Genomic DNA, 229,870 nt, shown 5'->3' with positions numbered 1-229,870 from the left:
TCCTCGCCCGCACCCGGGAGGTGCTGGAGCGCACACCCGTCGTCGGCAAGCCCCTCTACGAGACGCTGCACGGCGCCAAGAAGGGACTGAAGGACTTCATCGCGCCGCAGGGCATGTTCGAGGACCTGGGTCTGAAGTACGTCGGTCCGATCGACGGCCACAACATCGAGGCGTTGGAGTCCGCGCTGGCCCGTGCCAAGCGGTTCGGCGGCCCGGTCATCGTGCACTGCCTCACCGAGAAGGGCCGCGGCTACAAGCCCGCCGAGCAGGACGAGGCCGACCGCTTCCACGGCATCGGGCCCATCCACCCCGACACCGGTCTGCCCATCAAGGCGGCGGCGGCCAGCTGGACCTCCGTCTTCGGCGACGAGATGGTCAGGCTCGGCCGCGAGCGCGACGACATCGTCGCCATCACCGCGGCGATGCTCCATCCCGTGGGCCTGAAGAAGTTCGCGGACGCCTTCCCGAACCGGATCTACGACGTCGGTATCGCCGAGCAGCACGGCGCGGTCTCCGCCGCAGGCCTCGCCACCGGTGGACTGCACCCGGTCTTCGCCGTGTACGCGACCTTCCTCAACCGCGCCTTCGACCAGGTCCTCATGGACGTCGCCCTGCACAAGTGCGGTGTGACGTTCGTGCTGGACCGTGCCGGTGTCACCGGCGACGACGGCGCCTCGCACAACGGCATGTGGGACATGTCGATGCTCCAGGTCGTCCCGGGCCTGAGGATCGCCGCGCCGCGCGACGCCGAGCAGCTGCGCGCCCAGCTGCGTGAGGCGGTCGACGTCGACGACGCGCCCACCGTGCTGCGCTACTCCAAGGGCGTCGTCGGACCGGCCGTACCGGCGGTCGGCACGGTCGGCGGCATGGACGTCCTGCGCAAGGCGGACGTGCCCGTGCCGGACGTGCTGCTGGTCTCCGTCGGTGCGCTCGCGCCCATGTGCCTGGAGATCGCGGACCTCCTCGACAAGCAGGGCATCTCCACCACGGTCGTCGACCCGCGCTGGGTCAAGCCCGTCGACGAGGCGCTGGTCCCGCTCGCCGAGCGGCACCGCGTGGTCGTCACCGTCGAGGACAACTCGCGCGTCGGCGGTGTCGGTTCGGCGATCGCGCAGGCCCTGCGCGACGGCGGAGTCGATGTGCCGCTGCGCGACTTCGGCATCCCGCCGCGCTTCCTCGACCACGCCTCCCGCAAGGAGGTCCTGGCGGAGATCGGCCTGACCGCGCCGGACATCGCCCGTCAGGTCACCGGGGTCGTCGCCAAACTCGACGGTGGGCGCTTCGACCGCCCGGGTGCCGCGCAGGCCGCGGACCCGGTCGAGACGGCGCGCGACTGACGCGACCGCATGGTCCGCCCGGGCCGGCTTCGGATCCTTTACGGTGGCGAAGCCGGCCCGTCAGCGTGAACTCCCGCACGCCGGGGCATACGCACTTACGCCCCCTCTCGATCATGTCGAGGACGCCGAGCGCGGGAGGTAAGCCGTGAGTCGCACCCTCTTCCGGACGAAGAACGTCGAGCAGTCGATCCGGGACACGGAGCAACCCGATCACGCGCTCAAGAAGACCCTCTCCGCCCTGGATCTGACCGTGTTCGGCGTCGGTGTCGTCATCGGCACCGGCATCTTCGTGCTGACCGGAAAGGTCGCCAAGGAGAACGCGGGGCCGGCCGTCTCCCTGGCCTTCGTGGTCGCCGGTGTGGTCTGCGCGCTCGCCGCGCTCTGCTACGCGGAGTTCGCCTCGACGGTCCCCGTCGCGGGTTCCGCGTACACGTTCTCGTACGCGACACTCGGCGAACTGCCGGCCTGGATCATCGGCTGGGACCTGGTCCTGGAGTTCACGCTGGGCACGGCGGTGGTCGCCGTCGGCTGGTCCGGGTACATCCGCTCCCTGCTGGACAACGCGGGCTGGCACCTGCCCGACCATCTCGGCGGCCGGGACGGGGCGCACGGCTTCGGCTTCGACATCCTGGCCGCCGCGCTGATCCTGGTGCTCACCGCCATCCTCGTGGTCGGTGTGAAGCTTTCGGCCCGGGTGACCCAGTTGGTGGTCGCCATCAAGGTCGTCGTGGTGCTGATCGTGATCGTGGCGGGTGCCTTCTTCGTCACCGGCTCCAACTACAAGCCGTTCGTCCCGAAGGCGGAGCCGGTGGAGGCGGCCGGCTCCCTGCACGCGCCACTGATCCAGCTGATGTTCGGCTGGGCGCCCTCCAACTTCGGTGTGATGGGCATCTTCACCGCGGCGTCCGTGGTCTTCTTCGCCTTCATCGGCTTCGACATCGTGGCGACCACGGCCGAGGAGACGAGGAACCCGCAGCGCGACATGCCGCGCGGCATCCTCGGCTCCCTCCTGATCTGCACGGTGCTGTACGTGGGGGTGTCCATCGTCGTCACGGGAATGCAGCACTACAGCAGGCTGTCCGTGGACGCCCCGCTCGCCGACGCCTTCAAGGCCATCGGGCATCCCTGGTTCGCGGGTGTGATCAGCTTCGGCGCCGCCGTCGGCCTGACCACCGTCTGCATGATCCTGCTGCTCGGCCAGACCCGGGTCTTCTTCGCGATGAGCAGGGACGGGCTGCTGCCCCGCTTCTTCTCGCACGTCCATCCCAGGTTCAAGACCCCGCACCGGCCGACCGTCCTGCTCGGTGTGGTCATCGCCGTCGTCGCGGGCTTCACCAGCCTCAGCGAACTCGCCGAACTGGTGAACATCGGCACGCTCTTCGCCTTCATCGTGGTGGCCGTCGGCGTGGTCGTCCTGCGCAGGACCCGTCCCGACCTGCCCCGGGCCTTCCGTACCCCGTTCGTCCCCGTGGTGCCGATCCTGTCGGTGTGCGCCTCGCTGTGGCTGATGCTGAACCTGCCCGCGGAGACCTGGCTGCGGTTCGCCGTCTGGCTGGTCGTCGGCTTCCTCATCTACTTCCTCTACGGCCGCTCGCACAGTGTTCTCGCCGACCGGCGGGAGAAGCAGCCGGCGGGACGGTGAGGGCGCCGTGTGACGACGGGCCCGCAGGACGGGTGGACGGGTGCGGGCCGGGACGGCGGACCGCGGGGTTCCGTCAGGGTGGGTCCTGGCCGCGATCCCGTTCCTGGTGCAGGAGTTCGTCGAGGTCGCCGAGGCGGTCCAGGCCCCGGAGCGCCTGTGTCATCCGCCCGTTGCCCGCCAGCCGGGACCGGTGCCGGTGCAGGAAGGCCCAGTACCCGGCCGTGTAAGGACAGGCCCGCTCACCCACACGCTCCGTCGGCCGGTAGGCGCAGCCGCAGCACAGGTCGCTCATGCGGTTCACATAGGCGCCCGCGGAGGTGTACGGCTTGGTGGTCATCCGCCCGCCGTCGGCGTACTGGGACATCCCGACGACGTTGGGCAGCATCACCCAGTCGTAGCCGTCGACGAAGCTGCGGTGGAACCAGTCCGTCACCGCCCGCGGGTCGAAACCGCGCTGGAGGGCGTGGCTTCCGAGCAGCATCAGCCGGGGGATGTGGTGCGTCCAGCCGGTGTCGCGCACCTGGGCCAGCGTCGTGGCCAGACATCGTGCGGTCACCGCGTCGGCATCCAGTTCGAGGAACCAGTCGGGCAGTGGCGCGTGGTGGTGCAGGGCGTTGCTGCGGCGGTAGTCGTCGCCGAAGTACCAGTAGAGCTGCCAGACGTACTCGCGCCACCCGGCGATCTGCCGGACGAACCCCTCCACACTGTTGATGGGTGCCCGCCCGGACCTCCAGGCGTCCTCGGCGCCCTCGACGCACTCGGCGGGGTGCAGCAGGCCGAGGTTGAGCGACGACGACAGCAGACTGTGGCTCATCACGGGGTCGGCGTCCAGCATCGCGTCCTCGTGGGGCCCGAATCCGGCGAGCCGGTGCTCGAGGAACCGCCGCAGTGCGGCCAGTGCCTCACGCCGGGAGGCCGGGAACCGCCGGGGGCCGTCCCGCCCGACGAAGGCCACCAGGCCGTCGCGTTCCCAGCGGTCCAGGTCGTGCCGCACCTCCTCGTCGACGGTGTTCTCCCGAGGCCGGTACGGCGCCGGTGCACCGAGGGTCCGCGCGCCCCTGGGCGGGGGCTCGCGGTTGTCGTGGTCGTGGTTCCAGCGTCCGCCCGCGGGAGCGTCACCGTCCATCAACAGGTGACGGCCGCGCCTCACCCAGCGGTAGAAGTCCTCCTGACGCAGGCTCCGGCCCTCGTGACCGTCGGCCCAGGCGCGGAAGTCCGCGTGCGGCAGGAGGAAACCACGAGCGGGCAGGACGGTGACGGCGTCGAGGGACCGGACCAGACGCAGGGCCGCGTGAGAGGTGGGGTGGTGCACCGTCACAGGACCTTCGCCGACGGCCGCGAGCAGCCCCTCCCGATAGGTGTCGCAGCGGATGTATCGCACCCGGTCGCCGAGTTCGGCGGCCCGGTGCCGCATCGCGGACAGGATCAGATGGGCTTTCGCGCGGTGGAATCGCCGCCGGCGGAAGACGGAACGGGCCTCGATCATCACCACCGGCGCGTCACGGGCGGGCCCTTCGGCGCCGGCGGTGAGGAAGTGGGGTCCGAGCTGGTCGCCGAAGAGCCAGTGGGCAGTGGCCATACGAGCGTGTCGCCTCCGTCCTCTCGGCGGTGGTCGTCAGGGCGGGGGAGCCGGTGCGACACCCCGGGGCGAACGGGCGGTGTTCGTGCGGCAGTGGCCGAAGCCATGTCGGCTCCACGGAGCAGCACGTTGCGCCAGTACGGCAACTGACGTCACTTTGGCCAATAAAGTACCCGTTTCTTCCCCTTGCCGGGCCATGGATGCGTCCGGAGGCCGATGGCCGGACCGGTGGCCGCCGGAAGTGCGCGCGGTGCGGGGGACGCCGGTGCTAGCCGCGGTCCGCCGGCGGCTCCCTGTCGCGCACCGTGCGCGGGCCGGTGACCCGGGCGCCCAGTTCCGTCACGCGGCGGCGCAACTCACGGTCCGCGGTGACGACCAGGACGGCGCGGTCCCCGGCCTCGGTGACCAGTTCGACGATGCGGTCGTCCCCGCTGTGGGGCGCCGACTCCACCCGTACCCCGGGCACGGAGTCCACCCCGCGGGCCGCACCCTCGACCACGAGCACCAGCTCCACGGGTCCCGAAAGGTCTGGGAGCCCCTCGTCGGCGTAGCGCACGATCCCGTCGCGCAGCCGCTCCGCGGCACCGCGCCGGTCCCGCCACCAGCCGTCGGGAACGGAGCCGACGACGTTGGCGGCGTCGACGACCACGAGCGGGAGGTTCTCCTCGTCCATGGGGCCAGGGTCGCACGCCCACCGTGCCGGACGTGCCGGCCGGTGCATGCGAGAGGGCCTCCGCCCGACGGGCGGAGGCCCTCTTCACATCCCTACGACGGTGGTCGCCCGCCCGTCCGTCACGCCGGGACCGAGGCGACGCCCGCGCTCAGGAAACGCTTGCCGTTCACCCGCTCGGAGACGCCCTCACGGTCCAGGTACGGGGTGAGGCCGCCCAGGTGGAAGGGCCAGCCGGCGCCGGTGATCAGGCACAGGTCGATGTCCTGGGCCTCGGCGACGACGTTCTCGTCGAGCATCAGGCCGATCTCCTGGGCCACGGCGTCCAGAACGCGGGCACGGACCTGCTCCTCCGTCAGGACCGTGTCGCCCTGCTCGAGGAGCGCGGCGACCTCCGGGTCCAGCTCCGGCTTGCCGCTGTCGTAGACGTAGAAGCCGCGCTTGCCCGCCTCGACGACCGCCTTGAGGTTCGGGGAGACCTTGAAGCGGTCGGGGAAGGCCCGGTTGAGGGTCTCCGAGACATGCAGGCCGATGGCCGGACCGACGAGCTCGAGAAGGACCAGCGGGGACATCGGCAGGCCGAGGGGCTCCACGGCCTTCTCCGCCACCTCGACCGGGGTGCCCTCGTCGATGACGTTCTGGATCTCGCCCATGAAGCGGGTGAGGATGCGGTTGACGACGAACGCCGGGGCGTCCTTGACCAGAACCGCCGTCTTCCTGAGCTTCTTGGCCACCGCGAAGGCGGTCGCCAGCGAGGCGTCGTCCGTCTGCTCGCCGCGCACGATCTCGAGGAGCGGCAGGATCGCGACCGGGTTGAAGAAGTGGAAGCCGACGACCCGCTCGGGGTGCTGCAGCTTCGAGGCCATCTCCGACACCGACAGGGAGGAGGTGTTGGTGGCGAGGATCGCGTGGGCCGGGGCGACCGCCTCGACCTCGGCGAACACCTTCTGCTTGACCGACATCTCCTCGAACACGGCCTCGATGACGAAGTCCGCGTCCGCGAAGCCCTCGGCCTTGTCCAGGACACCGGACACAAGGGCCTTGAGACGGTTGGCCTTGTCCTGGTGGATCCGGCCCTTGCCGAGCAGCTTGTCGATCTCGGCGTGGACGTAGCCCACGCCCTTGTCGACGCGCTCCTGGTCGATGTCCGTGAGGACGACCGGGACCTCCAGGCGGCGCAGGAACAGCAGGGCCAGCTGAGAGGCCATCAGGCCGGCGCCGACGACGCCGACCTTGGTGACCGGGCGGGCCAGGTTCTTGTCCGGGGCGCCGGCCGGGCGCTTGCCGCGCTTCTGGACGAGGTTGAAGGCGTAGATGCCCGCGCGCAGTTCGCCGCCCATGATCAGGTCGGCGAGGGCCCGGTCCTCGGCGTCGTAGCCCTGCTGCAGGTCGCCGTTCTTCGCCGCGGCGATGATGTCCAGCGCGCGGTACGCGGCCGGGGCCGCTCCGTGCACCTTGCCGTCGGCGATGAAGCGGCCCTTGGCGACGGCCTGGTCCCAGGCCTCGCCGCGGTCGATCGCCGGGCGCTCGATCCGGATCTCGCCCTTGAGGACGGCCGCCGTCCAGATCAGCGACTGCTCCAGGAAGTCCGCGCCCTCGAAGAGGGCGTCGGCGATGCCGAGCTCGTGGACCTGCGCGCCCTTGAGCTGCTTGTTCTGGTTGAGCGAGTTCTCGATGATCACCGAGACCGCCTTGTCCGCGCCGATCAGGTTCGGCAGCAGGGTGCAGCCGCCCCAGCCGGGGACCAGGCCCAGGAACACCTCGGGGAGGGAGAACGCCGGGAGGGCCGCGGACACCGTGCGGTAGGTGCAGTGCAGGCCGACCTCGACGCCGCCGCCCATCGCCGCGCCGTTGTAGTAGGCGAAGGTCGGGACGGCGAGGTTCGACAGGCGCTTGAACACTTCGTGTCCGCCCTTGCCGATGGCCAGCGCGTCCTCGTGGCGCTTCAGCAGCTCGACGCCCTTGAGGTCGGCGCCGACCGCGAAGATGAACGGCTTGCCCGTGATGCCGGCACCGACGATCTCGCCGTCCGCGGCCTCCTTCTCGACCTGGTCGATCGCGGTGTCGAGATTCGCGAGCGACTGCGGCCCGAAGGTGGTCGGCTTGGTGTGGTCCAAGCCGTTGTCCAGGGTGATCAGGGCGAAACGGCCCGCGCCCCGTGGCAGGTCGAAGTGTCGTACGTGCGCCCGGGTGACGACCTCGTCCGGGAACAGCTCGGCCGCGCCCTTCAACAGTTCGGCGGTGGTGCTCACTTGTCCCCCTCGAAGTGCGGGTTCTCCCAGATGACGGTCGCGCCCATGCCGAAGCCGACGCACATGGTGGTCAGGCCGTAGCGGACCTGCGGCTGCTCCTCGAACTGCCGGGCCAGCTGCGTCATCAGACGGACGCCGGAGGAGGCGAGCGGGTGGCCGAAGGCGATGGCACCGCCGTACTGGTTGACGCGCTCGTCGTCGTCCGCGACGCCGTAGTGGTCGAGGAAGGCCAGGACCTGGACGGCGAAGGCCTCGTTGATCTCGAACAGGCCGATGTCGGAGATGGACAGGCCCGCCTTGGCGAGCGCCTTCTCCGTCGCCGGGATCGGGCCGTAGCCCATGACCTCGGGCTCCACACCGGCGAAGGCGTAGGAGACCAGGCGCATCCTGACCGGCAGGTCGTTCTCGCGGGCGAAGTCCTCGGACGCGATGATCGAGGCGGTGGCGCCGTCGTTCAGACCGGCCGCGTTGCCCGCGGTGACCCGGCCGTGCACGCGGAACGGAGTCTTGAGGCTCGCCAGGTTCTCCAGGGTGGTGCCCGGGCGCATCGGCTCGTCCGCCGTGACCAGACCCCAGCCGGTCTCCCCGCTCTCGGGGTTGGTGCGACGCACGGAGATCGGCACCAGGTCCTGCTGGATCTTGCCGTTGGCGTACGCCTTGGCGGCCCGCTCCTGCGAGCGCACCGCGTACTCGTCGGCGCGCAGCTTGGTGATGTGCGGGTAGCGGTCGTGCAGGTTCTCCGCAGTCATGCCCATGAAGAGGGCGGACTCGTCGACCAGCTTCTCGCTCACGAAGCGCGGGTTCGGGTCCACGCCCTCGCCCATCGGGTGGCGGCCCATGTGCTCGACACCGCCGGCGATGACGGCGTCGTAGGCGCCGAAGGCGATCGATCCGGCCGTCGTCGTCACGGCCGTCAGCGCGCCCGCGCACATGCGGTCGATGGAGTAGCCGGGGACGGACTGGGGGAGACCGGCCAGGATGCCGGCCGTGCGGCCGAGCGTCAGGCCCTGGTCACCGATCTGCGTGGTCGCGGCGATGGCGACCTCGTCGATCTTCTTCGGGTCGAGACCCGGGTTGCGGCGCAGCAGCTCCCGGATCGCCTTCACGACGAGATCGTCGGCGCGGGTCTCGTGGTAGATGCCCTTCGGGCCCGCCTTGCCGAACGGGGTACGGACGCCGTCGACGAAGACGACGTCCCTGACGGTACGAGGCACGATGGCTCTCCTCCAGGGTGCGGGATGGCACTGCCGCGACGCGCTGAGCGCGCGCTCAGTCCCATGCTACTTGTGGGTAACCAAGCTGCCCAGTCCCGCAGGTCCAAGCGGCGAAGGTCACACCGTCGTGTGAGTCCTTCCACGGCTCCACACACGGCGGTGCACCGATCTTGGCGCGATCTCGACGCAGTCGTCGCGGCCCCGGGGACGGGCAGGCGCCCCGGGCGGGCGCTGCGGGCCGTCGTCGCGGATCCGGGCGGACGCGCGCACCGCGCGAGCGGGCCACGAACCGGCCGTGGCACGGAGAAGGGCCGCCCAAAGGCGGCCCCGTCTCTCCGTTCCGGTGCTCAGGGCTTCGCGGACAGCGCCGCCACCAGCACCGGGGTCACCTGCTCCACCTGCCACGGCCGCGCGCCGTGTCCGGCCAGCGCGGCGGCGACCGACTCGGCGTCGGCCGACGGAGGCGGTTCCCAGCACACCCGCCGCACGGTGTCGGGGGAGACCAGGTTCTCCTGAGGCATGTTCAGCTGCTCGGCGAGGGCCGAGACCGCCGCACGCGCGGCGGTCAGCCGGGCCGCGGCCACCGGGTCCTTGTCGGCCCACGCGCGCGGCGGCGGCGGGCCGGTCACCGGCTGGCCCGGCTGCGGCAGCTCGGCCTCCGGCAGCCCCTTGGCGCGATCGACGGCGGCCTGCCACTGCTCCAGCTGACGCCGTGCCATGCGGTGCCCGAATCCGGGGAGGGCGGCCAGGGCGTGCGCGTTCGGCGGCAGGGCCAGCGCGGCCTCGACGATCGCCGCGTCCGAGAGCACCTTGCCGGGGGAGACGTCCCGGCGCTGGGCGATCCGGTCCCGGGTCTGCCACAGCTCGCGCACGACCGCCATCTGCCGGCGACGGCGCACCTTGTGCATGCCGGACGTACGCCGCCAGGGGTCCTTGCGGGGCTCCGCGGGCGGCGCGGAGGCGATCGCGTCGAACTCCTGCCGGGCCCACTCCAGCTTGCCCTGCCGGTCCAGCTCCTTCTCCAGGGCGTCCCGCAGATCGACGAGCAGTTCGACGTCGAGGGCGGCGTAGCGCAGCCAGGGGTCGGGCAGCGGCCGCGTCGACCAGTCGACCGCCGAATGCCCCTTCTCGAGCACGAAGGCGAGCACGGACTCCACCATGGCGCCGAGCCCGACCCGGGGGAACCCGGCGAGACGTCCGGCCAGCTCGGTGTCGAACAGGAGCGTGGGCACCATGCCTATCTCACGCAGGCACGGCAGGTCCTGGGTGGCGGCGTGCAGCACCCACTCGACGCCGGACAGCGCCTCGCCCAGCGCCGACAGGTCGGGGCAGGCGACGGGGTCGATCAGCGCCGTGCCCGCGCCCTCGCGGCGCAGCTGGACCAGATAGGCGCGCTGGCCGTAGCGGTAGCCGGAGGCGCGTTCCGCGTCGACGGCGACCGGGCCGGAGCCCGCGGCGAAGGCGGCCACGGCCTTGGCCAGCGAGGCCTCGTCGGCGATCACGGGCGGGATGCCGTCCCGTGGCTCGAGCAAGGGGATCGGCGCCGCTTCGACATCGTCCGGAGGGGCGCCTCCGGTGGTTCGCAGTGGGCTGTCTGCTGCGGTCTCCTGGGCGTCGGTCACCTGTCAAGGGTATCCGTGGATTGAGTACGCCCGTCGACGGAACGTTCCGTCGACGGGCGATGGGGGGTCGTAAACCAGTCATGTGTCACACGTGCAGGTGAAGGACACCGGCCTTCCCGATTGACGTGGGGCGGCGGACGCCGCCGGTGCGGCGTTCGTTCCGGGCCCGGGTGTGCGGCGGTTCGACGGGACGGGGGTGGGTGGACGGTCAGTGGATGATGCCGGTGCGCAGTGCGACCGCCACCATTCCGGCGCGGTCGCCGGTGCCGAGCTTGCGGGCGATCCGGGCGAGATGGCTCTTGACGGTCAGGGCGGAGAGCCCCATCGAGACGCCGATCGCCTTGTTGGACTGCCCCTCGGCGACCAGGCGCAGCACCTCCACCTCGCGACCGGAGAGTTCGCGGTAGCCGCCCGGGTGGCTCGGGGCACCCGGGGGGCGGCGGTGCAGGCGCGCCGCGGCGGCGCCGATGGGGGCGGCGCCGGGCCGGGTGGGTAGCCCGACGTTGGTGCGCGTCCCGGTGACGACATAGCCCTTCACTCCGCCCGCCAGGGCGTTGCGGACCGCGCCGATGTCGTCGGCGGCGGACAGGGCGAGGCCGTTCGGCCAGCCCGCGGCTCGGGTCTCCGACAGGAGAGTGAGGCCGGAGCCGTCGGGGAGGTGCACGTCGGCGACGCAGATGTCGCGCGGATTGCCGATACGGGGGCGCGCCTCCGCGATGGACGACGCCTCGATGACGTCGCGCACCCCGAGCGCCCAGAGGTGGCGGGTGACGGTGGAACGTACGCGCGGGTCGGCCACGACGACCATGGCGGTCGGCTTGTTCGGGCGGTAGGCGACCAGGCTTGCGGGCTGCTCGAGGAGAACGGACACCAGGCCTCCTGGGGGGGTGCGGGACGGGGCCGGCTCTGGGGATGAAGCCGGGACGAACCGTGCTTTCAAGGTCACAGTCGTCTTCGGCACCAAACTCCTGCTCCTTTAGAGAATGATCACGATTTGGTGAGTAACAATCGGTGCAATTCGGACGCGCGCGCGATCAACCGAAGATCGAATCGGTTCGCTCCGTTGTCAATACGCGGCCGAAAGTGGCCGTATCGACAAAGAGATGACAAGGACCACCCGTCGAGGTGTGTCGTGCCGGGCTCCTGCCACGACGAGGGCCGTGCCCCCCGTTCGGGTGGGGCACGGCCCTCGTCGTGGCACGGCCGGTGAGCGCGGGCGGTCAGCGCGAATCGGGTCCCCGGCGCTGCGGCAGGGTCACCACCGAGGAGTCTCCCGGGCCCGCCGGGGGCAGGCCCGCGATCTGGGCGAGCAGATCGCACCAGGAGGCCAGATGGGCGGCCGTGTCCGGGACGCCGCCCAGACCCTCACGGGGGGTCCAGGAGGCGCGGATCTCGATCTGGGAGGCGGCGGGACGAGCGGCCAGCCCGCCGAAGTAGTGCGAAGCGGCGCGTGTGACGGTGCCGCTCGGCTCCCCGTAGGCCAGTCCGCGGGCCTGCAGCGCGTCCGTCAGCCAGGACCAGCACACCTCGGGCAGCAGCGGGTCGGCCGCCATCTCGGGCTCGAGCTCGGCGCGCACCAGCGTCACCAGGCGGAAGGAACCCTGCCAGGCCTCGTGCCCCGCCGGGTCGTGCAGTAGGACGAGGCGTCCGTCGGCCAGGTCCTCGCCCTCCTGGACTACCGCTGCCTCCAGGGCGTAGGTGTGCGGCGCGAGCCGCTGCGGAGGTCGCGTCGGTTCGATCTCGATCTCCGGCCGCAGCCGAGCGGTCTTCAGCGCGTCGACCGCGGCGCGGAAGGGCAGCGGAGCCGCCTCCATCGCATTGCCGTCCCCCTCGTCCGCGTCGTCCATTCCGCCAGCGCCGTCCGTCAGTGGTTCCTGAGCCGCAGCCATGCGGGGAAGAGTAAGGGGAGGACAGCGCCTTCGCAGGGAGAGACACCCGTCCCGACGGTGGTTGGCCGGGAACGGCGAGATGTCGTTTCGGTCGGGGCGCGATCCCCCGTCCGGGTGCCGCCCGCGCCGCCCGCCCCATCGCTCTCGCCCCCGGGCCGGATGCCCGGTGGGGCGTGCGAGACTTCTTGACGTGAGTGCCAACGACCGCCCCGTGACGGGCCAGCCGACAGCCGCATACGATTCCGCCTTCCTCAAGGCGTGCAGGCGCGAGCCCGTTCCCCACACACCGGTGTGGTTCATGCGGCAGGCCGGGCGCTCCCTGCCCGAGTACCGCAAGGTGCGCGAGGGCATCCCCATGCTCGAGTCATGCACGCTGCCGGAGCTGGTCACCGAGATCACCTTGCAGCCGGTCCGCCGCCACGGCGTGGACGCGGCCGTCTACTACAGCGACATCGTCGTCCCCCTCAAGGCCATCGGTGTCGAGCTCGACATCAAGCCAGGTGTCGGTCCGGTCGTCGAGCACCCGATCCGCTCCCGGGCCGATCTCGCACAGCTGCGGGACCTCACCCCCGAGGACGTCTCCTACGTCACGGAGGCCGTCGGGCTGCTCACCGCCGAGCTGGGCCCGACCCCGCTGATCGGTTTCGCGGGCGCCCCCTTCACCCTCGCGAGCTACCTCATCGAGGGCGGCCCGTCCCGTACGTACGAGAACACCAAGGCGCTCATCTACGGCGACCCGCAGCTGTGGGCAGACCTGCTGGACCGGCTCGCGGACATCACGGCCGCGTTTCTCAAGGTCCAGATCGAGGCGGGCGCCTCCGCCGTCCAGCTCTTCGACTCCTGGGCGGGCGCCCTCGCCCCCGCCGACTACCGCCGCTCGGTGCAGCCCGCCTCGGCCAAGGTCTTCCGGGCCGTCGAGGGCTACGGCGTCCCGCGCATCCACTTCGGTGTCGGTACCGGCGAGCTGCTCGGTCTGATGGGCGAGGCGGGAGCGGACGTCGTCGGCGTCGACTGGCGTGTCCCGCTCGACGAGGCGGCCCGCCGCGTCGGCCCGGGGAAGGCCCTCCAGGGCAACCTCGACCCGGCGATCCTCTTCGCGCCGAAGGAGGCGGTCGAGGCCAAGACCCGCGAGGTGCTCGAGGCCGCCGCGGGACTCGAGGGGCATGTCTTCAACCTCGGCCACGGCGTCATGCCGTCCACCGACCCCGACAGCCTGACCCGGCTCGTGGAGTACGTCCACACGCAGACGGCCCGCTGACCGTTCTCCCGCCTGCGGCCGCCCGGGTCCATGCGGCCCCGCGCGGCCGGTGACGCGGCCTCGCCCGCCGTTCGGCCCGGTGGGCCGCGGTGCCCACGCGGTCGTCCGGGCCCGGACGACCGCGTGGCCGACGGTGCGTTCCGGCGATCCGAGTCGCCGTCAGCTCGGTGCGGACCGGGGCCCGTTTCCCGGCCGGCGCCGGGTGGGCCCCGCCGGCCTCACCAACCCGGCCGTGCCCGCCTGCCGAACAGCAGGCCCTGTGGTTCGGGCGGTCGCGGGGTGCCCGCGCGCAGGGGCCAGGCGATCACCATGCCGACCAGGAAGCCGACCACGTGTGCCATGTACGCCACGCTGCCCGCGCTGGAGACGCCCTGGCCGGAGGAGTAGGCCGCCTGGAGGACGAACCAGAAGCCCAGCACGATCCAGGCCGGCAGCCGCAGCGGCAAGAAGATCAGGAACGGTACGAGGACCCAGACACGGACCCTCGGATACAGGACCAGATAGGCGCCGAGTACTCCGGCGATCGCCCCGGAGGCGCCGATCAGCGGGTCGCCCGAGTCGGAGTTCGCCAGGGCGAAACCGTAGGCGGCCGCGTAGCCGCACACGAGGTAGAACAGCGTGAAGCGGACATGGCCCAGCCGGTCCTCGATGTTGTTGCCGAAGATCAGCAGGAACAGCATGTTGCCCAGCAGGTGCAGCCAGCTGCCGTGCAGGAACATCGCCGTGAAGACGGACGCCGGCGGTGACTTCTGGTACTCAGGTGTGGCCACCACACAGCCCGGGCCGTGCGGGCCCACACCGACCGCGCCGGTGGGCACGAGCCGAGGCAGCTGATCGTGGATCAGCTCCCGCGGCACCGCGGCGTAGTGATCCAGGAACGCCTGGAGATGGCAGAGCTGCGCCAGATCGCTCTGTCCCGCCACCGAGCCCGCTATCCCGGGGGTGAACAGGAAGACGACGACGTTGGCCGCGATCAGTGCGTACGTCACATAGGGCGTACGGCGCACAGGGTTTACGTCATGGACGGGGATGACCACAAGGAAGTACTGCCCGGGATGGGCCGGGCGAATCAGTGAACGCGGCCGTCCGCCTGTGCGTATGTCTCCTCAACCGGCCGCGGTACGGGGAAGGCGTGTCGCGGGGACGACGTGAGGGACACAGGTGATGAACGACCGAGTTACTCCTCCGATCCACGCTCTGCCCGACGGCGAGGCCGAACTGGCCCTGGTCATCCATCTGCCGTGGGAGGACATCGCCCGGCTCGGCCAGGAGGCGGGCCGGCTCGCCGCCCAGATGCAGCGCCCCGTGACCCTCGACGAGGCCGTCAGCCAGCGGCTGCGTTCCACCAGGGTGGCCGCGCACGCGAAGCCGGGGGGAGTGCAGCCACCGTCGGCCGCCGTCCCCTCCAGTGCCGCCGTTTCGTCGCTGCCTCCCCGTCCGCCCGCCGAGCAGGCCCGGCAGGCCATCGAGAGGATCAACGGTCAGCACGAGACGGCGTAGTCCCCCGCCGCGTGAGCCGTGGGGACCGCCATGCGGGCGGTCCCTGCGGCTCTTCGCGGCCGGGCCGTGATCCGGGCCCGGGGTGTCAGCCGGCGTCCTCGCGCACTGCCGCCGTCGCCTTCCTGGCCGCCACCAGGACCGGGTCCCACACCGGTGAGAAGGGAGGCGCGTATCCCAGGTCAAGGGCCGTCATCTCCTCGACCGTCATACGGGCGGTCAGCGCGACCGCCGCGATGTCGACCCGCTTGGCCGCCCCCTCCCGGCCGACGATCTGGACGCCGAGCAGTCGGCCCGTGCGGCGTTCGGCGAGCATCTTCACCTTCATCGACGCGGCGTTCGGGTAGTAGCCCGCGCGGCTGGTCGACTCGATGGTGACGGTCACGTACTGCAGTCCGGCCCGCCGCGCGTCCTTCTCGCGCAGACCGGTGCGGGCGATCTCCAGATCGCAGACCTTGCTCACGGCCGTGCCGACGACGCCCGGGAAGGTGGCGTAGCCGCCGCCCACGTTGGTGCCGATGACCTGGCCGTGCTTGTTGGCGTGCGTCCCGAGGGCGATGTGCCGCTCCCGTCCGGAGACCAGGTCCATGACCTCGACGCAGTCGCCGCCGGCCCAGATGTTCTCGTGCCCGCGCACCCGCATCGAGAGGTCGGTGAGCAGTCCGCCGTGCTCGCCGAGCGGCAGCCCGGCGGCCCTCGCGAGCCCGGTCTCGGGGCGTACGCCGATGCCCAGGACGACCACGTCCGCCGGGTACTCGGCGGATTCCGTGCCGACGGCGCGGACCCGTCCGTCGTCGCCGGAGAGGATCTTGGTGACCGCGGCGTCGTCGACCATCCTGATGCCGAGGCCCTCCATGGCCTCGTGCACGAGGCGGCCCATGTCCGGGTCGAGCGTGGCCATGGGTTCCTTGCCGCGGTTGACGACGGTGACCTCGTAGCCGCGGTTGACCAGCGCCTCGGCCATCTCCACACCGATGTAGCCGGCGCCGACGACCACCGCGCTGCGCCCCCGCGTGGCGGCCAGCGAATCCAGGAGCGCCTGCCCGTCGTCCAGGGTCTGCACGCCGTGCACCCCCGGCGCGTCGATGCCCGGCAGATCGGGGCGGATCGGCCGGGCCCCGGTCGCGATCACGAGCTTGTCGTACGACGTCCAGGCCTCGGCCCCGGAGTCGACGGCCCGTGTGCGGACGCGCCGGCCCGCCACATCGATCTCCGTGACCTCCGTCCGCATCCGCAGGTCGATGCCCCGCGCCGCGTGCTCCTCGGGCGTGCGGGCGATCAGCTCGTCCCGTGTTGCGACGTCACCGCCCACCCAGTAGGGGATGCCGCACGCCGAGAACGAGGAGAAGTGACCGCGCTCGAACGCCACGATCTCCAGCTCGTCGGGCGTCCGGAGGCGGCGCGCCTGCGACGCGGCGGACATGCCCGCCGCGTCGCCGCCGATCACGACCAGGCGCTCGGGGGAACGGTTCGTAGGGCTCATGGTCATACGAACACGCTACGTGCGCGGGGAATTTCAGTCCTGTTCGCCCGTGCCGGCCTGCCCCGGGGCGGGCTCGGCCGCCGTACGGGCCGTGGGGAACGCGCCCACCGGCGGTGCGGCGGGCGTGGGCGCCGGACGGCGGGGCAGCCGGGGGCGTACCAGGCGCAGCCACATCAGCGCGAGCAACGCGGCGCACACCGCGAAGGGGAGGGCCGCCCCGATCGCCAGGGCGATCCAGCGCAGCAGCGTGACGAACACGTGCCACCCGCCCGCAAGGGCGTCCACGAACCCGGGCCGGTCGTCCTTCGCCGCCTTCGTCACCGGAGTCTCGGACAGCGAGAGCGTGATGGTGGCCAGGCTGGTGCGGTCCTTGAGGGAGGCCTGCCGGGCCAGCAGCGCCTCGAGGTCGGCCTCGCGCGAGCTCAGTTCCCCTTCCAGGGCGACCACGTCGCTGAGCCTGGTCGCCCGGTCCATCAGTTCCCGTACCCGCGCCACGCTGGCGCGTTGCGACCGGATGCGGCTCTCCACGTCGACGACCTGGTCGGTGACGTCCTCGGCCCTGGCGGTGCGGTCGAGCAGCTTGCCCGCGCCCTGGAGCGAGGTGAGGACCTCGTCGTACTTCTCGGTGGGCACCCGGAGGACGAGCCGGGTGCGCTCGTGGCCCCGGGCGTCGCGGCTGGTGTTCTCGTTGCCGACGAACCCGCCCGCGTTCTCGACGGTCGTCCGCGCCCGGTCGAGCGCGTCGGGCACGTCCTTCACCTGCACGGTGAGGGAGGCGGTGCGGATGATGTCGCCCGTGGAGAGCCGGGGCGTGCTGCCGGGGCTCTTCGCGTCGCCGCCCGCGCTGTTGCCGGCGCCCTTCGCACCGGCGCCCGCGGCGCTGTCGGTGACGCCCTCCTGCCGGGCGGGCCCTGCAACGGACTTGGCGTCGCCGTCACTGCTGCTGGTGCCCGAATCGCCGCCGGCGCTGCAGCCCGCGAGCGCGAGTGCGGCGGCGAGCAACGTCGCGGCCAGTACCTGGACCGGCCTTACGGAGCGTGGAGTGCGCATGTGGTCGTACCCCCGAGGGTTGTGGTGACGGATGCCTCTTCGACGCGGGGCCCGTACCGAACGTTGGCCTGATCCGGTCCCGATGCGGTCACGGTCGGGACTCGGCCGGGACACCCGCCCCGGGCCGTTCGGCAGCGACACACACCGCTCCCCGGCCTCCCGGAGCCGTTTGAGAGGCTGGTGGCATGAGCGCAACGCACACCCGCCCGGACGCGGGACACGTCGTCGTCGTCGGAGGCGGGATCGCGGGGCTGGCCGCCGCCCATCGGCTGCTGGACCGGGGGATGCGGGTGACGGTCCTGGAGGCGGCGGACCGGGTCGGCGGCAAACTGCTGCCGGGCGAGATCGCGGGTGTGCGGGTCGACCTCGGTGCCGAGTCCATGCTGGCGCGGCGTCCCGAGGCGGTGTCCCTGGCCCGTGAGGCGGGCCTCGCGGAGCGGCTTCAGGCACCGGCCACCTCGACCGCCTCGATCTGGACGCGCGGCGCCCTGCGGCCGATGCCGAAGGGTCATGTCATGGGCGTCCCCGGTGCCGCCTCCGCGCTGTCCGGACTGCTGTCGGACGAAGGACTGCGCCGCATCGAACAGGACGCCGAACTGCCGCGCACGGAGGTCGGCGACGACGTGGCGGTGGGGGAGTACGTGGCGGCCCGGCTCGGCCGCGAGGTCGTCGACCGCCTGGTGGAACCGCTGCTCGGCGGGGTGTACGCGGGTGACGCGTACCGCATCTCGATGCGCTCGGCCGTCCCGCAGCTCTTCCATGCCGCCAGGGACCATGCCTCGCTGACCGAGGCGGTACGGGACATCCAGGCGAAGGGGGCCGCGGCCGCCCGGACCGGCCCGGTGTTCATGGGCATCGAGGGGGGTGTCGGCCGGCTTCCGCACGCCGTGGCGGAGTCGGTGCGGGCCCGGGGCGGCGAAATCCGCCTGGGGACCGGAGCGGACGGGCTGAACCGCACTCCCGCAGGATGGGAGGTCCTCGTCGACGGCCGCACCGTCGAGGCGGACGCGGTGGTCGTGGCGGCCCCCGCCCGTCAGGCCGCCCGGCTGCTGCGCGGCGTCAGTGGCGGGGCCGCCGCCGAACTGGACGCCGTCGAGTACGCCTCCATGGCGCTCGTCACGCTCGCCTACCGCCGTGCCGACATCGCCCTTCCCGAGGGCAGCGGCTTCCTGGTGCCGCCGGTCGACGGGCGGACGATCAAGGCGTCGACGTTCGCCTCCCGGAAGTGGGGCTGGATCGGGGACGAGGACCCGGACGTCGTCGTGCTGAGGACGTCCGTCGGCCGCTACGCCGAGACGGAGATCCTCCAGCGCGAGGACGCCGATCTGGTGGCCCTCTCGCGGCACGACCTGCGCGAGGCGACCGGGGTGGCCGCCGCGCCGCTTCAGACGCGGGTGACCCGCTGGACCGACGGCCTGCCGCAGTACCCCGTGGGCCATCACGCGCGCGTGGCCCGCATCCGCGAGCACGTGGCGAGGCTGCCGGGACTGGCGGTGTGCGGCGCGGCCTACGACGGGGTCGGCATCCCGGCGTGCATCGCGAGCGCGTACGCCGCCGTCGACCAGCTCGGCGGCGATCTGCGCGGTGTCGAGGAGCTCACCGCCAACCCGGTGCAGAGCCTGCACGGCGGAGCGGGAGAATAGGAACATGAGTGACGACGCACCCACCACCGAGGCCGGCCGGATCCCGAACAAGGGCAAACTGGCCAAGGACCTGAACGAGGTCATCCGCTACACGCTGTGGTCCGTCTTCAAGCTGAAGGACGTGCTTCCCGAGGACCGCGCCGGGTACGCCGACGAGGTCCAGGAGCTGTTCGACCAGCTGGCGGCGAAGGACGTGACCGTCCGAGGCACGTACGACCTGTCGGGCCTGCGCGCCGACGCCGACCTCATGATCTGGTGGCACGCGGAGACCAGCGACCAGCTGCAGGAGGCGTACAACCTCTTCCGCCGCACGCGGTTGGGCCGCGCACTGGAGCCGGTCTGGTCGAACATGGCGCTGCACCGTCCCGCTGAGTTCAACCGCTCGCACATCCCGGCGTTCCTCGCGGACGAGACCCCGCGCAACTACGTCAGCGTCTACCCGTTCGTGCGTTCCTACGACTGGTACCTGCTGCCGGACGAGGACCGTCGCCGTATGCTCGCGGACCACGGCAAGATGGCCCGCGGCTACCCGGACGTGCGGGCCAACACGGTCGCCTCGTTCTCCCTCGGGGACTACGAGTGGGTCCTCGCCTTCGAGGCCGACGAGCTGTACCGCATCGTCGACCTCATGCGTCATCTGCGCGGCTCGGAGGCCCGGATGCACGTGCGCGAGGAGGTCCCGTTCTTCACCGGCCGCCGCAAGTCGGTCGCCGAACTGGTCGAGGGCCTCGCCTGATCGGTCGGACCCGGGTGTCCGGCGCCCCGTCACGGCGGGGGGCTGGACGCCGCCGGCGGCAGTGAGTACGTCGGTGTCACCGGAATCGGAGTGCCGGGGTCGTCCTTGGGTCCCGGGGGAGCGGGGGACGGGGTGAGCGGGGCCGGGCTCGCGGTGGCCGCGTCCTCGGCGAGCGCGTCGAAGTCGACGTGACCCGTGGCCTCGAGGACCTTGATGTGGTCGAGGACGGTGGTGTTCGCGTCGTCGGCGAGGGCACGCACCAGCGAGTTGCGGGTGGTGGCCCGCACCTGCGCGACGACGGCGAAGACCTTGCCGTGGGCCCGGCGCAGGAGGTTGGCGAAGTCGCGGTCGTACTCCTGGCCCTGGGCCGCGTCCAGGGTGGCGAGCCACTGGCGCTGCTGCGCGTTCGGCTGGTTGGGCAGGGCGAGGCCGAGGCGCCCGGCGACGTCGCGGACGCGGGCGTCCAGAAAGGTGTGGCCGGTGACCAGGTGCTCGCCCGCGGTGCGCACCGCCTGGGTGGTGCCCTTCTGTTCGGCCTGCTGTCCGGCGGGCAGTTCCCACAGCCCGGCCAGCCGGACCCTGGTGACGAAGTCCCGGTCCAGCGCGGACAGCGGGCCGTAGGCGGTGGGCACGGTCTGGGCGTTGAGGGTGTCCAGCCCGGTGCCGGAGCGGTCCGCGTAGGACCAGACCGGGAAGACCAGTGCGGCGAGTGTTCCCGCGAGCAAGGTGATGAGAAGCCCGGTGCCGCCGAAGATTCCGCGGCTTCGGACGGGTCTGGATCGCATGGTGCCTCCTGCTTGCGGCACCGCACGCTAGTGCGCTTCGGGTGCGGGTTGGCATATTACTGCGCCGTATCCGCCAACTGCCGTACGCGGGCATTCACTTGGAAAGCGGGCAACCTGGCCGGAATGCGGCATGTGCGCAGGTGTCCTTCTCCGGTGAAACGGGGGCGAACCAACCCCTTCGTCCCCCCTGTGCGCCCTCTGTGTCAACCGCGTCACATCCGCTCGCGACGGCCGCACAGGCCCCGACCGAGGTGCTACGGAGCGCGCTCTCGCTCAGCGCCGCAGCAGCACCCGGCGTGTGGCTCGGGCCAGTTGTGCGGTGGGGCGCCGGGACGGAGGTGTGGGCCCCGAGCGTTCCAGCCACCAGGCATGCAGCCGGCGCCCGGCCCCGATGTCCGCCGGCCGTGCGGTGCGCAGCAGATGCTCGGCGAAGTCGAGGGCGTCGCGCCGGTATCCCCCCGTCATCGGACGGTGGTGGGCGTAGGCCAGGAAGGCGGGCCGGAAGTCCTCACCGAGGATCTTGGGCAGTTCGGGCGCGACCTTCGCCACGACGCCGGCCCGCTTGCCGGCGAGGGCACGCGCCTGCACCCCGAGCCGCACCCGGTCGAACCCTTCGGGCACGGGCGTGCCGGCGACGAGCGCGGAGAGCAGCGCGGCCTCGGCGAGCGCGAGCCGCCCCCGCTCTGCGGTGGTGTCACCGTCGCCGGAACCCCCCGCTGCCGGTGAGGCGGTCGCACCCTCGGCCGGAGCGGCCGCGGCCGTGGTGATGGAGCCGCCCGCCGTGCCCGTCGAGCGCAGTTCTGCCGGGTGTGTCCCCGAGGTCGCGGATGAGTGTTCCGCCTTCCCCACGGTCTGCCGGATCTCGGTCAGTTCCCGCTCGAGCTCGGCCGGTTCGGGGAAGTTCTCGTCGCGCTCGAGCAGGACGCCGGGCGGGGTGGCGCGGGACGCGAGGTCGGCCAGGATGTCGAGGACCGGCTGCGGCACCGGGTGGGCATGGCTGTCGTGCCAGACGCCGTCGCGTTCGTAGCCGCCCGCCACATGGACGTACGCGATGGCCTCGACGGGCAGTTCGTCCAGCGCCCTGGCCGGGTCCTCGCCCCGGTTGACGCGGTTGGTGTGGAGGTTCGCGACATCGATCAGCAGCCCTACCCCGGTGCGGTCGACCAGCTCGTAGAGGAACTGGCCCTCGGTCATCTCCTCGTCGGGCCACGAGATCAGCGCCGCGATGTTCTCCACGGCGAGGGGCACGGGCAGGGCGTCCTGGGCGATGCGGATGTTCTCGCAGAGGACGTCCAGCGCGTCGCGCGTGCGCGGGACCGGGAGCAGATGGCCCGCCTCCAGCATCGGGGAGGCGGTCAGCGGCCCGCCCGCCCTGACGAACGCGATGTGCTCCGTGACCAGCGGCGCCTCCAGCGCCGTGGCCCTCTCGGCGAGGTCGGCCAGCCGGGCCCCGTCGGGGCGTTCCGCGCCACCGAGGCCGAGGGAGACGCCGTGCGGGACGACGGTGACGCCCCGCCGTCGCAGGCGCAGCAACGACTCGGGCAGATGTCCCGGGCACACGTTCTCGGCCACGGTCTCGACCCAGTCGATGCCCGGCATGCGCTCCACGGCGTCGGCGATCTCCGGCCGCCATCCGATGCCCGTTCCCAGTCGTCGCACGGTCCGCTCCTCCACCCTGGTCCACCGGCCGCCGCCCTGCGGTCACGGCCCCACGGCCGTGCCCCCGCGCCCCCGTCGACGCACCACCGCCGCCGGTGTGACGGAGTGATGTCCCCGGCCCGTGGAGCCGAACCCCTGCCGGAGGACGTTCAGAGCAACATTTGAGGTTCGCCCCCGCCCCGGATCGGCTCCCGCGGGACCGATGCGTGGAACCGGTCCGGGGCCCGGCGGTGGGTGCCGGTCCGGCCGATGGCCCTTCACAGGGGGGAGGGCGCTGTCCCGCCGCGCGGTTCGACCCGAACGGCCGAGCCGCCGGGCCCCGCCGCCAGGAAGACCTTGGTGGAGGCCGTACGTCGCCCTGCCCCGTCCACGGGCACGAGGCCGGCGCCGTGCCGGTCGCGGCCGGCAGTGAGGAGCAGAGGATGAGGAGCCGACCCCGCCGCCGGTACCGCCTGCGCGGTGCCGCGGCCCTGGTGACGGCCGTGCTGGAGGCGTCCCTCACCGTGCCGCCGGCGACCGCGGTGCCGCCGTCCGAGGACGCCTGCCACACCACCGCGGACGCCATGCCACGCGGCGACTGCGGCCCCTTCCACCAGGTGTTCGCCGAGGACTTCGACGGTGACGTGGTGCCGCTCGGCTCCTTCAGCGACTGCGACCACGACGCCGACACCCCCAACGCGCACTGCGGCGGCCTCACCGGTTCCTACCGCGCCGACTGGTGGGCCTACCCCCGTGGCTGGTACGACACCGCCCATCCGCGCAACCACTCCAACGGCAACAACCGCGTGCTCGGGGGTGAGTACCGGGCCGACGACACCGTGTGGGTCGGCCCCGCCGCGGACGGCGACGGCCGTATGCACATCCGCATGTACCGTCCGGCGTCCGGGGGCGACCTCCATGTCGCGGCCGTCGTACCGCGCAGGGTGATGCGGCAGACGTACGGGAAGTACAGCGCCCGGGTGCGGGTCGTGAAGGCCGCGCCGGGATACAAGAGCGCCTGGCTCCTCTACGGAGGCGGCTGCGAGATGGACATGTACGAGCAGTCGTGGGTCGACACCGTCCACTTCTTCCACCACCCGTGCGACGGACGCGCACAGGGCGTGGCCGACTCCGGCCGGCCCTTCACCGAGTGGCACACGGTCGGCCTGGAGTGGACACCCGGGCTCGCCCGCTACTACCTGGACGGCAGGCTCTTGCTCAGCGACAGCAGGGGTGTCGCGGCGCGGCCGCTGAGCTGGATCCTGCAGAACGAGAGCGCCCTGTACGGGGCGTACGCGGCGCCGGGTTCATGGGCGCAGATGGACATCACGTGGGTGAGCGCCTACACGTACACCGGGGGCAGACCGGGCTGACGGCCGGCCCCGGTCTCCGGACCACCCCTTCGGGCGTCGGGAAACCGGTGGCGATCCTCGCCGTCGGCCGACCGAGCTCCGGCCGACGGTCGGCGCCCGGTCGAGGTCCCGGGCCCGTCGACCGACCGGGTTTCCGTACCGATCAGCCGTGGCGCAGTGCCGGATGGTCCGCCACCACCGTGCAGCTGCCCGGGGCGATCTCCGTGAAGCCGGCATCCTTCACCAACGGCAGTCCGGACGAGGTGAGTTCGGCCCAGTGGGATGGGTCCGCGGTACGGACGGCCAGCGGGAAGCCCGCGTCGCGCCACGCTGCGCGCTCCTCGTCGGGCAGCGCCCACCAGGCGAGCTGGGCTCCGTGCCCCGCCTGGGCCATCGCCTTGCCCGCCGACATCTCCAGGCCGGGGTTGAGCCACAGCACGGGAGCCGTGGCGTCGGCCTCGACCGGCGGCTCCGCGTCGTCGAGGTCCGTGCCGGAGACCTGGAGCCGGGCGAGATCCTTGGGCCAGCCGTCCAGCGGGACGGGCGGGAAGACACGGACCTCGGCCGACTTGCCCGTGACCGTGATGCCCGGCAGCGCCTCGGCCCGGCGCCACTCCGCGCCGCGCGCCCGCCGTACCACCTTGCGGATCCGCGCGTCCTGCCAGTCCCGGATCACCCGGGCCCATGCGCCCTCGCCCTGCGACCGTTCGTCGCTGAGGATCACGAGCACGGCCCGCGCCGCGGTCTCCAGCGCGTCCGTACGCGCCGGGGGAACGGCACGCTCGACGCGTACGACGAGCGGCAGCACGAACTGCGGGACCTCGTCGCGCGGGGTGCGCTCGGAGCGGAAGGGGCTGTCCTGGCCGGCGCGGCCGGTCCGGTCGTCGTGCGGGGATTCCGGCGACGCCGAGGGGGTCTGGTCACTGCTCACGACGTCAAGTCTGCCAGGCGGATGATCCGGTCATTCCGGAGGAGAGCGGCGGCCACCGAAGTGCCCCGCGCGGTCATCCGGAGCAGGCCGTGCGCTGCGCCTCCTGCCACTCGCAGACCGGACAGAGCGTGATCCCCTTGTACGACTCCGGGTACTCCGTGGGCTCCCGGCACAGCACGCAGTCGGCGAACGGCGGCCCGCCCGCTCCGGGCACCGGTGCGGGTGCCTCCGTGTCGCAGTAGTCGCTCATACGGCAAGCCTAGGGCCCGAGCCGAGGCCCGGGCCCCATCGTGGCGCGGGCCCCTATCTCCGCACGCCGGACATCCGGATCAGCTCGGAGACCTTGACGAACCGGTAGCCGCGTCCACGCAGCTCGGGCACCACGGCCCTGACCACCTGTTCGCTCTGCGCCGCCGATCCGCCCGTGCCGTGCAGGGCGACGACGGAACCCGGCCGTACCCCGTCCACCACCTGCCGCACGGCCGAGGCGGCGTCCGTCGCGGGTGCGTCCCCGGCCGTCACGTCCCATTGGACCGCCGTGACACCGAGCGAACCGATGGCGCGCAGCGCCAGGGTGTCGTGACAGCCGCCGGGGAAGCGGAAGTACGGCATCGGACGGGGCACGCCCGCGGTGCGGATCGCCGTGAAGGTGCGCTCCACGTCCGAGCGCATCGTCTTCGCCGGCAGGACGGGCAGCCCCTCGCAGTCGCCGGCGGAGGAGGACTCGCCGTAGGAGCGGCCTGCCACCTCGAAGAGCGGGTCCCGGCCGATCGCCCGCGCCTCCTGGTGGTTCTCGTCGGCCCATCGGCCGGTCATGAACACGGTCGCCGGCACCTTCAGGTCCCGCAGCGCCCCGACCAGCCGCGGAAGGCCGATGCGGCCACCCGCCGCCGCGGTCCGTGGTCCCGCATCCGCGTCCTGGTCCGCGTCGAAGGTGAGGGCGAGGACCCTCTCCCGCGTGGTGGCCTTCGTGAAGACCGGCGTCAGCCCCTCGGGCGCCGGGGCGAGCGTGACCGGCCGTGCCGCCGACGAGGGTGGTGCCGGGAGCGGAGCCGAGTGCGGCGCGGGGCGCAGAGATGTGCCGGGGCCTCCGCAGGCGGCCAGCGCCGCACCGATGACGCACAGAGCGGCGATACGCCGGACGAGAAGGATCACCGTACGAACGTAGAGGCACACATCATCGGAAAAGCCGACCTTGCGTGTGTGCCGGGCCGCGACGGAAACGAATCCACCCGCCCGGCTGTGGCGATCCGTCGGCCACGGACCGGGCGCGCCGTTCCTCACGGGTCGGTTCCACGTCGACGGCGGGTGTCCGCGGCGGCGCATCCGACACGCTTGTCGAATCGCCGGACGAAGGCCGGTTTTCGCGGACGATGTGCGGCATTGGCGTGGCATCACCGGTGTCGTCGAACCGCGCTCGGCCTTCCCGCCGCCCGGCCGGTGGTGTGGTCGGGCGGACGTGGTCGTTCGGGGTTTCGGGGCCGGCCGGTCCTGGTCGTGGGGGCGCCGGTGTGGCCGACGGGCGGTCGGTGTTCCGCCGTGACGTCGGCTTCGGCGATCGACGGGCGGCTTTTGTCGACGGACGGCCGATGATCGCGGTGGTTCCGCGGTGTTGCCGACGGATGGTCGGCCTTCCTCGTGGGCGGTTGGCGTTGCGGGGGCGGCCGCCCGGTCCGGTTCGACCAGGGGTCGGCCTTTCCGTTGGGGCGTCGGCTTCGGCGAAGAGTGGGCGTCTTTGCCGACAAGCGGTCGATCTTCGCAGCGGGCCTGCGCCCATGTCGACGGCTGGTCGGCCAGCCCGGCGGATGGTTGCCGTTGTCGGGGGCGGCCACGGGCCACGACGAAGGGTGGCGCTCCGGGGTGCCACCCCCGCGTCGTGGCCCGCCCGTGTCACGCGTCCCAGAGGCCGACGGATCGGCGGGCGACGAGCCCGCCGACACGGTGCAGTACTCCCTCGGCGGGCTGCGCCTCCAGGCGCCGGCCGTCCCGCAGGCGCAGCGAGACATGATCGACCGCGGCCTCCCGGGCTCCGATGACCGCTTAGTAGGGCACCAGGCGTGCCGCCCGGACGCGCGCGCCGAGGGTGCCCTCCTCGGAGGTGGCCGACCGGGCCCGCAGCCCTCGCTCCAGACACCGCTCCACCAGCCGTGCGGCATCCTCGGACTCGGTGTCGGAGACGGGCAGGACGACGATCTGGACCGGGGCGAGCCAGGCGGGGAAGGCGCCGGCGTGCACCTCGAGAAGATGGGCGACGGCACGTTCCAGGCTGCCGATGACGCTGCGGTGGACCATCACCGGGCGGTGACGGGCGCCGTCGGGGCCGGTGTAGCGCAGATCGAAGCGCTCCGGCTGATGGAGGTCGATCTGCACGGTGGAGAGGGTGGTCTCCCGACCCGCCGGATCGGCGATCTGGACGTCGATCTTGGGGCCGTAGAACGCGGCCTCGCCCTCCACCGCCTCGTAGGCGATACCGGCACGGTCCAGGACCTCGCGCAGCATCGCCGATGCCCGGCGCCACAGGTCCGGATCCGCGACGTATTTGCCACCGGGGCCCGGCAGCGACAGCCGGTGCCGGGCCGGGCGGATGCCGAGCGCCGCATGGGCCTCGCCGATCATGCGCAGCGCCGCTTCCGCTTCCTCGAGCACCTGGTCCAGGGTGCAGAAGACATGCGCGTCGTTCAGCTGGATGGCCCGGACCCGGGTCAGTCCGCCGAGCACCCCGGACAGCTCGGAGCGGTACATGCCGCCCAACTCCGCGATCCGCAGGGGAAGCTCCCGATAGCTGTGCGGGCGGGAGCGGTAGATGAGGGCGTGGTGGGGACACAGGCTCGGGCGCAGCACGACCTGTTCGCCGCCCAGATCCATGGGCGGGAACATGTCGTCGCTGTAGTGCGCCCAGTGCCCGGAGATCTCGTACAGCTCCCGCTTGCCGAGGACCGGCGAGTACACGTGCCGATACCCCGCACGGCGTTCCAGGTCGCGCACGTACTCCTCGAGGGTGTGCCGTACGACGGCGCCGTCGGGCAGCCAGTACGGCAGGCCGGCGCCAGCCAGCGGGTCGGTGTCGAACAGATCGAGTTCACGGCCGAGGCGGCGGTGGTCGTGCATCGTGGTCTCCTCTCGTCGGGGGCGAGGGGGCCACACACGGCGAAGCCCCGGGGCACTCGCCCCGGGGCTTCGACCTTCGGTCGTCTGTCAGCGCGCCGGGACACTCTCCGGCGTCGTCGTGGACACATGGGCGCGCTGCATGTCGCAGAACCTCGCAGGCGGCGTGCAGGGGCGCCTCTCAATTCCCCGGCCGCCGTGCGCTTCTGCGCAGGTGGCCGGTCCAGATCTACGGCTGGGCCGACGGGGAGCCGTCGGCTGTGGGGCCGGACCGCAGTGCGGTCGGCTCGGGCTCCGGGGCCGCCTCGGGTGCCGGCACCTGTTCGACGGGTCGATCGGCCGCCGACGCGACCGCGTCCGCCGGCGAGGGCGCGGCTTTCTCCAAGGGCTTCGGTGCCGTCGAGGGCGTGGAAGTCGCCTTCTCCTCGGCAGTCGGCGCCGGCGAGGACCGGCCTTCGTCGGGGCCCTGCGCTCCGTCCGGGGGCGCCGCCCGTTCGAGGAAGCGCAGCAGTTCGACCGGGAACGGCAGCACAAGGGTGGAGTTCTTCTCGGCCGCGACCGCGACCACGGTCTGCAGCAGCCGCAGCTGGAGCGCGGCGGGCTGTTCGGACATCACCCCGGCGGCCTCGGCCAGCTTCTTGGAGGCCTGCAGCTCCGCGTCCGCGTTGATGATGCGTGCGCGGCGCTCACGGTCGGCCTCCGCCTGCCGGGCCATCGAACGCTTCATCGTGTCGGGCAGGGACACGTCCTTGATCTCGACCCGGTCGATCTGCACACCCCAGCCGATGGCCGGACTGTCGATCATCAGCTCGAGCCCCTGGTTGAGCTTCTCCCGGTTGGAGAGCAGGTCGTCCAGATCGCTCTTGCCGATGATCGAGCGCAGCGAGGTCTGTGCCATCTGCGAGACCGCGAACCGGTAGTCCTCCACCTGGATGAGCGCGTTCGCCGCGTCGACCACCTTGAAGTAGACGACGGCGTCCACCCGTACGGTCACGTTGTCCCGCGTGATGCCTTCCTGGGCGGGGATGGGCAGCGTGACGATCTGCATGTTCACCTTGTGCATCCGGTCGACTCCCGGAACGATCACGGTGAAGCCCGGCGCCCTGGGGGACCCGAGAAGCCGTCCGAACCGGAAGACCACGCCACGCTCGTACTGCTTGATGACCCGCGCCGCGGCGGCGAGGCCCACGAGCCCGACGGCGCCCGCCGCCACCAAGGCACCCACCAGCTCCTGGATCATGACGACCTCCTCGTCGAGAGGCCAGGTATGTCTGTACTTGCCACCATAATTCCGTCGAAGCCCACGAGGCGAGGGCCACCGGAGCGATGCCGGCAGGCCCTCGCCCCGCAGGGGCGGAACGGTTGTGCGCCGTCAGCGGCCGGACGTCATCCGCACCGGCTCCGTCCCGGCCGCGCTGTGCCGTTCCGCCCAGTTCTCCAGGGCCGTACGGCAGGCGTGGTCGAGGTGGTGCAGTCCCGACAGGTCCAGCTCGACGGGACGGTCCTGGGGAAGCGCCTCCAGGCTGTCGAGGATCTTCGGCAGCCGCAGGAAGGTCGCGTTGCCCGACAGATGCGCCTGGACCGGGCCCGCGCCCTTGTCGACGACCTCCAGCCTGATGTGCGAGGCCTCCCAGGCGGTCTTCGCAACGGCGAGGGCAAGGCCGATGAGCACCCCTTCGAACATACTGACCGCGACGATCGACAGCGCGGTGACCACGAGGATGAACGCCTCGCCCCGGTGCTCCCGCCACAGGGTGACGAGCTGCCGCACGGGGACGAGCCTGGCGCCGGAGTACACGAGGATCCCGGCCAGCGCGGGGATCGGTATGTGCGCCAGCACGGACGGCAGCAGTGCCGCGAACAGCAGCAGCCACACGCCGTGCAGCACCCGGGAGGCCTTGGTTCTGGCACCGGCCTGGACGTTGGCCGCGCTGCGCACGATCACCGCGGTCATGGGCAGCGCGCCGAGCAGCCCGCAGACCGTGTTGCCGGCGCCCTGGGCCATCAGCTCCCTGTTGTACTCGGTGCGTGGACCGTTGTGCAGCCGGTCCACGGCGGCGGCGCTGAACAGCGACTCGGCCGAGGCGATCAGGGTGAACGCGACGATCGTGCCGAGCAGGCCGACACTCGCCTGTTCACCGAGGGCGTCAAGGGACGGTGGGTGGACGGAGTCCAGCAGTCCCCTGACCTCGACCGTGGCCACCCGCAGTCCGAGGACGGCGGTGGCGAGGGTGGCGAGCGCCACCGCAGCGAGGGGCCCGGGCACCGCCCGCACCACGCGGGGCAGGTACGGCCACAGCAGGAGGACGGCGATGGTGCCGGCACCGAGGGCGAGTGCGGGGAGCGCCTCGGTGTTCGCGACGGCGCCGGCCAGCGCCCCGGGCAGTCCGGCCAGCTTCTCCGGGCCGGATGCGGGGGCCTGCTGCCCGGCCACCGAGTACAGCTGCCCGGCGACCAGCACCAGACCGATGCCGGCCAGCATGCCTTCCACCACGGAGACGGAGATCGCCCGGAACCAGCGCCCCAGCCGCAGGGCGCCCATGAGGAGCTGGAGCACACCGGTGGCGAGCACGATCGCGCCCAGCACCGGGAGCCCGAACTCCCGCACCGCCTCGAAGACCAGCACGGTCAGCCCCGCCGCCGGCCCGGAGACCTGGAGGCTGCTCCCGCGCATCAGCCCGGTGACGATGCCGCCCACGATGCCGGTGACCAGGCCGAGTTCGGCGGGTACGCCGGAGGCGACGGCCACCCCCACGCACAGCGGTAGCGCGACGAGGAAGACGACGAGGGAGGCGGCGAAGTCCCCTTTGAGATGCGGTAATCCGCGCAGTGCGGTCATCGGCCCGCTCACAGCGCTTCGAACGTGTCGGTGGAGGCGCTGTGTGTGCGTACCGCACCGGTGTGCACCTCGTAGTACCAGCCGTGCAGACGCAGCCGGCCCGTGGCCAGGCGTTGTTCGACACACGGGTAGGACCGCAGGCGCAGCAACTGCGCGAGCACATGGTTCTGGACGGCCTCGGCGACCGTCGGGTCGTCGGCGTCGGACGCCTGTGGTTCGGGTGCGGCGTGCGCCAGCCAGTCACGCACGGCCGGCACCGCGGTGAGGTCGTCGCCGCGCACCAGCGCGCCGACGGCTCCGCAGTGGGAGTGGCCGCAGACGACGACGTCACCGACGCCGAGCACCTCGACGGCGTACTCGATGGTGGCCGCTTCGCCGGTGGGGCGGTCGGAGACGTACGGGGGCACGATGTTGCCGGCGGTGCGCAGTTCGAAGAGCTCACCGGGCCGGGCTCCGGTGATCAGCGCGGGGACCACCCGGGAGTCCGAGCAGGTGATGAACAGGACCTCGGGCGACTGGCCGTCGGCCAGCGGGGCGAAGTCCTCCGGGCGCTGTCCGTGCGCACGGGCGTGATCGATGAGGGGCTGCATTGTCAGTTCCTCCTGGCGCGCCTCGGATGGCGCGTCGGCGTACGAGAACGTGGCAGATGCGGGTACGGCGACATGACCCCACGTCGACGCGCTCGGCCAACGTGGCGTGGTGAGGGGAGGGTCGGGTCAGTCCGTACCCGGGGAGCAGCTCAGCGGCGGAACACCTGAAGTGCCGCGGGAGAATGAGCGGTTGACGGTCTTGATATGCCCGGTGCGGTGCGGTGCGCGGTCGGCGGCCGCCCGTCGGTGATGTCGCCCGCCTGCCGCGTGGGCGCGGGGGGCTCCGGAACCGCGTCCGCGGATGCGCGGTGGCGGTCGCGGGTGCGCAGCGGACCTGTGGGGCCCGGGGAGTGTCCGAGACCACCGCGGGTGACGGCCTCGTCAGCGCGCTTGCTCATGACCGCTTCCGGGGTTGCGGCGGCGGTCGCACGGGGCTTGTGCGCCGAGGCGGGGGACGCGGAGGGCGCGAGGAGATACAGGGCCAGCAGGACGGCGGAGAGAATCGCGGGAGTGAACCGGACCGCCGTGCCTCGTCCCATGACCTCCCCTCCCCGCCATGAGCGTCCGTCGTAGGTGCCTCGGCGAACACGTTAACCCGGCTTGCGCGTTTGCAGGGTCAACTTCGCGCTTCAGGTAAAGGAGAGCCCAAAAATCGAGGTGAGGATGGCCGGAACGCGCCGGTGGTGCACATCCGTTTGGTTCTGTTACGCCTCGACGAAACCTTTCGCGTCCCGGGCGAGCGCCGTGAGGCGGGAGATCGCGCGGAAGTACTTCTTGCGGTAGCCGCCGTTCAGCATCTCGTCGCTGAACAGCTTGTCGAACGGCACTCCGGAGGCCAGTACCGGCACCTCGCGGTCGTAGAGCCGGTCCGCGAGCACCACGAGCCGCAGTGCGGTGGACTGGTCCGGCACCGGCCCGACGTCGGTCAGGCAGACCGCCCTGAGGCCGTCGGTCAGTGCGCCGTACCGGCTCGGGTGCACATGCGCGAGGTGCTCCAGCAGGTGCGGGAAGTCGTCGAGCGAGGCGCCCGGGGTGGCGTACGCCGCCTTGGCCACCTGCTCGTCGCTGTACGGCGCCGGGGCCTCGGGCAGACCGCGGTGGCGGTAGTCCTCGCCGTCGATGCGCAGCGTGCGGAAGCGCGCGGACAGGCCCTGGATCTCGCGCAGGAAGTCCGCGGCGGCGAAGCGGCCCTCGCCGAGCTTGCCCGGCAGGGTGTTGGAGGTGGCCGCCAGGGCGACGCCCGCGTCGACGAGCTTGCCGAGCAGGGTGGAGACGAGGACGGTGTCGCCCGGGTCGTCGAGCTCGAACTCGTCGATGCACAGCAGGCGATGGCCGGAGAGCGTGCGGACCGTCTGCTGGAAGCCCAGCGCGCCGACCAGGTTCGTGAGCTCCACGAAGGTGCCGAAGGCCTTCAGCGAGGGAGCGGCCGGGGTCGCGTGCCACAAGGAGGCGAGCAGGTGGGTCTTGCCGACGCCGTACCCGCCGTCGAGGTAGACGCCGCGGGGACCGGCGGGCGCCTTCGCCCTGGCCTTCCCGAAGCCGAAGAACGAGCGCCCGGCGGACACCGCGTGCGCGCCGGCGAGCCCCCCGGCGAAGTCCTCGAGGACGTGGACGGCCTCGCTCTGGCTGGGCTGGTTCGGGTCCGGAATGTACGTCGCGAAGCGGACCGAGTCGAAGCGCGGCGGCGGCACCATTTCGGCGACGAGCCGGTCGGCGGGGACGTGCGGCTCGCGGGAGGACAGGGAGAGCGGAGCCGTTTCGGCTATCGGCTCGATCCCGGAGGCGGCGGTGGAGGACGACACGGTTCACCAGCTTAAGCGCCGTGCCACACTGCTCGGCATGCGACGCCTGTTCCCTGTGACCGACGAGACAGTGGCCCGACCGGGTGGTGCGACTGCGGGCGCCGGCCCTGCCGTCCCGCCCGGCGACCGCGAGTGGACGCCGGAGGAACTGGCCGCGGCGTACGCCTACCCCGAGACCGGTACGGGCGGCCGGGAGCCGTGGCTGCGGGCCAACATGGTCTCCACCCTCGACGGGGCCGCCCAGCACGACGGCCGCTCCCAGCCCATCTCGAACGCCGCCGACATGCGGATCTTCGGCACACTGCGGGGGCTCGCGGACGTGGTGGTCGTGGGCGCGCAGACGGTACGGCAGGAGGGATACCGCCCGGCGCGCGAACGGGAAGCCTTCGCGGCGCTGCGGAAGGCCGCCGGGCAGGGACCGGCGCCCGCGATCGCCGTGGTGAGCGCGAGCCTCGAGCTGGACTTCTCCGAGCCGCTGTTCAGCTCGCCCCTGGTGCCCACGCTGGTGCTGACCGGTGCCGCGGCGGCGCCCGACCGGGTGGCCGCCGCCGAGCGGGCCGGCGCCCGGGTGGTGATCGCCGGGGACGGCATGGGGGTGGACCCGGTCCGTGCCGTACGCGCCCTCGCGGACCTCGGCATGAGCCGGCTGCTCACCGAGGGCGGCCCGCGCCTGCTGGGGCAGCTGGTGGCGTCCGGGGTCCTCGACGAGCTCTGTCTGACCGTCTCCCCGATGCTCACGGCGGGCGACGCGCAGCGGATCGCCGGGGGTCCCTCGGTCGCGGTGCCCCGGCGGTTCACGCTGGTGTCGCTGCTGGAGGAGGAAGGCTTCCTGTTCGGCCGCTACTGCCGCGACCAGCCGAGATGACGTCATGATCTCTGCGGAATCGGACCCCTATGTACCGGTTTTTCGGGGATCTTCCGGCATGTTATGGAATCTCCCGTTCCGTTTATTTCCCGATGGGCACACTCAATCTCGTGGTGCCCGTCCGATCACGGGGCAGGATGGTTTCCGCAAGACCTCGAAGGGCCCGCGCAGCAGAGGCCCGCCGGGGTTCTCAAGGATTCGAAGAGAAGAAGGGGCGCCCGTCGTGTTCACGAGCGTACTGATGATCGAGAAGGCCCTCACATCCGCCGACGTGGAATTCGTCACCACCCTGCACGGTGACGAGTCGGTCACCTTCCACGTGCTGCTGCAGCCCCGCGGCGACCAGGCGGACCGCCTGCTGCGGGCCATCGACGACATCGCCCTGGGTGAGCTGGACGAGGCGGCGCACGAGCGGGACACGCCCGAGGGCAGGAGTGCCGCGGCCCTGGGGCGGCAGGCGCTGGACGTCTCCCTTGCCGCTCTGCACGCGGCGGGCAGCGAGGCCGAGGGCAGGCTCATCGAGGACCATCCGCTGGACGCGCTCAAGGCGCTCGTCGCGGAGATCGGCGCGGACGAGGTGATCGTGCTGACCGACCCCCACTACGTGGAGGAGTTCTTCCACCGCGACTGGGCGTCGAGAGCCCGGCACAAGGTGGGCGTGCCGGTGCTGAAGCTGTTCTCGCACAGCAAGGCGCAGTGACCGGTCGGTGTACGTCGACCCGGACGGCACGCAATAGGCTGGGACGCTGAACGCACGCCGTACCAGCACTCAGGAGACACGCATGGCACCCGGCATCCCCACCGCCATGGACCGACCGCACTTCATCGGCATCGGCGGCGCCGGAATGTCGGGCATCGCGAAGATCCTCGCCCAGCGTGGCGCCGTGGTGGCGGGCAGTGACGCCAAGGACTCGCCCACCGCCGAGGCCCTGCGCGCGCTGGGCGTGACGGTGCACATCGGTCACGCGGCCGAGCATCTCGCCGACGACGCCGGCTGCGTCGTCGTCTCCTCCGCCATCCGGGCCGACAACCCGGAGCTGGCGCGGGCGGCGGAGCTGGGCATCCCCGTGGTGCACCGCTCGGACGCCCTGGCACGCCTGATGGACGGCCTGCGCCCGATCGCGGTCGCCGGCACCCACGGCAAGACGACGACGACGTCGATGCTGGCGGTGTCCCTGACCGAGCTTGGCCTTTCGCCGTCCTACGCGATCGGCGGCGACCTGGACGCCCCCGGCTCCAACGCGCTGCACGGCGAGGGCGACATCTTCGTCGCCGAGGCCGACGAGAGCGACCGCAGCTTCCACAAGTACGCGCCCGAGGTCGCGATCGTCCTCAACGTCGAACTCGACCACCACGCGAACTACGCGTCCATGGAGGAGATCTACGAGTCCTTCCAGACCTTCGCGGGCCGGATCGTGCCCGGCGGGACGCTGGTGGTGGCGGCCGACCACGAGGGCGCACGCGAGCTGACGCGACGGCTGGCGGGATCGGTGCGGACGGTGACGTACGGGGAGTCGCAGGACGCCGACGTCCGCATCCTCTCCGTGGTCCCGCAGGGACTGAAGAGCGAGGTGACGGTGGACCTCGGCGGCTCCCGGCTGACCTTCACGGTCTCCGTCCCCGGCCGCCACTACGCGCACAACGCCGTGGCGGCGCTGGCCGCGGGCGTGGCGCTGGGTGTCCCGGCGGCCGAGCTGGCGTCGGCCCTCGGGGCCTACACGGGCGTGAAGCGCCGTCTCCAGCTCAAGGGCGAGGAGTCGGGCGTCCAGGTGATCGACTCGTACGCGCACCACCCGACGGAGATGACGGCGGACCTGGAGGCGATGCGGGCGGCGGCCGGCGAGGCCCGCATCCTGGTGCTCTTCCAGCCCCACCTGTTCTCCCGCACCCAGGAGCTGGGCAAGGAGATGGGCGAGGCGCTCGCGCTGGCGGACGCCTCGGTGGTCCTGGACATCTACCCGGCCCGTGAGGACCCGATCCCCGGCGTGACGAGTGAGTTGATCATCGATGCGGCGCGGACGGCCGGCGCGGACGTGCGGGCCGTCCACGACAAGGCGGAGGCCCCCGCGGTCGTGGCGGGAATGGCGAAGCAGGGCGATCTCGTTCTCACCATGGGAGCGGGCGACGTCACCGACCTCGGCCCGCGGATCCTGGAACGTCTCGCACAGAAGTGACACGGAAGTAAGGGGTTGGCCTACATGTCGTACGACGTCGACAAGCCGGACGAGCAGTGGCGGGCGGAGCTGACCCCGGCGGAGTACGCGGTACTGCGCCAGGCCGGCACGGAACCCGCCTTCGTGGGTGAGTACACCGACACCAAGACCAAGGGCGTCTACTCCTGTCGGGCCTGCGGCGCGGAACTGTTCACCTCGGACACGAAGTTCGAGTCCCACTGCGGATGGCCGTCCTTCTACGACCCGAAGGACACCGAAGCGGTGGAGCTGCTGGTGGACCGCTCGCACGGAATGGTCCGCACCGAGGTGCGCTGCGCCCGCTGCGGATCGCATCTGGGGCACGTCTTCGAGGGCGAGGGCTATCCCACGCCGACCGATCAGCGGTACTGCATCAACAGCATCTCGATGCGGTTGACGCCCGACGAGGGCTGAGCACGTCCGAAGGCTCCCTCGGCTCCCCGGAGCCGTGGGGGCCTTCGCATGGACAGGGCACGCGGCGCCGGGTGGCCGCGGTGGACGGCCGGCCCACCGGCCACGTCACAATGCGGCGGCAACAACCGCTACAAGGGGTAGCCGACTTGACCACCGGCGGTCACCCGCGATTTGCTCCGGCCCAGCCTTCCTCCTGCTCGGCTGCACAGCGAGGTGCCGCACCCCCATGAAGACTCCTCCCACACCCCACCCCCTCCGCGGATCCGCACGGGCGACGGCCGTCGCCTGCGCCGCCGTCGTCTGCCTGCTCATGGCCGGCTGCACCGGCTCCGGTGACTCCCCGTCCGGCTCGGACGCGAAGGTGCCCGGTGCCGCGGGGCTCAGAGTCACCCTGGTCACCCACGGAGCCGAGGGGGACGCGTTCTGGGAGCTGGTGAAGAAGGGTGCGGAGGCGGCGGCGGCGAAGGACGGCGCCGACCTGACGTACGCGAACGACCCCGATGCGGCGGGTCAGGCGGAACTGGTGCGGGAGGCGATCCGGGACCGCGCCGACGGCATCGCGCTGACGCTCGCCAAACCGGACGCCATGAAGGGCCCGATCGGCGAGGCCAGGGCGGCCGGCATACCGGTCGTCGGTCTCAACTCCGGTATCGACGCCTGGCGTTCCGACGGCGTCCTCGAGTACTTCGGCCAGGACGAGAGCCTCGCGGGCCGGGCCGTGGGCGACAAGCTGGACGGTCTCGGCGCCCACCACGCCCTGTGTGTCATCCATGAGCGGGGCAACGTGGCCCTGGAGGCGCGCTGCGCCGGCGTGAAGAAGGCGTTCGGCGGCGACACCGACATGCTCTATGTGGACGGCACCGACACGAACGCCCTGACCGAGTCGGTCGCGGCCAGGCTGCGGCAGGACCCGGGCATCGACGAAGTGGTCACGCTGGGCGCGCAGTTCGCCCTTGCCGCCGTCCGGTCCGTGCGGCAGGCGGACAGCAGGGCCCGTGTCGCCACCTTCGATCTCAACAAGGACCTGGTCAAGGCCGTGCAGGACGGCGACGTGCAGTTCGCGGTCGACCAACAGCCCTATCTGCAGGGCTATCTCGCCGTCGACGCGCTCTGGCTCTACAAGTCCAACGGCAACGTCAGCGGAGGCGGCGTCGCGCCGGTGCTCACCGGTCCGGCGTTCGTGACCAAGGCGAACGTCGCATCGGTGGCGAGACTCGCGGCCGACGGCACGCGCTGAGCGGACGCCGTGCCGGGGGTCGATCTCGCGTCGATTCCGCGGCTCTCGGTGCGTTGGGTCAGATGTGCGGATAGCATCCTGCGCACCCCCTGTGCCGCATCGGACACGCAGTCACCCCGCGTTCGTCCCCACCCCCCCGTTCCCCGGTTCGCTCTAGGACGACGATGTCTCGACGGACTCCGACAGCTCTCCGGCGCCGTCTCGCCTCCATACGCCTCTCCCTGATCCTGCTGGCTCTGGTGCCCAGCGTCACCCTCGCCGTCATCTGGACCGTGACGACGACCCAGATGCTGTCCGAGGGGCTGAGGTTGCGCTCGCAGACGGAGCTGAGCAGGTCGACCGGTGCCATGGGCACCGAGGCGGCACTCGCACTGCAGCAGGAACGCAGCCTGTCGGCGGCGTGGCTGGCCGCGCCGCACGGCTCCCGGGCCGCCCTCGACGCACAGCGGGCGAAGACGGACACGGCGGTGGCACAACTGGTGGACCAGGCCGACGCGATCAAGAGGGCGCCCGCCCGCATCAGGGACCGCATGTACTCGGTCGTCGCGTCGGTGGGCAGCCTGGAGTACTACCGGGACCAGGTGGACCACCCGACCGACATCACCGCCGGGCAGGCCGTGGACCAGTACACCGCCATCATCGACGACCAGGTGCACGCCTTCCAGGAGCTCTCCCAGGTCGACGACGGCGATCTCACCTCGCAGGCGGAACCGCTCGTCGCGCTGGAGCACGCCGCCGAGCTGGTCTCCCAGGAGGACGCACAGCTCACCCTGGCCTGGCCGTCCGGGCACCTGGACGACACGACCTGGAACCGGTTCGCACAGCTGGTCCACGCCCGCCGCTGGCTGGTCGAGGACCAGATCGTCCCCTCGCTCGAGGGCAGTACGAAGACCGAGACCGAAAGGATCCTGCAGTCGGCGCAGTGGCATGCCCTGCAGACCGTCGAGGACCAGGTGCTCGCGGCACGCGTGAGGACCGGCGGCTCGCACGGGATGGCGTTGCCGGACGCGCGGAAACGATGGAGCACGGCGATGACCAGGCTCTCCGACCAGTACGCGACGCTGATCCGGCAGCAGACGGCGCTCCTGCTCGACCGCAGTGCCGAGAGGTCCGACGGGCTGCTGATCAAGGCCGGGTTCCTCAGCGCGGCCGGCCTGGCCGCACTGCTGCTGTGCGTCGGCATGTCCTGGCGGATCACCCGGTCCCTGTCCCGGCGGCTGAGGGGCCTGAGGGCCGCCACGCTCGGCCTGGCGCAGGACCGGCTGCCCGACGTGGTCGCCCGGCTGGACCGGGGGGAGAAGGTCGACGTGGAGTCGGCGACCCCGCCGCTGGACTACGGCGACGACGAACTCGGCCAGGTCGCCCAGGCGTTCAACACCGCCCAGCGCACGGCCGTGCACACGGCGGTCGAACTCGCCGACACCCGGCGCGGTTTCCAGAAGGTCATCCTCGGTATCGCCCGGCAGAGCCAGAACCTGGTCAACCTCCAGCTCAGCAAGCTCGATGCGCTGGAACGCCGCCACCAGGACCCGGACGTCCTCCAAGGGCTGTACGAACTCGACTCCACCGCCAGCCAGTTGCGCCGCTACGAGGAGAACCTCGTCATCATCAGCGGTGAGCGGCCCCGGCGCCACTGGAGCGAACCGGTCTCGCTGGTCGACATCCTGCGCAGCGCCGTCGGCGAGGTCGCCGAATACCAGCGGGTCGAGGTGCACACCGAGGAGGACGTGTACCTCTCCCCGCCCGCGGTGGCCGACGTGATCCACCTGCTGGCCGAGCTGATCGACAACGCGACCGTGTACTCGCCCGCGCCCAGCCCCGTCGGGGTGCGGGCGGCGGTGGTGGCCAAGGGGCTCGCGATCGAGATCGAGGATCGCGGCCTCGGCATGCCGGAGGACGACTACGCCCAGCTCAACGAGCAACTCGCGGCGCCCCCGCAGTTCGACGTGGTGGCGCTCGCCGACGATCTGCGGCTCGGCATGTTCGTGGTCGCCCGGCTCGCCACCCGGCACGGCATCGGGGTGACGCTGCGTCCCTCGCCGTACGGGGGGACCACGGCGATCGTCCTCGTCCCGCACGACATCGTGGTGCGGCAGAGCCCGTCCTCCCGGAAGACGCCGTCCGAGGTGCCGGGGCGGAGGCCCGGGCACCTCGGCGCCGAACCCTCCGCCGCGCCCTCCACCGAGGGTGCGGCCGCAGGAGAGGCCGCGCCCCTGCCGCGCCGGGTGCCGCAGACGAGTCTGGCCGCCGAACTGCGGGAGGAGGCCGCGCCCGCCGAGGAGGACGCCCGCCGGGACGAGTTCACCGCCGACCGCGCCGCCTCCTCCCTCGCCGGCTTCCAGCGCGGCACGCGCCTGGCGCGCGACGACGCCCCGTGGGACCTGGACGACCCGGAGGAGCCGGACCGGGAGGAGGCCGCCGCCCGGTCCGGTCCCGGCGAAGGCGTCCGTGCCGCAGGACCACCCGTCCCCTCGACCCCGCCCGCCGACCGCTCGTGAAGGACACCGACATGACACGCCCCATCCCCGCCACGCACACACAGCTCGACCAGTTGCTGACCGGACTCGTGGACCGGGTCGCCGACGTCAACCACGCCGTGGTGCTCTCCGAGGACGGACTGGTCGTCAGCAAGTCCACGGGTTTCCCGCGCGACGACGCCGAACGGCTGGCGGCGACCGCGTCCGGTCTGATGAGCCTCAGCAAGGGGGTCAGCCTGGACTTCGGCGGCGGCCCGGTGCGACAGGCGCTCATCGAGCTGGCCCGCAGCTATCTCATCCTCACCTCGGCCGGGGCAGGCACCCATCTCGTCGTCCTCACCGGACCGGGCGCCGACGTCGGTGTGGTGGCGTACCAGATGAACATGCTGGTGAAAAAGATCGGCGAGCACTTGAGTGCGGCACCACGCGGAGACGGCGCCGGCTCCGGCAGCGGCGAGAGGTGAACGGAGGCGACGCGGCGGGCCGGCTCGTCCGGCCGTTCACGCTGACCGGCGGACGGACCCGGCCCACCCGCGCCGACTTCACCCTCATCTCGACCGTGACGGCGGTGGACCCGCCGCCCGAGTGGGGCAGCCGGCCGCAGCCCGAGCACACGCGGATCCTGAAGCGGTGCGCCGAGCCGATCGCGGTGGCGGAGCTCGCCGCCCTTCTCGACCTCCCGGTGAGCGTGGTCGTGATCATGCTCTGCGATCTGCTGGAGGCGGGGCGGATCACCGTCCGTCCGCCGCACCCCCTCTCCCGCACCCCGGACCTGGAGATGCTGCAGAAAGTGAGGGACGGCCTTGGCCGACTCTGACACCGCCGTCCGGCCGCCGTCAGCGCCCGACACGGTGAAGATCCTGATCGCCGGGGGGTTCGGCGTCGGCAAGACCACCATGGTCGGCTCGGTCAGCGAGATCACCCCGCTGTCCACCGAGGAAGCGCTCACCGTCGCCGGACTGGACGTCGACGACCTCGCAGGCGTCGAGGAGAAACGGGCCACCACCGTGGCCCTCGACTTCGGCCGGATCACGATCGGCCAGGAGCTCGTGCTGTACCTCTTCGGCACACCCGGTCAGCAGCGGTTCTGGTTCATGTGGAACGACCTGGCCATCGGTGCGCTGGGCGCCGTGGTCCTCATCGACGTCCGCCGCCCGGAGTCGAGTTTCGCCGCCATCGACTTCTTCGAGCGCCGGGGCATCCCGTTCGTCGTCGGCGTCAACGGCTTCCACGGGCGCCATCCCTACCCGCCCGAGACGATCCGGGACGCGCTGGCCCTGCCGGAACACGCCCAGGTGCTGCTGTGCGACGCGCGGGAGCGGGGGTCGTGCAGGGACGTTCTGCTCGCCCTGATCGACCAGTTGATCGCCTCGGCCGACCGGTCCGGCCCCGGGACCTTCGGTGACGGCCGAGGCCCCCGCTCCTGACCTGTGCGGCGCATTGCGCGGTGGAGGCGAGGGTCGTGATCCAGCCGTGGTCATGAGGTTCGCGCACACTCCGGAGTCCGGGACGCGGTGGGCCTCCAGACTGTCCGCACGTCCGCCGACGGTGACGGCGGGGCGACACGGCGAACGCTCCCGGCGTGGTCGGGACGGCCGGTTCGGGCGCGTCCCGGGGGCCCGGACCAGCGTGTCGCACGGTCCCGCACCACAGGCCCCACCGACTTCGGGCACGTCACCCGCCACGGCGCCGCAACACTCGGCGTCTACACTCTCCCGGCAACGGCCCTCGCGACATCGGCCGGGACATCGTCGCTTCTGCCACACCCGAAGGGTATTCGGCGCTTTGATACGGATAGATTCAGTCACCAAGCGGTACCCGGACGGCACGGTGGCGGTCGACCGGTTGTCGTTGGAGATACCGGACCGCTCGATCACCGTCCTCGTCGGCCCCTCGGGCTGCGGCAAGACGACGACCCTGCGCATGATCAACCGGATGATCGAGCCGAGCGAGGGCACGATCACCCTCGACGGAGTCGACATCAGCCGCCAGCCGGTGAACTCGCTGCGCAGGTCGATGGGTTACGTCATCCAGAACGCCGGCCTCTTCCAGCACCGCACCGTCGTCGACAACATCGCGACCGTGCCCCGGCTGCTCGGCTGGAGCAAGGACAAGGCCCGGGAGCGAGCCCGCGAGCTGATGGAACGGGTCGGCCTGGACCCCTCCTTCGCCAAGCGCTACCCGTACCAGCTCTCCGGCGGCCAGCAGCAGCGCGTCGGTGTGGCCCGGGCGCTAGCCGCGGACCCGCCGGTGCTGCTCATGGACGAGCCGTTCTCCGCCGTCGACCCGATCGTGCGCAAGGGGCTGCAGGAAGAGCTGCTGCGTATCCAGGAGGAGTTGGGCAAGACCATCGTCTTCGTCACCCATGACATCGACGAGGCGATCCGGCTCGGGACGATGGTCGCCGTGATGCGGACCGGAGGCAGGCTCGCCCAGTTCGCGCCGCCGGCCGAGCTGCTGTCGTCCCCGGCCGACTCGTTCGTGGAGGACTTCCTCGGCACGGACCGCGGCATCCGGCGGCTGTCCTTCTTCACCTCCGAGGCCCTGGAGCTGAAGAAGACCCCGATCGTCGCCGTCGACTCCTCCGCCGAGCAGATCGCCTCCCGTGGGGGGCCGGACGTTCCGTACCTGCTGGTCACCGACCTCGAGGGCAGGCCGCTCGGCTGGAGCGAACCCGGGGATCTGGCCGCGGGGAGGATCGAGGCCGGCCGACTGCTGTCCTACGGGCGGCCGTTCGTGCACGGCAAGGACTCGCTGCGTGCCGCGCTCGACTGCGCGGTGCTCTCGCCCACCGGCTGGGCCGTGGCGGTGGACGGCGACGGCCGGGTCGTCGGGGTCGTGTCGCAGCAGACGATCGGTGAGGCGATCCGCAACGCCCATGCGGCGCAGGAGCGGGACGAGAAGGTCGCGGGATGAGCGGGTTCTTCGACATCCCGAGCGACCTCCAGCACAGTTGGCTCGGCCTCGTCGGTCTGCATCTGCGGGAGGCCCTGCTGCCGGTCCTGGCCGGCCTGCTCGTCTCCCTGCCGGTCGCCCAGCTGTGTGTGAGGTTCCGCTGGCTGTACCCGCCGGTCCTGGGTGTGACGACCGTGCTGTACGCCATTCCGTCGCTGGCCTTCTTCGTGGTCCTCATCGACTACACCGGCCAGACCGAACTCACCGTGATGATCCCGCTGGCCGTGTACAGCTTGGTGGTGCTCGTCCCGGCGATCGTGGACGGCGTCCGATCGGTCCCGCAGGAGACGCTGGCCGCGGCCACGGCCATGGGCTTCGGGCCTGTGCGCCGCTACCTCCAGGTGCAGCTGCCGATCGCCGTCCCCGCGATCATCGCCGGGCTGCGTGTGGCCACCGTGTCCAGCATCAGCCTGGTCAGCGTCGGCATGCTGATCGGCAACCAGGGCGCACTGGGCAACCTCCTCAACGACGCGAACATCTACCATCGGCCCGAGCTCGCCTGGAACTCCGTGATCACCACGGCGGTCCTGGCGATCCTGGCCGACGCCGCGCTGGTCCTCGTACGTCTGCTGCTGACCCCCTGGATGCCGAGCGGCACACGCAGCAGGCGGCGCAAGCCGGCGGCGGCCGGTCCCGACGCGACCGTGCCCGCCCTGGAGGACGCCCGGTGAACGTGCTCAACTTCGTCCACGCCTTCTTCAGCGACGGCGCCCACTGGCACGGATACGACGGCATACCCACCCGCGTGTGGGAGCACATCCAGTTCACCCTGGAGGCGCTCGCCATCGCGGCCGCGATCGGCCTGCCGGTCGGCCTGGTCACCGGCCACTACGGACGCGGCGGCAACGTCCTGGCCCTGATCGCCACCGCCGGGCGGGCGCTGCCCAGTTTCGGTCTGCTGGTGCTGCTGTTCATCCTGCTCGGGTTCGGCGTGGTGCCGGTGATGATCCCGCTGGTCGTGCTCGCCATCCCACCGATCCTCGTCACCACCTACGAGGCCGTCCGCTCCGTCGACCCCTCCCCGGTGGACGCCGCGCGGGGCATGGGCATGCAGGAGTCACGGATCCTCTTCCGGGTGGAGTTCCCGGTCGCGCTGCCGCTGATCCTCAGCGGGCTGCGCTCGGCCGCCATCCAGATCGTCTCCACCGCCACCATCGCCGCCTACGTCAGTCTCGGCGGCCTCGGCAGGTACATCATCGACGGTCTCTACCAGAGGAACTACGAGAAGGTGGTGGGCGGCGCCACCCTGGTCGCCGTGATGGCGCTGGTGACGCTCGCGCTGTTCTGGGCGGTCGCGCGGTTCACGGTCTCTCCCGGGGTGCGCCGAAGCGCCTGACGCACGACGCGGGGCCCGGGGAGGTGCCAGGCCCCGCGTCGTGCGTTGCGGGGCTCATCCCTCGCTGCGCGCCAGCGCCTGCTCCAGCACCACGAGCAGCGCGTCCCGCACCGACCCGCGCTCCCGGGCGTCGAAGACGACGACCGGGACGTGTTCGGAGACGTCCAGCGCCCAGCGGACCTCGTTCACGTCGTACTCCACCTTGCCGTCGAAGGCGTTGAGGGCGACCGCGAACGGGATGTCCTTGTGCTCGAAGTAGTCCACGGCCGCATAGCAGTCGTCGAGCCGCCGTGTGTCGACGATGACGAGCCCGCCGACCGCGCCCTCCACGATGTCGTCCCACATGAAGCCGAAACGGTCCTGCCCGGGTGTTCCGAACAGGTACAGCTTCAGGGTCGGGTCGATGGTGATGCAGCCGAAGTCCATCGCGACCGTGGTCGTGGTCTTGCGCGGGGTGTGGGTGAGGTCGTCCACCCCGGCCGCGACCTCGGTGATCGCCGCCTCGGTGGTGAGCGGCTCGATCTCGGAGATGGAGCCGACGGCGGTGGTCTTGCCCACGCCGAAGCCGCCGGCGATCACCATCTTGACCGGCAGCGGCGGTCGTACGGCGGTCTGCGCCGCACCCGGGGTCCCGCCGGCCGGGGCGGAGCCGTGGGCGCGGGGCCGAGCGGCCGGTTCAGTCGGTGTCACGGAGTACCCCCCGGGAGTCGGGGACGGCGCGGAGGCCATCGATAACCCTTCGCAGGACGGACGCGTCGCGCGTGACGTCGATGTGTGGCACGTACACCGTCAGCTGCCCGGCGGCGCGCAGGTCCTCGGCGAGGACCCGGACCACGTTCAGATGCAGCCGCAGCCGGGCCGCGATCTCCGCGATGGACTGCGGCTGCCTGCATGCGGCGACGATGTCGTGCTGCTCGAACGAGAGCCGGTCGAGCGCCTCGAGCCCCTGGGCGGTTGCCACCACCTGGGTCTCGACGGGCATCGGCCGTCCGGACGCAGTGGGCGCCACCCGGCCGGCGGTGACGAGGAACGGCCGAACGGCGGCGACGGGACCGAACGGGTCCACCGGGAAACCGTCGTCGTCGGCACCGCGCGCAGTGCGGCCGTCCGCCATGGGTGCTACTTCCTTCCTCGACCGGGCGGTGCCTGGTCACCCCGCCGAGGCGGCGCCGACGCTGTTCTTCAGCTCCAGCACGAGCTGAGGGCTGAGGGCGGCGCCGGCCCGGTTGGCGAACAGGGTCATCTCATAGGCGACGTTGCCCAGTTTGGCCTCCTTGTCGGTGACCACGCCGAGCACGGCGCCGCTGCCGATGGCGGAGACGAGGACGTGACCGCCCTCCAGATCGATGATGACCTTGTTGAGGCCGCCCAGCCCGTAGTTGCCCGACGCGCCGGCGGCAAGGCTGGTGATGCCGGAGACGATCGCCGCCAGCCGCTCCGAGTCGGCGTGCTCGCGCAGTTCGGAGACGGCGATGAGCAGTCCGTCGGAGGAGACGGCGATGGCGTCGACGACACCCGCTGTCTCGGTGGCGAAACGGTTGAGCAGCCAGGTGAAGTCGGCTGCGGCGGCCTGCAGTTCGGCCGGTGTGGTGCCGGTGGCCGGGGTGTCACCTGTCGACGTACTCACTGCTCCGCTCCTTTCGGGAGGTGGTTCTGGTCGAGCGTGTCATGGGGGGAGGTTCGTGCGGTGCTGTCGCGGTGGGCGCGTTCCACCGCGGCCTCGAACTCCTCGAGCGCGGAGCGGACCTCTTCCGCGTCGGCGGGCCGGGGTGCCGGGGATTCCGTCTGCGGGGCCTCGGCGGTGCGCAGGGTCGCACCCCGTACCCGGCGGCGCAGTGGCCTGACCCCGCCGGGAACGTCCGCACCGGGCGGCGTTCCGCCGGCGCGGGCGCCGGCAGCCGTCTCCCGCGAGCGAGGACGGGGGACGAACGGGACCTCCTCGGCCCGGTCGTGGAGGTCCCCGGAGGCCCTCTCCTCGACCGGATCCGCCTCACGGCGCGGAACGCGCCGGGGCAGTGAGCCGGACCCGGCCTCGGAGGCATCACGCCCGGGCGAGGGCGACTGGCCCGCGGCGGCGGGCACGGCCTCGGACGCGGTCTCGGCGACGGCGACCGCCGAAGGCACCGGCCCGGAGGGGGCGGCGGACTCCTGTCCGGTCGTGCCCGGGGCGTCCACGGCGGCCGGGACCTGCTCCGGGACGAGCACCGGGCTCATCGTCAGCAGCAGCGACGAGGGCAGCTCGACCGTCGCCGTGACACCGCCGCCGGGCGTGCGGGCGAGCACGACCGTGATCTCCCAGCGCCGGGCCAGCGTGCCGACCACGAACAGACCGAGCACCTTGGTCGGTACGACGTCCAGCCGCTCGCGGCGGATCAGCCGGGCGTTCTCCTCCGCCAGCCGCTCGGCGCTCATGCCGAGACCGTGGTCGGCGACCTCGATCACGGCCCCCTCGCCGCCCATGCGCACCGTCACCTCGACGGGGCTGCCCGCGGGGGAGAACGAGACGGCGTTCTCGAGGAGTTCGGCGACCATCAGGGTCAGGTCGCCGATGATGTCGGGCGCGACCATGATCTCGGTCTCGGCGAGCAGCCGGACCCGCTGGAAGCCCTCGATCTGGCCGAGCGCTGCGCGGACCACGTTGGTGAGCGCGGTGGGACCGGACTCCAGGACGGTCTCGCGGATGCCCGCGAGCAGCATCAGGCTGTCCGCGTTGCGCCGCAGGCGTACGGCGATGTGGTCGATGGAGTAGAGGCGTTCGAGGAGCGCCGGGTCGGTCTCGCCCCGCTCCACCGCGTCGATCAGGACCAGTTGGCGTGTGGTCAGGTTGCTCACCCGGCGCCCGACGTTGCCGAACATCTCGGCGACGTTGCGGCGGCTGAGCACCTGGCGCTCCAGCAGCGCGGCCGCGGTGGTCTGCACATGGTTGAAGGCCTCGGCCAGTTCACCGATCTCGTCGCGCGCGGTGACGGATATCTCGCGCAGCCGCGGCGCGCCGTCGTCCTCGGCGTCGTCGTCGGCCACCCGGGAGAGCTCGCGCCCGGCGGCCTTGGCCACCTGCTGGGCGGCGCCGGTGAGGGCCAGCACCGGGCGGACCACCGAGCGGCGCACCAGCACGGAGAGCGCGATCCAGCAGACGAAGCTGATCAGCGCGAGGTTCAGCAGCAGCGCGGCTCGCCACTGGGCCGTCTCGGAGGCGGCGTCGGCCCGGTCTGCGATCTGGTCGATGAGCGACGTGGTGATCCGGAGCCGGTTCTCGGCCTGTTCCGGGTAGGCGGGGTAGCCGTTCAGGGCGTCCGTGAACGTCCGGCCAATGTCGGCCGGGGTGTTCATCTGCAGCCCGCTGGGATCGACCTGGAGCGCGGCGTACGCCTGGGCGATCTCCCACTGTGCGGTGTTGTGCTCGATCCCGGCGAGCTCGTCGGCCTGCTCGGGGGAGGCGAACCGGCCGAAGCGGTCTGCCTGGTAGGTGAACAGCTCGTGCGAGCCGACCGCGCCCGTGAACTCGATGAGCGCGTTGGCGTCACCGGTCGTCGCGGAGAAGACCCCGGTCTCGAACGCGCCGTGCGCGGCGTCGGCGCGCAGCAGCGAGTCGAGCAGATTGCCGGTGAAGGTGGCGGCCAGATCCGCGTTGCGCTCGAGCCCCAGACCGTCGATCAGGCCCTTGGAGGCGTTGGTGTAGGCGGGGTCGATGTTGTCGGCGGGCAGGTACCCCTGCTCGATGGTGTCGCGCAGACCGGCGAGGCCCTCGACCTCCATCAGCGCCTGCTCCTCCGTGTCCGGCAGCCGGTCGCCGAAGGCGGAGCGCACCTTGGCGATCTGGTCGTCGACCGCGTCCTGCGCCGATCGGTAGGCGGACAGCGAGGGCCTGGTGTCCACGGACGCCTCGTACCGTACGGAGAGCAGGATGGCCTGCTGGTGTTCGGCCTGTACCCGGCCGACGAGGCGTGCCACCTGGGTGCTGTCGCGGACGAGCCGCGCCGCGGACTCCGCCCTGTCCGACTGCTGAACGAGGTCGGTGATGAGGTACGCGAGAAGTACGGCGACCACCGCGAGCGGTACCCCGACGAGGACGTTGAGCTTGCGACGGAAGGGCCACCGCTCGGCGAAGCCGCGAATGCCACCCCGTGGCGGTGACGGCGCCGGCCGGACCGACGCGTCCACCTCGTTCGTGGACACCAAGCCTCCTTCGAAGGCGTCTTCGGGCGCGCGAGGATCTCGCGGAACCACAATCGAACGACCGGGGTCACAGGCGGAACCGGTCGAAGCCGGAGCAGAACGGTGCAAGGCGGTCCGGAACGCCGTTGTCGGCCCGCACTGCTGCCTGTTGTCAACTTCCCGGAGACTACCGTCTCTTCGAGCCCCGAATCCGATCGTCCCAAGTCAAGAATCCATTACATCGAGCACGCCGTTCCGCCTCCGAGGATCCGCCCTCTCTTCACAACCGGGCGTTCGCAACGAATTGCGCATCGAGGCCAATCGGTGACCAGAATTCTCTTGACTGGGCTTGAAGTGGCTGGATTGGATCAGTGGAGTGTGGTGGCGAACCCCCGCACAGCTCCGCCACGCCCTCCCCCATCCCCGAGTCCGGAACGGGAATCGTGACTTCTACCGCGAACACCAGCACGTCCAGCAGGAGACTCCCCGGCGCGGCCGCCGTCGCGCTCGCCGCCACGGCGGCACTGCTCGCGGGGTGTTCCTCGTCCTCCGACAGCAAGTCCGACAACCCGCTCTCCGGAGACAAGGCCGGCAACGGCACCGTGGTGGTCGGCTCCAACAACTTCGCCGAGAGCATCCTGATCGCCGACATCTACGGCGAGGCCCTCAAGGCCAAGGGCGTCAAGGTCACGTACAAGCCCAACATCGGCAGCCGCGAGACCACCTACGGCCTGCTGAAGAACGGCTCCATCACGGTCCTTCCGGAGTACAACGGCGCACTGCTGGCCTACCTCGACAAGGACGCCGCCCCGAAGACTGCCGCCGCCACGACGGCCGCCATCGAGGCCAAGCTCGACCCGAAGCTGACGCTCCTCGACCCGGCGCCCGCGCAGGACAAGGACTCGGTCACCGTCAACGCGGCCACGGCGAAGAAGTACAGCCTCACCGACAAGTCCACCATCGCGGACCTCCAGCCCATCGCCAAGGACCTGGTGATCGGTGGTTCCCCGGAGTTCCAGACCCGCCAGCAGGGCCTGGAGGGACTCGAGAAGGTCTACAAACTGCAGTTCAAGTCCTTCAAGGCGCTCGACGCGGGCGGCCCGCTCACCCAGGCGGCGCTGAAGAAGAACACGGTGCAGGCCGCGGACATCTTCACCACGGACCCGACCATCTCCAAGGAGAAGTTCGTCGTCCTCCAGGACCCGGAGAACCTCTTCGGATTCGAGAACGTGCAGCCGCTCGTCTACAAGTCGGGGCTCTCCCAGAAGGGCGTCGACGCGCTCAACGCCGTCTCCGCCAAGCTGGACACCGCGGCCCTGCTGGACCTGGACACCCAGGTGCAACTCGAGAACAAGGACCCGCTCGACGTCGCCAAGGCCTGGCTGACGTCGGTCGGCCTCGGCTGACGTCCGAGCCGTAGACCCGCGAACGGCCGCACCCTTTCGAGGGGCGCGGCCGTTCGTGATGTGCCGGGCGTCGTCCGGCTGTGCCGGGTGGTTGCGCCCGGCCGGGGAGGACCCGGGCCCGGCGCACGGCACCCCTCACGGCCGGACTCCTGGAGTCACGGCTTGCGGGCGATGGCCCCGTACATGGCGATGTCCTCGTCCCGGATCCCCTGCTCCCCGGTGCCGTCCGGACGCCACTTGTGCACCTGGACCACTCCGGGCTCGACCAGGTCAAGCCCGTCGAAGAACTCGTGCGCCTCGTCGATCGTCCGCAACCGCATCGGCATGTTGCGCGCCGCGTACTCGCGCGCCACACGCCCCACCTCCTCGGGTGCGAACTCGGCCGTTCCGATGGACATGGCCAGATAGCTTCCGGAGGGCAGGGGCTCGAGCAGGCGGCGCACGATGCCGACCGCGTCGTCCGCGTCCAGCATGAAGTGGACGATGGCGATGACCGTGAGGGCGACGGGCCGGTCGAGATCGAGGGTCTCCCGGAACTCCGCGGCGCCGAGGATGGCCTCCGGATCACGGAAGTCCGCCTCGATGTACGACGTCTTCCCCTCGGGCGTGCTGGCCAGCAGACCCTGGGAGAGGGTGAGCACGATCGGGTCGTTGTCGACGTAGACCACCCGGGACTCGGGGGCGACCGACTGGGCGATCTCGTGGAGGTTGGGGGAGGTGGGGATGCCGGTGCCGATGTCCAGGAACTGGCGTATCCCCGCCTCCTCGGCGAGCCAGCGCGCCGCGCGGTTCATCCAGTCGCGGTTGGCGCGCATGTGGATCGGGAGGGCGGGCCACTCCCGGGACATGGCGTCGCCCGCCTCCTTGTCGGCCGGGTAGTAGTCCTTTCCGCCCAGGATGTAGTCGTAGATGCGAGCGGAGTGCGCGCTCTCGGTGTCGATACGGTCGGCCGGCCATCCGTTGTCGGGCAAAGCCGTCTCCTCTTCCAGAGGTCTCGTCGGTGGGGGTGGGTGGGGAAACGAGCGGTCGATCGGGGAAAGCACAGGGATATCGCAAGGACAAAAAACGATGCGTCACAGAAGGAAGTCGGCCTCGCCCGCCTTCACGCTCGCGAGGAATCCCGCGATCTCCCTCGCCGTCAGGACCAGTGCAGGTCCGTCGGGGTCCGTGGACTGCCGCAGCGCCACGCTGCCGTCGGGCAGTTTCTTCGCCTCCACACAGGCGCCGCCCGCGTCGTCGCTCCAGGGCTTGGACCAGCCACGCAGGCCCAGGGAGTGGGACGGCACGCAGCTGTGTACGGGGTGGGGCACTCTCACAACTCCTTGCGAATCGCGCCGAGGACGGCCTCGGTCTTCCTTGCGGGCGCGGACTGTGCGCCCAACCGGTCCAGTGCCTCGCGGTAGACCACGACGTCCTCCGTCTTGTCGAGGTAGACGGCACCGACGAGGCCGCTCAGATACACGATGTCCGGCAGCTCAGGTGCCCTGAACCGGAAGAGATGGAACGCACCGGCGCGCATCGCGGGGTGCGGGCCGTTGCTGAACGGCATGACCTGCAAGGTGACATGGGGGAGGCTGTTCATCGCGATCAGATGGTCGATCTGGGCGCGCATCACCCGCGAACCCCCCACCGGCCAGCGCAGCACCGTCTCGTCCATGACGATCCACACGTGTGGCGGCGAGGGCCGCGACAGCAGTTCCTGTCTCCGCATGCGCAGCGCCACCCGCCGTTCGGTGGCCTCGCCCGGGGAGTGCGGATTGCCGGCACTCAGCAACGCGCGTGCGTAGTCCTCGGTCTGCAGCAGCCCGGGCACGAACTCGGCCTCGTACGCGCGGATCTGCAGCGCCGCCTGCTCCAGACTCAGGTACGCCGCGAACCAGTCCGGCAGGACGTCACGGTAGGTGTGCCACCAGCCGCGCTTGTTGGCCTCGCGGACCGACTTCAGGAAGGTGTCGATCTCCTGCTGCTCCGTGACGCCGTAGGTCTGCAGCAGCTTCTCGGCGTCCGCGAGCCGCAGTCGGGCCACCTTGGCCGCCTCCATGCGGCGAATCGTGGAATGGCTGACGCCGATCGCCTCGCCGGCCTGTTCGTACGTCAGCCCGGCGCGCGAACGCAGCTCCTCCAGCTGGCGGCCGAGAATCATGCGCAGCACGGAGGGGGCGCCGCCCCAGTCGGTCTCAGCGGTCACGCCTACCCCCTCACCCGGGATGCACGGTCGCAGTCTGTCACGATCATCCGCTGACCGGAGCAGCATGCACCTCTCGAATTGCAATTTTCAACTTGCCGGTTGCGAGGCGTTGTTGGCAGATGCGACAGTGGTCCTACCGTCGGTAGCCAATGAACGAAGGTGTTGAGCAGCTCAGTTGGGGGAGACGGGGCTGCGACTCGGTGGACCCGGAGCGAGGTGCACGGAGCCGGCATCACGGTGTCCGGCGGTGGGCACCGGCCAGGGTGCCCCGGCAGACGAAAGGCGAACGGCGATGGTTCCGCCCTCCCTCCCCCGGCCTCTGGGCCGCCTCCCCGGCGATGCCCCACCCCATAGATCCGATGTCTTCGGCTTTCCCGCCGTTCCCGCCGCGGTGGGCCTGGTCCGTAGGCACGTGCGTGAACTGCTCGTGGGCTGGGGCGTGGGCGAGGCGACCGTTGACAACGCTGTCATCGTCGTCTCCGAACTCGTCACCAACGCGGTCATGCACACCGCGAGCGAACGGATCGTCTGCCGGGTGCACACGGACGGCGGGCGGCTGCACATCGAGGTCCAGGACGAGAACCACGACGAGACCCGGCCGGCCCGGTGCCGCCCCGGCCCGGACGACCAGAGCGGCCGTGGGCTGATGCTGGTCGACGGGCTGAGCAGCGACTGGGGCGTCCGGGACGCGCCGAACGGTTCCGGTCGCGTCGTCTGGGCCGCACTGACCCCGGAATCCGACCGAGCCACCGCGACCGGCTCGCCCAGCACCGCGTACCTCAGGCCCGCCCCCCACCCGGCCGAAGGATCCCCACAGCATGGAACGACTGCGCGCCTCTGAACCGCTCCCGCACCCGTCCGCCTCCGTCCTGTCCCGGCCCGCCGTCCGTCTGGCCCTCCCGCACGAGCTGACCGCCGCCCTCGGGTACGACGCCGTGGGCATCCCGCGGGAACACGGCGAACGGATCATGGCGTCGTTGCCCCGCATCGGCTGTGTCTTCGCCGACGACCTCCGCTGGTGGTGGATCGTCCCGGCGGGCTCCGACATCGGAGTCACCTGGCCGGCGACGACGAGCTATGCGATCGGCGCGTATCTGGGCCCGGCGGTCCCGGAGACGGGCCCGGGCCTTGCCGACCCCTCCTGGAGCGGTCCTCGCCCCGACCGCCCGGCACTGATCCACCGCCCGGACGGTGACTCTCCGTACACGCCGCCGATTCCGCTGTACTTCCTCGCCTGCCGCCTGGCGGGCAGCGCCCCGCGCTGGTCACCGGGGGTCGGCGCCTGAGTCGGTCCGGGGCCGGGGCGCCCTCGCCGGTCCTTCTCCGGATGACGCCCGGCGTCCCGTGGCGCATCCTTGCTAGGGCGCGATCGGGGTACCCGGAGGCCCTGAGCGGACGAGGGAGGAGGTGCCCGGCATCTCCCCCCGGGAACCGGGCGGTGTGGTCATGGTCAAGAACGAGGCACGCGGCGAGGGGGGAGTGTCCAGTGACTCGGTTTTCGGGGCACCGTGCTGGGTGAGCCTGAGTACCCGCGATCTCGAGACCGCGGAGAACTTCTACCGGGCGGTGTTCGGCTGGCAGTGGCGGCCCAACAGCCTGGGGGACCGGTTCCGGGTGGCGCTGGCCGACGGGGTGCCGGTCGCCGGGATCGCCGCCGTCGCCTCGATGTGGCAGATGGCCGTCGCCTGGACCCCGTACTTCTCGGTGTCCAGCGCCGACGTGGCCGCGGCCAGATGCCGGGAGCGGGGTGGCACCACGGCCGTCGGCCCTCTTGCGCTCCCGCCCGGCCGGGCGGCCCTGCTCGCGGACCGGGACGGGGCGACCTTCGGCGTCTGGGAGGGCCCGCTCGTGACCGGCTTCGAGGAGTGGCGCAGGGCGGCCCCGACCTTCATAAGGCTGCACACACGCAACGCCTTCGACTCCGCGATCTTCTACGGCGAGGTCCTCGAGTGGGCCTCCGCGCGCAAGGGCTGCTGCGAGGTGCATTACGACGGTGACGAGGTCGTCCTGAGCAGCGACGGGGTGGTGGTGGCGCGCATCCACTCCGGGGCGCTCGAGTCGGCGCCCGACCCCACCATCCGCCCGCACTGGCAGGTCCACTTCGTGGTCCCCGACGTCGACGCGTGCGTCCGGGCCGCCCGGGCCGAGGGCGGTTCCGTCCTGCAGCGGGAGCCGGGCGCCGAGGAGGCGCTGCTGGCCGACCCGGACGGCGCGCGCTTCACGGTGTCCGCCAAACGGGAACCCTGAGCCGACCACCGGCGCCGCCGGGTGCCCTGTGCGTGCCGGGCGGATGTGGCGCGGGTTCGCTGTGTGCTGCGCGGATGCGCCATGGCTATGGCTCTGTTGCGCCCCACGTCGGTCGGGGCGTGGGTCTCCTGTGTCTCGCGCACGGACGGGCTCGGCTCCGGTGCGTCACGTCGGGACGCGTCACGGCCCCGTCGTCGCGGGCGCGGGGCGCGGTTGTGGGCCTCGGCGGGCGGGTCCGGCAGGAGCCCCCCTGCCGTGCGGCCGGGAGGGGGTGTGGGGGGTGCGGCGGCCGGAGCCGCCCGCCGAGGGGCGCGGGGGCGTCAGGACGTGGCCGAGTCCATGGCGGGGGAGCGCGGGCGACGGTGGCGCAGTACACCGCGGCGCGGCTCCTGGCCGGGCAGCCAGCCGAAGGTCAGACAGCTCCCGGCGGCCCCCAGCAGCAGGCCGACCAGGAAACCGCCCAGGTTGGACGTGAGCCAGGTCCCCAGGGAGAGCAGGATGCCGAGGACCGAGTAGAACAGCCGCTGGGCCGGGCCGAGGAGGATCAGCAGCCCGCACACCAGCATCACGGTGGGCAGCAGATATCCCGCGAGGCCCTGCATGCCGATGTGCATGACCACCTTGAGCGACGCCTTCTCCGTCAGGAGGATCTCCGTCCCGCCCAGCGCCAGAAGCAGCCCGCCCCAGAAGGGGCGGTCCGACCGCCATCGTCGGAACGCGGTCCTCGCGCGGCCGGCCATCAGCAACCCGTGTCGCTGAAGCCGAGCTTGAGCCCGGGCAGCTTGAAGACGCCTGCTGTGGTTGCGTAGTTGGTCTGCCGCAGTCGGGCGATGTGCACGGTGTCCGCCTGCTGGCTGAAGACGCCCTTGTTGCCCTGCACCCCGGCCTTGGTCAGGGTGCCGGCGTCGTTGCCGATCTCGATGCCGTTGAATTCGGCGTCACCGGACAGGTCCGTGGAGTCGGTGGTCAGATCGCCGGCGATGACCTTGTCCTTGCCGCCACCAGCGGTGATCTTCAGGTTGGTGCCGCCGAGGTCGACGCTCTGGCACAGCTTGACGAGTGTCGCGTCCTTGATCGCGGAAGTGACGACCAGCACCTGCCCGCCGGTGTCACCGGCGTTCGGGCTGTCGTCCGCCATGTTGTCGAGGTTGCCGAACTGCTCGAATCCGGTGCCGCTCAGGTCGTCGGCGGTGACCGTGAAGGGCATGCCGGAGATGGCGAACTGCACACCCAGCGCACCTTGGGCGGTCATGATCGCGAGAGCGGCGGCGACGGCGGTGGCCGGCACCGCCATCACGGCGGCGCGGCGCAGGCGGACCCGCCCGCGTCGGGTGGGTGGCCCGTCGGCGGTGGAACCGCTCTTCGGGGGTTCGGGGGTGGGACCGGGGGACACCGTGGCGTCCGAGGACGGGGCCATGTCTGCTCCTGGGCACAGGCGAATGTGATGAGGGCTTCGTCGGCACGTTGTCCTGGCGCGGACAGCGGCTGCCACGACCGCCCCTCACGCCTCCCGGCAAGGGCAGGGGCTTGCTCCACGCGGCAGTTACCGCCGAGGAAGTTACCGGTGGTTACATTCAAGGGTCAAGAGAGTTGTGGGAAAAGGGTGTCGGTTGTGCGATGCCTGTGCTCCAGGGTTCCCTCCGGCCCCGCCCGACGGTGACCGCCGACCTGTGCCGTCCCGCTCATCGAGCATCAACTTGCCCTCGACGCCTTGACGTTGACGAGCCATCAGGTCTACAACGTCCACTGTTTCCCCAACGGATCCGTGGCGCCGGATCCGTCACACCGCGCACGTCACTCTCCCGGTCCCCGCCCTTTCGGGGTTTCGGTGACATCTCTGCAGACGCGGTGCGATGCACGGATCCTTCACATCCGACCGCGATCCGGAATTCCCCGCGGCACCGGCGAGTCCGCCGTGTCCGCGGACCCCGGGTGGCCCGGATGCCGCTGCCGTGGTCACACGCCCGGAAGACGTCATGGCAGGCGTCGGCACCCCGGCACACCCTCACCACCCCCCACTTCGGAGAAGAGGCACCCCCATGCGTACGCCCCGATCCCTGCTCGCCGTGACCGTCGTCGCCGCTCTCGCCGTGGCCGCGGCGTCCCCCGCCTCGGCGGACGGCACCGTGCTCACCACCGGTGGAGCGGGCGGAACCGCCGTCGCCGTCGGTGACATCCTCGACGCGTCGCTCGCCAGCGGCACCGCTGCCACGCTCTACTCCAGCGCCACGGGCACCAGCGGAGTCTCCTGCGCCTCGTCGACGTTCACCGCCGCCGTCACCGACAACCCGGCGGCGCCCGGCACCGCCACCGAGTCGCTCACCGGCCACACGTTCGACAGCAGCAGCTGCACCAGCAACGTCACCGGCGTCCTGGGCGTCACCGGCATCACCGTCGACAACCTGCCCTACACCACCACGGTTACCTCCGACGGCGCGGTCGACGTCGCTCCGGCGGCCGGCTCCACCATCCGGACCACCGTCAAGCTGCGCACCCTGCTCGGCACCATCACCTGCGTCTACCAGGCCCCGGGCCTGACCGGCACGGCGAGCAACACCGACAACAGCATCACCTTCACCGGTCAGCGGTTCAGCAAGACCTCGGGCTCGTCGCTGTGCTTCGCCAACGGCTACTTCACGGCGAAGTACGCCCCGGTCACCGACAGCGCCGGGGCGGACGGCCCTGCGGTCTTCGTCAACTGACGCCGGCCGCGCCCGACGGCCGTCTCCGAACCGCCGGAGCCGGGGGCGGCCGTCTCAGCCGCGCCTGCGCCGCAGGGCCAGGGCGGTGCCGCCGGCGACCACCAGGAACGCCCCGGCGCCGCCCGCCAGCAGCGGCAGCGACGTGCCGCCGCCGGAAGCCGGTGCGGCGGCCGCCGCGGGGGTGCCGGGCACCGAGGTCACCGGCTCGGCAGGCGCCGGTGAGGTGCTCGGTGCGAGCCGGCTCGGCGACGGGGCCGGGGTGGCCGAGTGCGACGTCTTCTTCCTTCCGGCCGTGCCCGAAGCGGTGGAGGCGCTCGGGGAGCCGGCCCGGGCGCCGGTACCGCCGGAGGACCTGGACGCCGGGAACACCACGTCCGAGCAGGAGTAGTAGGTGTCCGTCGTGCTCGAGTTCTGCCAGATCGTGAACAGCACATGGCGGCCCGAGCGGTCCGCGGGCAGCTTCGCCCCGATCCGGTACGCGCCGCCGGTCAGCGGTGGGTCGGTCACCTGGGCGAAAGGCCGCTGCGGGAGGTCGGACCAGGTCAGCGGCTTGGCCGGGTCGTAACCCGGCTTCGTCAGGAACAACTTGAAGGTGCCCGTGTGCGGGATCGTCGAGCTGTAGGCCATCGTCAGCGAGCTCCCGGGCGTCAGCCGGGTCGACGGCCAGTCCGGGCGCGCCAGGTCGAGTCCCTTGTAGGCGGGCAGTCCGCCACTGCACAGCCTGCCGTCGGGGATGAGCTGCCGGTCCCTGCCGTTCACGCCTGCTACCCGCAGGTTGTCCCAGGCGGTGAACGGGGCGCCGTTCGCCGCGATCGCCGCCCGGCAGGCGGCGGTCGCGCGGGCGGCGCCCTCGGGCGAGCAGGCGAAAACCCGGCTGACCGGATCGGTGGGGGCTCCATGGGCGAGTGCGGGCGTCGCCGGCAGCAGCGTGGCCGCCGCGGCGACGGCGGCCACGGCGACGGTGCGGTGTGCGGTCATCCGGTGTCTCCAGGCACATCAGGTGCGGCAGGTGAGTATCGAGGAGTACGGGGACGGGGCGACCGGTGTTCAGCGAGGCGCCCGGCACGACGCCCGGCGCCCGGCGGCGGCGCTCGCCGGCCGGCCGTTAGCGTAGGCCCATGGCAACGGAGAAGGCTCCCAAGGCGGTTGAGGTGATATGTCCGGGCTGCGGCTCGGCCGGGGCACGAGCTGTCCCGGAGGTCTGCGACGACCAGTCCTGTATGCGTGCGGGCCTGGCCGACCGGCTGGCCCGTACTCCGGGCGTCTCCTCGCGGTTCGACGGGTGTCTGCACTTCGTCGAGGGCATGGTGATGGTCGCCCTCGGCGTCGCCCTCGCGTACAGCGGGATCGACAACGACAAGCCGCTGTACACGATCGGTGGTTCGCTGCTGGCCGTGCTCCTGTTCGTCGGCACCGTCGTCGTGGTGCGGGGGGAGGGCCGGGACCGGGCTCTCGTGGCGGCCGGGGAGCCCCGTGCCGACGCCTTGTGGCGATCGGCGTACAACTGCCCCGCGTGCGAGTCGGTGTTCTGCCCGGGCGGCGGTCCGTGGCATGGTCTGCTGACGCCGGAGCAGTTCAAGAAGTTCGTGTGGACCGAGGCCGGCTACGGCAAGCAGCTCGAGGAGCGGTTCAAGGACGTGGACCTGCCTCCCGGGATCCTGACCGGCCCTGGAGGAGAGCGAGACCATGCCTGACGCCCCCGTGATCCTCGCCGACGAGCCCGGCTCCTTCCCGCACGGCGTGCTCTCCGCACGGCATCCCGCGCTCATCCGTGCGGTGCAGGACGCCTTCCCGTACGGTCCGGGCCGGCGGCGCGCGCTCGACGAACTCCTGACCGGTGCCACCGAGGGCCTCATCGAACCGCTCGGCACCGAGGACGACGAGCAGTGGGCCCGCTGGGGTTCGGGGGAGTATCTCGGACGGTCCTGGTTCGAGGTTCCCTTCCTCTGGTCCGAGAGCTACTTCTACCGCCGGCTTCTCCAGGCCGTCGGCTACTTCGGGCCAGGGGGCTGGCAGGGCATCGACCCGTTCCGCCCCTTCAAGCTCGCCGAGCTCGACGCCCCGGAGACGGACGAGGAGCTGGCGGCGCTGGACCGGCTCGGGGAGGAGCCCCTCGACGAGCAGGCGCAGGCGCTGCTCCACGGCTCTCTCTGGGGCAACCGCGCCGATCTCGGCTTCCGTCTCTCCGCGCCCGGTGCGCCGACAGCCGTCACCCGGCTCGTCGCGGACGACAGCGAGGTGCTCTGGTCCCTCCTGCCCGTCGACACGCTCTGCCTGGTCGCGGACAACGCCGGTCGTGAGCTGATCCCGGATCTGCTGCTCCTCGACCACCTGCTCCGCCACGGACGGGTGCGGCGGGCGCTGCTGCACGTGAAGGTCCACCCCTACTACATCTCCGACGCCACGACGGCGGACGTCGTCGACGCGGTGCGCCGGCTGGCCGGTGCCAAGGGCGCGGCGGCCGGTGCCGGGGAGCGCCTGTGGACGGCGATGGCCGAGGGCCGGCTGGAGGTGCGGACCCACCCCTTCTCCTGCGCCCCGCTGCCGTACGCGGACATGCCGGAGGACCTGCGCGCGGAGTTCGACGCGGCCGACCTGACGATCTTCAAGGGCGATCTCAACTACCGCCGTCTGGTGGGCGACCGGTTGTATCCGCCGACGACACCGTTCGAGGACGTGACGGCCTGGTTCCCCGGGCCGGTCGCCGCGCTGCGTACCCTGAAGTCCGATGTCATCGTGGGGCTGGAGCCGGACACGGAGGCGGCCCTGGTCGCCGCCGAGGAGCAGCGATGGCGCACCAGTGGCGCGCACGCGCTGATCCAGGTGAGACCCTGAGGATCAAATAAGCCTCAGAGGCAGGGACTTGATGCCGTTGATGAAGTTCGAGACCAGACGCGTGGGCGGTGCGGCGGCACGGGGAGCGGTGGGCAGGACCCGTAGCGCCTCCTCATAGAGGACGTTCAGCTGCAGCCGGGCGAAGTGCGCGCCGAGGCAGACATGAGGTCCGTCGCCGAAGGAGACGTGAGGATTGGGCGTACGGGAGAGCTCCAGGCTGTCCGGCGCGGCGAAGACGCGTTCGTCCCGGTTGGCCGACGCGTGGAAGACGACCACTTTGTCACCCGCCCGGATGTGCCGGCCGGCGAGCTCGGTGTCCCGGGCGGCGGTCCGCCGGAAGCTGAGGACGGGCGGATGCCAGCGCAGCAACTCGTCGACCGCCAAGGGCAGCCGGTGCGTCCCGGCGCGTAGTCCCCGGTACGCCGGCGGATGCTCGGCCAGTGCGAGGAGACCGCCGGGCGCCGCGCCGCGCACGGTGTCGTTGCCCGCGACGGTCAGCAGGAAGAAGAACATCTCCAGTTCGGGTCCCGTGAGTTCGGGGTCGGTGGCGAGCGTGGTCATGATGTCGTCGGCAGGACGGTCCCGTTTGTACGCGGCGAGCTGCTGCGCGTAGCCGAACATGTCGCGCAGCGCCGCGGGGGACCGCGGGTTGACGGGCCGGCCCTCCGCGTCCAGCACGGGCTCCCCCGCCTCGTCCGGGTCCTGGTAGCCGATCACTCGCTGCGTCCAGTGCAGGAGCAGGCCGCGGTCCGACTCGGGCACACCGAGCAGGTCGGCGAGGTTGAGCACGGCGTAGTCGTCGGTGACGGCGGCGACCACGTCACAGACGCCGTCGCCCTCGCGCGCGAGGGCGAGCGCGCCGGCGAGCAGGGAGCGGGCCCGGGTGCGGGCCACCGCCGCGAAGCGGTCGACGCGGCGGGGGGTGAACGCCCGGCTCACCTGCCGTCTCAGCCGGCCGTGGTCCGGCGGGTCCTGATTGAGCATCATGCGCCGGATGAACGGCAGGTCGCCGGGGTCGGGGTCGCGGATCTGGGTGGCGCCGAGGCTGGAGGAGAACGTCGCGGCGTCCTTGAGGACGTGCGTGACGTCCGCGTGCCGGGTCACCGCCCAGAACCCCGGCCCGGCCGGCCAGCCGAGCACTTCTGGCTCCTCCTGCCAGGCGACCGGGTGGTGGTCACGAAGGGTGCGGTACTCCGCGTGAGGGACGCCGAGGGCGTACCTGCGGGGATCGAACACGTCGGGTACGGGTGGGGCGCTCTCGCGGACGCTCACCCGCCGGAGCCTTCCGCGGCGGCCGGCTCCCGTTCGGCGGCCGCCGGGTTCCCGTCCGCGCGCAGGAAGTCCTCCACGGCCCGGATCAGGTCCAGCGGTGCCTCGTCCATCGCGTAGTGCCCGGCCGAGGGCAGTTCGAGGAGCGAGCCGTGCGGATACCAGCGCATCCAGGTCTCCCGCAGGAGCCCGGCCGTCAGCGCGGGGTCGAGGGCGCCCGCGACGGCCAGCGCCGGCACCGGAGAGCCCGTGACCTCGGTGTGGAAGTCCTCTCCGGCCCAGGAGTCGAGCCAGGTCCGGAACGCCTTGGCGTCGCTGTGCGCCAGGGAGCGCGCCACCATCCGGTCCAGCCAGGCCGCGGGCGCCCGCCCGCCGGTGGTGACGTCGATGATGATGCGCCGGTTCTGGGGCTTGTGCGCGGCATCCGCGAACAGCTCCCACTGGTCGGCGGGCATCCGCATCCCACCGGCGGGCACCGGCGAGATCCCGACGATCCGGCGCAGCCGCTCGGGGGCCCGCGCCAGGAGCCGCTGGGCCACCGCGCCGCCCATCGAATGCCCGATCACCGAGAACCTGTCCCAGCCCAGCCGGTCCGCGAGGCCGACGAGGTCGGCGGCGGCCTCCGCGGTGCCGAAGGCGCCGGGTGCGTCCTTCGCGGCTCCGTATCCGCGCAGATCCACCAGGGCGTAGGTGAACGTGGCCCGGTCGAGATCGGGCAGCACCGCCGCGTACGCGGCGCGGTCGGTGAACCAGCCGTGCACCGCGAACACCTTGTGGGGGCCGTCGCCGTGCACTTCATGAGGCAGCACGAAGGAGGTCATGCGACCACGGTGGCCCGGGGCAGGTGGGTCGGCAAGGGGGCGTGCGGGGCGCCGGGGTTCCGCCGCGGACCGTCCTCGCAGGGCGGGAGGCCGGTCGAACGTGCCTGTTCCACCCCTGCACCCCCGATTCACGCGTTGGTGTGAGCCTGTTCCGCCCGGTGGATGCCGTCGAGGGGCCACGGGTAGGGCCACCGCCATGACGCAGCCGTTCGAGCTCCCCCGCTTCTACATGCCGTACCCCGCACGGCTGAACCCGCATGTCGACGAGGCGCGGGCCCACTCCACCCAATGGGCCCGCGCGATGGGCATGCTGGAGGGATCCGGCATCTGGGAACAGTCCGACCTCGACGCACACGACTACGGGCTCCTGTGCGCGTACACGCACCCCGACTGCGACGGGCCGGCCCTCTCACTGGTCACCGACTGGTACGTGTGGGTGTTCTTCTTCGACGACCACTTCCTGGAGGCCTTCAAACGCACCCAGGACCGTGAGGGCGGCAGGGCCCATCTGGACCGGCTGCCCCTGTTCATGCCTCCGGACCTGGCAACACCCGTGCCGGAGCCCGAGAATCCGGTGGAGGCCGGGCTCGCCGACCTGTGGGCGCGCACGGTGCCCGCCATGTCCCTGGACTGGCGCAGGCGCTTCGCGGTCGCCACGGAGCATCTGCTCAACGAGTCGCTGTGGGAACTGTCCAACATCAACGAAGGCCGGATCGCCAACCCCGTCGAGTACATCGAGATGCGCCGCAAGGTGGGCGGCGCCCCCTGGTCCGCGGGCCTCGTGGAGTTCGCGACCGCCGAGGTGCCCGCATCCGTGGCCGCGTCACGGCCGTTGCGGGTGCTCATGGAGACGTTCTCCGACGGGGTGCACCTGCGCAACGACCTCTTCTCGTACCAGCGTGAGGTCGAGGAGGAGGGTGAACTGAGCAACGGGGTCCTCGTCCTGGAGACCTTCTTCGGCTGCACCACGCAGCAGGCCGCGGACACCGTCAACGACATCCTCACCTCACGGCTTCACCAGTTCGAGCACACCGCGCTCACCGAAGTGCCCGTGCTCGCCGTGGAGAAGGGCCTCGCACCCGACGAGGTGGCCGCCGTCGCGGCCTACACACGGGGCCTTCAGGACTGGCAGTCCGGGGGCCACGAATGGCACTTGAGGTCAAGCCGCTACATGAACAAGGGGGCCCGCTCCACGAGGCGGTCCCTCGGGCTCTCCGGCATCGGCACGTCCGCCGCCGACGTCAGCGGTCTGCTCGCCGAGGCCGGTGCCGCGGGGGGACCCGACGCACCGCTCGCAAAGCGACTGCGGGCCCATACCCATGTCCCCTTCCAGCAGGTGGGACCGTCGCTGATCCCCGACTTCCACATGCCCTACGACGTGGAGCTCAGCCCGCATCTGGACGGTGCCCGCGGCCGCCTGACTCCGTGGATGCACCGGATGGGCATGCTCCAGGAGGGGGTCTGGGACGAGGACAAGCTGGCGGCGTACGACCTGCCGCTGTGCGCGGCGGGCCTGGACCCGGACGCGACCCCCGAGGCGCTGGACCTCAGCTCCCGGTGGCTCGCCTGGGGCACCTACGGTGACGACTACTACCCGCTGGTCTTCGGCCACGGCCGCGATCTCGCGGCGGCCCGGCTGTGCACCGAGCGGCTGTCCTCGTGCATGCCCGTCGACGGCGAGGAACCTCCCCTCCCGGCCAACGGGATGGAGCGCGGTCTGATCGACCTGTGGACCCGCACCACCGCGCAGATGACCCCGGCACAGCGGAGCACCCTGCGGGCCGCCGTCGACACCATGACCGAGAGCTGGCTCTGGGAGCTGTCCAACCAGCTCCAGAACCGCATCCCGGACCCGGTCGACTATCTGGAGATGCGCCGCGCCACCTTCGGCGCCGACCTCACCAAGAACCTCTGCCGCCTGGGCCACGACCCCGACGTCCCGCCGGAGGTGTACCGCAGCGGCACGGTCCGGTCCCTGGAGAACGCGGCCATCGACTACGCGATGCTGATCAACGACGTCTTCTCGTACCAGAAGGAGATCCAGTACGAGGGCGAGATCCACAACGCCCTGTTGGTCGTGCAGAACTTCTTCGGCTGCGACTACCCGACGGCGCTGCGCATCGTCAACGACCTGATGACCCAGCGCATGCAGCAGTTCCAGCATGTGGCCGACCACGAACTGCCCGTCCTGTGCGACGACTTCGAGCTGGCCGAACAGGCACGCGCGACCCTTCGGGGCTATGTGCTGGAGCTGCAGAACTACATGTCCGGCATCCTGAACTGGCACCGGGGCTGCCACCGCTACGGTGCGGACGACCTCGCTCGCCGTGTGCACGGCTTCGTGCCGGACCTGGCGTCCTCGGTCGGCTTCCGGGGGGTGCCGGTGACACGCTGACCGCAGCCCGGGCGTCCCGGCGGCGTGCTCCACCGCGGCTCGCGCCCGCGCCCGCACGACCGGGTGCGGGCGCGAGCCCTCGCCCGCGGGGCTCCGACCGGGAGAGGGCGGCCGGGGCGTTCCGCGAGGCGCAGGCCGTACTCGTCGTGGCCGCCGGACCACGGCCCGTGCGCGCGCAGTGTGCCGAGGTGCCGGCGGCCGCCGGCGTACCCGGTGCGGTCGCCGTGCCGCTGCCGCCCGCGCGTGGTCCACCGTACGGAACCGGTGTACGCCGGGATCCCACGTGGAGCGGCGGAGCGGCTGCCGGGGCAGGGGTGGAGCGCCGCGGCGTGATCGGCGGACAGGACCCGGCCACGGCACCCACCGGACGCCATGGCCGCAATCGGCTCGCATCCGTCGCGGCGGAGGGGCAGGATGCTGCCCGTATCCCCTGGGAGGCCCCCGGGAGGATCCGGACCTGCGGAGGTATGGATGACCGGCACGCCCGCGCCGCCCGACACGGCCGGCCCCGCGCCCTTCACCGCGGAGGACTACGCGGCGCGGATGCGGCGCGCCGCCGAGGCCGCCGACGCGGCGGGACTCGCAGGGCTGCTGATCGCGCCCGGACCCGATCTGGTGTGGCTCACCGGATACCGTCCGGTGGAGACCGAACGCCTCACCCTGCTGGTGCTGCGAGCCGGGCAGGACCCCGTCCTCGTCGTCCCCACCCTGGAGGCGCCCGACGCGGCGGAGGCGGCCGGCGCGCCCGCACTGACACTGCGCGACTGGACCGACGGCAAGGACCCCTACGGCGCGGCCGCCGCTCTGCTCGGGGACCGGGGGCGGTACGGCATCAGCGACAACGCCTGGGCCCTGCATCTGCTCGGCCTGCGGGAGCGGCTCCCGGACGTCGGCCATGTCGCCCTCACCCGCGCCCTTCCGATGCTGCGGGCCGTCAAGGACGCGGCGGAGCTGGACCGGCTCGCGGCCGCGGGCACGGCGGCGGACGCGGCGTACGAGGAGATCCTGAAGGTCGCCTTCGGCGGCCGCAGGGAGCGGGAGGTCGCCGAGGACCTCGCCGGTCTGCTGCGGCGGTTCGGGCACGCGCAGGTGGACTTCACCATCGTGGCCTCGGGACCCAACGGCGCCAATCCGCATCACGAGGCCGGCGAGCGCGTCATCCAGCGAGGCGACATGGTCGTCCTGGACTTCGGCGGTCTCAAGCACGGCTACGGCTCCGACACCTCCCGCACCGTCCACGTCGGTGAACCGACCGACGAGGAGCGCAAGGTGCACGACCTCGTGCGCGCGGCACAGGAGGCCGGGTTCCGGGCGGTCGGGCCGGGCGCGGCGTGTCAGGACGTGGACCGTGCGGCCCGCGCCGTCATCGACGACGCCGGGTACGGCGCGTACTTCATCCACCGCACCGGGCACGGCATCGGTGTCACCACCCATGAGCCGCCCTACATGATCGAGGGCGAGGAACAGCCTCTCGTCCCCGGGATGTGCTTCTCCGTGGAGCCCGGCGTCTATCTGCCCGGTCGCTTCGGTGTCCGTATCGAGGACATCGTGGCGGTCACCGAGGACGGCGGGCGGCGCCTGAACGAGACGTCCCGCGAGATGGCGATAGTCGACTGAGACGGCGCGGGCCGGCCGCGGCAGGACCGCGTGGCGGCGCCGCCCGGCCGACCCGGCACCCAGGAGCCCCCAGCACGCATCCGAGACGACAACGGCGCGATCATGACCCAGGCACCGACACCGACGGCGGAGACCGTACGCCGGCTGGCCCGTTCCCTGCTCCCCGAGGGCGAGCAGCCGGCTGTGACCCCCGTCGAGGAGGGCGGGACCACATGGTGGGTCGGTACGCGCCATGTGCTGCGGTTGGCCCCCGACCGCGAGGCCTCCCTGCGCCAGCTTCGCGAACTGCGGCTGCGCTCCCTCGTACGCGCGCACGTGGCGCTCGCGGTGCCGACGAGCGTGGCCCGCGGAGAGTGGGCCGACGGACTCTCCTACACCCTCGACACGCGCCTTCCCGGGGCCACCGGCGAGGAGCCGGGCGTCTCGGCGGTGGGCGAGGCGGACCTTGCGGCGCTGCTCACCGCACTGCGTGAGGTACCGGTCCGTCAGGCCGAGACGCTCGGTGTCCCGCGTGTCGCGCCACGGTCGCTGGAGACGCTGCGCGCGGCCGCCGTGAGTGCCGCGGGACGGCTCGCGGAGGCTGACGAGTTCGACCCCGCCCGGCTGGCCCAGCTCGCCGCGCCCGCCGCCCGCCAACTGGGCGTGCAGTCCGGCGCGGCGGTGCTGGTGCACCACAACCTGGGGCGGGCGCACCTCGTGGTGAGTGGCGACGGGCGGGTGCGGGGCGTCCTCGGCTGGACCGACGCGATCGTCGGCGACCCGGCCGAGGACATCGCCTCCCTCTCCGCCGCAGTGGGAGCCCCCGCCGCGGTCCGCGCCGCAACCCTCGCCGGCTACGGTGCCCGTCCCTGTCTGCGCGGCCTGTGGCTCGCCCGCTGCGACACACTCGTACGCCTCGCCGACGCGCTCGACGGCCGCGACGAGACCCCGTTGCCGGTCCTGCGCGGCCGGGTCCTGCGCGCGTGGGAATCGATCATGCTGGAGCGGGTGACGGAACTGCCCGGTGAGGAGGCACCGTAGCGGCGGGCCCCGGCGCGACGACGCCCGGGCCCGGCGGCACCCGTATCACTCCTGCGTCAGAACCACGCACGACTCGCCCGGCAGGCTCAGCACCCCGTCCTCGTCGGGCGGCGGCACGGGCTCCCACGCGGCCAGTACGCGGGTGGACGTGATGCCGAGCGGGACACGGGCCGGCTCCTTGCCGAAGTTGACCGCCACCCGGACGTCGCCGCGGCGGTAGGCGAGCCAGCGGGCGTCGTCGTCGTGGGCGACCTTGACGTCCTCGAGATCGGGGTCGGCGAGATCGGGCTGGTCGCGGCGCAGGGCGATCAGCCCGCGGTACCAGGCCAGCACCCGTGCGTGGGGCTCGCGTTGCCGCTCGGACCAGTCGAGGCAGGAGCGGTCGCGGGTCGCCGGGTCCTGCGGGTCGGGCACGTCCTCCTCCGCCCAGCCGTGCGCGGCGAACTCCCGGCGCCTGCCCCGGCGTACGGCGTCGGCGAGTTCGGGATCGGTGTGATCGGTGAAGAACTGCCAGGGTGTGCCCGCGGCCCACTCCTCGCCCATGAACAGCATCGGAGTGAACGGGGCGGTGAGCACGAGCGTCGCCGCGCACGCCAGGAGACCGGGGGAGAGGGATGCCGACAGCCGGTCGCCCAGCGCTCGGTTGCCCACTTGGTCGTGCGTCTGGGCATAACCGAGCAGGCGGTGCGCGGAGACCCGGGTGCGGTCCAGCGGGCGGCCGTGCCGCCGGCCGCGGAACGTCGAGTAGGTCCCGTCGTGGAAGAAGCCGCCCGCCAGTGTCTTGGCCAGGGCCGTCAGGGGGGCGCGTGCGAAGTCCTCGTAGTAGCCCTGCGATTCGCCGGTCAGCGCGGTGTGCAGCGCGTGGTGGAAGTCGTCGTTCCACTGGGCGTGCAGCCCGAGGCCGTGCTCGGCGCGCGGGGTGATGACCCGCGGGTCGCCGAGGTCCGACTCGGCGATCAGGAAGAGCGGCCTGCCCACGTCGGCGGCCAGCGCGTCCACCGCCGACGACAGTTCCTCCAGGAAGTGCATCGCGCGCGTGTCGCGCAGCGCGTGCACGGCGTCGAGCCGCAGTCCGTCGATCCGGTAGTCCCGCAGCCACGAAAGCGCGCTGCCGATGAGAAACGCGCGCACCTCGTCCGAGCCCGGCGCGTCCAGGTTCACGGCGGCGCCCCAGGGGGTGTGGTGCGTCTCGGTGAAGTACGGTCCGAACGCGGGCAGGTGGTTGCCGGAGGGGCCGAGGTGGTTGTGGACCACGTCCAGCACGACGCCGAGCCCGAGCGCGTGGGCCCGGTCGACGAACCGTTTCAGCGCCTCCGGACCTCCGTAGGGCTCGTGCACCGCCCAGAGCGAGACGCCCTCGTATCCCCAGCCGTGTCGCCCGGGAAACGGGCACAGCGGCATCAACTCGACGTGCGTGACACCCAGTTCGGCGAGATGCCCGAGCCGCTCGGCCGCCGCGTCCAGTGTGCCCTCACGGGTGTACGTGCCCACGTGCAGCTCGTACAGCACCGCGTCCGTCAGCCCGCGGCCGGCCCACTGCGTCCGCCATGCGTGACGGTCGTGGTCGACCACGGCGCTCGGTCCGTCGGGCCCGTCCGGCTGGCGTCCGGAGCGTGGGTCGGGCAGCACGGGTCCGTCGTCCACGGCGAATCCGTACCGGGTGCCGTCGTCGGCCTCCGCCTCGCCGGTCCACCACCCGGCCCGCAGCGGATCGCGCACCAGTGCGCTCGTGACGCCCCCGCAGTGCAGCGTCACCCGACCGGCCTGTGGTGCCCACACCTCGAACTGCACGGACGGTTCCCCCTCGTCTGCTCATCGTGACGTAGCCCGTCCATGGTGCGCCAATCGAGATCAATTCGCCTGCGGATCCACCCTTTCGGCACAGGGGACACCTCTGGTGTTGACGCGGTCGTATTTGCTTTTTCTGGACACCCCGGCCCGACTGCCCGACAATCACGTGCGTGACGTCGTCCTTCGAGTTCCACACGTACCCCGCGCGGCTCTCGGACGCCGACCGCGACCGGGCGCTGAAGGTGCTCCGCGACGGCGTTGCGCTGGGACGTCTGTCCCACGACACGTTCATCCGCCGTATGGAGCTGGCTCTGGTGGCCCGTCAGCCGCACGAGCTGGCCGCGCTCATCGCCGACCTGCCGGCCGAGAAGCGCTGGTCGCGGCTGGTGTTCGGGACCGTCGAGGCGATCTCCGGGTTCGGTGTGCGACTCCGGCGCGCCTGGCAGGCGGAACGGCTGCCCAAGCTGCTGCTGCCGAGCCCGGGAGCCCCCTATCCGCTGCGGATCGGTCGGGACCCGGCGAACGGTCTGCGGCTCAGCCACGAGACGGTCTCCCGGGTGCACGCCGAACTCAGGCACCAGGGAGGGCTGTGGGTCCTGCGCGACCTCGGCTCCACCAACGGCACCACGGTCAACGGCCGCCGGGTGATCGGTGCCGCGGTGGTGCGCGACGGCGACCAGGTCGGCTTCGGGACGATGGCCTTCCGGCTGTCGACGGAGTAGCCGGCCCGTGCCGGGACCGCGGTCCCGGGTGCGGCCCGTCGCCACGCCCGGCGGGGGACGCGCCGTTTCCCCTCACCGCGCCGGAGCGGGCCCCCGTGTGCGGCCCGCAGCGCCGGAGCGCGGTCCGCAGGGCGACCGCCGTGCCTGCCTCCGGGCCGTCCGCCGCTGCCGCCGATGGTGTTGACGTACCTCCCGAGCCGTGACTGACTGTGCGTACACCATGTACAACAGGTGAACCGACGGCACCACATAGTGGAGGTGTGCCCTGCCGCCCCTCCTCCGCTATCCGACCGTGGACGAGCTGGGCGCCCGTGCGGCCGCGCTCGTCGCCCGCCGTCCGCGCGACGCCCGGTTGCGCCGCGTGGGCACGTCCCGGGGCGGCACACCCCTGTGGCTGCTCTCCGTGGGGCACGGCAGCCGCCACGCCCTCGTCGTGGCCGGCCCGCACGCCAACGAACCCGTCGGCGGCGCCACCGTCCTGCGCCTGGCAGAACGGGCGCTGGCCGATCCCCGGCTCGGCGCGGGGTCCGACACGACCTGGAACCTGCTGCTGTCACTCGACCCCGACGGCGCCCGGCGCAACGAGGGCTGGCTGTCCGGCCCCTACACCCTGGGCCGGTACTTCCGGCACTTCTTCCGCCCCGGGTTCCTCGAGCAGCCCGAGTGGCTGCCCGACGGCGCGGAGCGCGCCGCCCTGCCCGAGACCCGCGCCCTGCTCGACCTCCAGGACGAGCTGCGGCCGTTCTTCCAGTGCTCCCTGCACGGGGTCGACGTCGGCGGCGGCTTCGTCGAACTGACCCACGATCTGCCCGGCATGGCGCAGCGGCTCGCCCAGACCGCGGCCCGGCTCGGCATCCCCCGCGAACTCGGCCCGTACGACACCCTGTACTGGCCGGTCCTCGGGCCCGCCGTCTACCGCATCCCGCCGCCCCGCCGCGGCGACCTCGCCGCCGCGATCACGGAGGCGGCCGTGGAGTCGACCTGGTTCCATCCGCACCGCTACGGCACCGTCACGGCGGTCGTGGAGGCGCCCATGTGGGGGGTGGCGGCCGTGGAGGACGGCTCACCGCCCGCCGACGCGCCCGCCGTGCTGCGGACCGTCAGCCGGACCCTGAGGGACGACACACGTCTCATGGAAGGCTTCCTGGCGCGCGTCCGCCCCCATCTGACGCATGTTCCGGACGCCGACCGGCTGCTGGCACCGGTGGACGACTATTTACTGGTCGGCCCCGGCCTCGCCGACTCCTGGGATCCCGACACCCACCCCGCAGGGGGGCGCCGGCTGCCGCCGCTCGACTCCGCCCGACTCACCGCCCTCGGCATCTCCGGCCGCCGGGTCGCGCTGCGCACCGCCGGGCTGCTGCACCAGCTCGCCAGGGCCGCGGGGCGCGAGGCGGCCGACGTGCTGCCGGAGCTGGACGCGCTGATCGACATGTGGTGCGCCGACTACAGCGAGGGGTACGGCGCGCGCTGGATTCCGGTCGCCCGCCAGGCCGAGTATCAGGCGCGCGTGGTGCTGGCCGCGTTCGAACTGGCTGCCGGGTACACGCCCGTGCGTTCCCATTCGGGTGAGTCGGGCTGGGGTTCGGGGGCCGCGGTGCCGATGCACACGGAATGAAGAAGACGACCCTGGCCCTGAGCGGCACCCTGATCGCCGCTGCCGCCCTGCTCACCGCGACCCCGGCCCCGGCTCTTCCCCTGCCGTCCCCTGCCGCCAACTGGCTCTACCTGACCGTCACCGACGGAGACGTGGGGTCCCGGGACATCCGTGGCACGCTCCTGACGTGCGATCCGCCCAAGGGCCATGCGAGGGCCGCCATGGCGTGCTCGCAACTCGCCGCGGTGCAGGGCGACGTCGACCGCATCCCGCCCGGTGACGTCTTCTGCCCGATGATCTACGCCCCTGTGAAGGTGTCCGCGCGCGGGGAGTGGAACGGCCGTCAGATCGACTACAGCCACACCTTCGCCAACAGCTGTGACCTCGAGGCGCGCACCGGGCAGGTGTTCGCGCTCGTGGACCGGGACTCGTCGGTTCCGGGTCTGCCGCGCTGAACCCCCGCCCCGTGCACTGGTGCCGCCCGCCCCGCGCCCGGGGCGGGCGGCCGCGCTCGCAGGAGGCCTTGCCATCGGGGATCCGGGCGGCCGAAGGTGTGTGCCGCTTTCTCCCTCACTGCCCGCCTACGTGCTCGAGCAGCGCCACCGGCAGCCGGCCGAAGAGGTCCGCCACCCGTACCTGTCCCTCGAACCTCCGGTCCTGGTCGAGCACATCGACCCATCGGCCCGGTGGCAGCGTGAGGGTGGTGTCGCGCCAGCCGCCCGCCTCCGCGAGCCGCAGCGACAGCCGGGTGACCGCCGTGAGGACCGCTCCGGAGCGCACGAAGGCCACGCAGTGCCCGGCGCCGGGTCCGCCGGCCACGAGCGGCGTGTAGGCCGCCGACGCGCCGAAGACCTCCGGACGCCGCCGGCGCAGCCCCAGTGCGGCCCTCGTGAGTTCCCCCTTGTCCGAGGACCCCTCCTGCGGCGTGAACGGTGCCCGGTTGTCCGGGTCGACCAGGGCCCGGTATTCGCCCTCCGTGCCCTGGTAGACGTCCGGCACGCCCGGCATCGTCAGATGGACCAGGGCGGCCCCGAGGACATTGGCCCGGATGTGCGGGGCCGTCGCGTCCCGGAAGTGCTGGACGAGCCGTCCCGTGGCGCCGCGCGCCCCACCCGCGACGAAGGCCTCCACCGCAGCCTCGTACTCGGGGTCCTGTTCGGTCCAGGTGGTGAGCAGGCCGGCCTCCCGCACGTGTTTGAGCAGCGCTCCCGTGAGGCGGTCCTCGGCCGCCTGCCCCAGACCGAAGTACGTCTGCCAGGCGGCCCAGACCAGGTGCGGGTCGGGCGCGCCGCCGCTCGCGCCGGTCACCTCGGCCAGCACGTCCGCCCAGCGCCCCGGGCACTGGGTGAGCACCGAGATCGCGGCCCGCACGTCCGCGCTGCGCTTGGTGTCGTGGGTCGACAGCACCGTGCCGGTGACGGGCCAGTCGCGCTGCACACGCGCACAGTAGGCGTGGAAGTCCTCCGGCGGGACCGCCGGGTCACCGGGTTCGCCGCCCACCTCGTTCGCCGACAGCAGCGGGACGTACCGGTAGAACGCCTTGTCCTCGGCGGACTTGGCCCGCAGCGCCGACGAGGTCTGCGCGAACCGGGTCCGGAACTCGGTGTGCGGCGGCCCGTCGCCCCAGCGCCCCAGCAGCAGATCCCGTACGACGTCCACGGCATGTGCCTCCTCCGGCACCGTGAAGGCGGCGCGGGCCTCTGCCGCGGCCTCCTCGGTGACCACCGCGGCGGCGCCGACGGAGGCGTAGGGGCGGTACACGTGCAGGCGCACGAGGAGTTCGCGCAGTGCGGTGCCCAGTGCCCAGGGGGCGTGGTCGCGCAGCGCGGGGTCGGGCGACTCGGCGCACAGACGGCCCGCCACGCGCGTGAGACGGTCCACCTCGGTGGCCAGTTCGTGCGCGACCACCTCGTACGCGGCCCGCCGCAGGGTCGGTGCCCAGCGGCCGCCCCGGTCGTCCGGCGGTCCCGCCGCGCGCCGGTAGTGGCCGAGCAGTTCGTCGGCGCCCGAGGGGTCCGTGAACAGCCCGTCCACGTGCCGCAGCGCGTCGTATCCCGTGGTGCCCGCGACCGGCCAGGCGGCGGGCAGGTGCTCGTCGGCCGCGAGGATCTTCTCGACCACGGTCCAGCGGCCGCCGGTGGCCTTGTGCAGGCGGTTCAGATAGGCGTCAGGGTCGGCAAGACCGTCCGGATGGTCCACGCGCAGGCCGTCGATCACCCCTTCGCCCAGCAGCCGCAGCAGCGTGCCGTGGGTCGCGGCGAAGACCTCCGGATCCTCCACCCGCACCCCGATGAGCTCGGAAATGCTGAAGAACCGCCGGTAGTTCAGCTCGGTACGGGCGAGCCGCCACCACACGGGGCGGTACCACTGGGCGTCGAGCAGCTGGGGCAGCGGCAGCGATCCGGTGCCCTCGCGCAGCGGGAAGACATGGTCGTGGTAGCGCAGGACGTCGCCGTCCACCTTGAGATGCCCGAGTTCCTCGCCGAGCCGGTGTGCCAGTACGGGCAGCAGCAGCTGCCCGCCCTGTGCGCTCCAGTCGATGTCGAACCAGCGCGCGTACGGCGACTCGGGACCCTCCCGCAGTACCTCCCACAGGGCGCGGTTGTGCTGCGGTGCGGCGGCCATGTGGTTGGGGACGATGTCCACGACCAGGCCGAGTCCGTGCTCCCGCGCGGTGCCCGCCAGGGAGCGCAGCCCCGCCTCGCCGCCCAGTTCGCCCCGTACCCGCGCGTGATCGACGACGTCGTAACCGTGCGCCGAGCCGGGGACGGCCTCGAGCACGGGTGACAGATGCAGGTGCGAGACGCCGAGTGCGGCCAGGTACGGCACGGCCGCCTCCGCCGCGCCGAACGGGAACTCCGGCTGGAGCTGGAGCCGGTAGGTGGCCGTGGGCACCGCGGGGGCGGAACGCTCAGGTGTCATGGGAACCTACGTACCCGCCCTGCCGCCTTTCCTGTCACAGACGCGCCGTCCGGCTGCGTTCCGCCGGTCCGGGGCCCGTTTGTGAAGTGCCGGGCCCGGTCGGGAGCGGCGCCCTTCCCGCCGACCGGATGGCTCGCCGCGCCGGGGCCTGCTCCGAACGCGGTGGTCCTGGCCGTTCGTTGAGAAGCTCGGCCGACGTGCTCGCCTCGCGGCGGGCGATCGGGTCCGTCGTACCGCGCCGTCGGGCAGCCCGAGGCGGTCGATCCCGCATTCGACAGCGTGGCGCTCGTGACGGCCGTCCTGCCGGACCTCGGCGGCCGGCGGCCTCGTCCACCCGCGTGGACGAGGCCGCCGATGCCCTAGGCGGGCCGTTGGAGCACCGTCAGGCTCCGGTCCGTCAGCGTCAGCCGTCCGCCGGCCTCGAGCTTCGCACCGGTGCCCGTCGTCACCCCTTGCGGGACCGAGGTGTCGACGACCACCTGCCACTGGCGCCCGTGGTCGACCGGGACCACGAATTCCAGCGGTTTCGGTGAGGCGTTGAACATCAGCAGGAACGAGTCGTCGGCGATCCGCTCCCCGCGCGGGCCGGGCTCGGAGATGGCGTTGCCGTTGAGGAACACCGTCAGCGCGCCCGCCTGCGACGACGTCCAGTCCCGCTGTGTCATCTCCTCGCCCTGAGGGGTGAACCAGGCGATGTCGGACAGCTCGTCGTGCGTGCCCTGCACCGGACGTCCGTGGAAGAAGCGGCGCCTGCGGAAGACCGGGTGGTCGCGGCGCAGCCACACCATCGCACGCGTGAACTCCAGCAGCTCGCTGTCCTCCTCGGGCCACTGCACCCAGGACAGCTCGTTGTCCTGGCAGTAGGCGTTGTTGTTGCCACGCTGGCTCCGGGCGAACTCGTCGCCGTGGCTGAGCATCGGCACACCCTGGGAGAGCATGAGCGTGGCGACGAAGTTCCGCATCTGCCGTGCCCTCAGGTCCAGCACCGCCCGGTCGTCGGTGTCCCCCTCCGCCCCGCTGTTCCAGGACCGGTTGTAGCTCTCCCCGTCCCGGTTGTCCTCGCCGTTGTCCTCGTTGTGCTTGTCGTTGTACGAGACGAGGTCGTGCAGCGTGAAGCCGTCGTGGCAGGTCACGAAGTTGATGGAGGCGAGCGGGCGGCGGCCGTCGTCCTGGTAGAGGTCCGAGGAGCCGGTCAGCCGGGACGCGAACTCGGCGAGCGTGCGCGGCTCGCCCCGCCACAGGTCCCGGACGGTGTCGCGGTACTTTCCGTTCCACTCGGTCCACAGCGGCGGGAAGTTGCCCACCTGGTAGCCGCCCTCGCCGACGTCCCACGGCTCGGCGATCAGCTTCACCTGGGAGACCACCGGGTCCTGCTGCACCAGGTCGAAGAACGACGACAGCCGGTCCACCTCGTGGAACTGGCGCGCCAGTGTCGCCGCCAGGTCGAAGCGGAAACCGTCCACATGCATGTCGGTGACCCAGTAGCGCAGCGAGTCCATGATCAGCTGAAGTACATGGGGCGAACGCATCAGCAGTGAGTTCCCGGTCCCCGTGGTGTCCATGTAGTACCGCGGGTCGTCGGTCAGCCGGTAGTACGAGGAGTTGTCCAGGCCCCTGAACGAGAGCGTCGGGCCGAGGTGGTTGCCCTCCGCCGTGTGGTTGTAGACGACGTCCAGGATGACCTCGATGCCCGCCTCGTGCAGCGCCCGGACGGCCGACTTGAACTCCAGCACCTGCTGGCCCCGGTCGCCCCAGGAGGCGTAGGTGTTGTGCGGGGCGAAGAAGCCGATCGTGTTGTAGCCCCAGTAGTTGTTCAGGCCCATGTCGACCAGGCGGTGGTCGTTGACGAACTGGTGTACGGGCATCAGTTCCAGTGCGGTGACGCCCAGTTCCGTCAGATGCTCGAGGATCGCCGGATGGGCGAGCGCCGCATAGGTGCCGCGCAGCTCGTCGGGCAGCGCGGGGTGGGACATCGTCAGGCCCTTCACATGGGCCTCGTAGATCACCGTGCGGTGGTACTCGGTGCGCGGCGGACGGTCGTCGCCCCAGTCGAAGTAGGGGTTGATCACGACGGACGTCATGGTGTGCGGCGCGGAGTCCAGGTCGTTGCGCTTGTCCGGCGACCCGAAGGGGTAGCCGTAGACCTCCTCGCCCCACTTCACCGCGCCGCTGATGGCGCGTGCGTACGGGTCGAGCAGCAGCTTCGCCGAGTTGCAGCGCAGCCCGCGGTCGGGTGCGTACGGGCCGTGCACCCGGAACCCGTACCGCTGCCCGGGCATCACACCCGGCAGATACGCGTGCCGTACGAACGCGTCGGTCTCCCGCAGTTCCACCGCCGTCTCCGAGCCGTCGTCGTGCAGCAGACACAGCTCGATCCGGTCGGCGGCCTCCGAATAGACCGCGAAGTTGGTTCCGGCGCCGTCATACGTGGCGCCGAGTGGATACGCCTCTCCAGGCCAGACCTGCATGGATACGACTCTCCCAGTTGTCCTGGCCCCAGCGGGGCGCCATGTCGCCGAGTCTCCACGAAAGTGGTGGAACCTCCTATGACTTCCGTCCCTCTTAACGGCCGACCAGTGCATACCCGGTATGCGCACCCACTTGCGCATCCGAGGCGTGCCGAACCGGTAAGGCTTGATCCGCTCCCGGGGAATCAGGGGGAGTAGGGGGAAATGTGCGCAGGACAGTGCGCAGGCATCTGGGCAAGGTGGTGGCGGGTGCGGCCGTCGCGGTGGCAGGGACCGCCGTGATGGTGGGCATCACGCTGCCGGGCTCGGTGTCGGCGGAGGAATCGGGCGGCAAGGACGGCGGACGGTCCGCCCGGGCGGTCGACGGGCCGGGCGGCACGCCGGCGCCCGGCGTCGTCCGGCAGGCACCCGCGGAAGGGAGCAGGGGCACCGGGAGCGACCCGCTGACCGACGACGAGGTCGAACGGGCCGAGCGTATCGCGCTCGGCCGGCCGCAGGCCCTCGCCGGTGAGAACGTGGCGGGTGGGAAGGGACCGCAGCGGCTCGGCGTCGGCCTCGCCGAACCGGACGCCGACCATACGGACGACCAGGACCCGCCCCGGCGCGCCGACGTGGTGTTCTACGACTACGGGGACGACGCCCTCGTCACGAGGACGATCGATCTGGACACCGGCAAGGTCGAGAGGACCGGGACCCAGCACGGCGTGCAGCCGCCCCTCGGCCGTGAGGAGAACGCCGAGGCGGCCGAACTGCTGATCGCGGACCCGCTCGGCGCGGGCCTGAGGGCCGATTTCAAGGACGCCACGGGCAAGGACCTCACCTCACCCGGCCAGCTGATGCTCACGGGCATCGTCTACCGGGCGACGCCGGGCGCCCAGCCCGGCGTCCTGGGCAAGTGCGGCGAGCACCGCTGTGTGCGGCTCCTCCCGAAGATCCCGAACGGCGCGTGGATCGACGGCCGTTCCTACGTGGTCGACCTGAGCGCCCGCAAGGTCGGCAGGCTCGGCTGAGCCGTACGCCGTCGCCCGCCCGGGAGGACATCTCCCCTCTTCTGCGGCGCGGTGTCCCGACCTTTCGCTCGTCCTTTCCCATCTGTGCAAGAGGAGTCACTTCGTCATGCGCGCGAACAGAATCAGTCGTGCCCGCAGGCAGGCCCTGACCGGCCTCGCGGCGGCCGGACTCGCCCTCGGCGGCACCGCGGCCGCACCGGCCTACGCGGAGCACAGGGCCGCGGCCCCGGCCGCCGCCGAGTGCAGCGCCGCGTACCGGATCGAGCAGAAGCTCTCCACCGGCACCACCTGGCGGATGTGCTGGCGCTACGACGGCAACGCCGGCCTCGTCCTTGAACACGTGTCCTACCGGCCCCCGGGTGAGAGCCGCCCGATCAAGGTTCTCAACAGTGCGCGGCTGGCCCAGATCGACGTCCCCTACGACGACGGCTCGGTCGAGTACAGCGATCTGACGGGCGCCGGCTTCGCGCAGGGCCTGTCCGCCATGGCGCCGGGCGAGTGCCCCGGCGGCACGATCAGGACCGTCAAGGTGCCGAACGCCTGGAATCCGCAGCACCCGAACGTCGACGGCCTGTGCACCACGACCCGTTCGCGCGGCCACGCCTACCGCATGCAGAGCGACACGGGAAACAAGGTCTACCAGGCCCAGGGCAAGGATCTGCTGGTCTACACCGTCAACAAGGTCGGCTGGTACGAGTACATCACCGAGTGGCGCTTCCAGGACGACGGCACGGTGAACATGAACGTCGGCGCCACGGGCAGCCTCTCGCCCTTCGACTACGACGCGGGCGACGGCCGCGGCTGGCCGATCGGCAAGGGCGCCAGGGCGTACGCCACGAGCCACAGTCACAACGTCTTCTGGCGGCTCGACTTCGGTCTCGACGGCTCGTCGAAGGACAAGGTGGAGCAGTACGACTCCGTGGTCAGTCCGCCGGCGAGGGGTGCCCAGGCGCCGAGCAACAGGACCACCCGCACGAAGGTCACCAAGGAACTGGCGGGCGACGCGAAGAACATGCGCTGGTGGCGGGTCGTCAGCGCCACGGGCAGGAACAAGGACGGCCACGCGCGCTCGTACGAGATCGTTCCGGGACCCAGCACCAAGTATCCGGGCCACGGCTTCACCAAGCACGACATCTACTTCACCGAGTACAAGGCGTGCGAACGGTTCGCCAGCGACAATCTCGGCAACTGCGGTACCGGAGCCGGTAAATCCGTCGACCGCTGGGTCAACGGGCGGACGCTCACTCACCCCGTGGTGTGGGTGAACATCGGCTTCCACCACATAGCGCGCGACGAGGACCAGCAGCCCATGCCGGTCCACTGGCAGGGCCTCTCCATTGCTCCGCGCGACGTCACAGCTATGAACCCGCTCACGCCGGCCGCCCTGGCGGACCAGAACGGGCGTGTGGAAAACGGTAGTTGAGAAACGACCCTGTGCATCCGGCTGCACCGCGCAGCGCTCCCGGAGTACTCTTCCTTGATCGTTGGCTGGGGCCTGGCCCCTGGGGAGGCTCGGGGGAGCGGAAGGCGGTGCGCGGGTGGGCTCGGGAGGGCTGGAGCTTCCCCCTGGTGACGACGGTCACGAGGGGAACTCCACGGATGTCCCGCCCGGGGCGGTGTCCCTGGCACGGCCGATGGAAATGGGATCCATCGGGCCGGAACTGGACTGGAACGCCGACGCATGGCGCGAGGTACGCACCCGCGCCCAGCGTGCGGGGCGGGCCTACATCTGGCTGAACCTCGTCGAACAGCGGCTGCGCGCGGTCGTGGCCGCTGTTCTCCGCCCCATCTACGAACCCGTCCACGGGGACGACTGGGTGGTCGCCGCGGCCGGGCCGGCCGGCCAGGAGTGGGTGCAGCGGGCCGTCGCGGTGCGCGAGGTCAGCCGCCGCAAGGGCTATCTGCTGGACCCCGCCGACGACAACGTGCTCAGCTTCCTGACGCTTCCCCAACTGCGTGAGCTGATGGTGCAGCACTGGCCGTGCTTCGAGCCGTACATAGACGAGCGCCGGGACGTCGAACTCGCGCTGGACGAGCTGGAAGTGACCCGGAACGTGGTCTCCCGCAACCGGGCACTGTCGGAGGCGGTGCTCGCCCAGGCCGAGCGTGCCTCCGCGCGGCTGCTCGAGATCCTCGGCGCGGGCGGCGACGTGCCCTCCGCGCGGCGCCTGCCCGTCGACGCGGTCGAGGACCTGGTGGGCGACCGGTACGCGGACCTGGTCGCCGTCCACCCCGACCGGGTGCGGCTGATGCGCCAATTCCCCGCCGAGGACATCTTCGGCGGCGCCCGCCGCCTGGACGCCATCGGCATCGGCCTCAATCTGCTGGTGCAGAACTTCTCCGGCCGCCGGCTGGTACGGCTCGCCGAGTCGGGCTGCCGTGTGCGGCTGCTCTTCCTCAACCCCGCGTCAAGCGCCGTCAAGCGGCGTGAGCGGGAGCTGGGCATCAGAAAGGGTGAGCTCAGCCGCGCCGTCGAGATGAACATCCTGCACATGCGCCGGGTGCGCTCGAAGCTGCACGACCCGGACGCCTTCGAGATCCAGGTCTTCGACGAGACCCCCCGCTTCACGGCGTACCTGGTGGACGGGGACGGCGCGGACGGGATCGCGGTCGTGCAGTCCTATCTGCGGCGCACCCGCGGCATGGAGGCTCCCGTGCTCGTGCTGCGCAACGGCAACCGGGTCGTCAGGTCGGACCAGGCGGAGGAGGGCGGCCTGTTCCCGACCTACCGCGAGGAGTTCGAGCTGGCTTGGGCGGATTCGCGCCCCGTGTCGTGAACGGTCCCGTGCGGAAGGCGGTCCTGGGATTGTCAGTGGCGCGTGGGAGGGTGGAGACCACTGGGGGAAAGCACCACCGAGAAGGGGGGCCGCCATGGCCTGGCACCGAGAGCTGCTGATCGGCTTCGACCTGGAGACCACCGGCACCGACCCGTACGAGGCGCGCATCGTCACGGGCGCGGTGATCGAGGTCCGGGACGGGCAGCCGCTGGGACGCCGGGACTGGCTGGCGGACCCGGGCGTGGAGATCCCGGCGGACGCGGTGGCGGTGCATGGGATCAGCACGGAGCGTGCGGCCGCCGAGGGCCGACCGGCGGACCAGGTCGCCGACGCCATCGCGGACGTCCTGGTGACCTATTGGAAGACGGGCGTCCCGGTCGTCGCCTACAACGCGGCCTTCGACCTGACCCTGCTCTCCGCCGAGTTGCGGCGGCACGGGCTGCCCTCCCTGCGCGACCGTCTGGGCGGCGCGGAACCGGGACCCGTGATCGACCCGTACACCATCGACCGGTGGGCCGACCGCTATCGCCGCGGCAAGCGCAACCTCGAAGCGGTCTGCACGGAGTACGGCGTCGCGCTGGACGCGGCGCACAATGCCGCGGCGGACGCCCTGGCCGCCGCCCGGCTCGCGGGGGCGATAGCCGGCCGCCACCCCAAGGTCGCGGCATTCGGACCGGCGGAGCTGCACCGCCGGCAGATCGAGTGGTACGCGGCCTGGGCGGCGGACTTCCAGGACTTCCTGCGCGGCAAGGGCGACACGGAGGCTGTGGTGGACGGCACCTGGCCGCTGCGGGAGGCCGCAGGTCAGCGGGCCTGACCGGGGCCGGCCTCAGAAGGCGTGCCAGCGGACCGTCTCGTCCCCGTTCCGCAGTGAGGCCACCCTCCGCCGGAACTCGGCGAGCGCCGCGGGGTTGCTCGGCGCATGCTGGGCGACCCAGGCGCAACTGGCGGTTTCACGTGCCCCGCGGAGCACGGAGCATCCCGCCCACGTGCGCACATCCCAGCCGTACGTCTTCGTGAAGGAGTCATAGGCCTCGGCAGGCAGCCCATAGCGGTCCCGGGAGAGAGCCATGACCACCAGGTCGTGCTCGCGCAGGTCGGCCGAGAAGGTCTCCAGATCGACCAGGACCGGACCGTCCGGCCCGATGTGCACATTGCGGGGCAGCGCGTCGCCGTGGATCGGGCCGGGCACCAGATGCGGCGTCAGCGCGGCGGCGGCCGCCGCGAAGCCGTCCCGGCGCTCGCGCAGATACGCCGCGTCCGCCGGGTCGACGGCGTCGCCCGCCAGCCGCAGCCAGCGCTCCACACCGCCCAGCAGTTCACGCTGCGGCAGCGGGAAGGAGGGGGCGGGGAGCGCGTGCACGATCCGCAGCAGTTCGGCCAGATCGCGTGCCTCCGCCGGACGTACGGGATCGGGCAGCCGGTGCCACACGGTCACCGGGTGGCCGTCCACCAGCAGCGCCTCGGGTTCGGCGGCACGCACCGCGGGGACCCCCTCCGCGGCGAGCCAGAGGGCGATGTCCAGTTCCCGCCGTGCGCGGTCGAGGAGTTCGGCGTCGCGGCCCACCTTCACCACGAGATCACCCGCGGCGAACACCGCGTTCTCACCCAGGGCGAGGAGCCGCGCGTCCGTCGCCCGGTCCGGCAGTACGGCCGCAGCGGCCAGTACCCCGCGCGCCCTTGCCTCGTCCATCGCCGCCTCCGTGTCCCGTCGTCGTACCGATCACCGATGGCGCCTGCTGCCCGCCACCGTCGGCCAGTGTCGCATTCGCACTGGTCGGACCCTGTGCCCGGGCGGGCGGTGGCACCGGCGGACGCGCCGGCCGGGAAGGGGCGGTGCCCGGTCGCGGCACGGCGGCGTGGCCGGGGTGTCCCACCCCGGCCACCCGCACCGGCATCCGCGGACCGTCAGACCCCGACCTTCTCGCCCTCCACGGCCGGCGGCGGGGGAGGGGACACCGCCGGGGACGACTCGTCGTGGCTGAGGTCCGGCAGCCGGTGCAGCCACCTCGGCAGATACCAGTTGCGCTCGCCGAGCAGGGCCATCACCGAGGGGAGGAGCACGCCCCGGATGATCGTCGCGTCGATGAGCACCGCGGCGGCCAGGCCGACGCCCATCTGCTTCATGGACTGCATGGACAGCGTGCCGAAGATCGCGAAGACGGCGACCATGATGACCGCCGCACTGGTCACGACCCCCGCCGTGGTCACCACACCGTGCGTGATCGCCTCCTTGGTCGTCCGGCCCCGCAGGCGCGCCTCACGGATCCGGGAGACCACGAACACGTGGTAGTCCATCGACAGTCCGAACAGGATGACGAACAGGAACAGCGGCAGCCAGGTGATGATGGCGCCCACACCCTCGGCACCCACCAGCGACGCCCCCCAGCCGTGCTGGAAGACGGCGACCAGGATTCCGTAGGCCGCGCCCACGGACAGCAGGTTGAGCGCGATCGACGTGATCGCGATCGTCAGGGAGCGGAACGACACGAGCATCAGCAGGAAGGCGAAGACCACGACGAACGCGAAGACCGGAACCACCGAGCCGACGAGCTGGTCGTTGAAGTCCGCAGAGCCGGCGACCTGACCGGTGATCGGCGCCTGCACTCCCTCGATCTTGCTGAGCGTGTCCGGACGTACCCGGTCACGCAACAGGTCCAGGCTCCTGCCCGCCTTGTCCAGATCGGATCCGCCGACCAGCGGGACGGAGATCAGGGCCACGTTCTGGGCACCGTGCAGCCTGATGTCGATCGGACCCCGGGAGGCCCCCGAACTGATGGCCTCCGCACGGAAGTCGGCCAGCGCGGACCGCACCTGGGCGGAGTTGATGTCGTCGGCCTTGACGACGACCTCGGCAGGCTCGGAACCGCCGGGGAAGGCCTCGTTGACCCGGTTGTAGGTGGCGACGATGGGCAGCCGGTCGCCGAACTCCTGGTCGAGCGTCAGGTTCTGGGTCTTCATGCCGAGGGCGGGCGCCGTGATCGCCAGCAGTGCTCCGGCCGCGACGACCAGGGAGATGGCGGGCCGGGCGAGCACGACCTCGAGCACGGCCGCCCACAGCCGGCTCCCCTCCTCCTCGGACCGGCCGCGCCGGGCGCTGCGCGCTCGGCGCTTCTCGGGGTGCAGGAACGGGATACGGCCCGTCTCGACCCGCCGGCCGAGAAGGGACAGCAGCGCGGGCAGCACCGTCACCGAACCGACCATGGCGACAGCCACGACCATCAGCGAGGCGAGCCCCATCGCCTCGAACGTGGCGATGCCGGTGAACAGCATGCCCGCCATGGCGACGCACACCGTGACACCGGAGACGATGATGGCGCGTCCGCTGGTCGCGGCGGCGATCTGGAGGGCGGTGGCAGGATCACGGCCGGCCGCCCGCTCCTCGCGCTCACGCCGCAGGTAGAACAGGCAGTAGTCGACGCCGACGGCCAGACCCACCAGCAGCATCACGGAGTTGGCGGTGTCGTTCATCGGCTGCAGATGGCTGACGATGCCCATCAGGCCCATCGTCGCGACGATCGCGGTGATCGCCAGCGCCACCGGCAGCAGCGCCGCGACGACGGCGCCGAAGGCGATCAGCAGGATGCCGAGTGCCACCGGCACGGCGGAGTACTCGGCCTGCGCGAAGTCGTCGCCGAAGGCGTCGGAGAACGTCTTCTGCATGCTGGCGCCGCCGATCTCCTCGACGCGCAGCTCCGTGTGGTCCTTCTGGACCCTTGCCACGGCCTCGAGCACCGGCTCGACCCGGTCGCCCGCGGTGTCGGCGGCACCTCGCATGTCGAACCGCACGAGCGCGCTGCGGCCGTCCTTCGAGATGGACTTCGTGTCGTACGGCGACATCACGTCCGTCACCCGGCCGGTCTTCTCGACGGCCCGTACGACCGCGGTGACGGTGGCGCGGAACCGGGGGTCCGTGGCTGTGATACCGCCGCCCTTGGCCTGGATCAGGACGGACTCGCCCGCCGGCTCCTCGATGCCGGCGTCCTCGATGATCGTGGCGGCGGTGTGCGTCTCGCCCGTGAGCTCGTCGCTGTCCTTGACGTCCACTCGGCCGGCCGCCGAGCCGATGGTCATGGCCAGGACGACGAACAGCAGCCAGATGCCGACGGCGGCCCATCGGTGCCGGGCGCTCCAGCCGCCGGCCCGGGCGGCGATGCCCCGTACCCGCGTAACTCCGGTTCCCATGACGGGCCTGTCCCCCCTCGGTGCGGGTGACGGCCCGCTGCCGTCACCGTTCGTTTCGAAGGTAGGCGCGGCATAAGAACGGCTCGTCGTGCTCCCCGACGAACCGGGATCGGTCCGGCTCATCCGCTCGGACACCCCCGGCTCACCACCAGGGAGGACCGCGACCCCTTACACGCAGTCAGGGTTCTCGGGGGTCGGGATCGGGGGCGCGGGCACCTCCGCGCGATCGCGTGCGCCCGGCCTATGGTGGTGCGATGACGACGATGTACGCGGCGCTGCTGCGCGGGATCAACGTGGGCGGCAGCAAGAAGCTGCCGATGGCCGAGCTGCGCACCGTCATGGAAGGGCTCGGTCACGACGGGGTCCGTGCCCATCTCCAGAGCGGCCAAGCGGTCTTCGCCGCCGGCCACGGTGACGAGGAATCCCTCGCGGCCGAACTCACGGACGCGATCGGGAAGCGCTTCGGATTTTCCGTGGACGTCATCGTGCGCGACCACGCCTATCTGAAGGCGGTCATGGAGGCCTGCCCGTTCCCGGCCGCGGAGTTGGAGGCCAAGCAGTTGCACATCACGTACTTCTCGGAGCCGGTGGAGGCGGCGCGCTTCGCGGAGATCGACCCGGCCGCCTACGACCCCGAGGAGTTCCGGCTCGGTGACAGGGCTCTGTACCTGTACGCGCCGGACGGACTCGGCCGCTCCAGGCTCGCGGGACACCTGGCCAGGCCCCGGCTGAACAAGGGGCTGATCGCCACCACACGGAACTGGAACACGGTCGTCAAACTGGTCGACCTCACCGCTGCCCCAGGGTGATCCGGTTCCCGGACGGGAGGCGGTGATAACGGTGGTCCCCGGGGCCCTGGCGCCGCCGCGGCCCGCACGGGCCCCCGAGGGCGGGGCCGTCCCCGCCTGTGCGAGGCTCGTCGGCATGCGCTACATCATCATCGGAGCCGGGGCTGTCGGCGGAACGATCGGGGCGCGGCTCGCGGAATCCGGGCACGAGGTGGTCCTGGTCGCCCGGGGCGCACACCGTGCCGCGATCGAGGCGGACGGGCTGCGCTTCCGCACCCCGGACGGCGAACAGGTCCACCGGCTCCCCGCCGTCGAAGGCCCGGGCGCGCTGGGGGAGTTGCGTACGGACGACGTACTGGTGCTGGCCGTCAAGACGCAGGACAGCGAGGCCGCGCTGGACACCTGGGGCGCGGCACCCGTGGCGGGCGGCGGCACGGCGGCCGAACGGCTGCCGGTGGTCTGCGCGCAGAACGGCGTCGAGAGCCAGCGGATCGCCCTGCGCCGCTTCCGCCGTGTGTACGGCGTCTGCGTCTGGCTGCCGTCGACCTTCGTGGAACCGGGGGTGGTCTCGGCGGCCGGTGCCCCGCTCACCGGCATCCTGCACCTGGGGCGCCACCCCCACGGCATCGACGACACCGCCCGCCGGATCGCGGCCGATCTGGAGAGCGCCCGCTTCGAGGCCCCGTTGGCAGCGGACGTGGCGCGCTGGCAGTACGCCAAGCTGCTGGGCAACCTCGCCAACGCCGTCGAGGCGGTGAGCGGTCCGATCGACGGACAGGAGGCGCGGCGGCTGTACGAACGGGTCCGCGCGGAGGGCGAGTCGGTGCTCGCGGCTGCCGGGATCCCGTACGCGAGCGTGCGGGAACAACAGCAGGCGCGCGGTGACAAGGTGCGTCAGGAACCGCTGGAGGGGGCCGCGCGGGGCGGCGGCTCCTCCTGGCAGTCCCTCACCCGTGGCACGGGCACGATCGAGGCCGACCACCTCAACGGCGAGATAGTCCTGCTGGGCCGGCTGCACGGCGTGCCGACCCCGCTGAACGAACTGCTGCAACGGCTCGCCACCACATTCGCGCGTGAACGGCGGCCGGCCGGGTCGCTGCCGCCGGCGGAGCTGGTACGACGCGCGGACGAGGCGGTGGCGGCGGCCGGGGGTGTCGCGTTTGTTCAAGAGGATCATGCGGCGCGTTCCTAGCGTGGAGGCATGAGCGATCCGTACAAGAACGTGCACCCCTACATGGTCGAATGCGCGGCCGAGGCCGCCCGTGTGGCCCGTGGGGTCCGGGCGGCGCAGCTGCCCGAGCCCACCCACTGCCCCGCCTGGGACGTCCGTGCCCTGGTGAACCACTGGGTCCTCTACACCTCCCACGGTCTGGAGCACCGCGCCCTGCGCAGCCCGCTCTCCGAGGAGCTGACCGCACGCGACTTCACCGCGGATCCGGGCTGGGCGCAGGCGTACGCCGACCGGCTCGACCGTGCCGTCGCCGCCTGGGACGACCCCGCCGTGTGGGAGGGCGAGATCGACCTCGGCATGGCGAAGATGGAGGCGGCCGGGCTGGCGGCGATGATCGTCAAGGAGATGGCGGTCCACGGCTGGGACGTCGCGACGGCCACCGGTCAGGAGTACCGGGTCTCGGAGGGCGCGGGCCGGCTGGTGCTGGACGTGGTCGAGACGCACGGCGACCTCTACCGCCGGTACGACGGCTTCGCGGCCCCGGTTGCCGTCGCCGACGACGCTCCCGTGTTCGAGCGTGCGCTGGCGGCGAGCGGACGGGATCCGAGGCAGCGGCCCCTGGGCAAAGTGGACCACTGAGAAATCGCCGAATTGGACCGAGATCCTGTACCACTTGGGGCCTAGTGTCGACGGCATGACGAACGACTCGCCTCCTCGTGTCGACTTCTGGTTCGACTCCGCCTGCCCCTTCGCCTGGATCACCTCCCGCTGGCTGCTGGAGGTCGAGCGCGAGCGGCCGCTCGACCTCCGCTTCCATGCGATGAGCCTCCACCTGCACAACCTCGGTAATGAGCTCCCGGCCTGGTACCGGGAGCTGGTCGACAAGTCGATCGGTCCGGTGCGCGTCGCCGTGGCAGCGTCCGAACGGTACGGCGAGAAGGTGCTCCGGGACCTTTACACGGCCTTCGGCACCCGGATCCACGAGGGCGGGGCGGAGGACTTCGACGCGGTGGTCACCGAGTCCCTCGCCGAACTCGGGCTCGCGGCCGAGCTCGCCGCGGCCGCGCACGACCCGGCATACGACGAGGCCGTGCGCCGAAGCCACGAGGCCGGAGCCGAGCCCGACTCGGGGGGTTATGTGGGGACGCCCACCCTGCATGTCGACGGTGCGGTGTGGTTCGGACCGGTCCTGCGCGCCGTTCCGCGAGGCGCGCGAGCGGCCGAACTCTTCGACAGCTTCCGGGTGCTGGCGGCGCACCCCGACTTCTTCGAGCTCAAGCGCACCAGGACCGGGGGACTGCGCTTCGGCTGAGCCGCCGGGCGCACGGCCGGCGGCGACCTGCGGCGGCACGGGCGCCCGGCAGACCCGGGCTCAGGCTCCGAGGGCCGTCACCATCGGCAGCCGTGCCTCGTCGTACCGCTCCAGCACCACCCTGGCCACCTCGCGTGCGGGGCCGAGCACCGCGGCCAGGACGTCCGCCTCGGCGGCGCCGCGGGCGATGCGGTCCGGCAGGAACCCGGGGGCCAGGACGTACGGGGCCACGGCCACCCGCGCACAGCCCGCCGCCCGCAGTTCGTGCACCGCGTCCTCGGTGCGCGGAAGGGATGCGGAGGCGAACGCAGGCCGCACGGCGCACCAACCGGTGTGCCGCCACTCCCGCGCGATTTCTGCGATCACTGCGATCGCCTCCGGGTCGGTGGATCCCGCCGAGGCCAGCACGACTCCGGTGCGGGACCTGTCGGCGGGCCGCAGTCCCGCCTCCCGCAGACGCCGTTCGAGGGCGCGCAGCAGCAGGGGGGAGGGCCCGAGCACGTCCGCCTGCCTGATCCGCAGCCGGGACGGCGCCTGGCTCAGGACCGCCGGGATGTCGGCCTTCGCGTGGAAGGCCCGGGTCAGCAGGAGGGGCAGCGCCACGACGTCTTGGACGCCCTCGGCCGCGAGGGACTCCAGCACCCCCTGAACGGACGGGACGTTGAAGTCCAGGAAGCCGGTCTCCACGCGCAAGCCGGGCCGCAGCGACCGTACCCGCCGCACGAGGGCGTGCACGGTCGCGGCGTGCCGCGGATCGCGGCTGCCGTGGGCGATGACGAGGAGAACCGGCTTGTGCATGGGAGATCAGCCCTTGACGAACAGGCCGCGGCTGCGCAGCACCCACCGCTCCAGCGGACTGAAGATCAGCAGGTCGATGGCGATACCGACGAACAGGATCAGAAGGACGGCCTCGAACACCATGGCCATGGAGCTGGCGTTGCGACCGTTCTCCAGCAGCGCGCCGAGGCCGATGCCCAGGTCGGGGGAGGAGGCGATGATCTCCGCGGCCATCAGCGAGCGCCAGGAGAAGGCCCAGCCCTGCTTCAGGCCGGCGAGATAGCCGGGGAGTGCGGCCGGCATGACGATGTGCCAGGTGCCCTTCAGGCCCGTCGCCCCCATGGTGCGGCCCGCCCGCAGGAACAGCGGCGGCACCTGATCGATGCCGGACACCAGGCCGTTGGCGATCGACGGGACGGCGCCGAGCAGGATCACCGCGTACATCATCGAGTTGTTCAGACCGAGCCAGATCACGGCCGGCGGCACCCAGGCCACCGACGGCAGCGACTGGAGTCCGGACAGGATCGGTCCGATCGCAGCGCGGACGACCTTGACGCGGGCCACCACAAGCCCCAGCGGGGTGCCGATCGCGAGGGCCAGCAGGAAGCCCAGCAGACCGCGCGAGACGCTGGTCCAGATGTAGCCGAGCAGCTTGCCCTGGAGCCAGGCGTCCTCGACCTCGCCCCACACATCACCGGGAGAGGGCAGCTTGGTCGGGTCGTCGACGACCTTGAAGGTGATCAGCGCCTGCCAGATCACCACGACGACGACGGCGGCCAGGACGGGCGGCAGGATCTTGCCGACGAAGGTCTGCCGGAACGTGGCGCGGCCCGTGGCCGAGGACTCCAGGGCGTCCAGCCCGGCCTCCAGACCGCTCAGTCCCGGAGCGTCCCCGGCGGTGGCCTTCGCCGTCGTGTCGGTGGTCTCAGTGCTGGCCATGACGGCGGATCTCCCCACGCAGTACTTCGGTGATCTCGAGGGACAACTCCGCCACCGGAGCGTCCTCGATACGGCGCGGCTGCGGTATCTCCACCCGCCACTCGCGCGCCACCCGGCCGGGCCGGGAGGAGAGCAGTACGACACGCTGCGCCAGCCGTACCGCCTCGCGCACGTTGTGCGTGACGAACAGCACGGACAGTCCGGTCTCCGCCCAGATGCGCGTCAGCTCGTCGTGCAGCACGTCGCGGGTGATGGCGTCGAGCGCCGCGAACGGCTCGTCCATCAGCAGCAGCTGGCTGTCCTGCGCCAGGGCACGGGCCATGGCGACCCGCTGACGCATGCCGCCGGACAGCTCGTGCACCCGCTTGCCGTACGAACCCTGGAGGCGGACGAGTTCGAGCAGCTCCTCGGTCCTGCCGCGCCGCTCGCTCTTGGGAACCCCCCTGAGCCTCAGCGCGAGTTCGATGTTCTTGCCCGCGGTGAGCCACGGGAACAGGGCGTGCTCCTGGAACATCAGGGCGGGGCGCCCGTCGGTCGTGATGCTGCCGGCGGTGGGCTTGTCCAGCCCCGCCACCAGGTTGAGCAGTGTGGACTTGCCGCAGCCCGAGGCGCCGAGGAGGGTGACGAACTCCCCCGGTGCCACGTCCAGGGTGATGTCGTCGAGGACGAGCTGCTGCCCGGCCGGCCCGGCGAAGGACTTGGAGACATGCTCGATACGGGCTGCGTGCTCCGTCGACGCGGCGCCTTCGGCGGCCTTGGCGAGGGCGGTTGCCATGGTCGTCACCTCCTGGGGACTCATCGGGATCTGTGGCTCACTCGACGCCGAGACCGGCGTCGTCGACCGTGCTCTCGCCCTCGGACTCGAGCACCTTGTTCAGCAGCGTCAGGTCGTAGATGCCCTTCAGCTTCGGCTCCTTCAGCAGACCCGCCCGGACCGCGTGCTGCGCCTCGGTGTCCAGGGTGGAGGCCAGGGGATCGTCGGTGATCCGGATGGACTTCCAGGCCGGGTCCAGGACGTCGGCGGGCAGGCCCTTGCCGGAGTCGGCCTCGAGCTGCTCGTTCGCCGCGGCCTTCGCCTCGTCCGGATGGGCGTTGATCCACTTGTCGGTCTCCACGGAGGCCCTCAGTACCGCCTCGACGGCGTTCGGATGGTCCTTCAGGAACTTCTGGGACACGACGATGTTCGTGATCACGAACTTCTTGTCCGGCCAGAGATCCGATTCGTCGAGCAGCACCTTGCCGCCCTCGGCGACCAGTTTGGAGGCGGTCGGCTCCGGCACCCAGGCGCCGTCGATCGAGCCGGACCTGAAGGCGTCCGGGGTGACCTTGTTGTCCATCCGGAGCACCGAGACGTCGCCCTTGCCGCTCTCGGCGTCGACCTTCCAGCCCCGGTCCGCGATCCAGTCGAGGAAGGCGACGTCCTGGGTGTTGCCCAGCTGAGGGGTGGCGATCTTCTTGCCCTTGACGCCCTTCAGGGACTTGATCCTCTTGGGGTCGACCACCAGCTTCACCCCGCCCGACGCCGAACCGCCGATGATGCGCAGACTCCTGCCGCCGGACTGGGTGTAGCCGTTGACCGCGGGGGAGGGACCGATCCAGCCGATGTCGATCGAGCCCGAGTTGAGGGCCTCGATCTCGGAGGGACCGGCGTTGAAGGTCTGGTACTCGGCTCGCGTCGCACCGAGCGACTTCTGGAAGAAACCCTTCCGGGCGCCGACGAGCGCCGTCGCGTGGGTCAGGTTGCCGAAGTACCCGATCTTCACGGAGCCGAGGCCGTCGACCTTCCCGGCACCGGCGGCGACCTGCTGCCCGGAGGAGTCGCTCACGGCCTCGGACCCGTAACCGCAGGCGGTCAGCGCGAGGAGCGGGACAACCGCGAGAGCGGTCGGAGCGCCGCGCGGGAGGCGGAGAGCGGCACCCCCGTTCCGGCGGAGCCGGGCGAGGAGGCGGATGGCAGGCACGGGAGGTTGTCCTCTCGTCGGCCCGGCGGTCACGGTTCGTCAGGCCGTGGCCGGGCGTTCGGCAGGGGGTCTTCGTCGCTTCCGGGGCGGCAGCGCCTTCCCGGTGCGCGTCAGGACGCACATCGCGCCACTCCGCCCTGCCCGCTGCCGAGGGCGCCGCTGCCGACGCGGCCGCCCTCCTTCGCGAACGTCGAGTAGAAGCAGGTGCTGGACATGGTCAGAAGTCCCACCCGTCGTCGGCGCCGTCCTGAACCGGCTCGGGCGCGGCGAACGACTCGCCGACCATGCCCGCGGTGAGCGTGGTGCCGTCGGCCGGGTCGATCAGGATGAACGAGCCGGTGCGGCGGGAGTCCGCGTACACGTCGGCCGGCAGCGGTTCCGCGGTGCGGATCTTCACACGGCCGATGTCGTTGGCGACGAGCTGTCCCGGATGCGGGTGCAGGGACAGGTCGTCGAGTGTCAGCCGGGACGGGATGTCCTTGACGATCGCCTTGACCGTGCGGGTGCCGTGCTTGATCAGCACCCGGTGCCCGACGGTCAGCGCCTCGTCGGCGACGTGGCAGACCGTGGCCTCGATGTCCTGTGTGGTCGCGGGCACGTCCTCGCTCGGCACGATCAGGTCGCCACGTGAGATGTCGATGTCGTCCTCCAGCAGGAGGGTCACCGACTGCGTGGTCCAGGCGACGTCGACCGGCCGGCCCAGCAGATCGATACCGGAGATCCTCGAGGTGCGGCCCGCGGGCAGCACGGTGACGGTCTCTCCGACGCGGAACGAACCGGCGGCGATCTGCCCGGCATAACCCCGGTAGTCGGGGTGCTCGGCGGTCTGCGGCCGGATCACGTACTGCACCGGGAGCCGGGCGTGGCAGTGGCTCAGATCGTGGCTGACGGGGACCGTCTCCAGGTGCTCCAGGACGGTCGGGCCGCCGTACCAGTCCATGTTCGAGGACGGCTCCACCACGTTGTCCCCGGCCAGCGCGGAGATCGGGATCGCGGTGACCTCGGGGACGCCCAGCTCGGATGCGTAGGCCGTGAACTCCTCGGCGATCGCGGCGAACACGGACTCCCGGTAGTCGACCAGGTCCATCTTGTTGACCGCGAGCGCCACATGGGGGACCCGGAGGAGCGCGGCGATGGCGGCGTGCCGCCGGGTCTGCTCGACGACCCCGTTGCGGGCGTCGACGAGGATCACCGTCAGCTCGGCGGTGGAGGCCCCCGTCACCATGTTGCGGGTGTACTGCACATGGCCGGGGGTGTCGGCCAGGATGAACCGGCGCCGGGGCGTGGCGAAGTAACGGTACGCCACGTCGATCGTGATCCCCTGCTCGCGCTCGGCCCGCAGGCCGTCGGTCAGCAGCGCGAGGTCCGGGGTGTCCTGGCCGCGGCTGCGCGAGGCGTGCTCCACGGCCTCCAGCTGGTCGGCGAGGACCGACTTGGAGTCGTGCAGCAGCCGGCCCACGAGCGTGGACTTGCCGTCGTCGACGGATCCGGCGGTGGCGAACCGCAGCAGGGTGGTGGCCGAGAGCTCCTCGGTCGTCGTGCTCATGGTTAGAAGTACCCCTCGCGCTTGCGGTCTTCCATCGCGGCCTCGGAGAGCTTGTCGTCGGCGCGGGTGGCGCCGCGCTCGGTCAGCCGGGACGCGGCGATCTCGGTGATGACGGCGTCCAGCGTGGTGGCATCGGAGTCGACGGCACCCGTGCAGGACATGTCACCCACGGTCCGGTACCGGACAAGGCGCTTCTCGACGGTCTCGCCGTCCTTGGGGCCGCCCCACTCGCCCGCCGTCAGCCACATGCCGGCCCGCCGGAACACCTCGCGCTCGTGGGCGAAGTAGATCTGCGGCAGTTCGATGCCCTCGCGGGCGATGTACTGCCAGACGTCGAGCTCGGTCCAGTTGGACAGCGGGAACACACGGACGTGCTCGCCCGGCGCGTGCCGCCCGTTGTACAGGTTCCACAGCTCCGGCCGCTGGCGGCGCGGGTCCCACTGGGAGAACTCGTCGCGCAGCGAGAACACCCGCTCCTTGGCGCGGGCCTTCTCCTCGTCGCGCCGTCCGCCGCCGAAGACCGCGTCGAACCGTTCCTTCTGGATCTTCTCGGTCAGCGGCAGCGTCTGGAGCGGGTTGCGGGTGCCGTCCGGGCGCTCCTTGAGGAGACCGCGATCGATGTAGTCCTGGACGGAGGCGACGTGCAGCCGCAGACCGTGCCGGGCCACCGTGCGGTCGCGGTACTCCAGGACCTCGGGGAAGTTGTGCCCGGTGTCCACGTGCAGCAGCGTGAAGGGGACCGCCGCGGGGGCGAACGCCTTCACCGCCAGGTGCAGCATGACGATGGAGTCCTTGCCACCGGAGAACAGGATCACCGGCCGCTCGAACTCCCCCGCCACCTCGCGGAAGATGTGCACCGCCTCCGACTCCAGCGCATCCAGGTGGCTCAGGGCGTACGGGCTGTCCGTGCCCTCCTCCGCCTTGGCGACCGTGGTCATGCCAGTCCCCTCTCGCTGAGCAGCGTGTACAACGCCGCCGCCGACTCCTGCACGGTCTGGTTCTGGGACTCGATCCGCAGATCGGGCGTCTCCGGCTCCTCGTACGGGTCGTCGACGCCCGTCAGCCCCCGGAGTTCGCCGGCGGCCTGCTTCGCGTACAGACCCTTCACATCGCGTACGGCGCACACCTCGACCGGAGTCGCCACGTGCACCTCGATGTACGGCGCCCCGCTCTCCTGGTGCCGCTTGCGCACGGCCTCACGGCTGTCCGCGTAGGGCGCGATCACCGGAACCAGCGTCTTGACGCCGTTGCGGGCGAGCAGATCGGCGAGGAAGCCGATGCGCTGCACGTTCGTGTGCCGGTCCGCACGGCTGAAGCCCAGGCCCGCCGAGATGAACTCGCGGATCTCGTCGCCGTCGAGGACCTCGACCCGGTGGCCCTCGGCGCGCAGCCGGCCGGCCAGCTCGTGGGCGATGGTGGTCTTGCCGGCGCTCGGCAGACCCGTGAGCCAGACGGTGGCCCCGGTCGTCACGTATGTCTCCTGAATGTCCGTCATGGTCAGCCGTGCAGCCCGCACTCGGTCTTGGAGCGGCCCGCCCAGCGCCCGGCCCGCGCGTCCTCGCCCGCGAGGACCCGGCGGGTGCAGGGAGCGCAGCCCACCGAGGCGTAGCCGTCCATCAGCAGCGGGTTGGTCAGGACCCCGTGCTCGGCGACATAGGCGTCCACGTCGTCCTGGGTCCAGCGGGCGATCGGCGAGATCTTGACCTTCTGCCGCTTCGCGTCCCAACCGACGACCGGCGTGTTCGCCCGGGTCGGGGACTCGTCGCGGCGCAGCCCGGTCGCCCAGGCGTCGTAGCCCGCCAGCCCCTCCTCCAGCGGCTGCACCTTGCGCAGCCTGCAGCACAGGTCGGGGTCGCGGTCGTGCAGTTTCGGGCCGTACTCGGCGTCCTGCTCGGCGACCGTCCGGCGCGGGGTGAGGGTGATGACGTTGACGTCCATCACCGCCTCGACCGCGTCACGGGTGCCGATGGTCTCCGGGAAGTGGTAGCCGGTGTCGAGGAACACGACGTCGACACCGGGCCTGACGCGCGAGGCGAGGTGGGCGACCACCGCGTCCTCCATCGAGGAGGTCACGCAGAAGCGGGGGCCGAAGGTGTCGGCCGCCCACCGGAGGATCTCCAGCGCCGAGGCGTCCTCCAGATCGCGGCCCGCCTTCTCGGCGAGCGCCTCGAGTTCTTCGGTGCTCCGCTCTGCCCGCGTTGTCGTCATGTCCCGTCCCCTCCCCGATCGGTCTGCACGAGCCCCCGGGCCAGGAGCCCCAGAAACTTCAGCTGGAAGGCGCGATTGCACGCCCCGCACTCCCACGCACCGTGGCCCTGCTCGCTGGGCCGCAGATCCTCGTCCCCGCAGTAGGGGCAGTAGAAGGGAGCCGCTCGTTCGCTCACGACAGAGCCTCCTCCGATGCACGGGCCGCCCAGGTCGCGAACCGCTCGCCCTCCTCGCGCTCCGCCTGGAACCGCTTCAGGACGCGCTCGACATAGTCCGCAAGCTCCTCCGAGGTGACCTTCAGGCCGCGCACCTTGCGGCCGAACCCGGCCTCCAGGCCGAGCGCGCCGCCCAAGTGCACCTGGAAGCCCTCGACCTGCTCGCCCTTGTCGTTCAGGACCAGTTGGCCCTTGAGGCCGATGTCCGCCACCTGGATGCGGGCGCAGGCGTTCGGGCAGCCGTTGATGTTGATGGTGATCGGCTCGTCGAAGTCCGGGATGCGGCGCTCCAGTTCGTCGATCAGCGCGGAGCCGCGCGCCTTGGTCTCGACGATGGCGAGCTTGCAGTACTCGATGCCGGTGCACGCCATGGTGCCGCGCCGGAAGGGAGAGGGATGCACGGTGAGGTCGAGCGCCTCCAGACCCTCGACGAGCGAGTCGATCCGGTTCTCCTCGACGTCCAGCACGATCATCTTCTGCTCGACCGTGGTGCGGAGCCTGCCGGAACCGTGCGCCTCGGCGAGTTCCGCGATCTTCGTCAGGGTGGCGCCGTCGACGCGGCCGACCCGCGGGGCGAAGCCGACGTAGAAGCGGCCGTCCTTCTGCCGGTGCACTCCGACGTGGTCGCGCCAGCGCTCGAGGGGCTGGGCGGGCGCCGGTCCGTCGATCAGCTTCCGCCGGAGGTACTCCTCCTCCAGCACCTCGCGGAACTTCTCCGCGCCCCAGTCGGCCACGAGGAACTTCAGCCGGGCGCGGGTGCGCAGCCGCCGGTAGCCGTAGTCACGGAAGATCGAGATGACGCCCTCGTAGACGTCCGGGACCTCGTCCAGCGGGACCCAGGCACCGAGGCGCTGCCCGATCTTCGGGTTGGTGGACAGACCGCCGCCGACCCACAGGTCGAAGCCCGGGCCGTGCTCGGGGTGGACGACGCCGACGAAGGCGACGTCGTTGATCTCGTGCGCCACGTCGAGCAGCGGCGATCCCGAGATCGCGGTCTTGAACTTGCGCGGCAGGTTCGAGAACGCCGGGTTGCCGATGACCCTGCGGTGGATCTCGTCGACTGCCGGGGTGCCGTCGATGATCTCGTCCTCGGCGATGCCGGCGACGGGCGAACCGAGGATGACGCGGGGGGTGTCGCCGCAGGCCTCGGTCGTCGACAGCCCGACGGCTTCCAGGCGGTTCCAGATCTCGGGCACGTCCTCGATCCGGATCCAGTGGTACTGGACGTTCTGCCGGTCGGTGATGTCGGCGGTGCCGCGCGCGAACTCCTGCGAGATCTCGCCGACGGTGCGCAGCTGGCGCGTGGTCAGGCGGCCGCCGTCGATGCGCACGCGCAGCATGAAGTAGGTGTCGTCCAGCTCCTCCGGCTCGAGGATCGCGGTCTTGCCGCCGTCGATCCCCGGCTTGCGCTGGGTGTACAGGCCCCACCAGCGCATTCGGCCGCGCAGGTCGTTGGGGTCGATGGAGTCGAAGCCCCGCTTGGAGTAGATCGTCTCAATACGTGTCCGTACGTTGAGACCGTCGTCGTCCTTCTTGAACTGCTCGTTGCCGTTGAGCGGGGTGAAGTGACCCACGGCCCACTGGCCCTCGCCACGGTGACGACTCACCTTGCGACGGGGCGTGGCGGGATTCTGCGGGGTGGCAGCCATGGTGGGTACGTCCTTCGGGACAGACGGAGGAGCGGCTCTGACCTGCGCATGCGGATACGCGACAAGCGCGCGCGTCGTTGCGCGAGGAGGGAGAAAAAAAGAAGATCCGGTACTGGCTGGAGGCTGTCAGCTCGCCGGACAGATGGCGCTGGACATGCGGCCGAGATCGACGTGCCGTCGACTCACCAAGGCGATTCCAGTTCCAGACATGACGGAAGCGTGTCACGGCGCTCTGGACGCAGTCCAGCTTTGTCTGTCATGCGGACACCCTTGTCTCGAAATGCGAGACTAGAGGTGTGTTCGGTCACATCGTCGCGATGTGGGGTGTCGACGCAGGTCAGGCGGGGTACGCCCGAGGCCAGGGTCCCGGCGTGGATGTCTCCGGCTCTTCCTCGACCTTGGTGTCGAAGAGCGTGAAGCCCCGGCGGAGGTAGTTGTCCATCGCGTGCTCGCCGTCCTTGCTGCAGGTGTGCAGCCACACCCGCTTCGTCGGCGACAGCCCCGGCCACCGGTCCGCCAGGTCCCAGGCGCGGGAGGCGCCCTGGGACAGCAGGTGCCCGCCGATCCGCCGGCCACGGAAGGCCGGGAGGAGGCCGAAGTAGACGATCTCCACGACACCCTCGTCCTGCGCCTCCAGCTCCACGTACCCGGCGGGCGTCCCCCGGTCGAGGGCGACCCAGGTCTCCACACCCCGACGGGTCAGATGGTCCCGCCACCGCGCGTACGTCCAGCCGAGCCGGTCGATCCAGCGGATGTCCCCACCGACCGAGGCGTACAGAAAGCGGCTGAACTCCGGCGACGGCACCTCCGCGCGGACGATGCGGACATCGCCCTCGGGAGCCGTCGCAGGCCGCACGTCCGCCGAGGACGTCTGCTCCAGGGACCAGGTGGTCACGGTGAGGGTGCTCATGCGGCCAGGGAATCATGGCGGCGAGCGGTACGACAAAAGGGTTCCGGTCCGCGGTCGGCGTCCTACTTCAGCGCGTCGTCCACGGAGGCCAGCGGCACGGCGTACAGCACCCGGCCCCCGGCCGGCCCGGGCACCGGTCCGTCCCCGCCGCTCGTGGCGCCTGCCGTCAGCGTCCACACCTCGCCGGTCTGCGGCCAGTACGACAGGGACGCGGTATGGCGGCCCCAGCAGGCGCGGCTCTCGTCGGCCGAGCACGTGGCGGCCCCGGCGCCGGAGAGGTCCTGCCGCCAGATCGTGCCGTGCCGGCCGCCGACGGAGGGCGCGCGGTCGACGTACCAGTCGGCCCGCGCCGCACCGCCGTGCCGGTGCGAGAGCACGCCCTGCACACCGGACGCGTCCGTGCGGTACGCCTCGCTCGCCCGGACGTCGTGAAGCCCGTCCGCGGCGAGCAGGCCGGTGTGCCCGGGCGCGGTGCTGAACGGGTAGCGCCACACGCGTGCGGGGGAGTCGGTGCTCCCGCGGCGGAACCGCTCGGCCGCCACCAGGCTGTCCGGGGCCGATGTGCGATCGAGCGAGAGGGCGGAGAAGCACGGGACCCCGCGGTCGTCGGCCCTCGAGCAGGGGCCGCCGGTCAGACGGTAGGAGCCGATGCTGGGCAGCACGTACCGGTAGCCGTGCGCGGCGTAGCCGCCGTGGACCCGGCCGATCGCGGGGCCGTCGACATCGGCCTTCAGGATGCGGTGCAGGTCGAAGACCAGCAGGGAGCCGCGGTCGGTGACATAGAGCTTGTCCTGGTACCAGACCATGCCGGACAGTCCGGTGCGGACGGCGGAGAAGTCCCTGCCGTCGGAGCGCGGGGTGACGAGCAGCACCCACCGGTAGGCGAGTCGGGCCGGGTCGTTCGCGTCGATGAAGGCGATCCGGGCCAGGCCCCGGTCCCCGGCGCGCTCGATCGAGCCACCGCCGTCGTGCGTCCAGCCCGACAGGATGACGCGGTCGGTGCCCCAGCGGCCGTCGTCCTGGGCGTCCCCCGAGGTGGTGACGGACCGGGGCACCCAGTCGCCGGCCGTGGCGTCGTCGTCGGCCCAGCAGTACGCGCGTGTGGCGGCCGGTTTCACGGGCAGTGCGGAGGCCTCGGCGGCATCGCACGCGTTCCGCTCGCGCATGGTGCGGTCGGCGGAGGCGAGGACGTCGTGCACTCCGACGCCGCCCCCCGTCGCACGGCTCAGCCTGTCGAGCGTGCTGCGGCCCGTGAGTTCCTCGTGCAGGCTCAGCTTCGCCGTCTCCGTCGCGGCGGTGACGGGGGTCAGGCCGCCCGGGCTGTCCCCGCCCGCGGCCTGGGAGGTGCTGATCAGCGTGGCCGCGGCGGTCAGCGCCAGAGCGGCTCCGGCCAGGGTGGCCCGCAGGGCGCGACCTCGGCGTTTGCGGCGATGCCTGCCACGCTGTGTCATACAAACCTCCCGGCGTAGGCCAACTGCGCCTCGTGGTCCGGACATTGACATGAGGAGCGGGTGGGGTGGCCTGTGCAGGGGATGCTACGGCAGAGGGCCGCGCGCGCGGTCCAAGACCCGGGAAATGCAGGGTAATCCCCACCGACGGGGCTAAACGCCGGGGCGCGGCACGAGCGGGAGTGCGAGCCGGGAGCCTCCCGGCGGATCGGGGGGCGGCTCGCCGCCGGGGCCGCCGGGGGCGCCGCCTCCCCGCGCACGTACCACCGCGGGCGCCACCGAGTGCGGCAGCAGGTCCAAGGGGTCGGCCGGGGGCAGCAACTCCACCTCCGCCGCATCGCAGAAACGATACGGCCGGTGTTCCAGGAACGCTCCGAGGTATCTCCTCACCCGGGACATCTCCGCGCGGACCGTGACCGTGCGGGCCGGGTCCCCGAACATGTCGGCGGCCAGCTCAGCAGCCGTGCGGCCGGTGCGGTGCAGGGCCAGCAGGTAGAGCAACTCCGCGTGCCGGGCGCTGAGTTCGTGGGTCCAGGAGCTCGCGTCGCCCGACACCGTCACCGACCAGCGGCGCGGATGCGAGACGTCCACGACGACCCGTGTGGTGCGCGCCGGTGCGGGCACGTCCGCGATCCGGATCAGCCAGCCGCCCGGCAACGGCTCCACCGTGCAGGGCCCGAGCGCGGGCAGCAGCGTACGACCGGGCGGGAGCGATGCGGGAAGGGCGACGCGTCCGGTGTACGGCATCCCGGTCACCGCGGCCGTCCAGCCGTCCGTGTCGACGGCGAGCGCCTGGCCGCCGAGCTTGGCCAGCACCGGCGCGGCCACCGCGCGCAGCCGCTCCAGGGAGTTCAGGTGCAGCTCCCGCAGCCGTGCCTCCGCAAGCTTGGCCACCGCGTCCACCCAGGCGAGCGTCGCCGGGTGCATCGTCTCCAGCGGGCCGCTGATGTCCACGACCCCGATCAGCCGGCCGTCGCGCGGGTCCGTGATCGGTGCGCCGGTGCAGGTCCATGGGGCCAGGGCCCGCACGAAGTGCTCGGAGGCGAAGACCTGGACGGGACGCCGGGTCACCGCCGCGGTGCCCACGCCGTTGGTGCCGACGGCTCCCTCCCCCCAGTCCGCGCCGGGCTCGAAGCCCGTACCGTCCGCCTTGCGCAACACCGGCGAGGAGCCCTCCCGCCACAGGACCCGCCCGTCGCCGTCCGCGACGACCATGATGTGCTGCGCGACGTCCGCGACCGACAACAGGCCCTCGCGCAGCACCGGCAGCACGTGCCGCAGGGGCGAGTCCTGACGGCGCCGCTCGATCTCGTCGCGTCCCAGCGGATCGGCCCGGACGTCGTGGTCCGGGTCGACGCCGCTGCGCAGCATCCGCCCCCACGACGCCTCGATCACCGGGCGCGGCGGGACCGGTGCGCGCTGTCCCGAGAGCGTCGCGTTGCGTACGTCGTTGAGCACGCGGGCCGCCTGCGCGGCATCCCGAGCGGCGAGCCGTGCGACGTCGTTCCCGTCCGAGTGCGCCACTGGCACCTCCCCCAAGGCGTGGCCGTTCGATCTGGTTCGGTGCCGTCAGCCCTTTCCGGACACGCAAACTCCGGACCGGTGTTGACGGTTGTTCTCATTTTGCCGTCTGCCCGTCACGGAGGGGCGCACTCCGGCAACAGTGAGCAGCAAGTTGCAACCTCTTGCAACCCTGGCGGACGGCCCACGGGTCATTGAAACTTGTGCAACGCCGCTCCGGCGGCGTCCGTGCTCCTTGAGGGGGGCCAGAACAAGCGGGGGTGGTGCCGTGTCGGCGCAGCACCACCCCCGCGATGCGCGACCGGGGGGACGCGCGAGACGTCACGGGCTGGGGGGAGCCCGTGACGTACGGACCCGGAGCAGCCGCGACGGCCTTGCGGGACATGACCGGATGACGTCAGTCGACGGGCCTCGCCCGCTGCACCACGGTGGCCAGATCCAGTCCGTGCGGCAGAGTGCCGAAGGCCGAGCCCCAGTCGCCGCCGAGCCGTGAGGCGCAGAAGGCGTCGGCCACCTCCGGCGGCGCGTAGCGAACGAGGAGCGATCCCTGGAGCACCAGCGCGATCCGCTCGACCACGCGGCGTGCCCGCACCTCGACGTTCTCCAGGTCGGCCAGTTCGCTGAGCAGGTTCTTGGTCGCGGCGTCCAGTCGGTGGTCCGCGCCGCGGGCCCGGCCCACCTCCCGGAGGAAGGCGTCGAGCGCCTGAGGCTCGCGCTGGAGCGCGCGCAGCACGTCGAGCGCCTGGACGTTGCCCGCGCCCTCCCAGACGGAGTTCAGCGGAGACTCGCGCAGCAGCCGGGGCATGCCCGACTCCTCGACGTACCCGTTGCCGCCGAGGCACTCCGACGCCTCCACCACCAACGGCGTGCACCGCTTGGTCACCCGGTACTTCGCCGCCGGCACCGCGAGCCTGAGGAAGGCGCGCTCCTGCTCGCTCCCCTCGTCGTACGCCGCCGCGAGCCGCAGTGCGAGCGTCGTCGCTGCCTCCGACTCCAGGGCCAGGTCGGCGAGCACATTGCGCATCAGGGGCTTGTCGACGAGCTTGCCGCCGAAGGCCTCCCGGTAGGTGCAGTGGTGGATCGCCTGGGCCACCGCCTGCCGCATCAGCGCGGCGGAGCCGAGCACGCAGTCGAGGCGGGTGGCCGCCACCATCTCGATGATGGTGCGCACCCCGCGGCCCTCGTCACCGACCCGGCGCGCCCAGGTGCCGTCGAACTCGACCTCGCTGGAGGCGTTGGACCGGTTGCCGAGCTTGTCCTTGAGCCGCTGGATCCGGAAGACGTTGCGGCTGCCGTCGTCCAGCACACGCGGCAGCAGGAAGCAGGTGAGCCCGCCCGGCGCCTGCGCCAGCACCAGGAACGCGTCCGACATGGGCGCCGAGCAGAACCATTTGTGACCGGTCAGCTCGTAGGCCCCGTCCTCGTCGAGCGGCCGTGCCGTGGTCGTGTTGGCGCGTACGTCGCTGCCGCCCTGCTTCTCCGTCATCCCCATGCCGAAGATGACGCCCGCCTTCTCCGCGGCGGGGCGCAGAGCCCGGTCGTAGACCGTGGAGGTCAGTCGCGGCTCCCACTCGGCGGCCAGCGCCGGGTCCGTGCGCAGGGCGGGGACGGCGGCGTGCGTCATCGACAGCGGACAGCCGTTGCCCGCCTCGGCCTGTGTCCAGAGCACGAACGCCGCGGCCCTGCGCACATGACCGCCCGGCCGTGACCACGCCGCGGTCAGGCCCGCGGCGACGCCCTTGCCGAGCAGCCGGTGCCAGGAGGGATGGAACTCGACCTCGTCGATCCGGTTCCCGTAGCGGTCGTGGGTCCGCAGCCGTGGTGGGTTCTCGTTGGCCTGCGCGCCCCACTCCTGCACCTGGGCGGAGCCGGCGCTCCGGCCGAGCCCCGAGAGCTCGTCGCGGGCCTCGTCGAGGAGTGCGGGGTCGAGATGCCGCTCGACGGCCGCCGCAAGGGCACGGTCGGCGGTGAAGACGTCGTATCCGACCAGCGGCGGAGCCTGGTTGGTCACGGTGTGCGTGGTCGCTGCCATGAGCCGAACCTACCCTTCGGTACGCTCCCGGTCACCCGTCGCGCCGGGGAGTGCGTCACATGCTGCGGGGCCCGCCCCACCAGGAGATGAGTGGGGGCACCGGCGACGGATACCGTTGAGGCGTGCAGTCAGCAGCAAGAGAGAACCCCGAGCGACCTCCAGGACGTCTCCACCGGGCGCGTGTCCTCTACCGGAACGTCTCCAAGCGCAGGACGGCCTGGCTGTTGCTGAAGGACACGGTCAACTCCTGCATGGAGTACCGGATCCTCGGGCTCGCGGCCGAGGCGGCGTTCTTCACGCTGCTGTCCGTGCCGCCGCTGCTGCTGAGCCTCATCGGACTGCTGGGCTACGTCGACGCCTGGACCGGCGCCGACACCATCCGGAGCCTGGAGAACAACCTGCTGGAGGCCTCGCGCACGGTCCTGTCCGACAAGGGCGTCACGCAGATCGCCCAGCCGATCCTGCACGACGTGATGAAGGGCGGCCGTCCCGACGTCATCTCCATCGGCTTCCTGTTCGCCCTGTGGTCGGGATCCCGTGCCGTGAACGTCTTCATCGACACGATCACGGTGATGTACGGGCTCGACGGCACCCGGGGCATCGTCAAGACCCGGCTGCTCGCCTTCGTGCTCTTCATCGTCGCCCTGCTGATCGGCTCGGTCGCCCTGCCCCTGATGGTGGCGGGGCCCGACGCGGTGGTGAACGTGGTTCCCTGGTCGACGACGGTGGTGCAGGTCCTGTACTGGCCGGTGGTCATCGTCCTGTCGGTCGTGTTCCTGACGACGCTGTACCACGTGTCCGTGCCGGTCCGGTCCCCCTGGGTGGAGGACGTCCCCGGAGCCCTGGTGGCCCTGGCGATGTGGGTGCTCGGATCCTTTCTGCTGCGCATCTACCTGACCAACACCATCGAGGGACCGACGATCTACGGTTCGCTGGCCGCACCCGTGGCCGTGCTGCTGTGGATCGGCGTGTCCGCCTTCGCGGTGCTGGTGGGTGCGGCCGTCAACGCGGCGATCGACCGGGTGTGGCCCGCCGCGGCCACGGCGGCCGCCCGCGCGGCGAACGAACGGCTGCGTCAGGAGCAGGCCGCGGAATACGTGGCCCGGGCGACTGCCCGTGCCGAGGATCCGGAGGACCCCGATGACCCCGACATGCCGTCGGAGTTCCCGGAGCGCTGGTCGCGCTTCCTGCCCCCGGAGGACGTCACGTCCCGCCTGCGGACGCAGTCCCGTGGCCCGCACCCGTCGCCGCACGGTGGCCCGCACCCGTCGCCGCACAAGGGCAAGGACCAGGGCGAGTGAGAGACGGCCACGTCGTCCCCGCCCCGGGGACCGCGTCCCGGTGACCGCCCGCCGGGACCTGTGCGCCCTCACCGCCGTCACGAGGGCGGCCGGAGCACGCACCTGACGGTCGGCGCGCCGCGCGTGGACGCCCGATCCGCCGGTCCGACGGGGCGGGGATCCTCAGCCCGGGCCGAGCCGCGACGCCTCACCATGACCGTCGTCGGGCTCCGCGCCCGGTGGGCGAAGCGCCTCCTCGGCCACCTTGCGCCGCGGCGGTTTGTCCCCCGCGACCAGCCCGGCGGCACGCGCCAGCTCGGCCCTCAGCTGGTCGAACGCCACCGCCCCCGACAGTTCTCGCAACCTGCGACTCCTGCTCATACAACCTCAACGCGCCGACGCGCCCGGCCGTCACCTGAATGCGGCCGAATGGAGTACGTCCTTGCGGCACCGCCGGCCCGTCGGCCCCCTCGCAACTGCGCGAGGGGCGCGGCCCCCACGTCATGGCGCCGGGGCCGCCGGCTGGCCCGCGCCGCGCCGGGGACGTTCCCTGGAAGAGTGACATCGTTGCGCATCGACGTGCACGCCCATCTGTGGACCACGGAGTACCTCGACCGCCTGGAACGGCTGGGGAGGAGCGACACGGGCTTCCGGCGCGGAATCGGTGCCGAGGCGACCGAGGCCGACCTGGACCACCGTTTCGCGTTGATGGACCGGGCGGGAGTCGACCTTCAGGTGCTCTCCGTGACGCCGCTGTCCCCGCATCTGGCGGCGGAGTCCGATGCCGTGGCGTCGGCCGGGGCGGCGAACAACACCTACGCGGAGCTGGTGGCCCGTTTCCCGGGACGCTTCCGGGCCTTCGCCGCGCTGCCCCTGCCGCACGTCGACGCGGCGCTGCGCGAGCTCGCCCGTGCCTTCGACGAACTCGGTGCCGTCGGTGTGGGAGTCACCACGACCGTACTGGGCCGCACGCTCGCCGATCCGCTCTTCCACCCCGTCTACGAGGAGCTGGACCGGCGCGGCGCCGTCCTGTACATCCACCCGGCCGGCGAGGGCGCCGCCAGCCCGCTGATCACCGGGTACGGGATGACATGGATGGTCGGGGCCCCGGTCGAGGACACGGTGGCCGTCATGCATCTGATCCTCGCGGGCATTCCCTCACGCTTTCCGCGAATGCGGGTCCTGGCCCCGCACCTGGGCGGTGCGCTGCCCCTGCTGCTGCGCCGCCTCGACGATCATGTGGCCTTCGAGTCCCCCGGGACCGCCGAGCCGCCCTCGGTGGCCGCCCGCCGACTCTGGTACGACACGGTCAGCTACGCGCACGCGCCGGCACTGGTCGCCGCGGTGGCGTCCTTCGGGGCGGACCGCCTCGTACTCGGCACGGACTTCCCGTACGAGGACGGGGAGGTCTTCCTGAGGGCCGTCGACCACATCGCCGGCTCGGGGCTCACCGAGGAGGCGGCCGGGGCCATCCTCGACACCAACGCGGCGGACCTGCTCGGCCTGTCGGGGTCCTGACCGGCCCTCCTGCCGGGTCCGGTGCGCACCGGCCGGTCACCGCCGGAGGGCTACGCTCGGCCGGTGACCTTCCGCGTTCTGGTGTACACCCGCACCACCGACTACCGGCACGACTCCATCCCCGACGCCGTCACGGCCGTACGCGGCCTCGGAGAGGTCCACGGGTTCGAGGTCGACGCCACCGAGGACCCCGGCGTCCTCGAGTCGCCCCTGGACGCCTACGCGGTGGTCGTCTTCCTTTCCACCAGCGGCGAGGTGCTGACCCCCCGGGGCCGCACCCGGCTCGAGGCCCGGCTGCGCGCCGGCGGTGGTTTCGTCGGCGTGCACGCGGCGGCCTGCACCGAGTACGACTGGCCCTACTACGGCGGGATGCTGGGCGCACGGTTCGCACGGCACCCCGCGTACCAGCCTGGGAAGGCCGTCGTCGAGGACCGTGGCCATCCGGCGACCCGGCACCTGCCCGCCGTCTGGGAGTTCACGGACGAGTGGTACGACTTCCGGGCGAGTCCCCGTGGTTCGGTGCGTGTGCTCGCCTCCGCGGACGAGTCCTCCTACGCGGGCGGCGGTATGGGCGACGACCATCCGCTGGTGTGGTGTCACGAACACGGTGGCGGACGCGTGTTCTACACGGCGCTCGGGCACTCGTCCGAGGCGTACACGGACCCGGACTTCCGGGCCCATCTCCTCGGAGGCATCCGCTGGGCGGCCCGGGTGGAGTAGGCGGTCCCACCGCGCGTGCCGCCGGCCCGGTCCGCGACACCTCCCGGCGACCGTGCGAGCCCGTCACGGACGCCGCAGCTCCCGGGCGTGGGGCCGGGACACGCGGGCGCCCGGCCGTTGGGCGGTCCGCCGGCCGGGGAAAGTGATGTGATGCGGTGAGCCGGGCAGTCCCGGCATGGGAGGAGAGAGCCGTATGGAGCGTGCGGACGAAGTGGCCGCGAATCCGCAGAGCCCGTCGGATCCCGTGGTCCGCACCCCCTACGGAGCGGTGCGGGGCCGGTACGAGCAAGGGATCGCCGTCTTCCGTGGAATCCCCTTCGCCGCACCGCCCTTCGGCCCCAACCGCTTCCGCCCGCCCGTCCCGCCCGAGCCCTGGGACGGCGTCCGGGACGCGGGTGTGTTCGGGCCGACGCCACCGAAGCCGCCGTACTCGGAGGCCTTCGCGCGCTACCTGTCCGACCCGGTGGTCGCCGGGGACGACTGTCTCAACCTCAATGTGTGGACCCCGGAGCCCGGCCCCGGCGCCCGGCTCCCGGTGATGGTCTGGATCCACGGCGGCGCACTGACCCGCGGCTCCTCCGCCGTCCCCGTCTACGACGGCAGCACCTTCGCCCGCGACGGAGTCGTCCTGGTCTCCTTCAACTACCGTCTGGGCGTGGAGGGTTACGGCCTCTTCCCGGACGCGCCGCCCAATCCCGGGCTGCGCGACCAGCTGGCCGCGCTGGAGTGGGTGCACGAGACGGTCTCCGCGTTCGGCGGTGACCCGGACCGGGTGACCGTCTTCGGCGAGTCCGCGGGCGCCATCAGCATCGGCGCCCTGCTGGCGAGTCCGCGCGCCCGGGGGCTGTTCCGGCGGGCGGTGCTGCAGAGCGGGCCGCCGGAGTCCACGGACCGTGACAGAGTGCGGCGCCTGGTACGGCGCATGGCCACACGACTGAAGGTGCCGGCCACGGCGGCCGCCTTCGCCGAGGTGGACCGCACCCTGCTGGCCGACGTCCAGGCGGAGGTCGGCCGCCGGGCCAGCCCGATCCTCGGGGGGCCCGCCTTCGGGATCGTCGTCGACGGTGACCTGGTGCCCCGTGACCCGCTGGAGGCGCTGCTCGACGGTGCCGCCGGGGACATTCCGCTGCTCATGGGCTGGACCAGCGAGGAGCACCGGCTGTGGCTCGCGCCGACCGGGCTGGTCGAGCGCATCGACCGGCTGGGTGCGGTCGCCGTGGCCGGTGCGATGGCCCGCTGCCACTGCGGCCCCGACGTCCCCCGCGGCTACCGCAACGCCCGGCCGGACGAACCCGTCTCCGACCTGGTGGGCCAGATGGTGACGGACTATCTGCTCCGCCGCCCGCTGCACCGTCTGGCCGAGTCCCGGGCGGGCGACGGCCACGCCGCCGCCCACGTCTACGAGTTCGCCTGGCGGTCGAATCTCCCGGGGCTCGGCGCCTGTCACGCCCTCGAACTGGGCTTCGTCTTCGACAGCGCGGGAGTGCCCGAGGCGGAGAAACTGGCCGGCCCCGACGCCCCCCGTGAACTCGCCCATGAGATGCACAGGGCGTGGGTGCGCTTCGCGACGGACGGCGAGCCGGGCTGGCCCGCCTGGGACGCCACCCGTCCGGTGCGGATCTTCGGTGGTGACGGCGACCCCCTTGTGCGCGGCCACCGCGACGCCGAGATGGACCTGTGGGGGGCCGCTGCCACCGCGCCGCAGACCGCTCCCGCCCCCGGCGCGGGGAACGGGCCGCGGCTGCGGGGTGCCGTACCGCTGGCCGCGGTACGGCGGCTGCGCAGACCCGGGGGTGTGCGCCGCAGCGACCTGGAGTGAACCGCGGGACGACCCGCGCCGGCCGCTGCGCTCAGCCGGCCGCCGGGTCCGCTTCGAGTGTCCGCGCGACGGAGGCGATCGCCGCGGGACCCACCCGGCAGCATCCCCCGATCAGCCGGGCCCCGGCGGCGCGCCAGGCCGTCACCCGGCTCGTGGTGAACGTGGTGCGGCCGTCCCAGGCGCGGGCCCGTGCGTCCCAGGTCTCGCCGCTGTTGGGGTAGACCACCACCGGCTTGCCCGTCACGCGCGCTGCCGTCTCGATCGCGGCCTCCACGTCCTCGGGCGCGCAGCAGTTGACGCCCACCGCGATCACCTCGTCCGCGTCGGCGGCGGGTGCGAAGGCGTCCTCCAGCGACTGTCCGGCGCGCGTACGGTCGCCGGAGACGGTGTACGAAAGCCAGGCGGGCACACCGAGCCCGCGCACCGCCCGCAGCAGGGCCGCCGCCTCGTCCGTGTCGGGGACGGTCTCCAGGGCCAGCACATCGGGGCCGGCCGCCGCCAGCGCCTCCAGGCGAGGGCGGTGGAAGGCCTCCAGCTCGGCGACGGTGAGGCCGTAGCGGCCCCGGTACTCGGAGCCGTCGGCGAGCATCGCCCCGTACGGGCCGACCGACGCCGCCACCCACAGCGGTCGCCCGGCGCCCCCCGCTCGCGCCCGGTCCGCCGCCTCACGGGCCAGATCCACGCTCAGTGCGAGCAGCGCCGCGGCCCGCCCGCGGTCGATGCCGCGCGCCGCGAATCCCTCGAACGTCGCCTGGTAGCTGGACGTGATCGCCACGTCCGCACCCGCCTCGAAGTATGTGAGGTGCGCCCTTGTGACGGCTTCGGGCAGCTCCGCGAGCAGCCGCGCCGACCACAGCGCGTCGCTCAGATCGTGTCCCGCCGACTCGAGCTGGTTGGACATGCCGCCGTCCAGGACGAGCGTTCCGGAGGCCAGGGCTTCGGCGAGAGGAGGGCGGATGCTGCTGGTCATGTCACGACGCTAGCCGAAGGGCCGAGGCCGGCGCCCACCGTCGCACGGCCACCCGACCCGCCCCTGCCCGTCCGGACGTCCCCGGTCGGTCGGCCCGAAGGCCGCGACGCACCTGCGTGACGGGAAGTGGGACACCACGCGTACCCCTGTCAACGGCGCGACGGTGTACATGGGTCTGGTGCGCGACGCGCTGGTGCCGCAAGATCTGATACCGGAGGGTCTTTCACGTCAGGGCGGCCCTCACCGTGCGGACTGCGGCCTCCGCCCAAAGTCCCTGGGGCGTCCCGACCGGAACCGGGGCGCCCCAGGCCCGCGGCGGCCGCCGCGACTCTTCGGCGGGCACCGAAGCGGTGACCCGATACGTTCTGCCGTATGACCCACTCCGCACCGCAAGGGCCTGTCGAAGCCGTCACCGACTTCGCGGATCTGCACCGCGCGGGAGAGCCCCTGCTGCTGCCCAACGCCTGGGACCACGCCAGCGCGGCGGCCCTCGCCGCGGCGGGGTTCGGGGCGATCGGCACCACGAGCCTCGGGGTGGCCGCTGCCGCCGGGCTTCCCGACGGGTCCGCGGCGACCCGCGAGGCGACCCTGGACCTCGCCCGTCGCCTGGGCGGCGGACGCTACCTCCTCTCCGTCGACGCGGAGGCGGGCTTCAGCGACGATCCGCAGCAGGTGGCCCAACTGGCCCATGCGTTGCGTGCGGCCGGAGCGGTCGGTGTGAACCTGGAGGACGGGCTCGGCCCCGTCGAACTGCACCGCGCGAAGATCACCGCCGTCAAGTCCGCCGTGCCGGACCTCTTCGTGAACGCCCGCACGGACACGTACTGGCTGGGCGACGGGGACCCCGGGGACACCCTGCGCCGCCTCGACGCGTACCGACAGGCGGGTGCGGACGGCGTGTTCGTGCCGGGCCTCACCGATCCGGAGCGCATCGCCGACCTCGTCCGCCGCCTGGACGTCCCGCTCAACATCCTGTACTCGCCCACCGGACCGAGCCTCGAGCGGCTTGCCGGACTGGGCGTGAGCCGCGTCAGCATGGGCTCCCTGCTCTACCGCCGGGCCCTCGGCGCGGCACTGGCGGCCGCGGAGGCCGTCCGCTCGGGGCACCTGCCCGGCGGATTCGCTCCGTCGTACGACGACGTGCAGGCCCTGGTCCGTTCACGCCCGGACGCGGGCGCCTGAAGGAGCGACGGCCCGTCGCCGCGGCACGGGTCAGCCGTCCTGCTGTTCCTTCTCGCGGGGCCAGTGCTCCAGCGCCCTGTGCAGGGCGTCGACGGCCTTGGCCCAGGACGCCTCCACATCGCGGGGCGCGCCGAAGCCGCCGGCGGCCTCGAGCATGCAGAAGCCGTGGAACGTGCTGCGCAACAGGCGTACGGCGTCGGTGAGGTCGGGCTCGTCGAGTCCGTAGGCGCGCAGCATGCCGTAGGTGATCTCGGCGGTGCGGCGCATGGCGGGGGAGTCCGGGACCAGCGACCGGTCGATGCGGATCTGCGTGGCGGCGTACCGGCCGGGGTGCCGGCGCGCATAGGCGCGGTAGGCGTCGGCGAAGGCCGTCAGCGCGTCCCTGCCCGCTCTCCCGGCGACCGCGACGGCGATGTGGTCGATCATCTCTCCACCGGCGACCAGGGCGAGCCTGGTGCGCAGATCCTGCATGTTCCTGATGTGCGAGTACAGGCTCGCGTCCTTGACCCCGAAACGCCGCGCCAGCGCGGACATGGTGACGTTGTCGTAGCCGACCTCGTCCGCCAGTTCGGCGGCCGCCGAGACCAGACGCTCCGCGCTCAGACCGGCACGGGCCATGGACACCCTCCCCGTGAACCTGGAGCTCCTCGGAAAGAGGCTAGTACACGTAGCGCACGTCGGCGGCGGTCCGGCTCCGCGCGGCGAACCCGAGGAACTCCGACCAGGCGGCGGTGGAGAGGGTGAGCCGGGGGCCACGGGTGTTCTTGGAGTCACGGACGTGGACGGTGGTGGGGCAGAGGGACACCTCGACGCAGTCGCCGTCACCGCTGCTGCTGTAGCTGCTCTTGAACCACGCCGGCTCGGTGGTGCTCATAGCGCTCCTCGCATCCGTTCCAGCAGACTCCGAGAGTCGCCTGGGGAAAGGGCCTGTGAGCGCAGTTTCGCATAGCGCATGTGGAGGACACTGATCGATTTCGGGTCCGTGAGGAACTGGCCGCTCCGTTGTCCTTCGCAGTAGCCGAACCATTCGTTCTCCGGGGTCTCCAGCAACTGGATGGGACCGGCCAGCCCGGCATGGGCGCCTAGCGTCATGGGCAGCAACTGCAGTTCCACATTGCGTGATTTGGTCAATTCCAGGAGGTGACCGAGCAGTTCACGCGTTGCCGCCCTCCCGCCGGTCTCCCGTCGGACGACGTATTCCTCGACGATGAAACTGAACGCGGTGTTCGGACGCTCGGCGAGCAGGCACTGACGTGCCTCGCGGGCGGCGAGTTGAGCCTCGATCTGCACATCGCTGAGCACCGGTACCTGTTCGTCGAAAAGGGTGCGCGCATACGCCTCCGTCTGCAACAACCCCGGCACCAACCGGTTCTCGAACGTGTAGAGGCTGATGGCCTGTTCCTCCAGTTCCGCCCACTGCCGGAACCAGGACGCCAGTCCCCTCTCCCGCCCCACGTGCTTGTACGCCCCCTTGAGCGCACCGAACGCGTCCAGGACGTGTTCGGCCCGTTCGACGAACACGCGGGGCGGGAAGCGCCGCCCCTGCTCGATCGACGCGACGGTCGACGGCTGGTACCGCACCAGCGGCGCGTACTCCTCCTGGGTGAGTCCCGCGCGTTTGCGGAAGGCCTTGTGGACCTCCCCGAAGCCTTTCAGACTGTCGGACGGCTCCGGCTCGTTCGTGGTGCCGATGGTCCTGTCGGTCATGCCGGGAACCCCCGAGTGCCCTGGTGCCAACCCCGCCAAGTCCCCCATGGTCACGCACCGTTACCCATACTGTCCACGTCCTGAACCCGTACGGTGCGTCCCGTACGAGTGCCGTACCTGGTTAGACGCCCCTGACCTCGGGGAGCGTTGAGCCATGCACGCCGAACCGCGGCTCCATGAGCCGGTCACAGTACGTACGTTCACCCAGTTGTTCAGCTGCACGCCGCGAGGCGCCCGGCTCGCCCGGAGACTGGTCGCCCACCGCATGGACGTGTGGGGGTTCCCGTACGACGGGGATGCGGGGGAGAACGTGGAACTGGTCGTCGCCGAGCTCGCGGCCAACGCCGTGCGGCATGGACGGGTGCCAGGGCGCGACTTCCGTGTGCGGCTGGTTCTGCGTGACGGAGTCGTGCGCGTCGAGGTGGCCGACGGGCGCACGGAGCGGCTGCCGGTGCTGCCGGAGCGGGGAGGCGGGGAAGCGGGACACGGGCTGCTGCTCGTCTCCGCGGTCGCCGAGCGGTGGGGCGTCGAGCCCCGTCCGGGCTGCGCGTACAAGGTGGTCTGGGCCGAGGTGCGGGTGTGGCGGTCCGGCGTCCCCGCCACCCGGGCGTGACGCCGGGAGTGCCGACGGTCGTGGCGAGGAGGCAGATCATGGCGCGAACAGTCCGCAGACACGGGACCCCGACCGTGGTACGTCTTGATCGTCCATCCGGCCCGGGGTCCCGGGCGGCACGGTGACACGGGGATACGGGGGAACAGCCGGTGGGCAGGATGCGACCGCGAAGGGCGGACCGGGACTTCCGGATCTTCTGGGCCGCGCAGACCCTCTCGGTCCTCGGGGACTCCTTCGCCCTGATCGCCCTGCCGCTGCTCGTGCTGGAGGCGACCGGGTCCGTGGCGCGGATGGGTCTGCTGACGGCGGTCGGCGGTGCGGCGTCCGTGGTGGCCGGGGTCTTCGCCGGAGTGGTGGTCGACCGGGTGGACCGCAGAAAGCTGCTGATCGCCTGTGATGTGGTCCGCATGCTGCTGTACGCGGTCGTCCCTCTCGTGTGGCTCGCCGGGCCGAAGGTCTGGCTGCTGTACGCGGTGCTGCCGTTGTGCGAGGCCGTAGGCATGGTGTTCTCGGTCGCCTATGTCACCGTCGTGCGCGGTCTGGTCGACGCGGAGGCGATCACCGCCGCCAACGGCCGGCTGAACGCCACCGCTGCGGCGGCGGGCGTGGCCGGGCCGCTGGGTGCGGGCGTCGTGGCCGCGTGGGCGGGCCCCGCGGCGGCCGTCGCGGTGAACGCGGCGAGCTTCGGGGTGTCGGCTCTCTGCCTGGCCTTCGTACGGTTCGGGCAGGCCGTCCCGCCCGAACCGGCGCCGGCTCCCCAGGGGTTGTGGCGGGACCTGCTGGCCGGCGCGTCCTTCCTGCGGCGTCACCCCGTACTGCGGGCGCTGACCGTGCTGCTGGCCCTCTTCAGCTTTCTGGAGCTGGGCCTGAACGATCTGCTCATCTACCACCTCAAGCACGATCTCGGCCAGGGCGACGGCGCGGTGGGCACCGTGCTGGCGGTGGGCGCGCTCGGCTCGATCACCGGGGCGCTGCTGGTGGCCCGGATCCGGCGCAGGCTCGGTTTCGGCCCCACCTGGATCGGCGCGGTCGCCGTCTGCGGCTGTGCGCTGGCCGGCATCGGCTGGGCCCGTGACATACCCGCCGTCGCCGTCCTCACGGCGGCCTTCCTCGGCGGTGTCGGCGTGGCGGGGACCTGCTCCATGTCGCTGCGGCAGCAGGTGACCCCCGAGCATCTGCTCGGCCGGGTCACCTCCGCGTTCTGGACGATCCACTACTCCGCGGCGCCGATCGGCGCCGCGGTGGTCACCTGGGCGGCCCAGCAACACGGCACGGCGGCGGTGGGCGCCGTGGCCGGGGCCTGCTGCGTGGGCGTCGCGGCACTGGCCCTTCCCACACCGGTACGGTCGCGCCGGCCGGAGAGGGCCACCGAGGCCGCCTGAGCCCGGCCCGCGCAGCCGTCAGCCGTTCACCCCCGTGTAGTGGCGAAGGCTCCACCGCCACAGCAGCCGCGCCCCCAGGTACGCGAGCACTCCCACCAGCGGCGATCCCGCCGCCAGCCAGTAAGGGGCGCCGGTGCCGTGGCCATGGCCCGTCAGCACGGCCGCCGGGAAGTACGCGACGAACGCCAGCGGAAGACCGTACGTCAGCAGACCCCCCACCGCCTTGGGCAGCACGTTCAGCGGGTAGCTGCCGAAGGTGCCGAGCAGTTCCTCCAGCCAGTTGCCCCAGTAGTCCGCCGCCGGGAACCGCAGCGAGGCACTGGCGACCGCCGTGAACAGCGCGGCCTCCAGCAACATGCCGCCGAGGATCGCGGCGATCAGGTACGTGATCCTGCCCGCCGTCCAGTCGAGGTGGCTGCGGCCGAGAGCGCCCGCCAGCAGCCCCGCCGCGACCGTCAGGTCACCGATCGCGTTGGTGGGGAAGGAGTCGAGCTGGACCTGGCGGTGCACGGGAAGGGGGCGGAGCAGATACGCGTCGATCTTCCCCTCCTGGATGTGCCGGCCGAGGCCGTGCACCCGGCCGAGGAGGAGCACGAACAGACCGTGCGCCATCATCCTGGTGGCGGGGATGAGGAGCACGTCCGAGCTGTCCCAGCCGCCCATCCCGCTGAACCGGGTCAGCAGCACCGTCGCGAACACGATCACCGAGACCTGCCAGACCGCGCCGATCGCGATCATCATCAGGAACTCGGCGCGGTACTCCAGCTGGGCACGGAAGTTGAGCCGTGTGATCCGCCAGACGATACGCAGCGCGTTCATCGACATCTCAGCCCCCCTGCGAGATCACGCGCCGGGCGGCCCGCCGCCACAGCAACCGGGTGAACAGGGCCAGAGCCACCACCCAGGCGGCCTGCACGGCCAGTTGGACGGCCGCCTCGGACAGCGGGATCCTTCCCACGTACAGGGACAGCGGGACGCTCAACGTCGCCTGGAACGGCAGGAAACCGCTCATCGTGACGAACCAGTGGGGGAAGAACCACAGGGGCGCGTACACCCCGGACAGCAGGTTCTGGGCGAAGACGAGTATCAGCAGCGCGGCGCCGTTGCGCAGGGTCCAGAAGCACAACTGGTCGATGACGAGCATGACGTAGTGCAGGACCCACTGGCCGAGCAGCAGACTGAGCGCGAACACCCCGGCCACCGCGGCCGATCCGGGCGGCTCCACCACACCGGCCGGGAGGCAGACGGCGTATCCGGCCAGCGCCCAGGCCAGACCGTAGAGCCGTTCGCCGAGGGAACGCAGGGCGTAGTAGCGCTGGGGCGGCAGCGGCCTCAGATACCAGTAGACGATCGTGCCGTAGTGCATGTGCTGCATGACGGTGTCCCGGCCCGTGTACTGGTCCAGTTCGCGCAGCCGGGAGGCGAGCACGGCGAGCACCGCGTAGGTGACCGCCTGGTCGCGGCCGAGTCCGCCGGTCGTGCCGGTCGCCGCGTACAGGCCGCGCCACAGCGACGCGACCAGCACGACCTGTACGGTCAGCCGCAGCAGCGCCGCGGTGACACGGGGTGGGCTGTGCAGTTCGCCGAGCGGGGTGACGCGGGCGGCGCGCCAGGCGTGCAGGACTGCCATCTCAGACCTCGTCCGCCCCGGGCCCGGCCTGGACGTACGCCGCGCGCATCACGTCCTCCAGGTCGGCCTCGTCGATCGCGAGATCCGTCAGTTCGTACCGCTCCACGATCTGCTTCAGGGCCTGGTGGACCGTCGGGGCCCCGGGACCCTCGGGGCCGAAGACGACCTGGGGCCCCTCTCGCCGCAGCAGCGCGATGCCCGGCAGGGGTGCGACCTCGGTGTGCGGATCGGCCGGCGTCACCCGCACCTGCCACGTCGAGCCGAACGTGCGGCGGATCTCGTCCAGGGTGCCGTCCAGGACCAGCCGTCCGTGGTTGATCAGGACCACCCGCTCGGCGAGCCGCTCGACCTCGGTCATGTCGTGCGTCGTCAGCAGCACTGTCCGGCCGCGCTCCTCGACCTGGTGCCGCAGGAACTCGCGCACCTGCTCCTTGACCACCACGTCCATGCCGATCGTCGGCTCGTCGAGGAAGACCACCTGTGGGTCGTGGAGCAGCGCCGCGGCCAGGTCGCAGCGCACCCGCTGGCCGAGGGAGAGATGGCGAACGCGGGTGTCCCAGAAGGAGGAGAGTTCCAGGAGGTCGTCGAACTCCTTGAGCCGCGCGGTGTGTTCGGCTCTCGGCACCTCGTAGATGTCGCGCAGGATCGAGAAGGACTCGCGCACCGGCAGGTCCCACCACAGCTGGGTGCGCTGGCCGAACACCGCACCGATGTTGCGGGCGTTGCGCTGCCGGTCCTCGTACGGCACCACGCCCGCGACCCGCGCCACGCCGGAGGTGGGCGTGAGGATCCCGGTGAGCATCTTGATGGTGGTCGACTTCCCGGCGCCGTTCGGTCCGAGCAGGGCGAGGAGCTCACCCGGGGCGACGTCGAAGGTGATGCCCGAGACGGCGTGCTTGGCCACTCGCTCGGGGTTGACCAGAGACCGGAGCGCACCCCCGAACCCGGGGCGGCGCACGGTGGTACGGAACGTCCGCGACAGGCCGCGGACCTCGATGTGGTGCGCGGCCGGCTTCGCGTCACTGCGGGTCACCGGACGAACCTCCGGGGGACAGGGGGTGATGGGTTCATGCAGCGGGCCTCCTGGTCCGTCGGATCAGCGGATATCGGTCCGGACGCGACTGCGGCCGGCCGGCGGAAGACTTCCCCGGAACGTGCCCGGAGCTCTTCCGCCGGACGGCCGCGAACGGCATCCGGACCCTGTCGGTCAGCCGACTTCGGAGAATACGAAGGAGAACTCCGCCGGCTCGGCCGCAAGGAAGTACTGCGGCAACGGGCCCGGGCCGCACGACTGCGAGCCGATGCCGTGCTGCCCGTGGTCGAGGTTGACCCAGACCGTGTCGCCGGGCACGAGGTCGGTGAGATGACGGGCGGCGTCGAGTCGCTCGTTCGTCCAGCGCCGTGCGCTGAACCAGAACTCCGGGTCGCCCTCGATCCTGAGGCCGCCCAGCTCCGCCCATCGGACGTCGGCGCGGGCGCCGTTCTCCTGTGGGCGGACGTACGGGGTCTGCAACCCGTCGACCGTGGACTCCCAACGGCGCAGTTCTGAGGCCGCCCTGGTGTCCGGGTAGGCCTCGCCGGGTCCGCCGCCGAACCACCGCACACGGTCCGCGGCGCCGGACAGTCCGAACCGCACTCCGAGCCGTGGCAGCGGCACCGTCCAGTCGCCCTCCGGAGCCACGGACACGGTCAGCCGCAGCCGGTCGCCGTCGGAAGTCCAGCGGTACACCGTGGCGAGGGCCACCTCCCGGGCGGCGGGCGCCACCCGGGTCCGTACGGTCAGCGCGTCGCCGGTCGGCTCCACCGCGTCCAGCCGGTGCCGCATCCGATGCAGACCGAGCTTGCGCCAGGCCGGACCGTGCCGGACGTCGGACTGCCAGGGCGCGCCGTCGTCGTTGTCCGTGGTCGCCCGCCACACGTCCAGGCGCAGGCCGGTCACGTCGACCGCCCCGATGGACATGAGCGCCCCGGTGCGGGCGTCGAACGAGGCCGGGCCGAGGGTGATCCGGCCGTCGCCCGAGCGCGGGGCACCGCTCGGCACCACGCGGACCGGCGGCCGTGCGGCGACGGGGAACTGACCCCATGCCACCTGGTGGCCCGCCGACGCCCACGCGGTGTCGGACGCCAGCAGCGCGCGTACCGTCCACTGCGTCTCGCCACCTCCGGCTTCGGGCGGCCGGGGCAGCTTCACATCGGCGGACTCGCCCGGTCCGAGCGGGGGTACCGGCAGCCTCCCCGACTCGACGTCCACGCCGTCGACCTGGAAGGACCAGACGAAGGCGAGTGCGGACAGGTCCGCGAAGTCGTACGCGTTGCGGACCCGCACGGTTCCGTCCGCCGTGTCGCCCTCGAACCGGATCGGCTCGATCACCTTCTTGTACTCGACCAGTCCCGGTGACGGCTTCCGGTCGGGGAAGAGCAGCCCGTCGCAGACGAAGTTGCCGTCGTGCAACTCCTCACCGAAGTCGCCGCCGTAGGCGAAGCCGTACCGCTCGTCCTTGATGCCGTGGTCGATCCACTCCCAGATGAAGCCGCCCTGGAGCCTGTCGTACGTCTCGAAGAGCCGCTGGTAGTCGGCGATGCCACCGGGGCCGTTGCCCATGGCGTGCCCGAACTCGCACAGGACGAACGGCAGTTCACGACGTTTTCCGGTGCCGCCGTCCAGTCCCCGGCCGATCCGCTCGACCTCCTCGTGGAAGGCGTACATCCGTGAGTACATGTCGGTGTCACGGCAGTCGATGTCGCCCTCGTAGTGCACGAGCCGCGAGGCGTCCCGGTGGTGGATCCACTCGGCCATCGCCGTCAGACCGCGGCCGGTCCCGGCCTCGTTGCCCAGGGACCAGATGACGACCGAGGGATGGTTCTTGTCGCGCTCGACCATGCGGGCGGCCCGGTCGAGCAGCGCCGGGGTCCAGCGGTCGTCGTCGACCGGGTTGTCCCGCCAGGCCTGCTCCACGAAGCCGTGGGTCTCCAGATCGCACTCGTCGATCACCCAGAGTCCGTAGGTGTCGCACAGCTCCAGGAAGGCGGGGTGCGGCGGATAGTGCGAGGTGCGCACGGCGTTGACGTTGTGCCGCTTCATCAGGAGCACGTCCTCGCGCATGGACTCCGGGTCGAGGGCGCGGCCCTTCTCCGGATGCCATTCGTGCCGGTTGACGCCCTTGAAGAGAAGGGGCGTTCCGTTGACCTTGATCAGGCCGTCCTCGAGGACGACCGTGCGGAAACCGATGCGCAGCGGCACCCGTTCGCCCTCGGTCGCCAGCACCCCGTCGTACAGCCTCGGAGTCTCCGCGGTCCACGGCTCCACGGGGACGGTCACGGACTCGCCGGTCGCGACATCGATGTCGAGGGCGGGCACCGTGACCCGGCCGTCCACGTCCGACTCGACCTTCAGAGTGCCCTCGCCCGTCGTGTGGTCGTAGGAGGCGTGCACGAAGAAGTCGAGGACGCAGCCCGCGGGACGGTGCAGCAGCGTGACGTCCCGGAAGACACCGGGCAGCCACCACTGGTCCTGGTCCTCGAGGTAGGAGCCCGCGGACCACTGGTGCACCCGGACCGCGAGCACGTTCCCGCCCGGCTGGAGCAGATGTCCCACGGCGAACTCGTGCGGCAACCGTGAACCCTTGAACTCGCCGAGGTCCGTCCCGTTCAGCCAGACGCGGGCGCAGGACTCGACGCCGTCGAAGCGCAGCACGGTGCCGCCGTCCGAGGGCCAGTCGGACGGCAGGTCGAAGACGTGGAGATGGTCACCGGTCGGGTTCTCGGTCGGTACCCGCGGCGGGTCGACCGGGAAGGGGTACAGGTGGTTGGTGTAGATCGGGGAGCCATGGCCCTGGAGAGCCCAGTGGCCGGGGACCGCGATCTGCGCCCAGTGCCCCGCGTCGAACCCGGGCTCGGCGAAGGAGTCGTCCTCCGCGTCGGCGGTCGGCGACAGCCGGAAGCGCCAACTGCCGTTCAGGGAGAGGGACGCGGCGTCCGAGGACGCGTACCAGGCGCGCGGTGGCAGGGCACCGGTGCCCGGCGAGACGTCCTCGACGTAGTCGACGGCTGTCGTGGTGCGGATGGACATCGGTCTCCTCCTTCAGCTCGTGATGCCGGTCGGTGCGACCTGGACGTCCGGCCACCGGAGTCCTGGCCTGTGGCGGGGGCCGCGGAGCGCCGGTGACGGTCGTGCGGTGGCGGCCGGTGTGGGGACTCTGCGGGTGGTCGTGCCTGCGGGTCTCAACGGTGCATCCCTTCCGTCGTCATGAGGACTGTGCGGTGCGGCTCCTCGGCGTGGCGGGTCGTCCGGCGGTCTTGACGTGCCCTCTGCGTGGCGATCCGAGCGCCCCTTCGAGGGCGAAGGTCGCGGCTCCGAGGCACACCGGGTCGGTCTGGACGGGGGACAGGACGATCTCGGTGACGGCGAAGGGCCGGCTGAGCGCATGCCTGCCGACGGCGGCGCGCACCTCGTTCAGCAACGGCGCACCGAGTGCGGCCGCGACCCAGCTGCTGAGCACGACCACCTCGGGGTTGAGGAGATTGACCAGGTCGGCGATCCCCGCGCCGAGGTAGCGGGCAGTGGTCCTCAGGACCTCGAGCGCGACCGGGTCCCCGGCGGTGACACCGTGGGCGAGCGCCTCGATCGTGGCGGTCTGGTCCTCGGGGTGCAGCAGCGGGCTGTGCGGGCTGAGTTCCCGCAGGTTCGTCATGATGCCGGGAGCCCCGACGTAGGTCTCGACGCAGCCGCGGTTGCCGCAGTGGCACGGGCGTCCGTCCAGGACCAGCGTCGTATGGCCCCACTCCCCGGCGCTGTTGCTGACGCCCCGGTGCAGTCCGCCGCCCAGTGCGAGCCCGGCTCCGACGCCGGTGCCCAGATTGACGACCACGGCGTCCCCGCGCCCGCGGGCCGCCCCGAACCACAACTCGGCGATGGTGCACGCGCGCAGCGGGTTGTCCAGGTACAGCGGGTGGACGATGTGCCGGGCGAGCAGTCCGAGCAGCGGTACGTCGTGCCAGTCCCAGTTGGCGGCGTAGACGCAGATGCCGCGGGCGCGGTCGACCTGGCCCGGCACGCTGACACCCACGCCCAGGACCCGGTCGCTTCCCACGCCGGCCCGGGAGACCACCGTGCCGACGGCAGCGGCCACATGGGCGGCGACCTGTTCCGGGCGCTTGCCGCCGGGCTCCATCTCCTCGCCGTCGCGGGCCAGCATGCCGAGCGCGAGATCGAACAGCTCGACGCGGACATAGGTCTCCGCGATGTCGACGCCGATCAGCGCGCCGCCCGAGGGGTTAACGGCGATCAGTCCGCGTGGCCTGCCGCCCGCCGAGTCCTCGAAGCCGACCTCGGTCAGCATGCCGAGGTCGAGCAACTCGCCGACGAGGGTGGCGACCGTGGCAAGGCTGAGTCCGGTGGTGGCCGCCAGCTCCTGCCGGGAGGTGGGGGAGCGGGCGATGATCTGGCGCAGCACCTCGTACCGGTTCGCGGTGCGGATGTCGCGTGACGTGGACTTGGCGGACACGTCCCCTCGGTCCCCCCTCGGGCCATGCCGGGTCCCGGTGCCTCGGCGCGGCGCGAGCCTATGTCCGGGCAGCGCTTTCTACAAGGGGTTAGGAAAGGGGGTGTACGAAGTCTGCCGGCCGCCGGTGACTCACCTCGGCCGGCTCACCCCGGCCGCCCTCAGCGCAGCCCCAGGGCGTCGCGGACGAAGGCGTTGCGGAACTTGCCCGCCGGGTCCAGCTCCGCGGCCAGCGCCGTGAAGTCGCCGATCCGCGGGTAACGTCCCCGGAGCGCCGCGGCGGGCACGGTGAAGACCTTGCCCCAGTGCGGGCGCGCGTCGAAGGCCTCCAGCACCTCCTCCACCCGCCGCACCACCGGCAGGACGGCAGCGGTGTCCTCGACCCAGGTGAAGTGCACGGCGACCGTGTCCCGTCCGTAGGCAGGGCTCAGCCACTGCGCGTCCGCGGCGACCGTGCGGACCTCGCAGGTCTGCAGCACGGGCGCGACCGTCGCGCGGATCGCGTCCAGGGCGCGCAGCGCGTCCAGGGCGTACGGGCGCGGCAGCAGGTACTCCGACTGCAGTTCGGCGCCGCTGCTCGGTGTGAAGTCCGCGCGGAAGTGGGGGAGCCGTTCGTGCCACGGCCCGGGGACGCCGAACTGCTCGGTGCAGTTGACCGCGGGCATGCCGGGCACCGGGTGCAGCGCCTCGGTGGCGGGCGTGGCCCAGGGGAAGTCGGGCAGCGGCCGGTCGGTCCGCCGCTTCAGCCACACCTGCCTGAAGCCGGGCGCCCGCCAGTCGGTGAACAGGCTCACGCTGTACGCGCTCGCCGCCACGGTGTCGAAGTCCGGTCCCTCCAGGGGGAGCTCCGTGAAGACGTACTGCTCGACCTCGTAGTCCGGCTCCAGGTCCAGGGTGAGCGCGGTGACCACACCGAGTGCGCCGAGCGAGGTCACGGCGCCGTCGAAACGGTCGTCCCCCCGGCCGATCCGTACGCTCGCCCCGTCCGCCGTGATCAGCTCCACCTCGCGTACGGCCGAGGCGAGCGAGCCGTTGGCGACGCCCGAGCCGTGCGTGCCGGTCGCCACCGAGCCCGCCACCGAGATGTGGGGCAGAGAGGCCATGTTGTGCAGGGCGAGACCGTGTTCGTGCACCACGCGAGCGAGTTCCGCGTAGCGGACGCCGCCGCCGACGCGTACGGTGCGGGCCGCCGTGTCGACGTCGACCTCGGCCGGCAGCGCGGCCAGCGAGAGCAGGACCCCGTCGGCGCCGGGCTCGGCGATCTCGTTGAAGGAGTGCCCGCTGCCCAGCACCCGTACATGGGTGCCGTCCGCGACGAGAGAACGCAGCGCGTCGATCGAGCGCGGGCGGTGCAGCTCCTTGGCGGCGTAGGTGATGTTGCCCGCCCAGTTGGTCACGGTCCCGGTCATGGCCCTCGTCCCTCCCCGTGGCCCGGAGAGCCACGAATCCACCCGGAACCTACCTCGCACCCGCCCTGTGCTGCGAATTCCGTCGTATCGAGCCGAGTCTGAAGGTGGTCCGGCAGGTATCCGGTTCGTGTTTCCGCGAAATCGGCAACCCCCGGCTCCGCGGCCTCGGAGTCCTCGGCTCGGACCGGTCCGGCCTCCGAAGAACTCCGGCCGGAGGTATGGAATGTATCGCCTGGATTCGTATATTCACTGCCAAAAGTAGCAATCGGCCCATCGGGTCATGGCCGGGGCCCCGGCACGGCCGGCGGTCGGGCGGGGGCATACCGTGAGGAGTCGAACGCCTGAGCCGGGAGGAGACACGGGATGGGCAGCCGCACCGCACTGGTCGAGGATCTGATGGAGCGATTCCCGCACGTTCCGCGGGAAGCCGTCTTCAAGGAAGACCTGCTCCGCGGGGGTGTGGCCTTCGACGCGTCCGCCCTGTCCGACAACGAGGGCGGCGACGTCAAACCGAAGTCCTACTTCATCTTCTCCTTCGACCACGGCACCCTGCCCGAGCTCGGCGAGGCCGCGCTGCGGCGTCCGCCCGAGGAGATCATCCTCACCGGCGGCCCGTACGACCTGCGGCGCACGGTCGTCTCGGTCAGGGTCAATCCGGCCTCGCCGTACCGCGTGGCCGCCGACGAGGAAGGGATGCTCGGCCTCTACCTCGACGGGCGACGGATCGCGGACGTCGGGGTGCCGCCGATGCCGGAGTACTACCGGCACACCCTCTCCAACGGGAAGTCCGTGATGGAGGTGGCCCCGACGATCCAGTGGGGCTACCTGATCTACCTCACCGTGTTCCGTGTGTGCCAGTACTTCGGCGCCAAGGAGGAGTGCCAGTACTGCGACATCAACCACAACTGGCGCCAGCACAAGGCGGCCGGGCGGCCCTACACCGGCGTCAAGGACGTCGAGGAGGTGCTCGAGGCGCTGGAGATCATCGACCGGTACGACACCCAGAAGGCCTCCACCGCCTACACGCTCACCGGCGGCGCGATCACCAAGACGGTCGCCGGCCGGGACGAGGCGGACTTCTACGGGCACTACGCCAAGGCCATCGAGGAACGCTTCCCGGGCCGCTGGATCGGCAAGGTCGTGGCGCAGGCGCTGCCGAAGGCCGATGTGCAGCGGTTCAAGGACTACGGCGTGCAGATCTACCACCCCAACTTCGAGGTGTGGGACCGGCGCCTGTTCGAGCTGTACTGCCCGGGCAAGGAGCGATACGTCGGCCGTGACGAGTGGCACCGGCGCATCCTCGACTCGGCGGACGTCTTCGGCGCCCGCAATGTGATCCCCAACTTCGTGGCGGGTGTGGAGATGGCCGAGCCCTTCGGCTTCGCCACGGTCGACGAGGCGATCGCCTCGACCACGGAGGGCCTGCGCTTCTTCATGTCGCACGGCATCACCCCCCGCTTCACCACCTGGTGCCCGGAGCCGACGACGCCGCTCGGCAAGGCCAATCCGCAGGGAGCGCCGCTCGAGTACCACATCCGCCTGCTGGAGGCCTACCGCGCCACCATGGACGACTTCGGGCTCTCCTCGCCCCCCGGCTACGGGCCGCCCGGACCCGGCCGCGCGGTGTTCTCCGTCAGCTCCTTCATGGACAGCCTTCCGGCGCGTGAGGGGGCCGAGGAGGCGTCCCGCGCGTGACGATGCGATCGTGTGCCCCGCACGCCGGGTCGCCGCGGGGTCGCGATCCGTACAACTGAACAGCGCGCACGAACTGCCCGGCGGCAATTGAATACGCCGCTTGTCAGTTGTGTGAGAACCGTGAAAGGCTCTGGGCCTGCCGTGAGGCGATCTCAACTCCCTTGTATGTCAGGTGAGTTGGATTTGCTTGTGGAAGCAGCGGAAGCAGGAGCACGCCATGCCCGACCTGCCGACCCCTCAGGACGCCACCGAGGCCGCGCTGTTCTCGGAAAGCTGGGACGCGGTGCTGTCGTACGCGGACCTGTGCACGTCCGGCTCGGCCGCAGGCAGACAACTGGCCACGGAGGCGTTCTCCCGCGGCGTGCGGGAGGCCCGCGCCGATGGGCCCCCGGCGAGGGGCGGGCGCCGCACTCCCCGGCTGCCCGGGGTTCCGCTGCTGCTCACCGCCGTGCGTACCACCGCCGAGGCGTGGGAGGCACAGGGAACCGGGCATCGGCTCGACCCCGATCTGCGGCTGTGGCTCCACTCCGGGCAGGCCGCGCGGTACACCGGGCCGCCCCTTCAGCGGCCGTTGGCGCTGCGGGCGCTCAAGGACATGCACGAGGCGGACGCCGCGCTGCTGTGGCTGGTGGAGGTCGAGGCGCTGCCGCTGCCCGACGCGGCACGCAGGCTCGGTCTGGACCCGCCGGCCGCCTCCGTCGAACTTACCGAAGTCCGGGGGCTGTTCAGGGACCGTTGCCGGCGGAACCACCTCGACACACCCATGGACGCCGAGTGCCGCAGCTATGCGCGGCTCCTCGACGCGGTCACCCGCTCGTCGGGCGCCGAGACGCCCGAGGACCTCTCGCGGCACCTCGCCACCTGCGTGGAGTGCGCGGAGGCCGCGGCGTGTCTGCGGCTGCACGGCGGGGAGACGGCCGCGGCGCTGGCGAGCGGTGTGATCGGCTGGGGCGGGCTCGCCTATCTGGAACGGCGGCGCCGGGCGGCGGAGGCCGGGCTCAGCGGGGGACGCACGGACGCGGGCGCGGACCGGGGCGTCGCGGTCGGCGCCGAGGCGCGGCCCCGGATCGGCCGCGCCGGGATCCTGGCGGCCGCGGTGATCGTGTCCGGCCTGGCACTGACGGTCTCGCTCATGCAGCTCGGGGACTCGGGCGGCCGTACGACCGCGGGCGGCGACGTGGGCGACAGCCGGCGGGCCGCCGACCAGGGGCCGGCGGTGCCGTCCCTCGGCCCGGTCACCGGCGACGCCACGGTCGGCGCCTCACCGACCGCGCGTCCGTCCCGCTCGGCCGACGCGACGAAGAGTCCGGACTCCGACGCGGAACCGCAGGGAAAGTCCACGAGCCCGGTCGCGGACCCGCCCGGCGTGCCCGAACCGGAGAAGGCCGCCCCGGCGCCCTGCCGCGTCCGCTACCACGTGGACAGCGAGTGGTCGAACGGCTTCCAGGCCACGGTCACGGTCACCACGGCCGGGGCGCTGGACGGCTGGAGCGTCGGCTGGACGTTCGGAAACGGCCAGCGCATCACCCAGATGTGGGACGGGACGTTCGCACAGGGCGGCTCGCGGGTCACGGCGAGGGCCGCCGCATACAACAAGGAGGTCGCCGCGAACGGCACGTTCGCGTTCGGCTTCCTGTCGTCGTGGCACGACAACAACGCGGTGCCGAGCCGCTTCACGGTGAACGGGCTTCGCTGCTCGACGACGGGCTGACACCGGCGCAGGGACCGGCGCCCTGCCGGCCCCCGCAGACGCACCCGCCGACGAGGCGGTCGCGACACGGTGACCGTCCGGGCGGAAATTCGCTGGCACCCGGGAGCGGCACCCTCTAGGGTGAGCGTGTTTTCGAGCGGCGTCCGTCGGTGCCGCCGACGGACGAGTGGAGAACGGGAGGTGTTGACCGATGACTGTCCTTGCGACGAGCGCTGCCCGCGTTCAGACGATCATCAAGTCCACCTCCGTGGTCACCGGCTGACACTCCGATCGAAGCGCGTGTCCGCGCGCCCGCCGGGACCACCCTTGTGAAGGGTCTCCCTTGACTTCCAGCTCTGCTTTCTCCCCGCCTTCCGCGTTCTCCGCTCTCGCCGCCCACGGCTGGGACGACGCATGGGCGGAGGCGTTCGCGCCGTACGGCGCCGAAGGTCTGGTCGCCGGCCGGGTCGTCCGGGTCGACCGCGGTCAGTGCGACGTGGTCACCGCCGACGGCGTGCTGCGCGCCGACACCGCCTTCGTCACCCCGCACGACCCCCTGCGGGTCGTGTGCACCGGCGACTGGGTCGCCGTCGAACCCGCGGGCAGCCCCCGCTATGTGCGGGCGTATCTGCCGCGTCGCACCGCCTTCGTGCGCTCCACCTCCTCCAAGCGGTCCGAGGGGCAGATCCTCGCGGCCAACGTCGACCACGCCGTCGTCGCCGTCTCGCTCGCCCTCGAACTGGACCTCGGACGGGTCGAGCGTTTCCTCGCGCTGGCCTGGGAGTCCGGGGCCCAGCCCGTCGTGGTGCTCACCAAGGCCGATCTGGTGCCGGACGTGACGACGCTGTCGCATCTCGTCCAGGACGTGGAGACCACGGCCCCCGGGGTGCAGGTGCTCGCCGTCAGTTCACAGCGGGGCGAGGGGCTGGACGTCCTCGCCGCGACCCTCTCCGGTGGCACGTCCGTGCTGCTCGGCCAGTCCGGTGCGGGCAAGTCCACGCTGGCCAACGCGTTGCTGGGAGAGGAGGTCATGGAGGTGCAGGCCACGCGGGACATGGACGGCAAGGGCCGGCACACCACGACCACCCGAAATCTGCTCGCCCTGCCGGGCGGCGGAGTCCTCATCGACACTCCGGGACTGCGCGGGGTGGGGCTGTGGGACGCCGAGACCGGCGTGGGCCAGGTGTTCTCCGAGATCGAGGACCTGGCCGCGGAGTGCCGCTTCCAGGACTGCGCGCACGACGCGGAACCGGGGTGCGCGGTGCGGGCGGCGGTGGAGGACGGGGAACTGCCGCAGCGGCGGCTGGAGAGCTACCGCAAGCTGCTGCGCGAGAACCAGTGGATCGTCGCCAAGACGGACGCCCGGGTGCGGGCGGAGCTGCGCCGGGAGTGGAAGCGCAAGGGCGCCCAGGGCAAGGCGGCGATGGAGGCGAAGCGGGGGCGGTTGCGGTAGGACCGTGGATGCCGCCCTCGCCCGTGCGAGGGCGGCATCGTCATGTCCGATTTCCGCCGGTCCCACCGCGTCCAGTGGTGGAGACTGGAAGGCGTGATCGACGAGGACACCAGGTACGAGGCGGTGCGCAGCCGGGACGCGCGGTTCGACGGCGAGTTCTTCTTCGCCGTCGAGACCACCGGCATCTACTGCCGGCCCAGCTGCCCCGCCGTGACGCCCAGGCGCCGGAATGTCCGCTTCTATCCGACGGCCGCCGCCGCGCAGAGTGCCGGGTTCCGGGCCTGCCGGCGCTGCCGTCCGGACGCCGCGCCCGGCTCCGCGGAGTGGAACGTGCGGGCGGACGTCGTGGGTCGCGCCATGCGCATGATCAAGGACGGCGTCGTCGACCGCGAGGGAGTGGGCGGACTCGCCGTGCGGCTCGGCTACAGCGCCCGCCAGGTGCAGCGCCAGCTGACCGCCGAGGTCGGCGCCGGACCCGTCGCGCTCGCCCGGGCCCAGCGCGCCCACACCGCCCGCGTCCTTCTGCAGACCACCACGCTGCCGGTCACGGAGATCGCCTTCGCGGCCGGATTCGCCAGCGTGCGCCAGTTCAACGACACGATCAGGGCGGTGTACGCCGCGACCCCGAGCGAGCTGCGTGCGGCCGCGCCACGCGGCGTACCGGCGGTCCGCCGCGTGGCCGCGCCCTCGGCGGGGATCCCGCTGCGGCTCGCCCACCGCGGCCCCTACCAGTCCACCGCCGTCTTCGACCAGTTCGCCCGCGAGGCGATCCGGGGTGTCGAGGAGGTGGAGGGCGCGCGCGGACACCGTACCTACCGCCGCACGCTCCGGCTGCCGTACGGCACGGCCGTCGTGGCCGTCGACGAACGACCCGGTCGCGCCGCGTCGAGGCCGTCCACGCACGGTCATCGGGGCGGCTGGCTGGACGCCCGGCTGCATCTCACCGACCCCCGCGACCTCCCGAGCGCCGTCCAGCGGCTGCGCCGGCTGTTCGACCTCGATGCGGACCCGTACGCCGTCGACGAGCGTCTCGCCGCCGATCCCCGGCTCGCCCCACTGGTCGCCGCGCGTCCGGGCCTGCGCTCGCCGGGTGCGGCCGATCCGGACGAGTTCGCCGTGCGCGCCGTTGTCGGGCGGGGCCGGGCCGAGGAACTGGTCCACCGCTACGGGAAGGTCCTCGACTCCCCGTACGGCACGCTCACCCATGTCTTCCCCGAACCGGCCGTGCTCGTCGAGGCCGAGCCCCACGGGACGCCCGGGGCCCTGGCCACCGCCCTCGCCGACGGCACGCTCCGCCTCGACGCCGGTGCCGACCGCGACGACGCGTACGACGCACTGCTCGCGCTGCCGGGCATGGATCCGCGCGTCGCCGCCGTCATCCGCACCCGCGCCCTGGGCGACCCCGACGTGGCCCCGCCCGGACCGGACGTCCCCGACGCCTGGCGCCCATGGCGCTCGTACGCCCTTCAGCACCTCCGGACGGCGGGCGAGCCGGTTCCGGGCGAACAGGAAGATCACCGATCATGAACGCGCGCGACGCCGTCCACTACACCACGCTCGACAGCCCGGTCGGCGAGCTCCTGCTCACCGCCGACGCGACCGGCGCCCTGACCTCCCTCTCCGTGCCCGGCCAGAAGGGCGGCCGCACCCTCGGGCCGGAATGGCGGTACGAGCCCGGGCTCTTCCGCGCGGCCGAGCAGCAGCTCGCCGCCTACTTCGCGGGCGAACTCGACGAGTTCAGACTGGAGTTGCGTACGGGCGGAACCGCGTTCCGTGAGCGGGTGTGGGCGGCGCTCGACTCCGTCCCGTACGGAACGACCACGACGTACGGGGCGATCGCGACCCGGATCGGCGCGTCGCGTGCCGCCGTCCGCGCCATCGGCGGGGCGATCGGCGCCAACCCCCTGCTCATCGTGCGCCCCTGCCACCGTGTGATCGGCGCGGACGGCTCCCTCACCGGCTATGCCGGCGGCCTCGACCGTAAGACGCACCTGCTGGCCCTGGAGGGCGTGGGCCGGCGGCCGTAGAACGGTTCCCCCGGACCTCGGCCGCGGTTCCGCCGCTGCCGTCCACGAGACCGGCCCCGCTCCGGAATTCCTCCACCGGCTCCGCCACTTCTCGGTGGTGCCGGCGGCCCCGGGGAGTGCGAGCCCCGCGGCGGGACACCGCGGGGCGGTCCCCGTGCGGGAGCCGATCGCCAGGGGCCCGAAGGTGTGACGATGCGTTAGCTCCTCGGCGTGTCCTGGGAAGTCATCGAAGGCTTCCCGGTTCCGTGTCCCCGGGACCGCCGCTGAGGAGAGGGCGCGTCCATATGATCAATCTGGCCCGTGCGACGGTAACCCTGGGTCGCTGCCTGGCCGTTCTGGCCCTCACGCTGGTCTCGACCGCGGCCACCCTTCCGGGCACGGCCGACCGGGCCGAGACCGCCCCGCAGTGGGCCGGTACTTGGGAGGCGGCCCCCTCGGGGACCACGTCCTCCCTGCCCGGCGCGTCGATCCGCAATGTCGTGCACATCAGCGTCGGCGGCGTCGCCACCCGCGTCCGGCTGTCCAACCGCCTCGGCAGCGCCCCGCTCCGACTCGATGCCGTCACCGTCGCGTTGCGGCGGCCCGACGGGCCCACGGGGGCGGACGCCGTACCGGGATCCCTGCGCGCCGCCACCTTCGACGGCGCCACCTCGGTGACCGTCCCCGCGGGCCAGGACCGCGTCACCGACCTCGTGCCCCTCGGTGCCCCGGCGGACTGCGACCTCCTCGTCACCGTGCACACGCCCGCCGACTCGGGGCCTGCGACCTTCCACCACACCGCCCTGCAGACCAACTACGTGGCCAAGGGGGGCAACCGGGCCGCCGACACCGACGGCGCCGCGTACACCTCCACCGTCTCCAGCTGGTACTACGTGACCGGGGTCGACGTCCTGCGCCCGGCGGGTGCCACAAGTCTGGTGGCCTTCGGGGACTCCCTCACCGACGGCACCGGATCCTCGTACGGCGCCAACCACCGCTGGCCCGACCTGCTGTCGGAGCGGCTGCGCACCCTGCCCGCGAGCCGCAGGCCCGGCGTCCTGAACGCGGGCATCGCCGGCAACCGCCTCCTCCTCGACGGAGCAGGACCGAACGCCCTCGCACGCCTGGACGCGGATGTCGTCAGCCGTGCCGCGGTCCGCACGCTGGTCGTCCTGGAGGGCGTCAACGACATCAAGGGCAAGCCGCCCCAGACCGATCCGGGTGCCTATGCGAGCGCGTACCGCCGGATCGTGGACCATGCCCACGCCCACGGCATCCGTGTCATCGGCGCCACTCTCACCCCGTTCGGAGGCCACCCGAGCTGGTCGCCGGCCCGTGAGGAACTGCGACTCGAGATCAACGCCCTCATCCGCAACGGCCTCTTCGACGAGGTCGCGGACTTCGACGCCGCCGTACGCGACCCGGCGCGCCCCGAGCGGATCAGACCGGCCTACGACCCCGGCGACCACCTTCACTTCGACGACGCGGGCATGCGGGCGCTCGCCGCCGCGATCGACCTGACGTCCGTCGTGCACTGACGCACTGTCAGGCGGGCAAGCCCCAGCGGGGGGCCTGCCCGTTGGGCTCGACCGGCGCGATCGTGAGGTCGGGGCGGTCGCCCTTCGCCGTGATCAATGCCGACTCGCCCCTGCGCAGCGCTATGCGAAGGGTGCCCTCGTCCACGGTCTCGTGGTGCAGCCTCCGCCCGCGGCCGTCCCGCACCTCGATCGCACCCGGGACGGAGTGCCGTACGACGCACGGTGCGCCCGCCTCGCTGACGAGCCGCACCCAGCTTGTCACCCCGCCGCGGCGGACGGCGGAGAGCAGGAAGGCCCCCTGGGTGCGGAAGTCGTGCACGGTCAGGTCCGCCCACGCGGCGGGCAGCGCGGGGAACACACGGACGACCCCGCCCCAGGACTGGCAGACCATGTCGTGCAGGGACTGGGACGCCGAGAGAGGGGTCTCGATGACCGGCCCGGACTCCTTGTACATGGTGTTGGGCTGGATGAATCGGGTCATCAGCTCTCCCAGGTACTTCAGCGCGTCCTCGCCCTTGCCGAGCAGCGCGGACATCGAGGCGGCGCCCGTGAACGTGTATCCCTGGAGGGCGCCCTCGAAGCCGACCCAGTGCGCCAGCGACTTCTCGATGAGGGCGCGCTCGTCAGCGGTGCGCCCCGTGAGCTCGTACAACGGATAGACCGAGAGCAGATGCGAGTAGTGGCGGTGGGACTTGGCGAACGGGATGTCCGCGCCGATCATGAAGCCGTTCTCGTCGGTGGGGTAGGGCACCCGTTTGGCCAGCACCTCACGCCAGCGCGGGGCCAGTTCGTCTTTCACCCCGAGCAGGTCCGCCGACTCCAGCAGGGTCCGGCAGCCCCAGGTGAGCAGCATGAGGTCGTAGTTGCAGTCGCGCGTGTCACCGCCGTACTCCGGCGAGAAGGTGGCCGGCAGGTGCAGCTTGCCGTCCGGACCCGGCTCCAGGAAGTGCAGGTAGTAGGTGACGGCCTTGCGGAGCAGCGGATAGAGGACGTCGCGGAGGATCGACTCGTCCATGGTGTGGCGGTAGCTGAGCCAGACGTTGTGCAGCGCCCAGGTGAGGTTGCCGACCTCGGGGGTCGGCGGGTCCTGGCCGGGGATGCCGACGCCGTAGCCCGTGAGGGTGCCCGCCGCGCCGTTTATGAGGTGCGGGTCCGTGGTGCGCGGGATACCGAGCGAGTCGGCTCGGTAAGCGGGCGCCATCTCGGTGGACAGATTGTCGCGGAACTCGCCGAGCGCCCGTGTCACAGCGTCCAGTTCGAGGTGGTTGGATCCGTGGATCAGCCAGTACTCCAGCTGGACGTTGAGGTTCCACCAGGTGTTGGGCCACGGCGTGGACTCGAGCCAGGGACCGCTCGTCGCCATCACGGGCGCGTCGCGCCGGGCCGCGGAGGCGACTTTGTAGAGCTGGATCCAGTAGAAGCGCTGGATGCGTGCATCGGGCAGGGAGAGAAAGCTCCTGCGGTAGTAGGCGTGCCACCAGGCGCGGTGGGTCGCCGCCAGGGTGTCGTACGGCAGCAAGGACTCGCCGCGGATGGTGGAGAGCGCTCGCCGCAGTGCCGTGGACTTCGGGTACGAGTGCGCGACGTTTACGTACAGGGTGCGTTGCCCACCTCGGTCGGTCTCCCGCCAGGCCGTCACGTGCTGTCCGCCCGTGAGCACTGGCTGCACTGAGGCGGACACGCCGTCGTGGTCGCCGACCTCGGCGGGAGGGTTGCCGCGGTAGCCGTCGGGCAGCGGTTTGAAGTCGGCGCGCGGGCTGATCGCGTCGGCCGGGTGGAAGACCCAGCGGAAATCGCGCTCGCCCGCCGTGGGTGTGACCTCCACGGCGAGCAGCGAGCGGGAGGTGTGCACCAGGGCCCGGATCGCGAGCCTGCCGCGGTCCGTGGTGAGGGAGCCGGTCAGTTCGGCGTCGTGGAGCCCCAGCCGCCAGTCCACGGCGGTGATCGTGCCCACCGGCTCCAGGGTGAAGTAGCCGATCGGCAACCGCGCGAGCCCGAACAACGATCCGTACTCGGGGCGGTGGTCCTGCACCTCGGAGTGCTGGACGTTGAAGCGGACGGCGGCCTGCTCGCGGCCGGGCTCGGCGTAGATGCCCGATCCGAGGAAGCCGTTGCCCAGGTACGGTCCCTCGTACCAAGTGGACGGCATCCGCTGCCAGACGAGGTCGGCGTCGTCGAGGACGGCGCCCCAGGGGTCCGAGGCGCTGCCGGTGCGATCGGCCGCCGAAGCCTGCGCGGGCAGGCCTCCCGTGAGCAGCGCACCGCCGAGGGCGGATCCGGTGGCGATGACGGTTCGTCTGGTCGGACTGGACACGGTGCCTCCAGGCGGCTCGGTATTCATCGGAGCTATCCCGCGAGGCAACGTATGGATGGGGTATCAGATCGTCAATAGGGGGAGAGAGATCCGATGTGTCGCTTGTCCAGTCAGTGTCGGGTCAGTGCCGCGCCACCCAGCCGCGCTCGTACGCGTGCCAGCCCAGCTGGAGCCGGGTCGTCACACCGGTCAGCTCCATCAGCCGTTTCACCCGGCGCTGCACCGTCCTCAGGCCCAGGTCGAGCTGCTTGGCGACGCTGGCGTCCGTCAGCCCCGCGAGCAGCAGGGACAGGACCTCGAGGTCGGTGCTGTCGGGGCCGTCGGGCCCCTGCTCGATGACGCCGGACACCCCGAGCCGCAGCGGAAGCGCCTCCCGCCACACCGACTCGAACAGGCCCGACAGCAGCTCGAGCAGCCCGCTCGCATGCACCACCAGGGCCGCCGGTTCGGTGCCCCGCGAGGTCAGCGGCACCATCGCCAGCGACCGGTCGGCGACCACCAGCTTGGTCGGCACCGTGTCGACGACACGCACCTGTTCGTCGCGGGCGAGGGCGGCCGTCAGCTCGGTGATGCCGTCGGGCCGGTCGAGCACCGCCCGCTCCACCACCACCCGGTAGCGCACACCGCGGCCCGCGGCCTGCTCCTCCGCGTCGTTCTCCACTCCCGACACGGCGACCGGATTTCCGGTGACCAGCGCGCAGACCTCCTCGGCCGCACCGAGCTGGAGCTGGAGGAACCGCTGTCCGACCCCGGCCGCGCCGCTCACCACCTCGACGAGGTCGTGCACGGCGGGCTCGGCCGCCGCCGCGCGGTACTCCTCGGCGAGCAGCGCGGCCGCCAGCTCCGCCTTGTCCAGCTCGTGTCGTTGCTGGGTCAGCAGCGCGCCGAGCGCGACCCCCGGTGGCGCCGCGACCCATCGGCCGGGCCGGGCCGTCGACTGGGCCGCGAGTCCGTGCCGTTCCAGCCGGCGCAGGGCGTGCTCGGTGTCGTGCTCGCCGAGCGACAGCCGCCGTGCGAGATCGGGCACCTCGGCGGCGCCCACGGACACCAGTGCCCGGTACGCCGACTCGTGCGTCTCGTCCAGACCTATCGCAGCCAGCATCAACCGTCGCCCTCCCGAGGAGCAGTCCCGCGCTGTGTGCCGTGGCGGAAAACAGCCACGGCACAAACCCGCCTCAGGACATCATCGCCGTACCCCCGGTCTCTCTGCCAAGGTGACGCCACCGCAGTCGCGACTGCCGCCCGCGACACCGTCCGCGGGCTGCTCGGCCTGCGCCGACGCGGGCGGCGGGCCCAAGGTCGTGACGGGGTGCCGGAGGCGTGCCGGTCCCTGTCACCGCGGTGCCGCCGGACGATCCCCCTGTGGGGGGTGGGATCGTCCGGCGGCCCGCCCCCCGATGGCTGGTTCGCACCGTCGTTCGAGGTGTCGTCCTCCGTGTGGACCGGGCGCGGTCGTGTGGCCGGAATTTCCGGATGCCCCGTTTTCCCGGGCCCCGTGCGGTGGACAATCGGGAGCATGAGCCAGCAGGGGGAGAGGCCCACCGGTCATGAGGACGACTGGTGGGGGCAGTTGTACGACGACTCCACCGGGGACACGGGACCGGCCGTCGCGGGCGACAGTCTCGACGACCGCTTCGCCTCCGCCGCGGGAACGGTGGGGGAGGGCAGCGGCGGGCACGGAACCGGGGCGCAGCTCCCACCCGCGTCGGCGCCGCTCGTGCCGGAGCAGCGCCCGGCGGGACCGGAGCCCGGCGACTTCGCGCCGGGAGCGGACGCCGCCTGGCCGGCAGGCTCCCCTCCGATGCGGCGGGACGAGCGCGGTTTCGGGGCGCCGGCCCGCGGTCCGGCGCCGTGGGATCCTCCGTCCACCCGGCCGACGGGCCCCGTGACCTTCCCGTCCGGGCCCCGGCCACCGGGATTTCCGGCCCCGCCGCCGGACGCTGCCGCCGCGGCGGAGCCCGCGGCGGTCCCGGGTTCCCGTCGGCCCACCGACGTGCCCGCCCGGCCGACCGAGGCGCCACCGCCCTTGGTCCCGCCGTTCGAGGCCGCCGCGTCCGACGGCGCGCCCCCGCCCCGGCCCGGGACGGCCGATGCGGCGTCCCCGGCCGCCCGGACCCGCACCTCGCCCGCGGTCGACTACGTCGGCTCCGGGCCGCCCACCTACGACGCCGAGCCCACCGCGCTTCCGCTCGCCGACCCGGACGACCTCGACGACCTGGTCGCCGACACGGTGCTGGACGGGGCGCGGTACGGGACCTGGGCCCTGCGCGCCGTCTCGGCGCGCGGGGACTCCGCGCGCTTCCGCGGCGAACCGCGCCGGGACGCCCTGCTGACCGCGCGTTTCGGCACCGGCGACCAGGCGCTCGTCCTCGTCGCCATGGCGACCGGCGCGCGGGCCACTCCGGGGGCGCACCGGGCTGCCACCGAGGTGTGCCACTGGATCGGCCGCGCCGTCGGGCGCAGTTACCTCCGCCTGGGCGAGGACATCCGGGCGGCACGCCGCGGCGACCTGAAATCGGGGCTCCAGCGGCTCACCGACCGCAGCCTCGGCAAACTCCGGGCCGGCGCCGCCGAGCAGGGCGTCGACCCCGACGACTACACCGCCACCCTGCGCTGTCTGCTGCTGCCGGCCGACCCCGACTGCCGTACGCGGGTCTTCTTCGGCGTCGGCGCGGGCGGTCTGTTCCGGCTGCGGGACGGTGAGTGGCAGGACATCGAGCCGCGTGCCGCCGAGGCGGTGGGCGAGGCGGTGGTCGGGTTCGGCTCACTGCCGTCCGAGACCCCCGAGGGTGACCGGCTCACCATGGATCTGGGGATCACGACGCCGCCGAGCCCGTACGAACCGGCTCCGGAACCGCCCCGCGATCCCTTCCGCTTCCGCGCTTCGATCGCCCGGCCGGGTGACATTCTGCTGCTGTGCACGGGTGGTCTCGCCGATCCGCTGCGCGGCGAGCCCCGGCTCGCCGAGCTCCTCACCGACCGCTGGTCGGCCGGGGAACCGCCGGGTCTCGCCGCCTTCCTCGCCGACACGCTGATCAGGGTCAAGGGCTATGCCGACGACCGTACGGCTGCGGCCGTTTGGGAGGCGTGATGGACGTCCCTGTGGATTGATGGACCCTAGGCAACCGAAAGGGTGCGTGGGTTCCATGGCCAAGCAGAACGTCGCGGACCAGTTCGTGGACATACTCGCCCGGGCAGGCGTCAAGCGTCTGTACGGAGTGGTCGGAGACAGCCTCAACCCGATCGTGGACGCCGTCCGCCGCAATGCAGCCCTCGACTGGGTGCATGTGCGGCACGAAGAGACCGCGGCTTTCGCGGCGGGCGCCGAGGCCCAGATAACCGGGAGGCTGGCGGCCTGCGCAGGTTCCTGCGGTCCCGGCAACCTCCACCTCGTCAACGGCCTCTACGACGCCCATCGCTCCATGGCCCCCGTGCTCGCGCTCGCCTCGCACATACCGTCCGGCGAGATAGGTCTCGGCTACTTCCAGGAGACCCATCCGGACCGGTTGTTCCAGGAGTGCTCGCACTACTGCGAGCTGATATCCAACCCGAAGCAGATGCCACGGCTGCTACAGACGGCCATCCAGAACGCGATCGGCCGCAGCGGTGTGAGCGTCGTCGCACTTCCCGGCGACATCGCCGACCAGCCCGCGCCCGACAAGCCCGTCCAGACCGCCCTCGTCACCGCCCGGCCCACGGTCCGCCCGAGTGACGCCGAGATCGACAAGCTCGTGGCGATGATCGACGAGGCGGAGCGGGTCACCCTCTTCTGCGGCAGCGGCACCGCGGGCGCCCACGCCGAGGTCATGGAGCTCGCCGGGAAGATCAAGTCCCCGGTGGGCCACGCCCTGCGGGGCAAGGAATGGATCCAGTACGACAACCCGTTTGATGTAGGCATGAGCGGCCTTCTGGGCTACGGCGCCGCGTACGAGGCCACCCACGAGTGCGATCTGCTGATCCTCCTGGGCACCGACTTCCCCTACAACGCCTTTCTTCCGGACGATGTGACGATCGCCCAGGTCGACGTGCGCCCGGAGAACCTGGGCCGTCGCTCCAAGCTCGACCTCGCGGTGTGGGGCGATGTCAAGGAGACCCTGCGGTGTCTGACTCCGCGGCTGCGGCCCAAGCAGAACCGGCGCTTCCTCGACAAGATGCTGAAGAAGCACGCGGACGCGCTCGAGGGCGTGGTCAAGGCGTACACCCGCAAGGTGGACAAGCACGTCCCGATCCACCCCGAGTACGTGGCGTCGGTGCTCGACGAGCTGGCCGATCCCGAGGCGGTCTTCACCGTCGACACGGGGATGTGCAACGTCTGGGCGGCCCGATACATATCCCCCAACGGTCGCCGGCGGATCATCGGCTCCTTCTCCCACGGTTCGATGGCGAACGCGCTGCCGATGGCGATCGGCGCGCAGTTCACCGACCGGAACCGCCAGGTCGTGTCGATCTCGGGCGACGGCGGGTTCTCCATGCTGATGGGGGACTTCCTCACCCTGGTGCAGCTCGACCTTCCGGTGAAGGTCGTCCTGTTCAACAACTCCTCCCTGGGCATGGTGGAGCTGGAGATGATGGTGGCGGGACTGCCCTCCTACGGCACCGCCAACCAGAATCCCGATTTCGCGGCCGTGGCCCGTGCGTGCGGGGCGTACGGCATACGGGTCGAAAAACCCAAGCAGCTTCCGGGCGCGCTCAAGGACGCCTTCCGGCACAAGGGACCCGCCCTGGTCGACATCGTCACCGACCCGAACGCACTGTCGATCCCACCCAGGATCAGCCGGGAGATGGTGACGGGCTTCGCGCTCTCCGCCTCGAAGGTCGTGCTGGACGGGGGAGTCGGCCGTATGGTCCAGATGGCACGCTCCAACCTGCGCAACGTGCCCAGGCCCTAGCGGGGGGAGAGAGCCCCGCGCAAAAGACCGGGAACCCCGGCCCGATTCCGGCGGGCCGGGGTTCTCGTTCTCTACCTTCAGAGGGACCTTTGATCCTCAGGATCACCTGCCCCCGTTGTTACCTCCGTAGTTTCCGTTGTCGTTTCCTTCGTCTCCCTTCCCGTAGCTGTTGCCGCCGCCACCGCCGCCACCGCTGTGCTCTTCCTTCTCCTCCACGAAGCGCTCGACGTGGCGCTTGATCACGCGGAAGCTGGCCACCACGCCGTGCTTGACCTTCACACCGCCCTTGAAGTGGCGGGGGAACAGCCCGTTCGAGGAGCTGTGGGGGCCGACGGTGGCGAGAGGAGCACCGTTGTCGCAGGTAGCGCCGTTGAAGACCTCGACGACGTTCCTGCTCTCGTTCCGGACGTTGATGGTCTTGGCGCCGAGGCCACTGACCACGGTGATGCAGCCGTCGGGCACTCCGGCGAACTCGCGCTCGTTGACGGAGATCCGGCCGAACCGGCGACCATCGTCGTCGCCACGGCCGCAGCGGCGGCCGCCGCCACCACCGTCGCCGAAGTCGTCGTCGTCGAAGTTGCCGAAGCCCTCGTCCTCCTCGCACCGGGTGACCTTGCGGTAGCTCTTGCCGCCGCCGCCGCCGCCCCCGCCGCCGTTGCCGTAGGAGTTGTTGTCGTTGTTGTTGTTGCCGTTGTTGTTGTTGTTGTTGCCGTTGCCGCCATTGCTGCCGTCCGGCACTGCGGCCGGGGCAGCGGCCGGCGCTGCGGCGGCACGCTGGGCCATCGGGGCCGCCTGCGGCTCGGAAGCCGCGGAGGCGTACGTGATACCCGTGGCCACCAGGGCCGCGGCGGCCGCGGCTGCGGCCGTTACAGCGGTGGAACGCGTTGCCATGTCACTTCTCCTGTCTCTGAGACGCCGGCTTCACGCCGACGAGATTGAACGTACTAATGATCTCCTTATCCGTCATGTCGGACATGCGGACAATATTAAGAACAACACGTTTGGAGTAAGTTGGGCGCTGACGCCCTGTCACCCCGGTCCGCGTGCCCTGTCTATATGTCGACCCGACCGGGGGCGACCGCTGACGGCGTACGGCCGTATCGGCAGCCCGGAGTCGGCTGAAGGGCTTCAGCGGCAGCGGTCCCGTGGCCCCGACTGCGCCGGCGGCGACCGGGCGCACGGCCGTGTGTTCCTGAGGAGCCGGGCGTGTCGTGCGGCGGCACCAGGTCCCTACGGTGAGTGGGAGCCGGCTCAAGGGCGCTCGGGGCGCATTCGCGCAGGGGTCATATGACCCAGTGCGTACGGTAGTTGACGATTCGACATGACTGCCGACCCGCCGGTGGGGCATGGATCCCGTGGACGTGTTCGAGCGGGGGATTCGACATCCACGTACCGGCGGGGGTCATGGACAGGCGAACGCGAGACGGCGGTCCCGTGGTGATCGGGTCGTCGTCGGTGAAGCAGGCTGAGGAAGCGACCGACACGACGACGGACCGATCAGTGAGCCCACAGCTCAGACGTTGTCTGGGACAGGCCGACCTGCGGGCGGTGCCCGAGGCGCGCAGGGCGTTGCGGGAGATGCTGGTGCACTGGGGGAGGCCGGGACGATCCGAGACGGCCGAACTGCTCACCAGCGAGCTGGTGACCAACGCAATCATTCACACCGACCGCGACGCGGTCCTGACGGCGACCGTTTCTCCGGGCCGACTCCGCGTGGAGGTAAGGGACTTCGTGGGGCGCAGACCGAGGCCGCGACGGCCGGACGACGGCGACGGCACACACGGCCGGGGTCTGATCCTCGTGCAGTCCCTCTCGGACGCGTGGGGAGTGCGGGCGCACGGGGTGGGCAAGGCGGTGTGGTTCGAACTGGACGGCGAGGCGTCCTGACGCACTGATGGGGGGCGCGGCAGCGTGCCGCGCCCCCCATCCAGTGAGTGATACGCCCGGACTCAGCCGAACTGCTGCTCGAGGTCCTTGAGCTTGCGCTCAAGGGAGTCGAGCCGGGGCAGGGCCATGGTGTCGTCCTCGGCGGTGAGGTCGACCGTGATCGGGTCGGCGGAGGAGCTCCGGACGGGCTCGAGCGAGGGGCGGGTGCGGGAGGGCAGTTCACCGGATATGGCAGGCTCCGAAGTGACCGGTGCGGTCGCCCGCTCGACGGTCGGCATCTCGACCTGGCGTCCGCCGTTGCCGCCCGTCAGCGCGCGGTGGCCGCGGCTGAGCGCCTTGAGCTGTGCGCGCTCGACCCGCTGCTGTTCGCGTCGCCGCGCCTTGTTGTGCTCCTTCTGGCGCCGGTCCTCGCGGACCTCCTCGACGGCCTCGTCCAGGCTGCGCACACCCTCCAGGAGCATCAGCGACCAGGCCTTGTACGTCTCGATCGGCGCCCGCATCCAGCGGACGATACGGATCTGGGGCAGCGGGCGCGGCACGAGGCCCTGCTCGCGAAGGGCGGCGCGGCGGGTCTGCTTCAGTGCGCGGTCGAAGAGCACCGCCGCCGACAGCGACATGCCGGCGAAGAACTGAGGGGCACCCGCGTGATCGATGCCCCGGGGTGCGTGCACCCAGTTGAACCAGGCGGAGGCACCGGCGAACGCCCACACCAGGATTCGGGAACCGAGCGCCGCGTCGCCGTGGCTGGCCTCGCGCACCGCGAGCACCGAGCAGAACATGGCGGCGCCGTCCAGGCCGAAGGGGACCAGATACTCCCAGCCGTCGGTCAGCCCGAGGTTCTGCTGGCCGAAGCCGACCAGGCCGTGGAAGGAAAGCGCCGCGGCGACCGCCGCACAGCAGAAGAGAAGGACGTAGGAGGCCGTGGCGTACATGGTCTCCTTGCGCCTGCGGCGCTCCTCGCTGCGCTCCCACGAGTCGTCCGAACTCGTGCTCTCCTTGGACCGCTTGCCGCGCGCGAGCACCGCAACCGCCGCCAGCACGCCCAGGAGCAGTACGGCGCCCGGAAGCAGCCAGTTCAGCGATATGTCGGTCAGTCTCATCAGGGGTCCCTTGCATTGGGATAGGGCGTATCGCCCGCCATGGTGGCCCAATCCCGACGGCCCTCAGGGGGTTTCGGGGCAAGAGGCCGCCAAGGAGGTGCAAGGGGGATGCCCGGGGCGGCGTTCTGCTCGAACTGCCGCTTGAGGGGCGGGAGTTGAGTTCGAATAAGACTACCCGGACGGATGGATCCACGGAAAGTTCCCGCGACGCGTGAGGAAGTTGTGAAACAACCGTGATCCGGGTGGGTCCCATTCGGTGTGGATCTTACGCCACGGGTTCCGCGGCCCGTCGCCGCCTCCCCTGAGCGCACGTCAACCCGCCGCGCCCGCCGTCAGTTTGACCACACGCTCGGCGTCGCAGATGCGCGGGCAGGTGTCGCAGGTGTCCTCGGGGCGCAGCGTGTAGAACATGCAGCAGCTCACCCGGTCCCGAGTGGGCAGCGACTCACCGTTCGGGCCCGTCAGTTCGCGGAACCCGGCCGAGCCCGCGTAGGGCATCGTGCCGCCCGGCATGAGCAACTCCAGTTCGCGCCGCGCCCGCGGCTCCTCGCCGAGCAGTTGGGCCACGTACATGAGTCCGTCGACTACCTCGTCCGTCGCCGTGCCCCACAGTGCACGCCCCCGCCGCCGCATGCGCGGCCCGAATCCGGCGAGCACCGGGCCCAGGTGCTCGGCCACGGCCTCCCGGACCTCGGCCCGCAACGCCTCCTCGTCCGCCACGACCCGGGCACCGGGCAGATCCGCGGCGGGATCGCCCGGAAGGCAGGCGAAAGCGCCGGTGCGCACCGCCATGCGGCCCAGGGAGCGCTGGAACGCGACGTGGTCCACGGGGAAGCGCGGCACGCGCCGCTGGAGGAACCAGGGGAGGGTGATCAGCAGACAGGCGGGCCACGCGTACCGGTGCAGTCCGAAGCTCGCCACGACATCGGGGCGGGCCCGCCGTCCGTAGTCGCGCACCACCTGGGCCTCGTCCCAGGCCAGGAACGCGTCCAGCACGGCACCGCCCGCCGCGAGCCCGGCGACGGGTGCCCAGCCGTCGCCCTCCGGAGCGGGCTCCTCGCGTCCGAGTTCCGTCACGGTCAGCATCGGGAGCACCTCGGTGAGCCGGGTGTACGCCGCCGTGACGACGGACGCGGGCGAGGCGGAGAGGGGCATGCGGGCACCGCCGTTCCGGACGCGTTGATAGGTAAGGCTCACCTTAGCGGAGACGGTCGGGGCTTGAACCGGAGCGTAAGGTGCCTAAGGTGCTTTACGAGTGGTGAACGGTCCCGAGGACAGTTCCGCACCCGTCCAGCACCACCAGAACCGGAGGAGGAGCCGTGGAGCAGGCCCGTTCCCGCCGTGCGGAGGTCTCGGCCGAGACGGGGACCGCGGACGTCCGTGCGCAGGCCGCTCCCATGCCTTCGCAGTTCCGGTCGGCGGACGAGGTGCGTGAGCGGTGCGAGAGCGCCGACCGGGCCCGGGGTGAGCACACTCACAGCGAGGTGCCGATCCCGAGGCCGCGCGTTGCCGACCGCCCGCACGGCGACGAGGGGTCCCGAGCGGGTGAGGAAGCGCCCCGCGAGGCGCCGGCCGGGAGCGGGCGGCATGTCGTGCAGCGGGCCTCGGTGCGCCGGCAGATCCTCGACGCCCTGCGCACCGCGCTGGTGGCGGGGGAGCTGACGCCCGGAGAGGTCTACTCGGCGCCCGTGCTCGGCGAGCGCTTCGGGGTGTCCGCCACCCCCGTGCGCGAGGCGATGCAGCAACTCGCCCTGGAGGGTGCCGTCGAGGTCGTGCCCAACCGTGGTTTCCGCGTCGTCGTGCGCGGTGCCCGTGAGCTCGCCGAGCTCGCCGAGATCCGGGCGCTGATCGAGGTTCCGGTCGTGCTGCGGCTCGCCCGCACGGTCCCCGGGGAACGCTGGGCGGAGCTGCGCCCGCTCGCCGAGGCGAGCGTCCGGGCCGCGTCGTCCGGGTGCCGGGCGACGTACGCCGAGTCCGACCGTGCCTTCCATCGCGCGGTGCTCGCCCTCGCCGGCAACGAACAGCTGCTGCGGATCGCGGAGGACCTGCACCGCCGCGCGCAGTGGCCGCTCCTCGGCGGATCCGCCGCGCGCGGCCGCGCCGACCTGATCGCCGACGCCGCCGAGCACTCGACGCTGCTGGACGCGCTGATCGCGCAGGACCTGACGGTGGTGCAGTCCCTGGTGCGGGGGCACTCCACAGGGACGCCCTGACCCGCACGGCGTGCGCGTCGGTCCGCCGCGGCGGACCGACGACAACGCGGCAGCTGCGCGTGCCACGCCCCGCGACGCCGACATGATCCAAGCGCCAGGCCCTAGTCGACGTCCGGTCCGGTTTCCGGCTTCACCGACGCCAGCTGCCGGGCGAGCCAGGTCGGTACGCCACCCAGCAGCCGGAACAGCCGGCCCGCCTCGGCCCGCAGCCGGGAGGCCTCCGGCTCGCTCTCGGTGTCCGCGAGCGAGGCCAGCGCCGGCGCCGTGCCCACCAGGTAGCCCAGCTCCTCGCGGATCCGCAGCGATTCGGCGAAGCCGTGCCGGGCCTCGGCCACCTCGCCGTCGCGCAGGGCGAGTCCCGCCAGATGGCGCCAGGTGAAGGAGAGCAGCAGCGGGTCGCCGTACGCCGAGGCGCTCGCATGGGCGCGGCGGTAGGCGGCCTGCGCCGCCTGCGGGGAGCGGGCGAGGTTCTCGGCGATGAGGCCGCGCCGGAAGTCCAGCAGGGCCCGGCCCTGGGCGCCCGGCGGGATCAGCGCGGCGGCCCGGCCCAGAGCGGCACGTGCCTCGTCCGCCCGGTCCCGGACGCCGTGCAGCGTGGCCGCGTAGGCCAGTTGGCCGCGCTCGCACGCGGCGGCGCCCCGTTCCTCGTCGCTGTGGGCCTGCGCCTCGGCCGTGCGCAGCGCGTCCTCGGCGTCCTCCCAGCCCTGCTCCGTGTACAGGCACCGTTCGACGAGCAACGAGGCCCGCTGGAGCGAGGCCTGTGCCGTCTGCGCCTGCAGAAGGGCTGCCGCGTCGGCCCAGCAGGCGCGTGAGCGCAGCCGCCATACCGCGGTCTGGAGTGGATCGTCACCAGCGGTCGTTCCGGTACCAGACATGGCGGTATGCGCCACGTTGCCCTCCCCGAGCGCGCCATCGAGCTGTTGAGTGGTGGCCGCATTCCAGCACCAATCGCGGCGCCGGGCCAAGGGGGCGGGTGAAGGATTTCACAAAGTCGTGGGACAGAGCGGCACTCGGGACCGCCTTCCGCACCGCGCCGATGACCTCAACTCATGCGCAATGCCAGGAAGAAATCGAGCTTGTCCTCGAGGCGCGAGAGGTCACGACTCGTCAACTGCTCGATACGCCCGACCCGATAGCGCAGCGTGTTGACGTGCAGGTGCAGCCGGGTCGCGCAGCGGGTCCAGGAGCCGTCGCACTCCAGGAACGCCTCCAGGGTGGGGATCAGCTCGGCGCGGTGCCTGCGGTCGTAGTCGCGCAGCGGGTCCAGAAGGCGGGCGGTGAAGGCACGGCGCACGTCGTCCGGGACGAACGGCAGCAGGAGCACGTGCGAGGCCAGCTCCTGGTGCCCTGCGGCGCTGACCCGGCCCGTCCGGGCCGCGGCGACCCGGCGGGCGTGCCTCGCCTCCTCCAGGGCGCCGCGCAGCCCCTCGGCGGAATGCACGGTCGCGCTGACACCCAGCGTGAGCCGGCCGTCGCCGTCGAGACCGGCGGACAGCGGGTCCCGTACGGCCTCCAGGAGGGCGTCGGCGAGGATGCCCGGCTCGGCGCCTTCGTGCTCGGAGGAGACCGCCGGCAGGGGGACGAGCGCGATGGCCTCGTCACCCGTGTGGGCCACCGCGATCCGGTCGGCCTGCTCGGGAGCGTTCGCCTGGAGGTGCTCCCGGCCCGAAATGCCGGCGGGGAGGTCGACCAGGATCTCCTCGAGCAGCGCCTGTGCGACCGGGCCGCTCTCGACGTCCCCCTCGTCCCACTCGACCCGGGCGACGACCACCTGCCAGTGCGGGGCCGTTCCGAGGCCGGGCAGGAGCACGGGTGCGGCGACCCGGAGCCTGGCCGCGATCTCGGCGGGCGCGGCCCCCGTCTGCACCAGCTCGAGGACCTCCTGGGCGAGCCGCCGCCGCACCGTGCGCGCCGCGTCCCGCCGGTCCCGTTCGACCGCGATCAGCTGGGTGACGCCCTGCAGCAGGTCGAGCCGTTCCTCGGCCCATTCGGCGGCGTCCGCCTCGACGGCGAGCAGCCAGTCGGAGAGCACCGTCTCGCGCACGTCCCGTGCAGCCTGGCCGGTGCGTTCCGTTTCGGCCACCGCGGGGCGGTGGCCCCAGTTGCGGATCGGGAAGAGCGAGTACGTCGTCGTGCCGACCGTCACCCGGTGCGGTCCGCGGCGGCCGGTGCGCACCGCCGCCAGATGCTCGGCGGCCAGCCGGGCGCGCACGTCCGGCGCGAGCCCAGGGGTCGGGCCGGCGACCGGGCGGCCGGTGGGGGAGAGCACCCAGGCGCGCAGGTCCAGGTCGGAGCCGAGCAGGTCGAGCACGACGTCCGGGCCGCCGCCCGCCGGGCCCGAGGTCATCATCCGCCGGTGCCGGTCCACCACGGCCGCCAGGTCCCCGGCCCGCTCACCGGAGACCTGGCGCACGACGTGCTCGGTGATGGTGGCGAACGCCACCGACTCGTGGACGGCGAACAGCGGCAGCCGGTGCCGGACGCAGGCCACGACCAGGTCTTCCGGGATGTCGCCCAGCTCGGCCTCACCGGCGGCGAGGCCGGCGACGCCCGCACCTGCGAGGATGCGGACGAACGGCTCGGAGTCGGCGGCATCGTGCCGCCACGCCAGACCCGTGAGGACCAGCTCGCCACCGGAGAGATAGCGGCTCGGGTCCTTGAGATCCGTGGTCATCACACCGCGCACGGTGCGCTCCAGCTCGTCCTCGCCACCCAGCAGCCGCAGGCCCAGCGCGTCGGTGTTCAGCAGTGCGCGCAGCCGCATGTCTCGTCGCCGCCGTTCTTGTCCGGGAATCCACGTTCGATCGGCCGGGGCGCCCGCCCCGGGGTCCCGGAAGCCGGGCTCGCGGTCCCTCCGGCTGTGCGCGGTGTTTCCGGGGGGAACCGGAGAGGTTACTGATGGCCTCCGTTCATATGAATCTACAAGATGGGTTCCCTGGCCAGCCAACTCCTTCATGGTTTCGGTGACTGACCCCGGCGCGGCACGAGCGGTGTACTGGCCTCATTCCGGGTTGACAGCAGCAGACGAGCCGGGCCCGCCGCACCGATCCCGGCTCGATCCGTACGACCCACGAGACGAAGAAGAGAGCCGGTCATGGACTTCCTTCGCCCCGCAAGCTGGGAGGAGGCGCTCGCCGCCAAGGCGGAGCACCCCACCGCCGTGCCCATCGCGGGCGGCACCGATGTGATGGTCGAGATCAACTTCGACCACCGCAGGCCCGAGTACCTGATGGACCTCAACCGCATCGGCGAACTGTACGAGTGGGAGGTCGGCGAGGACAGCGTGCGGCTCGGGGCCTCGGTGCCGTACAGCAGGATCATGGAGCATCTGCGGGCAGAGCTGCCGGGCCTGGCCCTCGCCGCCCACACGGTCGCCTCCCCACAGATCCGCAACCGTGGCGGAGTCGGCGGCAACCTGGGCACCGCCTCCCCGGCCGGTGACGCCCACCCCGCGCTTCTCGCGGCGGGCGCCGAGGTCGAGGCCGAGTCGGTGCGCGGCCGCCGGCGCATCCCGATCGACGCGTTCTACACCGGTGTGAAGCGCAATGCGCTGGCGCCCGACGAACTGATCCGCGCCGTCCACGTCAAGAAGGCCGACGGTCCGCAGCAGTTCTCGAAGGTCGGCACGCGCAACGCGATGGTCATCGCGGTGTGCGCCTTCGGGCTCGCCCTGCACCCCACGACCCGCACCGTGCGCACCGGCATCGGCTCCGCCGCACCGACGCCCGTGCGGGCGAAGGCCGCGGAGGACTTCCTGAACGCGACGCTCGAGGAAGGCGGCTTCTGGGACAACGGCCGGATCATCACTCCGTCGGTCGCCAAGCAGTTCGCGGACCTGTGCTCCGCCGCCTGCAGCCCGATCGACGACGTCCGGGGCACCGCGAGCTACCGCCGGCACGCGGTGGGTGTCATGGCACGCCGCACCCTCACATGGACCTGGGAGTCCTACCGCGGCACCGAAGGCGCCGCTTTCCGGAAGGGGGGAGCCGCGTAATGCGGGTCAACTTCACCGTCAACGGACGCCCGCAGGAAGCGGACGACGTCTGGGAGGGCGAGTCGCTGCTCTACGTGCTGCGCGAGCGCCTCGGGCTTCCGGGCTCCAAGAACGCCTGCGAGCAGGGCGAGTGCGGTTCCTGCACGGTGCGCCTGGACGGACTGCCGGTGTGTTCCTGTCTGGTCGCCGCCGGGCAGGTGGAGGGCCGCGAGGTCGTCACCGTCGAAGGGCTCGCGGACCACGCGAGGCAGCGGGCCTGCGGATCGGACGCGGGCGGTACCTCGCTGGACGAGGCGAAGCAGTGGCAGGCCGAGGGCGCCGACTCGCAGACCGGCGAGGGCGTGGAACTCTCCCCGATCCAGCAGGCGTTCATCGACGCCGGTGCCGTCCAGTGCGGCTTCTGCACCCCGGGTCTGCTCGTGGCGGCCGACGAGATGCTGGAGCACAACCCCGACCCGAGCGACGCGGACATCCGTGAGGCGCTGTCGGGCAATCTGTGCCGCTGCACCGGCTACGAGAAGATCATGGACGCCGTCCGCCTGGCGGCCGCCCGGCAGTCCGAGGGGGTCTGAACATGCCCAACGGCGTTCCCACAAAGATCACGCAGGGCTCCCCGACGAAGGGCGGCATCGGCGAGTCCACGCTGCGTCCCGACGGCATCCTCAAGGTCACCGGGGAGTTCGCCTACTCCTCCGACATGTGGCACGAGGACATGCTGTGGGGGCAGATCCTGCGCTCCACGGTCGCGCACGCCGAGATCGTCTCGATCGACACGGGCGAGGCTCTAGCCACCCCCGGCGTGTACGCCGTCATGACCCATGACGACCTGCCGACCGAGGTGAGGAACTACGGCCTGGAGATCCAGGACACGCCCGTCCTGGCCCACGGCAAGGTCCGCCACCACGGCGAGCCGGTCGCGATCGTCGCCGCCGACCATCCGGAGACCGCGCGGCGCGCCGCCGCGAAGATCCGGGTGGAGTACCGCGAGCTGCCGGTCATCACGGACGAGGCGTCCGCGACGGCCCCGGACGCGCCCCTCGTCCACGAGAACCGCACCGACCACCACATCGGCCATGTGCCGCACCCCAACATCGTCCACCGCCAGCCGATCGTTCGCGGCGACGTGGCCGAGGCCCGCGGGCGGGCCGACGTGATCGTCCGGGGCGAGTACCACTTCGGCATGCAGGACCAGGCCTTCCTGGGCCCCGAGTCGGGACTCGCGGTCCCGGCGGAGGACGGGGGCGTGGACCTGTACGTCGCCACCCAGTGGCTCCATTCCGACCTGCGCCAGATCGCACCCGTCCTCGGCCTGCCGCCGGAGAAGGTGCGGATGACGCTGTCCGGTGTCGGCGGCGCCTTCGGGGGCCGCGAGGACCTGTCGATGCAGATCCACGCTTGTCTGCTCGCACTGCGCACCGGCAAGCCGGTCAAGATCGTCTACAACCGGTTCGAGTCGTTCTTCGGCCATGTCCACCGCCATCCCGCGAAGCTGTACTACGAGCACGGGGCCACCCGTGAGGGGAAGCTGACCCACGTCAAGTGCCGGATCGTGCTCGACGGCGGCGCCTACGCCTCCGCGTCCCCGGCGGTCGTCGGCAACGCCTCCTCGCTGGGTGTCGGCCCGTACGTCGTGGACGACGTCGACATCGAGGCCGTCGCCCTCTACACCAACAACCCGCCCTGCGGCGCCATGCGCGGTTTCGGCGCGGTCCAGGCGTGCTTCGCCTACGAGGCGCAGATGGACAAGGTGGCGAAGGAACTCGGCATGGACCCCGTCGAGTTCAGGCAGCTCAACGCCATGGAGCAGGGCACCCTCATGCCGACCGGACAGCCGGTCGACTCCCCGGCCCCGGTCGCCGAACTCCTGCGCCGTGTCAAGGCGATGCCGATGCCGCCGGAGCGCCAGTGGGAGAGCTCCGAGGGCCCGGACGTACGGCAGCTGCCCGGTGGCCTGTCGAACACCACGCACGGCGAGGGCGTCGTCCGCGGTGTCGGCTACGCGGTCGGCATCAAGAACGTCGGTTTCTCCGAGGGCTTCGACGACTACTCCACCGCCAAGGTGCGCATGGAGGTGATCGCGGGCGAGCCCGTCGCCACCGTGCACACCGCCATGGCGGAGGTCGGCCAGGGCGGCGTCACCGTGCACGCGCAGATCGCCCGCACCGAACTGGGGGTCAGCCGGGTGACCATCCAGCCGGCCGACACGCAGGTCGGGTCGGCCGGTTCGACGTCCGCCTCCCGCCAGACGTATGTCACCGGTGGTGCCGTGAAGCACACCTGCGAACTGGTCCGCGAGGAGGTTCTCGACAAGGGCCGCCGCAAGTTCGGTTCGTACCATCCGGCCTGGGCCACGGCCGAACTGCTGCTGGAGAGCGGGAAGGTGGTCACCGACGCGGGCGAGGTGCTCGCGGACCTCGTGGACGTCCTCGGCGACGAGGCCGTCGAGCTGGAGCGCGAGTGGCGCCACCGCCCCACCGAGCCCTTCGACCTGCGCACCGGACAGGGCAACGGCCATGTCCAGTACTCCTTCGCCGCGCACCGCGCCGTGGTGGAGGTCGACACCGAGCTGGGGCTGGTCAAGGTCGTCGAACTGGCCTGCGCCCAGGACGTCGGCAAGGCACTCAACCCGCTGTCCGTCGCCGGTCAGATCCAGGGCGGTACCACCCAGGGCCTGGGCATCGCGGTCATGGAGGAGATCGTCGTCGACCCGAGGACCGCGAAGGTGAAGAACCCCTCCTTCACCGACTATCTGATCCCCACCATCCTCGACACGCCGACCATCCCGGTCGACGTGCTCGAACTCGCCGACACCAACGCCCCCTACGGGCTGCGCGGTGTCGGCGAGGCTCCGACCCTGTCCTCGACTCCCGCGGTCCTGGCGGCCATTCGCGACGCCACGGGCCTGGAGCTGAACCGGACGCCGGTACGGCCCGAGCACCTCACGGGCACGTGAACCTCCGGCAGCCGGGCAGGTGAACTCCTCCGGGGGACCGTGTCCCCCGGACCCCGATGTTCGTCTCGGGCCGTCCCCCGGGTCGTGCAGATCCCCTGATCCCGTGTCCGTCACGGCGGTTGCACGGGTGCCCCATGAGCCTAGGGAGACCTCAGCATGACCCAGCAGTCCGTGGACTCCAGGACCACGGCCGAGGACGCGGGCGCGGGAACCCGCGTCCCGGCCGGCCGGTCCTGGCTCGACCGTTACTTCCACATATCCCGGCGAGGCTCCACCCTCGCGCGCGAAGTACGCGGCGGCGTCACCACCTTCATGGCGATGGCGTACATCCTGCTGCTCAACCCACTGATCCTGTCGGGCAAGGACGCGGCAGGGGACACGCTCGGCCGTCAGGCGCTCATCACCGCGACCGCGTTCGCCGCCGCCTTCACCACACTTCTGATGGGCTTCGCAGGCAAGGCGCCGCTCGCTCTTGCCGCCGGCCTCTCGGTCTCCGGTGTTCTGTCCTCGCAGGTCGCCCCCCAGATGACATGGCCTCAGGCGATGGGCATGTGCGTGGTGTACGGCGCGGTCATCATGCTTCTGGTCGTCACCGGCCTGCGTGAGATGGTCATGAACGCGATCCCGCCGGCGCTCAAGTACGGCATCACCATGGGCATCGGCCTGTTCATCGCCCTCATCGGCTTCTACAAGTCCGGCTTCGTGCACCAGGGCAAGGCCACCCCGGTGACTCTCGGGCCCGCCGGACAGCTGACCGGATGGCCCGTCCTGCTCTTCGCCGGAACCCTGTTGCTGATCTTCATGCTCCAGGCCCGCAACGTGCCCGGCGCCATACTCATCGGCATCGTCAGCGGCACGGTCGTCGCCTCGGGCCTCAACGCACTGGGTGTCGTCGACGCGGGCTCCTGGGCGAGCGGCGCACCCGAACTGCACGGCAGCGCGATGTCGATGCCGGACTTCTCGCTCTTCGGACACGTCGACTTCGGCGGTTGGGGCGACGTCGGCGCGGTGACCGTCGGCCTCATCGTCTTCACGCTGGTCCTCGCCGGTTTCTTCGACGCGATGGCCACCATCATCGGCGTCGGCACGGAGGCCGGACTCGCCGACGACAAGGGCCGGATGCCGGGTCTGTCCAAGGCGCTGTTCATCGACGGGGCCGGCGGCGCGATCGGCGGTGTGGCGGGCGGCTCCGGGCAGACGGTGTTCATCGAGTCGGCCACGGGCGTCGGCGAGGGAGCCCGCACGGGACTCGCCTCCGTCGTCACCGGGCTGTTCTTCGCGGCCTGTCTGTTCTTCACCCCGCTGACGGCGATCGTCCCCCAGGAGGTGGCCTCGGCCGCCCTGGTGGTCATCGGGGCCATGATGCTGATGAACGCCCGTCATGTGGACTGGTCCGACCGCGCCACCGCGATACCGGTCTTCCTGACCGTGGTCCTGATGCCGTTCACCTACACGATCACCACCGGCGTCGCCGCGGGTGTCGTCTCGTACACCGCCATCAAGGCCGCGCAGGGCAAGGCGCGGGAGATCGGCGCCTTCATGTGGGGGCTGACGGCCGTCTTCCTGATCTACTTCGCCCTCAACCCGATCGAGAGCTGGCTCGGCGTCCACTAGACGCCCCGACCGCCCTTCCGCCCACGTCGTCAAGGAGACCGAGAGATGCTGGACATCGCCGAGGATCTGCACCGGTGGGTCGAGCAGGGTCGCGACTTCGCCGTCGCCACAGTGGTGGCGGTCGGCGGCAGCGGTCCTCGCGGGCCGGGCGCCGCCCTGGCGGTGGACGCCGACGGCACGGCGATCGGCTCGGTTTCCGGCGGCTGTGTGGAGGGCGCGGTCTACGACCTGTGCCTGCAGGCGCTGGAGGACGGCGAGGTGGTCCTGGAGCGTTTCGGCTACAGCGACGAGGACGCCTTCGCCGTCGGGCTGACCTGCGGCGGCGTCATCGACATCCTCGTCACACCGGTGCGGGCGGCCGATGCCGCCCGCCCGGTGCTCGCCGCCGCGCTGGCCGCCGCCGCCCGCGGCGAGGCCGCGGCGGTCGCGCGGATCGTGGGCGGTCCGGCCGACATGCTCGGCAGGGCGCTGCTGATACGCCCGGACGGTGGGTACGAGGGAGGATTCGGCGCCCATCCGGAACTGGACCGCACGGTGGCGGCCGAGGCGGGCGCCTTCCTCGAGGTCGGCCGGACGGGCACCCTGGAGATCGGGGAACAGGGCTCGCGCTGCGGTGCACCGCTCACGGTGCTGGTGGAGTCCTCCGTTCCCCCGCCGCGGATGATCGTGTTCGGCGCGATCGACTTCGCCTCCGCGCTCGTCCGTGTCGGCGTCTTCCTCGGCTACCGCGTCACGGTGTGCGACGCGCGCCCGGTCTTCGCCACCCGCACCCGCTTCCCCGAGGCCGACGAGATCGTCGTCGAGTGGCCGCACCGGTATCTGGAGCGCACGCACGTCGACGGCCGCACCGTCCTGTGCGTGCTGACGCACGACGCCAAGTTCGACGTGCCGTTGCTGCGGCTGGCGCTCGGCCTCCCGGTCGCCTACGTCGGCGCGATGGGCTCGCGCCGTACGCATCTGGACCGCACCGCGCGCCTGCGCGACGTCGGTGTCACCGACCTGGAGCTGGCCCGCCTGCGCTCACCGATCGGTCTCGACCTCGGCGCCCGCACACCGGAGGAGACCGCGCTGTCCATCGCCGCGGAGATCGTCGCGGCCCGGCACGGCGGCAGCGGCGTCTCCCTCACCGGCGCCCACACGCCGATCCACCGCGATACGACGCCGCTCTCCCCGGCGCGGATCGTGTCACTGGCCTGATGGGGGCTCAGACCGGTCTGCGGGCGAGGAGGTAGGCCTGCGGGGTCCGCTCGCCAGGGCCGTCGGCCGCCCGCACGAGCCGGGCGACCTCCTCGAAGCCTGCGCGGACCAGCAGTTCGGAGATCCGCTGCGGCGGATGGCGGTAGACGTCCAGCGCGAGTTCGTGCCCGTAGGCGTGGTCGAGGTGCACACACTCGTCGCCGACCTTGAAGGCCATGAGGAGATGTCCACCGGGAGCGAGCACCCGGTGGAACTCCGCGAAGACCACGGGCAGTTCCCCGGGCGGGGTGTGCACGGTGGAGTACCAGGCGAGAGCCCCGGCCAGCTCGCCGTCCCTCAGGTCGAGGCCGGTCATCGACCCCACCTCGAAGCGGAGGGCGGGGTAGGCCTGCCGGGCGACGGCCACCATCCGCGGTGACAGATCGATCCCGAAGGCGTCCAGCCCCAGCTTCTCCAGATGGGTCGTGATCCGCCCGGTACCGCATCCGAGGTCTCCGACGAGTCCGCCCCCGCCGTCCAGCACCCGCTCCGCGAACACCCCCAACATGGCGCGGTCGAAGGGCATGTTCGCCAGCTCGTCCCGGAGCAACCTGTCGTAGTCCTCGGCCACCCTGTCGTACGAGGCCCGGGTCGCCAGATGGTGCACGGTCTCCGTCATGCTGGTGGACTGTAGACGTCGCCACCGATACCCGGGCCCGGATCCCGGGTGAGCAACCCGTCCACCGCACGTCCGAACATCCTTCGTCCCGCCCACCCGAGCAGCCCGTCGAAGAGCGCGGGCAACAGGCGGACGGCCAGGTCCTCCCGCCACACGACACGCGAGCCCTCCGTGCCGAGGGGGTGCACCTCGATCTCCGCCCAGCCGGTGACGAGCCCTCCTTGCTTGACCAGGCGGCACAGCGTCGGCGGCCGCCACCGGGCCACCCGCATCGGATCGTCGAAGGTGAGGGGGCCGAGACCGGTGCGGGCCACGAAGACCGTGCCCTCGGCCGTGGGCGGCGGGGTGAGCACCGAGACCCGGGTCAGCGGCACCACGGCGCCGTGGCGCGGCCAGTCCGTGAGACGGCGCCAGGCCTGGTCGACGGTGAGCCGGGTGACGCGTTCGACGAGGATGAGGACCACCGGTGGATCGTAGGCGGGGCCCGGTGATTCCTCCGTCAGGCACGCACAGATGGACAGAGCGTGAATTCACGGCAGGAGGGGTGACAGGGGGCGTGCCGTCGCTAGCATGCGCCGCATCGGGTGGGCGACGCGCCCGCCCTCAGGGGGAGTTGATCACCATGCCGCTGAAGACCTATGGCGTACTGATCGGGCGCGCCGTGGACACCCGCCGCGAGGGTGCGGCCGACACGCCGCACTACCAGATCCATCTGACCGACGACCAGGGCACCCACTACCGCGCGTCCGTCAACGTGCAGTCCCAGGAGAAGCCCTCGGATCTGCTCTACCTCGTCAGTGAGGACTTCCGCCATCCGGTCACCGCCCGGCTGGAGGGGCTGACCGGCGGCTGGAACACCCTGCCGTCCGGCCCCGGCGGGCCCAACCTCGACTTCGTCCGCGGCAACCTCCTCGACCCGGCGCGTATGCGTCTGCTCCCGCCGGAGGTGTCCGGCCCGGACAACGACCTCGCGGACCTCCTCGACCACTATGTGCGCCGCGCGGTGGACGACGCCTCCGCCCGGCTGTACGTCTTCGGCGAGCGCTGGGGCCCCGAGACGAACGTCCGCGACAAGGTCTTCGGCTTCCTGCCCGGGAACGGCGTCCACGACATCCATATGAACCAGGGCAACAGTGCGCGGTTCGCCAAGGACGACGGTGTCTGGCAGGACGGCGGCCTCCTGATCCACTTCCCCGGGCAGTCCCGGTGGGTCGCGGTCTTCCTCGCCTTCCAGAGCCAGACATGGCACACCGACGATGTCACGGGGCATGCCCTGGTCCCGGGCGGCACACTCCCCGCACCGGGCGGCGGCGCCGTGCGGATCGTGGCAGCCCTGGTCAACCCGCGCGGCGGGAGTCCCGAGGCGGAGACCGTGACCCTCGTCAACGTCTCGCCGGACCCGGTCGACCTGGCGGGCTGGCGCCTCGTGGACCGTCTCGGCCACGCCTGCACGATTCCTCCGGGCACCCTGGCGGCCGGCGCCTGTCTGGCGCTGCCCGTGACGGACGGCGCGCAACTCGGCAATCACGGTGGCGAGATCACCCTGCTGGACGCCGACGGCCTGAAGGTGCACGGCGTCTCCTACACCGCGGAGCAGGCGGCGCAGGAGGGCTGGTCGGTCGTGTTCTGAGGCCCCGGCGCGCACATCGGGGGCTCAGGGACGGTAGACGGTGCCCGGCTCCGCCTTCCCGGGGGCGAGCAGCTGGGGCACCGTCACAAAGACGTACCCGCGTTCCTTGAGCGCGTCGATGATCCCGGGCACCGCGGGCACGGTGCCCGGGTAGATGTCGTGGAGCAGGATGATCCCGTCCCGGCCCGCCTGCTCCAGGACCCGCCTGCGGATCAGGCCCGGGTCGTCGGTCAGGTAGTCCTTGGCGGTCACGCTCCACAGCACCTCGGCGAGTCCCTGCTCACGGCTGATGCGGTTCACGGTGTCGTTCGTACGGCCCTGGGGCGGGCGCATCAGCGTGGGCCGGTGGCCGGTGAGCCTCTCTATCGCGTCGTTCGGCTTCTGAAGTTCCTCGCGTATCACCTGCGGCGAGATCTCGGTCAGTATCTTGTGGTCCCAGGTGTGGCTGGCGACCTCCTGGCCCTCGGCGGCCATCCGCCGGACGAGGTCCGGGTACTTCTCGATGTGGCCCTTGCCGAGCAGGAAGAAGGTCGCCGGGACCTTCTTCTCCTTGAGGATGTCGAGCAACCGCGCCGAGTGCTCGCTCGGCCCCGCGTCGAAGGTCAGTGCGATGCACTTGGCCTCGCGGCAGTCCACCGTGCCGAACCGGGCGGGTGCGCCCACCGCGACATGTGCGCGGACGGCCGACGGCACCGTGGTGTGCAGTGTGGTGCATCCCGAAAGCGTGACAACCATCACGAAGAGGGTGGCCACGGCGGACAACCGGCCCGCACGTCTGTTCATCTTCCCCGTTGAGAGCATGCGGCGACTATACATGCAGTGTATACACGGCGTGTATAGCTGCCCGGACCTGGGCCGCATCGGAACGACGGCCCGGTGGGGGAAAGGGCCGGCCGAGGGTCACGCTCCCCGACACGGCGACGGTCCCGGCAGGAGAACCTGCCGGGACCGTGGGGCGAGCCGGGTCCCGTCCGGCCGGCGCGGACCGGCCGGACGGGGCGTCGGATCAGATCAGACCAGGTCGAACCGGTCCAGGTCCATCACCTTGGTCCAGGCGGCGACGAAGTCCTTCGCGAACTTCTCGCGGGCGTCGTCGCTCGCGTAGACCTCCGCCAGCGCGCGCAGCTCGGAGTTCGATCCGAAGACCAGGTCGGCACGGGTGCCGGTCCACTTGACCTCGCCCGTGGCCGCGTCGCGGCCCTCGAACGTGGTCTGGTCCTCGGACGTCGACTTCCACGTCGTGCCCAGGTCGAGCAGGTTGACGAAGAAGTCGTTCGTCAGGACGCCGGGGGTCTCGGTGAACACACCGAGCGAGGACTGCTGGTGGTTCGCGCCGAGGACGCGCAGACCGCCGACGAGCACCGTCATCTCCGGGGCGCTCAGGGTCAGCAGGTTCGCGCGGTCGAGCAGCAGGTACTCGGCCGGCAGGCGGTTGCCCTTGCCGAGGTAGTTGCGGAACCCGTCGGAGGTGGGCTCGAGCGCGACGAAGGACTCCACGTCCGTGTGCTCGTCGGTCGCGTCGACGCGGCCCGGGGTGAAGGGCACCTCGATGTCGTAGCCGGCGTCCTTGGCGGCCTTCTCCACGGCCGCGGAGCCGCCGAGCACGATCAGGTCGGCCAGGGAGACCTTCTTGGCGCCGGAGTTGAACTCCTGCTGGACACCTTCGAGGACACGCAGGACCGAGGCGAGCTGGTCGGGGCCGTTGACCTCCCAGCCGCGCTGCGGCTCCAGCCGGATGCGCCCGCCGTTGGCGCCGCCGCGCTTGTCGCTGCCGCGGAACGTCGAGGCCGAAGCCCATGCGGTGGCGACGAGCTGCGAGACGGTCAGACCCGAGTCGAGCAGCCTGGCCTTGAGGGCCGCGACGTCCGCGGCGTCGATGGCCTCGCCCTCGGCCTCCGGCAGCGGGTCCTGCCACAGCAGGGTCTCCTGCGGGACCTCCGGGCCGAGGTACTGCGACTTCGGGCCCATGTCGCGGTGGGTCAGCTTGAACCAGGCCCGGGCGAACGCGTCCGCGAACTCCGCCGGGTTCTCGTGGAAGCGGCGGGAGATCTGCTCGTAGATCGGGTCGAAGCGCAGCGACAGGTCGGTGGTGAGCATCGCCGGGGCGATCTTCTTCGACGGGTCGTGGGCCGCGGGCACCGTGCCCTCGCCGGCGCCGTCCTTCGGCTTCCACTGCTTGGCGCCGGCCGGGGACTCGGTCAGCTCCCACTCGTAGCCGAAGAGGTTCTCGAAGAAGTCGTTGCTCCACCGGGTCGGCGTGGTGGTCCAGGTGACCTCGAGGCCGGACGTGATGGCGTCCGCGCCCTTGCCGGTGCCGAAGGTGTTCCGCCAGCCGAGCCCCTGCTCCTCCATCGAGGCGGCCTCGGGGTCGGGGCCGACGTGGTCCGCCGGGCCGGCGCCGTGGGTCTTGCCGAAGGAGTGGCCACCCGCGATCAGGGCGACCGTCTCCTCGTCGTTCATCGCCATCCGGCGGAACGTCTCGCGGATGTCGCGCGCCGCGGCGATCGGGTCCGGGTTGCCGTTCGGGCCCTCCGGGTTGACGTAGATGAGGCCCATCTGGACGGCGCCGAGGGGGTTCTCCAGCTCACGGTCGCCGGTGTAGCGCTCGTCACCGAGCCAGGTGGTCTCGGGACCCCAGTAGACGTCCTCCTCCGACTCCCAGACGTCCGCACGGCCGCCGCCGAAGCCGAAGGTCTCGAAGCCCATCGACTCCAGCGCCACGTTGCCGGTGAGGATCATGAGGTCGGCCCAGGACAGGCTCTTGCCGTACTTCTTCTTGACCGGCCACAGCAGGCGGCGGGCCTTGTCGAGGTTGCCGTTGTCGGGCCAGCTGTTGAGCGGCGCGAACCGCTGCTGACCGGCGCCCGCACCGCCGCGGCCGTCGCTGATGCGGTACGTGCCGGCGCTGTGCCACGCCATACGGATCATGAACGGGCCGTAGTGGCCGAAGTCGGCGGGCCACCAGTCCTGCGAGGTGGTCAGCACCTCGGCGATGTCCTGCTTCACGGCCGCGAGGTCGAGGCCCTTGAACGCCTCGGCGTAGTCGAAGTCCTCGCCGAGGGGGTTGGCCACGGCGGGGTTCTTGGCAAGGATCTTCAGGTTGAGCCGCTCCGGCCACCACTGGCGGTTTCCGCCACCCTGCGTCGGGTGCGCGGCGCGCCCGTGCGCGACCGGGCAGCCACCGGCGCCCTCGGTCTTGGGATCGGTGACGATTGCCTCATGGTTCTCGGACATGGGAATCCTTCCGGACTCGGTGGATCACGGTGCTCACGAACTGCGGGCGATGGAACAGTCGGGGCACAGGCCCCAGTAGATGACCTCGGCCTCGTCGACCGAGAAGCCGTGGTCGTCGGACGCGGTCAGGCAGGGGGCCTCACCGACCGCACAGGCGACGTCGGCGACGGCACCGCACGAGCGGCACACGATGTGATGGTGGTTGTCCCCCACGCGTCCCTCGAACCGGGCCGGACTGCCGGCCGGTTCGATGCGGCGTATGAGCCCCACCCCGGTGAGTGCGTGGAGGGCCTCGTACACGGCTTGGAGGGAGATGTGGCCCACGCGATCGCGGACTGCGGAGGCGATCGCCTCGACGCCGAGATGGTCACCCTCCCGGACGGTCTCGAGCAGTGCGACGCGGGCGGCCGTCACCCGCAGGCCGGCACCGCGGAGCTCCTCGGCGGTGTTCGGGATCTGGGATGCGGTCACGGCGCTGAACCTACCGCTCCAAACACGAGGGATTCAAGAAAACGAATGACGCAAGTTTGACAGCAGGCCGGGTGACTTTTGTCATACTTAGTCGACTTGTGAAGCTTTCATGGTGAAATGTGCGCCGGTGGCCGCGTCGAGCGGAGACCGGGACGGGGCCGACCGCGTGAGGGGCCGGGGCTTCTCACGCGGTCGCCGGCGGTCTTCGTCCGTGTCACCGGTGCGCCGCGGTGACGCCGCAGGGCGTTCACCGCGACGCACCGGTGGTGCGTCAGCCCTCGATGCGGTGCGTGGTCCAGAACGAGGTCAGGTCCGTGGTCGTGGCCGCCTGGGCGGCCGCCCTGAACTCGGCCGTGGTCGAGACGCCGTACCGGTGAGCGGTGGCGTAGTCCTTCAGCAGCTTGGCCATGGCGGTGTCGCCGAGGATGCGTCGCAGATCGTGCAGCGCGCACTTGCCGTAGCCGTAGACGACGGTGGAGTACCGGGAGGAGTGGGCGTCCCAGTAGGCCATCGAGTTGGTGATCTTCTCCGCCGACGAGACCCAGGAGACGCTGTTCCAGCAGTTGGCGCCCGTCTTGTCAAGCGCCAGGTCGGTGGCGTAGTCGGTGAACGCCTCGTCGAGCCAGGGGTTGTTGTACTCGTCGTCGCCGACGATCCCGTACCACCACTGGTGGCCGATCTCATGGGTGAGCGCCGTGGTGCTGACCAGGTCGAGGACGAAGCCCGGGTACTCCATGCCCCCGAACCAGAAGTTGTTGTCGATCACCGCGTCCAGCTCGCCGTACGGGTAGGCGCCGAAGCGTGCGGCGTGCGCGTCCACGGCGGACTTCGCGGTGGTGAGCATCGACTGCGCGCTGGAGGAGCTGATCCCGGAGACGGAGTAGATGTTGACCGGGACGCCGGCGCTCGAGGAGCCGGAGACCTTGGTGAAGGGGCCGGCGGCCCAGGCGAAGTCACGGACCTTCGAGGCGGTGGCGGTGGTGGTCGTGCGGCCGCCGGTGCCCGGGGTGTCGGTCGATGTGCCGGTGGCGGGCACCAGCAGGCTGCTCGGGTGGTCCAGGGTCACCTGGAAGTCCGCGGCCAGGGAGTAGAAGGACTCGCCGTTGTTCGTGTACGGGTCCAGGTGCCACCCCGTGCCGTCCCGGACCGCGAGGACGGGCAGGGCGTTGCCGACGAAGCTGAACGCCCCGTCGTGGCCGAACCGGTCGGCGCCGCTGGGGACGGTGATGCCCAGGTCGAAGCCGATCGTGGCGGTCTGCCCCTGGGCCAGCGGCGTGGGCAGGTCGACCCGCAGGGCGGTGCAGCCGACCGACAGGGGACCCGCGGTGCCGCCGGTGAGGTTGCGGACGGTGATCGGCGGGGCGGAGCACGTGCCGTGGTAGTTGTCCCACAGCCTCAGATACACCTCGGTGAGCGCGGTGGAGGAGGCGTTGGTGAAGGTCGCGCTCTCGTGGCCGGTCCATACGGTGCCGCTCGAGTCGCTGCTCAGACTGACGGTGTAAGAGGGGGCGGCGGGGGTGCGCGTGGAGTCCGCAGGCGGGGTCGTACCCCCGTCCGAGGCGTCGAGGGCGACGTCGTCGAGGACGAAGCTCGTCTGGAGGCTGGAGTCCTCGGAGCCGGAGAAGGCGAGGGACACGGTCTGGCCCGCGAACGCCGAGACGTCGAACGACTTCTGCACGTACCCGGTGTTCCTGTCGAGATTCGAGTACGTCGCCAGGGTCGTGCCGCCGATCTTCGCCGTCAGCTTGTCGTAGGCGACGGACGACGTCGTCTCGGCGGTGTCGATGTGCAGCCAGAACGTGAGGCGGGCGCTGCCGCATCCGGCCGGGATCGAGACGGACTGCGAGAGGCTGTCGGTCCGGGTCCTGCCGGTACCGTCCAGCCAGGCGAAGCCGGTTCCGCCGTGAGCGGTCTGACCGGCACGGCTGGTGATCACGGTGGTCGGGGACTGGGTCCAGGGCGATGTGCCGCTCTCGAAGCCGCTGTTGGCGACCACCTGGGCCGGGGAGCAGGCGGCGGGCGCCGCGGACGCCGAGGTGACGGGGAGCGACAGTGCGGCGATCGTTGCGGCTGCGAGCGCGCCTGCGGCGAGGGCCTTGTGGGGGGTTGGTCTCACACGAAACTCCTTTGCGGCGGCCGGGTTTCCGGCCTGCTCGGTGGCCGACGGCCGACGGGGTGCGTCGGAGGTCGGCCGCGGGTCTGCGCGTACCGGTTTGCGTGATCGTTGGGGAGAGACGTCCGCCGTGTCCGCCCTGCGGGCAGGCCGACGGCCGTCAAGAGCGTGACAGGTTTGACAAGAACATGCCACCATGCGACCTTCGGGCGCCCAGGGGCGCGTCCGCCGGTGTCCGGAGCCGGTCCCGTCGTTTGAAGATCACGTACAGCGTGGTGCGGACGATCCCGCTCAGGGCGTGGCGGCGGACTGTCCGTCGCTGATCAACAGATGAAGGCGGCGCAGGCGGTCCGAGGTATCCGTGCCCGGCACGGGTTGGAGCATGAGAAGCCGTTGCCGGGACAGTGGGCTGGCGAGAACGACACAGTCCAGATCGAGGTGCCCCACGTGCCGGTGGAACACCGTCTTGGTCGGGCAGTGCAGCGTCGACACCCGGTGCCGGTCCCACATCTCGGCGAACTCCCTGCTGGCTTCGCGCAGATCGGAGACCAGTGTCGCCGCGGCGGGATCATGGCCGCGCTGCGTGACCCGTGGCTCTGAGGTCGGCCACATACGACAGGCTGGTCGCCTCTTCCTCCTGCGGCGACGGAGAGCGCAGTACGGAACGCCAGTGCGCGGAGGTGAACCACTGCCACGTCAGGTTCTTCTCGTGGCCGGGCCGGTCGGCGAACGAGCCGAACAACGCGAGGTTCAAAGGGTTCTGTACGACGACGTTGGAGAGGTCGTCGGAGATGAACGCGGGGGTCGTGGCCGCCACGGCGTCCAGCGTGTACGCCAGCCCCGGGTCGACGTAGTCCGCCGGCTCGGCCGGTGTCGGCGGCGCATGCCCGGCCAGCAGATACAGATGGTGCCGTTCGTCGGGTGTCAGCCGCAGGGCGGTCGCGATGCCCGCCAGCATCGAGGCCGAGGGCTGAGGCCCGCGTGCCTGCTCAAGGATTTCGTAGTAGGCGGTGGACATGTTGGCCATCGCCGCCACCTCGTCGCGGCGCAGCCCGGGAGTACGGCGCCGGGTGCCGGGGGCGAGGCCGAGGTCCTCCGGACGCAGGGCCGTACGGCGACGGCGGAGGAAATCTCCCAACTGGATCCGGTCCGCCGTCCGGGTACCCGGGGTGGGCCTCCAGTCCGGGTCGGTCCCGGGGATCGGATCGCGGGCCGCGTCGAGAGGGTGCGTCATGAGCCGCATCGTCGCACTTGAGCCGTCGCCCCGCGCAGACGGGCCGATGGCGACCGCCCGTTTTATCCACCGTTCGTCACTACGTGGCTGAGCCGTATTCCCGTCAACCGCGAATGATTACGGTCCCCTTGGGCCCAGTCGGGCCGGTGGAGACGAAAGTCGGGAGAGACCAGCATGCAAGCCGCAACCCCCGTCGTCCTCGTTCATGGTTTCTGGCACGGGAGTTGGTGCTGGAGTCTGGTCAGCGAGCAACTCGCGAGCCGTGGCGTCGCCTCGGTCGCCGTGGACCTCGACGGACACGGTCTGAAGAGCCGCTCGCCCCGATCCCGGTGGCGGCGACCGTTCGACCCCGGTGCCTTTGCGGTGGAGCCCTCGCCGGTCGCCGGGATCACGGCGTCCTCCGCTGCCGCGAGCCTGGTCGAGCAGGTGCGGCGCGTCGGACACGGGCGGCCGTGTCTGGTCGTGGCGCACAGCATGGGCGGCACCGTGGCCACCGCCGCCGCGGAACAGGCGCCGGAGCTGTTTGCCGAACTCATGTACCTGGCGGCGTTCGCCCCGGTCGGCGGGATGCCGACGGCGCACTACATCGGCTTGCCCGCGAACGCGGGAGAGCTGGTGGCGAACGGGCTCTCGGCGGACCCGGCTTCCGTCGGCGCACTGCGCTTCGACACGGGCGACAGCGACCGGTGGGCCGCCATCCGCGAGGCGTTCTACAACGACGACATCGACAGGACGACCGTCGAGGCGGCCATCTCCATGCTGACGCCCGACGCACCCGCCGGCATCGCCTCCGAACCGGTCACCGTGACCGCCGAACGGTACGGTGCGGTCCCGCACAGCTACGTCGTCTGCGCCCGGGACAACGCGATACGGCCCGCGTTGCAGCGCCTCATGATCGGCGAGATCGACGCCATTTCGGCCGAGCCGACGACGGTCGTGGAATTCGACTCCTCACACTCGCCTTTCCTCTCGCAACCGGCCGCCCTCGCGGAGGTCATCCAGGCGGCATACATGGCGGCACACCGGCCTGACCGGGTGCGGACCGCCGGCGTGTGACGCGGTCCGGGCATGCGTGGATGTGCCGGCGCCGAACACCTCACCGTCACCGATAGCCGGCAGCGGGGCTTCGAGTGGGGTGCGCGCTCGACCCTAGAGCCAGTCCCGTCGCTTGAAGATCACGTACAGACTGGCGCACACAACGCCCATCAAGCCGATCGCGAAGGGGTACCCGAACCCCCAGTGCAGTTCGGGCATGTGGGAGAAGTTCATGCCGTAGATCGTGCCGACGAGTGTGGGAGCGAAGAGAATCGCGGCCCAGCTGGAGATCTTCTTGATCTCCTCGTTCTGCTCGAAGCCCGCCTCGGCCAGTGCCCGCATCTCCGCGTTCTGCTGCTGGGTGACGAGCGTGGCGTTCACCGTCAGGATGTCCGCCAGCGCCTGGCGGAATCCGTCGACGCGCTCACTGGTGTGGGTGACGTGGTCGGCCACGTCCCGCAGATAGCGCTGGAGTTCCTCGTCCGTGCCGTACTTCGCGAAGCCGGCCATCAGGGCGTGCAGCATGCCCACCAGAGGGCGCGTGGCGCGCTGGAACTCCACCATCTCCCGGGAGAGTTCGTAGATGCGGCGGGAGACCTCCGGGTCACCGCGGAAGACCTCGGTCTCGATCTCGTCGATGTCGATCTGCACGCCCTCCACCACGGGGGCGTATCCATCGACCACCGCGTCGAGGATCGCGTAGAGCACCGCCTCCGGGCCCAGCCCGAGGAGTTCCGGTGACTCCTCCATACGCTTGCGGACCGCCGACAGGTCCGGCGCCGCGCCGTGCCGGACCGTGACGACGAAGTCCGGGCCGACGAACACATGGAGCTCGCCGAAGTCGACCTCCTCCGGGGCGTCCAGATAACGGGCCGCGCGCAGCACGACGAAGAGCGTTTCGCCGTACCGCTCCAGCTTCGGCCGTTGGTGCGCCTCCATCGCGTCCTCCACCGCGAGCGGGTGCAGGTCGAACTCGTCGGCCAGGGACAGCAGTTCCGCCTCGGTGGGGCGGGCCAGACCGATCCACGCCATGCCGTCCCGCTCGTCCAGCAGTTCACGGAAGGTGTCGGCGAGGGTGGCGGGTGAGGAGATGCGGACGCCGTCCCGGTACAGGGCCGCCTGCACGATGCTGCCCGTGTCCGCCGGTTCCTCGGGCGCCGGCGCGGGGGCGGGCGCCGCGGAACCCGCGGGCGGGGCCGCCGCCTGGGTCAGGGCGCGGCGCCAGACGGACTTCCTGCCGTTCCTCGGGGCCGGACGGGCACGACGCTCGGACATCGCGGCAGCCTCCCGTGTCGAACGTACGTCTGTGTGATCACGGAGCAGGATATACGGGCGATAGGGCCCATCTCCGCAGAGAACCGGGCCGGAGGCCGTGTCGGACGCTCGGCGAGCGTTGGGGTCACGTCACGGTCATCGGTCCACGTCTGTCCCGAGAATGCCGGAGTACACGTGGACCCGGTGCGCCCGTGTCATGCGGAGGGGTCCACGTTCCACACCTCCGGCAGGTCACCACCGCAGAAGACGCAGACGAAATGGTCCTCACGTACGACATTGTGCTCCCGGCAGCCGGGACAGCGCCGGAACACCACCTCGTGGGTGAAGCCGGACAGGTGCTCGAGGCCCACCTGATCCAGGGCTCGGGCGACCGCCGGCCAGGAACTGGTGTCCGGGCAGTACCCGGTCGAATGATTGCTGACGTGGTCGGTCACCCAACGGCCCCCCGCCTCACGGCTGAAGGCGATCTCGCCGGCGCTCAGCACGGGCTCGCCGCCGGCACACGCCACATGCTCGCTCCGTCGTGGTGCCAGCCGCAGCACGCCGTCGGTGCCCACCACGAAGGTGAACGGCTCTGCCAGATCGGCCGCCGATCGCTCCGCGACCCACCCGTCGAAGTCGTCGGCCGAGCCGATCCGTCGGCCGCTGCCGCCGGGTAGGAGCCCGGTGCTCAGGTCGACCGGTCCCACATACCGATAACTCCGCCGCTGAACGCTCACACGGGCCAACCCAGGGCACGTCCGAAGGCCGACCGAGGTTCGTCGGGTGACGCGGGCGGCCGCCCACTGGCACGCTGCCGTCCATGGATCGTTCCGAGGTGCTGCTCATCGGCGGGCGGGCCGGGGTCGGCAAGACGACGGTGGGGTGGGAGGTTTCGGCGCTGCTGCGCGCCGCGGCCGTTGCCCATGCGGTCATCGACGGTGACTTCATGGGGCAGGTGCACCCGGCGCCGGAGGGGGACCCGGACCGCTCCGAGGTCACCGAAAGCAATCTGAGGGCCGTGTGGGCGAACTTCGCGCAACGCGGTTACCGCCGCCTGATCTATACGAACACCTCGTGCGTATTGCCCGAGGCGACGGGGATGTTCGAGCGCTCCATGGGGACCGGGGTGAGGATCGTACGGGTACTGCTCACCGCCTCCGACACCACGGCCCGTGCGCGGCTGGAGGGCCGGGAGCTCGGTTCGGAGCTGGCGAAGGAACTGCAGGGCAGCGCCCGCAAGGCACGTCTCCTGGACGAGCGGGTGCCGGCCGAGGTGCCCCGCGTGGTGACGGACGGCCGGTCCGTGGTGGACATCGCCCTGGACGTCGTCGCGACCACCGGCTGGGGCGGGTCCCGTTCGGGCGGCCGGGAGGTGTGAGCGTGCCGGGCGCGAGTATCCGGTGGAAGTAGCGGACAGCGGCTGTCCGCAAGCGTCGATAGCGTGCGGAGCATGACGAAGACGAGTTCCGCGACACGCAAGACGGCCCGCACGGCCTCGCTGCCCGTTCTCGGTCCGCGCGCCCTCAACCGCGCCACTCTCGACCGTCAACTCCTGCTGCGCCGCTCACCGCTGTCCGCGCAGGCCGCCGTCGGCCATCTCCTCGGGCTCCAGGCGCAGAACGTCAAACCCCCGTACTACGCGCTCGCCGCCCGTCTGGAGGGCTTCGCCCCCGAGCACCTCTCGCGGCTCGTCGGCGACCGCGAGATCGTCCGCATCGTCACCATGCGCTCCACCATCCACGCCCACACCGCCGACGACTGCCTCGGCCTGCGGCGCCTGGTACAGCCGGCCCGGGACCGCGAAATCGGCCTCTTCCGCGACGGCCTCGCCGGAGTCGACCTGGACCGGCTCGCCCTCCTCGCCCGGGACCTGGTGGAGACCGAACCGCGCACCATGAAGCAGTTGCGCGAGACCCTGGCCGTCGAATGGCCGCATGCAGACCCCCAGGCCCTCGCGCTCGCGGCCCGGTGCCGGCTGCCGCTGGTCCAGGTCACCCCGCGCGGACTGTGGGGCCGCAGCGGCCGGGTCACGCTCACCACCGCCGAGCACTGGCTCGGGCGCCCCGCCGAGCCGGCCCCCGCCCCGGACGCCGTCGTCCTGCGCTATCTCGCCGCGTTCGGGCCCGCCTCGGTGAAGGACATGCGGACCTGGGCCGGACTCACCGGTCTGCGCGACGTCTTCGAACGGCTCCGCACGCGGCTCGTCACCTTCCAGGACGCGAACGGCGTGGAGCTCTTCGACCTTCCCGACGCGCCGCGGCCCGATCCGGACACCCCCGCACCGCCCCGTTTCCTGCCCGAGTTCGACAACCTGCTGCTCTCCCACGCCGACCGCACCCGTGTCGTGCCGCCGGACCTCAAGGGCCGCAGCTGGACCGGCAACCAGGCGCACCGCACGTTCCTCGTCGACGGTTTCCTGGCGGGGGTGTGGAAGCTGGAGGAGGAGACGCTCGTCATCGAGCCCTTCGGCGGGCTCACCCGTGCCCAGCGGGAGGACGTGACGCGGGAAGGGGAGCGGATGCTCGCCGTGCTGCATCCGGGAGAGCCGTACGACATCCGGTTCGGGGCCGTCGTCGGGCGGTGAGACCGCCCGTTCGTGCGATGCGCATGCCGGTTGGAGAGGGGGCGTTGCGGGCCGCTCGTGGAGGCCCGCAACGCCCCCTGGTATCGACCTGAGGGGTACTCAGGAGTCTTCGGGGCGGCTACGGCCCGATCTGCCGGGTCGCAGGGCGCGAGAGGGTGACCCGGGCTTCCGTTCCCCGGGTCACCCGCCTCGGCGGGGCCGCCGCCCGGGAAATGCTGCCTGCCAGGACGCCCCCGGTGAGCGGGAGACCGTCGCTGTCGCCCTGGCAGGTGTCCATGCCGCCGGAGAAGGAGCCGGCGGGCACCGTGTCGTACTCGGGGAAGTCGGAGCCGTGGGGGGCGCGGCAGCGGGAGTCGGAGGCGCTGCGCACGGCCGCGGCGGCCACCGGGGCGGCGGCGGTTCGTCTGGCGCGGTCGATCCCGAACACGAGTCTCCTCACGGGGTTGCCGGTGGGGGGTCGCTCGGCCGTGTTGCCCGGGCGAACGGCACGTCCCATACGCTAGAAGGCGCCGAAGCCGGGCCCAATGAGGGAACGCCCTAAGGGAGTCGGGGAGGGAAAACCCTCGGTCCGCGTCTGCGAAGCGAGCAACGGGGCTGCCGGAGGCGGGTGTTCATCCCGGTGGCCGTCCCGCCGCCAGCCGCACGATGTCCACCCGGGACCGAATCCCCAGCTTGCGGTAGACCCGCGTGAGCGTCGCCTCCACCGTCTTGACGCTGATGAACAGACGCGCGGCTATCTCCCGGTTGGTCGCTCCCTCCATGACCAGCGCGGCCACCTGGCGCTCCGTCGCGGCGAGGGCGTCCAGGGATACCGCGGCCCGGGACGCCCGGGCAGGGACCGCCTCCGCCGCCGTCTCCACCTGGCGCAGCCACGGCATGGCGCGGCAGCGGCGGAAGAGCCGTGCCGCCTCGTCGTAGGCGGCCGGTGCCGACTGCCGCCCGGGCAGAGCGGCCAGCGCGTACACCGCCCGCGCCTCCTCCAGGCCGTAACCGAGCCTGGCCAGTCGCGCCCGGCACTGGACCAGTTGCCGGGCCGCGGCGTCCGTCTCGCCACGGGCCGCGCGCGTCAGCGCCTCCGCCCGGTCCAGTACCGCGAGCACGCTCTGCCGTCCCAGGTTCAGCGCCCGGGCGCGGGTGGCGTCGACGACGCCCTGTGCCTCGGCCGGCTCCCCGATGCGCACCAGCGCTTCCGCGAGGTCGCCGTGCCAGCGCCCCCGGGCCGGATCGGTGACTCCGAGGCCCTCCTCCAACTCCCGGGCCCTGCGCAGGGAGTGGACCGCACCCGGCGCGTCCCCGGCCACCAGCCGGGCGTGCCCCAGGGCCGCCAGCGCCCGCGAAAGGTAGATCACGTCACCGTTCTTCTCGGCGCGTGCCACCGCCTCACGGGCCAGCGCCAGGGCCCGGTCCACCTCACCCCCGGCGGCCTCGGCGAGCGAGGTGAGCATTGCGCTCGCGGCCTCCCCGATCCCGGTGTCCCGGGCCAGCCGAAGGCTCTCGCGGGCGAGGTCCAGTGCCCGTCCGCAGTGGCCCGCCCGCAGTTCGGTCTCGGCGAGACCGCGCAGGAAGTGCACCTCGGCCTCGACCATCCCGCGACGGCGCGCCTCGCGCAGCAGTGCGCTGACCGTCTTGCGGGCCTCGGCCAGCTGGTCGCTCATGATCAGCCAGCGGAACCGTACCGAGCCGGCCCCGTTGTGGTCGGCGGCCACTCGCGGATCCTGCGGCTCCTTCAGCGCCCGTTTGATGGTGAGGGGCGCGTCCGGATGTCCCATCAGCGTCTCGGCCTGGGCCTGGAAGGCCAGTGCCAGCAGTTCGTTGCGCCGGTCGCCCGCTCGGGCCGCCAGGTCCGCGGCGCGCGCGCCCTCCTCCCGCGCCCGCTCGAAGTCGCCCTCCACGAGGAGCGCGCGCCAGGCGAGCTGGTAGTGCACGAGGGTCAGCAGCCGCGGGTCGTCCCCGGCGTCGGCCAGCGCCTGCGGGAAGGCCGCGTCCACCTCGGCCATGGCGTGCCCGGCGGCGTCGATGACGACCATCCAGGCCCGCACCCGGTCCGCCGGCTCCGTCGCCTGGGCGAGCACGTCGTGGGCGATGTCGCGGGCGAAGTCGGTCTCCCCGGCGGTCAGCGCGTCCGCGGCCGCCTGCAACCGGCGCTCGTCCGGGCCCGGTACGGCGCCGTCCGGGGTGTGCCGGGCCGCGAGCAGCCCGAGCTCCGCCGCCACCGACGGCGCGCCGCGGTCGCGGGCGGCGGCCGCGGCCTCAGCGAGACCTGCGGCCACTCGGGGGTCCGTACCCGTGCTCGCGAGCGCGAGATGACGGGCCCGTTCGATCGGATCGGAGGCAGCCGTGGACAGCGCGGCGTGCGCCGCCCGCCGCTCCTGGGCGTCGGCCTGCGCGTACAGAGCGGCGGATATCAGCGGGTGCGCGAACCGCACACCGGGCGCGTCCTGTTCGGTCACGAGCAGCCCGAGGGCCGCGGCCTGCGCGGTGTCCGCCTCCGCGTTCGTCCGGCCCGCCGCGTGCAGCAGGGCCAGGGTGGGCCGGGCGCCCGCGCTCGCCACCAGCAGGGTGCGGCGCGCCTCCGCGGACAGCGCCTCCAGCCGGTTGAGCACCAGGGCCCGCAACGAGGTCGGCACGGGCAGCGGTTCACCGGGGCTCGGCGGCGTCGTGCTCTCGAAGAGGGCACGGCCGAGTTCCAGCGCGAACAGCGGATTGCCGCCGCTGGTGCGGTGGATGTCCCGCACGGTCGAGCGGGGCAGGCCGGTGTAGCCGCGGTGGTCGAGGAGTTCGGCGACATGGGCGCGGGAGAGCGGGTTGATCCTGACGGCGAGCGTGTCCGGCGGGGACGCGCTCAGATAGCGGTCTTGCTCCTGGCCCTGCGGTTCGGTGTGGGTGCGCACCGCGCACAGCATCTGGACGGGTGTGCCGCCGAGCCGCCGGGCGGCGAAGCCGAGCAGTTCAGCGCTGGCCGGGTCGAGCCACTGGAGGTCGTCGGCGACGATCAGCACGGGGCCGCGGGCGGCGAGGGCACGCAGGGTGGACAGCACCGCGAGCCGCAGTGCGAGTCCGTCCCGTTGCAGGGTGGATTCGCCGCGGCCGGTGAGCGCCGACTCCAGCGCGGTGCGCTGCGGGGCGGGCAACCGGTGGGCGACCTCGTCCACCACGAGGCCGAACAGATCGGCGAGGGCCAGGAAGGGCAGATGCGATTCGGACTCGGTCGCCGAGCAGCGCAGGACGGTCCGTACCTCTTCGCCGTATTCAGCGGCCAGCGAGCGCAGAACCGTCGACTTTCCAATTCCCGCCGGTCCGTGCACCAGCACACTTCCTCCGGCGGCGAGTTGCCCCCGTGCGCCGGCGAACAGCTCCTCCCGGCCGATGACCAGGTCGGGGCGGGGTCTGCCAGGCTCCTTGAACTCCCGTCGCACGGTCACCGCTCCCCTCAGGTGTGTCGTGTCCTGGCCAATATTAGGCAACCTGCCATTGAATTCTGGACGGACAGCCGTGGTGAGGGAAACAACAGCTGTGTGGCGCAGGGGAATTCATGGGGACTGCCGAATGAATGGAGTGCCGGCGATCCGGAGGTCCGCACAAGGGGACGGGTGGGTGGTAATCCGCCCGGCGTCCGCCGGGCCGGGGTGCGGCGACCGGCAAGGGGCCTAGGGCAGTATCCCCGCCCGCCGCGCCGCCACCACCGCTTCCCATCGCGTGTGCGCTCCCAACTTCCGCATGGCCGACCGTAGATAGCCCTTGACGGTCTCCGGACGCAGCCCCAGCCGCTCCGCCGCCACCGCGTTGGTGGAGCCCACCGCCACGCAGGACAGCACGTCCACCTCTCGAGGGGAGATACCCACGGATGCGGCGGAGGACTCCGGGGACACCGCACCCGCGAGACGCCCGCAGACCTCGAGGACCTCGGCCCGCACCGCCGGGTCCTCGATCCGCTGGGCCAGTGCGCGCAGCGTGCCATGTGCCTCGCGGACCTGCTCCCAGGCCGCGTCCGACGGCCCCGCCGGCTCCCGGACCGCCGTCAGCAGGGCACGCGCCTCGTCCCGTGCGACCAGCGCCTGCTCCACGTCCCGCGCCGCGTCCACCGCCGCGCTCAGCGCGCGGTCGCCCAGGGGCTGGGCGGACCGCAGGGCGCCGTACAGCACCCCGCGCACCCGGCGCCGCACCACGACCGGCACCGCCAGCACGGACTTCAGACCCTCCGTGGCCACCGCCGCGTCGTACTCGTGGCTGATCCGCCGGGAGGCCGAATAATCGGTCACCGCGCACGGCCGGGCCAGCGCCGCCACCTTTCCGCCCAGACCGTTGCCGGAGACGACGGCCAGCGAGCTGAGCGCCGTCGTCGTATTGCCGCTGAGTTCGCTGATGCGGATCTGCGGCCGTCCGGACTCCACGAGTCCCCCGAAGGCGACCGGCAGCCCCGTGGCGCGCCGCAGCCGCACCAGTGCGCCGCGCACCTCCACCGCCTCGGCTGCGTCTGCTGCCACGTGCTCGCCCTTTCATCGTGGCGTACCCCCGTTCGGGGGTGGTGAGACCTGCATCACGGATTACACGATGTTAGGTGGCTGTCCGGCAATGAGGAGGACACATGACGGCGAACACGGACGCGACGGAGGCCTTCCGGGCCGCGCGGGACTTCCTGCTGGAACATCGCGAGGACTACGAGGCGGCGTACTCGGGCTTCCGGTGGCCGCGCCCGGCGTACTTCAACTGGGCGCTCGACTGGTTCGACGTCATCGCGTACGGAAACGACCGCACGGCGCTGCACATCGTGGAGGAGGACGGCACCGTCACCCGGCTGTCCTTCGCGGAGATGGCCGAGCGCTCGAACCGCGTGGCCAACCGGCTCCGGGAGTGGGGTGTGCGCGCCGAGGACCGTGTCCTCGTCATGCTGGGCAACCAGGGCGAGCTCTGGGAGACGGCGCTGGCCGCGATGAAACTGCGCGCGGTGGTCATCCCGGCCACTCCGCTGCTCGGCCCCGCCGACCTGCGCGACCGCGTCGAGCGCGGCCGGGTGCGGCATGTCGTCGTCCGCGCCGGGGACACCGCCAAGTTCGACGAGGTGCCCGGCGACTACGGCAGGATCGCGGTCGGCGGCGCGCCCGAGGGCTGGCGGGCGTACGAGGACGCGTACGCCTCGGACGCCGACTTCCGGCCGGACGGCCCGACGCACGCCGACGACCCCCTGATGCTGTACTTCACCTCTGGCACCACCGCCCGGCCCAAGCTGGTCGAGCACACCCATGTCTCGTATCCGATCGGCCACCTGGCGACCATGTACTGGATCGGCCTGAAGCCCGGGGACGTGCATCTCAACATCTCCTCGCCCGGCTGGGCCAAGCACGCCTGGTCGAACCTCTTCGCCCCGTGGAACGCGGAGGCGACCGTCTTCCTCTACAACTACACACGCTTCGACGCGACCCGGCTGATGGCCGAGATGGACCGCGCGGGCGTGACCACCTTCTGCGCCCCGCCGACCGTGTGGCGCATGCTCATCCAGGCCGACCTCGGCCAACTGCGCACCGCCCCGCGCGAGGCGGTCGCCGCGGGCGAACCGCTCAACCCCGAGGTGATCGAGCGGGTGCGGCACTCCTGGGGCGTGACCGTGCGGGACGGTTTCGGGCAGACGGAGACGGCCGTACAGGTCTCCAACAGTCCTGGTCAGCCGCTGAAGACGGGGTCCATGGGCCGTCCCAGCCCGGGATTCCGCGTCGAACTGCTCGACCCCGTGACCGGGGCGCCCGGCGTGTCGGAGGGCGAGATCGCCCTGGACCTGTCCGAGCGGCCGGTCGGTCTGATGACCGGCTACCACGCGGACGCCGAACGCACCGCGGAGGCGATGTCCGGCGGCTACTACCGCACCGGGGACATCGGTGCACGCGACGAGGACGGATACATCACCTATGTCGGGCGCTCCGACGACGTGTTCAAGGCGTCCGACTACAAGATCTCCCCCTTCGAGCTGGAGAGCGCGCTCCTCGAACACGAGGCGGTGGCCGAGGCGGCCGTGGTGCCCGCGCCGGACGAGGTGCGCCTCGCGGTGCCGAAGGCGTACGTCGTGCTCGCCGCCGGCTGGGAGCCCGGACCGGACACCGCGAAGGTCCTCTTCGAGCACTCCCGCCTGGTGCTGGCCCCCTACAAGCGCATCCGCCGGCTGGAGTTCGGCGAGCTGCCCAAGACCGTGTCCGGCAAGATCCGCCGGATCGAGCTGCGCGAGGCAACGGCCGCCGGCTCCGAACACGAGTACCGCGAGGAGGACTTCCGGTGACCGAACCGTCGTACACGCACGGAACGAGCGGGACGTCCCTGCTGGGGGACACGATCGGGGACGACCTGGACCGGGCCGTGGCCGCCTGGCCGGAGCGTGAGGCACTCGTCGACGTCGCGTCCGGGCGGCGCTGGACCTATGCGCGGTTCGCGGAGGATGTGGACCGGCTGGCCTGCGCGCTGCTGGGGAGCGGGGTCGCCAAGGGCGACCGGGTGGGTATCTGGGCCGTCAACTGCGCCGAGTGGGTGCTGGTCCAGTACGCCACCGCACGCATCGGCGCGATCATGGTCAACATCAATCCGGCCTATCGCACCCACGAGGTCGAGTACGTCCTCAACCAGTCCGGGATCTCGGTGCTCTTCGCCTCCGTCAGCCACAGGACGAGCGACTACCGGGCGATGGTCGAGCAGGTGCGGGGCAGCTGCCCGCAGTTGCGCGAGGTCGTCCACATAGCCGATCCGAGCTGGGACGCGCTGCTCGGGCGCGCGACGCCCGACCTGCGCGAGGGGTACCGCGTCCGCAGGAGCGAGCTGTCCTGCGACGACCCCATCAACATCCAGTACACCTCGGGGACGACCGGCTTCCCGAAGGGAGCCACCCTCTCCCACCACAACATCCTCAACAACGGCTACTTCGTGGGCGAGTTGATCGCCTACACCGAGCAGGACCGGATCTGCATCCCGGTGCCCTTCTACCACTGCTTCGGCATGGTGATGGGCAACCTCGCGGCGACCTCGCACGGCGCCTGCATGGTCATCCCGGCCCCGTCCTTCGACCCCGAGGCCACGCTGCAGGCCGTTCAGCAGGAGCGCTGCACCTCGCTCTACGGCGTGCCGACCATGTTCATCGCGGAGCTGAACCTGCCCGACTTCGCCACGTACGACCTCTCCTCCCTTCGGACGGGCATCATGGCGGGCTCGCCCTGCCCGGTCGAGGTGATGAAGCGGGTGGTCGCCGAGATGCACATGGAGCAGGTGTCCATCTGCTACGGCATGACGGAGACCTCGCCGGTGTCGCTGCAGACGCGGATGGACGACGACCTGGAGCACCGCACCGGGACCGTCGGCCGGGTCCTGCCGCACATCGAGGTCAAGGTCGTAGACCCGGCCGGGGTCACCGTGCCGCGCGGCACCGCCGGCGAACTGTGCACCCGTGGCTACAGCGTGATGCTGGGCTACTGGAACGAGCCCGACAAGACCGCCGAGGCCGTCGACCCCGGCCGCTGGATGCACACGGGCGACCTCGCGATGATGCGCGAGGACGGCTACGTCGAGATCGTCGGCCGAATCAAGGACATGATCATCCGTGGCGGCGAGAACGTCTACCCGCGCGAGATCGAGGAGTTCCTGTACAAGCATCCGAAGATCGCCGACGTCCAGGTGGTCGGGGTTCCCGACGAGCGGTACGGCGAGGAGGTCCTCGCCTGCGTCATCCCGCGCGATCCGGCCGATCCGCCGACGCTTCAGGAGGTGCGGGCCTTCTGTGAGGGACGGCTCGCCCACTACAAGGTCCCGAGCAGACTGCAGATCCTCGGCTCCTTCCCGATGACCGTCTCGGGGAAGGTGCGCAAGATCGAGCTGCGCGAGACCTACGCGCACAAGTAGGGCCTGTCGTCCGGATCATCTCGGCGTCGATCGAATGGCGCGGTCTCTCCCGGCCGACCTGATCCGAACGACGGACCCTGGGAACGGGCGTCACCGGGCCCGGCCGGCGGCCAGTTCGTCGGCCGGGCTGTTCACCGGCTGCGGTGTGCCGGTGAGGTCGAGGACGAAGAGCGGGACGTCGAGACGGTCGGCCATGGAACGCGCGTCGTCGTCGTAGCCCGCGAGTGAGAAGTAGACGCAGCGGGCGGACACGGACATGGCGGTCAGCCAGAGGCATTCCACGTCCCGCAGTTCGGCCGGGAGCAGCGTCGGGTCCACCTGCGCGAGGATCCCGCGCGCCGCGAGCCCGATCCCCTTCGGCTGCCGCTGGTCCGCGCGCCGGACGTGGCGGTAGCCGAGCCAGCGCAGATACAGCGCGGCCGCGGTGACGGCGTCCCGGGCGGTGCGGATGGCGACGGGCTGGAAGACGCCCCGGGGCGGCTCACCGTTCCCGCCGCGCAACGGGGCCGCCGTGCCACCTCCGTGCGTTGCCCCCGGGCTCGCGCCGACGGCGTCCGGGCCCGCCGGTGCGGCGGGTGCCGGTCGTGGTTCGCGGCGCAGGGGGAACCTGAGCATCGTTCCGCACGAGCAGCCCAGCTCCGGCTGCGGCCACTCGCCCACCCGGCCGCAGGAACCGCAACGGACCGTGACCCATGCGTCGTCCCAGGTGGGTCGGGTGACGACGCGCGGTGCCGCGAGGCGGTCCAGCGGCGGGGTGACGGGCGTGCCGCACGGGCACGGATAGGCCGGCGCGGTGTAGAGGTGCTCGCGCCCACAGGCCGGGCAGCGCACCGGCACGGTCTCGGGCATGGCCCACTCCAAGGCGTCGGTTCCGGACAGCTCTCCCATGGTGCTCCCGAGATCCCCCGCTTGTCCTTCGCTTCGTCAACCGGGAAGCCGGGCGTCAGCCGCCCTTGACGCCTCCGGCCCGCCCACCTAGATTGATTCCAGATAGTAGAAAACAAATTCCACAATACGAAAGTGCTCACCGCGGGGCGCGACGGGAGCGCGAGTCCGACAGCCGAGGCAGGAGTACTCAATGGCTCGTATGACCGCTGCCCGCGCGGCAGTCGAGATCCTCAAGCGCGAAGGCGTCAGCGACGCGTTCGGGGTCCCGGGTGCGGCGATCAACCCCTTCTACGCGGCCCTGAGGGCCGCCGGTGGGATCCACCACACCCTGGCCCGCCATGTCGAGGGCGCCTCCCACATGGCGGAGGGCTACACCCGTACGCGCCCCGGCAACATCGGCGTCTGCATCGGCACGTCCGGTCCGGCCGGGACCGACATGATCACCGGGTTGTACTCCGCCATCGGCGACTCGATCCCGATTCTGTGCATCACCGGTCAGGCGCCGACCGCGGTCATCCACAAGGAGGACTTCCAGGCCGTCGACATCGCGTCGATCGCGAGGCCGGTCACGAAGATGGCCGTCACCGTCCTGGAGGCGGCACAGGTCCCGGGTGTCTTCCAGCAGGCCTTCCATCTGATGCGCTCCGGCCGTCCGGGCCCGGTCCTCGTCGATCTGCCGGTCGACGTCCAGCTCACCGAGATCGAGTTCGACCCGGAGACCTACGAGCCGCTGCCGGTCTACAAACCGGCGGCGACCCGCGCCCAGATCGACAAGGCGATCGGACTGCTCAACTCCTCCGAACGTCCGCTCATCGTGGCCGGCGGCGGTGTCATCAACGCCGACGCCGCCGAACTCCTCGTGGAATTCGCGGAACTGACGGGCACTCCGGTGGTTCCCACGCTGATGGGCTGGGGTGTCCTGCCCGACGACCACGAGCTGAACGCCGGAATGGTGGGCCTGCAGACCTCGCACCGCCACGGCAACGCGACGTTCCTGGAGTCCGACTTCGTCCTCGGTATCGGCAACCGCTGGGCCAACCGCCACACCGGCCGGCTCGACGTCTACACGGCGGGACGCACGTTCGTGCACGTGGACATCGAGCCCACGCAGATCGGCAAGATCTTCGCCCCGGACTACGGCATCACCTCCGACGCCAAGGCGGCCCTCGAGCTGTTCGTCGCGGCGGCACGCGAGCTGAAGACGGCGGGCCGGCTTCCCGACCGCTCCGAATGGGCCGCCGCCGCCCAGGAGAAGAGGGCCCGCCTCCAGCGCCGGACACACTTCGACGACATCCCGATCAAACCGCAGCGCGTCTACGAGGAGATGAACAAGGTCTTCGGTCCCGAGACACGGTACGTCTCCACCATCGGCCTCTCACAGATCGCCGGCGCCCAGATGCTGCACGTCTTCAAGCCGCGCCACTGGATCAACTGCGGCCAGGCCGGACCGCTCGGCTGGACCGTCCCGGCCGCGCTCGGCGTGGCCAAGGCCGACCCGGAGGCGCCCGTGGTCGCCCTGTCCGGGGACTACGACTTCCAGTTCCTGATCGAGGAGCTGGCCGTCGGGGCCCAGCACCGGATCCCGTACATCCATGTGCTGGTGAACAACGCCTATCTGGGCCTGATCCGCCAGGCGCAGCGGGCGTTCGAGATCGACTTCCAGGTCAACCTGGAGTTCGAGAACATCAACTCGCCCGAGCTCGGCGTCTACGGCGTCGACCATGTGAAGGTCGCCGAGGGCCTCGGCTGCAAGGCGATCCGGGTGACCGACCCGAACGAACTGGGCGCCGCCTTCGAGCAGGCCAGGAAGCTCGCCGCCGAGTACCGGGTCCCGGTCGTCGTCGAGGCGATCCTGGAGCGCGTCACCAACATCTCGATGTCGACCACCAACGACATCTCCCAGGTGGTCGAGTTCGAGGAGATCGCCACCGAGCCCGAGCACGCGCCCACGTCCATCAGGACACTGAAGGTCTGACACAACGTGAGGGCCCTCCGTGCGGCGGGGCCCTCACCTCTCCCGCGCGGGCCCTCCGTGTGCGGTCCGGCCGGCCGTTGCCGGGTCCCTGCCCACCCCCACGACTGACGTCCGGCGGCCCACGCTCCACGCGCCGTACGACGCGCACCCGGGACCTCGTCCCGCGGCGCGGACCGCCACTCCGCCGGACCCGAGCGACCTCATGTCGTGCCGCAGGACAGGCCCGAGCCGTCGCCCCCGCCCCAGGACTGCCGCAGCTCGAGCTCCGTGGTCCCGCTCCGCCCGACGAGCCCCGCCTCGCCTGCGAAGCGCGGTACGAGCGCGGTCAGCGCCCGGTCGCCGTACAGCGCGACGGCGAGCAGCACTTCGTCGTCGGACAGTCCCGTCCTCGACGCGGGGAGAGGGGCGCCGTCCCGAAGGTGCCCGCGCAGGCGCCGCCCGGACACCGTGGGGCCGGGCAGGAAGCCGCGCAGCAGTCCGGCCGCCACGAGTTCCCGGCGCAGTTCGTTGAGAGCCTCGCGCACGCCTCGTCGGTCCATCAACTGCCGTAGTCCCGCGGGCCGGTAGAGCGCGGAATGCACGGCCTTGGTGAGCGCGGGCACGGAACGGCCCGCGGCGCCGAGCGCCCGTGCTGTCCGCATCGTGCCCGCTCGGCCCGCCTCGACGGCGCCGCGCAGATGCAGGTCGAGCACGGCGACCGTGACGGCGGCGCGCGGACCGCCCCGCAGAAAAGCGATCTCGTGCGGCTCGGGCCGATTCGTCTCGGTGTCGCCCATGGAATCCTCCGAACGGGGCGGGGCCCGCCGCCCCCGTGTCGGCGGGCCCCGCGTGCCTCGAATCTGCCCCGGCCAAGGGGGAGTTGAAGCCTTCTGGGCGGTGTTCAGAGGTTGATTTGAGGGTTGCGTACCCGGTGTACGCCCGAGGGCGTAGGCGGGCTCATTCGGTGTCGTGCTCGGACAGGCCCGGCCAGTCGTCGGGCCCGCCGCCCTGCCACTCGATGAGGTCGCTCTCCTCGACCTCGATCCGGTCCAGGTCGGCCAGGCGCAGGATCTCGACGACATCGTCCAGGTGACTGGCGATCCCGAGGGTCACCGGGCCCTCGGTGACCCGGCGCGAGCCGTCCAGGGCCGGGGAGTGCACCACGATGTGCGGATGTTCCGTTGAGTTCTGCATGTCTTCAGGCTCCTGCCGTCAGGGCCGATCCGCACCCGGGCACACCGAGGGCGCCGGACACGCGTCGTTCCGTGTCCGGCGCTCCCGGTGCTTACATGAGGGGGGACCGCGACGGGTGCGACGGTCCGGGGCCGGCCTCTCTCGGGTCGAGAAGCAGGCCCCGGGCCTTCACCACCGCACTGGCTCGCACGCCGCCGCGGCCCTCCCCCAACCCGCCGCCGGGGCCGGCGACCACCCCTCATCCGGGTCGCCGTCGGCGGCGGGTCATGCGTCCGCTTCCCGACCTTCCGTCAGGGTCCGGACGCGGTCTCGGGCTCGTCGAAGGTGGTTTCCGGGCCGTGGCGGCGCCTTGGGCGCGACAGGACAGTTGTCGGCGCCGCCGCGGCCCGGAGTCTTTGAGGTGTCAGACCTGCTCGCCGGAGAGGCGTTCCACACCGCGCAGCAGGGCCGAGTGGTCCAGTCCACCGTCGCCCTGCGCCCGCAGACTGGCGACCAGTTGGGCGACCACGGCACCCACCGGGATGGCGGCACCCACGGTGCGGGCCGCGTCCGTGACGATGCCCATGTCCTTGTGGTGCAGGTCGATGCGGAAGCCCGGCTTGAAGTCGCGGTTCAGGAAGTTGTCCTTCTTGCGCGCCAGCACCGTGGAGCCGGCGAGTCCGCCGCCCAGGACGTCGAGGGCCGCTCCGAGATCCACGCCCGACCTCTCCAGGAACACCACGGCCTCGGCGCACGCCTGGATGTTCACCGCGACGATCAGCTGGTTGGCGGCCTTCACCGTCTGGCCCGATCCGTGCGGACCGCACAGGACGACGGTCCTGCCGAGCGCCTCGAAGATCGGCCGCGCCGCGTCGAAGTCGGTCCCCTCACCGCCGACCATGATCGACAGCACGGCCTCGACCGCGCCTGCCTCACCGCCGGAGACCGGGGCGTCGAGCACCCGGATGCCCTTCTTCCCGGCGGCCGCCGCGAGATCGACGGATGTCCGCGGGGTGATCGAGGACATGTCGATCAGCAGGGTGCCGGGCCGGGCGTTCTCCAGGATGCCGTCCGGGCCGTATGCGACGGCCTCGACCTGCGGGGACGCGGGCACCATCGTGATCACGACATCGGCGCCCCGGACGGCCTCGGCGACGGAACCGGCCGCGGTGCCGCCCGCGGCGCTCAGCCGCTCCAGCTTCTCCTGCTCCAGGGTGTAGCCGGTGACGTCGTATCCCGCCTTGATCAGGTGCTCCGACATGGGGGAGCCCATGATGCCGAGGCCTATCCAGGCGATCTTGGGGAGCGTGGTGGTCATGGGGTGCCTCTCTGACTGCTGCGATACGTCGTTGGGTTGCCGCTCAGCGGGCGGCGCGTGCGTGGGCCGGCAGCCAGCCGAAGGCATCGGCGCTCGGTGCGTCCCCCGGCTTGTACTCCAGGCCGACCCAGCCGTCGTAGCCCGCCTCGGCCAGTCGGTCGAGGAGGTCCTCGAGGGGGAGGGACCCCGTGCCCGGTGCGCCGCGGCCGGGGTTGTCGGCGATCTGGACGTGGCCGGTCCTCGACGCGTACCGCTTGATCACCGACGGCAGGTCCTCGCCGTTCATCGACAGGTGGTACAGGTCCATCAGGAACCTCGCGTTGCCGAGGCCGGTCGCGGCGTCGACCGCGTCCACGACCTCCATCGCGGAGGGAGCGCTCACCAGGGGGTACAGCGGTGACTCCGGCTTGTTGAGGGCCTCGACCAGCAACACGGCCCCGATGCGCTCCGCGGCCCGCGCCGCGAGCACCAGGTTCTCCAGGGCGAGCGCGTCCTGTGCGGCGGGGTCCACACCGTCGACGCGGTTGCCGTACAGGGCGTTGAGCGCCTTGCAGCCGAGCGACTGCGCGAAGTCCGCCGCGACGTCGACGTTGTCGCGGAACTTCTCCGACTCCTCGCCCGGGACCGACAGCGCCCCGCGGTCGGGCCCCGGAAGCTGCCCTGCGTAGAAGTTCAGCCCGGTGAGCCGGACTCCCGCGTCCTCGATCGCCTTTTTCAGGGCGTCGAGCCGGGACCGCTCCGGGGTGGGGGAGTCGGCCCAGGGCCACCACAGTTCGACCGCGGTGAAGCCCGCGGCGGCGGCCGCCGCCGGACGTTCCAGGAGGGGCAGCTCCGTGAAGAGGATCGACAGGTTGACGTTGAAGCGCTGGTCCGCGAATCCCATCGGGGTGCCGCTCCTTTTCCGTATTGCGGAACTATATTTCTGCTTGATGGAAAGCCTGCCGCCGGGTGTGAAGGCTGTCAAGGGCGTGCGCCGAAAACCGGGCCGTCCCCGGCGGGGTGCGGGCCGGGTGCTGCTCCCGCCCTCTTTTCGGGGCGGGCTCCGGCGGGGTGGTCCGTTAAGGTCTCTGCAGGCGGCCGGGGCGGTCCGACCCCGAGGGTGGACCCGGCGGGTGCGCGCGGGTCGGAGGAGATGCCATGGGGGCACAGGTGCGACTGAGGGTGGAGTTCACGACCGAGCCCTTCGATCTCGACGAGGCGCCGGCCCATGCGCTGGTCGCCCGGGAGGTCCTCGGTTCGGCCGAACTGGACGCCGTGGACGTGGGCCCGTTCGGCAACACCGCGGAGGGGGGCGCCGACGTGGTGCTCGACGCCGTCGGCGCGGTGCTGCGCAAGTCCCTCGAGGCCGGTGCCACCCGGATCTCCCTGCAGGTCAACGTGATCGGGGAGGGGGAGTGACGGGCCTCGGCGACGAGCCGTTCGTCGCGGCCGTGAAGCCGCTCGTCGACGCCATGGGCGGCGAGATGCTGCCCCCGGACCAGGCCGGCCCCGACGATGTCGTACTGGCCTGGGAGGGCACGGACGTCGTCGCCGTGCGCCTGCCCCAACTCGCCGACTCGCTCGATCACATCCTGGCCGCGATGGAGCGCCGGTGCGGCAAGCCGCTGGCCGAGCTGGACCGCAAGGCCAAGCAGGAGGTCGTACGGATACTGGAGGCGCGCGGTGCCTTCTCCGTGCGCCATGGGGTGGAGACCGTCGCCGGGGCCCTCGGCGTGAGCCGCTTCACCGTCTACAACTACCTGAATCGTGAGAAGGGGGCCTGACCGGCCCCGGAGTCCCTCTCCTGAGTCCGCCGCGAACCGCCGCCCGGTGTCCGGGTGGCGGTTTCCGTGTTCCGACCCTCGCGGCCCTGAATTTTCAACAAAGTGTTGACGTTGCGTCGCGGGTGGGCGTTAGCTGTTCGCAAGCCGTTCAGCCCCCAGTCCGCGGAGGCTCCCGTGACTTCGACTTCCATGCCGCCGGGTCTCACCCGGTTCAACTCCCTGGCGGGGCCCGCGGCCCGGGCCGTGCTCCTGGAGGTGTGCGCCTCCACGGCATGGGCCGGGCGGCTGCTCGCCGCGCGCCCCTGCACGGCGGCCGGGGACCTGTACGCCGCGAGCGACGCCGCCGTGGCCGGACTGACCGCGGAAGACCTGGACGAGGCCCTGGCGGGACACCCCCCGATCGGCCGCCCCCGGACCGGGGACCCCGCCTCGGCCCGTGAACAGCGCGGTATGGCCGGGGCCGCCGAGGAACTCAAGGCGGAGATGCTCGAACTCAATCTGGCGTACCAGGAGAAGTTCGGCCATGTCTTCCTGATCTGCGCGACCGGGAAGACCGGGGAGCAGATGCGTGACGCGGCCAGGGAACGGATCGGCAACGCGCCGGAGCAGGAGCGGGAGATCGTCCGCACCGAACTGGGCATGATCAACCGTGTTCGGCTCGCCCGACTGCTCGACACCGCCTGAAGAGGAATCCGCATGAGCACCGAGACCACCGCCTCCGTGTCCACGCACATCCTGGACACCAGCGCCGGCCGACCCGCCGGGGGAGTCGCCGTCCGCCTCCTTGCCCGATCGGGCCGGGGCGCGGACTGGCGGGAGCTCGGCGGCGGCGCGACCGACGCGGACGGCCGGTGCAAGGACCTCCCGGTCCCGCCGGAGGGAACGACCCACGTACGGCTCGACTTCGCAGTCGAGGCGTACTTCGAGAAGAAGCAAGCCGATGCGCAGCAGGACGCCCCCGCGAATCGGGACAGTGGTGCGGCAGGGGTGTTCTTCCCGGAGGTGGCGATCACGTTCGCGGTCGTGCCGGGCGAGCACTACCACGTACCGCTGCTGCTCAACCCGTTCGGCTACTCCGTATACCGAGGGAGCTAGCAGACACCATGGCAGACCATTCCCACCCGGCCCGCCCGGCGGTCCTGGGGCAGAACCAGTACGGCAAGGCGGAGAACCGCGTCGTCAAGATCACGAGGGACGGCGCCACCCACCACGTCAAGGACCTCAATGTCTCGGTGTCGCTCTCCGGCGACATGGAGGAGGTCCACTACTCCGGCTCGAACGCCCACGTCCTGCCGACCGACACCACCAAGAACACGGTGTACGCGTTCGCCAAGGAGTACGGCATCGAGTCCGCCGAGCAGTTCGGCATCCATCTGGCCCGGCACTTCGTGACCTCGCAGGAGCCCATCCGGCGCGCCCGCATCCGCATCGAGGAGTACGCCTGGCAGCGGATCGGGACCTCCGGTGAAGGCGCCCACTCCTTCGTCCGCGAGGGCCGCGAGACACGGCTTGCGCAGATCACATACGACGGTGGGACATGGGAGGTCGTCTCGGGTCTGAAGGACCTCGTCGTGATGAACTCGACCGATTCCGAGTTCTGGGGCTACGTCAAGGACAAGTACACGACTCTCCCCGAGGCCCACGACCGCATCCTGGCCACCGAGGTCTCCGGCCGCTGGCGGTTCAACTGGACCGAGGACGCGCGGGAGATGCCCGACTGGGAGAAGTCCTACGAGCAGATCAGGAAGCACCTGCTCCAGGCCTTCGCCGACACCTACTCCCTGTCGCTGCAGCAGACGCTGTACGCGATGGGGGCACGCATCATCGAGCACCGCGACGAGATCGACGAGGTCCGCTTCTCACTGCCGAACAAGCACCACTTCCTGGTGGACCTGGAGCCGTTCGGACTGAAGAACGACAACGAGGTGTACCTCGCCGCCGACCGCCCGTACGGCCTGATCGAGGCCACCGTGCTGCGGGACGGCTGCGAGGCGAGGATCCCGGTGGACCTCACCAACCTCTGACGCACCGGGTGCCCCCGGCCCTCCGGGGGCACCCTCCTCCTTCGGCACCCGAGACTCCCGGGCCGCGGCACTCGAACCTCCGGGGTCCTGCCGTGCCCTCTCCACAGAGCGAAAAGGACGAACCGTGGCAGCAGACCGGCGCATCGTCATCGAGAACTGTGCGATCGCGACCGTGGACGCCGACGACACCGAGTACGCCTCGGGCCATGTCGTCGTCGCCGGGAACCGGATCGAGGCGGTCGGCGCCGGCGGGGCGCCGGAGAACCTGGAGAACGTCGTGCGGCGCGTCGACGCCTCCGGCCACCTGGTCACCCCCGGCCTGGTCAACACCCACCACCACTTCTACCAGTGGATCACCCGGGGCCTGGCGACGGACCACAACCTGTTCGACTGGCTCGTGGCGCTGTACCCGATCTGGGCGCGCATCGACGAGCCCATGGTCTACGCGGCCGCACAGGGTTCACTGGCCATGATGGCCCGCGGCGGCGTGACCACCGCCATGGACCATCACTACGTCCACCCCAAGGGCGCCGGCGACCTGTCCGGCGCCGTCATCCGCGCCGCCCGTGAGACGGGCGTCCGGTTCACCCTGGCCCGTGGCTCGATGGACCGCAGCGAGAAGGACGGCGGTCTGCCGCCGGACTTCGCGGTCGAGACCCTGGAAGGTGCGCTGGCCGCGACCGAGGCGACCGTCGACGAACACCACGACGCCTCGTACGACGCCATGGTCCAGGTGGCGGTCGCGCCCTGCTCCCCGTTCTCCGTCAGCACCGAACTGCTCCGCCAGGGCGCGGAGCTGGCACGGCGGAAGGGCGTGCGGCTGCACACCCACGGGTCCGAGACGGTGGAGGAGGAGAAGTTCTGCCACGAGCTGTTCGGCATGGGCCCGACGGACTACTTCGAGTCCACCGGCTGGCTCGGCGAGGACGTGTGGATGGCGCACTGCGTCCACATGAACGACTCCGACATCGCCGCCTTCGCCCGCACACGGACCGGGGTTGCGCACTGCCCCTCGTCCAACGCCCGTCTGGCGGCGGGTATCGCCCGGGTCCCCGACATGCTCGCCGCCGGCGTACCGGTCGGGCTCGGCGTCGACGGCACGGCCTCCAACGAGTCCGGCGAACTCCACACCGAGCTGCGCAACGCGGTGCTGATCAACCGGCTGGGCGCCCATCGGGAAGCCGCCCTGAACGCCCGTCAGGCATTGCGCCTGGGCACGTACGGGGGCGCTCAGGTCCTGGGCCGCTCCGCGGAGATCGGTTCCCTGGAGCCGGGCAAGCTCGCCGACCTCGTGCTCTGGAAGCTCGACACCCTGGCCCACGCCTCGATCGCCGACCCGGTGACCGCGCTGGTCCTCGGTGCGGCGGCCCCGGTCACGCTCTCGCTGGTGAACGGCGAACCGGTCGTCGAGAACGGCCGTCTGCTGCACGTCGACGAGGAAGCCGTCGCCCGCTCCACACGGGACGAGGCGCGGCGCCTGGCGCGGATCGCCGGGCGCGACTGAGCAGCCGAGTACTCCGGCGGGGAGGGACGGCTCCCGGCCGGCGGCCGTGGACCCGAGCGGGATCCACGGCACCCGTCTCCGGGGCACGCAGGGACGTGCGTGCCCCGGAACGGACTTCCGTCCCCGAACACACCGGACCACATGCACCACCTCCTTGAAACCCACGTCGGAGCCGACGTGCAACCGACCGGAGGAACCACCGTGGCCGCCCACCCAGTCGACGAGAAACTCCCCGCCCTCAAGATGGCGGCCAGTGGCCTGCAACATGTGGCCGCCATGTACGCCGGGGTCGTCGCCCCACCTCTGATCGTCGGCGCCGCCGTGGGCCTGACCGGCACCGACCTGACCTTCCTCACCGGCGCCTGTCTTTTCACCGCGGGCATCGCCACCTTTCTGCAGACCCTCGGCATCTGGAAGATCGGCGCCCGGTTGCCGTTCGTCAACGGCGTCACCTTCGCCGGAGTCGCGCCCATGACCGCCATCGCCGCGTCCACCGACGACCCGTCCGACGCCCTGCCGGTCATCTTCGGCGCGGTCGTCGTGGCCGGGCTGCTGGGTTTCCTCGCGGCCCCCTTCTTCAGCAAGGCCGTCCGCTTCTTCCCGCCGGTCGTGACGGGAACGGTCATCACCCTCATCGGGGTCTCGCTCCTGCCGGTCGCCTTCGGCTGGGCGCAGGGGCCCGACCCCGCCGCGGACGACTACGGGTCCGCGGTACAACTCTCCCTGGCGGGGGTCACCCTCGTCGTCGTCCTGCTGCTGCGCCGCTTCACCCGCGGCTTCGTCAAGCAGATCGCGGTCCTGCTCGGCCTGATGGCCGGCACGCTCGTCGCGATTCCCTTCGGGGTCATCGACCTCACGCCCGTCCTGGACGCGGACGTGATCGGCTTCCCGGCCCCGTTCCACTTCGGGGCACCGCAGTTCCGCCTGGCCGCGATCCTGTCCCTGTGCGTGGTGATGGTGGTCTCGATGACCGAGTCGACAGCCGACATGCTCGCCCTCGGCGAGATCGTGGGGCGTCCGGCCGACGAGCGGACCATCGCGGCCGGCCTGCGCGCCGACACACTCGGCTCCGCGCTGAGTCCGTTGTTCAACGGCTTCATGTGCAGCGCCTTCGCGCAGAACATCGGCCTCGTCGCCATGACGCGGATCCGCAGCCGCTTCGTCGTCGCCACCGGCGGTGGTTTCCTCGTCCTGTTGGGGCTGTGCCCGATGGCCGCCTCGCTCATCGCCGTCGTACCGCGCCCGGTCCTGGGCGGGGCGGGGGTGGTCCTGTTCGGCTCGGTGGCCGCGAGCGGCATCCAGACCCTCGTGCGGGCCGGACTGGACAAGGACGACAACGTGCTGATCGTGGCCGTCTCACTGGCCGTGGGCATCATCCCCATCACGGCCCCGCACTTCTACCACGCCTTCCCGCGGACGGCGCGGATCGTGCTGGACTCCGGCATCTCGGCCGGCTGTGTGGCCGCCGTCCTGCTCAATCTCGTCTTCCACCACCTGGGCCGGCGCCGAGGGGCCGAGGAAACGAGCCGTCCCATGGACGCGGGCGAGGAGATCGCGGCGGCGCACCGAGCCGGTGCGGGGGTGGTGCCTGAGCGGGACCCGGCCATGCCATGAGGTTGGCGAGGAGCTCGGCCTGCTCCATCGCGTCGTCCAGGGCGTGGTGCGAGTGAGGACGCTTCGAGAGCAGACGGGGCGGCATCGTGCGCTTGGCGACCGCCCGCAGGGGGAGCCCCGCCTTCGTCGCGTAGAGGGTCTTCATGTCCAAGCAGCCGGAGTGGCCGAACGGGCTCGCCCCCGTGAAGCGGATCAGATACCAGTACAGGAACGTCCAGTCGTACGAGGCCGGGTAGCCGCACATCACGGGCTGCCCGCCGGCGCTCACTTCACGCACCCAGTCCCCGAACTCCGTGAGCGCCACCTCGGGTTCACTTCCCTCGGCCTTCAGCCGCTCCCGGTCGAGCCCGCTCACCGCCAGCGCCTGCGGGTCGAACTCCTCGCTGATGGGGCGCAGTTCGCGGTAGAAGGTCTGCTGCTGCGGATCGGCCGCGGTGAAGCCCCGGGCGTCCTGGAAGCCGGCCACCGCCGCGCCCAGGCTGAGCATGGAGTACGGGCCCGGAATCGGGCCGTCGGCCTCGATGTCCACGGAGATGTACAGACTCGGCTTGATCGTTCGGGGTGCCATGGATGTGCAGCATCGCACCCCGGGACGACGTCCGCACCCGATATCCGCCTCGCACGGTGCCTGACCGGACGCGGCCGCCGTGAGCTCCGCCCGGGCGGAGCTCACGGCTCGTCGCATCGCCACCTCACCGCCGGTCACGTCCGTCGCCGCAGCACCCCCGCCGCCAGTACGAGTGCCGCCAGCGCGAACCCCGTCGCCACCATGAACGCGAGCCGATAGCCGTCCGCGGTGGCCGGCAGCAGCCCCGCACCCCGTCGGAGCAGCCCTTCGGTGCGGCTCGCCGCGAGTGTCGACAGGGCCGCGAGACCCAGTGAACCGCCCACCACCTGCGTGGTGTTGAACAGCCCCGAGGCCGCACCCGCGTCCTCCTCCCGCGCCCCCGACATGGCGAGCCCGGTCAGCGCGGGCATCGCGGCCGCGAAGCCGGCGGCCAGCAGGAGCAGCGGTGGCAGGACGTCGGGGAGGTAGGAGCCGTCGGCCGGCGCGCGGCTCAGCAGTGCCATTCCCGCGGTGATCAGCACCAGTCCGGCGAGCAGGACCCGGTACGCACCGAACCGGCCGATGGTCCGCGCGGACAGGCCGAGCATCAGCACCCCGATCGCGACGGGTGCCGGCAGGAAGGCCGTGCCCGTCGCCAACTCGCTGTATCCGAGGACCCGTTGCAGATACAGCGCGCCGATGAACTGGAAGCCGTACATCGTCCCGATCATCAGGATCTGCACGGCGTTCGCGCCGGTCACCAGGCGGGAGCGGAACAGCCGCAGCCGCAGCAGGGGCCGTGCGGCCCGCGCCTGACGGAGGGCGAAGGCCACGAAGAGGGCGGCGGCGAGCACGGCCGACAGCAGCGTGGCGGTCGGTCCGCGGTCACCGGCGCCGACGATGACGTACACCGTGAGCATCAGCGCGCCGGTGACGAGGGCCGCCCCCGGATAGTCGGCGCCCCTGCCGAGCCCGGCGCCGTCCTCCGGTGCCACCACACGGACCGCGGCGATCAGGGCGGCCACCCCGATGGGCAGATTGATCAGGAAGATCCGGTGCCAGCCCAGAACCTGCGTCAGTGCCCCGCCGAGGAAGGTGCCGAGTGCTCCACCCGCCGCTCCGACTGCGCTGAACACGGCGATGGCGCGGGCCTGTTCCCGCGGCTCGGGGAACAGCGCGACCAGCATGCCGAGTACCACCGCGGACGCCATGGCGCCGCCGACGCCCTGCACGGCCCGCGCCGCCACCAGCACGCCCTGCCCGGTGGCCACCCCGCACAGCACGGAGGCCGCGGTGAACACGGCGAGCCCCGCCGCGAACATCCGTTTGCGGCCCACCAGGTCCCCGAGCCGTCCCGCCAGCAGGAGCAGCCCGCCGAAGGGGATCAGATACGCGTTGACGACCCAGGCGAGTCCAGGCCCGCTGAACCCGAGGTCGCTCTGGATGGCCGGCATCGCCACGGTGACGATGTTGCCGTCCAGGATCGTCATCAGCGTTCCCGCGCACAGAACGGCGAGGGACGCCCAGCGAGAGTACGTGCGGTGCGGCGACGCCACCCGCGCCGATGCCCCGGTCGTGGTCGACATGACCTCGTGGCCTCCGTCATCTCCATGGTCACCAAAGGTGCACGACTTGTAACGGGGTCAATCGTCAGTGACCATGGAGGGCGGCGTAAGGAGGCAGTTCGATGTCCCAGAGGAACACCGGTGTTACCGCGCAGGTCGTCAACGCGTACGCGTGCCCGGTCCGCGAGGTTCTTGACAGGGTCGCCGGCAAGTGGAGCGTGCAGATCCTGGTGGCGGCCGCGCACGGGCCGATCCGCTTCACGGAGCTGGAGCGCGGCATCGAGGGCATCAGCCGTCGCATGCTCACGCTGACGCTGCGCAATCTGGAACGCGACGGACTGGTCACCCGTACCGTCCATCCGACGGTACCGCCGAAGGTGGAGTACGCACTCACGCCCATGGCCCAGGAACTGCACGAGACCCTGCAACGGCTGACCGACTGGGCCGAGCGCAACCGCGTCCACATCGCCGAGGCGCGCGCCGCCTACGACGTGGAGCACCGTCCGGAGCAGCTGGGCGCGTAGGCCGGGGACCTCACAGACCGAACGCCTCCGGTTCGAGTGCCAGTGACCGGAAGTACCCCTGCGGGTCGGCCACCAGCCTGCGCTCCTTGAGGTCCATCAGCCCGCCGACCGACGCGATCTCCGCGGAGACCGTGCCGTCCGCCTTGAGGATCGTCTGCATCACCCGGAAGGTCTTGCCCTCGCCCCACTCGAAGGCGCACGTCACCTCGACCTCGTCGCCTGCGCGCAGTTCGCGCAGATAGCGGATCTTCGTTTCGAGGACCACCGGTCCGACGCCCTTGGCGAGCAGCTCGGACGGACCCACCCCGGCGGCCTGGAGAATGCTCCAGCGCGCGTGCTCGGCGTACTGCAGATAGACACTCTGGTTGAGGTGTCCCAGGGCGTCGGTCTCGTACCCGCGGACGGTGACCCCGACGGAGAACGGGGCTGCGGCGGTGTCGGCCATGAGCTTCCTCCAAGGTGACGGCATCAGACGTAGGAAATCTACGTCAGGGCTCAGCGCCCCGATCGTCCGGCCGAGGACAACCGCCCTCCGGTGACGGGCCGTTCACGCCATGGGCGGCTCATCTGCGCCGCGGCGACGCCAGGAGATACCGCGCCCGGGTTTTCGGCTCCGAGTGCTCGCTCACCTGCCAGCCCGCCTCCTCCAGCGTGGCCGCGCAGGCGCGCAGCGCCGTGAGGTCCTCGTGGTGGACGGCGATCGCCTCAGGCTGCGCCGTCGCCCGCACCCGATAACCCTCGCCGTCGCCCGGCGCGGGACGATGTCCCGCCGCCTCCAGCGCGAGCGCGGCGGACCGCACCAGATTGGCGCGCTCCCAGGCGCACGGGCGGTCCACGGCGTCGCCCGGATTTGTCATCCGGCGCAGTTCCAGCAGCCCCTGCCAGGCACTGTGCACCTCCCGCCGCCGCGCGGGGGTCGTGTCCGCGCCGTCCTCGCCGCCCACGCGCGCGGCGAACACACCCGTGTCCCCCGGGGGCGCGGCCGAACCAGCCGGTTCCTCGACGGACGGCGCCTCCCGGATCCGATGGCCCGCGGGCGTCAGGAAGTGGTCGTGCGGCGGACGCGGATGCCGGAAGGCGAGGCCCCGCTTCACCAGGGCGGAGAGCTGGGCGTCCGTTCCGCGAAGACGCCCGGTCACGGGGTCGGCGGTGTTGATGACACGCAGCTGCGCGGCGGTCGGCGGCCGGGTCACGGCGTGCTCCTTCCCGCGCGGGCGGACCGGACCGGGGACCGGCGCCCGGAGTCCGGGTCAGTGCTCCGGGAGTCCCGCCTCTCCCGCGGAGAGGGACCCATGCGAACAGTACGCGTCGGGTCTGACATTCCAGCCGGCCACGACATGGCGGCGGTGCTCGAGGCCCAGGCGGCTCATCGTTCCGGTGGAGAGCAGGAACAGCGCACCGGCCGAGGCGGACAGGCCGAGGCGCCGCGCGGTCAGCACCCGCAGGAAATGGCCGTGGGAGACCACGACCACGCTGCCCTCGGCATCGCCCAGCGCCGCGTCGATCTTGGCGAGCATGCGGTCCGCGCGCGTCCCTACATCGTCGGGGCTCTCCCCGGGATGCTCGGGCGGTCCGGGTGCGACCCCGTCGGTGAACAGGAACCAGTCCGGCCGCGTCCGGTGGATCTCGAAGGTCGTGACCCCCTCGTACCCGCCGTAGTCCCATTCGGACAGGTCCGCGTCGACGCGCGCTCCGCCGATACCGGCCAGCCGGGCCGTCTCCAGGGCCCGCTGCATCGGGCTGACGAACGCCGCGGCGATGTGGTGCCGTGCGATCAGCGGCGCCAGCCGACGCGCCTGCTCCCGGCCGTTGTCGGTCAGCGGGACGTCGGTCCGGCCGGTGTGCCGCCCGGACAACGACCACTCGGTCTCCCCGTGCCGGACGAGAATGAGGTCGCCCACGCCGTGCCCTTCCTGTATCCGTCTAACGGCACCGTGCCACAGGCATGCCGGGCCGGCAGGGCGGATTGAGCCAGACGGCCGCCCCCTACTGGCGGTATCCGCCGAGGAACCGGCCGATCCGCCCGATCGCCGCCTCCAGGTCGTCCGCGTGCGGAAGCGTGAGGATGCGGAAGTGGTCGGGAGCGGGCCAGTTGAAGCCGGTGCCCTGGACCACCTGGATCTTCTCCCGCAACAGCAGGTCCAGGACGAACTTCTCGTCGTCGTGGATCGGGTGCACCTTCGGATCCAGGCGCGGGAAGGCGTACAGCGCGCCCTTCGGCTTCACACAGGACACGCCGGGGATCTCGTTGAGCTTCTCCCAGGCGCGGTCGCGCTGCTCGTGCAGACGGCCGCCCGGTGCGGTCAGCTCGTGGATGGACTGCCGGCCGCCGAGCGCGGCCTGGATCGCGTACTGGGCCGGGGCGTTGGCGCACAGACGCATGGAGGCCAGCATCGTCAGGCCCTCGAGGTAGTTGCGCGCGTGCTGCTTCGGACCGGTCACCACCAGCCATCCGGAGCGGAAGCCCGCCACCCGGTACGTCTTCGACAGCCCGCAGAAGGTGAGGACCACCAGGTCGGGGGCGAGCGCGGCGGCCGAGTGGTGCACGGCGCCGTCGTACAGGATCTGGTCGTAGATCTCGTCGGCGAGGACCATCAGGCCGTGCCGGCGCGCGAGGTCGAGGATGCCCGCGATGACCTCCTTCGGGTATACCGCGCCCGTGGGGTTGTTGGGGTTGATGATGACGACGGCCCTGGTGCGGTCGGTGATCTTGGCGGCCATGTCGTCCAGGTCGGGGTACCAGTCGGCCTGTTCGTCGCACAGGTAGTGGACCGCCTTGCCGCCCGCAAGGGTCGTCACGGCTGTCCACAGGGGGAAGTCAGGTGCGGGGATGAGGACCTCGTCGCCGTCCTCCAGCAGCGCCTGTACGGCCATCGACACCAGCTCCGAGACGCCGTTGCCGAGGAACACGTCGTCGACGTCCACGTCCAGGCCCCGCTCCTGGTAGCGCTGGGCCACGGCGCGGCGGGCGGAGAGGACGCCGCGCGAGTCCGTGTAGCCGTGCGCCTGCGGCAGCATCCGGATCATGTCCTGGAGGATCTCCTCCGGCGCCTCGAAGCCGAAGAGGGCGGGGTTGCCGGTGTTCAGGCGCAGCACGCTGTGGCCCGCCTCCTCCAGCGCGTTCGCGTGCTCGATCACCGGGCCGCGGATCTCGTAGCAGACCTCGCTGAGCTTGCTCGACTGCCGGAACTCCATGTGCCGCTTCCCCTCCGCCGACTGGTGTTGCTTGGTTTTACCAAGTGGAAGCTTGGTAAGTCCAACAACGTGTCTAGACTGCGTCGCATGTCACCTCGCCGAAGCTACGACCAGTACTGCTCCACGGCCCGGGCCCTCGATGCCGTCGGCGACCGCTGGACTCTTCTGATCGTCCGTGAGCTGCTCGCGGGACCGCGCCGCTACACCGATCTGCACGCGGACCTGCCGGGTGTGAGCACCGACGTCCTGGCGTCCCGGCTGAAGGACATGGAGCGCGACGGGCTGACCACGCGGCGGCGGCTGCCGCCGCCCGGAGCCGCGTTCGTGTACGAACTCACCGCCCACGGAAGGGACCTGCTCCCGGTGCTCCAGGCGCTCGGCGACTGGGGCGCGCCCGCACTGGCCGAGCGCAGGCCGACGGACGCGGTGCGCGCGCACTGGTTCGCGCTGCCGCTGCTGCGCTCGCTGGACGGCGAGGGACTGGTCGAAGTCCAGCTGGACGAGGGGGAGTTCCATCTGTGGCTGGGCGGCGCCGCGGACGGCCGGGTCTACGGCGACGGCGCGGCCCCCGGCGAGCCCGACGCCCGGCTGGAGCTCGACGGGGACACGTGCACGGCCCTGAGCCGGGGCTTCTTGACGCTGCATCAGGCAGTGCGTGACGGACGCATCGAGGTCTCGGGCGAGGGGACGCTCGCCAAGTCGCTGCGCGGGGAGTGAGCCGCGCACCGGGCGCTCCTCCCGCGCGCCCGGAACTCCCGCGCGTCCGAGGGGCGCGGACGGCGACGCAAAGGCCCGCCGTGCCGGAGACACGGCGGGCCTTGGACGGCGGTGTGTCAGTAGCCCTGCGGCACCCGGGACGGCCGTCCCGAACCACGCGTCAGCGCATAGCCCCCGATGCCCGCGAGCGCCGCGAGGATGCCGCCGATCGCGGTCCACACCCAGCGATCGGACCACCAGCCGGACGCCCAGCCGTCGTCGGGCTTCAGCGAGGACAGCACGGCCGCGTCCGACTCGGACGAGCTCTCCTCCTCCTGCGAGGTGGTCGCGATCCCGGGCACGAGCGGCTGCGCGAGCGATCCGTCCACCGCCGCCGAGCCGCCGATCTCCTTGGAATCGACCCGGAGTTCGGTGCTCACCGGCAGGCCGAGGTCCGCGGCACCGAGGTCCACGGCCGTCAGCCGGACGTAGTACGTGCCGGGCAGCGGGTCGTCGGCCCACGGCTCGGACCAGGCGCGGACCGTGCGCAGCGTGCAGGCCAGGTCCACGGAGGACGCACCCTGAGCCGCGGTGTGCGTCTGCGTGCCGTACTGGCACGCCTGCCGGCGCCGCAGCCCGTCGTAGACGTCCAACTGCCAGGTCTGCGCCCCGCTGCGGGACGTCGAGGGCAGCTTCACCGTCGCCTTCACCGTGGGGCGCTGCCCGGCGTCCGCGGGGAAGGACCAGTACAGGTAGTCACCGGTGGAGGCGCTCGCCGTGGCCTGCTGTCCCTGCTCGATCTCCGTCGCCGTACGGAACGACGTGCCCGCCGAGGTGGGCGCGGCGCTGTCGCCGGACGGGCTCGCGGAGGGCGAGGAGTCGGCGACGGCCGGGGTGACGGAGGCGCCCAGCAGCAGGGCCGCCGCGGTCAGCATCTTTCCGATACGCATCAGTTGGTCCTCCAGACCGCGAACCGCCAGCGCGAAATCCAACCCCACAGGACACCCGCGAGGAAGCCGGTCAGGACCAGGGCGCCGAGCAGCCACCAGCCGCGGCCGAGACCGAAGGAGGCGACATCGCCCGCCTGGTCGGGACCGTCGACCACGTCGACGGTCAACTCCAGCGGGAACCCGGGCGTCGTCTTGACCCCGGCCGCGGGCGAGAAGGAGTTGGCCACCTGCAGGCACACCGTCTCGGCGGGGGCGTCCTCCTCGTCGCTCTTCGCCTTCGGATAGCGAAGGCCCGTCGACATCACGTCCGTACGGCCGGAACCGGTCGCCTCGCCGCGCACGATCTCACGCCCGTGCACGGTGATCGCCCGCAGCGTCACCCCGTAGTCGGGGTTCACCTGCCGGTCGTCGGCGACACTCACGGAGGCGCGCAGCTCCTGACCGGGCGCCACGTCCACGCGGTAGAAGCGGTGCTGACCGAAGTCCTCGCGGTCCGTGTACAGACCGGACTTCAGCGTGGGCGCCGACGTGCACTGCCCGGTGCCGTCCACGGCCACCGGCGTGACCACCTTGTCCGCCGTACGGTCCACCAGCTGATTGACCTTGTCGGAGAGCTGCTCCTTGTGCTGCACCGAGGTGTAGGTGCCGCCGGTGGCCTCGGCGATGCAGCTGAGCTGCTTGCTGAGCTTGGCGTTCGGCACGAGGCCCAGGGTGTCGATGGTCAGCCCGATTCCCTTGGCCGCGATCTCACGGGCCACCTCACAGGGGTCGAGCGGGGCGCAGGTGTCCTCACCGTCGCTGATGAGGACGATACGCCGGGAGCCGTTGCCGCCGTCGAGGTCGTCCGCGGCCTTCAGCAGCGCCGGGCCGATCGGGGTCCAGCCGGTGGGCTGGAGCGTCGCCACGGCCGTCTTGGCCTCGGTCCGGTCCAGCGGCCCCACCGGATAGAGCTGCGCGGTGTCCTTGCAGCCGGTCTTCTGGTCGTTGCCCGGGTAGTTGGCGCCCAGCGTCCGGATGCCCAGCTGCACCTCCTCCGGAGTCGCGTCGAGCACCTCGTTGAAGGCCTGCTTCGCCGCGGCCATCCGTGAGCCACCGTCGATGTCCCGCGCCCGCATGGAACCGCTGACGTCGAGGACGAGATCGACCTTGGGCGCGTCCTGGGCTGTCGTCTCGTCGGCGACGGCGCCGGCCGGGACGGCCATCCCGGCCGCCAGGGCGGCGAGCAGGGTGCAGACACCCGTCGCCAGCCGTTTTCTTGTGATCATCGGCGGATCTTATTGATCAGACGGTGCGTGCTTCAAAACGAGCCGTAAAACCCTGGCGGTCCAGTCGAACAACCCTGCCGTACCGGCAGGTGGAAGCATGGTGAAGCTGCGGATGCCGGTGCCGCGTTCACGCCGGCGGGTCCGACTGCGGGGCGGCCGACGGGAGTTCGGCCGCCGCGCGGCGTCACGGACCCGCCCCGGTCAGCGGGTTCGGCAGCAGCGTCCACAGATCGCCGGACCGCCCCGGCGACAGCCGCATCAGAGTCAGGGCCTTGGTGGGCAGGGGCTCGGCGGACAGCGCCGCCAGATCCGCTGTGCGCGGCAGATCCCGCACGGCCGGCTCCAGTGCGTCCCGCAGCGCCGCCGCCGACCCCGCGGTCGAGGCCAGCGCGCCCGCCACCAGGGATCCGAACAGTTTGCGGCGCAAGGTCGTCTCGTCGTCCGTGACCATCCGGCCCGCCAGGTCCGGGGACTTGATGCCGTGCCGCGCCAGCCGGGCCGGGCTCACCCGGATGTCGGCGAGATCGCGATAGACCAGCCGTCGCGGGGCGCCCGTGGGCGAGAGCACGACCAGCAGGTTCTGGCCGTGCGCCTCCAGGGCGACCCCCAGGTCCAGCAGCCGCAGTCCCACGGTGAGGACGAGGCGGGTGAACGCCGCGAACCAGGCGGCGGACGAGGGCAGGCCGGTGAGCGGCAGAGCGGCGACGGGCACCACCCGCTCGCCGGCCGCGGTGTCGGCCCGCGTCTCGGGCGACTCGCGCACCACCGCCGCGAGATCGGGGGAGTGCGCGCTGACCGCCCCGAGAGTGCGGGTGACGTGCAGCAGGCCGTCGGTGCGCGCCGCCATCGACGCCACGAAGTCGGAGACGTCGAGCGACGTCTCGACGGACTGCACCGAGATGTCCCGCACCGAGGACGTCAGCCGTGCGCTGAGCGCCGTCTTCACATGCGGGCCGCCGTCGGGCAGGGCCAGGGTCCGCAGGGACATCAGCGGATGCGCGGCCGGCCCCTCCTGCGCAGGCACCCCGAGTACGTGAGCCGTCTGCCAGGGATGGACCGGGACCAGGGGGCGCCCGCCGTCCCGCAGCCACTTCGGCCACACGCCCCGGACGATACCGCCGTCGTCCAGGGGCATCAGACCGAGGCGTACCAGCGGCCGGTGCTCGGGTCCGTAGGCGAGCTGCTCGGCCACCGAGAAGCCCGGCCGGGACCGGCAGTTCGGATGGTACGGGTGCCCGTCGACCACCCGCTGCTCCCATTCCCAGGCGCTCGCCGGTTCCGGCAGGTCCTGCGGCTGGTCTGCCCGGGAGAGCGCCAACGACGCCGTGCTGTGGTCGAGTTCGGCGGCGAACGGGTCGCCGTGGGGGACACCGAGCGCCGTGACCAGCGCGCCCGGACAGCCGTGCGCCCGTCCCTCCAGGAGCACCTCGGTCGCATACGCGTCGGTCGCGTACGGGTCGGCGGGCGGCCCGTGCAGCCGGCGCCCGTCGGTCAGGTGGAGCAGGAGCCCGCCGGCCGTCGGCTCCCGGCGCGCGATCCACGGCAGCGGCTCATGGGCCAGCGCCCGCCACAGGCGCGACAGGACGGCGGCGCGGGCGCCGGGGAGCGCGGCCGCGTACGCCGCCGACAGGCCGGGCCGTACGAGATCGAGCTCGCGTGCGAACTCGGTCTCGGTGGAGGGGGAAGGGGGCACGGTCGGGCTCCTCGGGGGACGGGGGTGGCGGATCCTGGAGGCGGACCACCACCGACATACTGAGCGTCAGTGCACCGTACGGAACGAATGGATCACGTGGACCGCATGCACCCCAGGGACGATGTCCCCGAGCGCGCCGACGCCTACGCGGTGGCGCCGCTGCTGAACTGCCTGATCCGCGAGGCGGCGGAACCCACCGGCGAACCGGGCGTCCACCGGCTGCGGGCCGGCGGCCGGCTGCTTCGGATACGCGGCGGACGCCGGCCGCGGGATCCGGAGGTGTACGACGGCGGCTCCTGGCAGCCGCTCACCCATGCGGAACTGGTCAAGCTCACCGCCGACGAACTGCGCCGCGCCACCGGCCTCGACAGCCCGGAACTCCCCGTGGAGATGATCGACAGCCGGGACGCGGTGGCCGCGATCCTGGCCGCGCGTGCCCGGGCGACCGCGCCCGAGGACCCGTATGTGCGCTCCGAGCAGTCGCTGATCACCGGTCACCCCCACCATCCCGCCCCGAAGGCGCGCGGCGGCGGCCCCGTCGCGAACTGGCTGCCGTACGCGCCGGAAGCGTACGCCCGTTTCCCGCTCGCCCTGCTGGGCGTACGCGAGGACGCGGCGGCCGAGGAGGGCGACACGACGGCGCTCGATTCGCTCGGCTCCGCCCCGCCGGGGTACCGGCTGCTGCCCGCGCATCCCTGGCAGCTCGCTCTGGTGGCCGCCCGCCCGGAGATCCGGGAGGCTTTCGCCGACGGCCGCCTCGTCCGGCTCGGCGAGTCCGCGCTGCCCGTCGCCCCCACGGCGGCGATCCGCACCGTCTACGCCCCGGACGACGACCTCTTCCTCAAGTTCAGCCTGGACGTGCGGATCACCAACGACATCCGCCGGCTGTGGCGCCACGACCTGCTCAGGCTGCGCCGCACCGACGAGGCCGCCGTCTCCGCCTTCGCCGCGGGTCCCGGCCCGGCCGCCTGGCTGAGCGACCGCGGCTACCGTACGGCCGCCTTCGCCTTCGAGGAACTGGCCGTGCTGGTCCGCGACGGCCTGCGCCCGCATCTGCTGCCCGGCACCACGCCGCTCCTCGCCGCGGCCCTCGTGGAGGGCTTCGAGGACAGTCCGCTCAACACGCTCGACGACCCTGCGGCCTGGTGGACGGCCTATCTGCGCCAGGTCGTCCCGCCGGCTCTGGAGGCGTTCGAGCGGCACGGCGTCGTCCTCGAGGCGCATCTGCAGAACACGGTGGTCGCCGTGGACCCGACGGGCCTGCCCGTGCAGGCGCTGTTCCGGGACGCGGAGGGCGTGAAACTCCTCGCGGAGGTGTCCCGTGCGGTGGGCTGGGAGCGGCTCGTCTACTGCCTGGTCGTCAACAACCTCACCGAAGTGGCCGCCGTGCTGGTGGAGCGTCGTCCCGGCTGGAACCCCTGGCCCGCAGCCCGCGCCGAACTGGCCCGCCACCCGGTGCCCGAGATCCCGGGCCTGCTGGCCTCGCCCACCCTCCCCGGCAAGACGAACCTCCTGCTGCGCTGGACGGGCGCGGACGGCGCGGACGCGCGCTATCTGCCCCTGCCCAACCCGCTGGCGTGCCGGTGAGCGGCCCCCACCGGGCCCATGTCGCACACGGGCACGGAGCGGAGGTGCTCGGCGTCCGCGCCGTGCGGGGGCCGGGGGCACGACGGGTCGGCCGGACCGCCCGCGCAGCGCCGGCCCGACGACGCCCCTCGCGTCCCGACGTGGCGCCGGAGGCGAACCGCGCACCGAGCCGGTCGGGGACGTCGTCGACGGGCGACTCGGAGCCGTGAAACCGAGCAGTGCCCGGCCGCTCCGGCACTCCGTGCTCCGGTCACCCCCGGTTACTATGGTCACTTCATGCCGGAGGGCCGGAAACAGGACGGCCGGCTCCGTTGTGACACGCCTTCGAGGTCGAGCGTGGACGGCACGGGTGAAGAGGTTGGTGGCCTGAGGACATGCTGAGAGAGGTCACCGCTGTTCGCTATGTCGAGCCCCTGCGCTCCGGCGGTTCCGTGCCGGGCGTCGTCGAGGCCGACGACCTGGGGACGTACGTCGTGAAGTTCACGGGCTCAGCCCAGGGCGTCAAGGCGCTGGTCGCCGAGGTGATCGTCGGGGAACTGGCGCGCCGGCTCGCACTGCGCGTGCCCGAGCTGGTCCTCACCCACTTCGACCCGGCGATCGCCGCGCACGAACCGCACCAGGAGGTGCGCGACCTGCTGAACGCGAGCCCCGGCGTCAACCTCGGCATGGACTTTCTGCCGGGCGCCCGGGACTTCACCCCCGAGGTCGCGCGGGCCTGCACGGTCGACCCGCTGGAGGCCGGCAGGATCATCTGGCTCGACGCGCTGACGGTGAACGTCGACCGCACGGTCCACAGTTCCAACCTCATGGTCTGGCCGACGTTCGGCATCGCTGCGCCGAAGCTGTGGCTGATCGACCACGGTGCGGCACTGGTCTTCCATCACCGATGGGACGCCTCCGCACCGGACAAGGCGTACGACTTCCGTCACCACGCCCTGGGCCACTTCACCCCCGACACGCGGGCCGCCGAGGCCGAGCTCGCGCCCAGGGTGACCGAGGCGCTGCTGCGCGAGGTCGCCGAGGAGGTGCCGGACGCGTGGCTGGCCGGTGAGCCGGGCTTCGCGACGCCCGGAGAGGTCAGGGACGCTTACGTGGACTACCTCACGGCGCGGGTCAAGGCGTCCGAGGCCTGGCTGCCCACGGACTTCCCCACCCGGGAGGAGCTCGCCGCCGAGGAGGCCCGGCGCGCGGAGCGGACACAGGAAGGCCGTCCGGCCTGGCTCAAGCGGGTCCCGGACCTGCACGGCAAACCGGCGGCGCGACAGGATTGGTCGGTGCACCTCGGATGACGGAAACCCCCGGGACGACCGGCGCCCCCTCGCGGGAAGCGCACCGCGTCCGGATCGAGTACTGCACCCAGTGCCGCTGGCTGCCCCGCGCGGCCTGGCTGGCGCAGGAACTGCTGACGACGTTCGAGACCGAGCTGACGGAACTCGCGCTCACACCGGGCACGGGAGGTGTCTTCGTCGTCAGGGTGGACGACGAGGTCGTCTGGGACCGTCGTGAGCAGGGTTTCCCCGAGCCCACGGCGGTGAAGAGGCTGGTGCGCGACCGAGTGGCCCCGGGCAAGCCCCTGGGCCACTCGGAGAGGCCGGCCGAGTAGGTCAGCCGCCCAGCTGCTCGTAGGCGGGCAGGGTCAGGAAGTCCGCGTAGTCCTCGTCCAGGGCGACCTTCAGAAGCAGGTCGTGGGCCTGTTGCCAGTGACCGGCCGCATAGGCGTCCTCGCCGATCTCGGCCCGGATGTTCGTCAGTTCCTCGGCCGCGACCCTGCGGGCCAGCTCCGGGGTCGCCTTCTCGCCGTTCTCGAACTCGACGCCCGCGTTGATCCACTGCCAGATCTGCGAGCGGGAGATCTCCGCGGTGGCCGCGTCCTCCATCAGATTGAAGATGGCGACCGCGCCGAGGCCGCGCAGCCAGGCCTCGATGTAGCGGATGCCGACCTGGACGGCGTTGACCAGTCCCGGGTAGGTCGGCTTCGCGTCCAGGGAGTCCACGGCGATCAGATCGGCCGCCTTGACGTCCACGTCCTCGCGCAGCCGGTCCTTCTGGTGGGGCTTGTCGCCGAGGACCCGGTCGAAGGACTCCAGGGCGATGGGCACCAGGTCGGGGTGCGCGACCCAGGAGCCGTCGAAGCCGTCGTCCGCCTCGCGGTCCTTGTCGGCCTTGACCTTCTCGAAGGCGACCCGGTTGACCTCCTCGTCGCGCCGTGACGGGATGAACGCCGCCATGCCGCCGATCGCGTGCGCACCGCGCTTGTGGCAGGTGCGGACGAGGAGTTCGGTGTAGGCGCGCATGAACGGGGCCGTCATCGTGACCGCGTTGCGGTCGGGCAGGACGAACTTCGTCCCGCCGTCGCGGAAGTTCTTCACGATGGAGAACAGGTAGTCCCAGCGGCCCGCGTTCAACCCCGAGGCGTGGTCGCGGAGTTCGTAGAGGATCTCCTCCATCTCGTACGCCGCGGTGATCGTCTCGATCAGGACCGTGGCGCGGACGGTGCCCTGCGGGACGCCGAGGTGGTCCTGGGCGAAGACGAAGACGTCGTTCCAGAGGCGGGCCTCCAGATGGGACTCCGTCTTCGGGAGGTAGAAGTAGGGGCCCTTGCCGAGGTCGAGCAGACGGCGGGCGTTGTGGAAGAAGTACAGGCCGAAGTCGACGAAGGCGCCCGGTACCTGCTGTCCGTCGACGAGGAGATGACGCTCGTTCAGATGCCAGCCGCGGGGGCGCACGACGACGGTCGCCAGCTCCTCGTCCGGGCGCAGGGCGTAGGACTTCCCGGAGGCCGGGTCGGTGAAATCGATGCTCCGGGTGTACGCGTCGATCAGGTTGAGCTGGCCGACGACGACGTTCTCCCAGGTGGGGGCCGAGGCGTCCTCGAAGTCCGCGAGCCACACCCGGGCGCCCGAGTTGAGGGCGTTGACGGTCATCTTGCGGTCGGTGGGTCCGGTGATCTCGACACGGCGGTCGTTCAGGGCCTGCGGCGCGGGCGCCACCTTCCAGGAGTCGTCCGCGCGGATCGCGGCGGTCTCGGGGAGGAAGTCGAGCGTCGAGGTACGGGCGATCTCGGCGCGGCGCTCAGCACGGCGGGCGAGCAACTCGTCGCGCCGGGGCGTGAACCTGCGGTGCAGCTCGGCCACGAAGGCGAGGGCCGCATCCGAGAGGACCTCGTCCTGCCGGGGCAGGGGCTCGGCGTCGACCACGATCGGCGACGGCGCTGGTGCGGACATGAGCGGTCACTTCCTTCAGCGAGCTGATGCGAGGACACCGCGGCACCGGGTGCCAGGGAGCCCGGATGCGGCTGACGGCGCCCCGTGAGTGGTCCTGCGCTTCTGACCTGTGGATACTAGTTTCCTCATAGTGGAAGTTCAATGATCTGTTGATGTCGAGACTCTCCGTCTCGAGGGAGGTCGGCTCCGGGTGCCACCCTCCTCACTCGAGACGGGCCAAGTCGGCCTGTGTGTCGATGTCGTAGGGCTGCGCCACATCGCCGCACTCCACCAGCGTGATCGCGTTCTCGTGGGCCTTGAGATAGTCGCGCGCCCCGCGATCGCCCGTCGCCGCCGCCGCGACGCCCGCCCAGTGGCCGGCGCCGAACAGCACCGGATGTCCGCGTACCCCGTCGTACGCGGCGGAGACCAGTGACGCCTCGTTCTCGTAGGCGGCGAGCACCCGGGCGACCGCGTCGGGGCCGATGCCGGGCTGGTCGACGAGCAGGACAAGAGCCGCCGGGGCGCCCGTCCCGGCGAGGGAGCCGAGGCCGGCCCGCAGGGAGGAGCCCATGCCGCCCGCCCAGTGCGGGTTGTCCACCAGTACGCAGCCGGACAGATCCGCCCGCTCCCGTACGGCCGCGGCGGACGCTCCGAGCACCACATGGACCCGCTCGCACCCGGCCGTGCGCAGGCTCGCCACCGCATGCTCCACGAGGGTCCGCCCCCGGTGCTCCAGCAGCGCCTTGGGCCGTCCGCCGAGCCGCCGGCCGCCGCCGGCCGCGAGGAGCAGTCCGGCGATGCGGCCCTCTTTCGGTGTCATACGTCCTGCATACCCGACCCTGTGTCCACCGCGCCGTTCCAGGGACTGAATTTCGGTCCGCACGGTGGCGCCCGGACCACTGGGTGGCGTTTACTGACCCGCGTCCCCGGCGCCCGACCAGCGCCACGGGGGCGGGCGGTGTGTCGAGAAGTGCGTACGACGGGGTGCGAGGGGGAGAGCTGTGTTGCGGAGCTTGGGGCAGAGGCCAGTGACCGGCAGCGAAGAGGACCCGAGGGTGGCGGAACTGCGGACCGCCGTGTCCCGGCTGCGCCGTGAACTCGCCACCCTCCCTTCCGAGTTCCCCGACCGTGCCATAGCGGAGGACGAACTCGCCGCGCTGGCGGCGATGGCCCTCAGCGGTGTCCCCGAGATCCCACGGCTGCGCCGCTCCCTGCTCCTGATCGCCGGCGCGATCGGCTCGGTCAGCGCGCTGGCCCGGGGTCTGTCGGATGTGCGCAGCGCGGTGGAACTGTTCGGGGAGTCGCGGCGGGACTGACCCGCACCGTCCTTGACCGTGATGCCACGGCAGCGGCCCTCGGCCGCACGTCCGGACACCGTGTGCGCATCGGGGGGGGTCAGGCCGTCGGGGTGCCCGAAGTCGCCAGCGCCTGCGACAGTTCGGCGGCCACCTGCTGGAGCACCGGCACGATCTTCTCGGTCGCCGAGTCGGTGACACGGCCCGCCGGTCCGGAGATGGAGATCGCCGCTGCCGTCGGTGAGTCGGGCACGGACACGGCGAGGCAGCGGACCCCCAGTTCCTGCTCGTTGTCGTCGACGGCGTACCCGTGCGTGCGCACCTCCTGCAGCGCGGCCAGGAACGCCTCGGGAGTGGTGATCGTCTTCTCGGTCGCCGCGGGCATGCCGGTGCGGGACAGCAGGGCGCGCACCTCGTCGTCCGAGGTCGTCGCGAGCAGTGCCTTGCCCACGCCGGTGGAGTGCGGCAGCACTCGCCGGCCCACCTCGGTGAACATGCGCATCGAGTGCTTCGAGGGGACCTGCGCCACATAGACGATCTCGTCCCCGTCGAGCAGCGCCATGTTGGCGGTCTCGCCGGTCTCCTGGACCAGTCGCGCCAGATAGGGGCGGGCCCAGGTGCCGAGCAGCCGGGACGCCGATTCGCCGAGCCGGATCAGCCGGGGGCCGAGTGCATAGCGGCGGTTGGGCTGCTGACGAACGTAGCCGCAGGCCACCAGCGTGCGCATCAGGCGGTGGATCGTGGGCAGCGGAAGCCCGCTGCTCGCGGACAGTTCACTCAGGCCGACCTCGCCGCCCGCGTCGGCCATCCGCTCCAGCAGATCGAAGGCGCGCTCGAGGGACTGGACACCGCCCGCGGCGGACTTGGCGGGCGGGGCGTCGCTGGCGCTGGACGTCGACACGGCGCGTTCCTTTCGGGGCCGGCAGGAAGGGCCAAAGCCTACCCGGCAGGCGGTCGGCTCCCTGGTTCTGGTGCCACCCTGGGCTTCACAGTGGAATTCTAATTCCGCCAAGCGGAAAAGTCCAGAGCGGGCGCCTCGAAGGTGATGGAAGGAAGTGTGCCCTTGACGACGTGGGGGCGGGAGTGAAGACTCCTTCAACAGAACGTTGAAATCCCATGGATGTGCATCCCTTTCCCGGAAGCAGGACGGCGGCAGAGAGGGGCCGGAGTGTCCGACGCTGAACTGGTGCTGCGCTCGAGGCGTGTCATCACACCCGAGGGGACGCGCGCCGCGACGGTCGTGGTCGCCGGGGGGACGATCACGGCGGTCCTGCCGTACGACGCGGAGGTTCCGGCCGGGGCCCTCGTGGAGGACGTAGGCGACGACGTCCTGCTGCCCGGCCTGGTCGACACCCACGTGCATGTCAACGACCCGGGCCGCACGGAGTGGGAGGGCTTCTGGACGGCCACCCGCGCGGCGGCGGCCGGCGGGATCACCACCCTGATCGACATGCCGCTCAACTCGATCCCGCCGACCACCACGGTCGGCCACCTGCGCGTCAAGCAGCGGGTCGCGGCGGGCAAGGCGCATGTCGACGTCGGCTTCTGGGGTGGCGCCCTGCCGGACAACGTCAAGGACCTGCGGCCGCTGCACGACGCCGGAGTCTTCGGCTTCAAGGCCTTTCTGGCACCGTCGGGCGTGGACGAGTTCCCCCACCTCGACCAGGAGCGACTCGGCCGCTCCCTGGCCGAGATCGCCGGTTTCGGCGGGGTGCTCGTCGTGCACGCCGAGGACCCGCACCACCTCGCCGCCGCCCCGCAGCAGGGCGGCCCGAGGTACGCCGACTTCCTGGCCTCCCGGCCGCGCGCCGCCGAGGACACGGCCGTCGCGCATCTGATCGCGCAGGCGAAGCGCCTGGACGCGCGGGTACACGTGCTCCACCTGTCCTCCGGCGACGCGTTGCCGCTGATCGCCGAGGCCCGGGCCGAAGGTGTCCGGATCACCGTGGAGACCTGCCCGCACTATCTGACCCTCACGGCCGAGGAGGTCCCGGACGGGGCAGCCGAGTTCAAGTGCTGCCCGCCGATCCGTGAGGCGGCCAACCGGGACCTGCTGTGGCGGGCGCTGGCGGACGGCACGATCGACTGCGTGGTCACCGACCACTCCCCGTCGACGGCCGATCTGAAGACCGACGACTTCGCCACCTCCTGGGGCGGCATCTCGGGACTGCAGCTGAGCCTGTCCGCGGTGTGGACCGAGGCGCGCCGGCGCGGACACGGCCTGGAGGACGTGGTCCGCTGGATGTCCGCACACACGGCACGGCTGGTGGGGCTCGACACGCGCAAGGGAGCCATCGAGACCGGCCGGGACGCCGATCTCGTGGTGTTCGCCCCCGACGAGACCTTCACCGTGGATCCGGCGGCCCTCCAGCACCGCAACCGGGTGACGGCGTACGCGGGCAGGACCCTGCACGGCGTCGTCAGGGCCACCTGGCTGCGGGGCGAACGCATCGTGAAGGAAGGCGAGTTCACCGAGCCGAAGGGCCGACTGCTCGGCAGGGACGACTGACCCGCGTCCCCGCCCGCAGCGGCCCACTCCCGAAAGGAAGACCCGATCACCGTGACCGCGCAGCATCGCCCCCAGACGGCCCGCTTCACCGGAGACGCCGACCCGTACGGAGGCGGTGACCCCTACGCGGACTACCGCACCGCCGACCACCCCTTCACCCGCCACGCCGATCTCGCCGACCGGCGGCTCGGTGCCGGTGTCATCGCCGCCGACGACGAGTTCTTCGCCCAGCGCGAGAACCTGCTGGTGCCGGAGCGGGCCGAGTTCGACCCCGGGCACTTCGGGCACAAGGGCAAGGTGATGGACGGCTGGGAGACACGGCGCCGCCGCGGCACCTCGGCCGGGCATCCGTGGCCCGCGGAGCAGGACCACGACTGGGCGCTGGTACGCCTCGGCGCCCCCGGCGTCGTCCGCGGCATCGTGATCGACACGGCCCACTTCCGGGGCAACCATCCGCAGGCGGTGTCCGTCGAGGGCACGTGCGCGCCCGGCTCCCCCTCCCCGGAGGAACTGCTCGGCGACGACATGAAGTGGACGACGCTGGTCCCGCGCACCCCCGTCGGCGGCCACGCGGCCAACGGCTTCGAGGTCAACGTCGAACAGCGCTTCACGCATCTGCGCGTCAACCAGCACCCCGACGGCGGCATCGCCCGTCTGCGCGTGTACGGCGAGGTGGCACCTGATCCGGCGTGGCTCGACGCGCTCGGCACGTTCGACGTCGTGGCACTGGAGAACGGGGGCGGCGTGGAGGACGCGTCCGACCTCTTCTACTCGCCCGCGTCCAACACCATTCTGCCGGGCCGCTCGCACAGGATGGACGACGGCTGGGAGACACGGCGCCGACGCGACCGGGGCAACGACTGGATCCGCTACCGGCTGGCGGCGCAGTCCTCGATCCGCGCGGTCGAGATCGACACGGCCTGCCTGAAGGGCAACGCCGCGGGCTGGGCGTCGGTCTCGGTCAGGGACGGCGAGGACGGCCAGTGGCGCGAGATCCTGCCGCGCACCCGCCTCCAGCCCGACACGAACCACCGGTTCGTCCTGCCGTCGGCCGCCGTCGGTACACACGCGCGCGTGGACATCTTTCCGGACGGCGGCATCTCACGGCTGCGCCTCTTCGGTTCCCTGACCGAGGAGGGGGCGGCCCGGCTGGCGGCCCGCCACCAGGAGCTGGGCGGCTGACCCGGCCGCGCCCGTGCCGGCGTCCCGGCCCCGCGCCGAGCGGCCTACCGGGACGCGGGGGGTGTGGGTGCCCGGGTCCTGCGGTGTCCTTGCCGTCGATACGGGTGGCGGCGACGTCCCGCGCGGTCGGAGCACGGGTGGGGCGCCGTCGCCCTCCCCGTGCCGCGGCTGCCGTCGCGGACCGGGGCCGCACGGTTCCCTGTGAGGTGGCGGACCCGACCCACCCGTGGGCCGGCAGGCGGCAGACGCCCGACGGTGAACGGCCACCGGCCTCGACGGGACGGCTCCGGGGCGCTCAGTGGAACTCGTCACTTCGTGGAACTCTTCGACCCGCCCGTCACGTTCTTTGTCGCGTGACTCTTCAGCAAGAAATCGTCGGCAACGCCATGCAGATGGCGGTCGTCAACCTGCACCCGGGCCAGACCGTGTACTGCGAGGCGGGCAAGTTCCTCTTCAAGACCACGAACGTCACCATGGAGACCCGCCTGTCCGGCCCGTCGAACGGCGGACAGCAGCAGGGCGGCGGTGCGGGCGGCGGCGTGGGCGGTTTCCTGCGCCAGGCCATGGGGACGGCCGCGCAGGTCGGCCAGCGTGTGCTCGCGGGCGAGTCGCTGGCGTTCCAGTACTTCACCTCGCAGGGCGGCGAGGGAACGGTCGGTTTCGCGGGCGTACTGCCCGGCGAGATGCGCGCGCTGGAACTCGACGGGACACGCGCCTGGTTCGCGGAGAAGGACGCCTTCGTGGCGGCCGAGTCGACCGTGAACTTCGGCATCGCCTTCCAGGGCGGACGGACCGGTATGAGCGGCGGCGAGGGCTTCGTCCTGGAGAAGTTCACCGGGCACGGGACGGTGATCATCGCCGGTGCGGGCAACTTCATCGATCTCAACCCCGCGGACTTCGGCGGCAAGATCGAGGTCGACACCGGTTGTGTCGTCGCCTTCGAGGAGGGGATCCAGTACGGCGTCCAGCGCGTCGGCGGCCTCAACCGCCAGGGGATCATGAACATGGTCTTCGGCGGCGAGGGACTGTCCCTGGCCACCCTGGAGGGCAACGGCCGCGTGATCCTGCAGTCCCTCACCATCGAGAGCCTCGCCAACGCCCTCAAGAAGGCGCAGGGCGGGGACAAGCAGGGGCCGACCGGAGGACTGTTCTCGACGCACGCCGGGTGAGGCGATGAGTTCCGGGCGCCGCGGGGGTCCCAGTCGATGACAACGGACCCCACCGGACACGAGAAAGCAGGCACCCGACATGGGCAAGCTCGTCGTCACCGCGTTCATCACCCTGGACGGCGTGTACCAGGCGCCCGGCGGCCCGCGCGAGGACCGCGGGGGCGGATTCGAGCAGGGCGGCTGGAGCGTCCCCTACGGGGACGGCGACTTCGGCACGTTCGTGGCCGAGGTCTTCGACCGCTCCGGCGCCTTCCTCCTCGGCCGCCGTACGTACGACATCTTCGCCGCGCACTGGCCCCGGGTGACCGACCCGGCCGATCCCGTCGCCTCACGGCTCAACCCGCTGCCCAAGTACGTGGTCTCGCAGACCCTCGGCACCCCTTCCTGGGCCGGCACCACCGTGCTCGGCGGCGACCTCGCCGAGGAGGTGACCGCCGTGAGGGAGCGGACCGAGGGCGAGCTCCAGGTGCACGGCAGCGGTGCCCTGGTCCGGTCGCTGCTCGCGCTCGACCTCGTCGACACCCTGCACCTGGTGACGTTCCCGGTCGTGCTCGGCGCCGGGCGCCGCTTCTTCGCCGAGGGCGCCGTCCCCACCGCGTTCCGACACACCGCTGCGCGCACCACCGGCACGGGTGTCGCCATCCACACCTACGAGCTCCAGGGCCGTCCCCGGTACGGGTCGTACGAGCTTCCGCAGGACGCGTAGGCGCAGATCGTCCGCACCCGTACGGCGATGTCTCCGCCCGTGCGGCGGGCCGGGCTGCGCTGCCCAAGCCTGTGCGGAGCTGCGGCCCGCCCGCCGCCGGACCGCCGAGGGGGGCACGGGCGTCCGCCCGTATCCGGTGGAACGAACGAGCCACGGTCCTCGTTCGCCGCACCGGGCGGCCGGGGCCCCGCACGCTACGCCCGGCGCACGCCCTGCCGTAACCGAGGTTAACTCCCTGAAAATTCATGGGACTTGTCGTGAAACTCTGTGGAGTTGTCATTGACATGCCATGGTCTACGCGCGTCATCATGACGGCATGCGATTCCCCCCACGCGCAACACGAATCGGCGCCGCGGCCGCTCTTGCGTCCGCTCTCCTCATGGGCGCCACCGTCACCGCCACGACCGCAGACGCCGCTGCCGCGTCCGTCGGGAGCATCTGCTACGGCTCCCTGCCCTCCCAGGCGCACGACACCCTGGACCTGATCGACTCGGGCGGCCCCTTCCCGTACCCGCAGGACGGGATCGTCTTCCAGAACCGTGAAGGCGTCCTGCCCAAGCAGTCGAGCGGGTACTACCACGAATACACGGTCAAGACGCCCGGATCCTCCACCCGTGGAGCCCGCCGCATCGTCACCGGCAGGCAGTTCGAGGAGGACTACTACACCTCGGACCACTACGAGACGTTCGATCTGATCGACTTCGGCTGCTGACGACAGCCGGACGATCGGCGGCCTGCGGCCCTGCCCGGGCCGGTGCGACTCGGCACCGGAAGGGTCGTGCGCCACGTACATACCGCCCCGCAGCTCTCGCATCCGCTGCGGGGCGGTATGCGTCGTCGCCGATGTCACGGACCGCGCCGCGCGCCCCGTGTCCGGTCGGATCCGCGCTTCGACGCCCGCCCTCATGGGGCGGTATGCGTCGTCGCCGATGTCACGGACCGCGCCGCGCGCCCCGTGTCCGGTCGGATCCGCGCTTCGACGCCCGCCCTCATGCCGGTTCGGGCCCGTCGTCCAGCGTCCGTCCCGTCTCCGGTCGGCCGTGTCTCCGCCCGGGCCGTCGTCCGGGGCCCCGGGCCAGACCCCTCCGGCGCCCGCCCCGTCTCCGCCCGGGACCGTCGTCCGGCGCCCGCCCCGGGTCGGCCCCGCGCCAGGTCGGACCCCTCCTCGGGCGCCGCCCTGTCCGCCCCGTGGAGCACGGCATCGGCCGGAAGTACCCCCAGGGTCGGCAGGGGAGGCCCAAAAGTCTGCGGCACTGCGACTTTGGTCTCGGATCGGGGCTCGGGGGAGGTTTCCCCGGCCGTCCCCACATAGATTTGTCGACCGTGAACGGAGACGAGTCGGCACGACGCCCGGGGCCCACCGCGCCCCGCCTCGGGGCGGCGGTGGAGGGTGTCAGGGAGGGCCTCGGCCCGCTGCTGACGGGCTGGTCGCGACGTCTGCTGCGGCGGGAGGCACCCGCGGCCCCCACCGCGCTGCCCGTGCCCGTGCCTCTGGACGGGACGACCGCGAACGGGCTGCCCCGGCACCGCTGGTTCCTGCCCTCCGCCGTGATCGCGGAGCTGGATCCCGAGGCCGGCGGTCGGCGGGGCCGCCTCCGCCGTACCGTACGGGACTGGGCCGTCGACCTCGGGGCCTTCTTCCTCGCGGTGCTCCTCGCCTTCGCCGCCGGGGTCTCGGTGGAGCAGAACCCGCACACCTCGCACCAGGTCGTGGCGATCGACGTGGGTCTCGGCGCCCTGGCCTGTCTGGCCCTCTGGCTGCGCCGCCGATGGCCGCTCGGGCTCGCCGTGGCGATGCTTCCGCTGGGTCTGCTCTCCGACAGCGCGGGCGGTGCGAGCATGATCGCCCTGTTCACCGTCGCCGTGCACCGGCCCTTCAAGTACTCCGCCTGGATCGGTGCCGCCCAGCTCGCGATCATCCCGTTGTTCTACTGGATACGCCCGGACCATGACATCCCGTACCTGGTCACCGTGGCCGTCGCAACTCTGATCACGACCGGGGTCGTCGGCTGGGGCCTGTTCGTGCGCTCCAAGCGGCAGCTCATGCTGAGCCTGCGGGACCGGGCCCGGCGGGCCGAGACGGAGGCGGCTCTGCGGGCCGAGCAGGCCCAGCGGCTCGCCCGGGAGGCGATCGCGCGCGAGATGCACGACGTCCTGGCGCACCGGCTGACGTTGCTGAGCGTGCACGCGGGCGCCCTGGAGTTCCGCCCGGACGCGCCCCAGGAGGAGATCGCCCGCGCGGCCGGGGTGATCCGGGAGAGCGCGCACGACGCGCTGCAGGACCTGCGGGAGATCATCGGGGTGCTGCGGGCCGGCGACTCCGACGACGCCGGACGCCCCCAGCCGACGCTCGCCGCACTCGACGCCCTGGTCGCCGAGTCCCGCGAGGCCGGCATGAAGGTCGTCCTCGACCATCGGGTCTCCGACGCGTCCGTCGTGCCCGCCTCGGTGGGCCGCACCGCCTACCGCATCGCCCAGGAGGGCCTGACCAACGCCCGCAAACACGCCCCCGGCGCCGAGGTCACCGTGACGGTCGCGGGCACGCCCGGAGACAGCCTCACCGTGACGGTGCGCAACCCGGAGCCGCCCGGCGCGGTCCCGCACGTCCCCGGTTCCGGCCAGGGACTGATCGGCCTGGCCGAACGCGCCACGCTCGCCGGCGGACGACTGGAGCACGGCGCCGGGGCCGACGGCGGCTTCCGGGTGCACGCCTGGCTGCCCTGGCCCGCGTGAGCACCGCGGCCGGGCCGCAGGGGACGGCTCAGGGCAGCCGCAGGGTGTGCCACACCTCGTCGACGCCGGCCACATAGCGGTCCACCTCGACGAAGCCGCGCCGCTGGGCGAACCGCAGTCCGTCCTCGTTGGCGCCGAGCACGATCGTCTCGATCACCTCCGCACCCAGCCGTCGTGCCAGCTCGGCACCGCGGTCGTAGAGCTGCCCGCCGAAACCCTGCCCCCGGTGGCCGGGCAGGACCCGGGCGATGACCGTGGCCGTGCCGTCCCGCGGCGGGCGCACGGTCGAGCAGCCCACGAGGACCTCGCCCAGATACGCGACCTCCAGCCGATGGCGCGCCACGCGCTCGCGGACGTCGTCCAGGGAGAGCGGGTCCGCGGGGATGATCTCGTTGTGGACGTACCGCCAGTCCTCGAGTTTGCTGTCGTCGTGGGGTTGTTCGAAGCGAAGGGTCGGCATCGCAGCAGGAAACCGGGTGCGCTCGGCCGGAGTCAATCGAAATCCACGGCGTCACACGGCGGTCCGGGCCGGTCCCCGGCGCCTTCGCGGTACCCGTCCCGGACCGCCGGGGCGGTGATCCCTGTCATGCACGAGGCGGCCGGTGCATACGGTAGGGAGCATGACCGCGATCCGACTGCTCCTCGTCGACGACGACCCCCTCGTGCGGGCCGGCCTGTCCTTCATGATGGGCGGTGCCGACGACATCGAGATCGTCGGCGAGGCCGCCGACGGCAGTGAGGTGGGGCAACTCGTCGAGCGCACCCGGCCCGACGTGGTCCTGATGGACATCCGGATGCCGACCGTCGACGGACTCGCCGCGACCGAGCTGCTGCGCAGCCGCCCGGACGCGCCTCAGGTCGTGGTCCTCACCACCTTCCACGCCGACGAGCAGGTGCTGCGGGCGCTGCGTGCGGGCGCGGCCGGGTTCGTCCTCAAGGACACACCGCCCGCCGAGATACTGGACGCGGTACGGCGGGTCGCGGCGGGCGACCCGGTCCTGTCGCCCGCGGTCACCCGTCAGCTGATGGCGCACGCCGCCGGAACCGGGGCCGACACCCGGCGTCATACGGCACGGGAGCGGATCGCGGCGCTCGGGGAGCGCGAACGGGAGGTCGCGGTCGCGGTCGGCCGCGGCGCCTCGAACGCCGAGATCGCCACCCAGTTGTTCATGAGTGTCGCCACGGTCAAGACACACGTCTCCCGCGTCCTCGCCAAACTGGGTCTCAACAACCGCGTGCAGATCGCCCTGCTGACGTACGACGCCGGACTGCTCGACGAACCCGGGCACTGATCGCGCGCACCGTCCGTTCTCCGGGGGAGCGCGTTGACGGACCGGTTGCCGACGAAGGGGCGGGGAGAGCGGGCATGGCCGTGATCGATCTGGGAGCCTACGGGCCGGGCTTCACGCGGGATCCGTATCCGGTCTACGCCGAACTGCGGGCGCGCGGGCCGATGCACCGGGTGCGGACGCCGCCGCCCGAGGCGTACGAGGGCTGGCTGATCGTGGGACACGACGAGGCACGGGCGGCGCTGACCGATCCCAGACTGTCCAAGGACAGCACCAAGAGAGGGCTGGTCAGCCGCGAGGACGGGCTGATGGGCCGGCATGTGCTGATCGTCGACCCGCCGGAGCACACCCGGCTGCGGTCCCTCGTCGCCCGGTCCTTCACCATGCGCCGCGTCGAGGCGCTGCGCCCGCGCGTCCAGCAGATCACCGACGAACTGCTCGCGCAGATGCTGCCGAAGGGCCGGGCCGATCTGGTGGAGGCCCTCGCCTATCCGCTCCCCATCACCGTCATCTGCGAACTGCTCGGCGTCCCGGACATCGACCGGGTGGCCTTCCGCTCACTGTCGAACGAGATCGTGACCCCGACCAGTTGGGAGGCCGAACTCGCCGCGGTGCGGCGACTGGCCTCGTACCTGGACGAACTGATCGAGGACAAGCGGTGCGCCGCCCCCGCCGACGACCTGCTCAGCGACCTTCTGCGCACCCGGGCCGAGGACGGCGACCGGCTCTCCGGCAGCGAACTGCGTGCGATGGCCTTCATCCTGCTGATCGCGGGCCACGAGACCACGGTCAACCTGATCACCAACGGTGTGCACACCCTGCTCACGCACCCGGACCAACTGGCCGCCCTGCGTGCGGACATGACCCTTCTCGACGGCGCCGTCGAGGAGTTGCTGCGCTTCGAGGGACCGGTGGAGACGGCCACGTACCGCTACGCCTCGGAGTCGATGGAGATCGCCGGTACGGCCATCGGCGAGGGCGACACGGTCATCATCGGGCTCGACGCCGCGGGGCGTGACGCGGTGCGCTTCCCCGACCCCGACCGCTTCGACATCCACCGGGCCCCGCAGGGCCACCTCGCCTTCGGGCACGGCATCCACTACTGCCTGGGGGCGCCCCTGGCCCGTCTCGAGGCGCGTGTCGCGCTGGGCACCCTGCTCGAGCGCTGTCCGGATCTGGCCCTGGACGGTCCGCCCGGTCCGTGGCTGCCGGGGATGCTCATGCGTGGGGTGCGAAGCCTGCCGGTGCGCTGGTAGCCGACGACGGGCGGGACGGCGCGGCGCGATGGCCGGGCCGGTCCGGCCCGGCGGGAGGGCGCGGCAGTTCGGCCGTCATGCCCGGCCCGTCACTCGTGGGCGCCCGCGATCTCGGCGAGGCTCACCGGGCGTCGCTCGTGACGGGAGAGCTCGCAGGCCTCCGCGATGCGCAGGGCCTGCAGTGCCTCGTGGCCGTCGCACGGGTTGGCCCGCTCACCACGCACCACCTGCACGAACGCGGCGAGTTCGGCCTCGTACGCGGGCGCGAAGCGCTCCAGGAAGCCGGTCCACGGTTTGATCGCGGGCGGCGGCCCCTCCGGCTCGGTCGACGTGATCGGGGTCCGGTCGTCCAGTCCGACCGCGACCGTGTCCAACTCGCCCGCCAACTCCATGCGGACGTCGTAGCCGGCGCCGTTGGTGCGGGTCGCCGTCGCCGTGGCCAGGGTGCCGTCGTCCAGGGTGAGCACGGCCGCGGCCGTGTCGACGTCGTCCGCCTCGCGGTACATCGGCCCGCCGGCGTCGGTCCCGGTCGCGTAGACCTCGACGACCTCGCGGCCGGTCACCCAGCGCGTCATGTCGAAGTCGTGGACGAGGCAGTCGCGGTAGATGCCGCCGGAGAGCGGAAGGTATAAGGAGGACGGCGGCGCCTGGTCGGCCGTCATCGCCCGGACCGTGTGCAGCCGTCCGAGGCTGCCGGAGCGCACGACCTCGCGCGCGGTCGCGTAACCCTCGTCGAAGCGGCGCTGGAAGCCCATCTGCAGGACCGTTCCGGCGGCGTCGACCTCGGCCAGCGCCTCCAGCGTCCCCGGCAGGTCGACGGCGATGGGCTTCTCGCAGAACACGGGGAGGCCGGATCGCGCTGCCCGACCGATCAGTTCGCCGTGCGCCGCGGTCGCCGCGGTGATGACGACGGCGTCCACGCCCCAGACGAAGATCTCGTTCACCCCCGGCGCCGCTGTCTCCCCGAGACGGTCCGCGAGCGTATGGGCCCGGTCCCGGTCCACGTCGGTGATGATGAGTGAACCGACGTCGCGGTGGCGACTGAGCGAGGTCGCGTGGAACGTGCCGATGCGGCCCGCTCCGATGAGTCCGATGCGCATGGGAACAACGTGGAGGCGCGTCCCCCACCGTGTCAATGCTTTGTCCGGACAATCTGACTACACAACTTCCCGTCAACAGGCACCGGAGCTACGCTCGGGCCGTGCCGAAACCAGATGTGGATCCGACCGCCTCGCTCCAGCTCAGCGTCGACCGGAACAGTCCGGTTCCGCTCTACTTCCAGCTCTCCCAGCAACTGGAGGCCGCGATCGAGCACGGGAAGCTCACTCCGGGCAGTCTGCTGGGCAACGAGATCGAACTGGCCGCACGGCTGGGCCTGTCACGGCCCACCGTCCGCCAGGCCATCCAGTCGCTCGTCGACAAGGGTCTGCTCGTGCGCCGCCGCGGTGTCGGCACGCAGGTCGTGCACAGTCAGGTCAAGCGCCCGCTGGAGCTGAGCAGCCTGTACGACGACCTGGAGGCGGCGGGGCAGCGCCCCGCGACCCGGGTCCTCGTCAACACCCTGGCGTCGGCCTCCACCGAGGTCGCCGCCGCGCTCGGGGTGCCCGAGGGCGCGGAGGTCCACCGGATCGAGCGGCTGAGGCTCGCGCACGGCGAGCCGATGGCCCACCTGTGCAACTTCCTGCCGAAGGACCTGCTCTCTCTCGAGACCGGACAGCTGGAGTCCACCGGCCTGTACCGGCTCATGCGCTCCGCGGGCATCACCCTGCACAGCGCCAGGCAGTCCATCGGGGCCAGGGTCGCCACCGAGGCCGAGGGCGAGCGGCTCGGCGAGCCGGAGGGCGCGCCGCTGCTCACCATGCAGCGCACCACGTTCGACGACACCGGGCGTGCGGTCGAGTTCGGCACCCATGTCTACCGGGCCTCGCGCTACTCGTTCGAGTTCCAGCTCCTTGTGCGCTCCTGACCCGACGGTGGCGTACGTCACCGTGTCGCCATTGCCTCATCAGGGCCCTGACCTGCGACGTCGATACGCAGTCCGTGATACTTGGTAGTTCCAAGCGACACTACGCAAGAAGGGCACGGCCTCGTGGCACGGACTCGGACCTGGGCAACCATCGCGCTGACAGGGGCGCTCGGCCTATCCCTCGCGGGGTGCAGCAGCCATGGAGGGCAGCGCGCCGAGGACGCCCGCAAGGCCGCCACCGCGCAGGGCCGGGCCGCAGTGGACACCCCTCGCTGGACCTTCGCGATGATCACTCATTCGGGTGATGGTGACACCTTCTGGGACATCGTGCAGAGCGGCGCACGGCAGGCCGCGGTCAAGGACAACATCGACTTCCTGTACTCGCACGACGCCAACGCCCAGCAGCAGGCCCAGCTCGTGGACGCCGCGATCGACCAGAAGGTCGACGGCATCATCGTCACGCTAGCGAAGCCCGACGCGATGAAGGCCGCCGTCGCCCGTGCCGAGAAGGTCGGCATCCCGGTCGTCACGGTGAACTCCGGCTCCGCGGAGTCCAAGGCCTTCGGCGCGCTCGTCCACATAGGCCAGGACGAGACGATCGCGGGCGAGGCCGTCGGCGACGAGCTCAACAAGCGGGGCAGGACCAAGGCCCTGTGCGTCCTGCACGAGCAGGGCAACGTGGGTCACGAGCAGCGCTGCGCGGGTGTGCGCAAGACCTTCCACGGCACCGTGGAGAACCTCTACGTCAACGGCACCAACATGCCGGACGTGCAGTCCGCCGTCGAGGCGAGGCTCCAGTCGGACAAGTCCGTGGACGCGGTCGTCACGCTCGGCGCTCCCTACGCCGACACGGCGGCCAAGGCCAAGGCCGATGCCGGAAGCCGGGCGGAGATCGACACCTTCGACCTCAACGCCAAGGTGGCGGGTGAGCTGAAGGACGGCACCCTCGGCTTCGCCGTCGACCAGCAGCCGTACCTCCAGGGCTACGAGGCGGTCGACCAGCTCTGGCTCTACAAGTACAACGCCAACGCTCTCGGCGGTGGCAAGCCCGTGCTGACCGGACCGCAGATCGTCACCGGGGACCAGGCCTCGGCCCTCGAGCAGTACACGAAGCGGGGCACGCGATGACCGTCACGTCACCGGCATCCGCACCGGACACGCACCAGGGGCCGGCGTCCGACGAGCGGCTCCTCGGGACCTCACCGCTGAAGAGACTCCTCAGTCGGCCGGAACTGGGCTCGGTCGTGGGAGCACTCGCCGTCCTCGGCTTCTTCTCGCTCGCCGCAGAAAGCTTTCTGCGGGCTTCGAGCCTGAGCACCGTCCTGTACGCGGCCTCGACGATCGGCATCATGGCCGTCCCGGTGGCGCTGCTGATGATCGGCGGGGAGTTCGATCTCTCCGCCGGAGTCCTCGTGACGACGTCCGCGCTGGCCTCGTCGATCTTCAGCTACCGGATGACCGCGAACGTCTGGGTCGGCGTCGGCGTGTCCCTGCTGTTCACGCTGGCGATCGGCGCCTTCAACGGGCTTGTGCTGGCCCGCACGAAACTGCCGAGCTTCATCGTCACGCTCGGGACGTTCCTGATGCTGGCCGGCCTGAACCTCGGATGCACCAAGCTGTTCAGCGAGACGGTCTCCACCAAGTCGATCTCGGACATGGACGGCTTCTCCTCGGCCAGGGCGGTGTTCGCGTCCACGGTCACGATCGGCGGTGTCGCCTTCAAGATCACCATCCTGTGGTGGATCGTCCTGGTCGCCCTGGCCTCCTGGGTCCTGCTGCGCACCCGTGCCGGCAACTGGATCTTCGCGGTCGGCGGCAACACGGACGCGGCCCGCGCGGTCGGCGTCCCGGTCGGCAGGACCAAGACCGGCCTCTACATGGGCGTCGCCCTCGGGGCCTGGATCTCCGGGCAGCACCTGCTGTTCTCGTACGACGTCGTGCAGTCCGGTGAGGGTGTCGGCAACGAGCTGATCTACATCATCGCGGCCGTCATCGGCGGCTGCCTGATCACCGGCGGCTACGGATCCGCCGTCGGCTCGGCGGTCGGCGCCCTGATCTTCGGCATGACCAGCAAGGGCATCGTCTTCGCCCAGTGGAACCCCGACTGGTTCAAGTTCTTCCTCGGAGCGATGCTGCTCCTCGCGACCCTGCTCAACGCCTGGGTCCGCAAGCGGGCGGAGGCCACGGCATGACGGACGTCACGGAGCGCACCGCGCTCGTCCACCTCGAGGACATCGGCAAGCACTACGGCAACGTCCGCGCCCTCGACGGGGTCTCCCTGGAGGTCCACGCGGGCGAGATCACCTGCGTACTCGGCGACAACGGCGCGGGCAAGTCGACCCTCATCAAGATCGTCGCAGGGCTTCACCGGCACGACGCCGGAACCTTCCGCATCGAGGGGGAGGAGAGCGGCCTGTCCTCCCCGCGCGAGGCCCTGGACCGGGGCATCGCCACCGTCCACCAGGACCTGGCGGTGGTCCCGCTCATGCCGGTGTGGCGCAACTTCTTCCTCGGCTCCGAGCCGCGCAAGGGCTTCGGCCCCTTCAAGCGCCTGGACGTCGACCTCATGCGGCGCACGACGCGTGAGCAGCTCTTGCGCATGGGCATCGACCTGCGCGACGTCGACCAGCCCATCGGCACCCTCTCGGGTGGTGAACGCCAGTGCGTGGCCATCGCACGGGCGGTGTATTTCGGGGCCAAGGTGCTGATCCTCGACGAGCCCACGGCGGCCCTCGGAGTGAAGCAGTCCGGCATGGTCCTGAAGTATGTGGCCGCCGCACGGGACGAGGGCCTGGGCGTTGTGTTCATCACCCACAACCCCCATCACGCGTACCTCGTGGGCGACCGTTTTGTGCTGCTCAAGCGCGGCACCATGGTGGGCAGCCACACCCGCGAGGAGATCACCGTGGATGAGCTCGCCCGCCAGATGGCGGGCGGCAACGAACTGGATGATCTGCGCCATGAACTCGAGCGCACACCGCATGGGGGCGACCGTCAGGACGCGGGGCGGTGACGCCGCGCCGTCCCGCCGCGTCGGCGGGTCCGGCCACGACGGGCGTACGGGTGCGGCGCGGGTCCGCGTCGCCACGGCCCGGTGCCGGGTGCGAGGGCTCCGCGATGCAAGCCCGTGGGGGCGTAAGGCAGAATCGGGCGCGATGAGCACCTACCGCGACTTCACCCACCGCGGCTCCGCCCGGGCCACCGTCCTGCGGACCGTCGGCACGCGCGAGCGCCGTTCCCACCTGACCGCGCCCCGCGTCCCCACGGTCGGCATCGACATCGGCGGCACGAAGGTGATGGCGGGCGTCGTCGACGCCGACGGCAACATCCTGGAGAAGCTCCGCACCGAGACGCCGGACAAGTCCAAGAGCCCGAAGGTCGTCGAGGACACCATCGTCGAGCTGGTCCTGGACCTCTCCGACCGGCACGACGTGCACGCCGTCGGCATCGGAGCGGCCGGCTGGGTGGACGCGGACCGCAACCGCGTGCTGTTCGCACCGCACCTGTCCTGGCGCAACGAACCGCTGCGCGACCGCCTCGCCGGGCGGCTCGCCGTGCCCGTCCTGGTCGACAACGACGCCAACTCCGCCGCCTGGGCCGAGTGGCGCTTCGGCGCCGGCCGTGGCGAGGACCATCTCGTCATGATCACCCTCGGTACCGGCATCGGCGGCGCCATCCTGGAGGACGGCCAGGTCAAGCGCGGCAAGTTCGGAGTGGCCGGCGAGTTCGGCCATATGCAGGTCGTGCCGGGCGGGCACCGCTGCCCGTGCGGTAACCGCGGCTGCTGGGAACAGTACAGCTCCGGCAACGCCCTGGTCCGCGAGGCCAGGGAGCTCGCCGCGGCGGACTCCCCGGTCGCGTACGGGATCATCGAGCACGTCAAGGGCAACATCTCCGACATCAGCGGCCCGATGATCACCGAGCTCGCCCGCGAGGGCGACGCGATGTGCATCGAGCTGCTCCAGGACATCGGCCAGTGGCTCGGCGTCGGGATCGCCAACCTCGCGGCGGCCCTGGACCCCTCCTGCTTCGTGATCGGCGGCGGGGTGAGCGCGGCGGACGACCTGCTGATCGGACCCGCCCGGGACGCCTTCAGACGTCATCTGACAGGCCGCGGCTACCGCCCCGAGGCCCGCATCACGCGTGCCCAGCTCGGTCCCGAGGCCGGCATGGTCGGAGCCGCGGACCTGGCCCGGCTCGTCGCCCGCCGGTTCCGGCGCGCCAACCGTCGCCGGGTCGAGCGGTACGAGCGCTACGAGCGGTTCGCGGAGGCCCGCCGCAGCGCCAAGGGGACGCTGTGACGGCCGCCGTGTCGATACCGCGACAGTCCACGCCGCCGGACGAGCCCTCGGGGCCTCCGGAGGGCGGGTGGCACAAGTTCCGCCGCCGGGCGTTGACGCTGCTGATCATCGTGCTGCTCATCGGCGTGCCCGCCGGCTACCTGGTGATCTCCGCGAACCAGAGCCGCAACAGCGGCAAGGACAAGGAGGCGAAGTACTCGGCGACCGGACTGACCGCGGGGTGGCCCTCGCGCGTGCAGCGCCGCCTGTACCAGGTGACGATTCCGAAGGGCGCCACGAACGTCGCGTACTACGAGACGAACAACTGGAAGACCAGCCGGCTGTACGTGCAGTTCGACACGGACGACGCCGGTCTGACCCGGTTCCTCGGCCACCTCAAGACGTCCCAGGCCGCCCTGAAGAAGGACGACGTCGCCATCAACGAGCGCGACCAGAAGATCGTGGGCTGGTCCTTCACGGCACCGGGCTCCTGGTACGGCCTCGTCCACAAGCAGAAGAACCCGGCTCCGACCCTGGACATCGTGGTGAACAAGGAGCACCCCCTGCAGCCCACGGTGTACGTGGTGTCGCGCACGATCCCCTGACGGTCCCGTGCCCGGCGGTCCCGCGGCCGCCGGAGCCGATTGTCGGACCCCGCCCGTAGAGTCGAAGACGATTCGACGTCGATGGCGGGAGGTGACCGGACGCATGGCCGAGCAGACGGCGCAGGGCGGCGTGCCCGTGAGGCTGGCCGCCGTGTTCGTGCCGGCGCCGGTGCCCCGCCGGGGCCGGGTCGTCTTCTGGGACCCGGAGGGCGATTCCCCGCCCGCCGGCGCCACGGAGGAGCTGACGGTCGTCCGCCGGCACGGGTCCGCGGTGCGCAGGGCCACCGTGCCCGCCGTGTCCGTCCCGGTCGTCGAGGCACTGCCGCTGCTCACCCGGGCCCGGCGCGATCCCGCCGCCCACCCGGCCACCGCGTGCTGGGGCGCGGCCGCGCTGCACGCCCTGCGGCTCGTCGCGCGCGGCAGGCTGCTGCCGGGGCTGTCCCCCGAGGGCTACGACGCCTGGCGGGCCGGACCGCTGGAGCCGGACGACATCACCCACCTCAGAGCGGTCGCCGCGGCCCTGCCGTACGAAGGTCATGCCGTGCCGCTCCCGGGCAAGGGCCCGCTCCTGCTGCCCGAGCCCGAGGCCCTCGTCAGATCCTTCCTGGACGCGGTCGCGGACACCCTTCCGCGCACTCCGGCGGCCGCCCACACCATGGGCGGGCCGTTCGCGGCGCGCGAGCCGCAGCGTCTGCCGCTGGCGCAGGACTGGGCCGCGGAGGTCGCGGCAGGCATGGACGCCGGTGTGCGGATCTCACTGCGCCTCGACCTGTCCGCGTACGACCTCTTCGACGACGGCGGGGGAGCCCGCCGCGCCGGGGCCGCGGTCGTACAGGTGCACAGCCTCGCCGACCCGACCCTCGTCGTCGACGCGGCGGCGCTGTGGGCCGGTGAGGCCGACGCCGCCTTCGGCCCCCGCGCGCGGGTGGACGCCGCCCTCGCCGTCCGCCGCGCGGCCCGGGTCTGGGCACCGCTGGACCGGCTCTCCGAGCAGGAGACGCCGGACGTGCTGGCCCTGTCCGAGGACGAGCTGACCGATCTTCTGGGCGTCGCCGCGACGCGGCTGGGAGCGGCGGGAGTCGCCGTGCACTGGCCCCGCGACCTGGCGCAGGACCTGACCGCGGCGGCGATCGTACGACCCGCGCCGGGCTCGGCCACCGACGGCACGGGCTTCTTCGAGAGCGAGGACCTCCTCCAGTTCCGCTGGCAGCTGGCGCTCGGCGGCGATGCGCTCACCGAGGCCGAGATGGACACCCTGGCGGAGGCCCACCGCCCGGTCGTCCGGTTGCGCGACCGGTGGGTGCTCGTGGACCCGGCGCTCGTCCGCAAGGCCCGCAAGCGCGAGCTCGGCCTGCTCGATCCGGTCGACGCGCTGTCCGTGGCGCTCAGCGGCAGCGCCGAGGTCGACGGCGAGACGGTGGAGGCGGTGCCGGCCGGGGCGCTGGCCGTGCTGCGGGACCGGCTGACGGCGGGCATCGTCCCCGTGGAGCCGCCCCCAGGTCTCGCCGCCCGCCTGCGGGACTACCAACTGCGGGGACTGGCCTGGCTGGACCTGATGACCTCGCTCGGCCTCGGCGGCTGCCTCGCCGACGACATGGGGCTGGGCAAGACCGTCACCGTCATCGCGCTCCATCTGCGCCGGGCGCGCCGTGAACCGACCCTGGTGGTCTGCCCGGCGTCGCTGCTCGGCAACTGGCAGCGGGAGATCGGCCGGTTCGCACCCGGCGTCCCGGTCCGCCGCTTCCACGGCGCCGAGCGGAGTCTGGACGGTCTGGACGGCGGCTTCGTGCTCACCACGTACGGGACGATGCGGACGGCCGCACCGCGGCTGGCCGGACAGAGCTGGGGACTGGTCGTCGCGGACGAGGCGCAGCACGTCAAGAACCCCTACTCGGCGACGGCGAAGGCGTTGCGCACCATCCCGTCGCCCGCCCGCGTGGCCCTCACCGGCACCCCCGTGGAGAACAACCTCTCGGAGCTGTGGGCGCTCCTGGACTGGACGACACCGGGACTGCTCGGCCCGCTGAAGTCCTTCCGCGCCCGGCACGCACGCGCGGTGGAGAACGGCGAGGACGCGCAGGCGGTGGAGCGTCTGGCCCGGCTGGTCCGGCCGTTCCTGCTGCGCCGCAAGAAGTCGGACCCGGGCATCGTCCCCGAACTGCCGCCCAAGACGGAGACGGACCATCCGGTGCCCCTCACCCGCGAGCAGGCCGCGCTGTACGAGGCCGTGGTGCGGGAGTCGATGCTCGCGATCGAGACGGCGGAGGGCATCGCCCGGCGTGGCATGGTCCTCAAGCTCCTCGGTTCGCTCAAGCAGATCTGCGACCATCCCGCGCTGTATCTGAAGGAGGACCCGCGGGCGGCCGCCGGCCTCGCCACGCGATCCGGCAAAGTCGCCCTGCTGGACGAGCTGTTGGACACGCTCCTCGCGGAGGACGGCTCGGCGCTGGTCTTCACGCAGTACGTCGGCATGGCCCGCCTGATCAGCGCGCATCTGGCCTCCCGCGCGGTGCCCGTCGATCTGCTGCACGGGGGGACGCCGGTACCCGAACGGGAGCGGATGGTCGACCGGTTCCAGAGCGGCGCGACACCCGTCCTCGTCCTGTCCCTCAAGGCGGCGGGCACGGGCCTGAACCTCACCCGCGCGGGCCATGTCGTCCATGTGGACCGCTGGTGGAACCCGGCCGTGGAGGAGCAGGCCACGGACCGGGCGTACCGCATCGGCCAGACCCAGCCGGTGCAGGTCCACCGGCTGATCACCGAAGGCACCGTCGAAGACCGCATCGCCGAGATGCTGGAGGCCAAGCGGGCGCTGGCCGACGCGATCCTGGGCTCCGGCGAGTCGGCCCTGACCGAGCTGACCGACCGGGAGCTGTCCGATCTGGTCTCGCTGAGGAGTTCGGCGTGAGTGGGGCGGGCGAGGAACGGCTCGCGGCGGACGACGGGTCGCGTGAGGGCACCGAGGCGGTCCCGGGCGACCGTCCGCGTCCCGCCGACGCGGTGCGCCGTGCGCTGTGGGCCGCGCGGGGGCGCGGCGGGGGCGCGGAGCCCTCGGCGCCGCAGGTGCAGCCGCCCGCCGCGCACACGGAGCCCTCGGCCCCGGAGGAAGGCACGCAACCGGAGGCCCGGCCAGGCGATGCGGCGCGGGCGGCTCTGCGCCGGTCGGCCGCGGAGCGCCGCACCGGCCGGGAAGCGGACGAGGACGCCGTGTCACTGCCGGAGCCGGGCGAAGGAAGCCGAGCCGTTGTGGGCGAGGCCGCCGCGCCCCGCGAACCCGCACCGGCCGAGCGTCCCGGCGACGCGGCGCGACAGGCGTTGCGTGCCGCGCGGACCGAGGCGGAGCGGCAGCCGGCCGAGCCGCGTCCCCGGGGGGTGCGGCCCCCCGACCGGTCCGCCGCTGCCGGCACCCGGGAGCGGCGGGGAAAGCGCACCCGTACGCATGCCGAAGGCACCCGTGCCATGGACGCCCGGGCCCAGAACGTCCGGGAACTCCTCGCCGACGCCTTCGTGTTGCCGCCGGCCGCCACAGCGCAGCGCGGAGCCACGACCGCCGCGGCCGACGCCGGCGGTGAGCCGGGCGAGGCGCCCGCGTATCCACAGCAGGAAACGCCGGAGATCTCCTCGCGACCCCGGTGGGAGCAGCCGGATCCACCACCGGGACCCGGCGGTCCGCCGCCCGCCGCGGCCCGCTATCCCCGTTCCATGGCGGCCCCCGATCGCGACGGCGAGCTGCGGCGCACGTTCGCGGCGCTCCCCGCGCGACCGCCGCAGGCATCCGAGAGGTTCGCCGAGACCTGGTGGGGCAACGCCTGGGTCACCGCACTGGAGGAAGGGGCACTCGACGCGGCCCGGCTGGCGCGGGGCAGGACGTATGCCGGCCGGGGGAACGTGGACGCCATCACCGTCACCCCCGGTCTCGTGCTGGCCTACGTCCAGGGCAGCCGTCCACGCCCGTACCGCGTACAGGTACGGCTACGGACGTTCTCCGACGACGAGTGGCACATCTTCCTGGACGCTGCCGCCGAGCGTCCCGGGCACATCGCCGCACTGCTGGACAAGCAGGTGCCGCAGTCCCTCGCGGACTGCGGGGTCCGGCTGCTGCCCGTGCCGGGAGACCTCGAACCGCACTGCAGCTGCCCCGACTCCGGCCGTCCCTGCAAGCACGCGGCCGCCGTCTGCTACCAGACCGCGCGTCTGCTCGACCGGGACCCCTTTGTACTGCTTCTGCTGCGCGGCCGGGGCGAACGGCAGCTGCTCGACGCGCTGTCCCGGCGCAATGCGGCGCGCGCGGCCCGGGCCGTCCAGGACCGGGAACCAGCACCCCTGCCCGGTGTACGCGCCCGGGACGCCCTTGCGCGGAACGCGCTGCCGCCGCTCCCGTTGCCGCTGTCGCCGCCCGCCCACCCGGAGCAGCCGCCGGTCTACCCCGGGGCGCCGGGCGGCCCGGACCCGTTCGCGCTGGACCAGTTGGCCACGGACGCGGCCGCCCGTGCACACGCCCTGCTGACCACGGGACACGACCCGGTCGCGGAGCTGACCCTGTGGCAGGACGCCGTACGGCTCGCCTCCGCCCGACCGGGTTCGGGACTCACCGCGGGCACCCGGGCGCTGTACGCCTCCCTGGCCGCCGCCACCGGACGCACTCCGGCCGATCTGGCGCGGGCGGTCGCGGCATGGCGGCAGGGCGGACAGGCGGCACTCGCCGTACTGGAGGAGCCCTGGGACCCGCCGGCGGGCCGCTTCGACCGTGCCCGCCCCCTGCTGCTGGCCGCGGACCTCCCGGCGTTCCGCCCGTGGCGCAACCGCCTCACGCATCCGGACGGACATGTTCAGCTCCGGCTCGGCCAGGACGGTCTCTGGTACGTCTACGAGTCGGAACCGGGCCGCGAGGAGTGGTGGCCCCGCGGCACCCCGGATCTGGACCCGGTCGGCGCCCTGACCGGACTGGGGGCGGGGTAGACCGCGGCGGACGAGCGGCGGGGCAGGCCGCGAGGGACGACGCCGGGCCGTCCTGCCGCGCGTCCGAAACCCGTCGGCCCCTCGAAACGGCCTGAGTAGGATCGCGGAATGCTCACAACTCCGCTCGGTGCGCTCGAAGTCGCCCTGGTCCAGAGCGGCGCCCGAGCCGTGGACACGCTGCACGACACCGCCGGGTTCGCCCGGCGCATGGAGGACCTCGGGTACCGGCGGCTCTGGTACGCCGAGCACCACCACTCCCCGGCGATCGGGGCGTTCCCGCCGGTCGTGCTGACCGCCCACGCCGCCGCGTCGACCTCGTCCATCCGCCTCGGGTCCGGGGGCGTCCTCGCTCCGAACCACGCGCCGATCATGCTGGCGGAGCAGTTCGGCACACTGGCGGCACTGCACCCGGACCGGATCGACCTGGGCATCGGCCGTGGCCCGGGCACGTTCGACGAGCGGACGGCACGCGCGCTGCGGCGTGGCGCGGGCCCGGCGTCGGACGACGAGTACCGAACCGATGTGTCAGCGATCCTGCGTCTTGTGGTGGAGGAGATGGATCTCGGCCCGCTCCCGGAGCCGTGGCTGCTGGCCTCGAGCACGGCGGGCGCCGGTCTTGCTGCGGAACTCGGACTGCCGATCGCCGTCGCCCATCACATCCGCCCGGAGAACACCCTCACCGCACTCCGTCACTACCGCGAGCACTTCTCCCCCTCCCGCTGGTGCGAACGTCCCCGGGTGCTGGTCTGCGTGGAGACGATATGCGCCGAGACCCAAGGGGAGGCGGCCCGGCTGGCGGCCCCGATGGCCGTCATCAAGGCCGGACTTCTCGCCGGACGGGGCGACATGCCCGTCCCCACGCCCGAAGAGGCGGCCGACCATGTGTTCACCGCGGAGGAGACGCGGGCACTGGCGGCCTTCAACGCCAGTCAGGCGCACGGCTCCCCGGAGACCGTCGTACGGCAGCTGGCGAGCATCGTGGACGCGACCGCCGCCGACGAACTGATGTTGACAACACCCGTGTACTCGGCGGCGGACCGCCTGAGGTCGTACGAACTCGTCGAGCAGCATGCCGGGTTGCGCGCCGCCTCGTGACGAGGGACACCGGGGCGACACAAGCACCCGGTGCCGACCGTACGCGCGCCGCACCGCGGAACACCCCCCGGGGACGCGCACCTTGCTCGTCACGTCACGCGCGGAAGCCGGGCGCGGAAGACCGCTCCCCGGCCCGGGTCGCCCCCGACGGTGAGTGAACCGCCGTGCCGCAGCACCACGTCCCGGGCGATGGCCAGGCCGAGACCGGCGCCGCCCGCATCGCGGCTTCGGGCCTCGTCCAGACGGACGAACCGCTCGAAGACCCGCGCCCGGTCCTCGGGGGCGACCCCGGGACCGTCGTCGCCCACCGTGAGGACGACGTCGTCGCCCTCGACGGCCACGCTCACCTCCACCGCGCCCGCCGCGTGCCGTTGGGCGTTGTCCAGGAGGTTGGCCAGGACCCGGGCCAGTTGCGTTCTGCTGCCGGTCACCGCGAGCGGCTCGCCCTCCAGCGCCACGGCGGGGGGGAAGCGGTCCGTCGCGGCGCGCGCGGCCACCTCCTCCAGGACCAGGTCCGCGAGGTCGACGCGTGCGTCCGCCGGACTCTCCCCGGCGTCCAGCCGGGCGAGGAGGAGCAGATCGATCGCGAGATGCTGGAGGCGTACGACGTCCTGGACGAGTCCGTGGGTGTCCAACAGCTCCGGATGCGCCTCGGCGACCTCCAGTTGGGTGCGCAAGTTGGCGATGGGACTGCGCAGTTCGTGGGAGGCGTCGGCGATGAAACGGTGCTGCCGCTCGATCGAACCCTCCAGGGCGGCCAGTGTCTGGTTGGTGGTGCGGGCCAGCCGGGCGATCTCGTCCCCCGACCGGGGCTCCGGCACCCTGCGGGACAGATCGCCGCTTCCGGTGATCTCCGCCATCTCGGCACGGATGCCCTCCACCGGCCTCAGCGCGCGCCGGGTGACCAGCCATGTCACCGTCGCCACGACGGCGAGCAGGAACGGCAGGCCGGTCAGCAGCGACTTCGTGACCTGGTCCAGGGTGGCCTGCTCCTCCTCCAGGGAGATTCCCGCGTAGACGGTGTAGGTGCGTCCGTCGTAGGTGGTGCCCTGAACGGCGGCGAAGCTGTAGTCGTGGGTCCTGCCGGCCACGGTGGCCCGGATGGTGCGCCGCTGGACGTCGGTGCCGACCTTTCCGCGTGGGGGACTGCTGGTGGCTCCCTTCCCGCTGTCCTCGCCGCCGCCGTTCCCGGAGTGGTCGTCCCCGCCGCCGTGGTCGTCGCCGGTCGGGTCCCCGCTCTTCCCGTCGTCGCTCCCGCCGTGGTCGTCGGAGCCACGGCCCCGCCCGTGGTCGTCCACCGGAACCGCGGTGCGAGCGATCCCGTCGGGCACGAGGACGTGGACCGCGGCGAGCACGCCACCGCGGGCACCCGTACGGCCGTTCGCGTGCGCGGCCGTACCGGTCGCGTCCGCCGTCCTGGATGCCGATCGCGAAGACGGTGCGAACGCGGCGCCCGAGCGGGAGGGAGACGGCACAGCGGACTCGGCTGCCGTGGGGGTCGAGGACACCGTGGACCCGGGCGCGACGGTGCTGTCCGCGGCCGGGGCGTAGTCGGCCACAGGCGCACGGCCCGCGAGTGCGGCACCGGCGCCCAGTACCCGCCCGGCCGAGTCGACGACCTGGACCACGCGCCCGTCCTCGGGCAGGTCGAGCCGGTCGAACCGGCCGTTCAGCGCGTCCTGGGAACCGGCCACCGTACGGGCGGTGACCTCGGCCTCCAGCCCGGCCCGTCCGGTGAGGTTGTGCCGCAGCACCGTGACCACGCCGAAGCCCGCGACGACCAGCGCGAGGCAGACCACCACGGTGGCCGCGAGCGCCGCGCGTGCCCGGACCGACGCCGGCGGCCTAGGCATCGCGTCCCCCGTCGGCCTCCAGACGGTATCCCGCGCCGCGCACCGTCCTGATGGAGCGGCGTCCGAAGGGCACGTCGATCTTGCGGCGGAGCGCGCTCACATAGACCTCGACGATGTTCGGGTCGCCGGCGTAGGCGAAGTCCCAGACGTGCGC

At 71.7% G+C, this 229,870-nt stretch carries 201 protein-coding genes and 3 pseudogenes (2 of these 204 only partly in view); 99 read left to right on the top strand and 105 right to left on the bottom strand.

Annotated features, from left to right (window positions below; translation table 11 throughout):
- Together dxs and RCR19_RS09505 are read left to right on the top strand one after the other, a co-directional pair.
- Positions 1 to 1,337 carry the 3' portion of a 1-deoxy-D-xylulose-5-phosphate synthase gene (gene dxs, locus RCR19_RS09510; RefSeq protein ID WP_331264747.1) on the top strand. Its footprint begins 601 nt before the window's first position, so only the last 1,337 of its 1,938 coding nucleotides appear in the window; the start codon falls outside the window, past its left edge; it ends in the stop codon at positions 1,335 to 1,337.
- A gap of 145 nt (positions 1,338 to 1,482) precedes the next feature.
- Positions 1,483 to 2,979 (top strand): amino acid permease, encoded by a 1,497-nt coding sequence (locus RCR19_RS09505; RefSeq protein WP_331264746.1) that lies wholly within the window; start codon positions 1,483 to 1,485, stop codon positions 2,977 to 2,979.
- A 73-nt stretch (positions 2,980 to 3,052) separates the two neighbouring features.
- On the opposite strand, the gene RCR19_RS09500 is transcribed toward RCR19_RS09505, so the two are convergent.
- From RCR19_RS09500 to RCR19_RS09470, 7 genes are all read right to left on the bottom strand, one after another.
- A complete protein-coding gene (locus RCR19_RS09500) occupies positions 3,053 to 4,558 on the bottom strand; it encodes a cryptochrome/photolyase family protein (protein ID WP_331264745.1) in 1,506 nt (501 codons plus the stop codon).
- Positions 4,559 to 4,826: 268 nt separating this feature from the next.
- Positions 4,827 to 5,231, bottom strand: a complete 405-nt coding sequence (locus tag RCR19_RS09495; RefSeq protein ID WP_331264744.1) for an NTP pyrophosphohydrolase — start codon at positions 5,229 to 5,231, stop codon at positions 4,827 to 4,829.
- Between the two features lie 119 nt (positions 5,232 to 5,350).
- The gene (locus tag RCR19_RS09490; RefSeq protein ID WP_331264743.1) at positions 5,351 to 7,480 is read right to left on the bottom strand and encodes a 3-hydroxyacyl-CoA dehydrogenase NAD-binding domain-containing protein; all 2,130 of its coding nucleotides are present in this window, start codon (positions 7,478 to 7,480) and stop codon (positions 5,351 to 5,353) included.
- Positions 7,477 to 8,694: an acetyl-CoA C-acyltransferase gene (locus tag RCR19_RS09485; protein WP_115976525.1), complete on the bottom strand. Its 1,218-nt coding sequence runs from the start codon at positions 8,692 to 8,694 to the stop codon at positions 7,477 to 7,479. The genes RCR19_RS09490 and RCR19_RS09485 overlap by 4 nt, the downstream gene beginning before the upstream one ends.
- Positions 8,695 to 9,041: 347 nt before the next feature.
- The gene (locus RCR19_RS09480) at positions 9,042 to 10,316 is read right to left on the bottom strand and encodes a ribonuclease D (protein WP_059132214.1); all 1,275 of its coding nucleotides are present in this window, start codon (positions 10,314 to 10,316) and stop codon (positions 9,042 to 9,044) included.
- A gap of 208 nt (positions 10,317 to 10,524) precedes the next feature.
- Positions 10,525 to 11,187, bottom strand: a complete 663-nt coding sequence (locus RCR19_RS09475; RefSeq protein WP_003993737.1) for a response regulator transcription factor — start codon at positions 11,185 to 11,187, stop codon at positions 10,525 to 10,527.
- Positions 11,188 to 11,536: 349 nt separating this feature from the next.
- The gene (locus tag RCR19_RS09470; protein ID WP_331264742.1) at positions 11,537 to 12,205 is read right to left on the bottom strand and encodes a DUF3000 domain-containing protein; all 669 of its coding nucleotides are present in this window, start codon (positions 12,203 to 12,205) and stop codon (positions 11,537 to 11,539) included.
- Positions 12,206 to 12,395: 190 nt separating this feature from the next.
- On the opposite strand from RCR19_RS09470, the gene hemE reads away from it, so the two are divergent.
- Positions 12,396 to 13,463 (top strand): uroporphyrinogen decarboxylase, encoded by a 1,068-nt coding sequence (gene hemE, locus RCR19_RS09465; protein WP_331264741.1) that lies wholly within the window; start codon positions 12,396 to 12,398, stop codon positions 13,461 to 13,463.
- 218 nt (positions 13,464 to 13,681) lie between these two features.
- Here hemE and RCR19_RS09460 read toward each other — a convergent pair whose 3' ends face one another.
- The gene (locus tag RCR19_RS09460) at positions 13,682 to 14,500 is read right to left on the bottom strand and encodes a rhomboid family intramembrane serine protease (protein WP_331264740.1); all 819 of its coding nucleotides are present in this window, start codon (positions 14,498 to 14,500) and stop codon (positions 13,682 to 13,684) included.
- Positions 14,501 to 14,627: 127 nt separating this feature from the next.
- Between RCR19_RS09460 and RCR19_RS09455 the strand changes: the two genes are divergently transcribed.
- Positions 14,628 to 14,963 (top strand): hypothetical protein, encoded by a 336-nt coding sequence (locus tag RCR19_RS09455; protein ID WP_331264739.1) that lies wholly within the window; start codon positions 14,628 to 14,630, stop codon positions 14,961 to 14,963.
- Positions 14,964 to 15,048: 85 nt separating this feature from the next.
- Here the strand turns inward: RCR19_RS09455 and RCR19_RS09450 are convergent, their stop codons facing one another.
- Both RCR19_RS09450 and RCR19_RS09445 read right to left on the bottom strand, forming a co-directional pair.
- On the bottom strand, positions 15,049 to 16,449 hold the full coding sequence (locus RCR19_RS09450) for an FAD-dependent oxidoreductase (protein ID WP_331264738.1): 1,401 nt from the start codon (positions 16,447 to 16,449) through the stop codon (positions 15,049 to 15,051).
- A 27-nt stretch (positions 16,450 to 16,476) separates the two neighbouring features.
- On the bottom strand, positions 16,477 to 17,493 hold the full coding sequence (locus tag RCR19_RS09445) for a DUF4349 domain-containing protein (protein WP_331264737.1): 1,017 nt from the start codon (positions 17,491 to 17,493) through the stop codon (positions 16,477 to 16,479).
- A 185-nt stretch (positions 17,494 to 17,678) separates the two neighbouring features.
- Between RCR19_RS09445 and hemG the strand changes: the two genes are divergently transcribed.
- Complete coding sequence (hemG, locus tag RCR19_RS09440) at positions 17,679 to 19,136, top strand: protoporphyrinogen oxidase (protein ID WP_331264736.1); 1,458 nt, start codon at positions 17,679 to 17,681, stop codon at positions 19,134 to 19,136.
- 4 nt (positions 19,137 to 19,140) lie between these two features.
- Positions 19,141 to 19,872, top strand: a complete 732-nt coding sequence (gene hemQ, locus RCR19_RS09435) for a hydrogen peroxide-dependent heme synthase (protein ID WP_059132222.1) — start codon at positions 19,141 to 19,143, stop codon at positions 19,870 to 19,872.
- A 29-nt stretch (positions 19,873 to 19,901) separates the two neighbouring features.
- Here hemQ and RCR19_RS09430 read toward each other — a convergent pair whose 3' ends face one another.
- Positions 19,902 to 20,657, bottom strand: a complete 756-nt coding sequence (locus RCR19_RS09430; RefSeq protein ID WP_331264735.1) for a DUF4142 domain-containing protein — start codon at positions 20,655 to 20,657, stop codon at positions 19,902 to 19,904.
- Between the two features lie 273 nt (positions 20,658 to 20,930).
- On the bottom strand, positions 20,931 to 22,316 hold the full coding sequence (locus tag RCR19_RS09425) for a DUF692 domain-containing protein (RefSeq protein ID WP_331264734.1): 1,386 nt from the start codon (positions 22,314 to 22,316) through the stop codon (positions 20,931 to 20,933).
- 422 nt (positions 22,317 to 22,738) lie between these two features.
- Here RCR19_RS09425 and RCR19_RS09420 point away from each other — a divergent pair, with 422 nt between their 5' ends.
- Positions 22,739 to 23,668: a glycoside hydrolase family 16 protein gene (locus RCR19_RS09420; protein WP_331264733.1), complete on the top strand. Its 930-nt coding sequence runs from the start codon at positions 22,739 to 22,741 to the stop codon at positions 23,666 to 23,668.
- A gap of 142 nt (positions 23,669 to 23,810) precedes the next feature.
- Here RCR19_RS09420 and RCR19_RS09415 read toward each other — a convergent pair whose 3' ends face one another.
- The 9 genes and pseudogenes from RCR19_RS09415 to zapE all read right to left on the bottom strand — a co-directional run bounded on the left by RCR19_RS09415 (position 23,811) and on the right by zapE (position 32,914).
- A complete protein-coding gene (locus tag RCR19_RS09415; protein WP_331264732.1) occupies positions 23,811 to 24,578 on the bottom strand; it encodes an aminoacyl-tRNA hydrolase in 768 nt (255 codons plus the stop codon).
- A gap of 73 nt (positions 24,579 to 24,651) precedes the next feature.
- On the bottom strand, positions 24,652 to 24,828 hold the full coding sequence (locus tag RCR19_RS09410) for a hypothetical protein (RefSeq protein WP_331264731.1): 177 nt from the start codon (positions 24,826 to 24,828) through the stop codon (positions 24,652 to 24,654).
- 53 nt (positions 24,829 to 24,881) lie between these two features.
- Positions 24,882 to 25,733, bottom strand: a complete 852-nt coding sequence (locus RCR19_RS09405) for a polysaccharide deacetylase family protein (RefSeq protein WP_331264730.1) — start codon at positions 25,731 to 25,733, stop codon at positions 24,882 to 24,884.
- Positions 25,734 to 26,468: 735 nt separating this feature from the next.
- A pseudogene (gene thrS / locus RCR19_RS09400) lies at positions 26,469 to 27,722 on the bottom strand (threonine--tRNA ligase).
- Positions 27,723 to 27,912: 190 nt separating this feature from the next.
- Positions 27,913 to 28,923, bottom strand: a complete 1,011-nt coding sequence (locus tag RCR19_RS09395; RefSeq protein ID WP_331264729.1) for an SPFH domain-containing protein — start codon at positions 28,921 to 28,923, stop codon at positions 27,913 to 27,915.
- A gap of 132 nt (positions 28,924 to 29,055) precedes the next feature.
- Positions 29,056 to 30,522, bottom strand: coding sequence for a SulP family inorganic anion transporter (locus RCR19_RS09390; RefSeq protein WP_331264728.1), 1,467 nt, complete (start codon positions 30,520 to 30,522; stop codon positions 29,056 to 29,058).
- A gap of 8 nt (positions 30,523 to 30,530) precedes the next feature.
- Entirely contained in the window at positions 30,531 to 31,112 is a 582-nt protein-coding gene (locus RCR19_RS09385) for a carbonic anhydrase (protein ID WP_331264727.1), read from the bottom strand.
- A gap of 149 nt (positions 31,113 to 31,261) precedes the next feature.
- Positions 31,262 to 31,651 (bottom strand): hypothetical protein, encoded by a 390-nt coding sequence (locus RCR19_RS09380; RefSeq protein WP_331264726.1) that lies wholly within the window; start codon positions 31,649 to 31,651, stop codon positions 31,262 to 31,264.
- A 165-nt stretch (positions 31,652 to 31,816) separates the two neighbouring features.
- Positions 31,817 to 32,914, bottom strand: a complete 1,098-nt coding sequence (gene zapE / locus RCR19_RS09375; RefSeq protein ID WP_331264725.1) for a cell division protein ZapE — start codon at positions 32,912 to 32,914, stop codon at positions 31,817 to 31,819.
- Between the two features lie 37 nt (positions 32,915 to 32,951).
- On the opposite strand from zapE, the gene RCR19_RS09370 reads away from it, so the two are divergent.
- From RCR19_RS09370 to RCR19_RS09315, 12 genes are all read left to right on the top strand, one after another.
- Positions 32,952 to 33,779, top strand: coding sequence for a pyrimidine reductase family protein (locus RCR19_RS09370; protein ID WP_331264724.1), 828 nt, complete (start codon positions 32,952 to 32,954; stop codon positions 33,777 to 33,779).
- A gap of 223 nt (positions 33,780 to 34,002) precedes the next feature.
- Complete coding sequence (locus RCR19_RS09365; protein WP_331264723.1) at positions 34,003 to 34,479, top strand: indole-3-glycerol phosphate synthase; 477 nt, start codon at positions 34,003 to 34,005, stop codon at positions 34,477 to 34,479.
- An 82-nt stretch (positions 34,480 to 34,561) separates the two neighbouring features.
- The gene (gene murC / locus RCR19_RS09360; RefSeq protein WP_331264722.1) at positions 34,562 to 35,953 is read left to right on the top strand and encodes a UDP-N-acetylmuramate--L-alanine ligase; all 1,392 of its coding nucleotides are present in this window, start codon (positions 34,562 to 34,564) and stop codon (positions 35,951 to 35,953) included.
- A gap of 24 nt (positions 35,954 to 35,977) precedes the next feature.
- Complete coding sequence (gene msrB, locus RCR19_RS09355) at positions 35,978 to 36,385, top strand: peptide-methionine (R)-S-oxide reductase MsrB (RefSeq protein ID WP_059132279.1); 408 nt, start codon at positions 35,978 to 35,980, stop codon at positions 36,383 to 36,385.
- Between the two features lie 226 nt (positions 36,386 to 36,611).
- Entirely contained in the window at positions 36,612 to 37,622 is a 1,011-nt protein-coding gene (locus tag RCR19_RS09350) for a substrate-binding domain-containing protein (protein ID WP_331264721.1), read from the top strand.
- 164 nt (positions 37,623 to 37,786) lie between these two features.
- Entirely contained in the window at positions 37,787 to 40,120 is a 2,334-nt protein-coding gene (locus RCR19_RS09345; protein ID WP_331264720.1) for a nitrate- and nitrite sensing domain-containing protein, read from the top strand.
- Positions 40,121 to 40,131: 11 nt separating this feature from the next.
- Positions 40,132 to 40,563, top strand: a complete 432-nt coding sequence (locus RCR19_RS09340) for a roadblock/LC7 domain-containing protein (protein WP_331264719.1) — start codon at positions 40,132 to 40,134, stop codon at positions 40,561 to 40,563.
- Positions 40,560 to 40,916 (top strand): DUF742 domain-containing protein, encoded by a 357-nt coding sequence (locus tag RCR19_RS09335; RefSeq protein ID WP_331264718.1) that lies wholly within the window; start codon positions 40,560 to 40,562, stop codon positions 40,914 to 40,916. Before RCR19_RS09340 ends, RCR19_RS09335 begins: the two co-directional genes overlap by 4 nt.
- Positions 40,903 to 41,526 carry an ATP/GTP-binding protein gene (locus RCR19_RS09330; protein WP_331264717.1) on the top strand — a complete coding sequence of 208 codons (624 nt, stop codon included), beginning with the start codon at positions 40,903 to 40,905 and terminating at the stop codon, positions 41,524 to 41,526. The genes RCR19_RS09335 and RCR19_RS09330 overlap by 14 nt, the downstream gene beginning before the upstream one ends.
- Positions 41,527 to 41,884: 358 nt before the next feature.
- A complete protein-coding gene (locus RCR19_RS09325) occupies positions 41,885 to 43,015 on the top strand; it encodes an ABC transporter ATP-binding protein (protein WP_331264716.1) in 1,131 nt (376 codons plus the stop codon).
- Positions 43,012 to 43,725, top strand: a complete 714-nt coding sequence (locus RCR19_RS09320) for an ABC transporter permease subunit (protein ID WP_059132237.1) — start codon at positions 43,012 to 43,014, stop codon at positions 43,723 to 43,725. The genes RCR19_RS09325 and RCR19_RS09320 overlap by 4 nt, the downstream gene beginning before the upstream one ends.
- Positions 43,722 to 44,390 (top strand): ABC transporter permease, encoded by a 669-nt coding sequence (locus RCR19_RS09315; RefSeq protein ID WP_331264715.1) that lies wholly within the window; start codon positions 43,722 to 43,724, stop codon positions 44,388 to 44,390. Before RCR19_RS09320 ends, RCR19_RS09315 begins: the two co-directional genes overlap by 4 nt.
- 54 nt (positions 44,391 to 44,444) lie before the next feature.
- On the opposite strand, the gene RCR19_RS09310 is transcribed toward RCR19_RS09315, so the two are convergent.
- From RCR19_RS09310 to RCR19_RS09295, 4 genes are read right to left on the bottom strand one after another with little or no spacing between them, the layout of a single operon-like run.
- Positions 44,445 to 45,080, bottom strand: coding sequence for an ATP/GTP-binding protein (locus RCR19_RS09310; protein ID WP_319115024.1), 636 nt, complete (start codon positions 45,078 to 45,080; stop codon positions 44,445 to 44,447).
- Entirely contained in the window at positions 45,067 to 45,504 is a 438-nt protein-coding gene (locus RCR19_RS09305) for a DUF742 domain-containing protein (RefSeq protein ID WP_331264714.1), read from the bottom strand. Before RCR19_RS09305 ends, RCR19_RS09310 begins: the two co-directional genes overlap by 14 nt.
- 36 nt (positions 45,505 to 45,540) lie before the next feature.
- The gene (locus RCR19_RS09300) at positions 45,541 to 46,017 is read right to left on the bottom strand and encodes a roadblock/LC7 domain-containing protein (protein WP_059132240.1); all 477 of its coding nucleotides are present in this window, start codon (positions 46,015 to 46,017) and stop codon (positions 45,541 to 45,543) included.
- Positions 46,014 to 48,566, bottom strand: a complete 2,553-nt coding sequence (locus RCR19_RS09295) for an ATP-binding protein (protein WP_331264713.1) — start codon at positions 48,564 to 48,566, stop codon at positions 46,014 to 46,016. Before RCR19_RS09295 ends, RCR19_RS09300 begins: the two co-directional genes overlap by 4 nt.
- A 422-nt stretch (positions 48,567 to 48,988) precedes the next feature.
- Here RCR19_RS09295 and RCR19_RS09290 point away from each other — a divergent pair, with 422 nt between their 5' ends.
- Positions 48,989 to 49,951, top strand: coding sequence for an ABC transporter substrate-binding protein (locus tag RCR19_RS09290; RefSeq protein ID WP_220291882.1), 963 nt, complete (start codon positions 48,989 to 48,991; stop codon positions 49,949 to 49,951).
- A 155-nt stretch (positions 49,952 to 50,106) separates the two neighbouring features.
- Here RCR19_RS09290 and RCR19_RS09285 read toward each other — a convergent pair whose 3' ends face one another.
- The 3 genes from RCR19_RS09285 to RCR19_RS09275 all read right to left on the bottom strand — a co-directional run bounded on the left by RCR19_RS09285 (position 50,107) and on the right by RCR19_RS09275 (position 52,139).
- Entirely contained in the window at positions 50,107 to 50,922 is an 816-nt protein-coding gene (locus RCR19_RS09285) for an SAM-dependent methyltransferase (RefSeq protein WP_331264712.1), read from the bottom strand.
- 102 nt (positions 50,923 to 51,024) lie between these two features.
- Positions 51,025 to 51,261: a DUF397 domain-containing protein gene (locus RCR19_RS09280; protein WP_331264711.1), complete on the bottom strand. Its 237-nt coding sequence runs from the start codon at positions 51,259 to 51,261 to the stop codon at positions 51,025 to 51,027.
- Positions 51,262 to 51,263: 2 nt separating this feature from the next.
- On the bottom strand, positions 51,264 to 52,139 hold the full coding sequence (locus tag RCR19_RS09275) for a helix-turn-helix transcriptional regulator (protein ID WP_331264710.1): 876 nt from the start codon (positions 52,137 to 52,139) through the stop codon (positions 51,264 to 51,266).
- Between the two features lie 319 nt (positions 52,140 to 52,458).
- Here RCR19_RS09275 and RCR19_RS09270 point away from each other — a divergent pair, with 319 nt between their 5' ends.
- From RCR19_RS09270 to RCR19_RS09260, 3 genes are all read left to right on the top strand, one after another.
- The gene (locus RCR19_RS09270) at positions 52,459 to 52,980 is read left to right on the top strand and encodes an ATP-binding protein (RefSeq protein ID WP_331269392.1); all 522 of its coding nucleotides are present in this window, start codon (positions 52,459 to 52,461) and stop codon (positions 52,978 to 52,980) included.
- Positions 52,958 to 53,425: a hypothetical protein gene (locus RCR19_RS09265; protein ID WP_331264709.1), complete on the top strand. Its 468-nt coding sequence runs from the start codon at positions 52,958 to 52,960 to the stop codon at positions 53,423 to 53,425. The genes RCR19_RS09270 and RCR19_RS09265 overlap by 23 nt, the downstream gene beginning before the upstream one ends.
- Positions 53,426 to 53,585: 160 nt before the next feature.
- Entirely contained in the window at positions 53,586 to 54,386 is an 801-nt protein-coding gene (locus RCR19_RS09260) for a VOC family protein (RefSeq protein ID WP_331269391.1), read from the top strand.
- Between the two features lie 320 nt (positions 54,387 to 54,706).
- On the opposite strand, the gene RCR19_RS09255 is transcribed toward RCR19_RS09260, so the two are convergent.
- Both RCR19_RS09255 and RCR19_RS09250 read right to left on the bottom strand, forming a co-directional pair.
- Positions 54,707 to 55,126, bottom strand: coding sequence for a DUF6114 domain-containing protein (locus tag RCR19_RS09255; protein WP_331264708.1), 420 nt, complete (start codon positions 55,124 to 55,126; stop codon positions 54,707 to 54,709).
- Complete coding sequence (locus RCR19_RS09250; protein ID WP_331264707.1) at positions 55,126 to 55,803, bottom strand: DUF6230 family protein; 678 nt, start codon at positions 55,801 to 55,803, stop codon at positions 55,126 to 55,128. The genes RCR19_RS09255 and RCR19_RS09250 overlap by 1 nt, the downstream gene beginning before the upstream one ends.
- A gap of 622 nt (positions 55,804 to 56,425) precedes the next feature.
- Between RCR19_RS09250 and RCR19_RS09245 the strand changes: the two genes are divergently transcribed.
- Positions 56,426 to 57,088 (top strand): Tat pathway signal sequence domain protein, encoded by a 663-nt coding sequence (locus tag RCR19_RS09245; RefSeq protein WP_331264706.1) that lies wholly within the window; start codon positions 56,426 to 56,428, stop codon positions 57,086 to 57,088.
- Positions 57,089 to 57,142: 54 nt separating this feature from the next.
- Here RCR19_RS09245 and RCR19_RS09240 read toward each other — a convergent pair whose 3' ends face one another.
- Positions 57,143 to 58,066 (bottom strand): lytic polysaccharide monooxygenase, encoded by a 924-nt coding sequence (locus RCR19_RS09240; RefSeq protein ID WP_331264705.1) that lies wholly within the window; start codon positions 58,064 to 58,066, stop codon positions 57,143 to 57,145.
- 140 nt (positions 58,067 to 58,206) lie between these two features.
- Between RCR19_RS09240 and RCR19_RS09235 the strand changes: the two genes are divergently transcribed.
- Positions 58,207 to 58,782 (top strand): hypothetical protein, encoded by a 576-nt coding sequence (locus RCR19_RS09235; RefSeq protein WP_331264704.1) that lies wholly within the window; start codon positions 58,207 to 58,209, stop codon positions 58,780 to 58,782.
- Complete coding sequence (locus tag RCR19_RS09230) at positions 58,775 to 59,923, top strand: damage-control phosphatase ARMT1 family protein (RefSeq protein WP_331264703.1); 1,149 nt, start codon at positions 58,775 to 58,777, stop codon at positions 59,921 to 59,923. The genes RCR19_RS09235 and RCR19_RS09230 overlap by 8 nt, the downstream gene beginning before the upstream one ends.
- Positions 59,924 to 59,926: 3 nt before the next feature.
- On the opposite strand, the gene RCR19_RS09225 is transcribed toward RCR19_RS09230, so the two are convergent.
- On the bottom strand, positions 59,927 to 61,195 hold the full coding sequence (locus tag RCR19_RS09225; RefSeq protein WP_331264702.1) for a cytochrome P450: 1,269 nt from the start codon (positions 61,193 to 61,195) through the stop codon (positions 59,927 to 59,929).
- A complete protein-coding gene (locus RCR19_RS09220) occupies positions 61,192 to 62,013 on the bottom strand; it encodes an alpha/beta hydrolase (protein WP_331264701.1) in 822 nt (273 codons plus the stop codon). The genes RCR19_RS09225 and RCR19_RS09220 overlap by 4 nt, the downstream gene beginning before the upstream one ends.
- Before the next feature lie 196 nt (positions 62,014 to 62,209).
- On the opposite strand from RCR19_RS09220, the gene cyc2 reads away from it, so the two are divergent.
- From cyc2 to RCR19_RS09205, 3 genes are all read left to right on the top strand, one after another.
- On the top strand, positions 62,210 to 64,408 hold the full coding sequence (gene cyc2 / locus RCR19_RS09215; RefSeq protein WP_331264700.1) for a germacradienol/geosmin synthase Cyc2: 2,199 nt from the start codon (positions 62,210 to 62,212) through the stop codon (positions 64,406 to 64,408).
- A gap of 471 nt (positions 64,409 to 64,879) precedes the next feature.
- Positions 64,880 to 66,025: an aminopeptidase P family protein gene (locus RCR19_RS09210; RefSeq protein ID WP_331264699.1), complete on the top strand. Its 1,146-nt coding sequence runs from the start codon at positions 64,880 to 64,882 to the stop codon at positions 66,023 to 66,025.
- Positions 66,026 to 66,127: 102 nt separating this feature from the next.
- Positions 66,128 to 67,045: an aminoglycoside phosphotransferase family protein gene (locus tag RCR19_RS09205; RefSeq protein WP_331264698.1), complete on the top strand. Its 918-nt coding sequence runs from the start codon at positions 66,128 to 66,130 to the stop codon at positions 67,043 to 67,045.
- A 45-nt stretch (positions 67,046 to 67,090) separates the two neighbouring features.
- On the opposite strand, the gene treZ is transcribed toward RCR19_RS09205, so the two are convergent.
- Positions 67,091 to 68,836, bottom strand: a complete 1,746-nt coding sequence (gene treZ, locus RCR19_RS09200) for a malto-oligosyltrehalose trehalohydrolase (protein WP_331264697.1) — start codon at positions 68,834 to 68,836, stop codon at positions 67,091 to 67,093.
- A 170-nt stretch (positions 68,837 to 69,006) separates the two neighbouring features.
- Between treZ and RCR19_RS09195 the strand changes: the two genes are divergently transcribed.
- The 3 genes from RCR19_RS09195 to RCR19_RS09185 all read left to right on the top strand — a co-directional run bounded on the left by RCR19_RS09195 (position 69,007) and on the right by RCR19_RS09185 (position 71,610).
- Positions 69,007 to 69,558 carry a DUF1707 and FHA domain-containing protein gene (locus RCR19_RS09195; RefSeq protein ID WP_331264696.1) on the top strand — a complete coding sequence of 184 codons (552 nt, stop codon included), beginning with the start codon at positions 69,007 to 69,009 and terminating at the stop codon, positions 69,556 to 69,558.
- 292 nt (positions 69,559 to 69,850) lie between these two features.
- Positions 69,851 to 71,176, top strand: coding sequence for a M14 family zinc carboxypeptidase (locus tag RCR19_RS09190; RefSeq protein WP_331264695.1), 1,326 nt, complete (start codon positions 69,851 to 69,853; stop codon positions 71,174 to 71,176).
- Positions 71,173 to 71,610, top strand: a complete 438-nt coding sequence (locus RCR19_RS09185) for an SSI family serine proteinase inhibitor (RefSeq protein ID WP_331264694.1) — start codon at positions 71,173 to 71,175, stop codon at positions 71,608 to 71,610. The genes RCR19_RS09190 and RCR19_RS09185 overlap by 4 nt, the downstream gene beginning before the upstream one ends.
- 115 nt (positions 71,611 to 71,725) lie before the next feature.
- On the opposite strand, the gene treY is transcribed toward RCR19_RS09185, so the two are convergent.
- Both treY and glgX read right to left on the bottom strand, forming a co-directional pair.
- On the bottom strand, positions 71,726 to 74,077 hold the full coding sequence (gene treY, locus RCR19_RS09180; protein WP_331264693.1) for a malto-oligosyltrehalose synthase: 2,352 nt from the start codon (positions 74,075 to 74,077) through the stop codon (positions 71,726 to 71,728).
- Positions 74,078 to 74,436: 359 nt separating this feature from the next.
- Positions 74,437 to 76,545, bottom strand: coding sequence for a glycogen debranching protein GlgX (glgX, locus tag RCR19_RS09175; protein ID WP_331264692.1), 2,109 nt, complete (start codon positions 76,543 to 76,545; stop codon positions 74,437 to 74,439).
- Positions 76,546 to 76,751: 206 nt separating this feature from the next.
- Here glgX and RCR19_RS09170 point away from each other — a divergent pair, with 206 nt between their 5' ends.
- From RCR19_RS09170 to RCR19_RS09155, 4 genes are all read left to right on the top strand, one after another.
- Positions 76,752 to 77,555: a Tat pathway signal sequence domain protein gene (locus RCR19_RS09170; RefSeq protein WP_331264691.1), complete on the top strand. Its 804-nt coding sequence runs from the start codon at positions 76,752 to 76,754 to the stop codon at positions 77,553 to 77,555.
- Positions 77,556 to 77,661: 106 nt separating this feature from the next.
- Positions 77,662 to 78,978 carry a copper amine oxidase gene (locus RCR19_RS09165; RefSeq protein WP_331264690.1) on the top strand — a complete coding sequence of 439 codons (1,317 nt, stop codon included), beginning with the start codon at positions 77,662 to 77,664 and terminating at the stop codon, positions 78,976 to 78,978.
- Between the two features lie 115 nt (positions 78,979 to 79,093).
- Entirely contained in the window at positions 79,094 to 80,332 is a 1,239-nt protein-coding gene (locus RCR19_RS09160; RefSeq protein ID WP_059129603.1) for an SAV2148 family HEPN domain-containing protein, read from the top strand.
- Positions 80,333 to 80,426: 94 nt separating this feature from the next.
- On the top strand, positions 80,427 to 81,149 hold the full coding sequence (locus tag RCR19_RS09155; RefSeq protein WP_059129602.1) for a 3'-5' exonuclease: 723 nt from the start codon (positions 80,427 to 80,429) through the stop codon (positions 81,147 to 81,149).
- Positions 81,150 to 81,161: 12 nt separating this feature from the next.
- Here RCR19_RS09155 and RCR19_RS09150 read toward each other — a convergent pair whose 3' ends face one another.
- Complete coding sequence (locus RCR19_RS09150; RefSeq protein WP_331264689.1) at positions 81,162 to 82,025, bottom strand: aminoglycoside phosphotransferase family protein; 864 nt, start codon at positions 82,023 to 82,025, stop codon at positions 81,162 to 81,164.
- 215 nt (positions 82,026 to 82,240) lie between these two features.
- Positions 82,241 to 84,517 (bottom strand): MMPL family transporter, encoded by a 2,277-nt coding sequence (locus RCR19_RS09145; RefSeq protein WP_331264688.1) that lies wholly within the window; start codon positions 84,515 to 84,517, stop codon positions 82,241 to 82,243.
- A gap of 254 nt (positions 84,518 to 84,771) precedes the next feature.
- On the opposite strand from RCR19_RS09145, the gene RCR19_RS09140 reads away from it, so the two are divergent.
- The 4 genes from RCR19_RS09140 (at position 84,772) to RCR19_RS09125 (ending at position 87,788) form a co-directional block, all read left to right on the top strand.
- Positions 84,772 to 85,326 carry a DUF1697 domain-containing protein gene (locus RCR19_RS09140; RefSeq protein WP_331264687.1) on the top strand — a complete coding sequence of 185 codons (555 nt, stop codon included), beginning with the start codon at positions 84,772 to 84,774 and terminating at the stop codon, positions 85,324 to 85,326.
- Between the two features lie 115 nt (positions 85,327 to 85,441).
- Complete coding sequence (locus RCR19_RS09135) at positions 85,442 to 86,497, top strand: 2-dehydropantoate 2-reductase N-terminal domain-containing protein (protein ID WP_331264686.1); 1,056 nt, start codon at positions 85,442 to 85,444, stop codon at positions 86,495 to 86,497.
- A gap of 9 nt (positions 86,498 to 86,506) precedes the next feature.
- A complete protein-coding gene (locus RCR19_RS09130; RefSeq protein ID WP_331264685.1) occupies positions 86,507 to 87,115 on the top strand; it encodes a TIGR03086 family metal-binding protein in 609 nt (202 codons plus the stop codon).
- Positions 87,116 to 87,170: 55 nt separating this feature from the next.
- On the top strand, positions 87,171 to 87,788 hold the full coding sequence (locus RCR19_RS09125) for a DsbA family protein (RefSeq protein ID WP_331264684.1): 618 nt from the start codon (positions 87,171 to 87,173) through the stop codon (positions 87,786 to 87,788).
- Positions 87,789 to 87,848: 60 nt separating this feature from the next.
- Here the strand turns inward: RCR19_RS09125 and RCR19_RS09120 are convergent, their stop codons facing one another.
- From RCR19_RS09120 to RCR19_RS09050, 15 genes are all read right to left on the bottom strand, one after another.
- The gene (locus tag RCR19_RS09120) at positions 87,849 to 88,586 is read right to left on the bottom strand and encodes a sirohydrochlorin chelatase (protein ID WP_331264683.1); all 738 of its coding nucleotides are present in this window, start codon (positions 88,584 to 88,586) and stop codon (positions 87,849 to 87,851) included.
- 6 nt (positions 88,587 to 88,592) lie between these two features.
- On the bottom strand, positions 88,593 to 89,504 hold the full coding sequence (locus tag RCR19_RS09115; protein WP_331264682.1) for an ABC transporter permease subunit: 912 nt from the start codon (positions 89,502 to 89,504) through the stop codon (positions 88,593 to 88,595).
- Positions 89,491 to 90,279, bottom strand: coding sequence for an ABC transporter ATP-binding protein (locus tag RCR19_RS09110; protein ID WP_331264681.1), 789 nt, complete (start codon positions 90,277 to 90,279; stop codon positions 89,491 to 89,493). The genes RCR19_RS09115 and RCR19_RS09110 overlap by 14 nt, the downstream gene beginning before the upstream one ends.
- 37 nt (positions 90,280 to 90,316) lie before the next feature.
- A complete protein-coding gene (locus tag RCR19_RS09105; protein WP_331264680.1) occupies positions 90,317 to 91,465 on the bottom strand; it encodes an aliphatic sulfonate ABC transporter substrate-binding protein in 1,149 nt (382 codons plus the stop codon).
- A 217-nt stretch (positions 91,466 to 91,682) separates the two neighbouring features.
- A complete protein-coding gene (locus RCR19_RS09100; protein ID WP_331264679.1) occupies positions 91,683 to 93,011 on the bottom strand; it encodes a GTP-binding protein in 1,329 nt (442 codons plus the stop codon).
- Between the two features lie 2 nt (positions 93,012 to 93,013).
- Entirely contained in the window at positions 93,014 to 93,949 is a 936-nt protein-coding gene (gene cysD, locus RCR19_RS09095) for a sulfate adenylyltransferase subunit CysD (protein ID WP_331264678.1), read from the bottom strand.
- A complete protein-coding gene (gene cysC, locus RCR19_RS09090) occupies positions 93,946 to 94,506 on the bottom strand; it encodes an adenylyl-sulfate kinase (RefSeq protein WP_331264677.1) in 561 nt (186 codons plus the stop codon). Before cysC ends, cysD begins: the two co-directional genes overlap by 4 nt.
- A 2-nt stretch (positions 94,507 to 94,508) precedes the next feature.
- A complete protein-coding gene (locus tag RCR19_RS09085) occupies positions 94,509 to 95,219 on the bottom strand; it encodes a phosphoadenylyl-sulfate reductase (protein WP_331264676.1) in 711 nt (236 codons plus the stop codon).
- A complete protein-coding gene (locus RCR19_RS09080) occupies positions 95,216 to 95,395 on the bottom strand; it encodes a hypothetical protein (protein ID WP_059129589.1) in 180 nt (59 codons plus the stop codon). Before RCR19_RS09080 ends, RCR19_RS09085 begins: the two co-directional genes overlap by 4 nt.
- Positions 95,392 to 97,083, bottom strand: coding sequence for a nitrite/sulfite reductase (locus RCR19_RS09075; RefSeq protein WP_331264675.1), 1,692 nt, complete (start codon positions 97,081 to 97,083; stop codon positions 95,392 to 95,394). The genes RCR19_RS09080 and RCR19_RS09075 overlap by 4 nt, the downstream gene beginning before the upstream one ends.
- Positions 97,084 to 97,209: 126 nt before the next feature.
- Positions 97,210 to 97,293 carry a putative leader peptide gene (locus tag RCR19_RS09070; RefSeq protein WP_309486338.1) on the bottom strand — a complete coding sequence of 28 codons (84 nt, stop codon included), beginning with the start codon at positions 97,291 to 97,293 and terminating at the stop codon, positions 97,210 to 97,212.
- Between the two features lie 127 nt (positions 97,294 to 97,420).
- A complete protein-coding gene (locus RCR19_RS09065) occupies positions 97,421 to 97,993 on the bottom strand; it encodes a GNAT family N-acetyltransferase (RefSeq protein ID WP_331264674.1) in 573 nt (190 codons plus the stop codon).
- 62 nt (positions 97,994 to 98,055) lie between these two features.
- The gene (locus RCR19_RS09060) at positions 98,056 to 99,444 is read right to left on the bottom strand and encodes a hypothetical protein (RefSeq protein ID WP_331264673.1); all 1,389 of its coding nucleotides are present in this window, start codon (positions 99,442 to 99,444) and stop codon (positions 98,056 to 98,058) included.
- Between the two features lie 150 nt (positions 99,445 to 99,594).
- Positions 99,595 to 100,965: a GAF domain-containing protein gene (locus RCR19_RS09055; protein WP_331264672.1), complete on the bottom strand. Its 1,371-nt coding sequence runs from the start codon at positions 100,963 to 100,965 to the stop codon at positions 99,595 to 99,597.
- A gap of 394 nt (positions 100,966 to 101,359) precedes the next feature.
- Positions 101,360 to 102,994 (bottom strand): acyl-CoA dehydrogenase family protein, encoded by a 1,635-nt coding sequence (locus RCR19_RS09050; protein WP_331264671.1) that lies wholly within the window; start codon positions 102,992 to 102,994, stop codon positions 101,360 to 101,362.
- A gap of 122 nt (positions 102,995 to 103,116) precedes the next feature.
- On the opposite strand from RCR19_RS09050, the gene RCR19_RS09045 reads away from it, so the two are divergent.
- Positions 103,117 to 104,295 carry a YihY/virulence factor BrkB family protein gene (locus tag RCR19_RS09045; RefSeq protein ID WP_331264670.1) on the top strand — a complete coding sequence of 393 codons (1,179 nt, stop codon included), beginning with the start codon at positions 103,117 to 103,119 and terminating at the stop codon, positions 104,293 to 104,295.
- 162 nt (positions 104,296 to 104,457) lie between these two features.
- Here the strand turns inward: RCR19_RS09045 and RCR19_RS09040 are convergent, their stop codons facing one another.
- Positions 104,458 to 104,637, bottom strand: a complete 180-nt coding sequence (locus RCR19_RS09040) for a hypothetical protein (protein ID WP_147318041.1) — start codon at positions 104,635 to 104,637, stop codon at positions 104,458 to 104,460.
- 195 nt (positions 104,638 to 104,832) lie between these two features.
- Here RCR19_RS09040 and RCR19_RS09035 point away from each other — a divergent pair, with 195 nt between their 5' ends.
- The 3 genes from RCR19_RS09035 to RCR19_RS09025 all read left to right on the top strand — a co-directional run bounded on the left by RCR19_RS09035 (position 104,833) and on the right by RCR19_RS09025 (position 108,331).
- Entirely contained in the window at positions 104,833 to 105,792 is a 960-nt protein-coding gene (locus tag RCR19_RS09035; protein ID WP_331264669.1) for an amidohydrolase family protein, read from the top strand.
- Positions 105,793 to 105,855: 63 nt separating this feature from the next.
- On the top strand, positions 105,856 to 106,512 hold the full coding sequence (locus RCR19_RS09030; protein ID WP_331264668.1) for a ThuA domain-containing protein: 657 nt from the start codon (positions 105,856 to 105,858) through the stop codon (positions 106,510 to 106,512).
- 193 nt (positions 106,513 to 106,705) lie between these two features.
- A complete protein-coding gene (locus tag RCR19_RS09025) occupies positions 106,706 to 108,331 on the top strand; it encodes a carboxylesterase family protein (RefSeq protein WP_331264667.1) in 1,626 nt (541 codons plus the stop codon).
- A 31-nt stretch (positions 108,332 to 108,362) separates the two neighbouring features.
- On the opposite strand, the gene mmuM is transcribed toward RCR19_RS09025, so the two are convergent.
- Positions 108,363 to 109,301 carry a homocysteine S-methyltransferase gene (gene mmuM, locus RCR19_RS09020; RefSeq protein WP_331264666.1) on the bottom strand — a complete coding sequence of 313 codons (939 nt, stop codon included), beginning with the start codon at positions 109,299 to 109,301 and terminating at the stop codon, positions 108,363 to 108,365.
- Positions 109,302 to 109,673: 372 nt separating this feature from the next.
- On the opposite strand from mmuM, the gene RCR19_RS09015 reads away from it, so the two are divergent.
- Positions 109,674 to 110,483, top strand: coding sequence for an isocitrate lyase/phosphoenolpyruvate mutase family protein (locus RCR19_RS09015; protein WP_331264665.1), 810 nt, complete (start codon positions 109,674 to 109,676; stop codon positions 110,481 to 110,483).
- A 30-nt stretch (positions 110,484 to 110,513) separates the two neighbouring features.
- Here RCR19_RS09015 and RCR19_RS09010 read toward each other — a convergent pair whose 3' ends face one another.
- The 3 genes from RCR19_RS09010 to RCR19_RS09000 are packed head-to-tail and all read right to left on the bottom strand — an operon-like array spanning position 110,514 to position 112,190.
- On the bottom strand, positions 110,514 to 111,101 hold the full coding sequence (locus RCR19_RS09010) for a TetR/AcrR family transcriptional regulator (RefSeq protein WP_331264664.1): 588 nt from the start codon (positions 111,099 to 111,101) through the stop codon (positions 110,514 to 110,516).
- A 40-nt stretch (positions 111,102 to 111,141) separates the two neighbouring features.
- Complete coding sequence (locus tag RCR19_RS09005; RefSeq protein ID WP_331264663.1) at positions 111,142 to 111,357, bottom strand: DUF397 domain-containing protein; 216 nt, start codon at positions 111,355 to 111,357, stop codon at positions 111,142 to 111,144.
- Entirely contained in the window at positions 111,354 to 112,190 is an 837-nt protein-coding gene (locus RCR19_RS09000; RefSeq protein WP_331264662.1) for a helix-turn-helix transcriptional regulator, read from the bottom strand. The genes RCR19_RS09005 and RCR19_RS09000 overlap by 4 nt, the downstream gene beginning before the upstream one ends.
- Before the next feature lie 154 nt (positions 112,191 to 112,344).
- On the opposite strand from RCR19_RS09000, the gene RCR19_RS08995 reads away from it, so the two are divergent.
- Both RCR19_RS08995 and RCR19_RS08990 read left to right on the top strand, forming a co-directional pair.
- The gene (locus tag RCR19_RS08995; protein WP_331264661.1) at positions 112,345 to 112,803 is read left to right on the top strand and encodes an ATP-binding protein; all 459 of its coding nucleotides are present in this window, start codon (positions 112,345 to 112,347) and stop codon (positions 112,801 to 112,803) included.
- Between the two features lie 158 nt (positions 112,804 to 112,961).
- Positions 112,962 to 114,185 carry an MFS transporter gene (locus RCR19_RS08990; protein WP_331264660.1) on the top strand — a complete coding sequence of 408 codons (1,224 nt, stop codon included), beginning with the start codon at positions 112,962 to 112,964 and terminating at the stop codon, positions 114,183 to 114,185.
- Between the two features lie 18 nt (positions 114,186 to 114,203).
- Here the strand turns inward: RCR19_RS08990 and RCR19_RS08985 are convergent, their stop codons facing one another.
- The 6 genes from RCR19_RS08985 to RCR19_RS08960 form a co-directional block, all read right to left on the bottom strand.
- Entirely contained in the window at positions 114,204 to 115,004 is an 801-nt protein-coding gene (locus RCR19_RS08985) for an ABC-2 family transporter protein (protein ID WP_331269390.1), read from the bottom strand.
- 7 nt (positions 115,005 to 115,011) lie between these two features.
- A complete protein-coding gene (locus tag RCR19_RS08980; RefSeq protein ID WP_331264659.1) occupies positions 115,012 to 115,815 on the bottom strand; it encodes an ABC-2 family transporter protein in 804 nt (267 codons plus the stop codon).
- Position 115,816: 1 nt separating this feature from the next.
- On the bottom strand, positions 115,817 to 116,848 hold the full coding sequence (locus RCR19_RS08975) for an ATP-binding cassette domain-containing protein (protein ID WP_331264658.1): 1,032 nt from the start codon (positions 116,846 to 116,848) through the stop codon (positions 115,817 to 115,819).
- A gap of 174 nt (positions 116,849 to 117,022) precedes the next feature.
- Entirely contained in the window at positions 117,023 to 119,884 is a 2,862-nt protein-coding gene (locus RCR19_RS08970; protein WP_331264657.1) for a glycoside hydrolase family 2 TIM barrel-domain containing protein, read from the bottom strand.
- 175 nt (positions 119,885 to 120,059) lie between these two features.
- Positions 120,060 to 121,319: an ROK family transcriptional regulator gene (locus RCR19_RS08965; protein ID WP_331264656.1), complete on the bottom strand. Its 1,260-nt coding sequence runs from the start codon at positions 121,317 to 121,319 to the stop codon at positions 120,060 to 120,062.
- A 158-nt stretch (positions 121,320 to 121,477) separates the two neighbouring features.
- The gene (locus RCR19_RS08960) at positions 121,478 to 122,725 is read right to left on the bottom strand and encodes a D-arabinono-1,4-lactone oxidase (protein WP_331264655.1); all 1,248 of its coding nucleotides are present in this window, start codon (positions 122,723 to 122,725) and stop codon (positions 121,478 to 121,480) included.
- Positions 122,726 to 123,088: 363 nt separating this feature from the next.
- On the opposite strand from RCR19_RS08960, the gene RCR19_RS08955 reads away from it, so the two are divergent.
- From RCR19_RS08955 to RCR19_RS08930, 6 genes are all read left to right on the top strand, one after another.
- Positions 123,089 to 124,420: a radical SAM protein gene (locus RCR19_RS08955; protein ID WP_331264654.1), complete on the top strand. Its 1,332-nt coding sequence runs from the start codon at positions 123,089 to 123,091 to the stop codon at positions 124,418 to 124,420.
- Between the two features lie 217 nt (positions 124,421 to 124,637).
- Positions 124,638 to 126,131 carry a cellulose binding domain-containing protein gene (locus tag RCR19_RS08950; protein WP_331264653.1) on the top strand — a complete coding sequence of 498 codons (1,494 nt, stop codon included), beginning with the start codon at positions 124,638 to 124,640 and terminating at the stop codon, positions 126,129 to 126,131.
- Positions 126,132 to 126,453: 322 nt separating this feature from the next.
- The gene (rsgA, locus tag RCR19_RS08945) at positions 126,454 to 127,563 is read left to right on the top strand and encodes a ribosome small subunit-dependent GTPase A (protein WP_331264652.1); all 1,110 of its coding nucleotides are present in this window, start codon (positions 126,454 to 126,456) and stop codon (positions 127,561 to 127,563) included.
- A 42-nt stretch (positions 127,564 to 127,605) separates the two neighbouring features.
- The gene (locus RCR19_RS08940; protein ID WP_331264651.1) at positions 127,606 to 129,090 is read left to right on the top strand and encodes an AlkA N-terminal domain-containing protein; all 1,485 of its coding nucleotides are present in this window, start codon (positions 127,606 to 127,608) and stop codon (positions 129,088 to 129,090) included.
- Positions 129,087 to 129,590, top strand: a complete 504-nt coding sequence (locus RCR19_RS08935) for a methylated-DNA--[protein]-cysteine S-methyltransferase (protein WP_331264650.1) — start codon at positions 129,087 to 129,089, stop codon at positions 129,588 to 129,590. Before RCR19_RS08940 ends, RCR19_RS08935 begins: the two co-directional genes overlap by 4 nt.
- A gap of 284 nt (positions 129,591 to 129,874) precedes the next feature.
- A complete protein-coding gene (locus RCR19_RS08930) occupies positions 129,875 to 131,107 on the top strand; it encodes an SGNH/GDSL hydrolase family protein (protein WP_331264649.1) in 1,233 nt (410 codons plus the stop codon).
- Positions 131,108 to 131,114: 7 nt separating this feature from the next.
- Here the strand turns inward: RCR19_RS08930 and RCR19_RS08925 are convergent, their stop codons facing one another.
- Together RCR19_RS08925 and RCR19_RS08920 are read right to left on the bottom strand one after the other, a co-directional pair.
- Positions 131,115 to 133,421, bottom strand: coding sequence for a glycoside hydrolase family 95-like protein (locus RCR19_RS08925; protein WP_331264648.1), 2,307 nt, complete (start codon positions 133,419 to 133,421; stop codon positions 131,115 to 131,117).
- Positions 133,422 to 133,542: 121 nt separating this feature from the next.
- Positions 133,543 to 134,523, bottom strand: a complete 981-nt coding sequence (locus tag RCR19_RS08920; RefSeq protein ID WP_331264647.1) for a helix-turn-helix domain-containing protein — start codon at positions 134,521 to 134,523, stop codon at positions 133,543 to 133,545.
- Positions 134,524 to 134,937: 414 nt separating this feature from the next.
- Between RCR19_RS08920 and RCR19_RS08915 the strand changes: the two genes are divergently transcribed.
- Positions 134,938 to 136,512: a protein phosphatase 2C domain-containing protein gene (locus RCR19_RS08915; RefSeq protein ID WP_331264646.1), complete on the top strand. Its 1,575-nt coding sequence runs from the start codon at positions 134,938 to 134,940 to the stop codon at positions 136,510 to 136,512.
- A gap of 55 nt (positions 136,513 to 136,567) precedes the next feature.
- Positions 136,568 to 138,310, top strand: a complete 1,743-nt coding sequence (locus tag RCR19_RS08910; protein WP_331264645.1) for a pyruvate dehydrogenase — start codon at positions 136,568 to 136,570, stop codon at positions 138,308 to 138,310.
- Between the two features lie 102 nt (positions 138,311 to 138,412).
- Here RCR19_RS08910 and RCR19_RS08905 read toward each other — a convergent pair whose 3' ends face one another.
- The gene (locus tag RCR19_RS08905; protein ID WP_331264644.1) at positions 138,413 to 139,201 is read right to left on the bottom strand and encodes a hypothetical protein; all 789 of its coding nucleotides are present in this window, start codon (positions 139,199 to 139,201) and stop codon (positions 138,413 to 138,415) included.
- A 513-nt stretch (positions 139,202 to 139,714) separates the two neighbouring features.
- Here RCR19_RS08905 and RCR19_RS08900 point away from each other — a divergent pair.
- The gene (locus RCR19_RS08900; protein ID WP_331264643.1) at positions 139,715 to 140,197 is read left to right on the top strand and encodes an ATP-binding protein; all 483 of its coding nucleotides are present in this window, start codon (positions 139,715 to 139,717) and stop codon (positions 140,195 to 140,197) included.
- 62 nt (positions 140,198 to 140,259) lie between these two features.
- On the opposite strand, the gene RCR19_RS08895 is transcribed toward RCR19_RS08900, so the two are convergent.
- Both RCR19_RS08895 and RCR19_RS08890 read right to left on the bottom strand, forming a co-directional pair.
- Positions 140,260 to 141,297, bottom strand: a complete 1,038-nt coding sequence (locus RCR19_RS08895) for a DUF2637 domain-containing protein (RefSeq protein WP_220291798.1) — start codon at positions 141,295 to 141,297, stop codon at positions 140,260 to 140,262.
- A 312-nt stretch (positions 141,298 to 141,609) separates the two neighbouring features.
- Positions 141,610 to 142,452 carry a (2Fe-2S)-binding protein gene (locus RCR19_RS08890; protein WP_331264642.1) on the bottom strand — a complete coding sequence of 281 codons (843 nt, stop codon included), beginning with the start codon at positions 142,450 to 142,452 and terminating at the stop codon, positions 141,610 to 141,612.
- Between the two features lie 242 nt (positions 142,453 to 142,694).
- On the opposite strand from RCR19_RS08890, the gene RCR19_RS08885 reads away from it, so the two are divergent.
- Positions 142,695 to 143,510: a GntR family transcriptional regulator gene (locus RCR19_RS08885; protein ID WP_331269389.1), complete on the top strand. Its 816-nt coding sequence runs from the start codon at positions 142,695 to 142,697 to the stop codon at positions 143,508 to 143,510.
- Positions 143,511 to 143,611: 101 nt separating this feature from the next.
- On the opposite strand, the gene RCR19_RS08880 is transcribed toward RCR19_RS08885, so the two are convergent.
- Together RCR19_RS08880 and RCR19_RS08875 are read right to left on the bottom strand one after the other, a co-directional pair.
- Complete coding sequence (locus tag RCR19_RS08880; protein ID WP_331264641.1) at positions 143,612 to 144,400, bottom strand: hypothetical protein; 789 nt, start codon at positions 144,398 to 144,400, stop codon at positions 143,612 to 143,614.
- Between the two features lie 152 nt (positions 144,401 to 144,552).
- Complete coding sequence (locus tag RCR19_RS08875; RefSeq protein ID WP_331264640.1) at positions 144,553 to 146,274, bottom strand: PucR family transcriptional regulator ligand-binding domain-containing protein; 1,722 nt, start codon at positions 146,272 to 146,274, stop codon at positions 144,553 to 144,555.
- Positions 146,275 to 146,604: 330 nt separating this feature from the next.
- Between RCR19_RS08875 and RCR19_RS08870 the strand changes: the two genes are divergently transcribed.
- The 5 genes from RCR19_RS08870 to RCR19_RS08850 all read left to right on the top strand — a co-directional run bounded on the left by RCR19_RS08870 (position 146,605) and on the right by RCR19_RS08850 (position 153,268).
- Entirely contained in the window at positions 146,605 to 147,504 is a 900-nt protein-coding gene (locus tag RCR19_RS08870; protein ID WP_331264639.1) for a xanthine dehydrogenase family protein subunit M, read from the top strand.
- Positions 147,504 to 148,076, top strand: a complete 573-nt coding sequence (locus RCR19_RS08865; RefSeq protein ID WP_331264638.1) for a (2Fe-2S)-binding protein — start codon at positions 147,504 to 147,506, stop codon at positions 148,074 to 148,076. Before RCR19_RS08870 ends, RCR19_RS08865 begins: the two co-directional genes overlap by 1 nt.
- Positions 148,077 to 148,078: 2 nt before the next feature.
- Positions 148,079 to 150,457, top strand: a complete 2,379-nt coding sequence (locus RCR19_RS08860) for a molybdopterin cofactor-binding domain-containing protein (protein ID WP_331264637.1) — start codon at positions 148,079 to 148,081, stop codon at positions 150,455 to 150,457.
- A gap of 156 nt (positions 150,458 to 150,613) precedes the next feature.
- A complete protein-coding gene (locus RCR19_RS08855) occupies positions 150,614 to 152,071 on the top strand; it encodes an NCS2 family permease (protein WP_331264636.1) in 1,458 nt (485 codons plus the stop codon).
- A 45-nt stretch (positions 152,072 to 152,116) separates the two neighbouring features.
- Complete coding sequence (locus RCR19_RS08850; RefSeq protein ID WP_331264635.1) at positions 152,117 to 153,268, top strand: XdhC/CoxI family protein; 1,152 nt, start codon at positions 152,117 to 152,119, stop codon at positions 153,266 to 153,268.
- 7 nt (positions 153,269 to 153,275) lie between these two features.
- Here RCR19_RS08850 and RCR19_RS08845 read toward each other — a convergent pair whose 3' ends face one another.
- The gene (locus tag RCR19_RS08845) at positions 153,276 to 153,926 is read right to left on the bottom strand and encodes a methyltransferase domain-containing protein (RefSeq protein WP_331264634.1); all 651 of its coding nucleotides are present in this window, start codon (positions 153,924 to 153,926) and stop codon (positions 153,276 to 153,278) included.
- A complete protein-coding gene (locus RCR19_RS08840; protein ID WP_331264633.1) occupies positions 153,923 to 154,390 on the bottom strand; it encodes an SRPBCC family protein in 468 nt (155 codons plus the stop codon). Before RCR19_RS08840 ends, RCR19_RS08845 begins: the two co-directional genes overlap by 4 nt.
- Before the next feature lie 158 nt (positions 154,391 to 154,548).
- Between RCR19_RS08840 and RCR19_RS08835 the strand changes: the two genes are divergently transcribed.
- Complete coding sequence (locus RCR19_RS08835) at positions 154,549 to 155,556, top strand: DUF2278 family protein (protein WP_331264632.1); 1,008 nt, start codon at positions 154,549 to 154,551, stop codon at positions 155,554 to 155,556.
- A 24-nt stretch (positions 155,557 to 155,580) separates the two neighbouring features.
- On the opposite strand, the gene RCR19_RS08830 is transcribed toward RCR19_RS08835, so the two are convergent.
- From RCR19_RS08830 to RCR19_RS08805, 6 genes are all read right to left on the bottom strand, one after another.
- A complete protein-coding gene (locus tag RCR19_RS08830; protein WP_331269388.1) occupies positions 155,581 to 156,339 on the bottom strand; it encodes a polysaccharide deacetylase family protein in 759 nt (252 codons plus the stop codon).
- 228 nt (positions 156,340 to 156,567) lie between these two features.
- Positions 156,568 to 158,790 carry a catalase/peroxidase HPI gene (gene katG, locus RCR19_RS08825; RefSeq protein ID WP_331264631.1) on the bottom strand — a complete coding sequence of 741 codons (2,223 nt, stop codon included), beginning with the start codon at positions 158,788 to 158,790 and terminating at the stop codon, positions 156,568 to 156,570.
- A gap of 33 nt (positions 158,791 to 158,823) precedes the next feature.
- Positions 158,824 to 159,261, bottom strand: coding sequence for a Fur family transcriptional regulator (locus RCR19_RS08820; protein WP_059129545.1), 438 nt, complete (start codon positions 159,259 to 159,261; stop codon positions 158,824 to 158,826).
- A 271-nt stretch (positions 159,262 to 159,532) separates the two neighbouring features.
- Positions 159,533 to 161,377, bottom strand: a complete 1,845-nt coding sequence (locus RCR19_RS08815) for a M1 family aminopeptidase (protein ID WP_331264630.1) — start codon at positions 161,375 to 161,377, stop codon at positions 159,533 to 159,535.
- A gap of 288 nt (positions 161,378 to 161,665) precedes the next feature.
- Positions 161,666 to 161,986, bottom strand: coding sequence for a hypothetical protein (locus RCR19_RS08810; protein WP_331264629.1), 321 nt, complete (start codon positions 161,984 to 161,986; stop codon positions 161,666 to 161,668).
- The gene (locus RCR19_RS08805) at positions 161,943 to 162,608 is read right to left on the bottom strand and encodes a helix-turn-helix domain-containing protein (protein ID WP_331264628.1); all 666 of its coding nucleotides are present in this window, start codon (positions 162,606 to 162,608) and stop codon (positions 161,943 to 161,945) included. Before RCR19_RS08805 ends, RCR19_RS08810 begins: the two co-directional genes overlap by 44 nt.
- Before the next feature lie 174 nt (positions 162,609 to 162,782).
- On the opposite strand from RCR19_RS08805, the gene RCR19_RS08800 reads away from it, so the two are divergent.
- Complete coding sequence (locus RCR19_RS08800; protein ID WP_331264627.1) at positions 162,783 to 163,664, top strand: alpha/beta hydrolase; 882 nt, start codon at positions 162,783 to 162,785, stop codon at positions 163,662 to 163,664.
- Between the two features lie 93 nt (positions 163,665 to 163,757).
- Here the strand turns inward: RCR19_RS08800 and RCR19_RS08795 are convergent, their stop codons facing one another.
- The gene (locus RCR19_RS08795; RefSeq protein ID WP_331264626.1) at positions 163,758 to 164,918 is read right to left on the bottom strand and encodes a magnesium and cobalt transport protein CorA; all 1,161 of its coding nucleotides are present in this window, start codon (positions 164,916 to 164,918) and stop codon (positions 163,758 to 163,760) included.
- A 194-nt stretch (positions 164,919 to 165,112) separates the two neighbouring features.
- On the bottom strand, positions 165,113 to 165,607 hold the full coding sequence (locus tag RCR19_RS08790; protein ID WP_331264625.1) for a hypothetical protein: 495 nt from the start codon (positions 165,605 to 165,607) through the stop codon (positions 165,113 to 165,115).
- 113 nt (positions 165,608 to 165,720) lie between these two features.
- On the opposite strand from RCR19_RS08790, the gene RCR19_RS08785 reads away from it, so the two are divergent.
- Both RCR19_RS08785 and RCR19_RS08780 read left to right on the top strand, forming a co-directional pair.
- Positions 165,721 to 166,278, top strand: coding sequence for a hypothetical protein (locus RCR19_RS08785; protein WP_331264624.1), 558 nt, complete (start codon positions 165,721 to 165,723; stop codon positions 166,276 to 166,278).
- Positions 166,279 to 166,350: 72 nt separating this feature from the next.
- Complete coding sequence (locus tag RCR19_RS08780; RefSeq protein ID WP_331264623.1) at positions 166,351 to 167,484, top strand: winged helix DNA-binding domain-containing protein; 1,134 nt, start codon at positions 166,351 to 166,353, stop codon at positions 167,482 to 167,484.
- 217 nt (positions 167,485 to 167,701) lie between these two features.
- On the opposite strand, the pseudogene RCR19_RS08775 reads toward RCR19_RS08780, so the two are convergent.
- The 3 genes and pseudogenes from RCR19_RS08775 to RCR19_RS08765 all read right to left on the bottom strand — a co-directional run.
- Positions 167,702 to 167,842, bottom strand: a pseudogene (locus RCR19_RS08775) (serine protease); the annotation flags it as partial.
- Between the two features lie 253 nt (positions 167,843 to 168,095).
- Positions 168,096 to 170,900 (bottom strand): AAA family ATPase, encoded by a 2,805-nt coding sequence (locus RCR19_RS08770; RefSeq protein WP_331269387.1) that lies wholly within the window; start codon positions 170,898 to 170,900, stop codon positions 168,096 to 168,098.
- Positions 170,901 to 171,131: 231 nt separating this feature from the next.
- On the bottom strand, positions 171,132 to 171,968 hold the full coding sequence (locus tag RCR19_RS08765; protein ID WP_331264622.1) for a helix-turn-helix transcriptional regulator: 837 nt from the start codon (positions 171,966 to 171,968) through the stop codon (positions 171,132 to 171,134).
- Between the two features lie 101 nt (positions 171,969 to 172,069).
- Between RCR19_RS08765 and RCR19_RS08760 the strand changes: the two genes are divergently transcribed.
- A complete protein-coding gene (locus RCR19_RS08760; RefSeq protein ID WP_331264621.1) occupies positions 172,070 to 173,749 on the top strand; it encodes an AMP-binding protein in 1,680 nt (559 codons plus the stop codon).
- Positions 173,746 to 175,353 (top strand): AMP-binding protein, encoded by a 1,608-nt coding sequence (locus RCR19_RS08755; protein WP_331264620.1) that lies wholly within the window; start codon positions 173,746 to 173,748, stop codon positions 175,351 to 175,353. Before RCR19_RS08760 ends, RCR19_RS08755 begins: the two co-directional genes overlap by 4 nt.
- A 90-nt stretch (positions 175,354 to 175,443) precedes the next feature.
- On the opposite strand, the gene RCR19_RS08750 is transcribed toward RCR19_RS08755, so the two are convergent.
- Positions 175,444 to 176,241: a hypothetical protein gene (locus RCR19_RS08750; protein WP_331264619.1), complete on the bottom strand. Its 798-nt coding sequence runs from the start codon at positions 176,239 to 176,241 to the stop codon at positions 175,444 to 175,446.
- Positions 176,242 to 176,431: 190 nt separating this feature from the next.
- Between RCR19_RS08750 and gcl the strand changes: the two genes are divergently transcribed.
- Complete coding sequence (gene gcl / locus RCR19_RS08745) at positions 176,432 to 178,216, top strand: glyoxylate carboligase (protein ID WP_331264618.1); 1,785 nt, start codon at positions 176,432 to 176,434, stop codon at positions 178,214 to 178,216.
- Positions 178,217 to 178,416: 200 nt separating this feature from the next.
- Here the strand turns inward: gcl and RCR19_RS08740 are convergent, their stop codons facing one another.
- The 4 genes from RCR19_RS08740 to RCR19_RS08725 form a co-directional block, all read right to left on the bottom strand.
- Positions 178,417 to 179,055, bottom strand: coding sequence for a TIGR04222 domain-containing membrane protein (locus RCR19_RS08740; protein WP_331269386.1), 639 nt, complete (start codon positions 179,053 to 179,055; stop codon positions 178,417 to 178,419).
- A gap of 97 nt (positions 179,056 to 179,152) precedes the next feature.
- Positions 179,153 to 179,389, bottom strand: coding sequence for a hypothetical protein (locus RCR19_RS08735; RefSeq protein ID WP_059129532.1), 237 nt, complete (start codon positions 179,387 to 179,389; stop codon positions 179,153 to 179,155).
- A gap of 403 nt (positions 179,390 to 179,792) precedes the next feature.
- On the bottom strand, positions 179,793 to 180,686 hold the full coding sequence (locus RCR19_RS08730) for a 2-hydroxy-3-oxopropionate reductase (RefSeq protein WP_331264617.1): 894 nt from the start codon (positions 180,684 to 180,686) through the stop codon (positions 179,793 to 179,795).
- Between the two features lie 43 nt (positions 180,687 to 180,729).
- Entirely contained in the window at positions 180,730 to 181,569 is an 840-nt protein-coding gene (locus RCR19_RS08725) for a TIM barrel protein (protein ID WP_331264616.1), read from the bottom strand.
- 266 nt (positions 181,570 to 181,835) lie between these two features.
- Between RCR19_RS08725 and RCR19_RS08720 the strand changes: the two genes are divergently transcribed.
- From RCR19_RS08720 to RCR19_RS08690, 7 genes are all read left to right on the top strand, one after another.
- The gene (locus RCR19_RS08720) at positions 181,836 to 182,084 is read left to right on the top strand and encodes a hypothetical protein (RefSeq protein WP_331269385.1); all 249 of its coding nucleotides are present in this window, start codon (positions 181,836 to 181,838) and stop codon (positions 182,082 to 182,084) included.
- Positions 182,081 to 182,449 (top strand): helix-turn-helix domain-containing protein, encoded by a 369-nt coding sequence (locus RCR19_RS08715; RefSeq protein ID WP_331264615.1) that lies wholly within the window; start codon positions 182,081 to 182,083, stop codon positions 182,447 to 182,449. Before RCR19_RS08720 ends, RCR19_RS08715 begins: the two co-directional genes overlap by 4 nt.
- 174 nt (positions 182,450 to 182,623) lie before the next feature.
- Positions 182,624 to 183,133: a 2-oxo-4-hydroxy-4-carboxy-5-ureidoimidazoline decarboxylase gene (uraD, locus tag RCR19_RS08710; RefSeq protein WP_331264614.1), complete on the top strand. Its 510-nt coding sequence runs from the start codon at positions 182,624 to 182,626 to the stop codon at positions 183,131 to 183,133.
- A 12-nt stretch (positions 183,134 to 183,145) separates the two neighbouring features.
- Positions 183,146 to 183,544 (top strand): hydroxyisourate hydrolase, encoded by a 399-nt coding sequence (uraH, locus tag RCR19_RS08705; protein ID WP_331264613.1) that lies wholly within the window; start codon positions 183,146 to 183,148, stop codon positions 183,542 to 183,544.
- 8 nt (positions 183,545 to 183,552) lie between these two features.
- Positions 183,553 to 184,473: a factor-independent urate hydroxylase gene (gene pucL, locus RCR19_RS08700; protein ID WP_331264612.1), complete on the top strand. Its 921-nt coding sequence runs from the start codon at positions 183,553 to 183,555 to the stop codon at positions 184,471 to 184,473.
- Between the two features lie 124 nt (positions 184,474 to 184,597).
- Entirely contained in the window at positions 184,598 to 185,977 is a 1,380-nt protein-coding gene (locus tag RCR19_RS08695) for an 8-oxoguanine deaminase (protein ID WP_331264611.1), read from the top strand.
- Positions 185,978 to 186,178: 201 nt separating this feature from the next.
- On the top strand, positions 186,179 to 187,591 hold the full coding sequence (locus RCR19_RS08690; protein WP_331264610.1) for a nucleobase:cation symporter-2 family protein: 1,413 nt from the start codon (positions 186,179 to 186,181) through the stop codon (positions 187,589 to 187,591).
- 19 nt (positions 187,592 to 187,610) lie between these two features.
- Here the strand turns inward: RCR19_RS08690 and RCR19_RS08685 are convergent.
- Together RCR19_RS08685 and RCR19_RS08680 are read right to left on the bottom strand one after the other, a co-directional pair.
- Positions 187,611 to 188,078, bottom strand: a pseudogene (locus RCR19_RS08685) (exonuclease domain-containing protein); the annotation flags it as partial.
- 215 nt (positions 188,079 to 188,293) lie between these two features.
- Positions 188,294 to 189,724 carry an MFS transporter gene (locus RCR19_RS08680; protein ID WP_331264609.1) on the bottom strand — a complete coding sequence of 477 codons (1,431 nt, stop codon included), beginning with the start codon at positions 189,722 to 189,724 and terminating at the stop codon, positions 188,294 to 188,296.
- A gap of 101 nt (positions 189,725 to 189,825) precedes the next feature.
- Here RCR19_RS08680 and RCR19_RS08675 point away from each other — a divergent pair, with 101 nt between their 5' ends.
- On the top strand, positions 189,826 to 190,227 hold the full coding sequence (locus tag RCR19_RS08675) for a helix-turn-helix domain-containing protein (protein ID WP_115976585.1): 402 nt from the start codon (positions 189,826 to 189,828) through the stop codon (positions 190,225 to 190,227).
- Positions 190,228 to 190,237: 10 nt separating this feature from the next.
- Here RCR19_RS08675 and RCR19_RS08670 read toward each other — a convergent pair whose 3' ends face one another.
- From RCR19_RS08670 to RCR19_RS08655, 4 genes are all read right to left on the bottom strand, one after another.
- Positions 190,238 to 190,672, bottom strand: a complete 435-nt coding sequence (locus RCR19_RS08670) for an acyl-CoA thioesterase (protein WP_331264608.1) — start codon at positions 190,670 to 190,672, stop codon at positions 190,238 to 190,240.
- A gap of 118 nt (positions 190,673 to 190,790) precedes the next feature.
- Positions 190,791 to 191,420: a hypothetical protein gene (locus tag RCR19_RS08665; RefSeq protein WP_331264607.1), complete on the bottom strand. Its 630-nt coding sequence runs from the start codon at positions 191,418 to 191,420 to the stop codon at positions 190,791 to 190,793.
- 57 nt (positions 191,421 to 191,477) lie between these two features.
- Positions 191,478 to 192,128 (bottom strand): histidine phosphatase family protein, encoded by a 651-nt coding sequence (locus RCR19_RS08660; protein WP_331264606.1) that lies wholly within the window; start codon positions 192,126 to 192,128, stop codon positions 191,478 to 191,480.
- Between the two features lie 85 nt (positions 192,129 to 192,213).
- Positions 192,214 to 193,422 (bottom strand): pyridoxal phosphate-dependent aminotransferase, encoded by a 1,209-nt coding sequence (locus RCR19_RS08655; protein WP_331264605.1) that lies wholly within the window; start codon positions 193,420 to 193,422, stop codon positions 192,214 to 192,216.
- Positions 193,423 to 193,509: 87 nt separating this feature from the next.
- Between RCR19_RS08655 and RCR19_RS08650 the strand changes: the two genes are divergently transcribed.
- Positions 193,510 to 194,139: a helix-turn-helix domain-containing protein gene (locus tag RCR19_RS08650; RefSeq protein WP_331264604.1), complete on the top strand. Its 630-nt coding sequence runs from the start codon at positions 193,510 to 193,512 to the stop codon at positions 194,137 to 194,139.
- Positions 194,140 to 194,255: 116 nt separating this feature from the next.
- Here RCR19_RS08650 and RCR19_RS08645 read toward each other — a convergent pair whose 3' ends face one another.
- The 3 genes from RCR19_RS08645 to RCR19_RS08635 form a co-directional block, all read right to left on the bottom strand.
- Complete coding sequence (locus tag RCR19_RS08645) at positions 194,256 to 195,068, bottom strand: hypothetical protein (protein ID WP_331264603.1); 813 nt, start codon at positions 195,066 to 195,068, stop codon at positions 194,256 to 194,258.
- Positions 195,068 to 196,333, bottom strand: a complete 1,266-nt coding sequence (locus RCR19_RS08640) for a VWA domain-containing protein (protein ID WP_331264602.1) — start codon at positions 196,331 to 196,333, stop codon at positions 195,068 to 195,070. Before RCR19_RS08640 ends, RCR19_RS08645 begins: the two co-directional genes overlap by 1 nt.
- Before the next feature lie 184 nt (positions 196,334 to 196,517).
- Complete coding sequence (locus RCR19_RS08635) at positions 196,518 to 198,026, bottom strand: IucA/IucC family siderophore biosynthesis protein (RefSeq protein WP_331264601.1); 1,509 nt, start codon at positions 198,024 to 198,026, stop codon at positions 196,518 to 196,520.
- A gap of 87 nt (positions 198,027 to 198,113) precedes the next feature.
- Here RCR19_RS08635 and RCR19_RS08630 point away from each other — a divergent pair, with 87 nt between their 5' ends.
- The 3 genes from RCR19_RS08630 (at position 198,114) to RCR19_RS08620 (ending at position 201,216) form a co-directional block, all read left to right on the top strand.
- Positions 198,114 to 199,613 (top strand): IucA/IucC family protein, encoded by a 1,500-nt coding sequence (locus tag RCR19_RS08630; RefSeq protein WP_331264600.1) that lies wholly within the window; start codon positions 198,114 to 198,116, stop codon positions 199,611 to 199,613.
- A gap of 374 nt (positions 199,614 to 199,987) precedes the next feature.
- Positions 199,988 to 200,902, top strand: a complete 915-nt coding sequence (locus RCR19_RS08625; RefSeq protein ID WP_331264599.1) for a HipA family kinase — start codon at positions 199,988 to 199,990, stop codon at positions 200,900 to 200,902.
- Positions 200,899 to 201,216 carry an Rdx family protein gene (locus tag RCR19_RS08620; protein ID WP_331264598.1) on the top strand — a complete coding sequence of 106 codons (318 nt, stop codon included), beginning with the start codon at positions 200,899 to 200,901 and terminating at the stop codon, positions 201,214 to 201,216. The genes RCR19_RS08625 and RCR19_RS08620 overlap by 4 nt, the downstream gene beginning before the upstream one ends.
- Before the next feature lies 1 nt (position 201,217).
- On the opposite strand, the gene aceB is transcribed toward RCR19_RS08620, so the two are convergent.
- Together aceB and RCR19_RS08610 are read right to left on the bottom strand one after the other, a co-directional pair.
- Positions 201,218 to 202,837: a malate synthase A gene (gene aceB, locus RCR19_RS08615; RefSeq protein ID WP_331264597.1), complete on the bottom strand. Its 1,620-nt coding sequence runs from the start codon at positions 202,835 to 202,837 to the stop codon at positions 201,218 to 201,220.
- A 202-nt stretch (positions 202,838 to 203,039) separates the two neighbouring features.
- Positions 203,040 to 203,639: a nucleotidyltransferase family protein gene (locus RCR19_RS08610; protein ID WP_331264596.1), complete on the bottom strand. Its 600-nt coding sequence runs from the start codon at positions 203,637 to 203,639 to the stop codon at positions 203,040 to 203,042.
- Between the two features lie 181 nt (positions 203,640 to 203,820).
- Here RCR19_RS08610 and RCR19_RS08605 point away from each other — a divergent pair, with 181 nt between their 5' ends.
- On the top strand, positions 203,821 to 204,135 hold the full coding sequence (locus tag RCR19_RS08605) for a DUF5955 family protein (RefSeq protein WP_079050517.1): 315 nt from the start codon (positions 203,821 to 203,823) through the stop codon (positions 204,133 to 204,135).
- 79 nt (positions 204,136 to 204,214) lie between these two features.
- Here the strand turns inward: RCR19_RS08605 and RCR19_RS08600 are convergent, their stop codons facing one another.
- Entirely contained in the window at positions 204,215 to 205,015 is an 801-nt protein-coding gene (locus RCR19_RS08600; protein ID WP_331264595.1) for an IclR family transcriptional regulator, read from the bottom strand.
- A gap of 267 nt (positions 205,016 to 205,282) precedes the next feature.
- Here RCR19_RS08600 and allB point away from each other — a divergent pair, with 267 nt between their 5' ends.
- The 6 genes from allB to RCR19_RS08570 all read left to right on the top strand — a co-directional run bounded on the left by allB (position 205,283) and on the right by RCR19_RS08570 (position 212,413).
- The gene (allB, locus tag RCR19_RS08595; protein WP_331264594.1) at positions 205,283 to 206,623 is read left to right on the top strand and encodes an allantoinase AllB; all 1,341 of its coding nucleotides are present in this window, start codon (positions 205,283 to 205,285) and stop codon (positions 206,621 to 206,623) included.
- Between the two features lie 51 nt (positions 206,624 to 206,674).
- Positions 206,675 to 207,805: an allantoicase gene (gene alc / locus RCR19_RS08590; RefSeq protein ID WP_331264593.1), complete on the top strand. Its 1,131-nt coding sequence runs from the start codon at positions 206,675 to 206,677 to the stop codon at positions 207,803 to 207,805.
- Between the two features lie 353 nt (positions 207,806 to 208,158).
- Positions 208,159 to 208,974 carry an AIM24 family protein gene (locus RCR19_RS08585; RefSeq protein WP_331264592.1) on the top strand — a complete coding sequence of 272 codons (816 nt, stop codon included), beginning with the start codon at positions 208,159 to 208,161 and terminating at the stop codon, positions 208,972 to 208,974.
- A 79-nt stretch (positions 208,975 to 209,053) separates the two neighbouring features.
- Positions 209,054 to 209,680, top strand: a complete 627-nt coding sequence (locus RCR19_RS08580) for a dihydrofolate reductase family protein (RefSeq protein WP_331264591.1) — start codon at positions 209,054 to 209,056, stop codon at positions 209,678 to 209,680.
- A 316-nt stretch (positions 209,681 to 209,996) separates the two neighbouring features.
- Positions 209,997 to 210,392: a ribonuclease gene (locus RCR19_RS08575; protein ID WP_059129659.1), complete on the top strand. Its 396-nt coding sequence runs from the start codon at positions 209,997 to 209,999 to the stop codon at positions 210,390 to 210,392.
- 767 nt (positions 210,393 to 211,159) lie between these two features.
- Complete coding sequence (locus RCR19_RS08570) at positions 211,160 to 212,413, top strand: histidine kinase (RefSeq protein ID WP_331269384.1); 1,254 nt, start codon at positions 211,160 to 211,162, stop codon at positions 212,411 to 212,413.
- 28 nt (positions 212,414 to 212,441) lie between these two features.
- On the opposite strand, the gene RCR19_RS08565 is transcribed toward RCR19_RS08570, so the two are convergent.
- On the bottom strand, positions 212,442 to 212,873 hold the full coding sequence (locus RCR19_RS08565) for a GNAT family N-acetyltransferase (protein WP_331264590.1): 432 nt from the start codon (positions 212,871 to 212,873) through the stop codon (positions 212,442 to 212,444).
- Between the two features lie 160 nt (positions 212,874 to 213,033).
- On the opposite strand from RCR19_RS08565, the gene RCR19_RS08560 reads away from it, so the two are divergent.
- Positions 213,034 to 213,705 (top strand): response regulator transcription factor, encoded by a 672-nt coding sequence (locus RCR19_RS08560; protein WP_331264589.1) that lies wholly within the window; start codon positions 213,034 to 213,036, stop codon positions 213,703 to 213,705.
- A gap of 74 nt (positions 213,706 to 213,779) precedes the next feature.
- Positions 213,780 to 214,958, top strand: coding sequence for a cytochrome P450 (locus tag RCR19_RS08555; RefSeq protein WP_331264588.1), 1,179 nt, complete (start codon positions 213,780 to 213,782; stop codon positions 214,956 to 214,958).
- An 89-nt stretch (positions 214,959 to 215,047) separates the two neighbouring features.
- On the opposite strand, the gene RCR19_RS08550 is transcribed toward RCR19_RS08555, so the two are convergent.
- Entirely contained in the window at positions 215,048 to 216,058 is a 1,011-nt protein-coding gene (locus tag RCR19_RS08550) for a Gfo/Idh/MocA family oxidoreductase (protein WP_331264587.1), read from the bottom strand.
- Between the two features lie 116 nt (positions 216,059 to 216,174).
- Between RCR19_RS08550 and RCR19_RS08545 the strand changes: the two genes are divergently transcribed.
- The 9 genes from RCR19_RS08545 (at position 216,175) to RCR19_RS08505 (ending at position 227,863) form a co-directional block, all read left to right on the top strand.
- A complete protein-coding gene (locus RCR19_RS08545; RefSeq protein ID WP_331269383.1) occupies positions 216,175 to 216,924 on the top strand; it encodes a GntR family transcriptional regulator in 750 nt (249 codons plus the stop codon).
- A gap of 123 nt (positions 216,925 to 217,047) precedes the next feature.
- On the top strand, positions 217,048 to 218,052 hold the full coding sequence (locus RCR19_RS08540; protein ID WP_331264586.1) for a sugar ABC transporter substrate-binding protein: 1,005 nt from the start codon (positions 217,048 to 217,050) through the stop codon (positions 218,050 to 218,052).
- On the top strand, positions 218,049 to 219,116 hold the full coding sequence (locus RCR19_RS08535; protein WP_331264585.1) for an ABC transporter permease: 1,068 nt from the start codon (positions 218,049 to 218,051) through the stop codon (positions 219,114 to 219,116). The genes RCR19_RS08540 and RCR19_RS08535 overlap by 4 nt, the downstream gene beginning before the upstream one ends.
- Positions 219,113 to 219,937 (top strand): ATP-binding cassette domain-containing protein, encoded by an 825-nt coding sequence (locus RCR19_RS08530; protein WP_331264584.1) that lies wholly within the window; start codon positions 219,113 to 219,115, stop codon positions 219,935 to 219,937. Before RCR19_RS08535 ends, RCR19_RS08530 begins: the two co-directional genes overlap by 4 nt.
- Before the next feature lie 142 nt (positions 219,938 to 220,079).
- A complete protein-coding gene (locus RCR19_RS08525; protein ID WP_331264583.1) occupies positions 220,080 to 221,225 on the top strand; it encodes an ROK family glucokinase in 1,146 nt (381 codons plus the stop codon).
- Positions 221,222 to 221,809, top strand: coding sequence for a sugar kinase (locus tag RCR19_RS08520; RefSeq protein WP_331264582.1), 588 nt, complete (start codon positions 221,222 to 221,224; stop codon positions 221,807 to 221,809). The genes RCR19_RS08525 and RCR19_RS08520 overlap by 4 nt, the downstream gene beginning before the upstream one ends.
- 103 nt (positions 221,810 to 221,912) lie before the next feature.
- On the top strand, positions 221,913 to 224,717 hold the full coding sequence (locus tag RCR19_RS08515; protein ID WP_331264581.1) for a DEAD/DEAH box helicase: 2,805 nt from the start codon (positions 221,913 to 221,915) through the stop codon (positions 224,715 to 224,717).
- 92 nt (positions 224,718 to 224,809) lie between these two features.
- The gene (locus RCR19_RS08510) at positions 224,810 to 226,768 is read left to right on the top strand and encodes an SWIM zinc finger family protein (protein WP_331269382.1); all 1,959 of its coding nucleotides are present in this window, start codon (positions 224,810 to 224,812) and stop codon (positions 226,766 to 226,768) included.
- Positions 226,769 to 226,876: 108 nt separating this feature from the next.
- Positions 226,877 to 227,863, top strand: coding sequence for an LLM class flavin-dependent oxidoreductase (locus RCR19_RS08505; protein ID WP_331264580.1), 987 nt, complete (start codon positions 226,877 to 226,879; stop codon positions 227,861 to 227,863).
- 89 nt (positions 227,864 to 227,952) lie between these two features.
- Here the strand turns inward: RCR19_RS08505 and RCR19_RS08500 are convergent, their stop codons facing one another.
- Together RCR19_RS08500 and RCR19_RS08495 are read right to left on the bottom strand one after the other, a co-directional pair.
- Positions 227,953 to 229,716: a HAMP domain-containing sensor histidine kinase gene (locus tag RCR19_RS08500; protein ID WP_331264579.1), complete on the bottom strand. Its 1,764-nt coding sequence runs from the start codon at positions 229,714 to 229,716 to the stop codon at positions 227,953 to 227,955.
- Positions 229,709 to 229,870, bottom strand: partial view of a response regulator transcription factor gene (locus RCR19_RS08495; protein WP_331264578.1) — the 3' portion only. Its footprint extends 525 nt past the window's final position; the window shows 162 of its 687 coding nt (coding positions 526–687); its start codon lies off the right edge, out of view; it ends in the stop codon at positions 229,709 to 229,711. The genes RCR19_RS08500 and RCR19_RS08495 overlap by 8 nt, the downstream gene beginning before the upstream one ends.

The organism is Streptomyces sp. WAC07094, assembly GCF_036320405.1.
Lineage (GTDB): Bacteria > Actinomycetota > Actinomycetes > Streptomycetales > Streptomycetaceae > Streptomyces > Streptomyces lannensis.
The sequence above is the reverse complement of the archived record's forward strand: the minus strand, read 5'-3'. Positions and strand labels throughout refer to the sequence as shown.

Bases quoted from the DNA above. Each gene is read 5' to 3' on its own strand.
- RCR19_RS09500 (WP_331264745.1), bottom strand. From the start codon at position 4,558: ATGGCCACTGCCCACTGGCTCTTCGGCGACCAGCTCGGACCCCACTTC.
- RCR19_RS09495 (WP_331264744.1), bottom strand. From the start codon at position 5,231: ATGGACGAGGAGAACCTCCCGCTCGTGGTCGTCGACGCCGCCAACGTC.
- RCR19_RS09470 (WP_331264742.1), bottom strand. From the start codon at position 12,205: ATGGCTGCGGCTCAGGAACCACTGACGGACGGCGCTGGCGGAATGGAC.
- RCR19_RS09455 (WP_331264739.1), top strand. From the start codon at position 14,628: ATGAACGACCGAGTTACTCCTCCGATCCACGCTCTGCCCGACGGCGAG.
- RCR19_RS09450 (WP_331264738.1), bottom strand. From the start codon at position 16,449: ATGACCATGAGCCCTACGAACCGTTCCCCCGAGCGCCTGGTCGTGATC.
- RCR19_RS09445 (WP_331264737.1), bottom strand. From the start codon at position 17,493: ATGCGCACTCCACGCTCCGTAAGGCCGGTCCAGGTACTGGCCGCGACG.
- hemG (WP_331264736.1), top strand. From the start codon at position 17,679: ATGAGCGCAACGCACACCCGCCCGGACGCGGGACACGTCGTCGTCGTC.
- hemQ (WP_059132222.1), top strand. From the start codon at position 19,141: ATGAGTGACGACGCACCCACCACCGAGGCCGGCCGGATCCCGAACAAG.
- RCR19_RS09430 (WP_331264735.1), bottom strand. From the start codon at position 20,657: ATGCGATCCAGACCCGTCCGAAGCCGCGGAATCTTCGGCGGCACCGGG.
- RCR19_RS09420 (WP_331264733.1), top strand. From the start codon at position 22,739: ATGAGGAGCCGACCCCGCCGCCGGTACCGCCTGCGCGGTGCCGCGGCC.
- RCR19_RS09410 (WP_331264731.1), bottom strand. From the start codon at position 24,828: ATGAGCGACTACTGCGACACGGAGGCACCCGCACCGGTGCCCGGAGCG.
- RCR19_RS09395 (WP_331264729.1), bottom strand. From the start codon at position 28,923: ATGATCCAGGAGCTGGTGGGTGCCTTGGTGGCGGCGGGCGCCGTCGGG.
- RCR19_RS09390 (WP_331264728.1), bottom strand. From the start codon at position 30,522: ATGACCGCACTGCGCGGATTACCGCATCTCAAAGGGGACTTCGCCGCC.
- RCR19_RS09385 (WP_331264727.1), bottom strand. From the start codon at position 31,112: ATGCAGCCCCTCATCGATCACGCCCGTGCGCACGGACAGCGCCCGGAG.
- RCR19_RS09380 (WP_331264726.1), bottom strand. From the start codon at position 31,651: ATGGGACGAGGCACGGCGGTCCGGTTCACTCCCGCGATTCTCTCCGCC.
- RCR19_RS09370 (WP_331264724.1), top strand. From the start codon at position 32,952: ATGCGACGCCTGTTCCCTGTGACCGACGAGACAGTGGCCCGACCGGGT.
- murC (WP_331264722.1), top strand. From the start codon at position 34,562: ATGGCACCCGGCATCCCCACCGCCATGGACCGACCGCACTTCATCGGC.
- msrB (WP_059132279.1), top strand. From the start codon at position 35,978: ATGTCGTACGACGTCGACAAGCCGGACGAGCAGTGGCGGGCGGAGCTG.
- RCR19_RS09350 (WP_331264721.1), top strand. From the start codon at position 36,612: ATGAAGACTCCTCCCACACCCCACCCCCTCCGCGGATCCGCACGGGCG.
- RCR19_RS09345 (WP_331264720.1), top strand. From the start codon at position 37,787: ATGTCTCGACGGACTCCGACAGCTCTCCGGCGCCGTCTCGCCTCCATA.
- RCR19_RS09340 (WP_331264719.1), top strand. From the start codon at position 40,132: ATGACACGCCCCATCCCCGCCACGCACACACAGCTCGACCAGTTGCTG.
- RCR19_RS09320 (WP_059132237.1), top strand. From the start codon at position 43,012: ATGAGCGGGTTCTTCGACATCCCGAGCGACCTCCAGCACAGTTGGCTC.
- RCR19_RS09305 (WP_331264714.1), bottom strand. From the start codon at position 45,504: ATGGCGGACGGCCGCACTGCGCGCGGTGCCGACGACGACGGTTTCCCG.
- RCR19_RS09265 (WP_331264709.1), top strand. From the start codon at position 52,958: ATGGAACGACTGCGCGCCTCTGAACCGCTCCCGCACCCGTCCGCCTCC.
- RCR19_RS09260 (WP_331269391.1), top strand. From the start codon at position 53,586: ATGGTCAAGAACGAGGCACGCGGCGAGGGGGGAGTGTCCAGTGACTCG.
- RCR19_RS09255 (WP_331264708.1), bottom strand. From the start codon at position 55,126: ATGGCCGGCCGCGCGAGGACCGCGTTCCGACGATGGCGGTCGGACCGC.
- RCR19_RS09250 (WP_331264707.1), bottom strand. From the start codon at position 55,803: ATGGCCCCGTCCTCGGACGCCACGGTGTCCCCCGGTCCCACCCCCGAA.
- RCR19_RS09245 (WP_331264706.1), top strand. From the start codon at position 56,426: ATGCGTACGCCCCGATCCCTGCTCGCCGTGACCGTCGTCGCCGCTCTC.
- RCR19_RS09240 (WP_331264705.1), bottom strand. From the start codon at position 58,066: ATGACCGCACACCGCACCGTCGCCGTGGCCGCCGTCGCCGCGGCGGCC.
- RCR19_RS09235 (WP_331264704.1), top strand. From the start codon at position 58,207: ATGGCAACGGAGAAGGCTCCCAAGGCGGTTGAGGTGATATGTCCGGGC.
- RCR19_RS09230 (WP_331264703.1), top strand. From the start codon at position 58,775: ATGCCTGACGCCCCCGTGATCCTCGCCGACGAGCCCGGCTCCTTCCCG.
- RCR19_RS09220 (WP_331264701.1), bottom strand. From the start codon at position 62,013: ATGACCTCCTTCGTGCTGCCTCATGAAGTGCACGGCGACGGCCCCCAC.
- cyc2 (WP_331264700.1), top strand. From the start codon at position 62,210: ATGACGCAGCCGTTCGAGCTCCCCCGCTTCTACATGCCGTACCCCGCA.
- RCR19_RS09210 (WP_331264699.1), top strand. From the start codon at position 64,880: ATGACCGGCACGCCCGCGCCGCCCGACACGGCCGGCCCCGCGCCCTTC.
- RCR19_RS09205 (WP_331264698.1), top strand. From the start codon at position 66,128: ATGACCCAGGCACCGACACCGACGGCGGAGACCGTACGCCGGCTGGCC.
- RCR19_RS09185 (WP_331264694.1), top strand. From the start codon at position 71,173: ATGAAGAAGACGACCCTGGCCCTGAGCGGCACCCTGATCGCCGCTGCC.
- treY (WP_331264693.1), bottom strand. From the start codon at position 74,077: ATGACACCTGAGCGTTCCGCCCCCGCGGTGCCCACGGCCACCTACCGG.
- glgX (WP_331264692.1), bottom strand. From the start codon at position 76,545: ATGCAGGTCTGGCCTGGAGAGGCGTATCCACTCGGCGCCACGTATGAC.
- RCR19_RS09165 (WP_331264690.1), top strand. From the start codon at position 77,662: ATGCGCGCGAACAGAATCAGTCGTGCCCGCAGGCAGGCCCTGACCGGC.
- RCR19_RS09155 (WP_059129602.1), top strand. From the start codon at position 80,427: ATGGCCTGGCACCGAGAGCTGCTGATCGGCTTCGACCTGGAGACCACC.
- RCR19_RS09150 (WP_331264689.1), bottom strand. From the start codon at position 82,025: ATGGACGAGGCAAGGGCGCGCGGGGTACTGGCCGCTGCGGCCGTACTG.
- RCR19_RS09145 (WP_331264688.1), bottom strand. From the start codon at position 84,517: ATGGGAACCGGAGTTACGCGGGTACGGGGCATCGCCGCCCGGGCCGGC.
- RCR19_RS09140 (WP_331264687.1), top strand. From the start codon at position 84,772: ATGACGACGATGTACGCGGCGCTGCTGCGCGGGATCAACGTGGGCGGC.
- RCR19_RS09135 (WP_331264686.1), top strand. From the start codon at position 85,442: ATGCGCTACATCATCATCGGAGCCGGGGCTGTCGGCGGAACGATCGGG.
- RCR19_RS09130 (WP_331264685.1), top strand. From the start codon at position 86,507: ATGAGCGATCCGTACAAGAACGTGCACCCCTACATGGTCGAATGCGCG.
- RCR19_RS09125 (WP_331264684.1), top strand. From the start codon at position 87,171: ATGACGAACGACTCGCCTCCTCGTGTCGACTTCTGGTTCGACTCCGCC.
- RCR19_RS09120 (WP_331264683.1), bottom strand. From the start codon at position 88,586: ATGCACAAGCCGGTTCTCCTCGTCATCGCCCACGGCAGCCGCGATCCG.
- RCR19_RS09115 (WP_331264682.1), bottom strand. From the start codon at position 89,504: ATGGCCAGCACTGAGACCACCGACACGACGGCGAAGGCCACCGCCGGG.
- RCR19_RS09110 (WP_331264681.1), bottom strand. From the start codon at position 90,279: ATGGCAACCGCCCTCGCCAAGGCCGCCGAAGGCGCCGCGTCGACGGAG.
- RCR19_RS09100 (WP_331264679.1), bottom strand. From the start codon at position 93,011: ATGAGCACGACGACCGAGGAGCTCTCGGCCACCACCCTGCTGCGGTTC.
- cysD (WP_331264678.1), bottom strand. From the start codon at position 93,949: ATGACCACGGTCGCCAAGGCGGAGGAGGGCACGGACAGCCCGTACGCC.
- cysC (WP_331264677.1), bottom strand. From the start codon at position 94,506: ATGACGGACATTCAGGAGACATACGTGACGACCGGGGCCACCGTCTGG.
- RCR19_RS09085 (WP_331264676.1), bottom strand. From the start codon at position 95,219: ATGACGACAACGCGGGCAGAGCGGAGCACCGAAGAACTCGAGGCGCTC.
- RCR19_RS09075 (WP_331264675.1), bottom strand. From the start codon at position 97,083: ATGGCTGCCACCCCGCAGAATCCCGCCACGCCCCGTCGCAAGGTGAGT.
- RCR19_RS09070 (WP_309486338.1), bottom strand. From the start codon at position 97,293: ATGTCTGGAACTGGAATCGCCTTGGTGAGTCGACGGCACGTCGATCTC.
- RCR19_RS09065 (WP_331264674.1), bottom strand. From the start codon at position 97,993: ATGAGCACCCTCACCGTGACCACCTGGTCCCTGGAGCAGACGTCCTCG.
- RCR19_RS09060 (WP_331264673.1), bottom strand. From the start codon at position 99,444: ATGACACAGCGTGGCAGGCATCGCCGCAAACGCCGAGGTCGCGCCCTG.
- RCR19_RS09050 (WP_331264671.1), bottom strand. From the start codon at position 102,994: ATGGCAGCGACCACGCACACCGTGACCAACCAGGCTCCGCCGCTGGTC.
- RCR19_RS09025 (WP_331264667.1), top strand. From the start codon at position 106,706: ATGGAGCGTGCGGACGAAGTGGCCGCGAATCCGCAGAGCCCGTCGGAT.
- mmuM (WP_331264666.1), bottom strand. From the start codon at position 109,301: ATGACCAGCAGCATCCGCCCTCCTCTCGCCGAAGCCCTGGCCTCCGGA.
- RCR19_RS09015 (WP_331264665.1), top strand. From the start codon at position 109,674: ATGACCCACTCCGCACCGCAAGGGCCTGTCGAAGCCGTCACCGACTTC.
- RCR19_RS09010 (WP_331264664.1), bottom strand. From the start codon at position 111,101: ATGGCCCGTGCCGGTCTGAGCGCGGAGCGTCTGGTCTCGGCGGCCGCC.
- RCR19_RS09005 (WP_331264663.1), bottom strand. From the start codon at position 111,357: ATGAGCACCACCGAGCCGGCGTGGTTCAAGAGCAGCTACAGCAGCAGC.
- RCR19_RS09000 (WP_331264662.1), bottom strand. From the start codon at position 112,190: ATGACCGACAGGACCATCGGCACCACGAACGAGCCGGAGCCGTCCGAC.
- RCR19_RS08995 (WP_331264661.1), top strand. From the start codon at position 112,345: ATGCACGCCGAACCGCGGCTCCATGAGCCGGTCACAGTACGTACGTTC.
- RCR19_RS08990 (WP_331264660.1), top strand. From the start codon at position 112,962: ATGCGACCGCGAAGGGCGGACCGGGACTTCCGGATCTTCTGGGCCGCG.
- RCR19_RS08985 (WP_331269390.1), bottom strand. From the start codon at position 115,004: ATGAACGCGCTGCGTATCGTCTGGCGGATCACACGGCTCAACTTCCGT.
- RCR19_RS08980 (WP_331264659.1), bottom strand. From the start codon at position 115,815: ATGGCAGTCCTGCACGCCTGGCGCGCCGCCCGCGTCACCCCGCTCGGC.
- RCR19_RS08970 (WP_331264657.1), bottom strand. From the start codon at position 119,884: ATGTCCATCCGCACCACGACAGCCGTCGACTACGTCGAGGACGTCTCG.
- RCR19_RS08960 (WP_331264655.1), bottom strand. From the start codon at position 122,725: ATGACCGGGACCGTGACCAACTGGGCGGGCAACATCACCTACGCCGCC.
- RCR19_RS08955 (WP_331264654.1), top strand. From the start codon at position 123,089: ATGGGCAGCCGCACCGCACTGGTCGAGGATCTGATGGAGCGATTCCCG.
- RCR19_RS08950 (WP_331264653.1), top strand. From the start codon at position 124,638: ATGCCCGACCTGCCGACCCCTCAGGACGCCACCGAGGCCGCGCTGTTC.
- RCR19_RS08940 (WP_331264651.1), top strand. From the start codon at position 127,606: ATGTCCGATTTCCGCCGGTCCCACCGCGTCCAGTGGTGGAGACTGGAA.
- RCR19_RS08935 (WP_331264650.1), top strand. From the start codon at position 129,087: ATGAACGCGCGCGACGCCGTCCACTACACCACGCTCGACAGCCCGGTC.
- RCR19_RS08930 (WP_331264649.1), top strand. From the start codon at position 129,875: ATGATCAATCTGGCCCGTGCGACGGTAACCCTGGGTCGCTGCCTGGCC.
- RCR19_RS08920 (WP_331264647.1), bottom strand. From the start codon at position 134,523: ATGCTGGCTGCGATAGGTCTGGACGAGACGCACGAGTCGGCGTACCGG.
- RCR19_RS08915 (WP_331264646.1), top strand. From the start codon at position 134,938: ATGAGCCAGCAGGGGGAGAGGCCCACCGGTCATGAGGACGACTGGTGG.
- RCR19_RS08910 (WP_331264645.1), top strand. From the start codon at position 136,568: ATGGCCAAGCAGAACGTCGCGGACCAGTTCGTGGACATACTCGCCCGG.
- RCR19_RS08905 (WP_331264644.1), bottom strand. From the start codon at position 139,201: ATGGCAACGCGTTCCACCGCTGTAACGGCCGCAGCCGCGGCCGCCGCG.
- RCR19_RS08900 (WP_331264643.1), top strand. From the start codon at position 139,715: ATGGACAGGCGAACGCGAGACGGCGGTCCCGTGGTGATCGGGTCGTCG.
- RCR19_RS08895 (WP_220291798.1), bottom strand. From the start codon at position 141,297: ATGAGACTGACCGACATATCGCTGAACTGGCTGCTTCCGGGCGCCGTA.
- RCR19_RS08890 (WP_331264642.1), bottom strand. From the start codon at position 142,452: ATGCCCCTCTCCGCCTCGCCCGCGTCCGTCGTCACGGCGGCGTACACC.
- RCR19_RS08885 (WP_331269389.1), top strand. From the start codon at position 142,695: ATGCCTTCGCAGTTCCGGTCGGCGGACGAGGTGCGTGAGCGGTGCGAG.
- RCR19_RS08875 (WP_331264640.1), bottom strand. From the start codon at position 146,274: ATGCGGCTGCGCGCACTGCTGAACACCGACGCGCTGGGCCTGCGGCTG.
- RCR19_RS08870 (WP_331264639.1), top strand. From the start codon at position 146,605: ATGGACTTCCTTCGCCCCGCAAGCTGGGAGGAGGCGCTCGCCGCCAAG.
- RCR19_RS08865 (WP_331264638.1), top strand. From the start codon at position 147,504: ATGCGGGTCAACTTCACCGTCAACGGACGCCCGCAGGAAGCGGACGAC.
- RCR19_RS08860 (WP_331264637.1), top strand. From the start codon at position 148,079: ATGCCCAACGGCGTTCCCACAAAGATCACGCAGGGCTCCCCGACGAAG.
- RCR19_RS08855 (WP_331264636.1), top strand. From the start codon at position 150,614: ATGACCCAGCAGTCCGTGGACTCCAGGACCACGGCCGAGGACGCGGGC.
- RCR19_RS08850 (WP_331264635.1), top strand. From the start codon at position 152,117: ATGCTGGACATCGCCGAGGATCTGCACCGGTGGGTCGAGCAGGGTCGC.
- RCR19_RS08845 (WP_331264634.1), bottom strand. From the start codon at position 153,926: ATGACGGAGACCGTGCACCATCTGGCGACCCGGGCCTCGTACGACAGG.
- RCR19_RS08835 (WP_331264632.1), top strand. From the start codon at position 154,549: ATGCCGCTGAAGACCTATGGCGTACTGATCGGGCGCGCCGTGGACACC.
- RCR19_RS08830 (WP_331269388.1), bottom strand. From the start codon at position 156,339: ATGAACAGACGTGCGGGCCGGTTGTCCGCCGTGGCCACCCTCTTCGTG.
- katG (WP_331264631.1), bottom strand. From the start codon at position 158,790: ATGTCCGAGAACCATGAGGCAATCGTCACCGATCCCAAGACCGAGGGC.
- RCR19_RS08810 (WP_331264629.1), bottom strand. From the start codon at position 161,986: ATGTGGCCGACCTCAGAGCCACGGGTCACGCAGCGCGGCCATGATCCC.
- RCR19_RS08805 (WP_331264628.1), bottom strand. From the start codon at position 162,608: ATGACGCACCCTCTCGACGCGGCCCGCGATCCGATCCCCGGGACCGAC.
- RCR19_RS08800 (WP_331264627.1), top strand. From the start codon at position 162,783: ATGCAAGCCGCAACCCCCGTCGTCCTCGTTCATGGTTTCTGGCACGGG.
- RCR19_RS08795 (WP_331264626.1), bottom strand. From the start codon at position 164,918: ATGTCCGAGCGTCGTGCCCGTCCGGCCCCGAGGAACGGCAGGAAGTCC.
- RCR19_RS08785 (WP_331264624.1), top strand. From the start codon at position 165,721: ATGGATCGTTCCGAGGTGCTGCTCATCGGCGGGCGGGCCGGGGTCGGC.
- RCR19_RS08780 (WP_331264623.1), top strand. From the start codon at position 166,351: ATGACGAAGACGAGTTCCGCGACACGCAAGACGGCCCGCACGGCCTCG.
- RCR19_RS08760 (WP_331264621.1), top strand. From the start codon at position 172,070: ATGACGGCGAACACGGACGCGACGGAGGCCTTCCGGGCCGCGCGGGAC.
- RCR19_RS08750 (WP_331264619.1), bottom strand. From the start codon at position 176,241: ATGGGAGAGCTGTCCGGAACCGACGCCTTGGAGTGGGCCATGCCCGAG.
- gcl (WP_331264618.1), top strand. From the start codon at position 176,432: ATGGCTCGTATGACCGCTGCCCGCGCGGCAGTCGAGATCCTCAAGCGC.
- RCR19_RS08735 (WP_059129532.1), bottom strand. From the start codon at position 179,389: ATGCAGAACTCAACGGAACATCCGCACATCGTGGTGCACTCCCCGGCC.
- RCR19_RS08730 (WP_331264617.1), bottom strand. From the start codon at position 180,686: ATGACCACCACGCTCCCCAAGATCGCCTGGATAGGCCTCGGCATCATG.
- RCR19_RS08725 (WP_331264616.1), bottom strand. From the start codon at position 181,569: ATGGGATTCGCGGACCAGCGCTTCAACGTCAACCTGTCGATCCTCTTC.
- uraH (WP_331264613.1), top strand. From the start codon at position 183,146: ATGAGCACCGAGACCACCGCCTCCGTGTCCACGCACATCCTGGACACC.
- pucL (WP_331264612.1), top strand. From the start codon at position 183,553: ATGGCAGACCATTCCCACCCGGCCCGCCCGGCGGTCCTGGGGCAGAAC.
- RCR19_RS08680 (WP_331264609.1), bottom strand. From the start codon at position 189,724: ATGTCGACCACGACCGGGGCATCGGCGCGGGTGGCGTCGCCGCACCGC.
- RCR19_RS08675 (WP_115976585.1), top strand. From the start codon at position 189,826: ATGTCCCAGAGGAACACCGGTGTTACCGCGCAGGTCGTCAACGCGTAC.
- RCR19_RS08670 (WP_331264608.1), bottom strand. From the start codon at position 190,672: ATGGCCGACACCGCCGCAGCCCCGTTCTCCGTCGGGGTCACCGTCCGC.
- RCR19_RS08655 (WP_331264605.1), bottom strand. From the start codon at position 193,422: ATGGAGTTCCGGCAGTCGAGCAAGCTCAGCGAGGTCTGCTACGAGATC.
- RCR19_RS08650 (WP_331264604.1), top strand. From the start codon at position 193,510: ATGTCACCTCGCCGAAGCTACGACCAGTACTGCTCCACGGCCCGGGCC.
- RCR19_RS08645 (WP_331264603.1), bottom strand. From the start codon at position 195,068: ATGCGTATCGGAAAGATGCTGACCGCGGCGGCCCTGCTGCTGGGCGCC.
- RCR19_RS08640 (WP_331264602.1), bottom strand. From the start codon at position 196,333: ATGATCACAAGAAAACGGCTGGCGACGGGTGTCTGCACCCTGCTCGCC.
- RCR19_RS08630 (WP_331264600.1), top strand. From the start codon at position 198,114: ATGGATCACGTGGACCGCATGCACCCCAGGGACGATGTCCCCGAGCGC.
- RCR19_RS08625 (WP_331264599.1), top strand. From the start codon at position 199,988: ATGCTGAGAGAGGTCACCGCTGTTCGCTATGTCGAGCCCCTGCGCTCC.
- RCR19_RS08620 (WP_331264598.1), top strand. From the start codon at position 200,899: ATGACGGAAACCCCCGGGACGACCGGCGCCCCCTCGCGGGAAGCGCAC.
- aceB (WP_331264597.1), bottom strand. From the start codon at position 202,837: ATGTCCGCACCAGCGCCGTCGCCGATCGTGGTCGACGCCGAGCCCCTG.
- RCR19_RS08610 (WP_331264596.1), bottom strand. From the start codon at position 203,639: ATGACACCGAAAGAGGGCCGCATCGCCGGACTGCTCCTCGCGGCCGGC.
- RCR19_RS08580 (WP_331264591.1), top strand. From the start codon at position 209,054: ATGGGCAAGCTCGTCGTCACCGCGTTCATCACCCTGGACGGCGTGTAC.
- RCR19_RS08575 (WP_059129659.1), top strand. From the start codon at position 209,997: ATGCGATTCCCCCCACGCGCAACACGAATCGGCGCCGCGGCCGCTCTT.
- RCR19_RS08565 (WP_331264590.1), bottom strand. From the start codon at position 212,873: ATGCCGACCCTTCGCTTCGAACAACCCCACGACGACAGCAAACTCGAG.
- RCR19_RS08560 (WP_331264589.1), top strand. From the start codon at position 213,034: ATGACCGCGATCCGACTGCTCCTCGTCGACGACGACCCCCTCGTGCGG.
- RCR19_RS08555 (WP_331264588.1), top strand. From the start codon at position 213,780: ATGGCCGTGATCGATCTGGGAGCCTACGGGCCGGGCTTCACGCGGGAT.
- RCR19_RS08550 (WP_331264587.1), bottom strand. From the start codon at position 216,058: ATGCGCATCGGACTCATCGGAGCGGGCCGCATCGGCACGTTCCACGCG.
- RCR19_RS08535 (WP_331264585.1), top strand. From the start codon at position 218,049: ATGACCGTCACGTCACCGGCATCCGCACCGGACACGCACCAGGGGCCG.
- RCR19_RS08530 (WP_331264584.1), top strand. From the start codon at position 219,113: ATGACGGACGTCACGGAGCGCACCGCGCTCGTCCACCTCGAGGACATC.
- RCR19_RS08525 (WP_331264583.1), top strand. From the start codon at position 220,080: ATGAGCACCTACCGCGACTTCACCCACCGCGGCTCCGCCCGGGCCACC.
- RCR19_RS08515 (WP_331264581.1), top strand. From the start codon at position 221,913: ATGGCCGAGCAGACGGCGCAGGGCGGCGTGCCCGTGAGGCTGGCCGCC.
- RCR19_RS08505 (WP_331264580.1), top strand. From the start codon at position 226,877: ATGCTCACAACTCCGCTCGGTGCGCTCGAAGTCGCCCTGGTCCAGAGC.
- RCR19_RS08500 (WP_331264579.1), bottom strand. From the start codon at position 229,716: ATGCCTAGGCCGCCGGCGTCGGTCCGGGCACGCGCGGCGCTCGCGGCC.